This is a genomic window from Pseudomonas sp. URMO17WK12:I12 (assembly GCF_000514395.1).
Classification (GTDB): Bacteria; Pseudomonadota; Gammaproteobacteria; order Pseudomonadales; family Pseudomonadaceae; genus Aquipseudomonas; species Aquipseudomonas mucoides.
Genome location: NZ_AZVV01000012.1, coordinates 57,672 through 283,961, shown reverse-complemented (window position 1 = coordinate 283,961; position 226,290 = coordinate 57,672). Strand labels below are relative to the sequence as shown.

At 58.9% G+C, this 226,290-nt stretch carries 201 protein-coding genes, 3 tRNA genes, 1 other RNA gene and 3 pseudogenes (1 of these 208 cut by a window edge); 89 read left to right on the top strand and 119 right to left on the bottom strand.

Annotated elements, in window-relative coordinates; translation table 11 throughout:
• Positions 1–756 (bottom strand): annotated as a pseudogene (locus D882_RS0118535) (toxin); the annotation flags it as partial.
• Between the two features lie 166 nt (positions 757–922).
• Between D882_RS0118535 and D882_RS0118530 the strand changes: the two are divergent.
• From D882_RS0118530 to D882_RS0118520, 3 genes are all read left to right on the top strand, one after another.
• A complete protein-coding gene (locus D882_RS0118530; RefSeq protein ID WP_027924604.1) occupies positions 923–1,387 on the top strand; it encodes a hypothetical protein in 465 nt (154 codons plus the stop codon).
• Positions 1,388–1,418: 31 nt separating this feature from the next.
• Positions 1,419–2,243, top strand: a complete 825-nt coding sequence (locus D882_RS0118525; protein ID WP_027924603.1) for an SDR family oxidoreductase — start codon at positions 1,419–1,421, stop codon at positions 2,241–2,243.
• 64 nt (positions 2,244–2,307) lie between these two features.
• On the top strand, positions 2,308–2,706 hold the full coding sequence (locus D882_RS0118520; protein WP_027924602.1) for a DUF4440 domain-containing protein: 399 nt from the start codon (positions 2,308–2,310) through the stop codon (positions 2,704–2,706).
• A 46-nt stretch (positions 2,707–2,752) separates the two neighbouring features.
• On the opposite strand, the gene D882_RS0118515 is transcribed toward D882_RS0118520, so the two are convergent.
• The 4 genes from D882_RS0118515 to D882_RS0118500 form a co-directional block, all read right to left on the bottom strand.
• On the bottom strand, positions 2,753–3,616 hold the full coding sequence (locus D882_RS0118515; protein WP_027924601.1) for an HlyD family secretion protein: 864 nt from the start codon (positions 3,614–3,616) through the stop codon (positions 2,753–2,755).
• 24 nt (positions 3,617–3,640) lie between these two features.
• On the bottom strand, positions 3,641–3,841 hold the full coding sequence (locus D882_RS0118510; protein ID WP_007896379.1) for a DUF1656 domain-containing protein: 201 nt from the start codon (positions 3,839–3,841) through the stop codon (positions 3,641–3,643).
• Positions 3,831–6,023, bottom strand: coding sequence for an FUSC family protein (locus D882_RS0118505; protein ID WP_027924600.1), 2,193 nt, complete (start codon positions 6,021–6,023; stop codon positions 3,831–3,833). Before D882_RS0118505 ends, D882_RS0118510 begins: the two co-directional genes overlap by 11 nt.
• A gap of 139 nt (positions 6,024–6,162) precedes the next feature.
• Positions 6,163–7,674 carry an efflux transporter outer membrane subunit gene (locus D882_RS0118500; protein ID WP_027924599.1) on the bottom strand — a complete coding sequence of 504 codons (1,512 nt, stop codon included), beginning with the start codon at positions 7,672–7,674 and terminating at the stop codon, positions 6,163–6,165.
• 272 nt (positions 7,675–7,946) lie between these two features.
• Between D882_RS0118500 and D882_RS0118495 the strand changes: the two genes are divergently transcribed.
• The 3 genes from D882_RS0118495 to D882_RS0118485 all read left to right on the top strand — a co-directional run bounded on the left by D882_RS0118495 (position 7,947) and on the right by D882_RS0118485 (position 11,238).
• Positions 7,947–8,915: a LysR family transcriptional regulator gene (locus D882_RS0118495; protein WP_027924598.1), complete on the top strand. Its 969-nt coding sequence runs from the start codon at positions 7,947–7,949 to the stop codon at positions 8,913–8,915.
• Positions 8,916–9,252: 337 nt separating this feature from the next.
• On the top strand, positions 9,253–9,630 hold the full coding sequence (locus D882_RS0118490) for a DUF6124 family protein (RefSeq protein ID WP_027924597.1): 378 nt from the start codon (positions 9,253–9,255) through the stop codon (positions 9,628–9,630).
• Between the two features lie 633 nt (positions 9,631–10,263).
• On the top strand, positions 10,264–11,238 hold the full coding sequence (locus D882_RS0118485; RefSeq protein WP_027924596.1) for a D-glycerate dehydrogenase: 975 nt from the start codon (positions 10,264–10,266) through the stop codon (positions 11,236–11,238).
• Between the two features lie 39 nt (positions 11,239–11,277).
• Here D882_RS0118485 and D882_RS0118480 read toward each other — a convergent pair whose 3' ends face one another.
• On the bottom strand, positions 11,278–12,180 hold the full coding sequence (locus D882_RS0118480; RefSeq protein ID WP_027924595.1) for a DMT family transporter: 903 nt from the start codon (positions 12,178–12,180) through the stop codon (positions 11,278–11,280).
• A gap of 138 nt (positions 12,181–12,318) precedes the next feature.
• Here D882_RS0118480 and D882_RS0118475 point away from each other — a divergent pair, with 138 nt between their 5' ends.
• Positions 12,319–13,194 carry an AraC family transcriptional regulator gene (locus D882_RS0118475; protein ID WP_027924594.1) on the top strand — a complete coding sequence of 292 codons (876 nt, stop codon included), beginning with the start codon at positions 12,319–12,321 and terminating at the stop codon, positions 13,192–13,194.
• A gap of 151 nt (positions 13,195–13,345) precedes the next feature.
• On the opposite strand, the gene D882_RS0118470 is transcribed toward D882_RS0118475, so the two are convergent.
• The 5 genes from D882_RS0118470 to D882_RS0118450 all read right to left on the bottom strand — a co-directional run bounded on the left by D882_RS0118470 (position 13,346) and on the right by D882_RS0118450 (position 19,367).
• Positions 13,346–15,775, bottom strand: a complete 2,430-nt coding sequence (locus D882_RS0118470) for a TonB-dependent receptor (protein ID WP_027924593.1) — start codon at positions 15,773–15,775, stop codon at positions 13,346–13,348.
• A gap of 153 nt (positions 15,776–15,928) precedes the next feature.
• Positions 15,929–16,918: a FecR family protein gene (locus tag D882_RS0118465; protein WP_027924592.1), complete on the bottom strand. Its 990-nt coding sequence runs from the start codon at positions 16,916–16,918 to the stop codon at positions 15,929–15,931.
• On the bottom strand, positions 16,915–17,478 hold the full coding sequence (locus D882_RS0118460) for an RNA polymerase sigma factor (RefSeq protein ID WP_027924591.1): 564 nt from the start codon (positions 17,476–17,478) through the stop codon (positions 16,915–16,917). The genes D882_RS0118465 and D882_RS0118460 overlap by 4 nt, the downstream gene beginning before the upstream one ends.
• Before the next feature lie 320 nt (positions 17,479–17,798).
• Positions 17,799–18,206, bottom strand: a complete 408-nt coding sequence (locus tag D882_RS0118455; protein ID WP_027924590.1) for an HPF/RaiA family ribosome-associated protein — start codon at positions 18,204–18,206, stop codon at positions 17,799–17,801.
• A 213-nt stretch (positions 18,207–18,419) separates the two neighbouring features.
• A complete protein-coding gene (locus D882_RS0118450; RefSeq protein WP_027924589.1) occupies positions 18,420–19,367 on the bottom strand; it encodes a LysR substrate-binding domain-containing protein in 948 nt (315 codons plus the stop codon).
• A gap of 135 nt (positions 19,368–19,502) precedes the next feature.
• On the opposite strand from D882_RS0118450, the gene D882_RS0118445 reads away from it, so the two are divergent.
• A complete protein-coding gene (locus D882_RS0118445; RefSeq protein WP_027924588.1) occupies positions 19,503–20,879 on the top strand; it encodes an L-serine ammonia-lyase in 1,377 nt (458 codons plus the stop codon).
• A gap of 264 nt (positions 20,880–21,143) precedes the next feature.
• Positions 21,144–21,461 (top strand): DUF3509 domain-containing protein, encoded by a 318-nt coding sequence (locus tag D882_RS0118440; RefSeq protein ID WP_027924587.1) that lies wholly within the window; start codon positions 21,144–21,146, stop codon positions 21,459–21,461.
• Here the strand turns inward: D882_RS0118440 and D882_RS0118435 are convergent.
• A complete protein-coding gene (locus tag D882_RS0118435) occupies positions 21,458–21,958 on the bottom strand; it encodes a phosphate-starvation-inducible protein PsiE (RefSeq protein WP_027924586.1) in 501 nt (166 codons plus the stop codon). The genes D882_RS0118440 and D882_RS0118435 overlap by 4 nt on opposite strands.
• 346 nt (positions 21,959–22,304) lie before the next feature.
• Between D882_RS0118435 and D882_RS0118430 the strand changes: the two are divergent.
• Positions 22,305–22,544, top strand: a pseudogene (locus tag D882_RS0118430) (YebG family protein); the annotation flags it as partial.
• 181 nt (positions 22,545–22,725) lie between these two features.
• Here the strand turns inward: D882_RS0118430 and D882_RS0118425 are convergent.
• Positions 22,726–23,745, bottom strand: coding sequence for a Glu/Leu/Phe/Val dehydrogenase dimerization domain-containing protein (locus D882_RS0118425; RefSeq protein WP_027924584.1), 1,020 nt, complete (start codon positions 23,743–23,745; stop codon positions 22,726–22,728).
• A gap of 183 nt (positions 23,746–23,928) precedes the next feature.
• Between D882_RS0118425 and D882_RS0118420 the strand changes: the two genes are divergently transcribed.
• A complete protein-coding gene (locus D882_RS0118420) occupies positions 23,929–24,732 on the top strand; it encodes a SirB1 family protein (protein ID WP_027924583.1) in 804 nt (267 codons plus the stop codon).
• 167 nt (positions 24,733–24,899) lie between these two features.
• Here D882_RS0118420 and maiA read toward each other — a convergent pair whose 3' ends face one another.
• The 3 genes from maiA to hmgA are packed head-to-tail and all read right to left on the bottom strand — an operon-like array spanning position 24,900 to position 28,160.
• Positions 24,900–25,535, bottom strand: coding sequence for a maleylacetoacetate isomerase (maiA, locus tag D882_RS0118415; protein WP_027924582.1), 636 nt, complete (start codon positions 25,533–25,535; stop codon positions 24,900–24,902).
• Positions 25,536–25,547: 12 nt separating this feature from the next.
• On the bottom strand, positions 25,548–26,852 hold the full coding sequence (gene fahA / locus D882_RS0118410; protein WP_027924581.1) for a fumarylacetoacetase: 1,305 nt from the start codon (positions 26,850–26,852) through the stop codon (positions 25,548–25,550).
• 3 nt (positions 26,853–26,855) lie between these two features.
• Entirely contained in the window at positions 26,856–28,160 is a 1,305-nt protein-coding gene (gene hmgA / locus D882_RS0118405) for a homogentisate 1,2-dioxygenase (RefSeq protein WP_027924580.1), read from the bottom strand.
• A gap of 164 nt (positions 28,161–28,324) precedes the next feature.
• On the opposite strand from hmgA, the gene D882_RS0118400 reads away from it, so the two are divergent.
• Positions 28,325–29,128, top strand: a complete 804-nt coding sequence (locus tag D882_RS0118400) for an IclR family transcriptional regulator (protein ID WP_027924579.1) — start codon at positions 28,325–28,327, stop codon at positions 29,126–29,128.
• A 51-nt stretch (positions 29,129–29,179) separates the two neighbouring features.
• Here D882_RS0118400 and D882_RS0118395 read toward each other — a convergent pair whose 3' ends face one another.
• The 4 genes from D882_RS0118395 to D882_RS0118380 all read right to left on the bottom strand — a co-directional run bounded on the left by D882_RS0118395 (position 29,180) and on the right by D882_RS0118380 (position 38,947).
• Complete coding sequence (locus D882_RS0118395; RefSeq protein ID WP_027924578.1) at positions 29,180–32,677, bottom strand: dermonecrotic toxin domain-containing protein; 3,498 nt, start codon at positions 32,675–32,677, stop codon at positions 29,180–29,182.
• Positions 32,678–33,067: 390 nt separating this feature from the next.
• Positions 33,068–35,623 (bottom strand): LuxR C-terminal-related transcriptional regulator, encoded by a 2,556-nt coding sequence (locus D882_RS0118390; RefSeq protein WP_027924577.1) that lies wholly within the window; start codon positions 35,621–35,623, stop codon positions 33,068–33,070.
• Positions 35,624–35,762: 139 nt separating this feature from the next.
• Positions 35,763–37,130 carry a DUF1329 domain-containing protein gene (locus D882_RS0118385; protein ID WP_027924576.1) on the bottom strand — a complete coding sequence of 456 codons (1,368 nt, stop codon included), beginning with the start codon at positions 37,128–37,130 and terminating at the stop codon, positions 35,763–35,765.
• 23 nt (positions 37,131–37,153) lie between these two features.
• Complete coding sequence (locus D882_RS0118380) at positions 37,154–38,947, bottom strand: DUF1302 domain-containing protein (protein WP_027924575.1); 1,794 nt, start codon at positions 38,945–38,947, stop codon at positions 37,154–37,156.
• A 756-nt stretch (positions 38,948–39,703) separates the two neighbouring features.
• Here D882_RS0118380 and D882_RS0118370 point away from each other — a divergent pair.
• The gene (locus D882_RS0118370) at positions 39,704–40,471 is read left to right on the top strand and encodes an N-acetylmuramoyl-L-alanine amidase (RefSeq protein WP_027924574.1); all 768 of its coding nucleotides are present in this window, start codon (positions 39,704–39,706) and stop codon (positions 40,469–40,471) included.
• A 65-nt stretch (positions 40,472–40,536) separates the two neighbouring features.
• Here the strand turns inward: D882_RS0118370 and D882_RS0118365 are convergent, their stop codons facing one another.
• From D882_RS0118365 to D882_RS0118350, 4 genes are all read right to left on the bottom strand, one after another.
• A complete protein-coding gene (locus tag D882_RS0118365; RefSeq protein WP_027924573.1) occupies positions 40,537–41,448 on the bottom strand; it encodes an SDR family oxidoreductase in 912 nt (303 codons plus the stop codon).
• Positions 41,449–41,559: 111 nt separating this feature from the next.
• Positions 41,560–42,462, bottom strand: coding sequence for an alpha/beta fold hydrolase (locus tag D882_RS0118360; RefSeq protein WP_027924572.1), 903 nt, complete (start codon positions 42,460–42,462; stop codon positions 41,560–41,562).
• The gene (locus tag D882_RS0118355) at positions 42,462–43,244 is read right to left on the bottom strand and encodes a class II aldolase/adducin family protein (RefSeq protein ID WP_027924571.1); all 783 of its coding nucleotides are present in this window, start codon (positions 43,242–43,244) and stop codon (positions 42,462–42,464) included. Before D882_RS0118355 ends, D882_RS0118360 begins: the two co-directional genes overlap by 1 nt.
• 205 nt (positions 43,245–43,449) lie before the next feature.
• Complete coding sequence (locus D882_RS0118350) at positions 43,450–43,902, bottom strand: flavodoxin (protein ID WP_027924570.1); 453 nt, start codon at positions 43,900–43,902, stop codon at positions 43,450–43,452.
• A gap of 101 nt (positions 43,903–44,003) precedes the next feature.
• Here D882_RS0118350 and D882_RS0118345 point away from each other — a divergent pair, with 101 nt between their 5' ends.
• The gene (locus tag D882_RS0118345; RefSeq protein WP_027924569.1) at positions 44,004–44,480 is read left to right on the top strand and encodes a PAS domain-containing protein; all 477 of its coding nucleotides are present in this window, start codon (positions 44,004–44,006) and stop codon (positions 44,478–44,480) included.
• Positions 44,481–44,534: 54 nt separating this feature from the next.
• On the top strand, positions 44,535–45,140 hold the full coding sequence (locus D882_RS0118340; protein WP_027924568.1) for a hypothetical protein: 606 nt from the start codon (positions 44,535–44,537) through the stop codon (positions 45,138–45,140).
• 3 nt (positions 45,141–45,143) lie between these two features.
• On the opposite strand, the gene D882_RS0118335 is transcribed toward D882_RS0118340, so the two are convergent.
• Complete coding sequence (locus tag D882_RS0118335) at positions 45,144–46,142, bottom strand: MerR family transcriptional regulator (protein ID WP_032833574.1); 999 nt, start codon at positions 46,140–46,142, stop codon at positions 45,144–45,146.
• A gap of 173 nt (positions 46,143–46,315) precedes the next feature.
• Here D882_RS0118335 and D882_RS0118330 point away from each other — a divergent pair, with 173 nt between their 5' ends.
• The 11 genes from D882_RS0118330 (at position 46,316) to D882_RS0118280 (ending at position 54,868) form a co-directional block, all read left to right on the top strand.
• A complete protein-coding gene (locus D882_RS0118330) occupies positions 46,316–46,885 on the top strand; it encodes an antibiotic biosynthesis monooxygenase (protein ID WP_027924566.1) in 570 nt (189 codons plus the stop codon).
• A 71-nt stretch (positions 46,886–46,956) separates the two neighbouring features.
• Positions 46,957–47,667: a dihydromonapterin reductase gene (folM, locus tag D882_RS0118325; RefSeq protein ID WP_027924565.1), complete on the top strand. Its 711-nt coding sequence runs from the start codon at positions 46,957–46,959 to the stop codon at positions 47,665–47,667.
• Positions 47,668–47,688: 21 nt separating this feature from the next.
• Positions 47,689–48,267, top strand: coding sequence for a GTP cyclohydrolase I FolE (gene folE / locus D882_RS0118320; protein WP_027924564.1), 579 nt, complete (start codon positions 47,689–47,691; stop codon positions 48,265–48,267).
• Positions 48,267–48,638: a dihydroneopterin triphosphate 2'-epimerase gene (gene folX, locus D882_RS0118315; protein ID WP_027924563.1), complete on the top strand. Its 372-nt coding sequence runs from the start codon at positions 48,267–48,269 to the stop codon at positions 48,636–48,638. The genes folE and folX overlap by 1 nt, the downstream gene beginning before the upstream one ends.
• Positions 48,639–48,735: 97 nt before the next feature.
• Positions 48,736–49,032 (top strand): DUF1244 domain-containing protein, encoded by a 297-nt coding sequence (locus tag D882_RS0118310; protein ID WP_007944633.1) that lies wholly within the window; start codon positions 48,736–48,738, stop codon positions 49,030–49,032.
• On the top strand, positions 49,025–49,363 hold the full coding sequence (locus tag D882_RS0118305) for a HopJ type III effector protein (protein ID WP_027924562.1): 339 nt from the start codon (positions 49,025–49,027) through the stop codon (positions 49,361–49,363). Before D882_RS0118310 ends, D882_RS0118305 begins: the two co-directional genes overlap by 8 nt.
• 121 nt (positions 49,364–49,484) lie before the next feature.
• Complete coding sequence (locus D882_RS0118300) at positions 49,485–50,735, top strand: aspartate aminotransferase family protein (RefSeq protein ID WP_027924561.1); 1,251 nt, start codon at positions 49,485–49,487, stop codon at positions 50,733–50,735.
• A gap of 128 nt (positions 50,736–50,863) precedes the next feature.
• Positions 50,864–51,838, top strand: coding sequence for an amino acid ABC transporter permease (locus D882_RS0118295; RefSeq protein ID WP_027924560.1), 975 nt, complete (start codon positions 50,864–50,866; stop codon positions 51,836–51,838).
• Positions 51,839–51,844: 6 nt separating this feature from the next.
• A complete protein-coding gene (locus D882_RS0118290) occupies positions 51,845–52,636 on the top strand; it encodes an amino acid ABC transporter ATP-binding protein (RefSeq protein ID WP_081743971.1) in 792 nt (263 codons plus the stop codon).
• 47 nt (positions 52,637–52,683) lie between these two features.
• The gene (locus D882_RS0118285; RefSeq protein WP_027924558.1) at positions 52,684–53,517 is read left to right on the top strand and encodes a transporter substrate-binding domain-containing protein; all 834 of its coding nucleotides are present in this window, start codon (positions 52,684–52,686) and stop codon (positions 53,515–53,517) included.
• Positions 53,518–53,584: 67 nt separating this feature from the next.
• Complete coding sequence (locus D882_RS0118280) at positions 53,585–54,868, top strand: FAD-binding oxidoreductase (RefSeq protein WP_027924557.1); 1,284 nt, start codon at positions 53,585–53,587, stop codon at positions 54,866–54,868.
• A gap of 186 nt (positions 54,869–55,054) precedes the next feature.
• Here D882_RS0118280 and D882_RS1000000132125 read toward each other — a convergent pair.
• From D882_RS1000000132125 to trxB, 3 genes and pseudogenes are all read right to left on the bottom strand, one after another.
• Positions 55,055–55,228: pseudogene (locus tag D882_RS1000000132125) on the bottom strand (transposase); the annotation flags it as partial.
• Complete coding sequence (locus D882_RS1000000133585) at positions 55,207–55,431, bottom strand: hypothetical protein (protein WP_050590210.1); 225 nt, start codon at positions 55,429–55,431, stop codon at positions 55,207–55,209. The pseudogene D882_RS1000000132125 and the gene D882_RS1000000133585, both read right to left, overlap by 22 nt.
• Before the next feature lie 42 nt (positions 55,432–55,473).
• Positions 55,474–56,436: a thioredoxin-disulfide reductase gene (gene trxB, locus D882_RS0118270; RefSeq protein ID WP_027924556.1), complete on the bottom strand. Its 963-nt coding sequence runs from the start codon at positions 56,434–56,436 to the stop codon at positions 55,474–55,476.
• Positions 56,437–56,749: 313 nt separating this feature from the next.
• Here trxB and cysZ point away from each other — a divergent pair, with 313 nt between their 5' ends.
• Positions 56,750–57,502, top strand: coding sequence for a sulfate transporter CysZ (gene cysZ / locus D882_RS0118265; RefSeq protein WP_027924555.1), 753 nt, complete (start codon positions 56,750–56,752; stop codon positions 57,500–57,502).
• Positions 57,503–57,542: 40 nt separating this feature from the next.
• On the top strand, positions 57,543–58,742 hold the full coding sequence (locus D882_RS0118260) for a glycosyltransferase family 1 protein (RefSeq protein WP_027924554.1): 1,200 nt from the start codon (positions 57,543–57,545) through the stop codon (positions 58,740–58,742).
• A 116-nt stretch (positions 58,743–58,858) separates the two neighbouring features.
• On the opposite strand, the gene D882_RS0118255 is transcribed toward D882_RS0118260, so the two are convergent.
• From D882_RS0118255 to D882_RS0118245, 3 genes are all read right to left on the bottom strand, one after another.
• The gene (locus D882_RS0118255; protein ID WP_027924553.1) at positions 58,859–59,962 is read right to left on the bottom strand and encodes an NADH:flavin oxidoreductase; all 1,104 of its coding nucleotides are present in this window, start codon (positions 59,960–59,962) and stop codon (positions 58,859–58,861) included.
• A gap of 158 nt (positions 59,963–60,120) precedes the next feature.
• Positions 60,121–60,603, bottom strand: a complete 483-nt coding sequence (locus D882_RS0118250) for a glutathione peroxidase (protein WP_027924552.1) — start codon at positions 60,601–60,603, stop codon at positions 60,121–60,123.
• A 122-nt stretch (positions 60,604–60,725) separates the two neighbouring features.
• Positions 60,726–61,211, bottom strand: coding sequence for a peptidylprolyl isomerase (locus tag D882_RS0118245; protein ID WP_027924551.1), 486 nt, complete (start codon positions 61,209–61,211; stop codon positions 60,726–60,728).
• Between D882_RS0118245 and D882_RS1000000132115 the strand changes: the two genes are divergently transcribed.
• From D882_RS1000000132115 to D882_RS0118235, 3 genes are read left to right on the top strand one after another with little or no spacing between them, the layout of a single operon-like run.
• The gene (locus D882_RS1000000132115; protein ID WP_081743972.1) at positions 61,180–61,518 is read left to right on the top strand and encodes a DUF3565 domain-containing protein; all 339 of its coding nucleotides are present in this window, start codon (positions 61,180–61,182) and stop codon (positions 61,516–61,518) included. The genes D882_RS0118245 and D882_RS1000000132115 overlap by 32 nt on opposite strands.
• Before the next feature lie 60 nt (positions 61,519–61,578).
• Positions 61,579–63,678: a phosphate acetyltransferase gene (pta, locus tag D882_RS0118240; RefSeq protein ID WP_027924550.1), complete on the top strand. Its 2,100-nt coding sequence runs from the start codon at positions 61,579–61,581 to the stop codon at positions 63,676–63,678.
• Positions 63,679–64,584, top strand: coding sequence for an acyltransferase (locus D882_RS0118235; RefSeq protein WP_027924549.1), 906 nt, complete (start codon positions 63,679–63,681; stop codon positions 64,582–64,584). It begins immediately after the preceding gene.
• Between the two features lie 110 nt (positions 64,585–64,694).
• On the opposite strand, the gene cysN is transcribed toward D882_RS0118235, so the two are convergent.
• The 3 genes from cysN to D882_RS0118220 form a co-directional block, all read right to left on the bottom strand.
• Positions 64,695–66,593 (bottom strand): sulfate adenylyltransferase subunit CysN, encoded by a 1,899-nt coding sequence (gene cysN / locus D882_RS0118230; protein ID WP_027924548.1) that lies wholly within the window; start codon positions 66,591–66,593, stop codon positions 64,695–64,697.
• Between the two features lie 9 nt (positions 66,594–66,602).
• Complete coding sequence (gene cysD, locus D882_RS0118225; RefSeq protein WP_027924547.1) at positions 66,603–67,520, bottom strand: sulfate adenylyltransferase subunit CysD; 918 nt, start codon at positions 67,518–67,520, stop codon at positions 66,603–66,605.
• 207 nt (positions 67,521–67,727) lie between these two features.
• Positions 67,728–68,486, bottom strand: a complete 759-nt coding sequence (locus D882_RS0118220; RefSeq protein ID WP_027924546.1) for a Nif3-like dinuclear metal center hexameric protein — start codon at positions 68,484–68,486, stop codon at positions 67,728–67,730.
• A gap of 102 nt (positions 68,487–68,588) precedes the next feature.
• Between D882_RS0118220 and algW the strand changes: the two genes are divergently transcribed.
• Entirely contained in the window at positions 68,589–69,749 is a 1,161-nt protein-coding gene (algW, locus tag D882_RS0118215) for a Do family serine endopeptidase AlgW (protein WP_027924545.1), read from the top strand.
• A 121-nt stretch (positions 69,750–69,870) separates the two neighbouring features.
• On the opposite strand, the gene hisC is transcribed toward algW, so the two are convergent.
• The 10 genes from hisC to D882_RS0118165 all read right to left on the bottom strand — a co-directional run bounded on the left by hisC (position 69,871) and on the right by D882_RS0118165 (position 77,807).
• The gene (hisC, locus tag D882_RS0118210) at positions 69,871–70,923 is read right to left on the bottom strand and encodes a histidinol-phosphate transaminase (RefSeq protein WP_027924544.1); all 1,053 of its coding nucleotides are present in this window, start codon (positions 70,921–70,923) and stop codon (positions 69,871–69,873) included.
• 2 nt (positions 70,924–70,925) lie between these two features.
• Positions 70,926–72,251 carry a histidinol dehydrogenase gene (gene hisD / locus D882_RS0118205; RefSeq protein WP_027924543.1) on the bottom strand — a complete coding sequence of 442 codons (1,326 nt, stop codon included), beginning with the start codon at positions 72,249–72,251 and terminating at the stop codon, positions 70,926–70,928.
• Positions 72,252–72,375: 124 nt separating this feature from the next.
• A complete protein-coding gene (gene hisG, locus D882_RS0118200) occupies positions 72,376–73,011 on the bottom strand; it encodes an ATP phosphoribosyltransferase (RefSeq protein WP_007942738.1) in 636 nt (211 codons plus the stop codon).
• Between the two features lie 126 nt (positions 73,012–73,137).
• Positions 73,138–74,403, bottom strand: a complete 1,266-nt coding sequence (gene murA, locus D882_RS0118195; protein ID WP_027924542.1) for a UDP-N-acetylglucosamine 1-carboxyvinyltransferase — start codon at positions 74,401–74,403, stop codon at positions 73,138–73,140.
• 22 nt (positions 74,404–74,425) lie between these two features.
• On the bottom strand, positions 74,426–74,665 hold the full coding sequence (locus D882_RS0118190; protein WP_007912386.1) for a BolA family protein: 240 nt from the start codon (positions 74,663–74,665) through the stop codon (positions 74,426–74,428).
• A gap of 113 nt (positions 74,666–74,778) precedes the next feature.
• On the bottom strand, positions 74,779–75,084 hold the full coding sequence (locus D882_RS0118185) for a lipid asymmetry maintenance protein MlaB (RefSeq protein ID WP_027924541.1): 306 nt from the start codon (positions 75,082–75,084) through the stop codon (positions 74,779–74,781).
• Complete coding sequence (locus tag D882_RS0118180; protein ID WP_027924540.1) at positions 75,081–75,722, bottom strand: phospholipid-binding protein MlaC; 642 nt, start codon at positions 75,720–75,722, stop codon at positions 75,081–75,083. The genes D882_RS0118185 and D882_RS0118180 overlap by 4 nt, the downstream gene beginning before the upstream one ends.
• Before the next feature lie 11 nt (positions 75,723–75,733).
• The gene (mlaD, locus tag D882_RS0118175; protein ID WP_027924539.1) at positions 75,734–76,201 is read right to left on the bottom strand and encodes an outer membrane lipid asymmetry maintenance protein MlaD; all 468 of its coding nucleotides are present in this window, start codon (positions 76,199–76,201) and stop codon (positions 75,734–75,736) included.
• Positions 76,201–76,998, bottom strand: a complete 798-nt coding sequence (gene mlaE / locus D882_RS0118170) for a lipid asymmetry maintenance ABC transporter permease subunit MlaE (protein WP_027924538.1) — start codon at positions 76,996–76,998, stop codon at positions 76,201–76,203. Before mlaE ends, mlaD begins: the two co-directional genes overlap by 1 nt.
• Positions 76,998–77,807 carry an ATP-binding cassette domain-containing protein gene (locus tag D882_RS0118165; protein ID WP_027924537.1) on the bottom strand — a complete coding sequence of 270 codons (810 nt, stop codon included), beginning with the start codon at positions 77,805–77,807 and terminating at the stop codon, positions 76,998–77,000. The genes mlaE and D882_RS0118165 overlap by 1 nt, the downstream gene beginning before the upstream one ends.
• Before the next feature lie 277 nt (positions 77,808–78,084).
• On the opposite strand from D882_RS0118165, the gene D882_RS0118160 reads away from it, so the two are divergent.
• From D882_RS0118160 to D882_RS0118115, 10 genes are all read left to right on the top strand, one after another.
• On the top strand, positions 78,085–79,059 hold the full coding sequence (locus D882_RS0118160; RefSeq protein WP_027924536.1) for a KpsF/GutQ family sugar-phosphate isomerase: 975 nt from the start codon (positions 78,085–78,087) through the stop codon (positions 79,057–79,059).
• Positions 79,059–79,583, top strand: a complete 525-nt coding sequence (locus D882_RS0118155; RefSeq protein WP_027924535.1) for an HAD family hydrolase — start codon at positions 79,059–79,061, stop codon at positions 79,581–79,583. The genes D882_RS0118160 and D882_RS0118155 overlap by 1 nt, the downstream gene beginning before the upstream one ends.
• 7 nt (positions 79,584–79,590) lie before the next feature.
• Entirely contained in the window at positions 79,591–80,163 is a 573-nt protein-coding gene (gene lptC, locus D882_RS0118150; protein WP_027924534.1) for an LPS export ABC transporter periplasmic protein LptC, read from the top strand.
• Positions 80,150–80,698 carry a lipopolysaccharide transport periplasmic protein LptA gene (gene lptA / locus D882_RS0118145; protein ID WP_027924533.1) on the top strand — a complete coding sequence of 183 codons (549 nt, stop codon included), beginning with the start codon at positions 80,150–80,152 and terminating at the stop codon, positions 80,696–80,698. Before lptC ends, lptA begins: the two co-directional genes overlap by 14 nt.
• On the top strand, positions 80,698–81,423 hold the full coding sequence (gene lptB / locus D882_RS0118140) for an LPS export ABC transporter ATP-binding protein (protein WP_027924532.1): 726 nt from the start codon (positions 80,698–80,700) through the stop codon (positions 81,421–81,423). Before lptA ends, lptB begins: the two co-directional genes overlap by 1 nt.
• Before the next feature lie 183 nt (positions 81,424–81,606).
• Positions 81,607–83,100, top strand: a complete 1,494-nt coding sequence (locus D882_RS0118135) for an RNA polymerase factor sigma-54 (RefSeq protein ID WP_027924531.1) — start codon at positions 81,607–81,609, stop codon at positions 83,098–83,100.
• A gap of 74 nt (positions 83,101–83,174) precedes the next feature.
• A complete protein-coding gene (hpf, locus tag D882_RS0118130; RefSeq protein WP_027924530.1) occupies positions 83,175–83,483 on the top strand; it encodes a ribosome hibernation-promoting factor, HPF/YfiA family in 309 nt (102 codons plus the stop codon).
• 12 nt (positions 83,484–83,495) lie between these two features.
• Positions 83,496–83,960 carry a PTS IIA-like nitrogen regulatory protein PtsN gene (ptsN, locus tag D882_RS0118125; RefSeq protein WP_027924529.1) on the top strand — a complete coding sequence of 155 codons (465 nt, stop codon included), beginning with the start codon at positions 83,496–83,498 and terminating at the stop codon, positions 83,958–83,960.
• Positions 83,961–83,962: 2 nt separating this feature from the next.
• Positions 83,963–84,820: an RNase adapter RapZ gene (rapZ, locus tag D882_RS0118120; RefSeq protein WP_027924528.1), complete on the top strand. Its 858-nt coding sequence runs from the start codon at positions 83,963–83,965 to the stop codon at positions 84,818–84,820.
• Between the two features lie 15 nt (positions 84,821–84,835).
• Positions 84,836–85,111 (top strand): HPr family phosphocarrier protein, encoded by a 276-nt coding sequence (locus D882_RS0118115; protein ID WP_027924527.1) that lies wholly within the window; start codon positions 84,836–84,838, stop codon positions 85,109–85,111.
• A gap of 89 nt (positions 85,112–85,200) precedes the next feature.
• Here D882_RS0118115 and pmbA read toward each other — a convergent pair whose 3' ends face one another.
• A complete protein-coding gene (pmbA, locus tag D882_RS0118110) occupies positions 85,201–86,547 on the bottom strand; it encodes a metalloprotease PmbA (protein ID WP_027924526.1) in 1,347 nt (448 codons plus the stop codon).
• 107 nt (positions 86,548–86,654) lie between these two features.
• On the opposite strand from pmbA, the gene yjgA reads away from it, so the two are divergent.
• Positions 86,655–87,179: a ribosome biogenesis factor YjgA gene (gene yjgA, locus D882_RS0118105; protein ID WP_027924525.1), complete on the top strand. Its 525-nt coding sequence runs from the start codon at positions 86,655–86,657 to the stop codon at positions 87,177–87,179.
• A gap of 50 nt (positions 87,180–87,229) precedes the next feature.
• On the opposite strand, the gene tldD is transcribed toward yjgA, so the two are convergent.
• The 8 genes from tldD to mreB all read right to left on the bottom strand — a co-directional run bounded on the left by tldD (position 87,230) and on the right by mreB (position 98,515).
• Positions 87,230–88,672, bottom strand: a complete 1,443-nt coding sequence (tldD, locus tag D882_RS0118100) for a metalloprotease TldD (RefSeq protein WP_027924524.1) — start codon at positions 88,670–88,672, stop codon at positions 87,230–87,232.
• A gap of 18 nt (positions 88,673–88,690) precedes the next feature.
• Positions 88,691–89,539, bottom strand: coding sequence for a carbon-nitrogen hydrolase family protein (locus D882_RS0118095; protein WP_027924523.1), 849 nt, complete (start codon positions 89,537–89,539; stop codon positions 88,691–88,693).
• A gap of 145 nt (positions 89,540–89,684) precedes the next feature.
• On the bottom strand, positions 89,685–93,488 hold the full coding sequence (locus tag D882_RS0118090; RefSeq protein ID WP_027924522.1) for a YhdP family protein: 3,804 nt from the start codon (positions 93,486–93,488) through the stop codon (positions 89,685–89,687).
• Positions 93,489–93,563: 75 nt separating this feature from the next.
• Positions 93,564–95,021, bottom strand: coding sequence for a ribonuclease G (gene rng / locus D882_RS0118085; RefSeq protein WP_027924521.1), 1,458 nt, complete (start codon positions 95,019–95,021; stop codon positions 93,564–93,566).
• A 57-nt stretch (positions 95,022–95,078) separates the two neighbouring features.
• On the bottom strand, positions 95,079–95,675 hold the full coding sequence (locus D882_RS0118080) for a nucleoside triphosphate pyrophosphatase (RefSeq protein ID WP_027924520.1): 597 nt from the start codon (positions 95,673–95,675) through the stop codon (positions 95,079–95,081).
• Between the two features lie 43 nt (positions 95,676–95,718).
• Positions 95,719–96,210 carry a rod shape-determining protein MreD gene (mreD, locus tag D882_RS0118075; RefSeq protein ID WP_027924519.1) on the bottom strand — a complete coding sequence of 164 codons (492 nt, stop codon included), beginning with the start codon at positions 96,208–96,210 and terminating at the stop codon, positions 95,719–95,721.
• On the bottom strand, positions 96,210–97,334 hold the full coding sequence (gene mreC / locus D882_RS0118070) for a rod shape-determining protein MreC (RefSeq protein WP_081743970.1): 1,125 nt from the start codon (positions 97,332–97,334) through the stop codon (positions 96,210–96,212). Before mreC ends, mreD begins: the two co-directional genes overlap by 1 nt.
• A gap of 143 nt (positions 97,335–97,477) precedes the next feature.
• The gene (gene mreB / locus D882_RS0118065) at positions 97,478–98,515 is read right to left on the bottom strand and encodes a rod shape-determining protein MreB (protein ID WP_002555108.1); all 1,038 of its coding nucleotides are present in this window, start codon (positions 98,513–98,515) and stop codon (positions 97,478–97,480) included.
• Positions 98,516–98,726: 211 nt separating this feature from the next.
• Here mreB and gatC point away from each other — a divergent pair, with 211 nt between their 5' ends.
• The 6 genes from gatC (at position 98,727) to D882_RS0118035 (ending at position 103,950) form a co-directional block, all read left to right on the top strand.
• Positions 98,727–99,014 carry an Asp-tRNA(Asn)/Glu-tRNA(Gln) amidotransferase subunit GatC gene (gene gatC / locus D882_RS0118060; protein ID WP_007901429.1) on the top strand — a complete coding sequence of 96 codons (288 nt, stop codon included), beginning with the start codon at positions 98,727–98,729 and terminating at the stop codon, positions 99,012–99,014.
• A gap of 16 nt (positions 99,015–99,030) precedes the next feature.
• Entirely contained in the window at positions 99,031–100,482 is a 1,452-nt protein-coding gene (gatA, locus tag D882_RS0118055; RefSeq protein WP_027924517.1) for an Asp-tRNA(Asn)/Glu-tRNA(Gln) amidotransferase subunit GatA, read from the top strand.
• A 10-nt stretch (positions 100,483–100,492) separates the two neighbouring features.
• Positions 100,493–101,938, top strand: coding sequence for an Asp-tRNA(Asn)/Glu-tRNA(Gln) amidotransferase subunit GatB (gene gatB, locus D882_RS0118050; RefSeq protein ID WP_027924516.1), 1,446 nt, complete (start codon positions 100,493–100,495; stop codon positions 101,936–101,938).
• A gap of 148 nt (positions 101,939–102,086) precedes the next feature.
• Complete coding sequence (locus D882_RS0118045; protein WP_027924515.1) at positions 102,087–102,461, top strand: septal ring lytic transglycosylase RlpA family protein; 375 nt, start codon at positions 102,087–102,089, stop codon at positions 102,459–102,461.
• A 50-nt stretch (positions 102,462–102,511) separates the two neighbouring features.
• A complete protein-coding gene (locus D882_RS0118040) occupies positions 102,512–103,573 on the top strand; it encodes a calcium/sodium antiporter (RefSeq protein WP_027924514.1) in 1,062 nt (353 codons plus the stop codon).
• Positions 103,570–103,950, top strand: a complete 381-nt coding sequence (locus D882_RS0118035; protein ID WP_027924513.1) for a carboxymuconolactone decarboxylase family protein — start codon at positions 103,570–103,572, stop codon at positions 103,948–103,950. Before D882_RS0118040 ends, D882_RS0118035 begins: the two co-directional genes overlap by 4 nt.
• Before the next feature lie 73 nt (positions 103,951–104,023).
• On the opposite strand, the gene D882_RS0118030 is transcribed toward D882_RS0118035, so the two are convergent.
• The 5 genes from D882_RS0118030 to kdgD all read right to left on the bottom strand — a co-directional run bounded on the left by D882_RS0118030 (position 104,024) and on the right by kdgD (position 110,603).
• Positions 104,024–104,965: an AEC family transporter gene (locus tag D882_RS0118030; RefSeq protein ID WP_027924512.1), complete on the bottom strand. Its 942-nt coding sequence runs from the start codon at positions 104,963–104,965 to the stop codon at positions 104,024–104,026.
• A gap of 186 nt (positions 104,966–105,151) precedes the next feature.
• Positions 105,152–106,705, bottom strand: coding sequence for a galactarate dehydratase (gene garD, locus D882_RS0118025; protein ID WP_027924511.1), 1,554 nt, complete (start codon positions 106,703–106,705; stop codon positions 105,152–105,154).
• Positions 106,706–106,716: 11 nt separating this feature from the next.
• On the bottom strand, positions 106,717–108,096 hold the full coding sequence (locus tag D882_RS0118020) for an MFS transporter (RefSeq protein WP_027924510.1): 1,380 nt from the start codon (positions 108,094–108,096) through the stop codon (positions 106,717–106,719).
• 89 nt (positions 108,097–108,185) lie between these two features.
• Complete coding sequence (locus tag D882_RS0118015) at positions 108,186–109,631, bottom strand: aldehyde dehydrogenase family protein (protein ID WP_027924509.1); 1,446 nt, start codon at positions 109,629–109,631, stop codon at positions 108,186–108,188.
• A 60-nt stretch (positions 109,632–109,691) separates the two neighbouring features.
• The gene (kdgD, locus tag D882_RS0118010) at positions 109,692–110,603 is read right to left on the bottom strand and encodes a 5-dehydro-4-deoxyglucarate dehydratase (protein WP_027924508.1); all 912 of its coding nucleotides are present in this window, start codon (positions 110,601–110,603) and stop codon (positions 109,692–109,694) included.
• Between the two features lie 236 nt (positions 110,604–110,839).
• On the opposite strand from kdgD, the gene D882_RS0118005 reads away from it, so the two are divergent.
• Both D882_RS0118005 and D882_RS0118000 read left to right on the top strand, forming a co-directional pair.
• Positions 110,840–112,144 carry a hypothetical protein gene (locus D882_RS0118005; protein ID WP_027924507.1) on the top strand — a complete coding sequence of 435 codons (1,305 nt, stop codon included), beginning with the start codon at positions 110,840–110,842 and terminating at the stop codon, positions 112,142–112,144.
• Positions 112,145–112,158: 14 nt separating this feature from the next.
• Positions 112,159–112,350: a hypothetical protein gene (locus D882_RS0118000; protein ID WP_027924506.1), complete on the top strand. Its 192-nt coding sequence runs from the start codon at positions 112,159–112,161 to the stop codon at positions 112,348–112,350.
• Between the two features lie 129 nt (positions 112,351–112,479).
• On the opposite strand, the gene D882_RS0117995 is transcribed toward D882_RS0118000, so the two are convergent.
• The 5 genes from D882_RS0117995 to D882_RS0117975 all read right to left on the bottom strand — a co-directional run bounded on the left by D882_RS0117995 (position 112,480) and on the right by D882_RS0117975 (position 117,455).
• On the bottom strand, positions 112,480–113,229 hold the full coding sequence (locus D882_RS0117995) for a FadR/GntR family transcriptional regulator (RefSeq protein ID WP_027924505.1): 750 nt from the start codon (positions 113,227–113,229) through the stop codon (positions 112,480–112,482).
• A 125-nt stretch (positions 113,230–113,354) separates the two neighbouring features.
• Positions 113,355–115,082 carry an ABC transporter ATP-binding protein/permease gene (locus tag D882_RS0117990; RefSeq protein ID WP_027924504.1) on the bottom strand — a complete coding sequence of 576 codons (1,728 nt, stop codon included), beginning with the start codon at positions 115,080–115,082 and terminating at the stop codon, positions 113,355–113,357.
• Positions 115,083–115,178: 96 nt separating this feature from the next.
• Positions 115,179–115,739, bottom strand: a complete 561-nt coding sequence (locus D882_RS0117985) for a response regulator transcription factor (protein WP_027924503.1) — start codon at positions 115,737–115,739, stop codon at positions 115,179–115,181.
• Entirely contained in the window at positions 115,732–116,994 is a 1,263-nt protein-coding gene (locus D882_RS0117980) for an ATP-binding protein (protein WP_027924502.1), read from the bottom strand. Before D882_RS0117980 ends, D882_RS0117985 begins: the two co-directional genes overlap by 8 nt.
• Positions 116,995–117,266: 272 nt before the next feature.
• Complete coding sequence (locus tag D882_RS0117975; protein ID WP_027924501.1) at positions 117,267–117,455, bottom strand: hypothetical protein; 189 nt, start codon at positions 117,453–117,455, stop codon at positions 117,267–117,269.
• A gap of 307 nt (positions 117,456–117,762) precedes the next feature.
• Between D882_RS0117975 and D882_RS0117965 the strand changes: the two genes are divergently transcribed.
• Complete coding sequence (locus tag D882_RS0117965; RefSeq protein WP_027924500.1) at positions 117,763–118,479, top strand: SIMPL domain-containing protein; 717 nt, start codon at positions 117,763–117,765, stop codon at positions 118,477–118,479.
• Positions 118,480–118,703: 224 nt separating this feature from the next.
• Here the strand turns inward: D882_RS0117965 and D882_RS0117960 are convergent, their stop codons facing one another.
• Complete coding sequence (locus tag D882_RS0117960; RefSeq protein WP_027924499.1) at positions 118,704–119,069, bottom strand: DUF6124 family protein; 366 nt, start codon at positions 119,067–119,069, stop codon at positions 118,704–118,706.
• Positions 119,070–120,572: 1,503 nt separating this feature from the next.
• Between D882_RS0117960 and D882_RS0117950 the strand changes: the two genes are divergently transcribed.
• From D882_RS0117950 to D882_RS0117915, 8 genes are all read left to right on the top strand, one after another.
• Positions 120,573–122,198, top strand: coding sequence for an ABC transporter substrate-binding protein (locus D882_RS0117950; protein WP_027924498.1), 1,626 nt, complete (start codon positions 120,573–120,575; stop codon positions 122,196–122,198).
• A gap of 307 nt (positions 122,199–122,505) precedes the next feature.
• Positions 122,506–124,104, top strand: a complete 1,599-nt coding sequence (locus D882_RS0117945) for an ABC transporter substrate-binding protein (RefSeq protein ID WP_027924497.1) — start codon at positions 122,506–122,508, stop codon at positions 124,102–124,104.
• 170 nt (positions 124,105–124,274) lie between these two features.
• Entirely contained in the window at positions 124,275–125,687 is a 1,413-nt protein-coding gene (locus D882_RS0117940) for an OprD family porin (RefSeq protein ID WP_027924496.1), read from the top strand.
• A 78-nt stretch (positions 125,688–125,765) separates the two neighbouring features.
• The gene (locus D882_RS0117935) at positions 125,766–127,361 is read left to right on the top strand and encodes an ABC transporter substrate-binding protein (RefSeq protein ID WP_027924495.1); all 1,596 of its coding nucleotides are present in this window, start codon (positions 125,766–125,768) and stop codon (positions 127,359–127,361) included.
• A 74-nt stretch (positions 127,362–127,435) separates the two neighbouring features.
• Positions 127,436–128,446: an ABC transporter permease subunit gene (locus D882_RS0117930; RefSeq protein ID WP_027924494.1), complete on the top strand. Its 1,011-nt coding sequence runs from the start codon at positions 127,436–127,438 to the stop codon at positions 128,444–128,446.
• A gap of 10 nt (positions 128,447–128,456) precedes the next feature.
• On the top strand, positions 128,457–129,380 hold the full coding sequence (locus D882_RS0117925) for an ABC transporter permease subunit (RefSeq protein WP_027924493.1): 924 nt from the start codon (positions 128,457–128,459) through the stop codon (positions 129,378–129,380).
• A 10-nt stretch (positions 129,381–129,390) separates the two neighbouring features.
• The gene (locus tag D882_RS0117920) at positions 129,391–130,359 is read left to right on the top strand and encodes an ABC transporter ATP-binding protein (RefSeq protein WP_027924492.1); all 969 of its coding nucleotides are present in this window, start codon (positions 129,391–129,393) and stop codon (positions 130,357–130,359) included.
• Complete coding sequence (locus D882_RS0117915; RefSeq protein ID WP_027924491.1) at positions 130,359–131,339, top strand: peptide ABC transporter ATP-binding protein; 981 nt, start codon at positions 130,359–130,361, stop codon at positions 131,337–131,339. The genes D882_RS0117920 and D882_RS0117915 overlap by 1 nt, the downstream gene beginning before the upstream one ends.
• Positions 131,340–131,436: 97 nt before the next feature.
• Here D882_RS0117915 and D882_RS0117910 read toward each other — a convergent pair whose 3' ends face one another.
• Both D882_RS0117910 and D882_RS0117905 read right to left on the bottom strand, forming a co-directional pair.
• Positions 131,437–131,691 (bottom strand): hypothetical protein, encoded by a 255-nt coding sequence (locus D882_RS0117910; RefSeq protein WP_027924490.1) that lies wholly within the window; start codon positions 131,689–131,691, stop codon positions 131,437–131,439.
• Between the two features lie 248 nt (positions 131,692–131,939).
• Positions 131,940–133,523, bottom strand: coding sequence for a peptide chain release factor 3 (locus tag D882_RS0117905; RefSeq protein WP_027924489.1), 1,584 nt, complete (start codon positions 133,521–133,523; stop codon positions 131,940–131,942).
• A gap of 490 nt (positions 133,524–134,013) precedes the next feature.
• Between D882_RS0117905 and D882_RS0117900 the strand changes: the two genes are divergently transcribed.
• The 7 genes from D882_RS0117900 (at position 134,014) to D882_RS0117870 (ending at position 141,679) form a co-directional block, all read left to right on the top strand.
• Positions 134,014–134,730 (top strand): ABC transporter permease, encoded by a 717-nt coding sequence (locus D882_RS0117900; protein WP_027924488.1) that lies wholly within the window; start codon positions 134,014–134,016, stop codon positions 134,728–134,730.
• A 20-nt stretch (positions 134,731–134,750) separates the two neighbouring features.
• The gene (locus D882_RS0117895) at positions 134,751–135,644 is read left to right on the top strand and encodes a glycine betaine ABC transporter substrate-binding protein (RefSeq protein ID WP_027924487.1); all 894 of its coding nucleotides are present in this window, start codon (positions 134,751–134,753) and stop codon (positions 135,642–135,644) included.
• A 12-nt stretch (positions 135,645–135,656) separates the two neighbouring features.
• Positions 135,657–136,310 carry an ABC transporter permease gene (locus D882_RS0117890; RefSeq protein ID WP_007942812.1) on the top strand — a complete coding sequence of 218 codons (654 nt, stop codon included), beginning with the start codon at positions 135,657–135,659 and terminating at the stop codon, positions 136,308–136,310.
• Entirely contained in the window at positions 136,307–137,464 is a 1,158-nt protein-coding gene (locus D882_RS0117885; RefSeq protein WP_008148962.1) for a betaine/proline/choline family ABC transporter ATP-binding protein, read from the top strand. Before D882_RS0117890 ends, D882_RS0117885 begins: the two co-directional genes overlap by 4 nt.
• 733 nt (positions 137,465–138,197) lie before the next feature.
• Positions 138,198–139,361 carry a type III PLP-dependent enzyme gene (locus tag D882_RS0117880; RefSeq protein WP_027924486.1) on the top strand — a complete coding sequence of 388 codons (1,164 nt, stop codon included), beginning with the start codon at positions 138,198–138,200 and terminating at the stop codon, positions 139,359–139,361.
• Positions 139,362–139,528: 167 nt separating this feature from the next.
• The gene (locus D882_RS0117875; RefSeq protein ID WP_027924485.1) at positions 139,529–140,638 is read left to right on the top strand and encodes an alpha-xenorhabdolysin family binary toxin subunit A; all 1,110 of its coding nucleotides are present in this window, start codon (positions 139,529–139,531) and stop codon (positions 140,636–140,638) included.
• A 39-nt stretch (positions 140,639–140,677) separates the two neighbouring features.
• Positions 140,678–141,679: an alpha-xenorhabdolysin family binary toxin subunit B gene (locus tag D882_RS0117870; protein ID WP_155953737.1), complete on the top strand. Its 1,002-nt coding sequence runs from the start codon at positions 140,678–140,680 to the stop codon at positions 141,677–141,679.
• On the opposite strand, the gene D882_RS0117865 is transcribed toward D882_RS0117870, so the two are convergent.
• Positions 141,676–142,437 carry a tetratricopeptide repeat protein gene (locus D882_RS0117865; protein ID WP_027924483.1) on the bottom strand — a complete coding sequence of 254 codons (762 nt, stop codon included), beginning with the start codon at positions 142,435–142,437 and terminating at the stop codon, positions 141,676–141,678. The two genes, D882_RS0117870 and D882_RS0117865, sit on opposite strands and share 4 nt — an antisense overlap.
• A complete protein-coding gene (locus D882_RS0117860; protein ID WP_027924482.1) occupies positions 142,434–143,114 on the bottom strand; it encodes a Fe2+-dependent dioxygenase in 681 nt (226 codons plus the stop codon). Before D882_RS0117860 ends, D882_RS0117865 begins: the two co-directional genes overlap by 4 nt.
• A gap of 207 nt (positions 143,115–143,321) precedes the next feature.
• Here D882_RS0117860 and D882_RS0117855 point away from each other — a divergent pair, with 207 nt between their 5' ends.
• The gene (locus tag D882_RS0117855) at positions 143,322–145,640 is read left to right on the top strand and encodes a TonB-dependent siderophore receptor (protein WP_027924481.1); all 2,319 of its coding nucleotides are present in this window, start codon (positions 143,322–143,324) and stop codon (positions 145,638–145,640) included.
• 255 nt (positions 145,641–145,895) lie between these two features.
• The gene (locus tag D882_RS0117850) at positions 145,896–148,424 is read left to right on the top strand and encodes a sulfite reductase flavoprotein subunit alpha (RefSeq protein ID WP_027924480.1); all 2,529 of its coding nucleotides are present in this window, start codon (positions 145,896–145,898) and stop codon (positions 148,422–148,424) included.
• A gap of 131 nt (positions 148,425–148,555) precedes the next feature.
• Here D882_RS0117850 and D882_RS0117845 read toward each other — a convergent pair whose 3' ends face one another.
• The 4 genes from D882_RS0117845 to ptsP all read right to left on the bottom strand — a co-directional run bounded on the left by D882_RS0117845 (position 148,556) and on the right by ptsP (position 155,753).
• Positions 148,556–150,097, bottom strand: a complete 1,542-nt coding sequence (locus D882_RS0117845; RefSeq protein WP_027924479.1) for an alkaline phosphatase — start codon at positions 150,095–150,097, stop codon at positions 148,556–148,558.
• 102 nt (positions 150,098–150,199) lie between these two features.
• The gene (locus D882_RS0117840; protein ID WP_027924478.1) at positions 150,200–151,939 is read right to left on the bottom strand and encodes a PTS fructose-like transporter subunit IIB; all 1,740 of its coding nucleotides are present in this window, start codon (positions 151,937–151,939) and stop codon (positions 150,200–150,202) included.
• An 11-nt stretch (positions 151,940–151,950) separates the two neighbouring features.
• The gene (gene pfkB / locus D882_RS0117835) at positions 151,951–152,892 is read right to left on the bottom strand and encodes a 1-phosphofructokinase (protein ID WP_027924477.1); all 942 of its coding nucleotides are present in this window, start codon (positions 152,890–152,892) and stop codon (positions 151,951–151,953) included.
• The gene (gene ptsP / locus D882_RS0117830) at positions 152,892–155,753 is read right to left on the bottom strand and encodes a phosphoenolpyruvate--protein phosphotransferase (RefSeq protein ID WP_027924476.1); all 2,862 of its coding nucleotides are present in this window, start codon (positions 155,751–155,753) and stop codon (positions 152,892–152,894) included. Before ptsP ends, pfkB begins: the two co-directional genes overlap by 1 nt.
• 44 nt (positions 155,754–155,797) lie before the next feature.
• On the opposite strand from ptsP, the gene D882_RS1000000132700 reads away from it, so the two are divergent.
• The 3 genes from D882_RS1000000132700 to D882_RS0117820 all read left to right on the top strand — a co-directional run bounded on the left by D882_RS1000000132700 (position 155,798) and on the right by D882_RS0117820 (position 157,810).
• Complete coding sequence (locus D882_RS1000000132700) at positions 155,798–155,941, top strand: hypothetical protein (RefSeq protein WP_155953736.1); 144 nt, start codon at positions 155,798–155,800, stop codon at positions 155,939–155,941.
• A gap of 93 nt (positions 155,942–156,034) precedes the next feature.
• The gene (gene cra, locus D882_RS0117825; RefSeq protein ID WP_027924475.1) at positions 156,035–157,030 is read left to right on the top strand and encodes a catabolite repressor/activator; all 996 of its coding nucleotides are present in this window, start codon (positions 156,035–156,037) and stop codon (positions 157,028–157,030) included.
• A gap of 3 nt (positions 157,031–157,033) precedes the next feature.
• Positions 157,034–157,810 carry a TatD family hydrolase gene (locus D882_RS0117820; RefSeq protein ID WP_027924474.1) on the top strand — a complete coding sequence of 259 codons (777 nt, stop codon included), beginning with the start codon at positions 157,034–157,036 and terminating at the stop codon, positions 157,808–157,810.
• Here the strand turns inward: D882_RS0117820 and D882_RS0117815 are convergent, their stop codons facing one another.
• The 5 genes from D882_RS0117815 to D882_RS0117795 form a co-directional block, all read right to left on the bottom strand.
• Positions 157,811–158,200 carry a hypothetical protein gene (locus D882_RS0117815; RefSeq protein ID WP_027924473.1) on the bottom strand — a complete coding sequence of 130 codons (390 nt, stop codon included), beginning with the start codon at positions 158,198–158,200 and terminating at the stop codon, positions 157,811–157,813.
• A 228-nt stretch (positions 158,201–158,428) separates the two neighbouring features.
• Positions 158,429–159,133, bottom strand: a complete 705-nt coding sequence (locus tag D882_RS1000000133580) for a methyl-accepting chemotaxis protein (protein ID WP_371258952.1) — start codon at positions 159,131–159,133, stop codon at positions 158,429–158,431.
• A 1,611-nt stretch (positions 159,134–160,744) separates the two neighbouring features.
• On the bottom strand, positions 160,745–161,581 hold the full coding sequence (gene ampE / locus D882_RS0117805; RefSeq protein ID WP_027924471.1) for a regulatory signaling modulator protein AmpE: 837 nt from the start codon (positions 161,579–161,581) through the stop codon (positions 160,745–160,747).
• Positions 161,578–162,138 carry a 1,6-anhydro-N-acetylmuramyl-L-alanine amidase AmpD gene (gene ampD, locus D882_RS0117800; RefSeq protein WP_027924470.1) on the bottom strand — a complete coding sequence of 187 codons (561 nt, stop codon included), beginning with the start codon at positions 162,136–162,138 and terminating at the stop codon, positions 161,578–161,580. The genes ampE and ampD overlap by 4 nt, the downstream gene beginning before the upstream one ends.
• A 64-nt stretch (positions 162,139–162,202) precedes the next feature.
• Positions 162,203–164,386, bottom strand: coding sequence for a DUF1631 domain-containing protein (locus tag D882_RS0117795; RefSeq protein ID WP_027924469.1), 2,184 nt, complete (start codon positions 164,384–164,386; stop codon positions 162,203–162,205).
• A gap of 272 nt (positions 164,387–164,658) precedes the next feature.
• Between D882_RS0117795 and nadC the strand changes: the two genes are divergently transcribed.
• Positions 164,659–165,507 (top strand): carboxylating nicotinate-nucleotide diphosphorylase, encoded by an 849-nt coding sequence (gene nadC, locus D882_RS0117790; RefSeq protein WP_027924468.1) that lies wholly within the window; start codon positions 164,659–164,661, stop codon positions 165,505–165,507.
• Between the two features lie 83 nt (positions 165,508–165,590).
• On the opposite strand, the gene D882_RS0117785 is transcribed toward nadC, so the two are convergent.
• On the bottom strand, positions 165,591–165,896 hold the full coding sequence (locus tag D882_RS0117785) for a DUF6388 family protein (protein ID WP_027924467.1): 306 nt from the start codon (positions 165,894–165,896) through the stop codon (positions 165,591–165,593).
• A 316-nt stretch (positions 165,897–166,212) separates the two neighbouring features.
• On the opposite strand from D882_RS0117785, the gene D882_RS0117780 reads away from it, so the two are divergent.
• Positions 166,213–166,887, top strand: coding sequence for a hypothetical protein (locus D882_RS0117780; RefSeq protein WP_027924466.1), 675 nt, complete (start codon positions 166,213–166,215; stop codon positions 166,885–166,887).
• Positions 166,888–166,896: 9 nt separating this feature from the next.
• On the opposite strand, the gene D882_RS0117775 is transcribed toward D882_RS0117780, so the two are convergent.
• The 16 genes from D882_RS0117775 to rlmE form a co-directional block, all read right to left on the bottom strand.
• Positions 166,897–166,972 (bottom strand) — tRNA-Thr (locus tag D882_RS0117775).
• Positions 166,973–167,103: 131 nt separating this feature from the next.
• On the bottom strand, positions 167,104–169,209 hold the full coding sequence (pnp, locus tag D882_RS0117770) for a polyribonucleotide nucleotidyltransferase (RefSeq protein WP_027924465.1): 2,106 nt from the start codon (positions 169,207–169,209) through the stop codon (positions 167,104–167,106).
• A 195-nt stretch (positions 169,210–169,404) separates the two neighbouring features.
• Positions 169,405–169,674 (bottom strand): 30S ribosomal protein S15, encoded by a 270-nt coding sequence (gene rpsO / locus D882_RS0117765; RefSeq protein ID WP_003176135.1) that lies wholly within the window; start codon positions 169,672–169,674, stop codon positions 169,405–169,407.
• A 117-nt stretch (positions 169,675–169,791) separates the two neighbouring features.
• A complete protein-coding gene (gene truB / locus D882_RS0117760; RefSeq protein ID WP_027924464.1) occupies positions 169,792–170,709 on the bottom strand; it encodes a tRNA pseudouridine(55) synthase TruB in 918 nt (305 codons plus the stop codon).
• A gap of 3 nt (positions 170,710–170,712) precedes the next feature.
• Entirely contained in the window at positions 170,713–171,114 is a 402-nt protein-coding gene (rbfA, locus tag D882_RS0117755; RefSeq protein WP_007942872.1) for a 30S ribosome-binding factor RbfA, read from the bottom strand.
• Between the two features lie 159 nt (positions 171,115–171,273).
• Entirely contained in the window at positions 171,274–173,802 is a 2,529-nt protein-coding gene (gene infB / locus D882_RS0117750) for a translation initiation factor IF-2 (RefSeq protein WP_027924463.1), read from the bottom strand.
• A gap of 27 nt (positions 173,803–173,829) precedes the next feature.
• Positions 173,830–175,311, bottom strand: a complete 1,482-nt coding sequence (gene nusA, locus D882_RS0117745; RefSeq protein WP_007900474.1) for a transcription termination factor NusA — start codon at positions 175,309–175,311, stop codon at positions 173,830–173,832.
• Positions 175,312–175,358: 47 nt separating this feature from the next.
• Complete coding sequence (rimP, locus tag D882_RS0117740) at positions 175,359–175,817, bottom strand: ribosome maturation factor RimP (protein WP_010463487.1); 459 nt, start codon at positions 175,815–175,817, stop codon at positions 175,359–175,361.
• Positions 175,818–175,955: 138 nt separating this feature from the next.
• Positions 175,956–176,032, bottom strand: a tRNA-Met gene (locus D882_RS0117735).
• 96 nt (positions 176,033–176,128) lie between these two features.
• Positions 176,129–176,214 (bottom strand) — tRNA-Leu (locus tag D882_RS0117730).
• A 22-nt stretch (positions 176,215–176,236) separates the two neighbouring features.
• Positions 176,237–176,620 (bottom strand): preprotein translocase subunit SecG, encoded by a 384-nt coding sequence (gene secG / locus D882_RS0117725; protein WP_017336473.1) that lies wholly within the window; start codon positions 176,618–176,620, stop codon positions 176,237–176,239.
• A 4-nt stretch (positions 176,621–176,624) separates the two neighbouring features.
• The gene (tpiA, locus tag D882_RS0117720) at positions 176,625–177,380 is read right to left on the bottom strand and encodes a triose-phosphate isomerase (RefSeq protein ID WP_027924462.1); all 756 of its coding nucleotides are present in this window, start codon (positions 177,378–177,380) and stop codon (positions 176,625–176,627) included.
• Positions 177,381–177,446: 66 nt separating this feature from the next.
• Positions 177,447–178,784 (bottom strand): phosphoglucosamine mutase, encoded by a 1,338-nt coding sequence (glmM, locus tag D882_RS0117715; RefSeq protein WP_027924461.1) that lies wholly within the window; start codon positions 178,782–178,784, stop codon positions 177,447–177,449.
• Positions 178,785–178,800: 16 nt separating this feature from the next.
• Complete coding sequence (folP, locus tag D882_RS0117710; protein WP_027924460.1) at positions 178,801–179,652, bottom strand: dihydropteroate synthase; 852 nt, start codon at positions 179,650–179,652, stop codon at positions 178,801–178,803.
• 8 nt (positions 179,653–179,660) lie between these two features.
• On the bottom strand, positions 179,661–181,571 hold the full coding sequence (ftsH, locus tag D882_RS0117705; RefSeq protein WP_032833566.1) for an ATP-dependent zinc metalloprotease FtsH: 1,911 nt from the start codon (positions 181,569–181,571) through the stop codon (positions 179,661–179,663).
• A 202-nt stretch (positions 181,572–181,773) separates the two neighbouring features.
• Positions 181,774–182,403, bottom strand: a complete 630-nt coding sequence (gene rlmE, locus D882_RS0117700) for a 23S rRNA (uridine(2552)-2'-O)-methyltransferase RlmE (protein ID WP_027924458.1) — start codon at positions 182,401–182,403, stop codon at positions 181,774–181,776.
• Positions 182,404–182,504: 101 nt separating this feature from the next.
• Between rlmE and D882_RS0117695 the strand changes: the two genes are divergently transcribed.
• Positions 182,505–182,813 carry a YhbY family RNA-binding protein gene (locus D882_RS0117695; RefSeq protein WP_007942889.1) on the top strand — a complete coding sequence of 103 codons (309 nt, stop codon included), beginning with the start codon at positions 182,505–182,507 and terminating at the stop codon, positions 182,811–182,813.
• Between the two features lie 9 nt (positions 182,814–182,822).
• Here D882_RS0117695 and D882_RS0117690 read toward each other — a convergent pair whose 3' ends face one another.
• From D882_RS0117690 to grpE, 8 genes are all read right to left on the bottom strand, one after another.
• The gene (locus tag D882_RS0117690; protein WP_027924457.1) at positions 182,823–183,227 is read right to left on the bottom strand and encodes a hypothetical protein; all 405 of its coding nucleotides are present in this window, start codon (positions 183,225–183,227) and stop codon (positions 182,823–182,825) included.
• Between the two features lie 28 nt (positions 183,228–183,255).
• A complete protein-coding gene (gene greA, locus D882_RS0117685) occupies positions 183,256–183,732 on the bottom strand; it encodes a transcription elongation factor GreA (protein WP_027924456.1) in 477 nt (158 codons plus the stop codon).
• Positions 183,729–186,950, bottom strand: a complete 3,222-nt coding sequence (carB, locus tag D882_RS0117680) for a carbamoyl-phosphate synthase large subunit (RefSeq protein WP_027924455.1) — start codon at positions 186,948–186,950, stop codon at positions 183,729–183,731. The genes greA and carB overlap by 4 nt, the downstream gene beginning before the upstream one ends.
• Positions 186,951–187,068: 118 nt before the next feature.
• Positions 187,069–188,205 (bottom strand): glutamine-hydrolyzing carbamoyl-phosphate synthase small subunit, encoded by a 1,137-nt coding sequence (gene carA, locus D882_RS0117675; RefSeq protein WP_027924454.1) that lies wholly within the window; start codon positions 188,203–188,205, stop codon positions 187,069–187,071.
• Between the two features lie 259 nt (positions 188,206–188,464).
• Positions 188,465–189,271, bottom strand: coding sequence for a 4-hydroxy-tetrahydrodipicolinate reductase (gene dapB, locus D882_RS0117670; protein ID WP_027924453.1), 807 nt, complete (start codon positions 189,269–189,271; stop codon positions 188,465–188,467).
• 9 nt (positions 189,272–189,280) lie between these two features.
• Positions 189,281–190,405 carry a molecular chaperone DnaJ gene (gene dnaJ, locus D882_RS0117665; RefSeq protein ID WP_027924452.1) on the bottom strand — a complete coding sequence of 375 codons (1,125 nt, stop codon included), beginning with the start codon at positions 190,403–190,405 and terminating at the stop codon, positions 189,281–189,283.
• A 297-nt stretch (positions 190,406–190,702) separates the two neighbouring features.
• Positions 190,703–192,619: a molecular chaperone DnaK gene (dnaK, locus tag D882_RS0117660; RefSeq protein WP_027924451.1), complete on the bottom strand. Its 1,917-nt coding sequence runs from the start codon at positions 192,617–192,619 to the stop codon at positions 190,703–190,705.
• Positions 192,620–192,721: 102 nt separating this feature from the next.
• Positions 192,722–193,288 (bottom strand): nucleotide exchange factor GrpE, encoded by a 567-nt coding sequence (grpE, locus tag D882_RS0117655; protein ID WP_027924450.1) that lies wholly within the window; start codon positions 193,286–193,288, stop codon positions 192,722–192,724.
• A gap of 240 nt (positions 193,289–193,528) precedes the next feature.
• Between grpE and recN the strand changes: the two genes are divergently transcribed.
• Complete coding sequence (gene recN / locus D882_RS0117650) at positions 193,529–195,202, top strand: DNA repair protein RecN (protein ID WP_027924449.1); 1,674 nt, start codon at positions 193,529–193,531, stop codon at positions 195,200–195,202.
• A 75-nt stretch (positions 195,203–195,277) separates the two neighbouring features.
• On the opposite strand, the gene fur is transcribed toward recN, so the two are convergent.
• A complete protein-coding gene (fur, locus tag D882_RS0117645; RefSeq protein ID WP_003197684.1) occupies positions 195,278–195,682 on the bottom strand; it encodes a ferric iron uptake transcriptional regulator in 405 nt (134 codons plus the stop codon).
• Between the two features lie 97 nt (positions 195,683–195,779).
• On the opposite strand from fur, the gene D882_RS0117640 reads away from it, so the two are divergent.
• Positions 195,780–196,307 carry an outer membrane protein assembly factor BamE gene (locus D882_RS0117640; RefSeq protein WP_027924448.1) on the top strand — a complete coding sequence of 176 codons (528 nt, stop codon included), beginning with the start codon at positions 195,780–195,782 and terminating at the stop codon, positions 196,305–196,307.
• A gap of 60 nt (positions 196,308–196,367) precedes the next feature.
• On the opposite strand, the gene D882_RS0117635 is transcribed toward D882_RS0117640, so the two are convergent.
• Genes D882_RS0117635 through D882_RS0117625 form a run of 3 tightly spaced genes read right to left on the bottom strand, consistent with a single transcriptional unit; the run spans position 196,368 to position 198,520 of the window.
• Positions 196,368–196,682, bottom strand: a complete 315-nt coding sequence (locus D882_RS0117635) for an RnfH family protein (protein ID WP_027924447.1) — start codon at positions 196,680–196,682, stop codon at positions 196,368–196,370.
• Positions 196,675–197,109, bottom strand: a complete 435-nt coding sequence (locus D882_RS0117630) for a type II toxin-antitoxin system RatA family toxin (protein WP_027924446.1) — start codon at positions 197,107–197,109, stop codon at positions 196,675–196,677. Before D882_RS0117630 ends, D882_RS0117635 begins: the two co-directional genes overlap by 8 nt.
• A 7-nt stretch (positions 197,110–197,116) precedes the next feature.
• Complete coding sequence (locus D882_RS0117625; RefSeq protein WP_027924445.1) at positions 197,117–198,520, bottom strand: sodium-dependent transporter; 1,404 nt, start codon at positions 198,518–198,520, stop codon at positions 197,117–197,119.
• 118 nt (positions 198,521–198,638) lie between these two features.
• Here D882_RS0117625 and smpB point away from each other — a divergent pair, with 118 nt between their 5' ends.
• Positions 198,639–199,121: an SsrA-binding protein SmpB gene (gene smpB, locus D882_RS0117620; protein WP_027924444.1), complete on the top strand. Its 483-nt coding sequence runs from the start codon at positions 198,639–198,641 to the stop codon at positions 199,119–199,121.
• 51 nt (positions 199,122–199,172) lie between these two features.
• Here the strand turns inward: smpB and D882_RS0117615 are convergent, their stop codons facing one another.
• Entirely contained in the window at positions 199,173–199,940 is a 768-nt protein-coding gene (locus tag D882_RS0117615) for a GntR family transcriptional regulator (RefSeq protein WP_027924443.1), read from the bottom strand.
• Positions 199,941–200,203: 263 nt separating this feature from the next.
• On the opposite strand from D882_RS0117615, the gene D882_RS0117610 reads away from it, so the two are divergent.
• The 9 genes from D882_RS0117610 (at position 200,204) to D882_RS1000000131665 (ending at position 209,930) form a co-directional block, all read left to right on the top strand.
• Complete coding sequence (locus D882_RS0117610; RefSeq protein WP_027924442.1) at positions 200,204–201,898, top strand: lactate permease LctP family transporter; 1,695 nt, start codon at positions 200,204–200,206, stop codon at positions 201,896–201,898.
• Positions 201,899–202,050: 152 nt separating this feature from the next.
• Positions 202,051–202,875 (top strand): (Fe-S)-binding protein, encoded by an 825-nt coding sequence (locus D882_RS0117605; RefSeq protein WP_027924441.1) that lies wholly within the window; start codon positions 202,051–202,053, stop codon positions 202,873–202,875.
• Positions 202,872–204,326, top strand: coding sequence for a LutB/LldF family L-lactate oxidation iron-sulfur protein (locus D882_RS0117600; RefSeq protein WP_027924440.1), 1,455 nt, complete (start codon positions 202,872–202,874; stop codon positions 204,324–204,326). Before D882_RS0117605 ends, D882_RS0117600 begins: the two co-directional genes overlap by 4 nt.
• Positions 204,326–204,997 (top strand): lactate utilization protein C, encoded by a 672-nt coding sequence (locus D882_RS0117595; protein WP_027924439.1) that lies wholly within the window; start codon positions 204,326–204,328, stop codon positions 204,995–204,997. The genes D882_RS0117600 and D882_RS0117595 overlap by 1 nt, the downstream gene beginning before the upstream one ends.
• Positions 204,994–207,804: an FAD-binding and (Fe-S)-binding domain-containing protein gene (locus tag D882_RS0117590; RefSeq protein WP_027924438.1), complete on the top strand. Its 2,811-nt coding sequence runs from the start codon at positions 204,994–204,996 to the stop codon at positions 207,802–207,804. Before D882_RS0117595 ends, D882_RS0117590 begins: the two co-directional genes overlap by 4 nt.
• A gap of 197 nt (positions 207,805–208,001) precedes the next feature.
• The gene (locus tag D882_RS0117585) at positions 208,002–208,277 is read left to right on the top strand and encodes a hypothetical protein (protein ID WP_027924437.1); all 276 of its coding nucleotides are present in this window, start codon (positions 208,002–208,004) and stop codon (positions 208,275–208,277) included.
• Between the two features lie 234 nt (positions 208,278–208,511).
• The gene (locus tag D882_RS0117580; RefSeq protein ID WP_027924436.1) at positions 208,512–208,763 is read left to right on the top strand and encodes a hypothetical protein; all 252 of its coding nucleotides are present in this window, start codon (positions 208,512–208,514) and stop codon (positions 208,761–208,763) included.
• 114 nt (positions 208,764–208,877) lie between these two features.
• Positions 208,878–209,275, top strand: a transfer-messenger RNA (tmRNA) gene (ssrA, locus tag D882_RS1000000132110).
• Positions 209,276–209,480: 205 nt separating this feature from the next.
• The gene (locus D882_RS1000000131665) at positions 209,481–209,930 is read left to right on the top strand and encodes a hypothetical protein (RefSeq protein ID WP_050590209.1); all 450 of its coding nucleotides are present in this window, start codon (positions 209,481–209,483) and stop codon (positions 209,928–209,930) included.
• A 237-nt stretch (positions 209,931–210,167) separates the two neighbouring features.
• Here the strand turns inward: D882_RS1000000131665 and D882_RS0117570 are convergent, their stop codons facing one another.
• From D882_RS0117570 to D882_RS0117550, 5 genes are all read right to left on the bottom strand, one after another.
• Positions 210,168–210,911: a hypothetical protein gene (locus D882_RS0117570; RefSeq protein ID WP_027924435.1), complete on the bottom strand. Its 744-nt coding sequence runs from the start codon at positions 210,909–210,911 to the stop codon at positions 210,168–210,170.
• A gap of 144 nt (positions 210,912–211,055) precedes the next feature.
• Positions 211,056–212,279, bottom strand: coding sequence for a hypothetical protein (locus D882_RS0117565; protein ID WP_256218419.1), 1,224 nt, complete (start codon positions 212,277–212,279; stop codon positions 211,056–211,058).
• On the bottom strand, positions 212,266–213,411 hold the full coding sequence (locus D882_RS0117560) for a nucleoid-associated protein (protein WP_256218418.1): 1,146 nt from the start codon (positions 213,409–213,411) through the stop codon (positions 212,266–212,268). Before D882_RS0117560 ends, D882_RS0117565 begins: the two co-directional genes overlap by 14 nt.
• A gap of 603 nt (positions 213,412–214,014) precedes the next feature.
• A complete protein-coding gene (locus tag D882_RS0117555; RefSeq protein ID WP_027924432.1) occupies positions 214,015–214,407 on the bottom strand; it encodes a hypothetical protein in 393 nt (130 codons plus the stop codon).
• The gene (locus D882_RS0117550; RefSeq protein ID WP_027924431.1) at positions 214,394–215,530 is read right to left on the bottom strand and encodes a polymorphic toxin type 44 domain-containing protein; all 1,137 of its coding nucleotides are present in this window, start codon (positions 215,528–215,530) and stop codon (positions 214,394–214,396) included. Before D882_RS0117550 ends, D882_RS0117555 begins: the two co-directional genes overlap by 14 nt.
• Positions 215,531–216,474: 944 nt before the next feature.
• Here D882_RS0117550 and D882_RS0117545 point away from each other — a divergent pair.
• Positions 216,475–217,398, top strand: coding sequence for a hypothetical protein (locus D882_RS0117545; protein ID WP_027924430.1), 924 nt, complete (start codon positions 216,475–216,477; stop codon positions 217,396–217,398).
• A gap of 254 nt (positions 217,399–217,652) precedes the next feature.
• Positions 217,653–217,856, top strand: coding sequence for a hypothetical protein (locus tag D882_RS01000000131180; RefSeq protein WP_032833564.1), 204 nt, complete (start codon positions 217,653–217,655; stop codon positions 217,854–217,856).
• A 157-nt stretch (positions 217,857–218,013) separates the two neighbouring features.
• Here D882_RS01000000131180 and D882_RS0117535 read toward each other — a convergent pair whose 3' ends face one another.
• The 7 genes from D882_RS0117535 to D882_RS0117505 all read right to left on the bottom strand — a co-directional run.
• Positions 218,014–218,436 (bottom strand): organic hydroperoxide resistance protein, encoded by a 423-nt coding sequence (locus tag D882_RS0117535; protein ID WP_027924429.1) that lies wholly within the window; start codon positions 218,434–218,436, stop codon positions 218,014–218,016.
• A 135-nt stretch (positions 218,437–218,571) separates the two neighbouring features.
• Positions 218,572–219,942 carry an exopolysaccharide Pel transporter PelG gene (gene pelG, locus D882_RS0117530; RefSeq protein WP_027924428.1) on the bottom strand — a complete coding sequence of 457 codons (1,371 nt, stop codon included), beginning with the start codon at positions 219,940–219,942 and terminating at the stop codon, positions 218,572–218,574.
• Positions 219,943–221,457: a GT4 family glycosyltransferase PelF gene (gene pelF, locus D882_RS0117525; RefSeq protein ID WP_027924427.1), complete on the bottom strand. Its 1,515-nt coding sequence runs from the start codon at positions 221,455–221,457 to the stop codon at positions 219,943–219,945. It abuts the gene before it with no gap.
• The gene (locus tag D882_RS0117520; protein ID WP_027924426.1) at positions 221,454–222,443 is read right to left on the bottom strand and encodes a hypothetical protein; all 990 of its coding nucleotides are present in this window, start codon (positions 222,441–222,443) and stop codon (positions 221,454–221,456) included. Before D882_RS0117520 ends, pelF begins: the two co-directional genes overlap by 4 nt.
• Positions 222,421–223,788 carry a PelD GGDEF domain-containing protein gene (locus tag D882_RS0117515; protein WP_027924425.1) on the bottom strand — a complete coding sequence of 456 codons (1,368 nt, stop codon included), beginning with the start codon at positions 223,786–223,788 and terminating at the stop codon, positions 222,421–222,423. The genes D882_RS0117520 and D882_RS0117515 overlap by 23 nt, the downstream gene beginning before the upstream one ends.
• Positions 223,789–223,793: 5 nt before the next feature.
• Positions 223,794–224,312 carry a hypothetical protein gene (locus tag D882_RS0117510; RefSeq protein WP_027924424.1) on the bottom strand — a complete coding sequence of 173 codons (519 nt, stop codon included), beginning with the start codon at positions 224,310–224,312 and terminating at the stop codon, positions 223,794–223,796.
• A gap of 28 nt (positions 224,313–224,340) precedes the next feature.
• A protein-coding gene (locus D882_RS0117505) for a tetratricopeptide repeat protein (protein WP_027924423.1) crosses the window boundary here: on the bottom strand, positions 224,341–226,290 show its 3' portion. 1,641 nt of this gene lie beyond the right edge of the window; only the last 1,950 of its 3,591 coding nucleotides appear in the window; its start codon lies beyond the right edge, outside the window; its stop codon occupies positions 224,341–224,343.

The following is a 226,290-nucleotide window of genomic DNA, read 5'->3' as shown; positions in this document are numbered from 1 at the left end:
TGCCAGTTTCAAGACACTGTGGCGCAGTCGGCCATCAAGGGTGAAACCAAACGTCTGACAGTTCTGCCTGGCATCAACCGACTCCAGCACGTTCCCGAGAGGACCGAATCGCCAGGTCGACACAGCTCCATCGCCGGGTTCCAACAAATCATTGCGATCAGCAATCGACGCTGGCCAATCAGGGGCGACGGGGTCCAGAGCGAAGTGTTGAACGTGTCTAGAGCACTGACCGGTGATCGTAAACGCCTTAAACAACACGGTCCCGCCGGGGCCATCCTGTCGAATCAATTGCCCCAATAGGTTGTGGTCCTGGGTACCCTGACCGGGACGACCATACTCCATGCGTTCGGCACAACGTCGTGGGGCTGTGGCGACGTGTTCAAATACCGTCACCGGACGCAGCCGTTCGTCGTATTCAACCTCGCGTCGTGTGCCGCGACTGTCCCAGCCTTGCAGCACTTCATTGGCCAGGCCGAAGAAATTGATCTGCGAGCCGGCATCCACGCTCAGCGTCGATACGGCAACATCGGACAGCGAATACACCGTGACGAGATTGGCGGGTGCCAGCGGATCTTGTTCCCGTAACCCCCAAAGCCGGGGGTCCCACTGCATGATTGGGAGCCCGGCGGCATTGTGGAGCGTGCGGTTGATGCGTGCCTGAGTCGGCTCGCCTTCAACCTCGCGCCAATAATCAATGGAACGGATCGTCAGCGCTCGCGAGTCGACGACCGAAACGGTGGAGGTTTTAGAGTGCATGCCGGCGCGTCCCTGTAAGCCAGTGGTCAGCTAATCGCTTGTGACGTGGGCTGGCTACTGTCAGAAATTACAGTTGCGACCAGCGGCAACAGCGCTTGATCCACGAATGTCCATTCGCGCAGCCCTTCGGTAGGATGGAGGTCATGAGTTCAAGGAGCGTACATACATGTTCATCGGCGTCCTGCTGGTCATCACCTGGCTGATCCTGTTGCTGCGCTACCCGTCCAAGGCGTTTCCCGTGTCGGTGGCGGCCGCCGTCGGTTTGGGTCTGGTGGCCACATGGGTGATCTGGCTCGACAACCGCGAGGTCAAGCAACTCGCGCGCCTGGAGCTGCGCATCACCTACGCGCCCGAGCAGTGCCCGGCGGATCGTCCGTTACAGCTGAAAATGAACAATGGCAACGACGTGCCGCTGACCGAATTGCGCTGGCGTATCGCGGCGTATGCACCGGGTGACACGGTCAATCTGGCCGACAACCAATACGAAGCCCCGCGATATCGTGGCCCCGGCGAGCTCCAGGCCGGCGCCAACTGGGAAGACTGTTTGCCCTTGCCACCCTTGCGTCCCGGCTATCGCCCGCAAACCCTGGAGTTTCGCGCCGAGCGTTTGCAGGGTAGTTTCTCCGATTAATCCCACTTCTTATTTGCACAAGGACCGCGCCATGCCCGTTGCGTTGATTACCGGTTGCTCCAGCGGCATTGGCCGTGCCCTTGCCGACGTGTTCAAAAATGCCGGCTACGAAGTCTGGGCCAGTGCCCGCAAGGCTGAAGACGTGGCCGCGCTAACCGCCGCCGGTTTCACCGCCGTGCAACTGGACGTCAATGATGGCGCCGCGCTCGAACAGCTGAGCGAGCAGATCAATCAGCAACATGGCGGCCTCGACATCCTGATCAACAACGCCGGTTATGGCGCGATGGGGCCGCTGCTCGATGGCGGTGTACCGGCGATGCAGCGGCAGTTCGAGACCAATGTATTTGCCATCGTCGGGGTCACACGCGCGCTGTTCCCGGTGCTGCGTCGCGCCAAGGGATTGGTGGTGAACATCGGCAGTGTTTCAGGGATTCTGGTCACGCCGTTTGCTGGCGCCTATTGCGCCTCGAAAGCAGCCGTTCATGCGTTGAGCGATGCGCTGCGCATGGAACTGGCGCCGTTCGGTATTCGCGTGATGGAAGTCCAGCCGGGCGCCATCGAATCCAGCTTCGCTAAAAATGCCGGGCATGAAGCGGAACAATTGATCACCGAGCAATCGCCATGGTTTCCCCTGCGCGAAGGCATTCGTGCGCGGGCCAAGGCATCTCAGGACAAACCGACGCCGGCCCGGGAGTTTGCGCAGGGGTTGCTCAAGGCGGTGCAGCAGGGCAAGCCACCGCGTTTGATTCGATTGGGCAATGGCAGCCGGGCGTTGCCGTTGTTAGCGGGTTTGCTGCCAAAAGGGTTGCTGGAATCGGGGTTGATGAAGCGGTTCGGGTTGCGCGGGCAGCTCTGAGACCGGGCCGACCTGCTCGCGATGGCGTCCGAACAAACACAGAACATTTCAGGAATACACTTCAATGACCGACTACACCCACTACTTCGACGAAGTCATCCAGGCCCACGTCGCCATCGAGCAATGGTTGGCCGAAGAACAAGACGACTCGGAACTTGAACAACTGCTGAGCCGGTTTTCACCGCAGTTTTCCATGATCTCGCCATTGGGCCGGGTGCTGGATTTCGAGGCATTGAGCGAGCTGTTTCAACTGGCGGGCGGCAAGAAGCTCGGGTTCAGGATCGAACTCAGTGAATTGCGCGGTGTGGCGCTGTATGACGGCGGCGCGGTGGTGAGTTATCGCGAGCAACAGACCGATGCCACCGGGCTGCATTCGGATCGTCGTTCGACCGTGGTGTTTGAGAAAGACGCCGACGGCACGCTGATCTGGCGGCACTTGCATGAGACGTTTTGCAAAGGCTGACTCGGTCGCTTTTTGTGGCGAAGGGGCTTGCCCCCTCGCCACAGGGTTACTCGCCAACTGCTGGGTTAACCACCACCGTACACGTAATCCCCGCCGCCAACAGCACCCCCTCTGGCACTTCATCAATGTGAATCCGCACCGGCACTCGCTGCGCCAATCGCACCCAGTTGAACGTCGGGTTCACATCGGCAATCAGTTCGCGGCTCTCAGGGTTATCCCGGTCGTAGATGCCGCGAGAAATACTCTCCACATGCCCTTTCAGCACCTCGCCACTCATCAACTGCATGTCGGCCTTATCGCCCACGCGCACGTGCGGCAATTTGGTTTCTTCGAAGAAGCCATACACCCAGAACGAGTTCATATCGACCACGGCCATTTTCGCTTCGCCGATGCGCGCATAGTCGCCGCGATGCACGTTGAGGTTGGTCACGTACCCGTCCACCGCCGCCCGCACTTCGGTGCGTTTGAGGTTCAGCTCGGCGGCTTCGAGTTGCGCCTGCGCGTGTTGATAATCGGCCAGTGCCGAGTCGGCGATGTTGCTGGCGTCGTCACGGTTTTCCCGGGAGATCACCAGGTTGTCCATGTCCGCACGGCGGCGGGCGTTGACCTTGCGCATCTCCCACGTTGCCTTGCGTGATGCGACCAGCGACTGCGCCTGCTTGACCGCGATGCGATAGTGCTCGGGGTCGATCTGCATCAGCAGATCGCCCTTCTTCACTTGTTGGTTGTCACGCACCGGTACGTCCACCACTTCCCCGGTGACGTCGGCGGCGACGTTGATGATGTCGGCGCGCACCCGGCCATCGCGGGTCCACGGGGTGTCCATGTAATGCACCCACAAGGTCCGGCCGATCCATAGCGCGAGGGCCAGCACCAACAGGGTGGCGAGCAGGCTGAAAAGCTTTTTCATCAGGGCGTTCTCAGTGATAGAGAGTCAACGGTAAACGGTCAGCGCCAGGGCGCCGAACAGACAGGTAAACAGGCTCAGGCGCAGCAGCGCCGGGTGCCAGAAGAAGCGGTACAGGTCGAACCCGGACAAGAACCGGTCCAGCGCCCAGGCCAGTGCGGCGGCGATGAAAAACATCAGCGTCATGGTGGGCATGTACACGCCGTGGAAGGCGATTTCACGAGGCATGTTCAAGTCCTTGCGGCGCGGTTTTCGTGTAGGCCGAGAGCGGTGATTGCGGGTCCAGCAACGAGGTGCGAATGAAGTGCAGGTAGCTCTTCACCCGACGCAAGGCGGAGGTGTCGAAGTGCGGTGCGAAAGGTTCGTCAGTGGCTTGCACACGGCTGATCGCATGGTCGACCGCGACCAGACTGCGCTCCAGATTGTTCTGGCTCGGTTGCAGAAACAGCCGCACCAGCGAACGCCCCATCACCCGGATTGCCTGGCGCCACGGCTGCGATTCGGCGTAGGCCGGATGCACCGGCAGAACCGCCTGCTCCTTGCGCAACTCGATGATCGCGTGGCCGACTTCCAGCACCACGAACATCCAGCGCAGCAAGTTGCTTTGTACCTGCGGTTGCCCCGCTGCGAGGCCATACGCCTGATGCAGCAAGTCCCGCGTGCGGCTCTCAAAACTCGACGCCAATCCCTTGAGCTTGCCGCTGATCGCGTACACCACTTGCCCTCGCAAATCCTGCTCCAACCGCCGCCACAACCAGCGACTGTTCGGTGGCAAAATAATCGCCCCGGCCGCCGCGCACACCAGCATGCCGAGCACCATGGCGATGTAGTCGTTGATGAAGGCGTAAGGGTTGTAGACCGTCAGGTTGTCCGGCACCGAACCGGTGCTGAAGAAGATCAGCAAGCCGAGACCGACACCGGCGTATTGCGGTCGCGACGTGAGGAACGAACCGAGCACGATCACCGGCGCGAGCATCACGCACAGCAACGGGAATCCGTCGATCCACGGGAAGATGAAAAACATCTCGACGAAACCGATCAGTGCGCCAAGGAACGTCCCGCAGGCCATCTGAAACGCCATGCGTTTCGGGTTCGGCGTGGCGGCTGAAAGGCCGACAGTTGCTGCCGCAATCAAGGTCATCGTCGCGCCGCTGGGCCATGCGGTCGCCACCCAATAGCTGCCGAGCACCACCAGAATGAACGCTGCCCGAATCCCCGACGCCGCCGAGGCCATCCAGTTGGTTTGCGGGGTGAACGGCTCGTCCCATTGCTCGCGCGCGTGGCTGTGATCGGCGAGTGAGGCGTGGGTCTGTGCATAACTGTGCAGGTCGTCGACGAAGCGATAGAGCAACTCGTACGCGGTGTGGAAATCCAGCAGCTCGGCGTCGCTCGGGTTGCTCTCCTGGAAAGTCGCCCGCAAGCGGCGAACCCGCGCCGGCAAACCTTCTTTATAAGCGCTCAACTCGACAACCAGGCGTGCCGCGTCCGCATCGGTCAGGGCACGACCGCTGAAACCGTCGAGCACTTCCGCGAGGTCCTGCAGACCCGGTTTGATTGCCGCAACCGCAGGCTCGGCACCGCTGCTACGCAAGCGTTCGAGCAACTGATGCAAGGCGTTGAAGCGGGTGGTGATGCCCATGAACTCGCTGTTCAAACGATTGAGCCGACCGTTGCGCCGACGCATGTGCGGGTCTTCAAACACGGTCACGCTGCGCAAGCCTTCCAGCCCAACCGCTTCAGCGATGAAACGCACGTTGCTGGCTTCGAAAGCCTCCCGTTTGCTGCGACCGCGCAAGCCATCGGTGGCGAACCGGGCAAACACGCCGAAACGCTGGTACAAGGCGTTGCGCATCGCCGCGCTGGCGGTTTGCGGCAGGATCGCGGCGCTGACCAGCGTCGAGCAGAGAATGCCGAGGGAGATTTCCAGCACCCGCCAAACGGCGGCCATGAACGCGCCGTCCGGGTGCGCCAACGCGGGTAAACCGACCATCGCGGCGGTGTAGCCGGCCAACACAAAACCGTAGGCGCGAAAGTTACGATACCGCGCCGCACCGGCCGAACAGATGCCGACCCAGATCGCCAGCGAGCCGAGGAACAGTTCGGTGTTTTGCGCGAACAAGGCAATCAGCGCCACCATCACCGCCGAGCCGGTCAAGGTGCCCAGAAAGCGGTAAAAACTCTTGGCGAACACCTGACCGCTTTGCGGCTGCATGACGATAAACACGGTGATCATCGCCGTGCGCGGTTGCGGCAATTCCAGGCGCATGGCCAGCCACAAGGTCAGGAAGGCGGCGAACAACACCTTGAAGATGTAGACCCAGGTCACGCCATCGCTGCGTGCCCAGTCGAAAAAGCCCCGGCGCCATTCAAGGGAATACAGCCAGCGCAAGGGTGCGGGCAAGGGAGTCATGAAATCCTGCTCATTGAGATTCGATTAAGTCGCAGAACCTGTGTGAGCGAGCTTGCTCGCGATGGCGCAGTGTCAGGCGACACATGCATTGACTGACACGGCCTCATCGCGAGCAAGCTCGCTCCCACAGGGTTCGTGTTCAATTCGAGAGGCTCTTAAGCAGGGCTGGGGTTTTCGGCGCTGCGGTCTGGCTATCTTTCGGCACATCATTACCCGCACCCAGCCCGCCACCCAACGCCGTCACCAGTTCCGCATGAGCACTCAACCGCGCCGCCTGCACCTGCTGCTGAACTTGCTGCTGCTTGAACAACAACGTCTGCGCGTTAAGCACATTGAGGTAGTCGGTCAACCCGCGTTGATAGGCGATCATCGCGATGTCATAGGTCTTCTGCGCGGTGGCCACGGACTCGGCGGCGAAAGTCTGTTGCTTGTCCATCGACTCGCGGCGGATCAACTGATCGGAGATGCTTTTCAGCGCGTTGACCAGCGTCTGGTTGTACTTGGCCACCGCGATGTCATACCCCGCCGACGCTTCGCCCAACTCGGAGCGCAAACGCCCGCCGTCGAAAATCGGCAACGAGATCGCCGGGCCGACGCTGTAGTTGAGTTTCTTGCCGGTCAAAAACTCCAGCGCCCCACCGCCCGTGGCCATGTAGCCGAGGCTGCCAACCAGATCGACGTTGGGGTAAAAACCGGCGTGGGCGACATCGATACCGCGAGCCTGCGCCGCCACTTGCCAGCGACTGGCAACCACGTCCGGGCGTTGGCCGAGCAATTGCGCGGGCAACGACGACGGCAATTTCAGCGCAGCGCCCAACGACAGCGTTGGCCGCTGCAATTGCGCGCCTTCGCCCGGCCCCTTGCCTGCCAGGGCCGCAAGCTGGTTGCGGCTGAGGGCGATTTCTTCGTCCAGCGCATCAATCTGGCGATGGGTTTCCGGCAACGGCGTTTGTGCCTGACTGACTTCAAAGTGCGTGCCGATGCCTCCGTTCAGACGCTTCTGTGCGAGGTCGAGAATCTGCTGTTGCTGCTGCAGCGTCGCCTCGATGATGTCGCGCTGGGCGTAATGCAACGACAGCTCGATGTAGGCGCGCACGATGTTGTTCTGCAATTCGAGCTGCGCCAGACGCGCTTCGGCGGCGCTCATGTGCGCCATGTCCACGGCGCGCTCGGTGGCATTGCTTTCGCGGCCCCAGAGGTCGAGCGCATAGCTGAAGCCCAGCGCGGCGTTGTTGTCCCAGGTGGTCGTGTTGGCCAGCTCGCCCGGCCCGTAAAACTGATCGGTGGGCCAGTTGTGGCGCTTGAGGGTGGATTCGCCGTTGATCTGCAACGACTCGGCTGACTCGGCGATGCCGGCCATGGATTTGGCCTGGCGCACCCGCGCCGCCGCCATGGCCATGCTCGGGCTGCCTTGCACGGCGAGGTCGATCCAGCGGTTCAGTTGTGGGTCACCATAGGCCCGCCACCACTGAGCGGTGGGCCAGTGCGCGTCCTGCGCAGCGTGTTGAATAGCTTCGTCGGTGGCCAGTGAATCAGCCTCCAGTGCCTTGCCCTGCGGGGCAATACCTCCGGTACCGATGCAGCCGCTGATTGCCAGGGTTAAAGCCAAAACACTGAGCGTCTGAAGCGCTCTGCTGATGCGACGCGGCACTGCTGCGATTTCCTGAAATAGGGGAGGTACGAAATCCTGTGGGAGCCGGGCTTGCCCGCGATGGCAGCACCGCGGTGGGTCTGGATGACCGCGGTGCTGCCATCGCGGGCAAGCCCGGCTCCTGCAGTGGCGCAATTCTAGGGGTGGGTCTGGTTGGCGATAAGCTGGGATTCTTGTGAATCTTTGTTACCGTTCACGCGATAATCCCTTGGTCGGGGTCTCAGACCTTGAAACCTTGTGTCACAATTTGCCATCTCCCTTGAGAGCACCCCATGGACACTTTGCAAAACATGCGCGCCTTCAGTTACGTGGCCGAGGCCGGCAGCTTCACCGCTGCCGCCGTGCAACTGGACACCACCACCGCCAACGTCTCGCGCGCGGTCTCCAACCTGGAAGCCCACCTGCAAACCCGCCTGCTCAACCGCACCACCCGCCGCATCGCGTTGACCGAGGCCGGCAAGCGCTACCTGTTGCGCTGCGAGCAGATCCTCGCCTACGTCGAAGAAGCCGAAGCCGAGGCCAGCGACGCCCATGCGCGGCCGGCCGGGCAACTCAAGGTGCACACCATGACCGGCATCGGTCAGCACTTCGTGATCGACGCCATCGCCCGTTATCGCAAGACACACCCGGACGTGACCTTCGACCTGACCATGGCCAACCGCGTGCCGGACTTGCTCGACGAGGGCTACGACGTGTCCATCGTCCTCGCCAGCGAACTGCCGGATTCCGGCTTCGTGTCCCAGCGGCTGGGTATCACCTACAGCATCGTCTGCGCCTCGCCGGCGTACGTGAAAGCCAACGGTTGCGCGCAAAAGCCCAGCGATCTGCTGAACCACATGTGCCTGCGCCTGGTGAGCCCGGTGATCCCGCTGGAGAAATGGGCCTTCGACGGCCCCGATGGCCAGGAGACCGTGACCATCAACAGCTCACCGTTCCTGGTCAACTCGGCGGACGCCATGAAAACCGCGATCACCAGCGGCATGGGCGTTGGCGTGCTGCCGGTGTATGCGGCGATTGAAGGGCTGCGCAACGGCACGTTGGTGCGGGTGATGCCGAACTACCGCTCGCAGGAACTGAACCTGTATGCGATCTACCCTTCACGGCAATATCTCGACGCGAAGATCAAGACCTGGGTCGAGTACTTGCGCGGCTCGTTGCCGGAGATTCTGGCGGCGCATCAGGCGGAGCTGGCGGCGTATGAATTGAGCGGGAGTCTGGGCGGGGCTCGGTTGGCGAACTGATTCCACGGTCCTACAGACGCGCTGATTTTGAGGAAGGATTCCGACGCGTTCTGTCGGTTGTTGGGTCAGACGGGAAATGGGTAGGCTTTGTGGGTCGCTGCTAAATCAGCGATCAGGTCTGGAAAACCTGGCGAACACTGACCACACCCCATGGCATACTGCGGCGCTTTTTTCTGCTCGCAAATCCTTGTTATGGCGGCTGTGCGCGGGAGACCTTCGGGTCTGCCGGTTTTTGGTGGGTGTACCGGTTTTTCCAGTCCGCGCATGGCTGCCACCCCTTTCGTCTGGAAAACGAAAGTTGGCAGTTCCACTTCACTTGCCAATGAGTAACGCCCGAATGATCAAAGAAACACCGAACCCTCCGGAAACCGACGACGTTTCCCCCTACGAATCCGTCGATTCCAAAAAATTCCACGACGCCGCCGAACGCGCGTTGAATCACTACCTCAACCCTGCAGTACTGAAGTCACCGCCCACCCGCAAACCCAGCACCATGTTCATGCTTGCACCGGACCTCAAAGACGAAGATCTGCTGGCCCACACCTGTGAAACCCTGGCCCAGGCCAGCGTCATGGCCGGCGATTTTGCCACCTACCTGGAAGGCCCGCACCGCAACACCGCCATGGCCATCCAGCAGATCGTCATGCTCGCCGAACTGGCGGCAAACCGGATGATGGACAATCTCGTACTGCCCAAACCCGCGCCACACCACTGATCCACCAGTAAACGCCAATCCCCTGTAGGAGTGAGCCTGCTCGCGATGGCGGGGTGTCAGTCGACTTCAATGTTGAATATGAATCCGCTATCGCGAGCAGGCTCACTCCTACAGTTTGGATCGGTGTACACCCGCCGCTTCTCACCACTCATCAGGCCGAGCGTTAGCTCGCCTGAAAGCTTTTGATCTTTGGCTTTTGATCTACCGCCCCCTCGGGAGGCTGAGTGGAGGTGTGCATCCGGGGAGTGGCGCGCAGCGCCGTTCGACGCAGTCGAACACGCTGCATGTAGGTCGTAGCGAAGCAGACCGGAGGGCAGTGTCCCCGGATGGATACCGGAGCGAAGGAACGCCGAGCCTAAGCGAGGGGCCGGACGCTCGGGGCGAGCCTTTTTGGGTACTTTTTTGGCGTTTGAAAAAAGTGCCTCGCCGTAAGGGCGAAACCGCCAGCGGCCGTTACCGCAGGAATGGATATGTACACCGACGACGAGAATGGTCGTCTGTCAGGACGCCATCGCGAGCAAGCCCGCTCCCACAGTTTGAAGTGGGGCATATCCGACGTCCGGGCACTCGCACAACAGCGGGGAAGAATGTTAGCGTGCTTGGCATTCTCCACGCCCGACGAGCCCTCCTCCCATGAAAAAGACCGTCCTCGCCTTCAGCCGCGTCACCCCCGAAATGGTCGAACATCTCAAGCAAGACTTCGACGTCATCGTGCCAAACCCGAAAAACGGCGACATCAACGCCCAATTCAACGAAGCCCTGCCCCACGCCCACGGCCTGATCGGTGTCGGTCGCAAACTCGGTCGCGCACAGCTGGAGAACGCCGCCAAGCTGGAAGTGGTGTCCAGCGTCTCGGTCGGCTACGACAACTACGACGTTGCCTACTTCAACGAACGCGGGATCATGCTCACCAACACCCCGGACGTGCTCACCGAAAGCACCGCCGACCTGGCGTTTTCCCTGCTGATGAGCAGCGCTCGTCGTGTTGCCGAACTGGACGCCTGGACCAAGGCCGGGCAATGGCAAGCCACCGTCGGCGCGCCGTTGTTCGGCACTGATGTACACGGCAAAACCCTGGGTATCGTCGGCATGGGCAACATCGGCGCGGCCATTGCCCGTCGCGGTCGCCTGGGCTTCAACATGCCGATCATCTACAGCGGCAACAGCCGCAAGACCGAGCTGGAACAAGAACTCGGCGCGCAGTTCCGCACGCTGGATCAATTGTTGGCCGAAGCCGATTTCGTCTGCCTGGTGGTGCCGCTCAGCGAAAAAACCCGGCACCTGATCAGCCACCGTGAACTGGCGCTGATGAAGCCAAGCGCGATTCTGGTGAACATCTCGCGTGGCCCGGTCGTCGACGAGCCGGCCCTGATCGAAGCGCTGCAAAACAACCGCATTCGCGGCGCCGGTCTGGACGTCTACGAGAAAGAACCGCTGGCCGAGTCGCCGCTGTTCCAGCTGAAAAACGCAGTGACATTACCGCACATCGGTTCCGCCACCCACGAAACCCGTGAAGCCATGGCCAACCGTGCATTGGCCAACTTGCGTAGCGCCTTGCTGGGCGAGCGCCCGCAAGATCTGGTCAACCCACAAGTCTGGAAAGGCTAATGACAACGGGCAGACGTTTTTAAGCGTCTGCCCGTTCGTTCAAGCCAATTTGCCATTCCCCTGCAACGCAGGTGGCTTGGGCTTACGGAATACCAACACGTTACCCAGCATCACCAGCACCAGGCCCACCAATGCCGGTGCAGTCCATTGGTAGCCTTCGGCAAATGCCGACACGTTCAACGCCACCACCGGGAACAACACGGTGCAATAGGCCGCGCGTTCTGGCCCCATGCGCCCAACCAAGGTCAGGTAAGCGGTAAAACCGATCACGGAACCGGGAATGACCAGGTACAACAACGAGCCGATGTAACGGGTGCTCCATTCGATGTCGAACGGAATGCCTTTGACCAGGCACCACACCGACAACATCGCCGCGCCATACGCCATGCCCCAGGCATTGGTGGTCAGCGGTTTCAGACCGGCCTTCTGCTGCAGGCTCGACAGCATGTTACCGGCCGAGAAGCACAGGGTTCCGAGCAGCGCCAGGCCCAGGCCGAGCAAGGTTTCCGGGCTCGCGGTGTGGCCCGCCAGTTCAGGCCAGAACAGCAGGCCAAGTCCGAACAAACCCAACGCACCGCCCATCAGCACATTGCGGGCGACTTTCTGGCCGAAGAACACCCGCGCATTCAGGGCGTTCCACAACGTTGCGGTAGAAAACACCACGGCGACCAGGCCGCTGGGAATCCACTGGCTGGCTGTCAGGAAACACATGAAGTTGACGCAGAACAGGCACAACCCCTGCGCCAGACAAATCAAGTGCCCGCGTCGGTTCATCACTTGCAGACGTCGACTCAGCAGCAACATCGCGAACAGCACCAGCGCCGCGAGGCCGAAGCGATAGACGATCGACACCGGAATCGCCACCACGCCCAATTGCCATTTCAAGGCAATCCAGGTGGTGCCCCAGATCAGCACGGTCAGCAAGTACAACGACAGGTTCATGGCAAACACTCCTCAGTAGAGGCTCAGTGTCCTGCGGGCGCTCGGATCGCACTTGCATAAACTTGCGCTTTTGTCAGCGCAGAGGCTGGCAGGCCAACGTCTACGGAGTAGGATGCTAGGCGTTGGAGAGAACCGATCATGCCCGCACTGGAAACGCTGCAAGTCTTTCAAGCCCTCAACCGCTCGCCCAATGCTCGCCTTGAGCACAGCGCCGAGCTCGGTGACGGCATGGCTGCAGCCTTGTGGAGCAACCATCACGACGCCCAGGACTACGAAGCGCCGAGCCATCACACGCTGTCGTGCTACATCGCCGGCGGCACCGGCACCTTCCGCCGCGACCAGCCCGGCACCAAGGGCGGCCCGGACAAGCTGTGCATTCTGCCGGCGGATCACCAGTCAGGCTGGGTGATCAATGGCGACATTCGCCTGGCCCACCTGTATTTCAGCCCCGAACAATTCGCCCTCGGCTGCGTCACGCTGCTGGACCGCGAACCGCGTGAACTGCAATTACGCGAAGGCACTTTCCTCGACGATCCAGCGCAAGCCCGACGCTTTCGACAGATGCTGACCCTCAACTGGGACGAACCCGGCGAACGTTTGCTGACCAGCAGCCTGGCTCATGAAATGCTCAGCCACGTATTGCTTGGTCAGGTCGGCATGCGTGAGGGGTTGCGGCTCAAGGGTGGACTGGCGGCGCATCAGCGGCGGCTGTTGGTTGAGTTCATCGATCATCAATTGGCCGAGGCCATCAGCCTTGGGCAGTTGGCTGCGCTGTGTGCGCTGTCGGAATATCACTTTGCGCGGATGTTTCGCGAGAGCTTTGGTTTGCCGCCGCATCAGTATGTGCTGGCTCGCCGATTGGGCCGGGCGCGGGAGTTGTTGCGCTCGACGTCGCAGCCGTTGGGGGAGATTGCGTTGGCGTGCGGGTTTGCCAGTGCGAGTCATTTCACCAATCGGTTTCGGCAGGCTTTGGGTGGGACGCCTGGGGAGTATCGGCAGGCGTTTTTGCGGTAGTACTTAAGATGATTGGCGCCTGTGAGGCCGCCATCGCGGGCAAGCCCGGCGCCCACATTTGACCGCATTCTCATGAAGGAACTCGATCCCTGTGGGAGCCGGCGGTGCGGCGATTCGACTTGCCCGCGATGAACGATGACGCAGTCTTCGATCAGAACTCCAACGTGCTCGACAACAACACCTGCCGCGAATCCCCCATCGACACAAAGAACCGGCTCGCCGCCGAGGTGTAGTACGTGCGGTCAAACAGGTTCTTCACGTTGAGCTGAAACTTGACCCGCTGCCCTTCAACCTTGGTGTCGTACGTGGCGAACGCATCCGCCACGGTGTAGCTCGGCAGGTCAAAATCGTTCACAGCGTTACCCGCTCGCTCACCGACATAACGCGCCCCGGCGCCGACCCGCAACTGATCGCCACCGACAATGGTGCCAAAGTCATAGACCGCCGACAGCGAGCCGCTGTTCTTGGCGACGTTTTGCAGCTGCTTGCCTTTGTAGTCGGGGTCTTCGGTGACTTCGGCATCGGTGTAGGCGTAACTGCCGATCATGCTCCAGCGATCCGTCAGCTGTCCCGTCACGTCCACTTCCAGGCCACGGGAACGCACTTCGCCAGCAGCGCTGTAGATCGTCACCGGGCCTTCGGAGTTGGCCACCAGCACGTTGCGTTTCTTGATGTCGAACAGCGCGATGTCACCGGTGATGCGCCCCGGCAGGTCGAACTTGGCGCCGATTTCCCAGGCCTTGGCTTCTTCCGGCGCAATGCTGCCATCGAGCACGGTGCTGCTGCCGCTCAAAGGCGCGATGGTGGCGTTGGGTTTGAACGATTCGGTGTAGCTGCCGTAGAACGACAATTCATCGGTGTAGCGATAGACCAACCCCGCGCGCGGTACCCACTTCTGGCCGTTGCTGTCGGTGTTGGCCTTGAACGGCACGCCTTTGCCGGCGTATTGGTCGTATTCCTGGAAGCGCCCGCCCGCGACGAAAATCCATTGATCGGTGAGGTGAATCGAGTCCTGCAGGAAGATCGAGTCGCTGCGCGATTCATCGGTTTGCGCGCTGTCCGCCGGGCTGACGGTGGTGCCGGCGACTTCGCGACCGTAGACCGGATTGACGTAACTGAAGGTGCTCAGGCTTTTCTGGCGGATCAGGTCTTCGCGGTAGATCTTGCGGTACTCGTCATCGACGCCGAACACCAGGTCGTGTTTCATCCCGGCGAACTCGACATTGCCTTCGAGGCTGGCGGTGGTGAAGCGGTCGGTGCTGATCGCATTCTGCGTGCCGTCCATGCTGCGGGTCAGCGTGCCTTTTTTGGTGTCGATGGCGGTAACGCGCACCTGGCTGGCGTCGTAGGTTTCACGGTTCCAGCTGTAGCCGAAGTGGGCGGTCCAGTTGTCGTTGAGTTCGTGATCGGCCTCGAAGTGGTACAGGTCCGAACGGCCTTCCATGTTGTTGAACGGCTCGTCGAGGCGCTCGTTGCGCGAGATGTCCAGCGGGTGGTTGGTGCGCGGATCGATGATCGTGCCACGGTCAAACGGGGTCAGGAACTCGCGGTGTTCGTAGGAGAACAGCAGCTTGGTGCTTTCGCCAAACCAGGCCAGCGACGGCGCCACCAGCGACTCGCGGTGGGTGCCGAAATTGCGCCAGTAATCTTCATCTTCGTGGTCCAGCACCATGCGGTAGGCGAGGCCCGAGGTGCCGAGCGCGCCGGTGCTGTCGAGGCTGCCACCGCTGCCGTTTTTGCCATCGCCATAGGTCGAACCGCGCAGGGTCAGGGCGTTGTATTGCTCAAGTTCCGGCTTCTTGCTGACCAGGTTGACCACCCCGCCCGGGTCTTGAATGCCGTACAGCAGCGAGGCCGGCCCCTTGAGCACTTCGACGCGATCGACGCTTTCATTCATGCCGCGGCCCTGCACGATCGGCATGCCGTCGCGCATGATCGAACCGTTACGGTTGTCACCGAAACCGCGGGTCATCACTGAGTCCTGAGTGCTCGCCAGCGTGTTGCCCTGAGTGATGCCGCTGACGTTGGCCAGCGCGTCATCCAGATTGCGCGGCAGCTGATCGCGAATGACCTGGGCCGGGACGACGTTGACGGTCTGCGGAATTTCCTGGAGCAAGGCCGATGAGCGCATCACCGAACTGGTGGGCGGCGGTTGATAGCTCATGGATTGATCGGCGACCGAGGTGATGGTGGTCGCGCCAAGGTTCAAGGTGCCGGCCGTGGGTACGGGTTCCAGCATCAGGGTTTTGGCATCGGTGCGGCGGAAGGTGAAGCCCGAGCCGCTGAGCAAACGCTGCATCGCTTGCTCGGCACTCAACTGGCCATTGATCGCCGGGGCGGTGAGGCCATACGGCGCTTCATCGGTGTAGACCACGCTGATGCCGGTGACCCGGCTGAAGTCGCTCAGGGCCTGGGGCAGCGGTTTGGCGGCGATGGCGAAACTGAACTGGGCACGCTGTTGCGTGTTGTTGGCTTCAGCCGCCGAGGCAATGCTCGATGGCAGCAAGGCCAGCGCCAACATACTCAGTGCCGAAACACCCAACCACTGTTTGACCGAACCCGATTTTGCCCTGGACTTCATTGCTCATGACCTGTGTAGAACCGCTACGGATGCGAATGACTCGCAGTTTCAGTCACTACACGGATGGGGGTTGGGTTTACCTCATCAAAATGTTGAAAATATTTTTGTTTGAGGGATGTGGTGGTGAGTCTGCCCGCCATGGGGCCAGAGGCTTTAGCGCAAAATAATCAGATGCCCCAACACGTTGTGCTGCTCAAACCCCAACACCCCCTGCAACGAACTCAACACCGCTTGCGGATCCTTGCTCGGAAAGCTGCCACTGATTCGCCGTGCCGCCAGCTCATCGTTGAGCAATACAATCCTCCCCGGGTAATAGCGACCGAGGTCCTGCACCACCTCCGCCAACGTCGCCTTGTAATAATTGAGCCAGCCCTGACGCCAGGCCAACTGCGCCTCGCTGTCGACCGCATGCAGTTTTTCCGCCGCGCCCTCGCCATAGGCCACTTGCTGGCCGGCGGTCAGAATTTGCGGCTCGGCGTACTTCTTCGCTGTCACGCCGACCCGTCCTGACAACACCGTGACCTGAGCACCCTGCGGTTGCAGGCGCACTTCAAACTGCGTGCCCAGCACTTTCGCCTGGCCTTGTTCAGCGTCGACCACAAACGGATCACCCGTATGCGTCACGCTGAAAAACCCGGCGCCGCGTCGCAACTGGACGTGCCGCTCACCGCGACTGAAATCCACGGCAATGGCACTGTCGGCATCCAGCGTGACGCGCGATTGATCCGCCAGGGTCACGGTGCGAATTTCCCCCGGCGCCGAGACATAGTCCGCCCCCAGGTCGTCAATCCAACGCGCTGGCTGCCAACCCGCGCCGAGGCCCATCATCAACAACAGGCACGCCGCCATCGCCAACGCCCCCGACCAACGCCGAATGCTGTGGCGGCGCGATTGATTCATGGCATTGAGATAACCCTGCAAGGCGAAAGCATCTTCATCGGCCAGGGTTCGCGCCGGCGATTCGCTCAATTCCCACAGCACTTGAGCCTGTGCATAAGCCTCGGCGTGTGCGGGATCAGCCTTCAGCCAGTGACTGAACGTGAGTTGATCGCCACTGCTGGGCTGGTCATGCAGCAAGCACAGCCACGCGAAGGCGGCCTGTTCCTGAGCGGGCGTCGGGATGACGCGTTCAAGCTGATTCACGGTGCTTTCCCTGGCGTGCGCGTGGGCGGTTCCCGCAGGCTGGCCTTGCAGGCATCGAGGGCGCGCATCATATGTTTTTCCACGGCACTTTGGGACAAGCCCATGGCTTTGGCGATTTCGGCGTACTTGCGACCGTGGATGCGGTTGAGCAGGAAGATTTGCCGCGTGCGTTCCGGCAAGGCGCGCAGCGCCGCTTCGACGTGACGCAAATCGTTGCCGGCTTCCAGGGCGGCTTGCGGCTCACTGCCATGGCTGTCTGGCGCGTCCGGCATCCAGCCTTCATTGACCCGCACTCGCGTGCCTTCGCTGCGTAAATGGTCGATGGCGATGTTGCCGGCGCAACGTAGCAGGTAGGTGCTGAGTTCCTCGACCTGCACCAGCGGCCGACGCCAGAAACGCAGGAACAAGTCCTGCACCAGGTCCGCCGCCGTCGCCCGACACCCCACGCGCCGGTTCACCAAAGCTTCCATCTGCGAACGCTGGGAAAGAAACACGTGCAGGAAATGCGCGCGTGCCCCGCGGTGTTCATCGTCGTGAGATTCAGGTGGGAGGGTGATCATCGGGTCAGCCTTGCGCACATTCGGCGACGGCCAATCGAGAGCGAACCGGGAGCGTGGTGGTGTCTGTCATGGTGCGACCTTGAAACCGGTAAGGCCGCGTGAAAGTCATCGGGCCAGCGAGGGCGCAATATTAATGATAAATATTCTCATACGCAAAGAGATCTGATTGCCGGATACGGATCGCGCACATCCTGTAGCAGCCTTCGGCAGCTGCTACACAGAACGTGTACCGCCGGAAGCCCGCGAAACCCAGAAACAAGAACGGGCCTGCGTCAGCAGGCCCGTTTTCAGGGGTGGAAAGATAAAAAGCGAATCAGCTGTCAGCCGTTTTGCGCGGCTTGCTCGTTCTCTAGAAATTCTTCCTCAAGCAGCTCATCGGCTGCTGCTCGTTCGAACGGCACCACAGCGGCACGTGGTTTGCCTCGCAGTTTGCCGAACAGGTGTTCCAGCGCATGTTCGAGTTTTTCGGCCGCGCCGTCGATCGCCAGTTCCAGGTTATCGGCTTTATGAGTGACAGAAATCGGTTGGTGGCCTTTTGGCCGCGCTTCCAGCTGGCAGCGCATGTCGTGCGGTCCGGGCTTGTCGCCGTTTTCGTCTGACAGGTGGACCTCGACGCGGGTCAGGTCCTCTGCATAACGTTCGAGCGTGCTCTCAATGGTAGTACGTACCCACTCCTCCAGTCGGATGCTGCTTTGAATATGGTTATCGCTGTTGACTTGGATTTGCATAGTTCATCCCTTATTTCAGCTAGCTCGCGAGAGGCCCTTCGGCTAGCCCTTGGGCGTCATCACCGTGACCTCTTACTTACACAATCGGTCTGCGCGCAGAACAATTCAACCCCTAAAAAAAGATAAATATGGATTCGCAAAAAAACCCGGACAACGAGCAAAAGCGCTGTTAAGGTCGGGAGTTGGGTCGACACGCTTCTTTGTCATAATTGCTCACATCTGCTGCTCTGCCAGCGGGTGCAAACTTCGAAAGATCCCCGCCTCCTCCACCAGCCAGTCATGCACCGCGCGCACGCCTGGATGGCTCAAGGCCCCCGGCGCATACAGCAGCATGTAGCGCTTGTGATTGGGCACCGCCAGCCCGAACGGCACGATCAATGTCCCCCGCTCCAGCTCATCGTTGAGCAATGTGCGTCGCGCAATCGCCACGCCCATCCCGGCAATGGCCGCTTCGATGGTCAGGTGATTGCGATTGAAGGTGTGCCCGCGCCGCACGTCGGCGCCCTCGAAGCCAATGGCATTCAAGTAGAACTCCCACTCGGCGTATTCATAACTGCCACGCCAGGCGGTGATGTCGTGCAACAACGGGAAATGCATCAGGTCCGCCGGGCCATGCAGTGGCGGTCGGCCGCGTAGCAGGCTTGGGGCACAGACCGGGAAAATCTGCTCGTCGAGCAAGGCTGTGGATAACAGGCCAGGGTAGCTGCCATCGTTCAGGTCAATGGCCAGATCGAAATCACCTTCGTGCAGCGGCACGCTGCTGTCCTCGGCCACCAGACGCAACTGGATGTCCGGAAAGCGCTGTTGCAGACGTGGCAGACGGGGCGTCAGCCATTTGCTCAGGAACGACGGAATCGAGCGTAGCCGTAGCGTTCCGCTGATCATTCCGGCGTCCAGTCGGCGCAATTCCGCATCAATGCTGCCATACGCCTCGTTGACGGTAATGGCCAGGCGCTGGCCTTCAGCGCTCAGTTCCACCCCTCGCGCACGACGGTGAAACAGGCGGAACCCTAAACGTTCTTCCAGTTGGCGGATTTGCTGACTGACCGCACCCGGCGTGATGTGCAGTTCTTCGGCGCAACGGGTGAACGACAAGTGCCGCGCGGCACAGGAAAACACGTGCAGCCAGACGTAGGTCTGGGCATGCAATTGACGGCTCATCGTTTAGCCCCACTAAAGGCTGTCTTAGGAAGTTTCGTTGGTCACGGCGGACCGAGGTTGGCAGTATCGCCTAGATTGCGCTCGTCCTACAAAAATGGCAGCGATTTCTCTTCCATTGCTTGTATAGGGTTTAGCATGGCTATCAGTGTTTTCGATCTCTTCAAAGTCGGCATCGGTCCGTCCAGCTCCCACACCGTCGGCCCGATGCGCGCCGCCGCAACCTTCGCCCAGGCGCTGGTTGACCAGCATGTGCTGGACGCCGTACGTCGGGTAGAAATCCGCCTTTACGGCTCCCTGTCAGCCACCGGCGTCGGCCACGCGACCGACCGCGCCTGCGTCATGGGCCTGATGGGCGAATGGCCGGACAGCATCGATCCCACGTCCATCGACAGCCGTATCCAGACCTTGCGCGAAACCGGTGAATTGTCCCTGGCCGGTACATCCACAATTGCCTTCAACTGGCAGCACGATCTCCTGCTGCTGGACGAGAGCCTGCCCTACCACCCCAACGCGATGTCGCTGACAGCGTTCGGCGAATCCGGCGAACTCTACGAACAAACGTACTACTCGGTGGGTGGCGGTTTCATCATCGAAGCGGCCCAAGCCGAGTCGGGCATCGCGCCTGCCAGCGATGTAGTGCTGCCGTACGATTTCTCCAGCGCCGCCGAATTGCTCCGGCTCTGCAACCAGCACGGTTTGCGCGTTTGCGAATTGATGATGGCCAACGAATTGGCGTGGCGCAGCGAATCCGAGATCCGCCAGGGTTTGCTGCACATCTGGTCGGTGATGCGCGAGTGCGTTGAGCAGGGTTTGCGTCACGAAGGCATCCTGCCGGGTGGCCTGAACGTGCCCCGTCGTGCGGCGAAACTGCACCGCAGCCTGCTGGAAATCGGCAAGCCGAATGTCATCACCTCCACCCTGTCGGCCATGGAGTGGGTCAACCTGTTTGCCCTCGCCGTGAACGAAGAAAACGCCGCGGGCGGGCGCATGGTCACGGCACCGACCAACGGTGCGGCGGGGATCATTCCGGCGGTGCTGCATTACTACATGAAGTTCAACCCGGACGCGTCGGACGACGACGTGGTTGCGTTCTTTCTGGGCGCGGCGGCAGTCGGCATTCTGTGCAAGAAAAACGCCTCGATCTCCGGCGCGGAAGTCGGCTGTCAGGGCGAAGTCGGTTCGGCCTGCGCGATGGCGGCCGCCGGTCTGGCCGACGTGCTCGGTGCCACCCCGGAGCAACTGGAAAACGCCGCCGAAATCGGCCTGGAACACAACCTCGGCCTGACCTGCGACCCGGTCGGCGGCCTGGTACAAGTGCCGTGCATCGAGCGCAACGCGATTGCCGCGGTGAAAGCGATCAACGCCACGCAAATGGCCCTGCGCGGCGACGGCAAGCACTTCATTTCCCTGGACCGGGTCATCCGCACCATGCGCGATACCGGCGCGGACATGCATGACAAATACAAAGAGACGTCACGCGGCGGTTTGGCGGTGAGCTGGGTGGAGTGCTGATTGCACTGTCTGCGGTCATCTGCGCATTCATGCCCTGAAACGGGCAGGCAAAAAGAAGGCGGGCCGCTTGATTGTCAGGGCACCCGCCTGTTTTCTGCCGTGATCATTGTCCGACAATTTTTCCGGCATGCCCCTTGCTAAGTCACCTCTGAGGCAAAAGGACTTTTGAAACCTCAGCGAGCGATCGGCCGATGGTCTGGTGGTGCGAACCAACCTGGATATGACCGGTCAACAACTGCACGTTCAATCAGGCGGTGACGCATCATGGACAACCCCTTTCAGGTCATTACCGATGCCTTTGCACCGGATTACCAGATCAACCTGAGCATTCAGGGTCTGGACGGCAGCATCATGCTGACCCTCTCCAACAGCGGCCGCGTGGTGGCCAAACGGATGATCAGTGCCGAACAACGCAATGACCCCAAGCGCCTGAAGCGCCTGGTGCAAAGCATTCAGTTCGGCATCGCCATCGAGCAGGGCCACAGTGCCATGACCATCCTCGAAGCCATGACCGACGGCGACAGCCGCTCCCTGCCACCACCGCCAGTCAAAGGCCGGCCGCGACCTTCGATCCGGCTTTAAAGCTCGCCCTTCTCCACTTCGGGATGTTCACTGGAGCCCGCACCGACCTTGCGTTGCGGGTGTTCAATCTTCACCGAAGGGAATTGCGACGAGGCGTAGCGCACCACCAAAATCGAAAACGCCAGCAGCAGAATCCCGCCGCACAGGTAGATGATCCCCACGTCCGGCGGATTGTGGTGCGAGACGTTGGAGATCAGCAGTCGCGTCAGTGCGGTGATCGCCACGTAGATCAGGAATCGTACTGGCATGTGGTTGGTCTTGAAGTAAATCCCGACCATCGCCCCCAGCTCGAGGTAGATGAACAGCAGCAAGATGTCGTCGATCTTGATGTGCCCAGCTTCGATCATCTGCAAGAATTCCATCACCGCTGCGTAAGCGGTCACAGCACCGATGGCGAACAACGCCAGGTAGTGGAACGTCTCGACGAACAGATTGCCCAGGGACTCGGCCAGTTGGTGCACGTTCTGCCGCAGGTTCTCGGCCCAGTTTATTTTCACGATGATGCTTCCTTAGCTCGGTTCGAGCGGATGATGCTGGATTGACGTGACGGTTGTTCTGCATGCAGAAAAAAGGCCAGTCACTCTCGGTGAGATGGTGATGAGTTGTTGCTGGACACTTTTGTGGTGTATCCACTGACGCCATCGCGAGCAAGCTCGGCTCCCACAGGGATCTGTGACGTTCACAAAACCACTGTGGGGGCGACATAGTTCACCTGACAAACGCCAATTTCGGTCTACATTAAAAAGCCACTACCCAAAGCGCAGGGATTCGCTTATCCTTTTCGCTGTATATAAATACAGTGGTCGAAACAGACAACTAATGTGAAGGCATGTGAGGTGGTGAATGGCCGTCGAAGTGGTATACCGCAGCAGCCGAGATCTGGAGCGCTTGTTCATGGATAAAGCCGAAGCTGACCGTCATGACAAAATGCTCGAACTGGCTGAATTGCTGGCTGAAGTGTTGCAAAAAGCCGTTCCGTCCCTGACTGAGCAGCAAGTGGAAGAAGCCGGGATTTACATGGCGAAGAATCGCGATGTGTTCGCCAAGGCATTCAAGAGCCAGCCGGATGCGTTGTCCGAACTGCTGAATGCGCCGGTTGAAGTGGTGGCACAGGCTGAACCTGCCGAGTCGGTTGAAGCCGCTGAGCCGACACCGGCCAAGCCCGCCAAAGCGACCAAGACGCCGAAATAAGCAACGCCCGAATTGAATAGGCCCTGAGTCGAAGGACTCAGGGCCTTTTTCATGTCCCGGACAAAAGAGTCGCTCAGCGGTACAACACTTTCTCTGCCAATTCGTCCGCCACCCGCGCCGGCGAACGTTTTTCCGCTTGGGCATGGGCGAAGACTTCGGTCAGCCGTGAGGCGATTTTTGACAGGTGTGCAGTGATGGTTGTCAGCTCTTCGCCGCGGTGTTTGAGCGAAACGTAGATCAGCCCACCGGAATTGATCACGTAGTCCGGCGCATACAGGATGCCCCGCCGTTCAAGTTGATCGGCGACTTCCAGGTGCGTCAGTTGATTGTTCGCGGAGCCGGCCACCGCCGAGCAGCGCAGTTGTGTCACGGTGTGGCTGTTGAGCACGCCGCCCAGGCCGCACGGCGCAAGGATGTCGCACGGTGTGCTGAGCAGTGCGTCGTTGGCAATCGGGTGAGCGCCCAACTGCTCCATCGCCAATTGCACCTTGCCGTGATCGATATCGCTGACCAGCAGTTCCGCGCCAGCCGCGTGCAGTTGTTCGGCGAGCGCATAACCGACGTTGCCCAAACCCTGGATCGCCACCCGCAGGCCTTCCAGGTTATCGCTGCCCAGACGGGCCATCGCGGTCGCTCGAATACCGGTGAACACGCCCATGGCCGCATGCGGCGCAGGATCGCCGGCCGACGTCGTGCTGGTGACGTGTTGGGTCTGTTGGGCGATGCAATCCATGTCCGCCACCGAGGTGCCGCTGTCGATGGCGGTGATGTAGCGACCGTCGAGCTGATCGATACAGCGTCCGAACGCCTCGAACAGCGCGGCGCGATTTTCCACATGGATCGGGCGAACAATCACCGCCACGCCGCCGCCCTGAGCGAGCCCGGCCAGTGCCGCCTTGTAACTCATGCCTTGCGCCAGGCGTATGGCATCCTCGACCGCGGATTCGTCGCTGGGATAGGCAAGGTAACGACAACCGCCCAGGGCAGGCCCGAGCCGGCTGTTATGAATGGCAATGACCGCCTTCAACCCGGTGACCGGGTCGACGCTCAGATGCAGCGATTCAAGGCGAGTGCTTTGCATGAGAGCGAACATCGCGGGGCTCCCGAATCACTTCTTGTAGTCGCCAGTATAGGCTTGCGCCCAAAAATTGCAGAAGCGCACCGGAATAAGCGGAGCCACATTGCAGGCTTTCGGACATAACCTGAAACCGGATGTGTGCAGCACTGGACGAATGCCGGAGACGGGGCTAAAACGAGGCATCTGCCGGAGATTTTGATGACGCCCCGCCAACGCTTCTTCGATTGCCTGCAACGTTCACCGCCCGCGCTGTTCGAAGCGGCGCTGTGGATGGCGGTCGAGCACGACTCAAGGCTGAATCCCGAGGCCGTGCTGGCCGACTTCAGCGACCTGACACAGCAAGTCAGCCATGGCTTGCCGATGTTACCGGTCAGCGAGCTGGCCCAGCCGTTGTTGCGGCGGATGAATGACCTGGGGTTCGCGCAGGACGACTTCACGCCGCTACGCCCGCAAGTGGCCCTGCTCAATAAAGTGCTGGAACTGCGGCGCGGCCAGCCGCTGTCCCTGGGCCTGATTGCGCTGGAATTGGCCAAACGCCTGGAGATCCCGCTGGTGGGGGTCAACTTCCCCGGGCACTTCCTGCTGCGGGTGCCGGGCGCCGACCACCTGCTGGACCCTTGTGGCGGACGTCGTTTGTACCCCAACGACTGCCGGGAGCTGCTGCAACGTCAGTACGGTCCGAACATGAAACTCGGCGCCGACCATTTACTGACGGCAGACCCGGTGCAGATGCTGCAACGCCTGTCGCGAAACCTGCGTCAACTGCACCTCTCCCACGATGACTACATAGGCGCCTTGGTCGACGCCGAACGAGTGCTGGAACTGGGCGATGCCAGCGCCGCCGATTACCTGGCCCGGGCCAGCCTCTATCAGCGCCTGGACTGCCCGAATGCCGAGCGTTTCGATCTGGAGCATGCGCTGTTGCTCAGTGACGACCCGATCCAGCGGATTCGCCTGACCGAACGCCTGGGGCACCTGCCGCCCAACTCAATCGTCCACTGAGAACCCCTGTAGGAGTGAGCCTGCTCGCGATAGCGGTGTGTCAGTCAACATCGATGTCGACTGACAGATTGCTATCGCGAACAGGCTCATTCCTACAGTTTGATTTCGGTATGGCCTGCATTTATGCCTGCCACAAGCCCGCTCCCACATATTGATCGAGTGAGGCTTTATGGGGTGTCCGGCTGGTTGGCCGGGTGGGCCTTGATGAACGCTGGATGCGTGGCTGCCAACGCCGCGACCCGGCGAATCCGTGGATACGCTTCGAGGGCGATGTTGAATCGCTCGGCCGCGTACAGCTGAGGGATCAGATAGACATCCGCCAATCCCGGCTCATCGCCAAAGCAATACCCTTGATCCCCGATCAACTGCTCCACCGTCGCCAGCCCCTGGCTGATCCAGTGTCCGATCCACTCCACCACGTGCGGTTCGTCATGACCTAACTGGCGCAGCTTGTTGAGCACGCTGACGTTGTGCAACGGATGCACATCGCAACCGATCACCGCCGCCACACCGCGCTCGTGTGCACGGGCGGCAAGGTCCTTGGACAGCAGCGGCACCTGTGGATAACGTTCTTCGAGGTACTCGATGATCGCCGGTGACTGAATCAACAGGTCGCCTTCATCCGTGCGCAAGGCCGGCACCCGGCCTTGCGGGTTGATGCTCAGGTAGGCCGGCTGACGATGTTCTCCACCTGGCGATGCAATCAGGTTGATCGGCAGGGCCTGGTAATCCAGGCCCTTGAGCGCCAGCGCAATACGCACCCGATAGGACGAAGTCGAACGGTAGTAGGTATAGAGTTCCATCACCCGATCCTCTTAACGCGCCGGCAGTACTTTGCCGCGGCATTCGCCGAAACCGATGGACGCGAAACCCTCACGGCGGCAACGGCCACGCAGGATGATCTCGTCGCCGTCTTCAAGGAATTTACGCACTTCGCCCGATGCCAGCTCGATCGGCTTTTTACCGCCCTCGGTGATTTCCAGCAGGCTGCCGAACTGACCGTTTTCCGGACCGGACAAGGTGCCCGAACCGAACAGGTCGCCGGCCTGCAACTGGCAGCCGTTGACGCTGTGGTGTGCAACCATTTGCGCCACAGTCCAGTACATGTGTTGGGTGTTGCTGAGCGTCAGGCGATGGGCCGGCAGGTTTTGCTCGCGCAGGCCTTCGGTGAGCAGCAGCACTTCCAGCTCGATGTCGAACCCGCCAGCGGCCTGGTCGCGCTTGTCGAACAGGTACGGCAGCGGCTGCGGATCGCCTTCAGGGCGCGCAGGCTGGGCGCGACGGAACGGCTCCAGCGCTTCGGCAGTGACGACCCATGGCGAGATGCTGGTGATGAAGCTTTTTGACAGGAACGGGCCAAGTGGCTGATATTCCCAGGCTTGAATGTCACGCGCCGACCAGTCATTGAGCAGGCAAAAACCGGCGATGTGATCGGCAGCGTCACCGATGGCGATCGAGTCACCCATCTCATTGCCCTGACCGATCCAGATACCCAGTTCCAGTTCATAATCCAGACGTGCGCACGGGCCAAACGTTGGTTCGGTCTGACCGGCCGGCAGGGTCTGCCCTTTCGGACGACGAACGTCAGTGCCCGACGGGCGAATGGTCGAGGCGCGACCGTGGTAGCCGATCGGCACGTACTTGTAGTTCGGCAGCAGCGGGTTGTCAGGGCGGAACAGCTTGCCGACGTTTTGCGCGTGCTCGATGCCTACATAAAAGTCGGTGTAATCGTTGATTTTCGCCGGCAGGTGCATCGTGCAATCAGCCGCCAATGGCAGCAGTTTTGCGCCTTGGGCTTCGATCTTGCCGTGCAGCGTGCTGCCGTCCCTGAACAGTTCGATCAAGCGTTCACGCAGGGCAACACGTGCTTCGCGACCGAGTTCGAAAAAAGCATTCAACTGACCGCCACGGGTCGCTTCGACCGCGGCTTTGGCTGCGCCGTCGAACAGGCCGGCATCCAGTGCCGCCTCCAGATCAAAGATATGGTCGCCAATCGCCACGCCGCTACGCGGGGCCGAACCGTTCACGCTGAACACGCCCAATGGCAGGTTTTGCAGCGGAAAATCGGTATGGCCGTTGGCAGAGGCAACCCAGCTACGAGTGATGGAAGTCTGAGTCATGGGTTATCTCCGGGTCGGGTCGAAAGTGGCGGGCAGCGTGGCCCAGCAGGCATCGTAATTAGTTTGCAGTTGCGGACAGTCGAGGGCAAAACGGCTCGGGCGCAGGACCTGGCTGGTCTCGAACATGAACGCCATGGTGTTGTCGATTTTCGCTGGCGCCAGCTCCGCGTTGATGGCCTTGGTGCAGGTTTCGCCGTCCGGGCCGTGAGCGCTCATGCAACTGTGCAAGGACGCGCCACCGGGCACGAAGCCTTCGGCCTTGGCATCGTAAGCGCCCTGGATCAGGCCCATGAATTCGTTCATCAGGTTGCGGTGAAACCACGGTGGACGGAAGGTTTTCTCGGCGACCATCCAGCGCGGCGGGAAGATCACGAAGTCGAGGTTGGCCAGACCATGCACGCTGGTTGGCGAAGTCAGGACCGTGAAAATCGACGGGTCCGGGTGATCAAAACTAACCGTGCCGATGGTATTGAAACGGCGCAGGTCATATTTGTACGGCACGTTATTGCCATGCCAGGCGACCACATTCAGCGGTGAATGATCAAGCTCACACCCCCACAACTGACCGAGGAATTTCTGCACCAGGGTGGTCGGTTGCTTGAGGTGTTCGTAGTGCGCAACCGGCGTCAGGAAGTCCCGCGGGTTAGCCAGGCCATTGCTACCGATCGGCCCCAGGTCCGGCAGACGCAATGGCGCGCCATGGTTCTCGGCGATGTAACCGCGCGCTTGTGGGTCGAGCAGTTCGACGCGGAATTTCAGCCCGCGCGGCAGCACGGCGATCTCCAGCGGCTCCAGCTCCAGCACGCCAAGTTCAGTGGTAATGCGCAAACGGCCAAGCTCAGGCACCAACAGCATTTCACCGTCGGCGTTGAAGAACACGCGCTCCATGGAGCGGTTGGCGCGATAGCTATGGATGCTGATTCCGGCCGGTTTTTCCGCGCCCGAGTTGGCCGCCATGCTCACCAGCCCATCGATGAAATCGGTCGGCTCGGTCGGGATGTCCAGCGGGTTCCAGCGCAGGCGGTTGGGGGTCACTTCACCCAATGGGCCGCCGGCCAGTTGCCGCTCCAGTTTGACGAACGCCGGATGATTGGCCGATGGCTGTATGCGGTACATCCAGGTCCGCCGCGCTTCGCTGCGAGCCATGGTAAACGCAGTGCCGGAGAACAATTCGGTGTAGAGGCCATACGGGGCTTTTTGCGGGGAATTCTGGCCGACGGGCAGTGCGCCGGGCAACGCTTCACTGCTGAATTCATTGCCGAAGCCGGACTGATAAGCCAGCGCTGGCGCGGTTGAATCAGGGTTCATGGAGCCTCCTGAACGGGGACTAGGCGATGGCCTGTCACTCTGTTGCAGAGGTTCGGCACGCCAGGGTTATTTTTATCGTAATCTGATTACGCATAACGTAATTTGATTGGTATTGACCGTCAAGCTATAAAGACGCCCATTCGTCCCGGGATCAGACCGCCTCCATGGAAACGCCGCGCAACAACGACAAACAGAAAGTCCGCTCGGCCGAGGTCGGCACTGACATCCTCAAGGCCTTGGCCGAGCTGTCGCCCTCGACCTCCCTGTCGCGCCTGGCCGAACACGTGCAGATGCCGGCCAGCAAGGTTCATCGTTATTTACAGGCGCTGATCGCCAGCGGCTTTGCCGAGCAGAACCCGGCCACCAACCATTACGGTCTCGGCCGTGAAGCCTTGCGTGTCGGGCTCGCTGCACTCAACAGTATGGACGTGCTGAAAGTCGGCGCCCTGCCCCTGGCCGAGCTGCGCGATGAGCTGAATGAAACCTGTTTTCTGGCGGTGTGGGGCAATCAGGGCGCGACCGTGGTCCACATCGAACCGGCGGTGCGTGCGGTAACCGTGGTGACGCAATTGGGTTCGGTGCTGCCATTACTCAGTTCGTCCACTGGCCTGGTGTTTGGCGCTTATCTACCGAAACGGGAAACCGTGGACTTGCGCAATCAGGAACTGCACAACGCCACGGACCATATCTTGGCGGACGATCAAACCTATACGGCCTTGTGCGAACAGATCCGCGAGCGCGGCCTGCATCATGTGCATGGGTTGTTGATGCCAGGGGTGGATGCCTTGTCGGCACCGATATTCAACGCCGTGGGGAATGTCGCGGCGGTCTTGACCATTGTCGGCCCGACCTCGTTGTTTCACGCCGACGAAAACGGCCCGGCGGCGCAGCGATTGCTGGCGGCGACGCGGGCCGTGAGCTGGCGGATGGGGTATGAGGCATCACCGATGTCTCAAGACCGGAGCTGATCAGCTCCGATCAATCATCCTCGGGATAACGCCTGGATGTGGGTCCGACCGTCAACCGATCACGTGGGTCGTACTCTCGGGGGTCCAGTGCGGCACAGCCACCGCCGTGACATAACTGATTCCAACCGGCACGCCCGTGACGGCGGAGAGCACGTCGCTCAGATCCCTGATTGTGGACAGCAGGCCAAATGCTGAGGCCGCCGATCCTACCGAGGCGACTTTACCCAGGTACATGACGATTGCCCCACGCCACGCGGTAGCAAAATGCGCATTGGCGCCTGCAGAGTCGCCATGGCTGGATGCAATGATGCCTTGCACGATCGAATGACTGATCTTCAACACGCTGACAACGAAACCCACCGGCGGGACAAAGATTGAAATCACATCCAATGCCACTTCGAGAAGAATCTTTGTCTCCTGCCAGAACGCTTCGGCTGGCGAAGTGGTCAGCACATCCAGATCATCAAGCGAGCGATCAATCAGGCTTTCGTATTCGGCCTTGAAGTTGTAGACCGGATAAGTACCGCCTAACCCGGGCACTGGCTGCGAACCTCGCGGATCACCGGACTTGCTGATGTAAGCGCCGACCCTGTCCCTCCCACGCAAACCGGCCAGACTCAGAAGATGCTCACCCAAAATGCGATCGTTCTCGATAGCCTTGGATAAATCACCGACCCAGATAAAGGCTTTGCCGGGCGAATTCGGGACATAGGCGAACTTCACATGCCCCTCACCAAAAACATACCCTCCCGTGATGCGCGCACCTTCAAGCCAGAATTCGTAAACCCCTTCGCCAGGATAACTACTGGGGGAAACACCGTATGGCGTCCTTGTGTCGCGATCCAGCCCCTTGATCGACTCTATCAGCCAGTCATAATGAGCCGATGGCAACGTGCCATTTAACTTTTGCGTCAGCGCCGCCCTGAACATCTCGTTTTTCTTGAGTTCCCGATACAGGTTGGCGCGCAGATCAATATCCGACTTCCATAGAAAGTTTGATTTCAGATAATGGCTGTAATGCTCGCCTGGCATCAGGTCGATAAGCTTATTGAGCGTACTGGAATTCAGCTCAGTCATTGGCGCGCCCGTGTCCTTCCACCAGAACTCAGACACCCTGAGACTGTCTCTGAGCATATTCGAACCCGGCAGAAAAATTTTCTCGAACACATTCCCGTCGCTGCGCCACAGATGCCAATTGATAAATAATTGCGTCAGCGTCATTGCGCCCATATGAAATTTCACCATGACGCGATCAGGATCGATCTGACGATCGCCAGTACGTCCCAGCTGTTCATTTAACCGGCTCATGACCAATTCACGAGAGAACTTGTGAAAGCCCTCGATATGAAACATGTCTTTTGACGCGTTATAAATGGCCTTGAAGTCGGTGTTCAAACGATTGAACAAGTGGCGATCAGATGCACCAGCGTTTCGGTACCAATGGGGCGTGACCGCCTTTTCTTCGGCGTCTTCCCAGTCAAGGACACTTTGAATACTGCCCTTTAACCCATCGCTTTCAACCCAGGCAACCAGATTGACCTGGTCCCACCAGGCTCGGCCCTGAATCCTTTCCCTCGGTTCACCACGCGGCCATTCCTTGCCGAATACTTCATGTTCCAGGTTATGCCGGTCACTTTGGTGCACTTGGGTTCGAAGGTAGGCGCGTCCCTCCTCTTCCAGTGCCCACAATCCTATGTACCGTTGCAAACTGTCCCGATCGGAGAATTCGTACCAGTCTTTATTCGTCGGCGAACCGGGTGCATAGAGCACGTAAGTTTTGAGATTCGCGTCGCCTCCTTTCCTCCGGTAGACAATGAGATCCTTCAAGGGCTTGAAGTAATAGAAAGCTCTTAACGCGATACCAGACGCTTCAATAGATGGATCGCCAAAGTTGAAGCGCTGAACAATATCCTGCGCAGTCGAGGTGATGTGCTTTTGCAGGATGGCGCCGAACAGCGTCAAGGCGGTCTTTCGCCCCAGCACTTCCCGCATCGCTTCCTGGACGTTCGGCTGGCCATACACTCGCTGCCGTGCGGGTCCATACGCCAGACGCAGATCCAGTGTTTCAATGGCCCGCATTATGTTTTCAGGCGTCAGCCTGGCGAGACCATAGTCCTTCTCCAGCGTAATCGTGTAGCGCCCTGCCCGATCATGCGCCCCATACATGAAAGCCTGGGTCAGCGTCTTCCGCTCACTGTGTTCGATCCGTTTGCCATCTGCCATCCTGACCGAATGCTGAATATTCACAAACACCGTGTCAGGATCGATTCGTTCGTCGGTTCCCGGCGAGATGAATGCCTCTACGGCCTGTCGGGCATACGCTTTAAGACTCGCCACGTCTTGGGTCAATTCATGAAGCTGAATCTGGCTTTCAAGCAGGTTCTTCTCCAGACCGACATACAACTCCTGATTGGTGACATAGGCTTTTTTAAACCACTCAGGGCGGGCATTCTCCAGCATCGCCTTGATCAAGAGCACATTTCGCACATTTTCAGAACGTACCACCGCCTCCATGGACAGAACGGTATCCAGCGGCTGCCATGCCGCTTCGGTATGCGCGCCGACGGTCATTAACTGTCGCACTTGATAGATGAGATCACGATGTTGCCTTGCCAGCAGGCCGTCATTGCAATGTTCAAACAGATCTTCAAGGATTCTTGCGTAACGAATCACTGGAGCAGTCGACACCCGTGCTCTCTCCTCCTCCGACAGCCCCTGCAACAGCTCGGCACGGCTCGACGCATCGGACATCCGTTGTTGCAACGTTTGATGAAGTGCGCTCACGGTGCTGAATTTTTCTAATCCACCGAACGGTGAATAAAGAACAACCTCTTGACTGCCTGCTTGGTTCAGCTCATTTGCGACAGCGCCGGAAAGAGAAATAACAAAGGTGGATGCCAGCGTCGAGAAACCGCCCTGTTGTTTTTCAACCGAGACGGCATAGCAGGAACTTGGCAGTCCCGAACCGATTAAGCCATTGATGGTCACGACGTCACTTTTGGACATCAGGTTCTCGCTGGCCGCCAAGTCCAGCTCGCGCCAGAAAAGTCGCGCCTGAAGATTGCGCAACTCCCGTTTAGGTGGCGGCAAAGCACGCCCCCTGCTATCAACACCGATGGAGACGTTCCAATATTTATCTAATTCTGAACTGCATTTCTCAGGCAGGTTCTGCATCAGTTCGGCCATCATTCTTCCGACGTTTGCCACATCCAGATACTTCAGCCTGAACGTTTCACTGCCAATGTTATCGAGTTCATACATACCGTATTTGTCAGCCGTGTATTGGGGTGGCCTGCCGCGCTTTAAACACTCCAGAAATACATCGAGTAGATTGCCGGTGGGTTCCGAAGTAGAGGCCACTACCCCTGACCGAAGATTAACAAAACGGCGTGCTATGGAGGCATCTGAATCCAGTTTCTTAAACTCGTCTGCCAGGCAAATATGAAGAATCGCCTTGAACATCGGAATTTTTTTGAGTGCCTCGATCAAATGGGTACGCGCCTCACTCACTTGCTCCAGCGTTATATTTTTTTCCTGTTCGTTTTGCATTACGCACCTCTTTTAGTTTGATTGCAAAGAACGGCACATCACTGCCGATCAACTTGAGATCAAACTAAAACAGATAGCCTCATCATTAAAAATCCAGAACACTTTTCAATATTTGTATCAGCCACTCAATCACAAAAGAGACACATAAAGAAAAAACACAACACCTGAACCAACCTCTCCAACAAAGAAGCCATGCGTTCAGTCTTTGCTGGACTAAAATCAACAACGCCTCCAATCATTAATTTTAAATAAACAATAAAAACACCAACCTTTACATATAAAAGGAAACACCTCCCACCGTCGTTTTTTTCCAACCAGAAGATAGTTTTATAGCAGAACCGGCTCTTTGCACGCCGTGAGCTTCGTGCCCAATAGCAAACAGTCTTTCGCTCAATCCAACAGACCGACACTCTTGGCTTTCGCAACCGCTTGCGTCCGGCGCTCCACACCCAACTTCCCGTGAATTCTCCGTGCATGTGTTTTCACCGTGTGCAAGGAGATAAACAACTGCTCGGCTATTTGTTGATTTGAATTGCCCAGCGCAATCAGCTTGAGCACTTCCACTTCACGCAGACTGAGTGGATTGATTTCACTCACCGGCAGATTTTTTTCCGAACGGTCCCAAGCCTCCTCCAGTACCGGCAAAAGATCAGGCTGACGCAATTGCAACTCACTGAGCGCCTGGTGAAGGCTATGGTGCCTGGAGAGATTCAATCCTTTGCGCAACCCATCCCGGGCGCCGACCATGTCACCGTTCTGCCACGCGACTTCAGCCGCGGCGAACAGCAATTCAACCTCCAGCGCCCGCATCCCTGCGCGTTGCGACTGCTCAAGTGCCTGGGCGAAATGATTCAGCGGGTCTTTGGCCTGATGCAGAGCGACCTTTGCCAACACCAACAGATAATCGATACGCGCAATCAACATCAGGGTCGCGGGAGGCGCCTGCCGCGCATGCGGACCACGATAGTGGCGCAGTACACGACTGAGCGCCTCATGAGCCAGTTCCGGGCGCCCCTGCTGAAGCCAGAATTGACTGCTGATCTGCAACAGCACACCGCGGTAAACGGTGTCAGGAATCTGCCGTTGCTGCATCAAGCGCTCGGCATCGCGCAGCTGGACAAAGGCTTGGGCGTAGTCGCGCTGATTGGCCGCCACCTGCGCCAAACCGAGGAAACCGTAAAGCACCCGTTTGTCGTGGTTGCGCAAACAGATGAGCAGCCCCGCTTCGAAATACGCGGCAGCCTGCGCATCCAGGCCCTGGCACAAACTCAAGCGCCCACGGTGCAAGGCAATTCGCCCGAGCAGGGGCTCGGCGATCCGCGGCTGTTGAGTGAGCAAGCCCTGAACGTTGGCGAGCAACTGGTCGGCTCGTTGAGGGGCTCCACGTTGCTCCAGCAATTGCGCATGATCGAGCTCCAGCAGCCCTTCGAAAACCAGCGAGCCTTGCGCCCGCGCCAGGCACAACGCATCGCGGTTTATCGCCTGCGCCACTTCGAGCTCCCCCCTGAGCAGGGCCTGTTGCGTCAGACCCGAAAGGCACATCAAGCGCACGGTCCACAGGTCAGGACAGAGCTCGCTCAGCGCCTCAAGAAAATGCGCGCGCGAGCCCTCCATACGCCCTTGCAAATGCAGCAACCAGCCCTGCTGCGCCTGCCACCGTGCGATCAGTTGTCGCTGCTGGACCGCCGAGGGTTGTGGGGTAAAGCGCGACAACTGTTCGATGCAATCGGCGGCTTGCTCGAATCGTCCGGCAAACAACAATGCCGCAGTGATCAAACCGACCAATTGCGCTGAGCCGAACATAAGCTCTGCGCCTTGATGCTCATACAAACGCAACAACAGCACGACCGTCTGCTCCTCGAACAAATGCTCGAAACTGAAGTGCTGCAACAGACTCACCGCGACCTCAAACTCTTCAGCCAGCAGGGCCTGCTCGAACGCCGCTTTCCAATCCAGTTCAGCGGCGAACCACTGACAGGCGCGGCGATGCCAGGAACGTCCGGCCGGCCATTGTTCATCTCGCATCAATTGCATGAGTGGAGGGAAAATCTGCAGCCAGTCGGCCGAGTCCTGCCAGGGCTCGATAAAGCCCCCCAGATCCTGCAACGTCTTCAGGCATTGCGCGCCCTCCCCTGCGCCAAACAGGTGATCGCACAAACGTGCATTGAAGCGAGGCAAATGCGCGAGTACCCGCCAGGCCTCTGTCAACTCAGGGGTCAGGCTGGTAAACAGTTCGTGTTCGAGGTAATCGAGCAACGTGTCAGGTCGGCTGTGATGCGGGTCGTTACGCGACCAGTCGCATTTTTGCAGCAGCGCAACGCGTACTCCAGCACACCAACCTCCGCTGAGCTGGATAATCTTGCTGGCGGCGGTGCTTGCATCGGCCGGTGTCAGGTGGCGCAACAGCGAGGCAACCTCGGTTTGGTTGAAGGCCAGCGTGGCGCGCTCGCATTCGTACAATTCGTCATCGAGCAGCAACCGCGGCCAGTTGCATTGCGGGCGACGGCGGGCGCCCAGCCACCAGGTCAGCGCCGGGCTGCTGACGGCCAGCATGCGATCCAGCAGCTGATCGAGTTCCGGGTTCGGAACGCGGCAATAGTCATCCAGAAACAGCCAGGTCGGCACTTGCAATCGAGCCATCGCGCCAAGCATCGCCGGCTCTTCTGACGAAGCCAGCCCCAGCGCTTCTGCCACGCTCTGACGAAAATCCGCCGCGCTCATCACCCTGCCCGACAACGGCAACCAGCACACCCGGCACTGCGGCGGCGCCTGCAACAGGCAGTCGGCAAGCAGCGCCGACTTGCCACTGCCAGCGGGTGCGCAGATCAATTTCACCCGCGCGGTAGACGCCAGCAACGGCTCGCTCAAGCGCTCACGCGACAGGTGATGAGAAGACAGACGGGGCAGGAATCCGGAACGGTCCAGACACGGAGTCATGGCGGTCATTGCAGCGTGCCTTTTTATAATTGTGAGGCCACCCTAGACCTGTCTAACCCGCTTGTTGAGAAGTATTCAGGGCGTTGATCGACAGCCATAAAAAAGGCGACCCATCGGTCGCCTTTTGCACGGTGAATGGATAAAGCCCTTACCGAACCCCCTCCGCACGCAGCGCCGATGGCGTGTAATCGGCGATCTTGGCTTCGAAGCCAAACTCGAAACTGTGCTTCTCTTCGTTCTTCATCCCCAGCGCGATGTATCGGCCGGCGATGATGTCGTAGAGCGCTTCCAGCGTGTACGCCTGAGTCTGGTGATCGTAGTAATACTGAGCATGCCCTTCAGCCACTCGCCAGAGTTGCCCGCGACCGTCGTAGTGATCCGCCAGCGCCACTTGCCAACTGTCTTCATCGATGTACATGTGGCGCTTGGCGTAAATGTGGCGCTCGCTCGGCTTGACCGTGCCGACCACTTCCCAGACACGGTGCAGTTCATAGCGGGTCAGGTCCTGATTGATGTGCCCGGCCTTGACGATGTCGTCGTATTTGAGGTTTGGCGAGTCGAGTTTGTAGCTGTTGTATGGAATGTACATTTCCTTCTTGCCGATCAGTTTCCAGTCGTAGCGATCCGGCGCACCGGAGAACATGTCGAAGTTGTCGGAGGTGCGCAGACCGTCAGCGGCGGTGCCCGGGCCGTCATAGGCCACTTGCGGGGCGCGACGTACACGACGCTGGCCGGCGTTGTAGATCCACGCCAGACGCGGTTCCTTCACCTGATCGAGGGTTTCGTGCACCAGCAGCACGTTACCCGCCAGACGCGCTGGCGCGGTGACCGACTGTTTGAAGAAGGTCAGCACGTTGGCGGACTTGTCCGCATCCAGGTCCTTCATCAGTTGCGGGACGGCGATTTCTTCCTCGAAGCGGATCGGCGTGTAGCTGCCGTTCGTTTGCGGGGTCACCTGGGTGATGATGCGTTTGAGGTTACCGCCGTGGTATCGGGTGATGTGGTTCCACATCACTTCGACGCCGTTCTTGGGAATCGGGAACGCGTAGTAGCGGTTGCCGGTGAAACCGGCCAGGCCGTTACCATCGTTGATGGTGGTCACGTTCAGCGCACTGCGCTTGGCCGACTCGTAGATTTCCGGCGGCACGGCCACGGTGCGATGGGTCGGGTAGACCGGGATCTTGTAGGTTTCCGGGTAGCGCTTGAACATCGCCACCTGGCCTTCCGACAGTTTGTCCTTGTACTTGTCGACGGTCGCCGGGGTGATCACGAACAGCGGTTTTTCGCTGGCGAACGGGTCAGCGAGAAAGCCTTTGCTGTCCACCGCGCCAGCGTTTTTTGGAAGGCCACCGGTCCAGGCCGGGATCGAGCCGTCGGCGTTACCGGCCTTCTCGGCCCCCAGCGGCGTGAGGCTGGTGCCGAGTTTGTTGGCTTCTTCCGGCGACACTGCCGCCATCACGTTGGCGGCCAGCAAACTCAGGGCCAGGGCGCTGCATTGCAGAATCATCTTGCGCATTGAAATCATCCTTCTCAGCCAGATCAGAAGTTCACGCCGAAGCTCAGCGCCACGAAGTCGCGGTCTTCGAGGACGTTGTAGTCACCGCCGAAGAAGTCGGTGTAACTGAGGCTCGCGGTATAGGTGTTGCGATAGTCGGCATCGACACCGACACTGACCGCCTTGACGCCTTCGTTGAACAGCCCGTTGGGGCCGTAACCGGCAACGTCATGGGACCAGGACAGGTTGGGCTTGAGGTTGACCCCGGCGAACACGTCGGCGTAATCGAGGATTGCCCGGGCGCGGTAGCCCCACGAGGTCGAGGTGACAAAGCCTTCGGTGTCGCCACCGAAACCGTACTGGCCGTACACCGAGTCGCGGCCGTAACGCAGCTGACTGCGCCCCTCCAGACCACCGACGTGAACCACGGCCGCTTCGCCCACCACGGTCAGTCGTTGCGCACCCAGTACCTGATCGAAGAACTGCGTCAGGGTGCTCTGGATTTGCGTGACTTCCTTGCGGCGGTAGCCTTTGTTGTCAGCGCCAGGCGTGGTGGCAATCGGTGATGCAGCACCACCGGCAATCGGGTTGAGCAAGGCCAGGGTCAGGTCGTTGGTGTTGACCTGTACCGGGGCGTTCGGGCGATAGCTGATCTCACCGCTCCACGCCGTGCCGGTCGGCAAGGTGGTGGAGAAGCTCGCGCCATACAGACGAATGTCTTCCGGGTAATCGAGGTAGTACTGGCCGCGACCGAGCATCACGCTCTGCGCCAGCCCCGAACCGCTACCGGGTGCCAGACGGTTGGCGATACCGACCATGCCCGGCAAGCTGGCCAGTGTCGACGCGCCGGCCGTGACGGTGCCCACCGTCGGTGTGCGGCTGTGGTAGTTCATGAAGTACAGGCCGTACTCGGTGTCATCACCGAGCCAGCGCAATGCGGTGCCCCACTGCCCGGAGTCCCGCGCATCGCGGTCGCCACCACGGGGAACGACCACGCCTTCGCGGGTCACTTGAATCGGTTGGCCAAACGCGGCTGCCAGCGGCGCCAAAGGAGCAATCGCCGGGCTGCCGACGGTGTAGTTGTTGTTGCAACCGTCCGCCGCCACGTCGACAGCGAAGAACGTGCCGCAGTTGTCGAGAACGGTCTGGTCCCACTCCAGTTGGTAGAACCCGTCGACCGAGAGCTGATCCGTCAGGCCTTGGGAAACGTACAGCATGTTCACGGGGATCAGGCCTTCCTTGATCTCGGCACCGGGGCGACGGAACGCAGAAACGTCGATCGGGTTGATGCTGTTGATCGAGTTGCCGATGAAGGTACTTTCACCCCAGCTCACTACTTGCTTGCCGGCGCGCACGCTGCCCGGAAGCTCAGCGATGGAGTAGTTGTGATAAACGAAGGCGTCGAGGATTTGCGCGCCGGAAGACTTGGCGCCTTCCTTGCGGCCGTGGTCGCTGATTTGTTTGAACGGACGATCTTCATCCTGCAATTCGAAGTCGTACCAATACTTGCCCCGCACGAACACACCGGTGTCGCCGTACTTCAGTTCGAGGTCGTGGATGCCCTTGACGATTTTGGAAAAGGTTTCGCCCTTCCCGAAGTTCTGCCGTCCGTCATCCCCGGTCGACGACTGCCCGGTCCCGCCGTTGACGGTGCCCACCAACGATTTCTCGGCATCGCGCATGCCCCAACTCGCGCCGACGGACAGTGAGGAGTCAAACGTGCCCTCGATCTCGCCGATATTGAATGAAACAGCCTGCGCCTGGGCACAGCAACCCAAGGCCACCGCAGCGGCCAGCGCTTGCGGTTTGAAGATGGCGCGCATTGTTGTTTTTGTCATGCGTCTTCCCCGGTGAGTGACAGAAGGCCCCACCCTACTGCCGCAACCGGGGAGCGATAAGCGCACCAAGGAGGTATTCGCGGTGTACCTCTAAAGGATGAATGGCCAGACGGGCCGCGGCTTTGCGCCGGGCATCGATGGGCTGGATGGAGGGTTATCAGCCAGACGCATGGGCCTGGCGACCACCGACCTGTAGCAGCTGCGGAGCAACGCGAGGCAGCTGCTACCTGGGTGTGGCCAACCGGGACTGTTACTCAGGCTGCAACACTGCATGTCGCGAATCGCTATTTTTCCTTTAGGCTCAACGGCTTATTCTTGCCGGGCTTTCACGGTGAACCGCCGGACAGCACGAAGCCATGGCGTGTGATCAACCCACGCCATCGGCGACAGAATCCAGATGAATCGACGCTTTTTCGATTGATCGCCCCGTGTACACAGACGTTGATTTGTAGCTCCTGATCCAACGTCTTACTTGGCCGCTGCGTTTGCAGCGGCCTTTTTTATGGGCGACATTCCAAGATTAGTAGACTGACAAACGAGCAGAGTTGCAGACAGTTCTCTATATACCTTTTCGCTAATCGAGTGCGCGGCTATCGGTGGCAGTTCAACTCTATTTATCGCCCCCCTACACAGACTTCGGAAAGCGACTACAGGACTCAGTAAACACGCGAAGCGCAACAGCTATTAAGGTTAATTACAGCTCAGCCATCAATACTAACTACGGCTGACTTCAATTTAACCAAGAGCCGTTTTTTCATGAAACCCGTCATCTACAACAAACACCACGCCACCCAGAGTTCCAACAGTCGCGTACGTTTTCTGATTTTTCACTACACGGCCGGCAACTTCTCCAGTTCGGTCAATGCATTGACCGGCCCGAATGTCAGCGCACATTATCTGGTTCCGGACATCACCGATCCGAGTTACTTGAACGCCGGTTACACCGGGCAGGAGGTCTTCAGCCTCGTCGACGAAACCAAACGTGCCTGGCATGCGGGTGTCAGTCAGTGGGGTAACCGCAGCAACCTGAACGACACGTCTATCGGTGTCGAAATCGTTAACCTGGCGACGTTCAGCCAAGGGGTGTTCAATTTCCCGCCGTATCAGCCAGAACAAATTGCTGCGATTGAAGATCTGGCGCTGAACATTCTTGAGCGCTATCCGGATATCCGCCCGACCCACGTCTTGGGCCACTCTGACGTTGCGGTCGGCCGCAAGAGTGACCCAGGGCCGAAGTTTCCCTGGCAGGCCCTGTACTTGAAAGGCATTGGTGCCTGGTTCGACGATACCACCCGCGACGCCTATCTTCAGCAATACAACGAAACCGGCATTCCAGCCCGAACCGAATTGCTCAAGCAGTTCAAAACCTATGGCTATGACGTTTCAAATGCGTCTACCGATCAAGGCTTCATGCAACTGGTTCGAGCCTTTCAGTTGCACTTTCGCCCTCAAACATACGACGGAATCATGGACGTGCAAACGGCGGCGAATCTGGCCGCATTGGTTCGCAAGTACTTTCCTTGATTATCGCTGCAGCTCCGAACACTAAGCACCAGCAAGGTCATCAACAGTGACCTTGCTGGCCTCCATCAAAGCGAATACTTCTGCAAATTTCCCATCATTTCCTTCAGCGCTTCAATATTGTCCTTAGGATGCGCCGCGCCCTCGAAATCACAAATCTGCTCCCACTGCGCCGCTACATCCTCCGGCGAGAACCCCACCCGCGGATCGAACCCGGCACCGAGGCTGCGTTCCCAGCGCACCTTGCCCATCCAGCCGCCACCGACTTCAAACAAACCGGAAGTCTCCTTGCAGTTTTCACTGGCCAGGTACACCACCACCGGGCTGACCAGTTCCGGTTTGAGTTGTTCGAACACTTGCGGCGGGATGAGGCCTTCGGTCATGCGCGTGCCGCCAGTCGGAGCGATGGCGTTGACCAAAATGTTGTTCTTGCGCCCTTCAATAGCGAGGGTGCGAGTCAGGCCGTAGAGGCCGAGTTTGGCCATGCCGTAGTTGGACTGGCCGAAATTGCCATAGATGCCCGAGGTCGACGCGGTGAAGATCACGCGGCCATAGTTTTGCTCGCGCATGTGCGGCCAGGCGGCGCGGGTGACTTTGTAGGCGCCTTCGACGTGGACGCGGTAAACCAGGTCCCAGTCGGCGTCATCCATCTTGTGGAAAGTCTTGTCGCGCAGGATCCCGGCGTTGTTGACCACCACATCGACACGGCCGAAAACATCGAGCGCGTGCTGGACGATTTTGTCGCCGTCGGTAACCGAATCATGGTTGGCTTCGGCGATACCGCCAGCCTCACGAATCTCGGCGACCACGCGATCTGCTGCGGACGCGTTGGCACCCTCACCTTGCGCCGAGCCGCCGAGATCGTTGACCAGCACTTTGGCGCCCTGTTTGGCGAACAGCAGCGCGTGTGCCCGGCCCAGGCCGCCGCCTGCACCGGTGACGATCACGACTTTATCTTCGAAGCGCACAGACTCATTCATGGGGAGAACTCCAGCAGGCCAGGGACAATAAGCCCGAGTGTCAGGCACGGCGCTGCGGGTCACAATGAATAGGGGTGAGGCTGAATGGTGCCCGATAAGGCAGGGGGATAATCAGGAGTACGCGAACCTGCGCGGCGGCAAAATCAGCCGATCACGAAACTCCAGATAGTGCTTGAGCACCTGCACCGGCGCTTCAGTCTGTGGGTAATGGCCAATCTCGGCCAGCAGAACCGTGTCCGGATTGGGGATCAGCTCCCGATAGCGCGCGACCATGTGTGCACCGGAAATGGGGTCGACCTCGCCATCAATGACACGCAACGGCACTTCACCGCGCTGCATGGCGTCGACCCAACGATCGCGATGGACTCGCCGCTCCGGGATATAGGTAATGAGCTTGTGCATGATTCGTGGGCCGTGATTGCTCTCGACCAGCCCCCAGAAATCATCCATCTCACTTTCAGTCGGCCGGGTCATCCGCCCGAAAATCTGCCGAAAACTCTTCACCAGCGCGTCACGCGTGAAGGCGCGGCCAATCATCCAGCCCAAGGGGCTGAGCAGCAGCTTTTGCGCCAGCAGCGGACGATGGGTTTCGGGAAACAGGCCACCGTTGAGGAACACACAACTGGCGAGGTGAATGCGGGTTTCGTAATGCCGGGCCAACAGTTCCTGCGCCACGCTGTCGCCATAGTCGTGAGCCAGCACGTGCACCGGTTGGGTGACACTCAAATGCGCCAGCAACGCCTGTTGCAAGTCCGCCTGTTCGAGCAGGCTGTATTCGTGGTCCACCGGTTTGGCAGAGTCGCCGAAACCGAGCATGTCGCAGGCAATCACTCGATAGCGTTGCGCCAGTGGCTGCCACAAGTAATGCCAATCCCAACTGGCAGTCGGAAAGCCATGAATGAGCAACAGCGGCTCACCCTGCCCGGCCGTCCAATAGCGAATGGTCTGGCCACGGAATACGAACGTCTGGCCGCGTTTGCGCCAGACACACAGGGGGATCTCGGCGAGTGGCATTAGAGTTTATAACCCGGGTCTTGTTGATCGAGTTTACGTAGCAGCGCCGGCCAGGCCAGCGCGCCACCCATCCCTTGAGCACTTTTGGTCACGCCGGCGATCATCGCCTTGGCGCCCGCCAGAATCTGCGGTTGGATGGCGATCAATTCGGCGCCGCCATTCTGCGCCAGCACCTGAATATCGCAGGCGCGCTGGAAGGTAAACATCATCAGAAACGTATCGGCGATGGTGCCACCACAGGTCAGCAGACCGTGGTTGTGCAGCATCAGGAAATTGTTTTCACCGAGGTCGGCTTGCAGGCGTGCCTTCTCTTCATGGTTCAGCGCCACGCCTTCATACGCGTGGTAAGCCAGGCTGGACAGGACAAACAAGGATTGCTGACTGATCGGCAGAATGCCCTGTTTTTGCGCCGAGACTGCAACACCCGCCGCGGTGTGGGTGTGCAGTACGCACACCACATCGTGGCGAACTTCATGCACGGCGCTGTGAATGGTGTAACCCGCCGGGTTGATCTCGTAAGGACTGTCCATCAACTTGTTGCCGGCCTGATCGACCTTGACCAGGCTTGACGCGGTGATTTCGTGAAACATCAGCCCGAACGGGTTGATCAGAAAATCTTCGGTGCCCGGCACCTTGGCCGAGATGTGCGTAAAGATCAGATCGTCCCAGCCATGCGCGGCGACCAAACGATAACAGGACGCGAGATCGACGCGAGTTTGCCACTCGGCGGCACTGACCTGACCTTTGACACTGTGGGGTGACTGGACGGGAGCAACATTCACGGCAAGACCTCCTGTTCTTATTGTTCTGCTGTCGTCACAGCAGTCTAGTCAGCCCCCGGTCTTCGTGTAGTTGCATTGGCAGCCAGCTTGATGGCCTAGCGAGTCAGCGGCGCAATGAGTCTGGATCCATGTCAAAGGACCGACGCCAGTAACCCTGTAGCGAACAGACTCAGTTGCCTCGTCAGAAGTATGACGAGCCTCATCTTCAGCGCAAAGCGCTGACCAATTCTTTGAGCCAGGGCTCGGCATCGGTTTCCGGGGTCACTGTTTCGCTGGCGTCCAGACGCAGCATCGGCAGTACGACACGCAGCCCCAGCTCACCGAACAATTCGTGCATTTGTTCGCCGCCGCCACAGAACGTATCGCCATAGCTCGCATCGCCCAAGGCGATGACCGCTCCCGGCAGGCCGCGCCAGGCGCCGGGCAGTTGATCGCGAATCATCGAATACAACGGTTGCAGGTTGTCCGGCAATTCACCCATGCCGGTGGTCGACGTCACCGCCAGAAACGCTTGCGGTTCGAAAGCCAGGACATCGGCCAGTGACGCGCGCGGGTTGTGCAGGGTTTCGTGACCGGCAGCGTTCAAAATACTTGCGGCGTGACGGGCGACTTCTTCAGCCGTGCCGTACACCGAGCCGGAAATAATGGCGACTTTCATCAATCTGATCCTGAAACTGAGTGAAAGACCGGATATTAACAGCAGGACCTGCATTGTTCTTTTAGAATGCAACACACCCTCAAACCGGAAAGGACTCTCCGATGATCAATGCTCAACTGCTGCAAATGGTGATCAACGCTTCCAACGACGGCATCGTGATCGCCGAAAAGGAAGGCGAGCAGGACAAGATCCTGATTTACGTCAACCCGGCGTTCGAACGACTGACGGGTTACACCAGCGAAGAAATCCTCTATCAGGATTGTCGTTTCTTGCAGTCGGGCGACCGGGATCAGGAAGCGCTTCCAACCATACGCGACGCATTGAACAAGAAAGGATCCTGCCGGGAAATCCTCAGGAACTACCGCAAGGACGGCACGCCTTTCTGGAATGAACTCTCGCTATCGACAGTGAAAGACCCGAACGACGGGCAGACTTATTTCGTCGGTGTGCAGAAGGACGTCACGACGCAAGTCAAAGCACAGCAGCGCGTGGCGCAACTGGAATCACAGTTGGCCGAGGCGCTCGCCGAACTATCTGCGCTGAAAGCGACGAACGGCGCAAACAAAACTGCGAATTAAGTGTCATTAACTACAATCACCAATGACTTTGTAACTATACCTTTCGAGCAAGCCATGCAGCGCGACGCACTCCTCACTCAGGATGAGCTGGATTTCATCCAGACCATGCAACACAACCCGCAGCTCAATGTGCGGGATGCGACGTCGAGCCTGCTCGTCAACGGTGGTTCGCAGATACGTGATTTGCTCACGCGCCTCGCCGCTCATGAGCAAGTCACCATCCAGGCCAATTTCGAAAACCAGCAAATGACCTTCCCCCTCCACCTGGTGGAAGACGAGTTTCATGCGCTGCATTTGCGTCTGGGTGTGCCAAGCATTTACGAAGACGGGCCAATGGTCCGTCCTTGGCGCTTGGTCCTGGAAGAACCGGTGGCGCTGGAAAACGCCAAAGGCCAGCCAGGCACGATGTATGTGCATGAAGTATCGTGCAAAGGGGTTTTGCTGGAAGTCCGCAACAAGACCAAGCCACCCAAGCATTTTGCCTTGTGGTTCAGCCCGTCCGGCTATGAACGGATTGCATTGCGCGGCAGCTTTGAGCGTGAAACCGAACAGGGCTTTTACGCCTACGAGTTGAGCCAGTCTGACAAGGACGAAACCGAACGTCTGCGCCAGTACATCCTTCAGCAACATCGCCTGACACACCCCGCCCTACATATCTGAATCTCAGGTATCCAGATTTCCCGCCAGGAACTGTTTCAGACGCTGGCGCATCACCGTCCCCTCATTCCCCAGACAACCGATCGATGACCCGGCCAGGCTTTCCTGAGCCAGTTCCGACGTGTCGCCGGCGAGCAACAATCGACAATCCAGGCTCATGGCCAGGCGATTTAGCCGCCGGGGCAATTCTGCGGTCGGCGCGTGATTGGACACCAACACCAACGCCTGGGGTTTGACCCGCTCACAGATCAGGGTCAACTCGTCGAAGGGCTGACCAATCGCCAGCACCTGAATCGCCGAATCGACACTGCTCAAGTACAGCGCGGTGATCAGGACTTCCAGCTCACGGGCCTGGTCGGCCAATGCACAGACGATGATTCGACGTGGCTGCATGACACGCACCAGCAGCAGCCTTTGCAACACGCGAGAACGTAGAAAGCCGTCCAGAAAAAGCCACTTGCTGGTCAGGCCGAAGGCTTCATGGTGGTGCAGCAATTGCTTCCAGAGCGGCAGCAAAATGTCCTCGAACACCACTGAGAGCGGGTAGCTGGAGAAGATCTGCCCATAAACCTGCTCCAACTGCAACTCGTCAAAGGCCTTCACCGCGGCCAGGACTTGTTCCTGCCATTGGGTGTAGTCAGCCTGAACGAGTTCGTTGGGAATGATCTGCGCCAGCGCCTTGAGCGGTTCGATCTTGGCGAGGATCTTGCCAACCTTGCTGACTGCGACGCCGCGCTCGACCCAGTCGAGAATGCTACGAACGCGCTCGATATCGGCCATCGAGTACAAGCGATGCCCACTTTCGGTGCGCAAAGGCTGGATCAGACCATAACGCCGCTCCCAGGCACGCAGCGTAACCGGGTTGATCCCCGTCAGACGCGCTACCTCTCGAATTGGAAATAGCTCTTCCTGCTCAATGGAAAGCTTCACCTGCGCGGTAGTAGATGTATCGTCAGTCAGTACCGGCATCAGAAAATCGACATCCCTGGTCAAATTGGATCCCATTTAACCCTCCCCCTCCCGGACTTTTCAAGGCATTTATTAACGACAAACAATGTTGGGGGCTTGGCCATAATCAGGAATAATCCTTGCTTGTCTCAAGTCGCAGCCCACCACCCCGGTGCTGTGCCTGGCGAAACGCCCACCCGGTGTACCGCAAACGTTCACGGAGATACATGATGTCTACCTCACCCGTCACCCTGATGGTTGCGCGCCGCGTGGCCGAAGGGCGCTATCAAGACCTGATGGCCTGGTTGCGCGAAGGCGAGCAACTGGCCACCGATTTTCCCGGTTATCTGGGCTCTGGCGTGCTCGCTCCGCCGCCCGACGATGACGAATTCCAGATTATTTTCCGCTTTGCCGATGAGCAGACCATGCACGCCTGGGAACACTCTGCGTCGCGCACAGCCTGGCTGGCACGCGGCAGTGACCTGTTTGCCCACAAGACGGAACATCGCGTCAGCGGGATCGAGGGCTGGTTCGGCGCGGTCGGTCAGCGCCCGCCCCGCTGGAAACAGGCGGTAGCGATCTGGCTGGCGTTCTTTCCAGTGTCCCTGTTGTTCAACTTTATCCTGGGGCCTTTGCTGAACGAAGTGAGCCTGCTGCCACGGGTGCTTGTCAGCACGCTGTGCCTGACGCCGTTGATGGTCTACTTCTTCATTCCGTTGTCGACCCGCCTGCTGGCCAACTGGCTGAATAGCACACCGGCACGGCCATTGACTGTCCAGCCTTCCACACAGAACCGCTAAGCCGTCACCAACATAGGTACACGCCTCCCGTCGCTGGTATAGTTTTGCTCTTACCGCGACGCGAGCCGTTCATGACCTCTTCCGCAGCCCCAATCCTCATCACCGGTGCCGGCCAGCGTGTCGGCCTGCACTGTGCGCAGCGTTTGATCAAAGACGGCCAACGGGTGATCTTCAGCTACCGCAGCGAACGCCCGGGCGTCCAGGCATTGCGCGATCTGGGCGCTCTCGCTGTGTTTGCCGACTTTTCCACTGAAGCAGGGATCCTGGCGTTCATCAGCGAGCTGAAAACCCACACTGACAGCCTGCGGGCGATTGTCCATAACGCCTCCGAATGGCTGAGCGAAACACCGGACAACGACGCCGCTGCCTTCACCCGCATGTTCAGCGTGCACATGCTTGCGCCTTACCTGATCAACCTGCACTGTGCCGACTTGCTGCAACGCTCGCACCCGGCGGACATTGTGCACATCAGCGATGACGTGACCCGCAAGGGCAGCAGCCGGCACATCGGCTACTGCGCCAGCAAAGCCGGGCTCGACAGCCTGACCCTGTCCTTCGCCGCGAAATATGCGCCGACAATCAAGGTCAACGGTATCGCGCCCGCCCTGCTAATGTTCAACCCCGAGGACGACGCGGCTTACCGCGCCAAGGCACTGGCCAAGTCCGCGCTGGGCATCGAACCTGGCAGCGAAGTGATCTACCAGAGCCTGCGCTACTTGCTCGACAACCCTTATGTCACCGGCACCACCCTGACCGTCAATGGCGGAAGGCACCTCAAATAAGATGCCCCGCGAGGATGTTCCATGACGCTGATCCTGCCCCAGAACGCACTGTCCCAAAGCTACCGCGAGATCCTCATCGGTCTTGGTGAAAACCCGGATCGCGAAGGCCTGATCGACACCCCGGTGCGCGCAGCCAAAGCCATGCAGTACCTCTGCCATGGTTACGAACAAAGTGTTGAAGAGATCGTCAATGGTGCGCTGTTCGCCTCTGACAACGATGAAATGGTCATCGTCGACAACATCGAGCTGTACTCGCTCTGCGAACATCACCTGCTGCCCTTCATCGGCAAGGCCCATGTGGCTTATATTCCAACGGGCAAGGTGCTGGGCCTGTCGAAAATTGCGCGACTGGTGGACATGTTCGCCCGGCGCCTGCAAATCCAGGAAAACCTCACCCGGCAAATTGCCGATGCGGTGCAACAGGTGACCGGCGCGGCAGGCGTCGCGGTGGTCATCGAAGCCAAACACATGTGCATGATGATGCGCGGTGTCGAGAAACAGAATTCAACCATGAACACCTCGGTGATGCTCGGCGCCTTTCGCGAGTCGAGCAACACCCGCCAGGAGTTCCTGCAATTGATTGGACGGAGCACGTCGTAATGCCACAACTTCAACCAGGCATGGCACGCATCCGGGTCAAGGACCTGTGCCTGCGGACTTACATCGGAATCAACGAGGATGAAATCCTCAACAAGCAGGATGTGCTGATCAACCTGACCATCCTGTATGCGGCCCAGGAAGCAGTGCGCGACAACGACATCGATCACGCGCTGAACTACCGCACCATCACCAAGGCAATCATCGCCCACGTTGAAGGCAATCGCTTTGCCCTGCTGGAACGCCTGACCCAGGAAATCCTCGATCTGGTCATGGCCAACACGTCGGTGCTGTACGCCGAGGTTGAAGTCGATAAACCTCACGCCCTGCGATTCGCCGAATCGGTGTCGATTACGCTCGCGGCAAGCCGCTAAGCTTCAAGCTTCAAGCTTCAGGCGTTAAGCTACAAGCCACCGCAATCCATCTTGCAGCTTGAAGCTTGCCGCTTGAAGCTGCCTCGCAGAGGCCCCCATGACCGATCAACAACGCCTGGAACTTGAAGCCGCCGCCTTTCGCCGACTGGTAGCGCATCTGGACAGCCGCAAGGATGTGCAGAACATTGACCTGATGAACCTCTCCGGTTTCTGCCGCAACTGCCTGTCCAAGTGGTACAAGGCCGCCGCCGACGAACGCCAGATCGACGTCAGCCTCGATGACGCCCGCGAAGTGGTGTACGGCATGCCGTACGCCGAATGGAAAGCCCAATACCAGCAAGAAGCCAGCGCCGAACAACAAGCGGCGTTCGCCAAAGGAAAACCCAATGAGTGATTTGAACACCCTGCGCGCCAGCCTCAAGAGTGGCGAACACGCCTTTGCCGACACCCTGGCCTTCATCGCCGCCGGTTACGACTATCAGCCACAGGCCTTCAACAACGGTGGTGTGGAAAACGCAGCCGGTCAGAACGAAGGTTCGTGCAAAACCCTGGGTCTGGCGCTGCTGGAGGGCTTGAGCGATGAAGAAGCGCTGCTGGCGTTTGGCGAGCATTACCGCTCGGTGGTGGCAACGCCTGAAGGCAGCGACCACGGCAATATCCGCGCGCTGATTGCTCATGGGCTGGCTGGTGTGAAGTTCACTCAGCAACCGCTCACTCGCCGCTGATTCACGCCTGACTGCACATCCCGACTTTTAAGATTGACCCGGCCACTTTATTTCGTTTGCCCCAAACCGCTGCTCACGGCTTAGATAAAAAGAAGCATCCCTTCTTCAGAGTCGGTCATCCATGAGCAGCGAATCCATCAGCCGGTCGATCAACATCGTTCATCCTGTCACGCTCAGCCACGGCAAAAATGCCGAGGTCTGGGACACCGATGGCAAACGCTACATCGACTTCGTCGGTGGCATCGGCGTACTGAATCTCGGCCATTGCCACCCGCGCATCGTCGAGGCCATTCGCGAACAAGCCACCCGCCTGACCCACTACGCGTTCAACGCCGCCCCGCATGTGCCCTACCTCGAACTGATGGAGCGTCTGAGCGCGTTCATTCCGGTGGATTACCCGGTCAGCGGCATGCTCACCAACAGCGGCGCGGAAGCAGCGGAAAACGCCCTGAAGATCGTCCGTGGCGCCACCGGGCGCACCGCCGTGATCGCCTTCGACGGCGCCTTCCACGGCCGCACCCTCGCCACCCTCAACCTCAATGGCAAGGTCGCCCCCTACAAACAGAAAGTCGGCGTGCTGCCCGGTCCGGTGTTTCACTTGCCCTACCCGAGCAAGGACAACGGCGTGACCTGCGCCGAAGCGCTGAAGGCCATGGACCGACTGTTCAGCGTCGAAATCGATGTTGAAGACGTGGCCTGCTTCATCGTTGAACCGGTGCAGGGTGAAGCAGGCTTCCTCGCGATGGACGTGGAGTTCGCCCAAGCGCTGCGCACGTTCTGCGATGAAAAGAACATCCTGCTGATCGCCGATGAAATCCAGTCCGGCTTCGGCCGCACTGGCGAGCGTTTTGCGTTTTCGCGGCTGGGCATTGAGCCAGACCTGATCCTGCTGGGCAAAAGCATTGCCGGCGGCGTGCCGCTGGGCGCGGTGGTCGGGCGCAAGGCATTGCTCGACACGTTGCCCAAGGGCGGTCTGGGCGGCACTTACTCGGGCAATCCCATCGCCTGCGCTGCCGGGTTGGCGACGCTGGATGAAATGACGGATACCAACCTGCAAGCCTGGGGCGCGCAGCAGGAAGAAGCGATCGTCAGCCGATATCAAGCCTGGCGCGCCAGCAAACTTTCACCGTATCTGGGGCGCTTGACCGGTATTGGCGCGATGCGCGGCATCGAGTTGGCCCATGCCGACGGCACACCGGCGCCGGCCCAGTTGACGCAATTGCTGGCGTTGGCACGAGAGGCAGGCTTGCTGCTGATGCCCAGCGGCAAGTCGCGCCACATCATCCGCCTGCTGGCACCGCTGACCACCGAAGCCTCCGTGCTCGAGGAAGGGCTGGACATCCTTGAGGCCTGCCTCGCGAAACTGTCCTGACAGCAAAATGAGCTCAGGGACTGACATAGCGAATTATGGTCGCTTGTTGTCCCTGAATTCGCGTCGCAATACTGACCAAAACCCCCTTTACCTAGCGAGATCGTCACCACCTACAAACCGAGGCAGTCATGTATCACGACAATATAATTTATAAGAAAAAGTCTAACGATCCTCAATTCCTGCTCGGCGTAGCCGTGGTGCTGTTTCTTGGCTCCTACCTGATGAACCTGGGTAACAGCGCCCTCAGTCATTTTCTGCAACCGCTGCTGGGCAATGCCCCGGACAGCCTGACCGCTCGCAACATTGCCATTGGCCTGGGCATCGCTGCACTGGGCACGCTGAACTTCCATGTGCTCGGGCGGTTGAAGTTCAAGGTACAAACCACGGTGGTGTGGGTCGAGTTGCTGATTCTGTTTCTGGCGTTCTTCGACACCTTCGACCTCTCCTACAGTTTCATTCTCGACAAGGTCGGTTTCCTCATCATCCAGGGCGCCGCCACCACCTTGTACATCTCTGCCGTGGCCATTGTGATCGCGTTTGTACTGGCGTTGATCGGCGCGGTGGCGAAGCTGTCGAACAACGGCCTGGCCAATGCGCTCGCGTCGTTCTACACCTCGTTCTTTCGTGGCGTACCGCTGCTGATTCAGATCTACCTGATTTACCTGGGTCTGCCGCAACTCGGCTATGTGGTTGACGCCGTGCCGGCCGGCATTCTGGCGCTGTCGCTGTGCTACGGCGCCTACATGACCGAAATTTTCCGTGCCGGTATCCAGAGCATTCCGGTCGGTCAGTGGGAAGCGTCACGAGCGCTGAACATCAGCCCGTTCAAAACCCTCAGCCGCGTGATCATGCCCCAGGCCTTGCGGGTGATCATTCCACCGACCGGCAATCAATTCATCGCCATGCTCAAGGACAGTTCGCTGGTGTCGGTGATCGGTGTCTGGGAACTGATGTACCTGGCCAAGACCCAGGGCCGTGCAGACTTCCGCCACCTGGAGATGCTGATTACTGCGGCAATGATTTACTGGGCGCTGTCGTTCATTCTCGAACGGGTGCAGGCGCGGATCGAAAAACGGGTCAACCGTTCCACGGCAAGGGGCTGATACGTGATGACTCGAACCAATACCGCTGAACAGCTTCACCTGGCTGCGACTGTAAATCCCGGTCCTTCAATGATTTCGATCACCGGCCTGAACAAGTGGTACGGCAATTTTCACGCCTTGCGCGATGTTGACCTGACAGTCGCCACTGGCGAAATCCTGGTGGTGTGCGGACCGTCGGGTTCGGGCAAGTCGACAATGATCCGCTGCATCAACCACCTGGAAAATTTCCAGAAAGGCCACATCCAGGTCAATGGCATCACCCTCACCAGCGAAGCGGAAAGTGTCAGCGCCGTGCGCAGCGAAATCGGCATGGTGTTTCAGAGCTTCAACCTGTTCCCGCACTTGAGTGTGATGGACAACCTGACCCTGGCCCCGCAACTGGTGCAAGGCGTGTCGTCTGCCGAGGCGAAAAAACGCGCACAGCTTTACCTCGAACGCGTGCGCATTGCCGAACACGCGCACAAATATCCGTCGCAACTGTCCGGCGGTCAGCAGCAACGCGTGGCCATTGCGCGGGCGCTGTGCATGAATCCCAAAGTGATGCTGTTTGACGAACCGACCTCCGCACTGGACCCGGAAATGGTCCATGAAGTGCTGGACGTCATGAGCGAACTGGCCACCGACGGCATGACCATGATCTGTGTGACCCACGAGATGGGCTTCGCCAGCAAAGTCGCGGACCGTGTGTTGTTCATGGACCAGGGCCAGGTCATCGAACAAGCCACCCCGGCCGAGTTTTTCAACAACCCGCAGACCGAACGCGCGCAGAAATTCCTGTCGCAAATCATCGGTCACTGAGAAGCGCTTTACCCCCCGCATAACAATAACGAAAAGTGGAGATGGACATGCTCAGTAGAAAACGCGCAATCACCCTCGCAGCCTCCCTGTCACTGTTGTTTGTCGGCGTCGCCAATGCCGGCGCCGTGCTGGACAAGATCCAGAGCAGCAAGACGATGACCGTCGCCACCTCGGCGACCTGGCCACCGCAGGGGTTTATCAATGACAAAAACGAAATCGACGGTTTTGACATTGATGTTTCCAAAGAGATCGCCAAGCGTCTCGGCGTCGAGGCCAAATTCATCACACCCGACTGGGACGTGATTACCGCAGGCAAGTGGAATGGCCGCTGGGACGTGTCTGTGGGCTCGATGACGGCGACCAAAAGTCGTGCGCGGATTCTCGATTTCCCGGGCACCTATTACTACGTTCCCTATGTGTTTGCAGTGCACAACAAATCCACGGTCACCGACCACAAAGCCCTCAATGGCAAAACCATCGGCGTCGAAGGCGGCACCACGTCCGAGGATTATTTCAGCCAGGCGCTGGCCATCGAAACCACCGACGTGCCGCCCGTTGTCTACGACGTCAAAACCGAGAAAATGAAGACTTACTCCGGCTCCGTCGGCCCACTCGACGACCTGCGCCTGGGCGACGGTACCCGACTGGATGCGATCCTCACGCAACGCAGCACGCTGGATGCCGCCGTCAAGAAGGGTTATCCGTTGCGCGCCGTCGACAACGGTGTGGTGTTTTACGAACCGTTGGCCGTTGCCACCGACAAGGGTGACCCGGAGTTGAAGGCCAAGCTGGGTGAAATCATCGGCGAAATGCACAAGGACGGCACGCTGACCAAGCTGTCGGACAAGTGGTACGGCGTCGACTACTCGACCATCAAGTAAACGCCCCCCTTTCTGTGGGAGCAAGCAGGCTCACTCCCACAGAGAACCGACTCTTCAAGGATTGACCATGTCCTTCCCCAACACCTGGTATTCCCGGACCTCGCTGCCCCGCCCAGCCAGGTCTGAATTGAACACGGACGAAACCTGCGACGTGTGCATCATCGGTGCCGGCATCGCCGGCCTCACGGCGGCCCTTGAGCTGACCCGCCGCGGCAAGCGCGTGATCATCCTCGAAGCCCATCAGGTCGCTTGGGGCGCGTCTGGACGCAATGGCGGCGTGGTCTCGCCGGGCTGGGCGGAAGGGTCTGGCGCGATTCGCAAGAAACTTGGGCTGGAACACGCCAGGGCGCTGTTCCAGATGTCGGTCGAAGGCGTGGAGATTGTCCGCCGCAACATCGCTGAATTGGCCCTGAGCGGTTGCACGCCGTCCGCCGGCACGATTCGGGTCAAGCGCTACGACGACGGTGCCGGCGTGAAAAGCCACATTGACGCCATGCGCCGCGATTTCGGGTATGAACTCAACTTTCTCGACACCGCGCAAATCCGCGAACGGGCACACACGTTGCGCTATTTCCAGGGTGTCGAAGACCCGAACGCCATGCATTTCCACCCGCTCAATTATTGCCTGGGCCTGGCCCTGGCCATCGAAACGGCTGGAAGCAGGATTTTCGAGCAATCGAAGATGCTCGCCTGGCACCGTGAAGGCAGCGACAACATCATCAAGACCGGGCATGGCACCGTGTGCTGCAAGGACCTGGTGTTCTGCGCCGGCGGTTATGGCGGCGCCGAGTTGCAAAAGCTCAGCCGCGCGTACCTGCCCATCGCCACCTATGTGGTGTTAACCGAACACCTGGGCGACTCGATCAAAAACGTCCTCGATTCCGGCGCGGCTTTTTCCGATGACCGCCGCGCGTCTGACTACTACCGCATCGTCGAAGGCGACCGCCTCCTCTGGGGTGGACGGATCACGACCCGCAACGAACAGAACGAGCAAGCCCTGGCGGCGATGCTCAAGGCCGACATGGTGTCGGTCTACCCGCAACTGGCACCGGTAAAGATCGAATTGGCCTGGTCCGGTCTGATGGGGTACTCCACCAATAAAATGCCCAACCTGGGGTTATTGGAACCGGGTGTTTGGGCCTGTACTTCATTTGGCGGTCACGGTCTGAATACCGGCTCGATTGGTGGGCGGGTGATTGCCGAGGCGGTGTGCGGGGAAACGAAGCGGTATGAGTTGTTCAAGCCTTACCTGCTGGACTGGAATGGCGGGCCGTTCGGGCGCGTGGCCGCCAATGCGATCTATCAATCGCTGAAAGTGATGGATTTCGTTCAGGAGCGGCTCAAAGGCTGAAGGTCTGACGCCCCGCCTGTGGGAGCGAACTTGCTTGCGATGACATCGATCATTCAACATTGATGTCGACTGAAACACCGCTATCGCGAGCAGGCTCACTCCTACAGTTTCTTCAGCGCGCCTGGCCCTGCTTCATACTGCGTAGGGTGAGCGGCTATCGCCCAGGCGATACGCGCTAGTTTATTGGATCCCCAGCAGGTTGGCCTTGCCACCCGTGCTGTACTGCCTGGGCACCAAGCCAACGGACGCAGCAGAATCGCGACTGCATCGGTACTGCTGACCATCGCCCATCTCCACAGCCAATAGGCTGGCGGTGATCGGCCCGACACACGGCAAGTTCAGCAAACGACTACCCAGCTCGGCAGGTTGCCGAAAAAATGCATCACCTGCGGTCGTGAGAACTTTTTGCGAAACACCTCACGACCCGACTTATCCTGGCCGTGAAGGTGGAAACTGTGTTTACCGAGATCGATACCGATCAGCGCTGACTCGCTCATGATGATGGCCTGCGAAAACAAAACACCCTGCGAAAGCGTAGCCCTCGCAGGGTGTGGGGTGACCATCTCATTAAACCGGCCGAGGCCGGTTTTTTCATTTCAACGATCTCAGAACGTGGCGTTCTGCAGGTCGTCCAGGTAACGCTCGGTGTCCAGTGCCGCCATGCAGCCGGCGCCGGCCGAGGTGATGGCCTGACGGTAAACGTGGTCAGCCACGTCACCGGCGGCAAAGATACCTTCAACGCTGGTCGCTGTGGCGTTGCCTTCACGGCCGCCCTGCACCACCAGGTAGCCGTCTTTCAACGTCAGCTGACCTTCGAACAACGAGGTGTTCGGGGTGTGGCCGATGGCGATGAACACGCCGTCGACTTTCAGCTCGTCGAAGCTGCCGTCGTTGTTCTTCAGGCGAGCACCGGTCACGCCCATGTTGTCGCCCAGGACTTCGTCCAGGTTCGAGTTCAGTTTCAGCTCGATTTTGCCTTCGGCAACCCGGGCATTGAGCTTGTCGATCAGGATCTTCTCGGCGCGGAAGGTTTCGCGACGGTGGATCAGGGTCACCTTGCTGGCGATGTTGGCCAGGTACAGCGCCTCTTCAACCGCGGTGTTGCCGCCGCCGACCACAGCCACTGGCTTGTTGCGGTAGAAGAAACCGTCGCAGGTCGCGCAGGCCGACACGCCTTTGCCCATGAATGCTTCTTCCGACGGCAGGCCCAGGTAACGAGCGCTGGCGCCGGTCGCGATGATCAGTGCGTCGCAGGTGTACTTCGCGCTGTCGCCGATCAGGGTGTACGGCTTGGAAGCAAAGTCCACGGCATTGATGTGATCGAAAACAATCTCGGTCTCAAAACGCTCGGCGTGCTCTTTCATGCGCTCCATCAACGCCGGGCCGGTCAAGCCGTGGACGTCGCCCGGCCAGTTGTCGACTTCGGTGGTGGTGGTCAGCTGACCGCCGGCTTGCATGCCGGTGATCAGCAGCGGCTTGAGGTTGGCACGGGCGGCATAGACCGCAGCGCTGTAACCGGCAGGGCCGGAACCGAGAATAATCACTCGCGAATGACGGACTTCAGACATGACCTGCTCCTGTTGACCGGCCCTGAACAACGGGCGCGGAACGCCGGGTTGCCGGCGGGAATAAAAAAGGACCGTGGTTGACCTTGGGGAAGGCTTGAGTACGACAGTCCTGCAAAAAGATTGGGTGCAGCGTATCGAGGGGGCGAAGATTAAGGAAATACGGTTTAACAATCCAGCTCATAGGCGGTCTCTATCCCACTGCGGCGACTATATAGGCGTCTTTGTTACAGTGAATGTCGATACCGCCGCCGCGCTTTCCCCCTTTCGGCAAAGCCGGTAAGGTCGGCGCGTTTCCCTCTGCCCGGAGCACGTTATGCCCGCACCCGTCCTGTCCGGACCGCAATACCTGCGTGAAGGCCTCAAGTTGGTCCTCAGCCCCAGCCTGCGTTTATTCGTGTTGTTGCCGCTGGCCATCAACCTGGTGCTGTTCGTCGGATTGATTTATCTGGCTGGCCATCAATTCAGTGTGTGGGTCGATACGCTGATGCCGACCCTGCCCGACTGGCTGAGTTTTCTCAGCTACATCCTCTGGCCAATTTTTGTGGTGCTGGTGGTGTTGATGGTGTTTTTCACCTTCACAATGCTCGCCAACGTCATCGCCGCGCCCTTCAACGGCTTCCTCGCGGAGAAAGTCGAAGTGGTGGTGCGCGGCACCGACGACTTCCCGTCCTTCAGTTGGGGCGAACTGATCGCCATGATTCCGCGCACCCTGTCCCGGGAGATGCGCAAACTCGGCTACTTCCTGCCTCGGGCGATCGGGCTGTTCATCCTGTCCTTCATCCCGGTGGTCAACATCATTGCCGCGCCGCTGTGGCTGTTGTTCGGGGTGTGGATGATGGCGATCCAGTACATCGACTACCCGGCAGACAACCACAAGCTGGGCTGGAACGAGATGCTCGCCTGGCTGCGGCAGAAGCGCTGGCAGAGCATGAGCTTCGGCGGCAGCGTGTATCTGGTGCTGTTGATCCCGGTGGTCAACATTCTGATGATGCCGGCCGCCGTGGCGGGCGCGACGTTGTTCTGGGTGCGTGAGCGCGGCGCGGAGAATCTGGTGGCCCAGCGCTGATCAGGTCATAAATCCATCATCAAAGCGCCACAATGACGACATGGCCTCAGCCCACACTGAGGTCATGACGACAGCTCTGCATATCACCCTGATCACTGAAACATTCCCTCCGGAAATCAACGGCGTGGCCAATACCCTTGGCCGTTTGTGCGACGGTTTGCGCGCGCGCGGGCATCAGGTGGAATTGGTCCGGCCACGCCAACTGTGTGATCTGCAGATGAGCAGTGACGATGATTTGCTGTTGTGCCGCGGCTGGCCGCTACCGGGCTATCCCGGCCTGCAATGGGGCCAGTCGTCGATGCACAAGTTGCTCAGGCGCTGGACCCGGCATCGCCCGGACGTGCTCTACATCGCCACTGAAGGGCCGCTGGGCTTGTCTGCATTGCGTGCGGCACGGCGGCTGGGGATTTCGGTGGTCAGCGGCTTTCACACCAACTTTCAGCAGTACTCCAACCAATACGGACTGGGGTTGCTGACGCGATTGCTGACTCACTACCTGCGCTGGTTCCACAACCGTTCGACCCTGACCCTGGTGCCGAGCCCCAGTCAGCGCATGGAGCTTGAGCGTCGCAGCTTCGAACGCCTGGCATTGCTCTCCCGGGGGGTCGACAGCCAATTGTTTCATCCGAGCAAAAGGCTGGCATCGCTGCGGGAACAATGGGGATTGGCCGAGAACGACATCGCGATCATTCATGTCGGGCGCTTGGCCCCGGAGAAAAACCTCGGCTTGCTCAAGCGCAGTTTCGACGCACTGAAGGCCACTTATCCCCAGCGCAACCTGCGTTTGATCGTGATCGGCGACGGCCCCCAACGAGCGACGCTGGAGCAGGAACTGCCCGAGGCGGTTTTCTGCGGTTCGAAACGCGGCGAAGCGTTGGCCAGTCACTACGCATCCGGTGACGTATTTTTGTTCCCAAGCATGACCGAAACGTTCGGCAATGTGGTGCTTGAGGCATTAGCGTCGGGATTGGGGGTGGTCGCTTACGATCAGGCGGCCGCCGCTCAACATATCCGTCATGGCTATAACGGCGTGCTGGCGATGCCGGGGGATGAAGAGGCGTTCTGTGATGCGGCAGTGTGGCTGCTGGAAGAGCGCGAGACCTTGCGCTGCGTGCGCCTGAATGCGCGACAGCATGCGAGCCGGCAGGGTTGGGCGGCGATTATCGAGCAGTTCGAGGGGCAGTTGCGGGGGGCTTGTGTGGGGGAGTTGGTGGTGCCGACTGCATCGACTGTCCCTTGATGGTTGGTGACATTGGGTCAGTCATCGCGAGCAGGCTCACTCCTACAGGGGTTCTGTGTCGTACTCAAAACCTGCGGGAGCGAGCCTGCTAGCGAAGAGGCCCTTCCAGACGCGACTTAAACCAACGTCATCAACGCCTCTCGGCTGAACGGCAGGATGTCTTCCTCTCGACCGTCTCGTACTTTTTGCGCCCAATCCGGATCAACCAGCAACGCACGCCCCACCGCCACCAGATCGAATTCGTCGTTGTTCAGACGCTCCAGCAGTTTCTCCAGGCTCGCCGGCTGGGCAATCTTGTCGGTGTTGACCATGAACTGCAGGAACTCGCCATCCAGGCCCACGCTGCCCACGGTGATAGTCGGTTTGCCCGTCAGTTTGCGGGTCCAGCCGGCCAGGTTCAGCTCGGAACCGTCGAATTCCGGCTCCCAGAAACGGCGCGTCGAGCAGTGAAAAATATCCACGCCAGCGTCGGACAACGGCTTGAGGAACTCGCCCAGCGCTTCCGGGGTTTGCACCAGACGCGCGGTGTAATCCTGCTGCTTCCATTGCGAGAAACGGAAGATGATCGGGAAACCTTCACCGACCGCGGCGCGCACCGCTTCAATCAGTTCGATAGCAAAACGTGAACGGTTGGCCAGATCGCCACCGTATTCGTCGGTGCGCTGGTTGCTGCCTTCCCAGAAGAACTGGTCGACCAGATAGCCGTGGGCACCGTGGATTTCCACGCCGTCCATGCCGATGCTCTGGGCATCCTTGGCGGCTTGGGCGAACGCGGCGATCACGTCCTGAATATCCTGTTTGGTCATGCCATGAACCACGACCTGACCGTCTTTCAGTTTTTCTGACGGGCCGTAACCCGGCACGTTCGCATCCGGTTCGGTGCCGATACGGCGCACGCTGCCGACATGCCACAGCTGTGGAACGATCTTGCCGCCTTCGGCATGCACCGCATCGACAACTTTCTTCCAGCCGGCCAGCGCCGCTTCACCGTAGAAATGCGGCACGTTCGGGTAGCCGTTCGACGCCTTGTGACCGACGGTGGTGCCTTCGGTGATGATCAAGCCGACGCCTGCGGCGGCGCGACGACGGTAGTACTCGATCACTTTGGAATTAGGCACGCCACCCGGCGAAAACGAACGGGTCATCGGCGCCATGACGACGCGGGTCGGCAGTTCGAGGGTGCCGAGGTGGAACGGTTTGAACAGGGCTTTAACGGGCATGGGGCACTCCACGAAAACGATATCGACGGGATGGAATTTTATGACGGCGATAATATGTGCAGTTCAAAGCCAAGCCCAGCACTATTGATCTGAGTGATTAAGGGACAAAAGGCAGGCATAAAAAATCGCAGCCCTAGGGCTGCGATTTTTTGGGGGGGTCAGCTCAGCGCTTTTTCAATCGCATGCACGATCGTCGGATCATCCGGCGCCGTACGCGGGGAAAACCGCGCCAGCACACGACCGTCCTTGCCCAGCAGGAATTTTTCGAAGTTCCAGGTAATGTCACCCGGGAATTCCGCGCCCTCGCCCGCCAGCAGGCGGTACAGCTGATGACGCTCATGACCGTTGACTTCCAGCTTGCTGGACAACGGAAAGGTCACGCCATAGTTGAGGCTGCAAAACTCCTGGATTTCCTGTTCGGAACCCGGCTCCTGCCCGGCAAACTGGTTGCAAGGCAAGCCGAGTACGCTGAAACCCTTACCTTTGTATTGCTGGTAGAGGTTTTCCAGCGCCGCGTACTGTGGGGTCAAGCCACATTTGGAGGCGACGTTGACCACCAGCACGACTTGCCCTTTGAAAGGCGCCAGCGGTAGCTCCTGTCCATCCAGGGCTGTCAACTTAAGGTCGTGAAAAGCACTCATGACGAACTCCAAATTCCCGTGTTCTTCTCGAAACAGCCACTTGGCAATGCCGCCAGGGACAGCCGCCGACTAAAAAGGCGCCCTCGGGCGCCTCTCCAGTTCTCTGAGCTTAGCGCAGAAAATCAGTGGTGATGGCCACCTTCGCCATGGACGTGACCATGAGCGACTTCTTCCTGGCTGGCGTCACGGATGTCGATGATCTTGACCTGGAAATTCAGGCGCTGACCGGCCAACGGGTGGTTGCCGTCGACGGTGACTTCGTCGCCGTCCAGATCGCGAATGGTGACGATCTGCATCTGGCCGTCCGGAGCGGAAGCGTGGAACTGCATACCTACTTCCAGCTCGTCGACGCCTTCGAACATGCTGCGGCTCAACGTGCTGACCAGTTCGGCAGCGTATTCGCCGTAGGCATCTTCAGGTTCAACGGCTACGGTCAGCTCGTCGCCGACAGCTTTGCCTTCCAGAGCCTTTTCCAGGCCCGGGATGATGTTACCTGCGCCTTGCAGGTAGACCAGCGGCGCGCCACCGGCGGAGCTGTCGATGACCTCACCAGCGTCGTTGGTCAGGGTATAGTCGATGGAGACAGCCTTATTGGCGGCGATCAGCATGGGGCGAGACCTTTTGCATAAGAATGAAGAAAGGCCAAGTTTAGCGAAGCCATCGCCCGAAAGCGAACACAACCCGGACGGAAGGTTGGCGACGCCAGGCGCAACGGTCACCGGTTTCCATCAGGATGAGGACGGGCATTGGGTGGCCGAGCTTTCCTGCGGCCATACTCAGCACCTGCGCCACCAGCCACCGTGGCAATCGCGTGCCTGGGTCCTGGATCCCGCGCAACGTATTGAAAAAATAGGCCAGCCCTTTGATTGCGGTTGGTGCGCACAAGGCCCGGTTAGCGATAACCTTGGCGACTGAATTTCGGTAGATCGTCAGGTATAAACGATCGCCTTTGCCATGCTCCCTTAGAGAATCCGCATGCAAACTTTTTTTATCGCACCCACCGATTTTGGTGTGGGTCTGACCTCCATCAGCCTCGGGCTGGTGCGCACCCTTGAGCGTGCCGGCCTCAAGGTCGGTTTTTTCAAACCGATTGCCCAGCCACACCCGGGCGACACCGGCCCGGAGCGATCCACCGAACTGGTGGCGCGCACCCACGGTTTACGGCCACCGCAGCCGCTCGGCCTGGCGCACGTCGAGCGCATGCTCGGTGATGGCCAGCTGGATGAGCTGCTCGAAGAAATCATCACCCTGTATCAGCAAGCCGCCGTCGGCAAGGACGTGCTGGTCGTGGAAGGCATGGTCCCGACCCGCAGCGCCAGTTACGCCGCGCGGGTCAATCTGCATTTGGCCAAGAGCCTGGATGCCGACGTGATTCTGGTCTCCGCGCCAGAAAGCGAAGCCCTGACCGAGCTCTCCGGCCGCGTGGAATTGCAGGCCCAATTGTTCGGCGGGCCGAAGGACCCGAAAGTACTCGGCGTGATCCTCAACAAGGTCAAGACCGACGAAAGCATGGACGTCTTCGCCACGCGCTTGAAGGAACACTCGCCGTTGCTGCGCAGCGGTGATTTCCGTTTGCTGGGCTGCATCCCGTTCCAGCCGGAATTGAATGCGCCGCGCACCCGCGACGTCGCCGACCTGATGGGCGCACAAATCCTCAATGCCGGCGATTATGAAACCCGGCGCATGACCAACATCATCATCTGCGCCCGCACCATGCGCAACACCGTGGAGCTGCTCAAGCCCGGCGTGCTGGTGGTGACGCCGGGTGATCGCGACGACATCATCCTCGCCGTCAGCCTCGCGGCCATGAACGGCGTGCCGCTGGCCGGCCTGCTGCTGACCAGCGACACCCTACCCGACCCGCGCATCATGGACCTTTGCCGTGGCGCCTTGCAGGCCGGTTTGCCGGTGCTGTCGGTGAGCACTGGCTCCTACGACACCGCGAACCAGTTGAACGGTTTGAACAAGGAAATCCCGATCGACGACCGCGAGCGTGCGGAGATCATCACCGACTTCGTCGCCAGCCATCTCGATGCCAACTGGCTGCACCAGCGCTGCGGTACCCCGCGTGAGATGCGCCTGTCGCCCGCCGTGTTCCGTTATCAATTGATCCAGCGTGCCCAGGCGGCGAACAAACGCATCGTGTTGCCAGAAGGCAGCGAGCCGTTGACCGTACAAGCCGCGGCGATCTGTCAGGCCCGTGGCATTGCCCGTTGCGTGTTGCTGGCGAAACCGGCGGACGTCGAAGCCGTCGCCCGCGCCCAAGGCATCGAGCTGCCGCCGGGGCTGGAAATTCTCGACCCGGACCTGATCCGCGAACGCTATGTCGAGCCGATGGTTGCCCTGCGCAAAAGCAAAAGCCTCAACGCGCCGATGGCCGAGCAGCAACTGGAAGACACTGTGGTGATCGGCACCATGATGCTGGCGCTGGATGAAGTCGATGGCCTCGTCTCCGGGGTCATTCACTCCACCGCCAACACCATCCGCCCGGCCCTGCAGCTGATTAAAACCGCGCCGGGCTGCACCTTGGTGTCGTCAGTGTTCTTCATGCTGTTCCCCGAAGAAGTGCTGGTCTACGGCGACTGCGTGATGAACCCGCACCCGAGCGCCAGCGAACTGGCCGAGATCGCCCTGCAAAGCGCCGACTCGGCGGCCGCGTTTGGCATCACTCCGCGCGTGGCGATGATCAGCTATTCCAGCGGAGAGTCCGCCAGTGGCGAAGAAGTCGAGAAGGTCCGCGAGGCGACGCTGCTCGCCCACGAACAGCAAAACTCGCTGCTGATCGACGGCCCGTTGCAGTACGACGCCGCCGCCAACGAAACCGTCGCCCGGCAACTGGCCCCCAACAGCCAGGTCGCCGGTCGCGCGACGGTGTTCGTGTTCCCCGACCTGAACACCGGCAACACCACCCACAAAGCCGTGCAGCGCAGCGCCGACTGCGTGAGTCTCGGGCCGATGCTGCAAGGCCTGCGCAAACCGGTGAACGACCTGCCGCGCGGTGCGCAAGTCGATGACATCGTCTACACCATCGCGTTGACCGCGATCCAGGCTGCCAACCGACCTATGGATGTTTAAATGCTGGATTCCCTGCCTGCCGCCATGCGCGGCGTGATTGCCTCGTTGTTGTTGGCCCTCAATACCATTCTGCTGTGCTCGTTTCTGTTCTGCGTGGCGATTTTCAAGGTGCTGCCGTTCGCCATCACCCAGCGTTTCACGCGCTGGCTGATGAGCCACACCCATGAAGCGTGGATCAGCAACAACAAGGCCTGGATGAACCTGGTCTGCCGCACCCGCTGGCACCTCAGTGGCCTGGAAAGCCTGGACTATCGGCACTCGTACCTGATCACCAGCAACCACCAGAGCTGGGTCGACATCATGGTGCTGCAATACGTGCTCAACCGTCGCATCCAGCCGCTGAAGTTTTTTCTCAAGCAGGAGCTGATCTGGGTGCCGGTGATTGGTCTGGCGTGGTGGACGCTGGGCTTTCCGTTCATGAAGCGCTATTCCAAGGCGTACCTGGAAAAGCACCCGGAGAAGAAAGGCAAAGACCTGGAAACCACCCGCAAGACCTGCGCGAAGTTTCGCAACAGCCCGGTGGGGATTTTCAACTTCGTCGAGGGCACGCGCTTCACCGAAGGCAAGCATGCCCAGCAGAAATCACCGTTCAAGTATTTGCTCAAACCCAAGGCCGGTGGCATTGCGTTTGTGCTGGATGCGATGGGCGAGCAGCTGGAGTCCATCGTCAACGTGACGATTCACTATCCGGGCGGCCGTCCGGGCTATTGGGATTTGCTCTGCGGGAATGTGAAGGACGTGGTCGTGCATTTTCAGGAGCTGAAGATACCGCCGCAGTTTATTGGCAAGAACTACGACCAGGATGGCGAGTATCGATTGCAGTTTCAGGGGTGGATCAACCAGCTGTGGCTGGATAAGGATGCGTTGCTGGGGCAGATGCACCGGGAGTATCCAGCCAAGTCTTGAGGCGCGCGTTCCGGCCTCATCGCGAGCTTGCTCGCGATGGCGATCTTAAGGACACAAAAAAACCCGCCGATGATCACTCATCGGCGGGTTTTTTATGGCCGGCTTAGCGCTTAGATCGCGCCGCGGCCACGCAGCAGATCCAGCACCTGCTTGACGCTCTCTTCCAGCGACAGCGACTGGGTATCGACCACAAGGTCAGCATCCAGCGGCACATCGAACGGGAAGGAATCGCCCGGGATGTTATCCCCGGCCGCCGCGTACAGACCCTGCGGGTCACGTTCGGCGCAAACAGTCGGCGAGGCCTGGACGTAAACGGTCAGCAAACGCTCCTTGCCGATCAGTTCCCTGGCCTGCTCACGACCTTCAGCACTCGGTGCAACGAAGGCTGCGAGGGTCAGCAAACCGGCTTCGTTGAACTGACGCGCTACGTGTGCCGCACGACGCCAGTTCTCGGTACGCCCGGCGCGATCCTGTGGCAGACCTTTGTTCAGGTCATGGCGCAGGTTCTGACCATCGAGCACAAACACCGCACGGCCCATGTCGAACAGCTTGCGTTCAACCGCGTAGGCCAGGGTGCTTTTACCAGCGCCCGACAGGCCGCTGAACAACACGGTGGCCGGTTGCTGGCCGAAGCGCTGGGCGCGTTCTTCAGTGGCGACGTGAGCGAGCTTGCCATGGTGCGTAGCGCTGCCATGGGCCACCGGCTGAGCGATGATCATGCCAGCGGCGACGGTGCCATTGGTCAAACGATCAATGACGATGAACGAACCGGTAGTACGGTTGCTCGCGTAACCGTCCAGCGCGATGGCCGCGTCGAGGCTGATCTTGACCCGACCGATCTCGTTCAGTTGCAAGGCGCTGGCCGGACCTTCTTCCAGGGTGTTCACGTCAACGCGGTTGACGATGCTGGTAATCGAACCCGGCACGTAAGTGGTGGCGCGTTTGATGTCGTATTTCTTGCCCGGCAACATCGGCTCTTCGGCCATCCACACCAGCATGGCGTCGAAGGCGTCAGTCACTTGCGGCAGGTTGTCGGCGTGTACCAGCAAGTCGCCGCGGGAGATGTCGATTTCGTCTTCCATGGTCAGCGTCACTGCCTGGCCTGGACCGGCATGCTCCAGCTCACCTTCGAAGGTGACGATGGATTTCACTCGGCTGCTCTTGCCTGACGGTAGCACAACGACTTCGTCGCCCTTGTGCACGACGCCGCTGGCCAAGGTGCCGGCGAAACCACGGAAGTTCAGGTTTGGACGGTTGACGTACTGCACCGGGAAACGCAGGTCGGTGTAGTTGCGGTCGCTGGCGATTTCGACGGTTTCCAGAATTTCCATCAGCGACTGGCCGGTGTACCACGGCGAGCGCTCGGACTTGTTCACCACGTTGTCGCCCTTGAGCGCCGACATCGGCACGAAGGCCATGGTGGTCGGCTTGAAGGCGATGCCTTCGGCGAACTTCAGGTAATCGGCCTTGATCGACTCAAAGACATTTTCGTCGAAGCCGTTGAGGTCCATCTTGTTGATGGCCACAACGATGTGTTTGATGCCCAGCAACGAAGCGATAAAGCTGTGGCGACGGGTCTGGGTCTGCACGCCATAACGGGCGTCGACCAGGATGATCGCCAGGTCACAGGTGGATGCACCGGTGGCCATGTTGCGGGTGTACTGCTCATGGCCGGGGGTGTCGGCGATGATGAATTTGCGCTTGGCGGTGGAGAAATAGCGGTAAGCGACATCGATGGTGATGCCCTGCTCACGCTCGGCCTGCAGGCCGTCGACCAGCAACGCCAGGTCGATGTCATCACCGGTGGTGCCGACTTTCTTCGAGTCGCGGGTAATGGCTTCCAGGTGATCTTCGTAGATCATCTTGGAGTCGTGCAGCAGGCGCCCGATCAGGGTGCTCTTGCCGTCATCGACGTTGCCACAGGTCAGAAAGCGCAGCATTTCCTTGCGTTCGTGCTGGCCCAGGTAGGCGAGGATGTCCTCGCTGATCAAATCAGATACGTGCGACATGACAACCCCTTAGAAATAACCCTGACGTTTCTTTTCTTCCATCGAGCCTGCGCCATCGTGGTCGATGACCCGGCCCTGGCGTTCGGAAGTTCGCGTCAGGAGCATTTCCTGAATGATGTCGGTCAGCGTGACAGCCTCGGACTCGACCGCACCGGTCAGCGGGTAGTCGCCGAGCGTACGGAAACGGACCTTCTTCTTGACGATGCGCGCCTTGTCTTCATCGCTCAGGTGATTGAGCAGACGTTCGTCGTCAATCATGATCCAGGTGCCATTCATTTCGATGACGTCGCGTTCGGCGGCGAAATACAGCGGCACAATCGGGATGCCTTCGAGGTAGATGTACTGCCAGATGTCCAGTTCGGTCCAGTTCGACAACGGGAACACACGAATGGATTCGCCCTTGTTGACGTTGCCGTTGTAGACGTTCCACAGCTCTGGACGCTGGTTTTTCGGGTCCCAGCGGTGCTTGGTGTCGCGGAAGGAATACACGCGTTCTTTGGCGCGGGATTTCTCTTCGTCACGACGGGCACCACCGAAAGCGGCATCGAAACCATACTTGTCGAGGGCCTGCTTGAGGCCTTCGGTTTTCATGATATCGGTGTGCTTGGCACTGCCGTGGGTCAGCGGGTTGATGCCCTGTGCAACGCCATCGGGGTTCACGTGTACCAGCAGGTCAAGGCCGAGCTCTTCGACCATGCGGTCGCGGAACGCGTACATTTCCTTGAACTTCCACCGGGTGTCGACGTGCATCACCGGGAACGGCAGCTTGCCCGGGAAGAACGCCTTGCGCGCAAGGTGCAGCATCACGGCGGAATCTTTACCGACGGAGTACAGCATCACCGGGTTATCGAACTCGGCGGCGACCTCGCGGATGATGTGGATGCTTTCGGCCTCCAGCTGTTTCAGATGCGTCAGTTTGTCGACCATGGCTACTCACGAAAACGATCTTATGGACGGCCAGCGGGCCGTGTTCGAGCGAAGAATCCTAGCACAGCGACCTCTTCTAATCAGGACGCCAACTAGATCGAAAGGGTATATGAATATACCCCCTCGTTTGGGCGCCACAGCCCCATGCGGAAGCAAACGCCCTCCCACATTCTTGAAGGGTGCTGTTCACAGAATTTGCACAAACCCTCAAATAGGATTGGGGCAATCAATGAAGATATGTTCGAGGGCAAACCGGCGCGCCAGATAATCACCCAGTGCCTGGACACCATAACGCTCGGTGGCGTGATGGCCGGCGGCGATGAAGCTGATGTCGTTTTCCCGCGCGCTGTGAAAGGTCTGCTCGGAGGCTTCGCCACTGAGGTAAAGATCGACACCGGCCAACACTGCCTGATCGATGTAACCCTGACCGCCGCCCGTGCACCAACCGACCCGGCGGATCATCTCGCTGCCTTCGATCAGCAGCGGCTCGCGGCCCATGACTTCCTGCACGCGACGGGCGAAATCACGCGGCGTCATCGGTTCGCTCAACGAACCGACCAGGCCAACAACTTTAAGATTGTCCGGATCCAGCGGACCTTCGACGGTGATGTCGAGCTGACGTGCCAGTTGCACGTTGTTGCCGACTTCCGGGTGCAGATCCAGCGGCAAGTGATAAGAAAGCAGGCTGATGTCGTGCTTGAGCAAGGTCTTCAATCGACGCTGTTTCATGCCGGTGATGCACGGGTTCTCGCCTTTCCAGAAATAACCGTGATGCACCAGCACCAGATCAGCCTCGGCTTCGACCGCCGCGTCCAGCAGTGCCTGGCTGGCTGTGACGCCACTGACAATGCGCATCACTTGCGGCCGGCCCTCGACCTGCAAGCCGTTGGGGCAATAATCGGCAATTTTGGCGCTGGAGAGGTAACGGTCGGCTTCTTCGACCAGGGTGCTCAGGGCGACGGCCATAAAAGACTCCTAAATATCCCGTTCAGAGGCGCGCTTGGCCTCGTATAATGCGCGACATTATGGGCGGTCTCATACCGCCTGCAACCTTTCAGGAAGTGCTTAATGCTCAAGGCGCTGCGTTTTTCCGGCTGGCCGCTGTTGGCCGGCGTGCTTATCGCTCTTTTGATAATTCAGCGTTACCCGCAGTGGGTCGGGCTTCCGAGCCTCGACGTGAACTTGCAGCAAGCACCGCAAACCACCAGTGTGCAACAGGGGCCGGTGTCCTATGCCGACGCCGTGGTCATTGCTGCACCTGCGGTGGTCAACCTGTACACCACCAAGGTCATCAACAAACCGAATCACCCACTGTTCGAAGACCCGCAGTTTCGCCGCTTCTTCGGGGACAATTCGCCCAAACAGAAGCGTATGGAGTCGAGCCTGGGTTCTGGCGTGATCATGAGCCCGGAAGGTTACATCCTGACCAACAACCACGTAACCACCGGGGCCGACCAGATTGTCGTGGCGCTCAAGGATGGCCGTGAGACCCTGGCTCGCGTGATCGGCAGTGACCCGGAAACCGATCTCGCGGTATTGAAGATCGACCTGAAGACCCTGCCGGCAATCACCATCGGCCGTTCCGACAACATCCGCATCGGCGACGTGGCGCTGGCCATCGGCAACCCGTTCGGTGTCGGCCAGACCGTGACCATGGGCATCATCAGCGCCACCGGGCGCAATCAGCTGGGCCTGAACAACTACGAAGATTTCATCCAGACCGACGCTGCGATCAATCCCGGCAACTCCGGCGGTGCGTTGGTGGACGCCAATGGCAACCTGACCGGCATCAACACGGCGATTTTCTCCAAATCTGGCGGCTCGCAAGGCATCGGGTTTGCGATCCCGGTCAAACTGGCGATGGAAGTGATGAAGTCGATCATCGAACACGGCCAGGTGATTCGCGGCTGGCTGGGCATTGAAGTGCAGCCGTTGAGCCAGGAACTGGCGGAGTCGTTCGGTCTGTCGGGACGTCCGGGGATTGTAGTCGCGGGGATCTTCCGTGACGGTCCGGCGCAGAAAGCCGGCCTGCAATTGGGTGATGTGATTCTCAGCATCGACGGCGAACCGGCCGGCGATGGTCGCCGTTCGATGAACCAGGTCGCGCGGATCAAGCCGACGGACAAGGTGACGGTTCAAGTAATGCGCAATGGCAAGGAGCTGAAGCTCACTGCCGAGATCGGCCTGCGCCCACCACCGGCACCGGTCAAAGAGAAAGAAGAAGAGTAACAGCCCTCCAGATCCCTTGTGGGAGCGTGGCTTGCCCGCGATGGCAACACCGCGGTGTATCAGGTACACCGCGTTATCGTTCATCGCGGGCAAGCCACGCTCCAACAGGGGTGGTGGTGGTTTAGAGGTCGCCGAGGCCGTCGATCAGCGCCTGGTTCTGCTCCGGTGTGCCGATGGAGATCCGCAGGAACTGGGCAATCCGCTCCTGCTTGAAGTGCCGAACGATCACGCCCTGCTCTCGCAACTTCGCCGCCAGCCCTGCCGCATCGTGCTTCGGATGACGGGCAAAAATGAAGTTGGCTGCCGACGGCAACACCTCAAAACCCTTCGCCTCAAGTTGCCCGACGACCTTGTCGCGACTCTCGATCACCAGCTGACAGGTCTTGTCGAAGTACTCACGATCCTCAAACGCCGCCGCAGCCCCGACAATCGCCAGGCGATCCAGCGGATAAGAGTTGAAGCTGTTCTTGATCCGCTCCAGCGCCTCGATCAAGTCCGGATGCCCCACCGCCAGGCCAACCCGCAGGCCGGCCAGTGAACGGGATTTGGACAGGGTCTGAGTCACCAGCAGGTTCGGATAACGGTCCACCAACGTGATCGCCGTCTCTCCGCCAAAGTCGATGTAGGCCTCATCTACCACGACCACTGAATCCGGGCTGGCCTTGAGGATCTGCTCAACGGCGTCCAGCGCCAGCAGGCAACCGGTCGGTGCATTCGGGTTCGGGAAGATGATCCCGCCGTTTGGCTTGGCGTAGTCGGCCGGGTTGATCTGGAACTGCTCGTCCAGCGGCACCGCGTCGAACCTGATGCCATACAACCCGCAGTAAACCGGATAGAAGCTGTAGCTGATGTCCGGGAACAGCAGCGGCTGATCGTGTTGCAGCAGACCGTGGAAGATGTGCGCCAGGACTTCATCGGAACCGTTGCCGAGGAACACCTGATTGCCTTGCACGCCGTAGTACCTGGCAACAGCCTGCTTGAGCAGGTCGCTGTTCGGGTCCGGGTACAAACGCAGATTGTCGTTCAGTTCGGTCTGCATCGCCGCCAGGGCTTTAGGCGATGGACCGTACGGGTTTTCGTTGGTGTTGAGCTTCACCAGTTTCGTCAATTTTGGCTGCTCGCCCGGCACGTAAGGCACCAGGCTCTTGACGAAGGGGCTCCAGAATTTACTCATCTTCAGTTCCCCTGCTTGTCGTCAATGATGCGGTATTCGGCACTACGGGCGTGGGCCGTCAGCGACTCGCCACGGGCCAGTACGGAAGCGGTCTTGCCCAACTCGGACGCACCCTGCTCGGAACAGAAGATGATCGAGGAGCGTTTCTGGAAGTCGTACACACCCAGCGGCGAAGAAAAACGCGCGGTGCCAGACGTCGGCAACACGTGGTTCGGACCGGCGCAGTAGTCGCCCAAGGCTTCGGAGGTGTGACGGCCCATGAAGATCGCGCCCGCGTGACGGATCTGCGGCAACCACGCCTGCGGATCAGCGACCGACAACTCAAGGTGTTCCGGTGCGATGCGGTTGGCCACTTCGATGGCTTGTTCCATGTCGCGGACCTTGATCAACGCGCCCCGGCCATTGATCGAGGTTTCGATGATCTCGGCGCGTTCCATGGTTGGCAGCAGCTTGGCGATGCTCGCGGCGACCTTGTCGAGGAATTCGGCGTCCGGGCTGACCAGAATCGCCTGGGCGTCTTCATCGTGCTCGGCCTGGGAGAACAGGTCCATGGCGATCCAGTCCGGATCGGTCTGGCCGTCGCACACCACGAGAATCTCGGACGGACCGGCGATCATGTCGATACCGACCTGACCAAACACATGACGCTTGGCGGTGGCGACATAGATGTTGCCCGGGCCCACCACTTTATCGACCTTCGGCACGCTTTCGGTGCCGTAAGCCAGCGCGGCAACCGCTTGGGCGCCGCCGATGGTGAACACGCGGTCGACGCCGGCAATGCAGGCCGCAGCCAGTACCAGCTCGTTGATTTCACCGCGCGGGGTCGGCACCACCATGACCACTTCGGTCACGCCCGCCACTTTGGCCGGGATCGCGTTCATCAGCACCGAAGACGGATACGACGCTTTGCCGCCCGGCACATACAGACCGGCGCGATCCAGCGGCGTGACCTTCTGGCCCAACACCGTGCCGTCGGCTTCGGTGTAGCTCCAGGAATCCTGTTTCTGTTTTTCGTGGTAGCTGCGCACGCGGGCCGCGGCTTTTTCCAGTGCTTCACGCTGCGGCACGGTGATCCGGGTCAGGGCCAGTTCCAGGCGCTCACGCGGCAGGATCAGGTCGGCCATCGAGGCGACTTCGAGGCCATCGAACTTCTGGGTGAATTCCACCAGCGCCGCATCGCCACGCTCGCGCACGGCTTTGATGATGTCCAGCACCCGCTGATTGACCGAGTCGTCAGACACACTTTCCCAGCTCAGCAGATGATCCAGATGATGTGCGAAATCCGGGTCAGCAGCGTTGAGTCGGCGAATTGCAGTCGGTGCGGTCATAGCGAGAGCCTCATAGGAATGGCAAAAACTCAGGTGCCCGAAGCTACCATCGATCCGCTTGGGCACCTGAGAATTCTGGCTATGAGGCGGATAGACGGGCGCGACTTAACGTCGCGCAGGTGAATCAGCCGCGGTGTCGAGACTCCACTGCCTTGCGCAGGGTGTCGATCAACGCCTGGATACGGGCGTGCTGCATTTTCATCGATGCTTTGTTGACGATCAGCCGGGAGCTGATGTCGGCAATGAAATCCTGAGGCTCCAGGCCATTGGCCCGCAGGGTGTTGCCGGTGTCGACCACGTCGATGATCTTGTCGGCCAGACCAATCAGCGGCGCCAGTTCCATCGAGCCGTACAGCTTGATGATGTCAACCTGACGACCCTGCTCGGCGTAGTAGCGCTTGGCAACGTTGACGAACTTGGTGGCAACCCGCAGACGGCCTTTGGGCTCGACATCGCCGACACGGCCGGCGGTCATCAGCTTGCACAGGGCAATGCGCAGGTCCAGAGGCTCGTACAGGCCCTGGCCGCCATATTCCATCAGCACATCTTTACCGGCGACGCCGAGGTCCGCGGCACCATGCTCGACATAGGTCGGCACGTCGGTGGCGCGCACGATCAGCAGACGTACGTCAGGCTGGGTCGTGGGAATGATCAGCTTGCGGCTCTTGTCCGGATTCTCGGTCGGCACGATGCCCGCTTCAGCCAGAAGCGGCAGGGTGTCGTCAAGGATGCGGCCCTTGGACAGTGCGATGGTCAACATGGGAAACGTCAGTCCTTATCAAGGTACTCATGCCCGGTCGCAAATGGCGCCGGACACACATCGAGCCGGAAACCGGCTCGACTTCAACAATTCAACGGGCATGTCCTTATGCCCATGCAGCAACTACTAGCCCGGTACGCGGCGGATCTTGGCGCCGAGCATCTGCAGTTTCTCTTCGATGCACTCGTAACCACGGTCGATGTGGTAGATGCGGTCGATCAGCGTGTCGCCTTCGGCGATCAACGCCGAGATCACCAGGCTGGCCGAAGCACGCAGGTCGGTGGCCATGACAGGCGCGCCTTTGAGCGTCTCGGTGCCGGTAACGATGGCAGTGTTGCCTTCGACCTGGATCTTGGCGCCCATGCGGTGCAGTTCGTAAACGTGCATGAAGCGGTTTTCGAAGATCGTCTCGATCACAGCGCCCGTGCCTTCGGCAATGGCGTTGAGGGAGATGAACTGCGCTTGCATGTCGGTAGGGAACGCCGGGTAAGGAGCGGTCCGCACGTTGACGGCTTTTGGCCGCTTGCCGTGCATGTTCAGCTCAATCCAGTCTTCGCCGCAGGTGATTTCGGCACCCGACTCGCGGAGTTTTTCCAGAACGGCTTCGAGGATAGTCGGATCAGTGTCCTTGACCTTCACACGACCGCCGGTCACGGCAGCCGCCACCAGGTAGGTGCCGGTTTCGATGCGGTCAGGCATCACTTTGTACGTGGTCGGGTGCAGACGCTCAACGCCATCAATGGTGATGGTGTCGGTGCCGGCGCCAGTGATCTTGGCACCCATGGCGATCAGGAAGTTCGCCAGGTCGATGACTTCAGGCTCACGAGCGGCGTTCTGCAACACGCTGCGGCCCTTGGCCAGAGCGGCCGCCATCATGATGTTTTCGGTGCCGGTCACGCTGACGGTGTCGAAGAAGAAGTGCGCGCCACGCAGGCCACCTTCAGGCGCCTTGGCCTTGATGTAGCCGCCTTCGACGTCGATGACCGCACCCATGGCTTCAAGGCCACGGATGTGCAGGTCAACCGGACGCGAACCGATGGCGCAACCGCCAGGCAGTGCGACTTCGGCTTCACCGAAACGGGCAACCATCGGGCCCAGCACCAGGATCGACGCACGCATGGTTTTAACCAGTTCGTACGGTGCGATCAGGGTCTTGATGGTGCGCGGGTCGATTTCGACGCTGAGCTTCTCGTCGATCACCGGCTCGATGCCCATGCGACCGAACAGCTCGATCATCGTGGTGATGTCGTGCAGGTGCGGCAGGTTGGCCACGGTTACCGGGCCATCACACAGCAGGGTGGCAGCCAGGATCGGCAGGGCAGAGTTCTTTGCCCCGGAGATGCGGATTTCGCCATCAAGACGAACGCCACCGGTAATAATCAATTTATCCATAAGAATCTCGACGCCCTTGGGCTCAGGTGCGCTCGGCCCAGGCCGCGCTGCTGAAAAATTTCATAGTGACCGCATGGATGCTGCCATCGGTGATCCATGGGTTCAAATGGGCATAGATCTGCTGCTGACGCTTCACCGGGCTCAACGCCGCCAGTTCATCGCTAATCACGTTCAGCTGGAAATTGCAGCCTTCGCCCTCAACTTCTACCAACGTTCCGGGCAGCTTTCCTTCAAGGAAGCTCTTCACTTCTACGGCCTGCATGCTCAACCTCAATCGGCGCCCTGTGCGCACGGGTCGGACATCATACAAAAAAGCCCCGCGCCTGCGAACCCCGCTAAGCAGGACTCTGACGGGGGGCTTCCTTATAGATGCGGTCAGGGGTGCGCCAACAGCTCGGTCAATTCGCTGACCTGAGCGATTTCACGCATGTCTTCGGGCATCCCACGGATGCTCAGCGCCTTGCCGGCCGCCTCTGCATCACGCATGAAGCACAGCAGCAGCGACAATCCGACGCTGCTGGACTTCAACACTGCCGAGCAGTCGACCACCAGTTCGGTAGCCGCGCTCGATTTAATCAACGCCTGCCCCTGCTTGCGCAAGCCAGGGGCCGTGAGGTAGTCCAGCATGCCGCTAAGCCGAAGTTCGCCGGACTCGCTCATGCGAATGGCCGACACACTCATTGGGCTGGCTTCTCAGTCGATGCCTTGGCTTTGGCGACTTCCCCGGCCCAACCGTTAATGGTCTTGTCCAGGTCGTTGCCATTGCGCTGCATCGCATCCGCGAACTGGTCACGGAACAGCTTGCCGATGTTGATACCGTTGATGATGACGTTGCGCAGTTTCCACTCGCCATTGATCTTTTCCAGTGTGTAAGACACCGGATAGATCGCGCCGTTACTGCCTTTGACGGTCATGCCGACGCTGGTGCGATCGCCCGATTCATCTTTGGCCGGGTCAACGGTGATGCCCTGATTGTTGTACTCGAGCAGCGCATTGCCATAAAACTGGAACAGACCCTTCTTGAAGTTTTCTTCGAAGGTTTTCATCTGTGCCGGCGTGGCTTTGCGTGAGTACTTGACCGTCATGATGCTCTTGGAGATGCCTTCGGCATCCACCACAGGTCCGACGATGGTGTTCAGCGCCGTATAGAAGTCCTGTGGATCCTGCTTGTACTTCTCTTTGTTGGCCGACAGATCGGCCAGCATCCGGTTGGTGGTGTCCTGTACCAGATCGTGCGCGGTAGGCGCCGCCACGGCGTTAGCCATCAACGGCAGCGCCGTGAGTACTACCAACAGGCCACGTCGCAAGGTAGAGATCATTCAAAAGCTCCTCATTTGGCGTCTTTGCTAACGGTATTGAGCAGGAATTTACCGATCAGGTCCTCAAGCACCAGCGACGACTGGGTGTCGTGGATGGTCCCACCATCCTTGAGCAAGGCTTCTTCGCCGCCCACGCTGATACCGATGTATTTCTCGCCCAACAGGCCAGCGGTCAGGATAGATGCAGTGGAGTCGGTCGGCAGGTTATCTACGCGCTTTTCCAGTTGCATGGTCACCCGACCGGTGAAGCTGTCGCGGTCCAGATCGATTGCGGTGACCTTGCCGATGGTGACGCCGGCCATGGTCACTTTAGCTCTGACCGTCAAACCGGCGATATTGTCGAAGTACGCATAAAGTTTATACGTGTCGGTGCTCGGGCTCGGGGACAGACCACTCACCCGCAACGCCAGCAGCAATAAAGCCAGGATGCCAGCCAGCAAGAAAAGGCCGACACCGATTTCCAGGGTGCGGTTTTGCATCAGAAATCTCCAAACATCAAGGCGGTCAAAATAAAGTCCAGGCCGAGTACAGCCAAAGAGGCATACACCACGGTCTTGGTAGTGGCACGACTGATCCCCTCGGAAGTGGGCTCACAGTCATAGCCTTGGAATACGGCGATCCAGGTCACGACGAACGCGAAGACGATGCTTTTGATGATGCCATTGAGCACGTCATCAGTGAACGTCACGCTGTTTTGCATGTTCGACCAGTACGAACCTTCATACACACCGAGCCAGTCGACGGCCACCCACGAACCACCCCAGATACCCACCACGCTGAAAATCATTGCCAGCACCGGCAGGGAAATGAAGCCGGCCCACAAGCGCGGGGCGACGATGTATTTGAGCGGGTCGACACCAATCATTTCCAGACTGGAGAGCTGTTCGGTGGATTTCATGTTGCCGATTTCCGCCGTCAGCGCCGAACCGGCACGCCCGGCAAACAGCAACGCCGTCACCACAGGTCCCAATTCACGCAATAGCGTCAGCGCAACCATCTGCCCGACCGCCTGCTCCGAGCCGTAGCTGGACAGGATGTTGAAGCCTTGCAGCGCCAGCACCATCCCGATGAACACGCCGGAGACGACAATGATCACCAGGGACATCACGCCGACAGAATGGAGCTGCTTGATCAGCAGGCCAAAGCCGCCGCCGATGCCACCGCGACCGAGCAAGGCATGGAACAGGAAAATCGTCGAGCGGCCGAACACCGCCAGCGCGTCGATGGCGGCATGGCCAAACCGGCGCACGCGCTCTATTAATGAAATCTTGCGCATCAACGCTTCCCCAGAAGATCTGCGCGGTAATCCGTCGCTGGAAAGTGGTATGCGACCGGACCGTCGGGTTCGCCGGTCATGAATTGACGGATCCGTGGCTCCTGCGAGTTCATCAGTTCCGCGGGAGTCCCCTGCCCCAACACCTGGCCTTCGCCGACGACATAGATGTAGTCGGCGATGCTCGCGGTTTCGGCCAGATCGTGGGACACCACGATACTGGTGATACCGAGCGCGTCGTTGAGCAGGCGGATCAGGCGCACCAGTACGCCCATGGCAATGGGGTCCTGGCCGACAAAGGGCTCGTCGTACATGAGGATCTGCGGATCGAGGGCAATCGCCCTGGCCAGCGCAACACGACGCTTCATGCCACCGGACAACTCGTCAGGCATCAGGTCGATGGCGCCACGCAAGCCCACGGCCTGCAATTTAAGCAGGACGATGTCGCGGATCATTTCTTCCGGCAGCTCGGTATGAACGCGCAGCGGAAACGCGACGTTCTCGAACACATCGAGGTCGGTAAACAGGGCGCCGCTCTGGAACAGCACCCCCATGTGTTTGCGCGCATCGAACAGATCACTGCGCGACAACTTGGGCAGGTTCTGGCCGTTGACCCAGACTTCGCCCTTGGTGGGACGCAATTGTGCGCCCATCAATCGCAACAGCGTGGTTTTGCCACACCCGGAAGGCCCCATGATGCCGGTGACCTTGCCGCGCGGGATACGGATATCGACGTTATTGAAAATGCTGCGCGTACCGCGCTTGAAGGTCAGTCCCTTCAGCTCGACCGCGTAGGCGTTATCGGCACTCATCTAAACTCCTTGCGATGCAGCCTCTCACTCGGACGCCTGGCTCTCTGACGAAAGCACATACCTCCCCGGGCAGGCCGAACTGGCGGCGAACTATATCACTGCAAAGGCCTGCCCCCCAAGGCCCAAGCCCGACCATGTTCAGTAACATGACAGGCAAAAAGCCTTGTTTAGAGGGGATTCGGTTACAGGGAATGACAAAGCGTGACGAACTAGCGTGAGGGTTTTGATCATTACCGCTATAATCGCCGCCTTTTCATCAGGCTATACGATTTCTGACATGAGCCAATCCAGCGACCTGATTCAATCAGCACAACGCACCATCCGCCTCGAACTGGAAGCCGTAGAAGGCTTGCTGCCCCACATCGACGCTGATTTCGTACGCGCTTGCGAGATGATTCTGGCCAGCAAAGGCCGCGTGGTGGTGGTCGGCATGGGTAAGTCCGGGCACATCGGCAACAAGATCGCCGCCACCCTGGCCAGCACCGGCACCACGGCTTTTTTCGTGCACCCGGCCGAAGCCAGCCACGGCGACATGGGCATGATCACGCGAGACGACATCATCCTGGCCCTGTCGAACTCCGGTTCCACCAACGAAATCGTCACCCTGTTGCCCCTGATCAAGCGTCTGGGCATACAGTTGATCAGCGTGACCGGCAACCCGGAATCACCGCTGGCCAAGGCTGCCGAGGTCAATCTCAACGTTCACGTCGAACACGAGGCCTGCCCGCTGAACCTGGCACCCACCTCCTCTACCACTGCCGCGTTGGTCATGGGCGACGCCCTGGCCGTTGCGTTGCTGGAAGCGCGCGGCTTTACCGCTGAAGACTTCGCCTTTTCCCACCCCGGTGGTGCGCTGGGCCGGCGTCTGCTGCTGAAAGTGGAAAACGTCATGCACGCCGGGCAAGAGCTGCCACAGGTTCAACGCGGCACCTTGCTCAAGGACGCGTTGATGGAAATGACCCGCAAGGGTCTGGGCATGACCGTCATTCTGGAAGCCGACGGCAAGCTGGCAGGGATCTTCACTGACGGTGATCTGCGCCGCACACTGGATCGCAGCATCGACATCCACAGCGCCACCATTGACCAGGTCATGACCGCACACGGCAAGACCGCCCGCGCCGAAATGCTCGCCGCCGAGGCCCTGAAAATCATGGAAGACCACAAAATCAACGCGCTGGTCGTGGTCGACAGCGAAGACCGTCCGGTCGGCGCCTTGAACATGCACGACTTGCTGCGCGCAGGAGTAATGTAATGAGTTCGGACCTGCTGCAACGCGGCAAACAGATCAAACTTGCCGTGTTCGACGTCGACGGCGTGCTGACTGACGGACGCCTGTACTTCCTCGAAGACGGCAGTGAGTTCAAGACGTTCAACACCCTCGACGGTCAAGGCATCAAGATGTTGATGGCGGCGGGCGTACAGACGGCTATCATCAGCGGCCGCAAGACCCCGGTGGTCGAACGACGAGCAAAAAACCTCGGCATCCCGCACCTTTATCAAGGTCGCGAGGACAAACTGGTGGTACTGGACGAACTTCTGGCCCAACTCAACCTAAGCTATGAACAAGTGGCCTATCTCGGTGACGACCTGCCGGACCTGCCGGTGATTCGCCGCGTCGGCCTCGGCATGGCGGTAGCCAACGCTGCCAGCTTCGTGCGTGAAAACGCCCATGGCATTACCGTCGCCCGTGGTGGCGAGGGTGCCGCTCGCGAATTCTGCGAATTGATCCTGCGCGCCCAGGGCCGCCTCGATGCGGCCAACGCCGCGTACCTGTGAGCCCATTATGCTAAGCAAAAAGTTTCGTAACATCCTGTTGTTCAGTTGCATCGCGGCGCTGTTCGCTGCGGTCGGCTACTGGAACATCAGCCCGGAACGCTTTCTCGACAAGACAGTTGCCCCTGTCGACGAAAGCGCGATCGACTATTACGCACTCAACGCCCATAGCGTGCAGTACCTGCCGGACGGCAAATTGCAGTACGAAATGACGTCCGACAAGGTCGAACACCTGAAAGTGTCCGAGGTCACGCTGCTGACCAACCCCGACCTGAACATGTTCCGCGGCACCCAGTTTCCCTGGCACGTCCAGAGCGAACATGGGGAAGTCAATCCAGACGGCACCCAGGTCGAGCTGATCGACTCGGTACGCATTACCCGTTTCGACGAAAAGAACCGCAGGACCCTGATTACCACCACCCGTATGACTGTGTTCCCGCAGCAGCAATATGCGCAGACCGACCAACCCGTTAGAATCGACGGCGCTGGCGGTGTATCGACAGGCAACGGAATGAAAGCGTACTTGAAAGAAAGCAGGATACACCTGCTATCTAACGTAAGAGGACAGTATGAGGCTCGTTAAAACCCTCCCTATTTTGCTCAGTCTGGGCGCAGCACTGGGAAGCGTGAGCGCCTGGGCTCTGCCGAACGATCAAGAGCAGCCAATCCGCATTCAGGCCGACGATGCCCAACTGGACGACAAGAATGGCGTGGCCACCTATAAAGGTGACGTGATCATCACCCAGGGCTCGATGATCGTTAAGGGCAACACCGTGACCATCACTCGTACGCCGGCTGGCGACATCGACGTGGTGACTTCGGTGGGCAACCTCGCCTACTTCGAGCAACTGCAGACCGCTGGCGACACCAAGCCTGTCCAGGGTTGGGGTGTGACTATCCAGTACCACGCCGCGCAAAACCGCGTCGTGCTGATCGACAAGGCAAAAGTTGTCGACAAGGACAACAACACCACCCAGGGCGAGAAAATCGTCTACGACACAGTCAAGAAGCTTGCGAGCGCTGGCCGTGCGACAGGCAACAAGGTCACCGAGGCGCGTCCACGCATCGACATGGTGATCCAGCCGAAGAAGAAAACCGACGAGCAGAAGGCCCAGTAATGGCAACTCTGAAAGCTCAGCATCTGGCCAAGAGCTACAAGAGCCGCCAGGTCGTGCGCGACGTCAGCCTGTCGATCGACAGCGGTCAAATCGTCGGCCTGCTGGGTCCCAACGGCGCCGGCAAGACCACCTGCTTCTACATGATTGTCGGCCTGGTGCAGGCCGATCAGGGCCGTGTGCTGATCGATGATCTGGACGTCAGCCACCAGCCGATGCACGGTCGTGCAAAGGCCGGTATCGGCTATCTGCCGCAAGAAGCGTCGATCTTCCGCAAACTCTCGGTGGCCGACAACATCATGGCGATCCTCGAGACCCGCAAGGAACTCGACAAGGCCGGGCGTCGCAAAGAGCTGGAAAGCCTGCTGCAGGAATTCCACATCAGCCACATCCGCGACAACCTCGGCATGAGCCTGTCGGGTGGTGAACGCCGCCGCGTGGAAATCGCTCGCGCACTGGCCACCAATCCGAAATTCATCCTGCTCGACGAACCTTTCGCCGGCGTGGACCCGATTTCGGTCGGCGACATCAAGCAGATCATCTACCACCTCAAGGCCAAAGGCATTGGCGTGCTGATCACTGACCACAACGTCCGTGAAACCCTGGATATCTGCGAAACGGCCTACATCGTCAACGATGGCCAGCTGATTGCCGAAGGCGACTCCGCCACTATCCTGGCCAACGACCTGGTTAAAGAAGTTTATCTGGGCCATGAGTTCCGCCTGTAAGCGTTGAGGTGTCTGGCTAGTCGACTGAGCGCTTACGACGATAAAAATCAACAGGTTTTTATTGTTACAGCGCTCTAGGCAAACACTTCAGTTTCAGGCATATAATTTGCTTATGTTTGGCGCTCCGGCGCCCTGTAGTGGATGGCGCATGTGCGCCGGCGAATAAGGTGTTAAGCCCCAGCCATGAAACCATCGCTAGTCTTGAGAATGGGCCAGCAGCTGACGATGACACCGCAGCTGCAACAGGCCATCCGCCTGCTCCAATTGTCGACCCTGGACCTGCAACAGGAAATCCAGGAGGCCCTGGAGTCCAATCCGATGCTCGAACGCCAGGAAGAAGGCGACGACTTCGACAACGCCGACCCCTTGGCCGACAAAGCCGAACAGCAACCCAATGCCGATGTTTCGGAACCCTCCTACCAGGAAACCGCCCCGACGGTGGACAACCTCGAGGAAGGTGACTGGAACGAGCGCATTCCCAACGAACTGCCCGTCGACACGGCCTGGGAAGACGTCTACCAGACCAGCGCCAGCAGCCTGCCGAGCAACGATGACGACGAATGGGACTTCACCACTCGCACTTCGGCTGGCGAGAGCCTGCAAAGCCACCTGCTCTGGCAACTGAACCTGGCACCGATGTCCGACACCGATCGCCTGATCGCCGTGACCCTGATCGACTGCATCAACAATCAGGGCTACCTGGATGAAACCCTGGAGGAGATCCTCGAAGCCTTCGATCCGGAACTGGACATCGAACTGGACGAAATCGAAGCCGTCCTGCACCGCATCCAGCAATTCGAACCGGCCGGCATCGGCGCTCGCAACCTGGGCGAATGCCTGCTGCTGCAATTGCGCCAATTGCCCGCCAAGACGCCTTGGCTGGCCGAAGCCAAGCGCCTGGTCTGCGACTACATCGATTTGCTCGGCAGTCGCGACTACAGCCAGCTGATGCGCCGCATGAAGCTCAAGGAAGATGAACTGCGCCAGGTCATCGAACTGGTCCAGAGTCTCAACCCGCGCCCCGGCTCGCAGATCGAATCCAGCGAAGCCGAGTACGTCGTTCCAGACGTGATCGTGCGCAAGGACAACGAACGCTGGCTGGTGGAACTGAACCAGGAGTCGGTTCCAAGGCTGCGGGTCAACGCCCAGTACGCCGGGTTTGTCCGTCGCGCCGACACCAGCGCCGACAACACCTTCATGCGCAATCAGCTGCAAGAGGCCCGCTGGTTCATCAAGAGCCTGCAAAGCCGCAACGAAACCCTGATGAAAGTTGCCACCCAGATCGTCGAGCATCAGCGCGGCTTCCTCGAATACGGCGACGAAGCCATGAAGCCGCTGGTCCTGCATGACATCGCCGAAGCGGTAGGCATGCACGAATCGACGATTTCACGGGTGACCACGCAAAAATTCATGCATACCCCTCGGGGTATTTATGAGTTGAAATACTTTTTCTCCAGTCACGTCAGCACCTCCGAAGGCGGCGAATGCTCGTCCACGGCGATCCGCGCGATCATCAAAAAACTGGTTGCCGCGGAAAATCAGAAAAAGCCGTTGAGTGACAGCAAGATCGCTGGTTTACTGGAGGCACAAGGCATTCAGGTGGCTCGCCGCACCGTCGCCAAGTACCGCGAATCCTTAGGGATCGCGCCTTCGAGCGAACGCAAGCGGTTGATGTAGAGCCACGCCACAGCGTTCCAGTGGTAGATCATCTGATCTACCGCTTTATGCACTGGCAACGAAGGAGAAGCTGTATGCAAGTCAACATCAGTGGACACCAACTGGAAGTGACCGAACCCCTGCGCACCTACATCGGCGAAAAACTCGAACGATTAGAGCGGCATTTCGACAAGATCACCAACGTGCAGGTCACGATGACGGTCGAGAAGCTGAAGCAGAAAATCGAAGCCACCCTGCATATTCCCGGCAGTGAAGTGGTCGCCAACGCGGAGCATACCGATATGTACGCGGCGATCGACTCACTGACCGACAAGCTGGATAAACAACTCAAAAAGCATAAGGAAAAGACCCAGAGCCTCCTCCAGGGTGCAACCGGTCGTTAACACTCCCAACCCATGATCCGACTTGAAAACATCCTGACCCCCGGCCGTTCCCTCGTGAACGTGCCGGGCGGCAGTAAAAAGAAAGCCCTCGAACAAATTGCCAACCTGATCGCCCGGGAAGTGCCGGATCTGGAGATGCAAGATGTCTTCGAGGCTTTGATTGCCCGTGAAAAACTCGGCTCGACCGGTTTTGGCAACGGCATCGCCATCCCCCACTGCCGCCTGAAGGATTGCAAGTCGCCCATCAGCGCCTTGATGCACCTCGACGCCCCTATCGATTTCGACGCCATCGACGGCGCTCCGGTTGACCTGTTGTTCGTACTGCTGGTCCCGCAAGCGGCTACCGATGCGCACCTTGAACTGCTCCGCCAGATCGCCAGCATGCTCGATCGCAAGGAGGTGCGGGAAAAACTGCGTAGTGCTCAGAGCAACGAAGCCTTGTATAAGGTTGTTCTGGAAGAGCAAAACGGTCACTAATCATGCGCTTGATCATCGTCAGTGGCCGTTCCGGCTCAGGTAAAAGTACCGTACTCGATGTTCTCGAGGACAACGGCTACTACTGCATCGACAACCTGCCCGCCGGCTTGCTGCCGGAACTGGCCGAACGCGCACTGATTCATACCGAATTGGCACAGCCGTTGGTCGCCGTGTCCATCGATGCGCGTAACCTGCCGAGCCACCTGTCACGCTTTCCCGAACTGCTCGAAGAAGTCCGTAGCCGGCACATCAAGTGCGATGTGCTGTACCTGGACGCCGACGAAGAAACCTTGCTCAAGCGCTTTTCCGAAACCCGTCGGCGTCACCCGCTGAGCACCCCCAACCGTTCGTTGGCCGAGGCGATCGAGGACGAAAGCAATCTGCTGGGTCCGATCGTCGATCTGGCCGACCTCAAGATCAACACCACGAATCTGAACCTGTACCAGCTGCGCGACACCATCAAGCTGCGCCTGCTGAACCAGCCGGAAGCCGGTACTGCCTTTCTGGTCGAGTCGTTCGGATTCAAGCGTGGCATGCCGGTGGACGCGGACCTGGTGTTCGACGTGCGTTGCCTGCCCAACCCTTACTGGAAGCCGGAGCTGCGTGCGCAGTCGGGGCTCGATCAACCGGTGGCCGAGTACCTCGCCGCTCAACCAGACGTCGAAGAAATGTTCCAGGACATATCGTCGTATCTGCTCAAGTGGCTGCCGCGCTTTGCCGCCAGCAACCGTGCTTATGTCACCATTGCCATTGGCTGCACCGGCGGGCATCACCGCTCCGTCTACCTGACCGAACGTCTGGGCCAGGTTCTGCAACAATCCCTGAAGAACGTCCAGGTCCGCCACCGCGACCTCAGCTAAAGGATTCACACCGCGATGCCTGCTCTGGAAATCGAAATCATCAACAAGCTGGGCCTGCATGCCCGTGCTTCTGCAAAATTCGTCGGGGTCGCCGGCGAGTTCAAGGATTGCACGATCAGAGTAGGACGCACTCCGGAATCCACGGTCGACGGCAAAAGCATCATGGCAATGATGATGCTCGCTGCGGGCAAGGGCACCAAAATCTATATCAGCACCGAAGGCGAAGACGCGCAAAGGGCACTGGATGCGTTGAAGGCCTTGATCGACCGTTATTTCGACGAAGGCGAGTAAACGCCAGTCCAGACCAAAGCCGCTCAGTAACCCGATAAAAAAGGCGCACCACCCAATCAGGTGGCGCGCCTTTTTTGTGACAAGCGAGTTTAGCTGCCCGCCACCGTCATGCGCTCGATCAAAACAGAACCCGTACGAATGTTACTGCGCAGCTCCAGGTCATTACCGACCGCCACGATCTGCTTGAACATGTCGCGCATATTGCCGGCAATGGTCACTTCCTGGACCGCGAACTGGATTTCGCCGTTCTCGACCCAGAAACCCGCCGCACCACGGGAGTAATCCCCGGTGACCATGTTCAGGCCCTGCCCCATCAGTTCGGTGACCAGCAGGCCACGGCCCATGCGGCGCAGCAAAGCGGCCTGATCTTCATCGCCGTGGGTGACGAACAGGTTGTGCACGCCGCCGGCGTTGGCAGTGCTTGGCATCCCGAGTTTACGCCCGGAATAGGTACCAAGGATGTACGACACCAGCTCACCCTTTTCGACGAACGGTTTGGCGTAGGTCGCCAGACCATCGCCATCAAACGCGGAACTGCCCAGGGCGCGCATCAGGTGCGGACGTTCATCGATGGTCAACCATTCCGGGAACAGCTTCTGACCCAGCGTACCTTCGAGGAACGACGATTTGCGGTACAGGCTGCCGCCGGAAATCGCCGACAGGAAGCTGCCGAACAACCCCCCCGCCAGCTCGGCGGAAAACAGCACCGGCACCTCGCAAGTCGGTACCGGACGCGCGCCCAGACGGCTCGCCGCCCGTTGCGCGGCACGTTGGCCAATGCTCACCGGGTCGGCCAGCAAATTGCCCTGACGGTTCACGTCGTACCAGTAATCACGCTGCATCTGGCCATCAGCCTCGGCGATCATCACGCAGCTCAGGCTGTGGCGGGTCGACGCGTAGCCACCGATAAACCCGTGGCTGTTGCCGTACACGCGGCAACCCTGATGAGTGCTGAGGGTGGTGCCGTCGGCATTTTTGATCCGGCTGTCGGTGGCAAACGCAGCGGCTTCGCAGGCCAGCGCTTGTTCGATGGCTTGTTCCGGGGTGATGTCCCATTGGTGGAACAGGTCGAAATCCTGCAGGTCGCGAGCCATCAGCGCGGCATCAGCCAGGCCCGAGGCTTCGTCTTCGGAGGTGTGCTTGGCGATGGCGAGCGCCGCCGCGACGGTTTCGCGAATGGCCTCAGGACCACTGGCCGATGTACTGGCCGAGCCTTTGCGCTGACCGACGTACAAGGTGATGCCAAAGCCCTGATCGCGGTTGAATTCGACGGTTTCGACCTCACGCTGACGCACCGAGGTGGACAGGCCCTGCTCCAGGGACACGGCAACTTCGCAGGCGCTGGCGCCCTGACGCTTGGCTTCAGCGATGATCTGCTCGACTTGTTCTTGCAGTGCCGGCAACGCTTGTGGGCCGACGCTTTCAACTGCACTCATGCTGTTCTCCACTCAAATTCTGCTTTCGGTAAGGCCTTCGAGCGACCGGGCCGGACAAGTGGCCCCCGACTGGTTATCATGGCGGCGTTTCTTTGCGGACGGCCACCATGGTTGATTCTTACGACGACTCCCTCGATACGGGAGAAAAAAGCAAATCCCAGGTTAAACGCGAGCTTCATGCTCTGGTTGACCTTGGCGAGCGCCTTACAACACTCAAGCCTGACTTGCTGGCAAAACTGCCGTTGACCGACGCTATGCGTCGGGCCCTGGCCGATGCGCCCAAGCACACCGCGAATATCGCGCGTAAACGGCACCTTATGTTCATCGGCAAACTGATGCGCGATCAGGACACTGCCGCCATTCTGACCTTGCTCGATCAACTCGATGCCTCCACCCGGCAGTACAACGAACGTTTCCATGGCCTGGAACGCTGGCGCGATCGCTTGATCGCGGGCGACGATGCAGTCCTGGAGAAGTTCGTGCTCGACTACCCGGAAGCTGATCGTCAGCAATTGCGCTCCCTGATCCGTCAGGCCCAGCACGAACTGGCGACCAACAAGCCACCGGCATCGAGCCGTAAAATCTTCAAGTACATCCGAGAGCTGGACGAGACTCAACGCGGTCTGCGCTAAGTCCCGAATCGGGTGAACCGCATGCGGTTCACCCGAAGCTCCATCCCTGCTTACGATCCTGTGCCACCCACAGTGATCGCATCGATTTTCAACGTTGGCTGGCCGACACCCACCGGCACCGACTGCCCATCCTTGCCACACGTCCCCACGCCGCTGTCCAGCGCCAGATCGTTACCGACCATCGACACCTTGCTCATGGCTTCCGGACCGTTGCCGATCAACGTCGCGCCTTTGACCGGGGCGGTAATCTTGCCGTCTTCGATCAGGTACGCCTCGCTGGTGGAGAACACGAACTTGCCGCTGGTAATGTCCACCTGGCCACCGCCGAGGTTGGCGCAGTAGATGCCGCGTTTGACCGAAGCGATGATTTCCGCCGGATCGCTTTCGCCCGCCAGCATGTAGGTGTTGGTCATGCGCGGCATCGGCAGGTGCGCGTAGGATTCGCGACGACCGTTACCGGTACGGGCCACGCCCATCAGACGCGCATTGAGCTTGTCCTGCATATAGCCTTTGAGTACGCCGTTTTCGATCAACGTGGTGCACTGCGTCGGGGTGCCTTCGTCGTCGACGCTCAGAGAGCCACGACGGCCTGCCAGCGTGCCGTCATCGACGATGGTGCACAGCTTGGAGGCAACCATCTCGCCCATGCGCCCGCTGTAGGCCGAACTGCCCTTGCGGTTGAAGTCGCCTTCCAGACCGTGGCCGACCGCTTCGTGCAGCAGCACGCCGGACCAGCCGGAACCCAATACCACCGGCAACGTACCGGCCGGCGCCGGAATGGCTTCCAGGTTGACCAGTGCCTGACGCAACGCTTCACGGGCGTAGCCCATGGCGCGGTCGTCACTGAGGAAATAACGGTAATCGGTACGTCCGCCACCGCCATGCCCACCGCGCTCGCGGCGACCGTTTTGTTCAACGATCACGCTCACGTTGAAACGCACCAGCGGCCGTACATCGGCGGCCAGGCTGCCATCGGTGGAGGCCACGAGGATGCGCTCCCAGACGCCGGCCATGCTCACGGTCACTTGCTGGATGCGTGGATCGAGGGCGCGTGTGGCTGCATCGATGCGCTTGAGCAGTTCGACTTTCTCGGCGCGGGAGATCACTTCCAGCGGGTTGTCCGGTCCGTATAACTGGGCAACGTCCTGGGTGGTGAACGCCTGCACCGTGCCATTTTGCCCGGCGCGGGAGATCGAACGCGCGGCACGGGCCGCGGCACCGAGGGCTTCCAGGGTGATGGCATTGCTGTACGCAAAACCGGTTTTTTCACCCGATTGCGCACGCACGCCGACGCCTTGGTCGAGGTTGAAGCTGCCTTCCTTGACGATCCCGTCTTCCAGCGCCCAGGACTCGGAAATCTGCCCCTGGAAATACAGGTCGGCGGCATCGATGCCCGGGCCGGCCAGATCACCGAGTACACCTTGCAGGCTCTCGATCGTTACGCCACCGGGCGCCAAGAGGTGTTCACTGACTGAGGACAACAACTCGCTCATATGCTTTACGCCTTAAATTCATCGTTCTGAGGCAGGTCGCTGGGCGCCCTGCGAGAAAAAACGCCGGTGACTGGACACCGGCATCCGCGCCCTGATGGACGCCTGTTCGCTGCTATCGCGTTCGGCCAGCAGCACGGCCTCGCCTTGATCCTGTTGTGCCAGCACCCGGCCCCAGGGGTCGACGATTGCGGCATGTCCCCAGGTTTCTCGCGGCCCCGGATGCGTTCCACCCTGAGCGGCCGCCAGCACATAACATTGAGTCTCGATGGCCCGGGCACGAATCAGCACATCCCAATGCGCCGCGCCGGTCACCGCCGTAAACGCCGAAGGCGCGGTAATCAACTCCGCCCCGGCAGCCCGTAATTCGCTGTACAGCTCCGGGAAGCGCAGGTCGTAACACACCGTCAGGCCGACTCGCCCGACCGGCGTATCCGCAACCACCACGCCACCGCCATAAGCATAGTCATCGGACTCACGATAACGCCCGCGATTGTCCGCCACGTCCACGTCAAACAAGTGCAGCTTGTCGTAGCGCGCTACTGTTTCGCCATGATCGTTCACCAACAACGAGCAGGCATGCACCTTCGCCGTCGGTTGATCCACCGGCGGCAACGGCAATGTGCCTGCCACTATCCATAACTTGAGGTCGAGGGCGGTCTGTTTCAACCATGGCAGGATAGGGCCTTCACCCAATGCCTCGGCGCGGCCGATGTCGGCAATGTCGCGCCGGCCCATGGCGGCGAAGTTTTCCGGCAGCACGGCGAGTTGCGCACCACCGGCCGCTGCCTGTTCAAGCAGCCGGCGAGCCTGAGCCAGATTGGCCAGCACATCGCTTTGGCTGACCATTTGAATCACCGCTACCGACATGGCCTTTCCTTACTCGAGAAGTGTCCGCCAACCTGTAGCAGCTGGCGAAGCCTGCGTCCGGCTGCTACAGGATCGGCGTCGCTAATTGGAATATGTTCGGCCATGCTACTCCATCAGGCTGGGACATGGCTTTTGAAAAAGAGCGTCAAAAAGGTTTGTCGTAGGTAATCTGCGGCTCTTTCCACGGGCCCTTGACGGTGTATTTCACGCTGGCAAATCGGGAGACGCGGTCACCGATCAGTTTGTCGATCAGGAACAGCGCACCGCCAACAGCCGGCGCGCCGACAATCAACGCCGCAATCGGCAAATTGTTGGTCACCGGCAAGGACACCAGCAACTTGGCGTCGATCTGATCACCCACCAGGTTCAAGGTGCCATCAAGTTCTACGTTGCTGGACGGACCGGTCATCCGGATCGGCTCGCGGGTGACGTAGACACCATTGGTCCCGACCAGCAATCCCTTGACCCGGTCATAGCTCAGGCCTTTGCCGAACAGGTCGGAAAAGTCCAGGCGCAGCCGGCGGCCGATGGAGTTGAAGTTCAGCAGGCCGAAGACTTTCAGAGCCTGGGCACTGCCCTCGACCTCAACAAACTGGCCTTTGGTCAGCGATGCATCCAGGGTGCCGGAGAAACGCTTGCTGGCCAGCCAGGCCGGTGAACCCGGCCAGCGACCGTCAACATCCATATGAAACTCTTCGCTGGTGACACTCGGCGCAAACCCCCAGCCCTTGAGGACATCGGCGAGATTTTTGCCGCTGATCCGCCCCTTGTACCAACTGCTGGAGCTACCGGGCACACCTTCCCAGCCGCCACTGCCTTGCAACAGAATCCCTTTGAGGCCCATGTCGAGGTTGTTGAGTGCAATACCTTTGGCAGTCGGACGGATTTTCAGCGACCAGCCACCCACCAGATCCTGCCCTAGGAAAAGCTGGTTGATGGTGATGTCCAGTGCCGGAATCTTTGTCGGGTCGACCGTAGCCAGTGGATCGGGCGAGTTCTCGTCGGCCACCACCTTCGGATCCGGCGCGGGCAGCCGCACGTATTGCAGATTGACCGCGATCGGTGCGCCTTTCGCATCGGGAACACCGACGGTGCCCTTGGCCTGCTGGCTGTCGAGTTGCAACGCCCAACTGGTAGGCTTTCGGTTCACTTGCACGGACGCCTGATCGAGGGTCGTGCCCAGAGCGCTGAGCTTGCCAATCTTTAAGTCTGCACTGCTGAAGAACTGCTTGGCACTGCCCCCCGGATCCTGACCGGCGTACTTGCCCACCAGATCCTGCCAGGGACCGACATCCAGCTCCGACAGCACACCGCGCACCCGCAGGCCTTTGGCGCCGGGTAATACGGCATCGCCACCACCGAGGAACAGCTCACCACGACCGTCGGCAAAACTGCCGCTAGGGGCTGCAAACGTGAAGTTTGCCAGCTGACCATAGTTGACCCAGTAGCGCCGCTCCGGCCCTTGCAGGGTCATGCGGAACGTCGTGTCACGGCTGTCATCGGCCGTCATGCCGAACGGGGCCGGCAGATCGACCTTCACGCCTTTCAGGCTGGAATTGACCATCAACTGACTGTCAGCACCGTCCAGGTTCAGCTGCAACTGATACGGGATGACCCCGGAAACCGGCAACGGCTGAGTTACGCTCAACCAGTCCGTGAGTTTCTTGACCTCGACCTGACCGGAAGCCGTGACGCGTGTCTTGATGTTGCCCGCGCTGCCATCGGCGAAAATCCGTGCGGTGACAGGCCTGTCAAAAGCCCGCGCGCTAATGTTCTGTCCGCTCAAACCCTTGGTGCTGTCAAAGCGGAAATCACCCTTGAGTTGGGTCAATTCCAGCGAGGGATCGGCCAGTTTCAGGCGCGCCTTGGCGGTCTTGAAATCGACGAGAATCTTCGGTTGCTCGTCTTTGGCCAGCGGGATATCCAGGTTCAACGTGCCTTGCAGATCGCCCTCACCCTCCCACTTGGCAAACGTCTCAGCGGTGCCGATTGGCGCTTCCTGGAGAATTTTCAGGCCATCGCCCAAGCCGCCGGCGAATCCGCCGTCGAGGAACAGATGGACGTTTTTGCCATCGGGGACATGGGGGATATTGACGTAGATATCGCGCACCTGAGTGTCGAGCAACTGGCCCTTGCTGGCCAGAACCCGCACCCCACTGTCTTCCACAAACACATCACCGGTGACCTTGCTCACATGCGGCCAGCCCGGCTGGAACGCCAGTTCGGCATCGTGCACCTTGAAGAACAGGCTGATGCTGCGGGCAGTGTCGGCCGCACCATGGTTCAGCGAGCCCTGATACTGGAAGAAACCTTCGTCTACCGCGCCCTTTAGAATGGCCGTACGCAACCATTCGTCAAGCGCAGGGCTGAGCATGGTCGGCAGGTATTTGGCGGTGTAGCGACCGTCCCCCTCGACCATGCCGACCCGCAGGTCCATGTAGTCTTCCTGGGTGTGATCAAAATGCAGGCGGATCAGGAAGTCACCGGCAATCTTGCCCTCTTCGCCAAGTACCTTGAGGTACGGCGCGATCAGGGTGAAGCCTTCTTTGTCGAGCTTCCAGGTCAGCGTCGCGTTGGCCTGAAGGTATTGCCATGGCTTGGCGAAAATCGGGTCCAGGTGCAGGACAAAGTCCTTGCTGTCCATGCGCAACTCACCCTTGCCGAGGTCACCGCTGATGCTGCCGCTGACATTCCGCGCGGCCGGTGCGCCGTGATAGGCATCAAAACCGACCCGGTCGAGGTTCGCGGCGAAGCTGAACTTGCTGTCGTCGTCGGCATTGGGGCGCACGTCGATCAGCACATTGCGCAGCCCACCGGTCACTTTGAGCTTTTCCACCGCCGTGGCGACACCTTCGGGCAGTGGGCCCAGGGCGTTCAGCAATGGCGTGAGCGGGGTGAGGTCGACGCGGTCGGCTTGCAGGTGCCAGAGCTCCTGGACCTTGTCGGTGGCGGAGGTTTGTGTGAGTTGCAGATGGGATTCCCAGCGCGTCTCGCCAAAATTCATGGCCAGGGAATCCAGCGTCACCACCACGCCTTCAGTGCTGCGTTGGAAATAGCCATTGAGCGCCAGATTGTTGATCTGGATGGGCTTGCGTTCGGCGTAGGCACCTTTGACTTGCGGTGCGTTCAAGCGAATGGCCGCGGATTGCAGTTCGCCCTTGCCCCAATTGATCCAGAGCTCGCCGCCGGCCTTGATCTCGGAAAAATTCCATTGCTGGGTGAGGCGTTCGGGCAGCCATTTCGACCAGTCGCTTTGCGGCAGGCTCACGTAAGCCTCGGCTTCACCGTCCTTCCACTGACTGGCCTGAATGCGGGTGCGCAGGCTCATGGCAACTGGCTGGCCATCGGGCAAGGTCATTCGCGCATCGAGGCGTTGGCGAGAAGCACCGGTTTTCAGATTGAAACCGACGTAGGTCAGGGTCAGTGGCGGCTGGTCCAGGGGCTGCAAGGTCACCTGACTGTCAATCACCGACAACTGCTGGACCATTTGCATGCGATTGAGCAACTGCTCTGGATCGAGTGGCTGATCTTTCTGCACCGGCAAACCTTCCAGCGCCCACTGACCGTCGTCGCCTTCCTTGAGGCTGATCTTCAAACCATTGAGTTCAAGGTGAGCGATGCGCACCTGGCGCGCCAACAGGCTTTCCCAAATGTCTGGCACTGCACGCACCTGATCCAGATGAAGGGCATTGGCGCCTTCGCCGACGGTCACGTCATGGGCCAGCAGAATCGGCGCAAAACCACTCCAGTTACCTTCCAGCTTGCCGATTTGCAGCGGCATGCCCAACGCTTCGGTGGCTTTGGTTTCGACGTCGGCACGGTATTCGGCCACCAGAGGCGTCAGCTCTCGGCCGAGGCTGACGTAAAACGCCATCAACACGAGTACCAACGCGCACAGGCCCAGACCCCAACGGGTCAATGCAACCAAAATGCGTGTCAGACGTTCCATGTCAGGTGGCTCCCATGGCAAAAATGCTGCAAAAAGCTGAGGCCAGCCGTTCTATTAAGGTTGAAACACCGCGATTCAGAGCAGCACCACGTCGTATTGTTCCTGGGAATACATGGTTTCCACCTGGAATCGGATCGTGCGTCCGATAAACCCTTCCAGCTCGGCCACGTTGCCTGACTCTTCGTCGAGCAAACGGTCGACGACTTTCTGGTTCGCCAATACACGATAGCCTTCCGCTTGATAGGCGCGCGCCTCGCGGAGGATTTCGCGGAAAATTTCATAGCAGACCGTTTCCGGCGTCTTCAACTTGCCGCGGCCCTGACAGCTGCTGCACGGTTCGCACAGCACTTGCTCAAGACTTTCGCGGGTGCGCTTGCGGGTCATCTGCACCAGGCCCAACTCGGTGATGCCGATGATGTTGGTCTTGGCGTGGTCGCGTTCCAGTTGCTTCTCGAGCGTGCGCAACACCTGGCGCTGGTGTTCTTCGTCTTCCATGTCGATGAAGTCGATGATGATGATCCCGCCCAGATTGCGCAGGCGCAGCTGACGGGCAATGGCGGTGGCGGCTTCGAGGTTGGTCTTGAAAATGGTTTCTTCAAGGTTGCGATGGCCGACGAACGCCCCGGTGTTGACGTCGATGGTGCTCATGGCTTCCGCCGGATCGACCACCAGGTAACCGCCGGACTTGAGCGGGACTTTGCGCTCCAGGGCTTTCTGGATTTCGTCTTCGACGCCATACAAATCGAAAATAGGCCGCTCACCCGGGTAATGCTCCAGGCGATCGGCGATTTCCGGCATCAGTTCGGCGACGAACTGTGTGGTTTTCTGGAAGGTTTCCCGGGAATCGATGCGGATCTTCTCGATCTTCGGGCTCACCAGGTCACGCAGGGTGCGCAACGCGAGACCGAGGTCTTCATAGATCACACTCGGCGCGGCAATGGTTTTGATTTGTTCGTTGATCTGATCCCAGAGACGGCGCAGGTAGCGGATGTCCATGAGGATCTCATCGGCGCCCGCCCCTTCGGCAGCAGTGCGCAATATAAAACCGCCGGCTTCCTTGATGCCTTCTTTGGCCACGCAATCGGTGACCACTTGCTTGAGGCGCTCGCGTTCGGCCTCGTCTTCGATCTTCAGCGAAATGCCGACGTGAGCGGTACGCGGCATGTACACCAGATAGCGCGACGGAATCGACAGCTGCGTCGTCAGGCGTGCGCCTTTGGAACCGATCGGGTCCTTGGTGACCTGGACCACCAGGCTCTGGCCTTCATGGACCAGGGCGCTGATGCTCTCGACCGCAGGGCCTTCACGCAGGGAGATTTCCGAGGCGTGAATGAATGCTGCGCGGTCCAGGCCGATGTCGACGAACGCCGCCTGCATGCCTGGTAAAACCCGTACGACCTTGCCTTTATAGATGTTGCCGACGATCCCGCGCTTTTGCGTACGCTCGACGTGGACCTCTTGCAGAACACCGTTTTCGACCACCGCCACGCGTGATTCCATCGGCGTGATGTTGATCAGAATCTCTTCACTCATGGCAGGGTCTCGTTCAGGCATGTTCACGATAATGGCTACATCTTGTCAGTACGACGCTCAGCGCGCGTTAAGTGTTTGCCAACAGGGTATGCCGAAATGGCCGAGCAGTTCTGCGGTTTCGCACAGCGGCAACCCGACGACCGCCGAATAACTGCCATTGAGCCCGGCAACAAATACCGCACCCAGGCCCTGAATGCCGTAACCACCCGCCTTGTCGCGTGGCTCGCAGCTGGCCCAATAGGCTGCCGCTTCGTCGCCACTGATGTTGCGAAACCGCACCAGGCTGCGCACCACCCGAGACTCACAGCGTTCGGCATCGAGTACGGCAATGGCCGTCAGCACTTCATGTTCACGACCGGCCAACAGCATAAGCATGGCGCACGCATCGGCTTCGTCCACCGGTTTGCCAAGAATTTTGCCTTCCAGCACCACGGCCGTGTCGGCGCCCAACACGCAAAAATCAGCGTCGGACACGACGGTCCCGCGCCCGGCCTCGGCTTTGCCGCGCGCGAGGCGCTCGACATAGGCCGACGGGGATTCTTGAGGAAAAGGGGTTTCATCGATGTCCGCGCTGATGGCGGAGAACGGCACGCCGATCTGCGTGAGCAGTTCACGCCGACGCGGCGAGCCTGAGGCGAGGTATAGCTGTTTCATCAAGACATCTCCCTGTCGAGGTGCGGGCCAATGCCTGACCGAATTAATTGATTTTGTAGCGCCGACGCAGACCACGCAAACCGTAGCTGACCCAGGGCCACAACAACGCGCTGACGAGTGCCGGCAGCACCAGCGCCAGGGTGGGTTGACGGTTACCGGTCAAGGCACTCAGCCACAACTGAACAAGCTGCGCCAGGCCGAAGATCACCAGGATCACCAGGCTCTGTTGCCACATCGGGAACATGCGCAAGCGCTGTTGCAGCGACAACACCAGGAAGGTAATCAACGTCAGGATCAATGCGTTCTGGCCAAGCAACGTGCCGTACAGCACGTCTTCAGCCAAGCCCAGGCACCACGCGGTGACCATGCCGACTTTTTGCGGCAGGGTCAGCGCCCAGAACGCGAGCAGCAACGCCAGCCACAACGGGCGGAGGATTTCCATGAACTGCGGCAGCGGTGAAACGCTGAGCAACAGGCCGATCGCGAACGTCAACCAGACAATCCAGCTGTTTCGGGAGGCTTTGACGCCGACCATTATTCTTGTCTCCCAGTGGCAGCCGGTTCGGAGACAGGCGGTTTGACAGCAGGCTTCACGGCCGGCGGTTTACTGGCGGCAGGCGGCTTGGAAGCGGCGGGTTTGGCCGGTTTGGCGGGGGTTGCAGGAGCAGGCGTTGCTGGAGCCGGCGCAGCGGCCGCCGGCGTGACGGCAGGTGCAGCAGGCGCCACGGTTGCCGCCGGAACCGGTTTAGGAACGGTGGCCGGAATGATCGGACCGCCGCCGTGCTGATCCAGCGCCTCTTGTGCCTGGGCCGCTTCGTTGGCGCGCTCTTCGGCCGTGCGGCCATCGCTGAACACCAGCAGCAAATAACGGCTGCGGTTCAGCGCGGCGGTTGGCACGGCACGCACGATGGCAAATGGCTGGCCGGAATCGTGAATCACTTCTTTGACCGTCGCCACGGGGTAACCCGCCGGGAACCGCTGACCCAGGCCGGAGCTGACCAGCAGATCACCTTCCTTGATGTCGGCGGTATCCGCTACGTGACGCAACTCCAGGCGCTCCGGGTTGCCGGTGCCGCTGGCAATCGCCCGCAGACCGTTGCGGTTCACCTGCACCGGAATGCTGTGAGTCGTATCGGTCAGCAGCAAGACACGGGAGGTGTAGGGCATCAACTCGACCACCTGCCCCATCAGGCCGCGGGCATCGAGCACCGGCTGGCCAAGGATCACACCGTCGCGCTCACCCTTGTTGATGATGATGCGATGGGTGAACGGGTTCGGGTCCATGCCGATCAACTCGGCCACTTCGACCTTCTCGTTGACCAGCGCGGAAGAGTTGAGCAACTCGCGCAGCCGAACGTTCTGCTCGGTGAGGGCGGCAAGCTTCTGCATACGCCCCTGCAACAGCAGGTTTTCGGTCTTGAGTTTTTCGTTTTCGGCGACGAGCTCGGTACGGCTGCCAAATTGGCTGGCCACACCCTGCCATAGCCGCTGCGGCAGGTCGGTGATCCAGTAAGACTGCATCAGCACCAGCGACATTTGGCTACGCACTGGCTTGAGCAGTGTGAAGCGGGCATCGACCACCATCAGCGCGATCGAAAGCACGACCAGCACCAATAAGCGCACGCCCAGTGAGGGACCTTTGGAAAAAAGCGGTTTAATAAGCCGCTCCTCCCAGGCAAATGTTCTCTTTACTCATACGGCATCAAACCGGCCTGGATGCAGACTGACAGAAGATAAGCGCCAACAGGCAGCACTGCAAAGTGCCGCCTGCGCGCTCAACAGCATAGAGGCAATCCGGCGACTTATTCGCTGGAAAGCAGGTCCATGGTGTGTTTATCCATCATTTCCAATGCACGGCCACCGCCGCGAGCAACGCAGGTCAGCGGGTCTTCGGCAACGATCACCGGCAGACCTGTTTCCTGGGCCAGCAACTTGTCGAGGTCGCGCAGCAAGGCGCCACCACCGGTCAGTACCAGACCGCGCTCGGCGATATCGGACGCCAGCTCCGGAGGCGATTGCTCCAGTGCACTTTTCACAGCCTGAACGATGGTGGCCAGGGACTCTTGCAGAGCTTCCAGCACTTCATTGGAGTTCAGGGTGAAAGCACGTGGAACGCCTTCGGCCAGGTTACGGCCACGAACGTCGACTTCACGCACTTCGCCGCCCGGGTAAGCCGTACCGATTTCCTGCTTGATGCGCTCGGCAGTGGATTCGCCGATCAGGCTGCCGTAGTTGCGACGCACGTAGGTGATGATCGCTTCGTCGAAGCGGTCGCCGCCAACCCGTACGGATTCAGCGTAAACCACACCGTTCAGGGAGATCAGGGCGATTTCAGTAGTACCACCACCAATATCGACCACCATCGAACCGCGTGCTTCTTCAACCGGCAGGCCGGCACCGATCGCAGCAGCCATCGGCTCTTCGATCAGGAACACTTCACGAGCACCGGCACCAAGGGCCGATTCACGGATGGCACGACGCTCAACCTGGGTGGATTTGCACGGAACGCAGATCAGCACACGCGGGCTAGGCTGCAGGAAGCTGTTTTCGTGAACCTTGTTGATAAAGTATTGCAGCATCTTTTCGCAGACGCTGAAGTCGGCAATCACGCCGTCCTTCATCGGACGAATGGCAGCAATGTTGCCCGGCGTACGGCCGAGCATACGCTTCGCCTCGGTGCCGACAGCAACGACACTTTTCTGGTTACCGTGTGTCCGAATAGCCACAACCGATGGCTCATTCAGGACGATACCGCGCTCGCGCACGTAAATAAGGGTGTTGGCAGTGCCCAGGTCAATGGAAAGATCGCTGGAAAACATGCCACGCAGTTTCTTGAACATGGGAAAGGGACCCTAGGCAACGCGTGGGTAAAAAAGTGCGGCAAACTCTAACAACGACAGGGATTTTGGGCAAGGCGCCAATATGTTAAATTGGCCGCTTTTCTGTGCACCAACCCCCACAATCGCGGCCTTATGACCGTAGAAATGCGGTAGTGTTCCGACAATCTAACACACGGACGCCGTCCGTTCTGTATTCCACTGGAGAATCGCAATGGCGCTTGAACGCTCCGACGTGGAAAAAATCGCTCATTTGGCCTGCCTTGGCCTTAATGATGCCGATCTTCCACACATCACTTCGGCCCTGAACAGCATTCTGGGCCTGGTCGACGAAATGCAGGCGGTCAATACCGACGGTATCGAGCCGCTGGCCCACCCATTGGAAGCCAGCCAGCGCCTGCGTGCAGACGTCGTGACCGAGACCAATCATCGCGAGGCTTATCAGTCCATCGCACCAGCGGTCGAAAACGGCCTGTACCTGGTTCCGAAAGTCATCGACTAAAGGGAAAGAGCCTGCAATGCATCACATGACTCTGGCCGAGATCGCCCGCGGACTCGCCGAAAAAAAGTTTTCTTCCGAAGAGCTGACCAAGACCCTGCTGGCGCGTATCGCCCTGCTTGATCCTCAGCTCAACAGTTTCATCAGCCTCACCGAGGACCTGGCGCTCCAGCAGGCGAAAGCCGCTGACGCACGCCGGGCCAATGGTGAGAGCGGCGCCCTGCTCGGCGCGCCGATTGCCCACAAAGACCTGTTCTGCACCCAGGGCATCCGTACCAGCTGCGGCTCGAAGATGCTCGACAACTTCAAAGCCCCGTACGACGCCACCGTCGTCGCCAAGCTGGCGGCTGCCGGGACCGTGACCCTGGGCAAGACCAACATGGACGAATTCGCCATGGGGTCGGCCAACGAGTCGAGCTACTACGGCCCGGTGAAAAACCCATGGAACCTGGAATACGTGCCTGGCGGTTCGTCCGGCGGTTCGGCCGCCGCGGTTGCCGCGCGCCTGCTGCCTGCAGCCACCGGCACCGACACCGGCGGCTCGATCCGTCAGCCAGCGGCCCTGACCAACCTCACCGGCCTGAAACCGACGTACGGTCGTGTTTCGCGCTGGGGCATGATTGCCTACGCCTCCAGCCTCGATCAGGGCGGCCCGATGGCACGCACTGCCGAAGACTGCGCGATTTTGTTGCAAGGCATGGCCGGCTTCGATCCAAAGGACTCCACCAGCATCGACGAGCCTGTGCCGGATTACCGCGCCAGCCTCAACGATTCGCTGCAAGGCCTGCGCATCGGTGTGCCGAAGGAATACTTCAGCGCCGGTCTCGACCCGCGCATTGCCGAGCTGATCCACACCAGCGTCAAGGAGCTGGAAAAGCTCGGCGCCGTGATCAAGGAAATCAGCCTGCCGAACATGCAGCACGCGATTCCTGCGTACTACGTGATCGCGCCGGCAGAAGCCTCGTCCAACCTGTCGCGTTTCGATGGCGTACGCTTTGGCCATCGTTGCGAGAACCCGAAAGACCTGATCGATCTGTACAAGCGTTCCCGTGGCGAAGGTTTCGGCCCGGAAGTGCAGCGCCGGATCATGGTCGGTGCCTACGCGCTGTCGGCCGGTTACTACGACGCCTACTACCTGAAGGCCCAGAAGATTCGTCGCTTGATCAAGAACGACTTCATGGCTGCCTTCAATGAGGTCGACATCATCCTCGGCCCAACCACGCCGAACCCGGCCTGGAAGCTCGGCGCCAAGAACAGCGACCCGGTCGCTGCCTACCTGGAAGACGTCTACACCATCACCGCCAACCTCGCTGGCCTGCCGGGCTTGTCCATGCCGGCCGGTTTCGTCGATGGCCTGCCGGTGGGCGTGCAACTGCTCGCGCCGTATTTCCAGGAAGGTCGCCTGTTGAACGTTGCCCACCAGTATCAGTTGAACACTGACTGGCACACCCGCACCCCAACCGGCTTCTGAGGAGACACACATGCAATGGGAAGTCGTGATCGGGCTGGAGATTCATACCCAGCTCACCACCCGGTCGAAAATCTTTTCCGGTAGTTCCACCACCTTCGGTTCCGAGCCGAATACCCAGGCCAGCCTGATCGACCTGGGCATGCCCGGCGTATTGCCGGTGCTGAACCAGGAAGCGGTGCGCATGGCGGTGATGTTCGGTTTGGCGATTGACGCCGAGATCGGCCAGCAGAACGTGTTCGCCCGTAAAAACTATTTCTACCCGGATTTGCCGAAGGGCTATCAGATCAGCCAGATGGAATTGCCGATCGTCGGCAAGGGCCACCTAGACATCGCCTTGGAAGACGGCACGATCAAACGTGTTGGCGTGACCCGTGCGCACCTGGAAGAAGACGCCGGTAAAAGCCTGCACGAAGAGTTCAACGGTGCCACCGGCATCGACCTGAACCGTGCCGGCACGCCGCTGCTGGAAATCGTCTCCGAGCCGGACATGCGCAGCGCCAAGGAAGCCGTGGCTTACGTCAAGACGATCCACGCGCTGGTGCGTTATCTGGGCATCTGCGACGGCAACATGGCCGAAGGCTCGCTGCGTTGCGACTGCAACGTGTCGATCCGTCCGAAAGGTCAGGTTGAGTTCGGCACTCGCTGCGAGATCAAGAACGTCAACTCGTTCCGCTTCATCGAAAAAGCGATCAACAGCGAAGTACAGCGTCAGATCGAGCTGATCGAAGACGGCGGCAAAGTGATCCAGCAGACCCGTCTGTACGATCCGAACAAGGACGAAACCCGTCCGATGCGCAGCAAAGAGGAAGCCAACGACTACCGTTACTTTCCAGATCCGGACCTGTTGCCCGTGGTCATCGAAGATTCGTTCCTCGACGACGTGCGCGCGACCCTGCCAGAACTGCCACCGCAAAAACGCGAGCGTTTCCAGGAGCAATTCGGTCTGTCGGTCTATGACGCCAGCGTGTTGGCGACCAGCCGCGAGCAAGCCGATTACTTCGAGAAAGTCGCGAGCATCGGCGGCGACGCCAAACTGGCGGCGAACTGGGTAATGGTCGAGTTGGGCAGCCTGCTCAACAAGCAAGGCCTGGACATCGAAGACTCACCGGTTTCGGCCGAGCAACTGGGCGGCATGCTGCTGCGCATCAAGGACAACACCATCTCTGGCAAGATCGCCAAGGTCGTGTTTGAAGCGATGGCCAACGGCGAAGGCAGCGCGGACGAAATCATCGACAAGCGCGGCCTCAAACAAGTGACCGACACCGGTGCGATCTCGGCGGTGCTGGACGAAATGCTTGCGGCCAATGCCGAACAGGTTGAACAGTACCGCGCGGCAGACGAAGCCAAACGCGGCAAGATGTTCGGCTTCTTCGTCGGCCAGGCCATGAAAGCCTCCAAAGGCAAGGCCAACCCGCAACAGGTCAACGAACTGCTGAAAAGCAAGCTCGAAGGCTGATGAGCATGGAGCCAGTTTCAAAGCCTGGCTCCACCCCCTGTGGGAGCGAGCTTGCTCGCGATTGCGGTTTTGCATTCAACAATGAGTTGGCTGTCAGGACGCAATCGCGAGCAAGCCCGCTCCCACATTTGTTTGTGGAAACCTTTAAATGAAGCGTCTACTCGGTGCCTGCGCCCTGCTCGCTCTGCTGGCCGGTTGCGCCAGTAACGATGTCATCGATCCACACGGCTACGACAAGACTGGTACGGCGTCCTATTACGGCGCCAAACACCAAGGTAAACGCACCGCCAGTGGCGAGCGTTTCGACAAGAATTCCATGACCGCCGCCCACCGCCAGTTGCCCTTCGGCACGCGGGTGAAGGTCACCAACCTGAACAACGACAAGTCCTGCGTGGTCCGCATCAACGACCGTGGGCCGCATACCCGCGGGCGCCTGATCGATCTGTCCCATGCAGCCGCCGAACGCCTGGGCATGATCAGCAGCGGTACCGCCAAGGTTCGCGTGCAAGCCCTCGACGACTGACAGACGGAGTACCGACCATTTTCGGACTTGCCGATGTACCCCTGATCAGCCTGATTGAACTGCTCAGTGGCCTGGTTCTACTGATTATCGGCGCGGAGCTGATGGTGCGCGCGGCCGTGCGCCTGGCAGCGCGACTGCATGTGCGCCCACTGATCATCGGCCTGACCATCGTCGCCCTCGGCAGCAGTGCGCCGCAGATGGCCGTCAGCCTGCAAGCCACCCTGGCGGACAATGCCGACATTGCCGTCGGCAGCGTGATCGGCAGCAGCATCTTCAACATTCTCGTCACCCTCGGGCTCTCGGCGCTGATCATTCCGCTGCGGGTTTCGCGCCAACTGGTGCGCCTGGATATTCCGCTGATGATCGGCGCCAGCCTGCTGGTGTTCGTGCTGGCCTGGAATGAACAACTGACCCGCACCGATGGCATGATCCTGCTGGCGGCGCTGGCGCTGTACCTGGGCTTGCTGTTGCGCCAGTCGCGGCACTCGGCCCGCCCGCCATCGAGCGATCCCCTAAGTCAGGCCGCGCCCTGGTTCAGCAGCCTGCTGATGATCGTGGCGGGGCTGGCGATGCTGGTCTACGCCGGGCATCTGCTGCTGGGCGCCGCCGTGGTGGTGGCAACCGACCTTGGATTGTCGGAGCGGATCATCGGCCTGACCATCGTCGCCATCAGCACCTCCCTGCCGGAACTCGCCACCTCCCTGATCGCCGCCCTGCGCGGTCAGCGCGACATTGCCGTGGGTAACGTGATCGGCAGCAACCTGTTCAACCTGTTGGGCGTGCTCGGCGTGACAGCGTTGATCGCGCCGTCACCGCTGTCGGTATCACCCAACGCCCTGGATTTCGACTTGCCGGTGATGCTCGGCGTCGCGGTGTTGTGCCTGCCGTTGTTCTACACCGGCTACCGGGTGACCCGGGCCGAAGGTTTGCTGTGCCTGGGTTTGTACCTGGCTTACGGGCTGCACGTGGTGTCGTTCACCACCGGCATGCCGCTGGCCGGCAAGCTCGAACACCTGATGCTGTTTTTCGTTCTGCCGGCGCTGGTGGCGTTTTTGCTGTTCACGTCGCTGCTCGCCTGGCGTCGCCAACACCACAAGAGGGATGTGCCATGACCGACAATAAAAAACCTGGCGTTGAAGTCCGCCGCCAAGTGATGGGCGACGCTTTCGTCGACCGCGCACTGGGCAATGCCACCGAATTCACCCAGCCGTTGCAGGATTTCGTCAATGAACACGCGTGGGGCGCTGTGTGGAACCGCGAAGGCCTGGAACTGAAAACCCGCAGCCTGATCACCCTCGCCGCGCTGACCGCGCTGAAGTGCCCGCAGGAATTGAAAGGCCATGTGCGCGGTGCATTGAACAACGGCTGCACCGTGGAAGAGATTCGTGAAACGCTGCTGCATTGCGCGGTGTATGCCGGTGCGCCGGCGGCGATAGATGCATTTCGGGCGGCGCAGGAAGTGATTGAGAGTTATCAGAAGCCGGAATAAAAATCCGGCATTTGTGGTGATTGTTCAGCCGTCATCGCGAGCAGGCCCTGAAAAACAACCCAAAATCCCAGGGCTAGATCCACCCACCCCACTGCAACAAAAAGATCCCGACGTTGGTGGTCACCGCCGCCATCAACGTGGTGATGACGATGATCGCCGCCGCCAGTTCATGATTCCCCTCAGCCTGACGGGCCATCACAAAACTGGCCGCCGCCGTCGGGCTGCCAAAATACAAAAACAGAATCCCCAACTCCGCCCCACGAAAACCCCACAGCCACGCCCCAAGGGTCGTCAGCACCGGCAGGCCGATCATCTTCACCAGGCTGGAACTGAGCGCCATATCGCCGCTCTTGCGCAGCGCCGCCAGCGACAGCGTGCCGCCAATGCAAATCAACGCCAGCGGCAATGTGGTCTGCGCCAGGTACTGCCCGGACGTCTCCAGCCACCCCGGCAAACCGATCTTGAAATAGGCAAACGGCGCCGCCGCGAATACGCTGATGATCAGCGGATTGCCCATCACGCTTTTGCAGATGCTCCACGGATCGGACTTGATCACCGGGCTGTACACCGCCAGCACAATGGTCGACAGCGTGTTGTAGAACAGGATCACCAGCGCCGCGAGAATCGCCCCGAGGGAAATCCCGTAGGCGCCGTACATGCTCGCCGCCAGCGCCAGGCCGATGACCCCGTTGTTGCCGCGAAACGCGCCTTGGGTATAAATCCCCCGGTCTTCGCGCGGGCACTTCCAGATCGCCCAGACCCAGGCAATGGCGAAACTCACCAGCGTGGCCATCGAGAAGTAGATCAGCAGCGCCGGTTGCAGCGCCGCGTGCAGGTCCGCATGCAGAATGCCCAGAAACAGCAACGCCGGCATGGTGACGTTGAACACCAGGGCCGACGCGGTGTGGATGAAATTGTCGTTGATCCAGCCAATGCGCTTGAGCAGCACACCCAGAAACAGCATGGCAAACACCGGCGCGGTGATGTTCAGTGTTTCGAGGAAGATTGCCAGCATGCCGAGGGGAACCTTGGGTGAGCGTCGTTAGGGGGCTAATAATAAGCCACTCAGCCCTTCGGCGTCTGTTAGACCGCAATCGCGAGCAAGCTCGCTCCCACATTTGTCCTGCGAAAAACACACAATCTGCGCACGACGAAAATCCCGGAGGGAGCGAGCTTGCTCGCGATGAACGATAACGCGGTCTCAGGTGATCGGCGCAGGGTTGAACAGGGTGATGTCGTTATGCAGCTTGTGCTGCTCGGCCCACGTCTGCTTCTTGCCACTGGCCACGTCCAGGTAGTAGTGGAACAACTCCCAGCCGAGGTCTTCGATCGACGCCCGCCCGGTGGCAATCCGCCCCGCATCGATGTCGATCAAATCCGGCCAGCGCTGCGCCAGTTCCGTACGGGTTGACACCTTCACCACCGGCGCCATCGCCAAGCCATACGGCGTACCACGGCCGGTGGTGAACACGTGCAGGTTCATCCCCGCCGCCAACTGCAACGTCCCGCAGACAAAGTCACTGGCCGGGGTTGCGCAGAAGATCAGGCCCTTGCGCTTGAAACGCTCGCCAGGGCCAAGCACCCCGTTGATCGCGCTGCTGCCGGACTTGACGATCGAGCCCAGGGATTTCTCGACGATGTTCGACAACCCGCCCTTCTTGTTGCCCGGCGTGGTGTTGGCGCTACGGTCCGCTTCGCCCTTGGCCAGATACCGGTCGTACCAGTCCATTTCCCGCACCAGTTCCTGAGCGACTTCTTGAGTTTCCGCTCGCGAGGTCAGCAAGTAGATCGCGTCGCGCACTTCAGTCACTTCGGAAAACATCACCGTCGCACCGGCACGCAGCAACAAGTCCGAGGCATAACCCAGCGCCGGGTTAGCGGTGATGCCGGAGAACGCATCACTGCCGCCGCACTGCATGCCCAGAATCAGCTCGGACGCCGGCACGGTTTCCCGGCGGCGCTGATCGAGCTTCTTCAAACGGGTTTCGGCCAGCGCCATGATCTGCTCGATCATCTCGGTGAAACCGTGACTCGAATCCTGCAGGCGGTACAACCACGGCTCGCTCAGATCCACCGAGCTGTCGTTCTCGTGCATCACCTGCCCGGCCTGCAATTTCTCGCAACCCAGGCTGATCACCAACGCTTCGCCACCCAGGTTCGGGTTACGCGCCAGGTTGCGTACAGTACGAATCGGGATGTACGCATCGGCCGCCGTAATCGCCACACCACAGCCGTAGCTGTGGGTCAGCGCGACCACGTCGTCGACGTTCGGGTACTTGGGCAGCAACTCGTCCTTGATGCGCTTGACCGCATGATCCAGCACACCGGTGACGCACTGAACGGTCGTGGTAATCCCCAGGATATTGCGTGTGCCGACAGTGCCGTCGGCGTTGCGATAGCCCTCGAACGTATAGCCGTCGAGCGGGGCTTGCGCCGCCGGCACTTCGGTGGACAGCGGCAAGCTGTCCAGCGGCGGCGCGGTGGGCATGCGCAGTTGATCTTCCTTGACCCAGCTGCCGCGCGGAATCGGCTGCAACGCGTAGCCAATAGTCTGGCCGTAACGAATCACCTGCCCGCCTTCGGGAATGTCTTCCAGCGTGACTTTGTGGCTTTGTGGCACGAAGTCCACGGTCACCAGGCCATCGGGAAACTCGGTGCCGGCCGGCACGCCCTGGTCATTGACCACGATCACTACGTTGTCCCGCTCGTGCAGGCGGATGTAGCGCGGCGAGTCGGAATGTTCAATCAACTGCATGACGCCGCTCCTCAGGAATGCGCTTGTGACAATTTGTTGTTTTTTTCAGGACCGCTGACTGGCGGCTCCTTGAGTACCACGCGTTTGATCGGACCAACGATCACCAGGTAGCTGAACACCGCCACCAGTGCGTTGCAACCGACAAACACCAGCGCCCATTTGAACGAGCCGGTGGAGCTGATGATGTAGCCGATCACGATTGGCGTGGTGATCGACGCGATGTTGCCGAACATGTTGAACAGGCCGCCACTCAAACCGGCGATCTGCTTTGGCGAGGTATCGGACACCACGGCCCAGCCCAACGCGCCCACTCCTTTGCCGAAGAAGGCCAGGGCCATGAAGCCCACGACCATCCATTCGATGTCGACGTAGTTGCAAGCCACGATGCTGCTGGACACCAGCAGGCCCGCGATGATCGGCGCCTTGCGGGCGAAGGTCAGGGAGTGGCCCTTGCGCAGCAGGTAGTCGGAAATCACACCGCCCAACACACCACCGATAAAACCGCAGATCGCCGGCAACGAGGCAATGAAACCGGCCTTGAGGATGGTCATGCCGCGTTCTTGCACCAGATACACCGGGAACCAGGTCAGGAAGAAGTAGGTGATGGCGTTGATGCAATACTGGCTCAGGTAGACGCCGAGCATCATGCGATTGGTCAGCAGCTGACGCACGTAGTCCCATTTCGGGCCTTCAGCCGGTTTGCCGGCGGCTTGCCCTTTGCCTTTGTCCTGGTCCATGTCGACCATGCCGCCGTTCTCGGCGATGTGCTTGAACTCGGCCTCGTTGATCATCGGGTGCTGACGCGGACTGTGGATAACTTTCAGCCAGATCAGCGAGAACACGATGCCGATGCTGCCCATCACCACAAACACATGCTGCCAGCCGAACGTGTAGACGATCCAGCCCATCAGCGGTGCAAACAGAACGGTGGCGAAGTATTGCGCCGAGTTGAAGATCGCAGACGCAGTACCGCGTTCAGCGGTCGGGAACCAGGCCGCAACGATGCGTGCGTTACCAGGGAAGGATGGCGCTTCGGCCAGGCCGACGAGGAAGCGCAGCATGAACAGCGCAACGATCGCCGTGGACATGCCGAACTCACCGACGTAGCCCTGGAGCACGGTGAACAGCGACCAGGTGAAGATGCTCAGTGCGTAGACTTTTTTCGAGCCGAAACGGTCCAGCAGCCAGCCACCGGGAATTTGCCCGGCCACGTAGGCCCAACCGAATGCAGAGAAGATATAACCGAGAGTGACCGCGTCGATGCCGAGGTCTTTTTGCAGGCTCGAGCCCGCAATGGCGATGGTAGCCCGGTCGGCGTAGTTGATCGTGGTCACCAGGAAAAGCATGAGCAGGATCAAATAGCGGACATGGGTCGGCTTGGTCGCTTGCATGTAGATGTACTCCCACTGATTATTTTTATGCGCGGGTGGAACTATTTACAGGGGTTGCGGCATCGATGCCGATACCGCGGCGTTTCCTGTCAGGAGCCGATGTAAGAGGTCTTCACCACGGTGTAGAACTCTTGCGCATAGCGACCTTGCTCGCGGGATCCATAGGATGAACCTTTACGCCCGCCGAATGGAACGTGGTAATCCACGCCTGCGGTCGGCAGGTTGACCATCACCATCCCGGCCTGGGAATGGCGCTTGAAGTGGTTGGCGTACTTCAACGAGGTGGTCGCGATACCCGCCGACAGACCGAACTCGGTGTCGTTGGCCATGGCCAGTGCCGCTTCGTAATCCGCGACGCGAACCACGTTGGCCACCGGACCGAAGATCTCTTCGCGGCTGATGCGCATCGCGGCTTCGCTGTCGGCAAACAGCGTTGGCGCCAGGTAGTAGCCTTCGGTGTCGCAGGTCACCAGACCACCGCCACTGACCAGACGCGCACCTTCGGACTGGCCGATGTCGATGTACTTCATGTCTTGCTCAAGCTGAGTCTGGGAAACCACGGGACCAATGTCAGTACCGGTTTTCAGCGCATGGCCGACCTTGATCGACTTCATGCGTTCGGCCACGGCTTCGACGAATTTGTCGTGGATGCCGGCCGTCACGATGAAACGGCTGGAAGCGGTGCAACGCTGACCGGTGGAGTAGAACGCGCTCTGCACCGACAGCTCGACCGCTTGCTTGAGGTCAGCGTCGTCGAGAATGATCTGCGGGTTCTTGCCGCCCATTTCCAGCTGAACCTTGGCTTGACGCGATACACAGCTGACCGCGATCTGACGACCGACACCGACGGAACCGGTGAAGCTGATGCCGTCGACTTTCGGGCTCTGCACCAGCGCATCGCCGACCACCCGACCGCTGCCCATCACCAGGTTGAACACGCCAGCCGGGAAGCCTGCGCGGGAGATGATTTCGGCCAGGGCCCAGGCGCAACCGGGTACCAGATCCGCTGGTTTCAGCACGACGCAGTTACCGTACGCCAGGGCCGGGGCGATTTTCCACGCGGGGATGGCGATCGGGAAGTTCCACGGGGTGATCAGGCCAACCACGCCCAATGCTTCGCGAGTCACTTCAACGTTCACACCCGGGCGTACCGACGGCAAATAGTCGCCGGACAGACGCAGGGTTTCACCAGCGAAGAACTTGAAGATGTTACCGGCGCGAGTCACTTCGCCGATGGCTTCAGGCAGGGTCTTGCCTTCTTCACGGGCCAGCAAGGTACCGAGTTCTTCGCGACGGGCGAGGATTTCAGTACCGACTTTATCCAGCGAGTCGTGACGTGCCTGAATGCCCGACGTCGACCAGGCCGGGAACGCGGCGCGAGCGGCGTCGATGGCGGCGTGGACTTGAGCCAGATCGGCTTTGGCGTAGTGACCGATGGTGTCGGTCAGTTCGGACGGGTTGATGTTGGCGCAGTAATCACTGCCCGCCACCCATGCACCGTTGATGTAGTTATCAAAACGCTTTGCATCTGCCACAACAATTCTCCTCACGCAAAAGGCCGCTGATCACTCAGCGGCCCTGTTAAATCGGATGTGTTACTGCGCACCTTGCTTGTCGATCAGCGCGGCGAGCATTTCGTACTCTTCGGCCGTCAGATCGGTCAGCGGTGCACGCACAGGACCTGCGTCGTAACCGGCAATTTTTGCCCCGGCCTTGACGATGCTCACCGCGTAGCCGGCTTTGCGGTTACGGATGTCCAGGTAGGGCAGGAAGAAGTCGTCGATGATCTTGCCAACGGTGGCGTGATCTTCGCGAGCGATGGCGTGGTAAAAATCCATCGCGGTTTTCGGGATGAAGTTGAACACCGCCGAGGAGTAAACCGGCACGCCCAGGGCTTTGTAAGCAGCGGCGTAGACTTCAGCGGTCGGCAAACCGCCCAGGTAGCTGAAGCGATCGCCGAGGCGACGACGGATCGACACCATCAGTTCGATATCGCCCAGGCCATCTTTGTAGCCGATCAGGTTCGGGCAGCGCTCGGCCAGACGTTCCAGCAAAGGAGCGGTCAGGCGGCAGACGTTACGGTTGTAAACCACCACGCCGATTTTCACCGATTTGCACACGGCTTCAACGTGGGCGGCAACGCCGTCCTGGCTGGCTTCGGTCAGGTAGTGCGGCAGCAGCAACAGGCCTTTGGCGCCCAGGCGCTCGGCTTCCTGTGCGTACTCGATGGCTTGACGGGTCGAACCGCCCACGCCGGCCAGGATCGGCACACTGGTTTCGCAGGTGTCGACGGCAGTCTTGATGATTTCCGAATATTCGCTGGCTGCCAGAGAGAAGAACTCACCGGTGCCGCCCGCGGCGAACAACGCCGTGGCGCCGTATGGGGCCAGCCATTCGAGACGCTTGATGTAGCCCGCGCGATGGAAATCGCCCTGAGCATTGAAATCGGTGACCGGGAAAGACAACAGGCCGGAAGAGAGGATGGACTTCAGTTCTTGTGGATTCATTATTCGAACACCCTGAGTAGCAACGTATGTGTGTGAGGAAACCGTTCAGCTTTCGCCGAGTTGTAGGTCATCGTACAACTTAAATAATAACCGTCAACTGCATTTCATCGCCGTCTGCATTTTTATGTAGGAGAGGTTCTTTCCTTGACGTAGGAAATTTCTCGGCTAAAATCGAATTAACTGTATATACATACAGTTAATTTGAAGTCTGCCTACGACATATCAAGGAGCTAGAAATGTCAGGTCTACACACTCAATCCCAGGAAAAACCCAAGCAGGTCATTACCGTTCTGGATGATCTTTTCAATGAGCACGGCATTGCCATCAGCGGCCATGAATTGCTGGTGCTGCACTTGGGCACACCTCACAACCACGCCTCTCAACCGTCCGCCTCCCCTTCCGGCAAAGCCTTGAATGGCAAGCCGCAACTGAGGTTCGAGGGGGGTGAACACACGGCTATCGGGGATGGCACCCTGCTGCGTTTCATCAAGGATGCCCCCGCGATCCCGGCCTCACAGGTCGAACTGCATTTGCCCAACGGGCTGGCGCTGACCTATGGCCAGGTTGTTGCGCTGGGCGGTGATTTCTACGGAATTCCCGAGCAACCGATCAGCGAAGGCGCCACCGCTCCGGACCGAGTCCAGCGCTTCTCCAACGCATTCAACTCGCTGGCGGTGCTGCCGGCCGCGAATGCCGAGGCCAAGCTGATCCTCGGGGTCATGCAAAAGGAAATCGCCGCCGTGAAGCAGGCGATCCAGGACGGCAAACAGCCTCACGAGGTCTATGACGCCCTCGGAGATACGTTGTCGGAGGAGTGGAACAAGATCACCGGCGGCGGCAGTTTCGTCTCGGCGCTATTCCCGTTGGGGCGTTATCTGAAACTCGCCGCCAACAATACTGACCACTTTGCCGAAGGGGCACTGGCAGCCTATATCGCCGGCCACACTGCGGCCGTGCAGCAAGCCGTGCTGGCGAAAAACAGTGGTGATGAAAAACAGCTCGAAATCGCCTACGCGATGAATGCGTTTGCCGATCATTACCTGACTGACCTGTTTTCCGCGGGCCACCTGCGTGTACCGCGCAAGCAACTGGCGGCGGTGGTCACACCCAGCGACCTGGGCTCGTTGATCACCCGTTTCATGCACGACGAAGACAGCAAGTTCGGCCTCAATGTGCGTAATGGCAACGCCGATCAATGGCGCGCGTATGGCGACAAACGCTATTTCGACGCGATCGACAGCGCCAATCGCGTGCAGGTCAATCAAGCGGTTCAGCTGTCTGCGGATGAGATCTTCACGGCGTACCTCAGCGGTGTCGCTCCATCGCCCAGCAACTTCAGCGCCTTGAAAAAGCTGCCGGACTTGCAAGCCGCGCTGAACCCGGTCGGCAATTTCTCGCCGCTGTTCAGGGTCGAGGGCAGCAAGGTGCTGCGGCGCAAGGACGTCAACAACCTGAACGACACCGCCACCATCGACGACTGGTGGGGCTGGAGCACTTATTTGCTGCTCAAGGACTACACACCCACCGGCAACGTTGCCTGATAAGGAGATCCATGATGACGATAAAAGTGAAACTGGAACTGGCTTCGGGCCAATCTATGAACGGGGCGCCGTTGGAGTTGTTGTCCAAGGGCGTGGTGATTGCGCGGGCGGTGGTGAATGAACGGGGGGATGTGGTGTTTGATGCCAAGCCTGGGGTGGCTGGATTGGCGGTGAGGGTGGATCGTTCGATCCTGCGTATCAGCTAACTTTTTCATCAGGGCTGAAGGCCCTATCGCGAGCAAGCTCGGCTCCCACAGGTTTTCACAAAACACTGTGGGAGCCGGGCTTGCTCGCGATGGCATTCCAGCAGACAGCAGAAAATTGCGACCGGAAAATTAACCCCGCTGCGCCTCAGCCTCTTCATGCGCATGACGCAACCGCTCGCGGCTATTCGTCAGGTGCAAACGCATTGCGGCCCGCGCCGCATCGGAATCCTGACGGGCGATGGCGTCGTAAATCTCTTCGTGTTCACGGCTCAGGCGATTCATGTAGTGCTGCTGGTCGTCATGGGCCAGGCGCGCGGAGTTCAGGCGGGTGCGCGGAATGATGCTGGTGCCGAGGTGGGTCATGATGTCGGTGAAGTAGCGGTTACCGGTCGCCAGCGCGATTTGCAGGTGGAACTGGAAGTCCGAGGCGACCGCATCGCTGGCATGCGAAGCGCTTTCGTTGAGGGCGTCCAGCGCAGCTCTCATCAAACCTAGTTGCTCGTCGCTGCGGCGTTGCGCGGCGAGGCCGGCGGACTCCACTTCGAGGCTGATGCGCAACTCCAGAATCGCCAACACGTCACGCAGAGTGACCACCGTTGCCGGATCGATGCGAAAGCCGCTCGGGCTCGGGGTATCGAGCACGAAGGTGCCGATGCCATGGCGGGTTTCAACCTGCCCGGCCGCCTGCAAACGGGAAATCGCCTCGCGCACCACCGTGCGGCTGACGCCATGAGCATCCATGATCGCCGACTCGGTGGGCAATTTGTCGCCGCGCTTGAGGTGACCGTCGCGGATCTGCTCGGACAGCACCGTCACCAATTCCTGTGCGAGGCTGCGGCGCTTGCGAGGGAGGCGTGGTGCGTCGATCGGGTTTTCCATGGTGAACATCTGTCTCGAAAATTCGGCTGAAACCGCATCATAGCTCAACGCGGTTGTACGATCACCGTCAGCATCCACTATCCCTGTGGGAGCGAGCAAGCTCGCTCCCACAGGGATAGTGGTGTTTATGCGGTCACGGTCTGGTCCACCAAATGGCCGTTCTCGATTCGAACATGCCGTGGGTGGAAACGCTTCAGGCTGCTGCGGTGCCCGACGCTGATGATGCTCAACCCCGGCAACTCGTCGATCAACGCTTGATACAGCGACCCTTCATCCTCTTCATCCATCGCCGAAGTGGCTTCGTCCATGTACAGCCATTGCGGTGCATACAGCAGCGCTCGGGCAAACGCCAAACGTTGCTGTTCACCCGGCGAGAGCATGCGCTGCCAGTGGTTCGCCTCATCCAGACGTGCAACAAGATGCGGCAAACGGCAGGTTTCCAGCACATGGACGTAGCGTTCCTGCGGATAGATATCACCCGCCTGTGGATAACTCAGCGCCTCACGCAAGGTGCCAATCGGCAAGTATGGCTTTTGCGGCAGGAACAGGTAGCGCGCCGACGGCAGACGGATACTGCCGTGGCCGGCTGGCCACAGATGCCCCATCGCGCGCAACAAGGTCGACTTGCCGCTGCCGGAACGGCCGCTGAGCATCACGCGATCGCCCTCTTCCACCGTCAGGTCGGCGTTGGTCAGCAGGTGACGACCGTCTGCCAGATCGAGGCCGAGGTTGTGGATCTTCAGTTCATCGCCCTGATTCTGTACGTCGATGGCCGGTTGGCGCTCTTCGTTGTCGGTCATGGCCTGACGGAAACTCAGCAGACGATCACAGGTGGCACGCCATGAGGCGAGGTCCTGATACGCGCTGATAAACCAGCTGAAACTCTCTTGCACGTTGCCGAACGCCGAGCTGATTTGCATCAGTTCACCGAGTTCGATCTTGCCGGCGAAGTAACGCGGCGCAGCGACCATGAACGGGAAAATGATCGCGGCCTGACTGTAACCGGCGGTGAAGAATGTCAGGCGCTTGGACACTTTCATGATGTCCCAGAAGTTGTGCCAGACCATTCCGAAACGGCTGCTCAAGCGACGATTTTCATTCGGCTCGCCGTTGTACAACGCGATACTTTCGGCATTCTCACGAACCCGGACCATGGAGAAACGCAGGTCGGCTTCGAAGCGTTGTTGTTGGTTGTTCAGGCCGATCAAGCGACGACCGATCAAATGCGTCAGCCAGCTACCGACCACGGCGTAGACCAGTACACACCAGAACATGTAGCCGGGAATGGTAAAACCGAACACTTCAATGCTGCCCGAAACGCCCCACAAAATGATCGAGAACGACACCAGGCTGACGACGTTGCGGATCAGCCCGATGCCCAGGCTCAGGGTGTTGGCCGTAAAGTTGTTGAGGTCTTCGGAAATCCGCTGGTCCGGGTTATCGGTGTAACCGCCCTGCTCCAGCTGGTAGTAGTTTTTGTTGCCGAGCCAGCGGGCAAAGTGTTTCTCCGTCAGCCAGGCTCGCCACCGGATCGTCAGCATCTGCGTCAGGTAGAGCCGGTACACCGCCCCGACAATCGCCACGGCGGCAATCGCGCAGAAATACAGAATCAGCTGCCAGAACGCCGCTTCATCCTTCTTCTGCAAGGCGTTGTAAAAATCCTTGTACCAGGTGTTGAACCACACCGAGATCCCCACGCTGATCAACGACAGGGCAATCACCGCGATCAGCAGCGTCCAGGCCTTGCCCTTCTCTTCACTTTGCCAATAGGGCGTGATGATCGCCCAGACCTTGCGGAAAAACTGCCCGCGCACGGCATCGTTGACCGCGGAATATTCAGCGTTCTGATTCATGGATAAGGCTCGATAAAGAAAAGTACACACACGAACCGATCATAGTTGATCGGCTCGAGTTATCGCGAGGGGTGGCGATGATCGTTCAGCGCCCGTTCAGCGGCGCACCGGACGTTTCTGCAGTTTGCGCTGCAGGGTACGGCGGTGCATGCCCAGGGCGCGGGCCGTGGCCGAGATGTTGCCTTCGTGCTCGGTCAGCACGCGCTGGATGTGCTCCCACTGCAAACGGTCCACCGACATCGGGTTTTCCGGCACCAGGGTGTCGAGGTCGGCGTGCTCGGACAGCAAGGCTGCCAGCACGTCGTCGGCGTCGGCCGGTTTGCACAGGTAATTGCAGGCACCGCGCTTGATCGCCTCGACGGCGGTGGCGATGCTCGAATAACCGGTGAGGATCACCACGCGCATTTCCGGGTCCAGTTCCAGCAGCTTGGGCAGCAAGACCAGGCCCGAGTCGCCGTCCATTTTCAGGTCCAGCGCGGCGTAATCCGGCAGGTCGGCCTGGGCGATGGTCAGGCCTTCTTCGGCAGAGCCGGCGGTGCTGACGCGAAAACCACGGCGGGCCATGGCGCGGGCCATCACGCGGGTAAAGGTTGCATCGTCGTCGACCAACAGCAAATGCGGCAGTTCTTCGCCTTCAACCTGGATATCGTCACTCATGTTCGTCTCCTCGGGCGACACGGGGCAGGCGCAGCTCGGTGAGCGTGCCGCCTTCCTCATGACTGTAGAGTTTCACTGAGCCGCCGGCGCGTGTCACGCTGGCCTTGCTCAAAAACAGGCCCAGGCCGAAACCTTTGCCCTTGGTGGTAAAAAACGGTTTGCCGATCTGTTCGGCGATGGCCAGCGGCACACCGGCACCGTGATCGCGGATGCTGATGGTCAGGTCTTCGGCGTTCCAGTCCAGCGTCACCTGCAGCCCTTCAGGGCACGCATCAGCAGCGTTGTTCAGCAAATTCAGCAGCGCCTGGGTCAGGTCCGGTGGCGGTGCCATGCGCGGCACAGTGCCTTGGCCCAGGCGCTGGAAGCGGTAACTGGCTTCCGGGCGCATCAGGTGCCAGCGGTTCAGCGCTTCGTCGAGCCAGTCGGTGACGTCCTGCATTTCCACCGCCAAACGGCGATTGGCCTCGGCGGCGCGCACCAGTTGCTGCAAGGTCTCTTTGCACAGCTTGACCTGATCCTGCAGCACACTCAAATCGTCCTGCAACAACGGGTCGTGGTGGTCCTGGCGCATTTCCTTGAGCAACACGCTCATGGTCGCCAGCGGCGTGCCCAATTCATGCGCCGCGCCGGCGGCTTGCGTCGCTACCGCCAGCAATTGCTGGTCACGCAGACCTTCTTCACGCCGAATCGCCCGCAGCTCTTCCTGACGGCGCAGCTCTTCGGCCATGCGTGCGGCAAAAAACGTAATCACCGCAGCAGCCAGTGCAAAACTCAGCCACATCCCATAGACCTGCAGGTTCTCCCGGGCAATCGGGAAGGTTTGCAGCGGATAGAACCGCGCGAGCAGCAAGGTGTACATCGTCAACGCGATACCCGACAGAATCACCGAATAGCGCCATGGCAACGTCACCGCGGCGATGGTCAGCGGCACCAGGTAATACGAGACGAACGGGTTGGTCGAGCCACCGGAGAAATACAGCAGGGCACTGTGGATAAACAGGTCGCAGGCCAGTTGCAGCGCATATTCCAGCTCGGTGACCGGCCACGTCGTGCGCAGCCGAACCGCGGTAAATGCGCACAACAGCGTCGAGCAACCGAGGGTCATGGCCAGTTGCACCCACGGCAGCGGCAGCAGGTCGAGCCAATAGGCCAACCCGACGGAACCGGCCTGAGCGGCGAGCACTAACGTGCGGATGAACGTCAACCGCCAGAGGTTCTGGCGAGTGGCAGAAGTGATTTGAACGGGGGCGAGCATGAGCTCTCCTGATGAGCGCTCCAGGCGGATCGCACGGAGTATAACCAAGCACGGGGGCTGACAGGCAAAAGTGCGGCAAACGGCCACATGGCAGAAAGATCTGCGGCGGCTATAAGGCCCGATCTGATAGACGAAAGAAAACCGGCGATCCACGCGTGATGGCCGGTTTGTCGGATCAGTCAGCTTCGATTCATTCAGGATTTATTGGCTGCGTTTTTTGGACAAGTTGTGCTGATGATTTGGTTCACGCGTTATGCGGGACACCTGATTGCTCAATGATTGTATGCATCGGCTGAAAAGATGTTTTTAATGTAGATCCACGCCTCATCTTCCGTTCCGAAACGGAGCCCTTTTTGTGTGCCATCTATCAGAACATCCACCCACTGTTCTCCTGCTGGTCCGCTGACAATGATGGCTTGATAACCGCGTGCTGCGGCATCTGATTTTTCTTGAGGGGTCATGGTTATTTCCTTATTGAGAGAGCATGCCATTGATGCCAATCACCTGGCCGAAAGGGCCAATCGACGGGCTTACACGATGCTCGACCAACCTCATCAGTATTTCTACTGTCAGAACTAACAGGTGTCCCCGCTCGCCCCCAATTTCAGCGCTATACAGCGAGCTCGTGAATCTGTTTGGCCGATGAACGGCTTACCATGCAGTATCTGTATAGAAGTTGTAACTGTGCGAACCGGATCAATAAAGCTAGAGTCTGATGGTTTCACGCAGGCTCGGACCTGACACCTGCGCATCGCCCAAGGAGCTTTCATGCACACATTGCGCCGCTGCACCGCCCTCCTCGCCCTGAGTGCCGGCACCCTCGCCAGCCTCCCGGCCCTCGCCGCCGACGAGCTGCATTACAACCAGATTTCCCTGCGCGCCGAAGTCAGCCAGGAAGTGGCCCGCGACCTGATGATCGTGACCCTTTATACCGAAGACCAAAACACCGACCCGGCCAAACTCGCCGCCGACGTCAGCACCACCATGAACAAAGCACTGGCCCAGGCCAAACAGGTCAAAGACATCACCCTGCGCCAGGGCAGCCGCAACAGCTACCCGATCTACGACACCAAGGGCCAGAAAATCACCGGCTGGCGTGAACGCGCCGAACTGCGCCTGGAAAGCTCGGACTTCGCCGCCCTGTCGAAACTGACCGGCGAACTGCTCACCGACCTGAAAATGGGCGGCATGGACTTCGCCATCGCCACACCAACACGCAAGGCCAGCGAAGACGCACTGCTTAAAGAAGCCGTGACCGCCTTCAAGGCTCGCGCACAACTGGCGACCGATGCACTGGGTGGCAAGAGCTACAAGATCGTTAACCTGAACCTGAACAGCAACGGTTATCCACAACCGTACATGCGCGCCCCAATGATGATGAAAGCCGCCTCGATGGACGCCGCACCGGTGACACCGGATGTTGAGGCGGGCACCAGTCAGGTCAGCATGACGGCGGATGGCGCGATTGAAGTGTTGATGCCTTGATTTGATAAGACGTACATAAAAACGGCGATCACTGGAGTGAACGCCGTTTTTTTTGCCTGCCAGAAGTCGGGGTGAACCCTTCAATTCTTTGGCGAATGATAGGCCGCCATCGCGAGCAAGCTCGCTCCCACAGTGGATCTACGGTGAGCACAGTATTTGTGTACGACATAAATCCTGTGGGAGCGAGCTTGCTCGCGATGAACGATAACGTGGTCTCTGAACTACTATGCTGGATCGACGTTATCCAGTGCCCGATTCACCGCCAGCTCTGCCAGCATGATGATCTGCTGAATCGCCAACACCGTATTACGCTGCGGGCCGATCAGGTTCGCGGCGAAATCACTGGTCATGACACTGGCGGAGGCCAGTGATTCGCAGGCTTGGGCCAGCAGGCTTTCGGTGTCCATGTTCGGGGCGATCATGTACATCGTGCTGGGACGGCGGGGTTTTTCGGTGTATTGGGATGGGGAATCGAGGTAGTAGTCGAGGGCGCGTTTTATGGCTTCGTGGTCTTTGAGTAATGTTTCGGCGCGTAAGTCTTCAGCTTCGGTTTCGGGGGTGGTGGGTGGATCGGGGATTAGCTTGTCCATGGAATGCTCCTACTTATAAATGGGAGCCATCCAATGTCGTTTCCACACGACAATTAGGTGGCGGCTGCACGCAGGGTGGAAATACCGGTTAGTAGGACCCGGCCAGACCGAAGTCTGCCCACGCACAGCCGCCATGACGCAGTTTGCAGACGAAAGAAGACGTCGGCAACGATTACGATGGTCCAGCTATGCGGCTACTAAAAGATCCAGGTTTCCACACCCGGTCGCTGAAATCGCAGCGACCGCCAGAGATTAGGGGCACTGCTTCCTACCCGGCAACCTGAAAAATGCGTGGGAAAGCTCTGTGTTTTTTACACATCGTTCAACACAAAAATGGAACGCGGAGCGTCCCTGGCGGCATTCCCACGCGGGAGCGTGAGAACGATCAGTTGGGGGGCAGCAGAAAGAGATTGGTCGGCTGTCAGGCCGCCATCGCAGGCAAGCCAGCTCCCACAATTGGATTGGGTTTACCTGATGGGGATCGGTTGGCTGTGAGGCCGTATTCGCGAGCAGGCTCGCTCCCACATTTTGAATTGGGTGTATCTGGTAGAGATTGGTCGGCTGTCAGGCCGCCTTCGCGAGCAGGCTCACTCCTACACGGAGTCCGCGTACCGCCCTTGCTTCTCACCACTCAACGGGCCGAGCGTTAGCTCGCCTACAGCTTTTGATCTTGACGCACCGCCCCCTCGAGAGGCCGAGTGGAGGTTCTGCGCAGTGGGCAACCCGGCATGGATGCCGGGTTAGCCGCCCCCGGCCATGGATGGCCGATGGCGGCGGGCCCACGGAGCAGGACCGGAGCGAGGGCATGCCGAGCCTGGGCGAGGCACCGAACGAAAGGGGCAAATGCGCTTTGGTTACTTTGGCGCACTTCCAAAGTGACTCGCTGTAAGAGCGAAACCATTAGCGGCCGTTACCGCAGGAATGGATATGTACCCCGCCATCGAAAAAAGGCGCCACCAATAAAAAGCCAAGGTTGCACCCAGTACCACCCATAAACGTGCAGCCCACGACCGTGCGCCAACTGTCGCCAATAATGTACTGATTAGACCAACAACCAAGATGTCCACTGACAAACACCTGCCAGTCAAACTGCCCCCCCCCCCCCCCGACAAACCCGTTAAACAACAAATACCTACCACACGGTCCCAAACTCAACAGCCCCCACGCCCGGCGCAAAATATTCTCAATCCCAAAAAGCCACCCACCCAACCCATTCAACCCCCAAAACGTGGGTATAAATAAGTAACACCACGCTCCAACCGGGTGCGCAAGCCCCGCCAATCGCCCCGCCGCGGTGCGCCGGTTGCACCGAAAAAAACCTGCGCAAACGGTCAAATGCGCCTGAATTTATACAAATGCGACATTAAGGTACGTACGTGCCACTGTTTAACGCCTGTGGTCGCTCTGGATCTTGCATTGGGTACGGCCCCTGCATAAGTATCCGCAGGTCGACTCACGAGGTCGTCCTCTAATTCCAAAAATGACAACAATCATGAGGCCACCATGCTTAAACACGCGGTCATTCCGTTTTTAGTCGGCGCCAGCTTGCTAGCTAGCGCACCCTTCGCCCAAGCCGCGACTAACCTGGTGTTCTGCTCCGAAGGGAGCCCGGCCGGTTTCGATCCAGGTCAATACACCACCGGAACCGACTTCGACGCCTCTGCAGAAACCATGTTCAACCGCCTGACCCAGTTCGAGCGCGGCGGCACCGCCGTGATTCCTGGCCTGGCGACCAGCTGGGACATTTCCCCGGACGGCCTGACGTACACCTTCCACCTGCGTGACGGCGTCAAGTTCCACACCACCCCGTACTTCAAGCCGACTCGTGAGTTCAACGCCGACGACGTGCTGTTCACCTTTAATCGCATGATTAACAAGGATGACCCGTTCCGTAAGGCGTACCCGACTGAATTCCCGTACTTCACCGACATGGGGATGGACACCAACATCACCAAGATCGATAAAGTCGACGACAAAACCGTCAAGTTCACGTTGAAAGAAGTGGATGCCGCGTTCATCCAGAACATGGCCATGAGCTTCGCCTCGGTGCAGTCCGCCGAGTACGCAGCCCAGCTGCTGAAAGAAGGCAAAGCGGCAGACATCAACCAGAAGCCGGTCGGCACGGGTCCGTTCGTATTCAAGAGCTACCAGAAAGACTCCAACATCCGCTACACCGGGAACAAGGACTACTGGAAGCCTGACGACGTCAAGATCGACAACCTGATCTTCGCCATCACCACCGACCCGTCGGTGCGTATCCAGAAGCTGAAGAAGGGCGAGTGCCAGATCACTCTGTTCCCACGTCCAGCCGACTTGAAGGCGCTCAAAGAAGACAAGACCCTGAAAGTGCCTGATCAGGCCGGTTTCAACCTGGGTTACATCGCCTACAACGTGATGGACAAGATCAAGGGCAGCGACGAGCCGAACCCGATGGCCCAACTGAAAGTGCGTCAGGCACTGGACATGGCCGTCAACAAGCAGCAGATCATCGACTCGGTTTACCAGGGCGCAGGCCAACTGGCCGTCAACGCCATGCCGCCAACCCAATGGTCTTACGACACCACCATCAAAGATGCTCCGTACAACCCTGAGAAAGCCAAAGAGCTGCTCAAGGAAGCCGGCATCAAGGAAGGTACCGAGATCAACCTGTGGGCGATGCCGGTACAGCGTCCTTACAACCCGAACGCCAAACTGATGGCTGAAATGCTGCAGTCCGACTGGGCCAAGATCGGCATCAAAGCCAAGATCGTGACCTACGAGTGGGGCGAGTACATCAAGCGCTCCAAAGGCGGCGAAAACGGCGCGATGCTGATTGGCTGGAGCGGCGACAACGGTGACCCGGACAACTGGCTGAACGTGTTGTTCGGCTGCGACTCGCTGCAAGGCAACAACTTCTCCAAGTGGTGCGACAAGAAGTTCGACGGCATCGTTAAAGAAGCCAAGCGCACAACCGACCAGGCCAAGCGCACCGAACTGTACAAACAGGCGCAACACGTCCTCAAAGATGCAGTTCCAATGACACCTATCGCTCACTCGACGGTGTTCCAACCAATGCGCAACGAAGTGCGGGATTTCAAGATCAGTCCGTTTGGCTTGAACTCCTTCTACGGCGTCAGCGTCAGCAAATAAGGTTTTGCAACGGCGACGTTTTTGACGTCGCCGTTGCTTTATCTGCCGAGAAAGCAGGAAAACTCTTACATCCGTTTCCTCCGCGTACTACGGCGGTGGAGTCGGACGCGTTGCCATTTCCTACGAGTCTTTAGGACTCTACGCATTTACTGCCAGATCCACGGCTCATACCGTCGGGTTCTGACCAGCTCATGCGTGGGCTCTCGGTTATTGCTGAAAGGCATGGTTTGAAGTCAGTGATCCTCCACGTCCCAGGACGGGACGGCGGCTCATTGTCAAAACACTCGTGATTACAAGAGGGAGCGTCATGCGCCATTCCTTGGTTTTATCCGCATTACTGGGCACCGGCCTGTTGGCCGCCACATCCATCCAGGCCGCCAATAACAGCCTGGTGTTCTGCTCTGAAGGCAGCCCCGCCGGTTTCGACACGGCGCAGTACACCACTGCGACCGATAACGACGCCGCCGAGCCGCTGTACAACCGTTTGGCAGAGTTTGAAAAAGGCGCGACCAATGTCGTACCGGGCCTGGCCACTCGTTGGGATATTTCCGAAGACGGCCTCAAGTACACCTTTCACCTGCGCGAAGGGGTGAAGTTTCATACCACGCCCTACTTCACGCCGACCCGCGACTTCAATGCCGATGACGTGCTGTTCACGTTTAATCGCATGCTCGACCCGCAACACCCTTTCCGTAAGGCTTATCCGACCGAGTTCCCGTATTTCAACGGGATGAGCCTGAACAAGAACATCGCCAAGGTCGAAAAGACCGGGCCGCTGACCGTGGTCATGACGCTCAACAGCGTCGACGCCGCGTTCATCCAGAACATCGCCATGAGCTTCGCCGCCATCCTGTCCGCCGAATACGCCGACAAGTTGCTGGCCGTTGGCAAACCGAGCGACATCAACCAGAAGCCGATCGGCACTGGCCCGTTTGTGTTCAAGAGTTACCAGAAAGACTCCAACATCCGTTACACCGGCAACAAGCAGTACTGGGACCCGAGCCGGGTCAAGCTCGACAACCTGATTTTCGCCATCAACACCGACGCCTCGGTGCGGGTGCAGAAACTCAAGGCCAACGAGTGCCAGATCACCCTGCACCCTCGCCCTGCCGACGTGACCGCGCTGAAGCACGACGAAAAACTCAAGCTCATCGAGAAGCCAGGTTTCAACCTCGGTTACATCGCCTACAACGTTCGGCACAAGCCTTTCGACCAGCTCGAAGTGCGACAGGCGCTGGACATGGCGGTGAACAAGCAAAGCATTCTCAACGCCGTCTACCAGGGTGCCGGGCAGTTGGCCGTCAATGCCATGCCGCCGACCCAATGGTCGTACGACGAAACGATCAAAGACGCCGCCTACAACCCGGAAAAAGCCAGGGAATTGCTCAAGGCTGCCGGCGTGAAGGAAGGCACTGAAATCACCCTGTGGGCGATGCCCGTTCAACGCCCTTACAACCCGAACGCCAAGTTGATGGCCGAAATGCTCCAGGCTGACTGGGCAAAAATCGGCCTCAAAGTGAAGATCGTCAGCTATGAATGGGGCGAGTACATCAAGCGCACCAAGAATGGCGAGCACGACATCAGCCTGATCGGCTGGACCGGGGACAATGGGGACCCGGACAACTGGCTCGGCACGCTTTACAGCTGCGACGCCATTGGCGGCAACAACTACTCCATGTGGTGTGATCCGGCTTACGACAAGCTGGTCAAGCAGGCCAAGGTCGTCACCGACCGCGACCAACGCACCATCCTGTACAAACAGGCGCAGCAGTACCTCAAACAGCAGGTGCCGATCACGCCAGTCGCCCACTCGACGGTTAACCAGCCGTTAAGCGCCAAAGTCGAAGGGTTCAAAGTCAGCCCCTTCGGCCGCAACGTGTTCTCGGGCGTCAGTATCGACCAATAACCGATTAGCCAGAACGCTGGGGGCGTATTACGCCCTCACGCAAGCGTATTGCCGTAATTCGTCAATCCGGCCTGCAGCAAACGTTTGCGATGCCTTGAATGTGTTCTAAACCAATAGCCGGATCACCAATAAGACCGGCATTAAAAAAAAGAAAGTAAGGAGCTTCACCCATGAAACTGAGCAGCACCGCGTTATTGGCCTTGGCCATCAGCAGCGTAACCGCCTCGGCGTACGCAGAAACCCAGAGCCAGGCATTCACCCCGGTGACGGTTAACACCAAAAGTGCACAAGCTGATGCAACTGGCTTCGTCGAAGGTCAATCCATCTCCGGCACCACGCGCAACTGGTACGCCAACGAACAACTGAAACGTGGCGGCAAGTTCACTTACCGCAAAGACGGTGTCGCCACCCCGACTGATCGTCGTATCAACTGGGTTCAAGGCACCATCGTCAAGTACAACTCCGGTTTCACCGAAGGCACTGTAGGTTTCAGCACCGAAGTGGCCGCCTACAACGCTGTTGCTCTGGAGCGCGATCGCGAGAACCTGGCCTCCAACAACGGTGGCGCACCGGGCTCCCGCCCAGGCGCGGGCAACAACCGTACCCTGACCAAAGAAGGCGGCGACGCTCAAGGTCAGTGGAGCAAGCTGGGCCTGGCCAACGTCAAGGCTCGCATCTCCAACACCACCCTGACCGCCGGCCGCATGAACTTCAGCAGCCCGCAGGTCGATGTGATCGGCAACCGTGCCCTGCCTTCGAGCTTCCAGGGCGTCGCGGTCCACAGCGAAGAGCTGAACAACCTGGCTTTCGACCTGGGGACCTTTGACCGCGTTTCGCCGCGTACCGAAGAAAGCCTGAGCAAGTTCCGCTCCGAATACCAAAACATTACTGCTGAGACCGATCACGTTAATACGGCAGGCCTCACCTATACCCCTTTCGCCAGCCTGACCACCAGCCTGTGGGCGACCCAGGCCGAAGACTTCTGGAACCAGTACTACTTCGGCGCCAGCCACGTGTTGGGTGACAGTTCGGTACTGAGCCTGACCACCGGCCTGAACTACTACAAGACCGTCGATGAAGGTAAGAGACTGCTGGGCGAAATCGACAACCAGGCCGGCTCCCTGTCGTTTGGCCTGACTCACCAGGCTCACACCCTGACCTTCTCGTACCAGGAAATTAACGGTAACGAGTACTTCGACTACCTGCACGAAACCAACGGCATCTACCTGGCCAACTCCCTGCTGTCGGACTTCAACGGCCCGAACGAGAAATCCTTCCAGATCGCCTACGGCCTGAACATGGCTGAATACGGCGTGCCAGGTCTGAAGTTCAACATCTACCAGGCGCGTGGCTGGGGCATCGACGGTACTCACTACACCGGTACCGCCTATGACGTGAAAAACATGGACGGCGAAACCCACTACGAATACGGCATCGGTTCGACGTACGCCATTCAGAGCGGCCCACTCAAGGCCACCACTGTTCGCGCGACCTACACCGCTCACCGCGCCAGTGAAAACCAGGGCGATGGCAGCATCAACGAGTTCCGTCTCGTGACCACCATTCCGTTCAACATCCTGTAATGCACCTGCCTATCAGCTGATTCAGTGACGAATCAGCTGTTAGGCATTAGTCCTTTAACTGATTGCAGAGGGTTCTTGATGAAAATGCTTCCCCTACGTGCGGCCATCGCTGCCGCGTTGCTGAGTGTCGCTGTTGGCGTCGCTGCCACACCCCTGGTGGTCTGCACCGAAGCCAGTCCGGAAGGCTTCGATATGGTCCAGTACACGACTGCAGTCACAGCCGACGCCGTGGCTGAAACCATCTTCAACCGTCTGGCGGACTTCAAGCCGGGCACCACTGAAGTGATTCCGGCACTGGCCGATTCCTGGGACATCAGCGAAGACGGTCTGAGCTACACGTTCCACCTGCGCAAAGGCGTCAAGTTTCACACCACCGATTACTTCAAGCCGACGCGCGACATGAACGCCGACGACGTGGTCTGGAGTTTCCAGCGTCAGCTGGACCCGAACCACCCATGGCACAAACTGTCGAGCGTGGGCTTCCCGTACTTTGAAAGCATGGGCTTCAAGGAACTGCTCAAAAGCGTCGAGAAAGTCGACGACAACACGGTCAAGTTCACCCTGACCCGTCGTGAAGCGCCGTTCCTGGCCGACATCGCCATGGCCTTCTCCTCGATCTACTCCGCCGAATACGCCGACCAGTTGCTCAAGGCGAACAAGGCCGGCGACTTGAACAACAAGCCAATTGGCACCGGTCCATTCGTGTTCCAGCGCTACAACAAGGACGCTCAGGTTCGCTTCAAGGCCAACCCGGAGTACTTCCGTGGCAAGCCACCGGCTGACGCGTTGATTCTGGCAATTGCCACCGACAACAACGTGCGCCTGCAAAAGCTCAAGGCCAACGAGTGCCAGATCGCGCTGTATCCGAAACCGGATGACATCCCGAGCATCAAGAAAGACACCAACCTCAAGGTTGATGAGATGAACGCGATGACCGTTTCGTACATCGCCATGAACACCTCGCACAAATACATGAGCGATGTGCGCGTGCGCAAAGCCATCGACATCGCGTTCGACAAGGCGGCCTATGTCAACGCGCTGTTCGGCAAAGGCAATGCGACTGTCGCGGTCAACCCGTACCCGGACACTCTGCTGGGCTACAACCACAAGCTGACCAACCCGCCGCGAGACTTGGACAAGGCCCGCGCCTTGCTCAAGGAAGCAGGCGTACCGGAAGGCACAACGTTTACACTGTTCACCCGTAACGGCGGCGGGCCGACCAACCCGAACCCGATGCTGGGCGCGCAGATGATGCAGGCTGACCTGGCCAAGGTCGGCATCAAGATCGACATTCGCGTCATGGAATGGGGCGAAATGCTCAAACGTGCGAAAAACGGCGAGCACGACATGGTTTCCGCCGGATGGGCGGGTGATAACGGCGATCCGGATAACTTCCTGACGCCTATGCTGAGTTGCGAAGCAGCCAAGAACGGCGAAAACTACGCGCGCTGGTGCAACGAGAAATTCCAGACGCTGATCGATGAAGCCCGAGCTAAAGTGAACCCGACGGAACGTGCGGCGCTCTACGAGCAAGCCCAGGAGGTTTTCAATCAGGACCAGCCATGGATCAGCATGGCGCACACCCGTATGTTTACTGCAATGCGCAACAACGTAGAGGGCTATCACATTAGCCCGCTTACCACGAATAACTTCGCCACCACCCAGGTGAAGTAAATAAGAAAACTCCCGGTGTCCCTGACTCCAGGGACACCAGGCACGCCTAACCGGCTGATGAGGTACACCACAAGATGTTTAGTTTTATTGCCCGCCGATTGGGGTTATTGATCCCCACGTTCTTCGGCATCACCTTGCTGACTTTCGCGTTGATTCGCATGATTCCAGGCGACCCCGTGGAAGTAATGATGGGCGAACGCCGAGTCGACCCCGAAATGCATGCTCAGGCAATGGAACGCCTTGGTCTGAACAAACCGCTGTATGCCCAATACCTGGACTACGTCGGCAAACTGGCTCACGGCGACCTCGGCGAATCGCTGCGTACCCGTGAAAGCGTGTGGAGCGAGTTCACCTCTCTATTCCCAGCGACCCTGGAACTGTCCATGGCCGCCCTGCTGTTCGCCGGCATCCTGGGCCTCCTGGCCGGGGTGATCGCGGCACTCAAGCGAGGATCCCTGTTCGACCATGGGGTGATGGGCATCTCCCTGGCGGGATATTCGATGCCGATCTTCTGGTGGGGCCTGATCCTGATCATGTTCTTCTCGGTGAGCCTGGGCTGGACCCCGGTGTCCGGGCGGATCGACTTGCTCTATGACATCGAGCCGCGCACCGGCTTCATGCTCATCGACACGCTGCTGGCCGATGACGTCGGTGCGTTCTTCGATGCCCTGCATCACCTGATCCTGCCGGCCATCGTGCTGGGTACCATCCCGCTGGCCGTTATTGCGCGGATGACCCGTTCTTCGATGCTCGAAGTACTGCGTGAAGACTACATCCGTACCGCCCGCGCCAAAGGCCTGTCGCCTTCTCGCGTGGTGTTCGTGCACGGCCTGCGCAACGCGCTGATTCCGGTCCTGACCGTGGTCGGCCTGCAAGTCGGCACGTTGCTGGCCGGTGCGGTCCTGACCGAAACCATCTTCTCGTGGCCCGGCATCGGTAAATGGCTGATCGAAGCCATTGGCGCCCGAGACTATCCAGTCGTGCAAAACGGCATCCTGTTAATCGCCTGCCTGGTGATTCTGGTCAACTTCGTGGTGGACATCCTCTACGGCTTTGCCAACCCACGCATCCGTCACCAGCGCTGAGATCATGACCATGACCACTCCAGCTACAACGCCAAATCAAGCGGTAACAGTCGATCAAAGCCTGTTGTATCCGTCCCCGTACAAAGAATTCTGGCACGCGTTTTCCCGCAACAAGGGCGCCGTCGCCGGCCTGATGTTCATGATCCTGGTGATTTTCTGCGCGATCTTCGCGCCGTGGGTTGCCCCGCATAACCCGAGCGAGCAATACCGTGACTTCCTGCTGACCCCGCCAGCCTGGCTGGAAGGTGGGCAGATCCAGTTCCTGCTCGGCACCGATGAACTGGGTCGCGACCTGCTGTCGCGCCTGATCACCGGTTCGCGTCTGTCGTTGATGATCGGTTTGTCGTCGGTGGTGATGTCGCTGATTCCGGGGATCCTGCTGGGTCTGTTCGCCGGTTTCTTCCCGCGCTTGCTCGGCCCGACCATCATGCGTCTGATGGACATCATGCTGGCCCTGCCGTCCCTGCTGCTGGCCGTGGCGATTGTCGCCATCCTCGGCCCTGGCCTGATCAACACCGTGATCGCCATCGCCGTGGTGTCCCTGCCGTCCTATGTTCGTCTGACCCGCGCTGCGGTGATGGGCGAACTGAACCGCGACTACGTGACCGCTGCGCGCCTGGCCGGTGCCACGCTGCCCCGCCTGATGTTCATCACCGTGCTGCCTAACTGCATGGCGCCGCTGATCGTTCAGGCGACCTTGAGCTTCTCCTCGGCGATTCTCGATGCCGCCGCACTGGGCTTCCTCGGCCTTGGCGTACAACCGCCAACCCCTGAGTGGGGCACCATGCTGGCTTCGGCTCGCGACTACATCGAACGCGCCTGGTGGGTAGTCAGCCTGCCTGGCTTGACCATTTTGCTCAGCGTGCTGGCAATCAACTTGATGGGCGACGGCCTGCGCGATGCGCTGGACCCGAAACTCAAGAACGCCGCCTGAGGAGATTCAAATGTCACTGTTAGAAATCAAGAATCTCAACGTTCGTTTCGGCGACAAGAACGCCGTTCCGGTGGTCGACGGGCTCGACATCACCGTGGAAAAAGGCGAAGTCCTGGCCATCGTTGGCGAGTCGGGTTCGGGTAAATCCGTGACCATGATGGCGCTGATGGGCCTGATCGAGCATCCAGGGATCGTCACTGCCGACGCCCTGAATTTCGACGGCAAGAACATGCTCAAGCTCAGCAACCGTCAGCGTCGACAAATCGTCGGCAAAGACCTGGCCATGGTCTTCCAGGACCCGATGACCGCGCTGAACCCGAGCTACACCGTCGGTTTCCAGATCGAGGAAGTGCTGCGCCTGCACCTGAAAATGTCCGGCAAGCAAGCGCGCAAGCGTGCCATCGAACTATTGGAAAAAGTGGAAATCCCGGGCGCTGCCAGTCGTATGGACGCCTACCCGCACCAACTGTCCGGCGGTATGAGCCAGCGTGTTGCGATCGCCATGGCGATTGCCGGCGAACCGAAACTGCTGATCGCTGACGAACCGACCACGGCACTCGACGTCACGATTCAGGCGCAGATCATGGACCTGCTGCTGGCGTTGCAGAAAGAGCAGAACATGGGCCTGGTGCTGATCACTCACGACCTCGCGGTCGTGGCTGAAACCGCCCAGCGTGTGTGCGTGATGTACGCCGGCCAGGCGGTTGAGGTCGGTCAGGTGCCGCAGCTGTTCGACATTCCGGCGCACCCGTACAGCGAAGCGTTGCTCAAGGCGATTCCGGAACACAGCCTCGGCGCTACACGCCTGTCGACCCTGCCGGGCATCGTTCCCGGGCGCTACGACCGTCCGCAGGGTTGCCTGCTGTCGCCGCGTTGCCCGTATGTGCAAGACAGCTGCCGCGCCACGCGCCCGGCCCTGGACCCGAAAAGCCACAGCCTCGCCCGCTGCTTCTACCCGCTTAATCAGGAGGTGGCGTAATGGCCGTCGTACTTACCGCCCGCGACCTGACCCGTCACTACGAAGTGTCCCGCGGCCTGTTCAAGGGCCATGCGACCGTGCGCGCCCTCAACGGCGTGTCGTTTGAACTGCACGCCGGCAAGACCCTCGCCGTGGTTGGTGAATCGGGCTGCGGCAAATCCACCCTGGCCCGTGCGTTGACACTGATCGAAGAGCCGTCCTCCGGCTCCTTGAAAATCGCCGGCCAGGAAGTCGCCGGTGCCGACAAGGCCCAGCGCAAGCAACTGCGCAAAGACGTGCAGATGGTGTTCCAGAGCCCGTACGCCTCGCTCAACCCACGGCAGAAAGTCGGTGACCAGCTCGGCGAACCGCTGCTGATCAACACCAACCTGTCGGCGGCCGAACGTCGCGAAAAAGTCCAGGCCATGATGAAGCAGGTGGGCTTGCGTCCCGAGCACTACCAGCGTTATCCGCACATGTTCTCCGGCGGTCAGCGCCAGCGGATCGCCTTGGCCCGCGCGATGATGCTGCAGCCTAAAGTGCTGGTAGCGGACGAACCGACCTCGGCGCTGGACGTGTCGATTCAGGCGCAGGTGCTGAACCTGTTCATGGATTTGCAGCAAGAGTTCAACACCGCCTACGTGTTCATCTCCCACAACCTGGCCGTGGTGCAACACGTTGCCGATGACGTGATGGTGATGTACCTCGGTCGCCCGGTGGAAATGGGTCCGAAGAACGACATCTACGAGCGTCCGCTGCACCCTTACACCCAGGCGCTGTTGTCGGCCACACCGACCATTCACCCGGACCCGAACAAGCCGAAAATCAAGATCGTCGGCGAGTTGCCTAACCCGTTGAACCCGCCATCGGGTTGCGCTTTCCACAAGCGCTGCCCATACGCCACCGAGCGCTGCAGCACCGAAGAGCCAGCCCTGCGCACTCTCGATAACCGCCAGGTGGCTTGCCACTACGCCGAGCAATTCCTCGACGGCGCGGCATAAAAATGTGGGAGCAGTTTTGCTCCCACAGCAATACCGGACCTCTTCTATAACGACTGCGCATCAGTTGGAGTAGAAGGGGTTTTCTTTTGCCTGCCGTTTAAGACTGGCTGTCGCCTTCATCCTCGTCGGTGTCGGGCTCTTCAGTGGTCGAGTCGTCATCGCCCTCACTACCGCCCTGATCTTTGTCCCCAGCCTCGGAGTCAGATTTGGCAATCATCATCCCGGCATGTATCACCTGCCCGCTCGACACCTGTTCGCCATGCTCCGGGCACTCCGCCCACGCCGCCGACATGCCCACGGACAACATCACTAAAACCTTAAGCAACAGCACAATACGTTGAACAATGCTCATAGCCGAATCCATCCTTTTTGGGGTGAAGCTTGGGTGCCTGACTGGCGCTGAATGAAATCTAGTTCCGATCAGTGTGGTTCACCAGACAGGACGCTAACGACGGGCTGGAAATGCCCGTGATCGGCAGATTGGTTTTGAATAACAGTTATCTCGAATCGTTATTGCTCGCCCCCACAAGGGGATTTGCGTCAGGCAATAAAAAACCCCGCTGCTTTCGCAACGGGGTTCTGTGGGTTTCGACTCAGCGCTTAGTGATGCTCGCGCGTCGCACGGAATTTCACGTCCGGCCAGCGCTCTTCCATCAGTGCCAGGTTGACCCGGGTCGGGGCCAGGTAGGTCAGGTGACCACCGCCGTCGATCGCGAGGTTTTCCACCGCCTTGTTGGAGAATTCCTCAAGCTTCTTCTTGTCGCTGCAATCGATCCAGCGCGCGGAATAAACGGTGATCGGCTCGTAAGAGCACTCAACCTTGTATTCCTCTTTCAAGCGGCTGGCGACCACATCGAACTGCAGCACACCGACGGCGCCGAGGATGATGTCGTTGCTGCGCTCGGGGAAGAACACCTGGGTCGCGCCCTCTTCCGCCAACTGCTGCAAGCCTTGACGCAGCTGCTTGGATTTCAACGGATCACGCAGGCGTACGCGACGGAACAGTTCCGGGGCGAAGTGCGGGATACCGGTGAAGCCCAGGGTTTCGCCTTCGGTGAAGGTGTCGCCGATCTGGATGGTGCCGTGGTTGTGCAAACCGATGATGTCGCCGGCAAACGCTTCTTCCAGCTGCTCACGCTCGGAGGAGAAGAAGGTCAGCGCGTCACCGATCCGCACATCCTTGCCGGTGCGTACGTGGCGCATCTTCATGCCTTTTTCGTACTTGCCGGAGCAAATGCGCATGAAGGCGATACGGTCGCGGTGTTTCGGGTCCATGTTCGCCTGGATCTTGAACACGAAACCGGTGAACTTCTCTTCAACCGGCTCGACGGTGCGCTCGTTGGCGACACGGGCCAATGGCTTCGGCGCCCAGTTGACCACGGCGTCGAGCACGTGATCGACACCGAAGTTGCCCAGTGCAGTACCGAAGAACACCGGCGTCAGTTGGCCGTCGAGGAATTCCTGCTGGTTGAACTCGTGGCAGGCGCCCTGCACCAGCTCCAGCTGATCGACGAAGCGATCGTACTCGTCGCCCAAATGCGCGCGCGCTTCATCGGAATCGAGCTTCTCGATGATTTTCACATCGGTACGCTCGTGGCCGTGACCGGCGGTGTACACGATGATGTAGTCGTCGGCGAGGTGATACACGCCCTTGAAATCGCGGTAGCAACCGATCGGCCAGGTGATCGGCGCGGCCTTGATCTTCAGGACCGCTTCGATCTCATCGAGCAGTTCAATCGGGTCGCGGATGTCACGGTCGAGTTTGTTGATGAAGCTGACGATCGGCGTGTCACGCAGACGGCAAACGTCCATCAGCGCGATGGTCCGTGGCTCTACACCCTTACCGCCGTCGAGAACCATCAAGGCCGAGTCCACCGCCGTCAGGGTGCGGTAGGTGTCTTCGGAGAAGTCTTCGTGGCCCGGGGTGTCGAGCAGGTTGATCATGTGGTCGCGATACGGGAACTGCATGACCGACGTGGTAATGGAAATACCCCGTTGTTTTTCCATTTCCATCCAGTCGGAGGTGGCATGGCGGTCGGACTTGCGAGACTTCACCGTGCCCGCAATCGCAATCGCCTTGCCCATCAGCAAGAGCTTCTCGGTAATGGTGGTTTTACCGGCATCGGGGTGGGAAATAATGGCGAAAGTGCGGCGTTTCGCGACTTCGGCGGCCTGTTTGGTCATGGGAAATCGCCTGGCAGGTGATTCAAAAAAGGGCGGCGAGTATAGCTTAAAAAGTAACCTATGGACCACCGTTCACCTGTAGCCGCTGCCGAGCCCGCGAGGCTGCGTCCGGCGGCGCAGCCGTCGTAAAACCGGACGCTGCGGTGGATCAGACACACCGCGACAGGTGAATCGACGACGACTTCGTCGCCAGACGCAGCCTCGCGGGCTCGGCAGCGGCTACAGGGGTAATACAAGATGCGGGGTGGCTAATTGCTGCTAAATATGGAACCTTTTAAAAGGTGGAGGCGTCCACTCCCCTGTTACAGCTCTCGTAGCAGGGTTCGAAAAACCTGCAAGTTAGCCTGACGAGGCTGCGCTTATGGCTCGATCTCATGCGGTTCCATCAGCATGAAGAGCTGCTTCTCGCGAACGTTGATGACCCGGCAGCCAGCAATGGCATTGCCACTCGGGACTGCGTTCGCCGACAAAAGAAAAAAGGAGTCCGCCTGTGGCTATTCGCTATGGCAAAGGGCTGATAGGAGGTGCGGTTGTCGTCGCCCTTCTGGCCCTGCTGGTCCATTGGATTGGCATCAACACGATCGAACATTACCGCGACGATTTGTTGTTTTACCTGCAAGCTCATCTGATTCTCGTCCTTGTTTCCATGCTGGCCGCCCTCGTTGTGGGCATTCCCGCCGGTATCTTCCTCAGCCGTCCGTCCATGGTGGACCGAGCTGAGCGCTTCATGCAGCTCTTCAACATCGGCAATACCGTGCCGCCGCTCGCCGTACTGGCCATCGCCCTGGGGATTCTGGGCATCGGCAGCGGCCCCGCGATCTTCGCCCTGTTCCTCGCCTCGCTGTTGCCGATTGTGCGCAACACTTATGAAGGCCTGAAAAACGTTCAAGGTTCACTGAAAGAAGCCGCTGTCGGCATCGGCATGACCCCGACCCAAGTGCTGTGGCGGGTCGAACTGCCAAACGCCGTGCCGATCATCGTTGGTGGCGTTCGCGTGGCCCTGGCGATCAACGTCGGGACGGCTCCGCTGGCGTTCCTGATCGGCGCCAACAGCCTGGGCAGCCTGATTTTCCCCGGCATCGCCCTGAACAATCAGCCGCAACTGCTGCTCGGCGCGGCCTGCACCGCCCTGCTGGCCTTGCTGCTCGACGGTCTGGTGACACTCGCCAGCCGCCTCTGGCTCGAACGCGGCCTACGCCCGTCTTAAGCCTCGGCAAAGGAATCAATATGAAAAAAGTATGCTTATTTCTAGGCTGCGCCCTGCTGTTCGCAGGATTTGCCCACGCCGCTGAAAAACCGGTCATCCGCATCGGCGCCCGGGTGTTCACCGAACAAACCCTGCTCGCGGAAATCACCTCCCAATACCTGCGCACCAAGGGTTACGACACCCAGGTGACCGGCGGCCTGGGCAGCAACCTCGCTCGCAGCGCCCACGAAAGTGGCCAGCTGGATTTGATGTGGGAATACACCGGCGTGTCGCTGGTGGCTTACAACCACATCACGGAAAAACTCGACAGCGCCCAGTCCTACGCCAAGGTGAAAGAACTCGACGTGAAAAAAGGCCTCGTCTGGCTGACCCCGTCGAAATTCAGCAACACCTATGCCCTGGCCCTGCCGGAAACCACCGCGAAGGCTTACCCGCAGATCAACACCATCAGCGAGCTGAACACGGTGCTGCAAGCTGAGCAAAAGGACAATCATCTGGTCGCGCTGGACACCGAGTTCGCCAACCGTTCCGACGGGCTGAACGGCATGGTCGACCTCTACGGCATGAACCTGACGCGCAAAAACATCCGGCAGATGGATGCTGGTTTGGTCTACACCGCCCTGCGCAATGGCCAGGTATTTGCCGGTCTGGTCTACACCACCGACGGTCGTCTTAACGCCTTCAAGCTGAAACTGCTCGAAGACGACAAGCACTACTTCCCGGACTACACCGCCGCGCCGGTGGTACGTCAGGTGTACCTCGACGCCCATCCGAAACTCGCCGAAGAACTCAAGCCGCTGGCTGAACTGTTCGACGACGAAACCATGCGCCAGCTCAACGCGCGGGTCGATGTCGATCACGAAAGCCCGTCATCCGTTGCCGCCGATTTCCTGCGCCAACATCCCATCAAATAAGGAGGAAAAGACATGGAATTTCTGAACGCCTTTTCCCATCTCGACTGGCCATTGGTGCTGCACCTGACCTGGCAGCACATCACCCTGGTCGGCATCGCCGTGACCCTGGCGATTCTGGTCGGCGTGCCGCTGGGCATTCTGATGACGCGCTTTCCGACGCTCGCCGGCCCGCTGCAAGCCAGTGCCACGGTGCTGCTGACCGTGCCGTCGATTGCGCTGTTCGGCCTGCTGCTGCCGTTTTACTCCAAATTCGGCCAGGGCCTCGGTCCGATGCCGGCGATCACGGCCGTGTTTCTGTACTCGCTGCTGCCGATCATGCGTAACACCTACTTGGCGCTGACCGGCGTCGAACCGGGCATTCGCGAAGCCGCCCGCGGCATCGGCATGACCTTCGGCCAGCGCCTGCGCATGGTCGAACTGCCCATCGCAGTGCCGGTGATCCTCGCCGGCGTACGCACTGCCGTGGTCATGAACATCGGTGTCATGACCATCGCCGCGACCATCGGCGCCGGTGGCCTCGGTGTACTCATTCTCGCTTCCATCAGCCGCAGCGACATGTCGATGCTGATCGTCGGCGCCGTGCTGGTCAGTCTCCTGGCCATCTTCGCCGACCTGCTTCTGCAATGGCTGCAACGCACGCTGACTCCAAAAGGACTGCTCAAATGATCGAACTTCAAAACCTCAGCAAGACCTTCCAAAGCAACGGCAAAGATGTGAAAGCCGTGGACTCGGTAAGCCTGACCGTCAATGAAGGCGAGATCTGTGTGTTCCTCGGACCATCGGGCTGCGGCAAAAGCACCACGCTGAAGATGATCAACCGCTTGATCAAGCCGACCTCGGGCAAGATCCTGATCAACGGCGAAGACACCACCGACCTCGACGCAGTGACCCTGCGCCGCAACATCGGTTATGTGATCCAGCAGATTGGTTTGTTCCCGAACATGACCATCGAGGAAAACATCACCATCGTTCCGCGCCTGCTGGGCTGGGACAAACAGAAATGCCACGACCGTGCCCGCGAGTTGATGAGCATGATCAAGCTGGAACCCAAGCAATACCTGAATCGCTATCCGCGCGAGTTGTCCGGCGGTCAGCAGCAGCGGATCGGTGTGATTCGGGCACTGGCGGCGGATGCGCCATTGTTGCTGATGGACGAACCCTTCGGCGCGGTCGACCCGATCAACCGCGAGATGATCCAGAACGAGTTCTTCGAGATGCAGCGCGCGCTGAACAAGACCGTGATCATGGTCAGCCACGACATCGACGAAGCCATCAAGCTGGGCGACAAGATTGCAATTTTCCGCGCCGGCAAACTCCTGCAGATCGATCACCCGGACACGCTGCTGGCGCACCCGGCGGATGATTTCGTCAGCAACTTCGTCGGCCAGGACAGCACGCTCAAGCGTCTGTTGCTGGTGAAAGCCGAGGACGCGGCGGACAACGCGCCGTCGGTGAGCCCGGAAACACCGGTGGCTGAAGCGCTGGAGTTGATGGATGAACTCGACCGTCGCTATGTCGTGGTCACCTGCGCCGATAACAAGGCTCTGGGCTACGTGCGTCGTCGCGATCTGCACCGTCAAACCGGGACTTGCGCGCAGTACTTGCGTGAGTTCAACGCCACGGCGGCGTTTGACGAGCATTTGCGCATCCTGCTGTCGCGCATGTACGAGTTCAACCGCTCGTGGTTGCCAGTGATGGATGCGGAGCGGGTGTTCCTGGGTGAAGTGACTCAGGAATCGATTGCCGAGTACTTGAGCTCAGGCAAGTCCCGTGGGGGCAAGACCAGCATTGTTTCGCCGGCCGAGACTGCTGTCGCCTGATCTGACGCCTCGCGGGCAAGCCCGCTCCCACGGGGTTCTTGGCGTACACAAGATTTGTGTACGACAGAAATCACTGTGGGAGCGGGCTTGTCCGCGATTGGGGGCACCACAAATACCCGCTGAATCCCCTCAAATATCCCTCCACAGGGAACATCACACTGTCATGCAGGTCGGTTACATCAGTAGCTATCCAGGACCGCACGACGGAAGCGTGCAAAAACGCGACATTTTTTGTTGATCTCAAGCCCCTCACGCCCTAAAGTTCGCGCCGAACGTCCATGCTGGAAACGATCCATCCGGCTCAAGTACTGACGACGAGACAGCAAGGCCAAGGGAACGCACCGCTTCCCATGGCCTTTTTGCTTTCGGCGACATGCCTTGGGAAGTAGGCGAACCAAAGTGGGGATACGGAGGACGTTCAGGAGGGTGTGTCATCAATGAGTTCACGAGTGCGCCGGAGTCTGCTTTTGCGCAGGGCAAGGCGCGAGGACCGAAGTTTGGTTGTTCCAAATAAGGGACGAGTAACGCAGCCCTGCGCAAAAGCAGGCCCGGCCCTTCGGGTTGTGCCTGAGCGCGCGCCATGCTGCGTTGCAGGCCTTGCGAAGGGAATGACCATTAGCGGCGGCCTGCGCCTTGCCTGGCACGCGCTCAGGCGACAACGCACTCGCGAACTCATTGATGACACACCCTCGCACCCATTGATTAATCTAGTTTGCCAGTAGGAGTTCCCAGCATGTCGATCAACGTCGAAGACTATTTCGCGCGCGATACCTTCAACAAAATGAAGGCCTTCGCCGACAAACAAGAAACCCCGTTCGTGGTGATCGACACCGCGATGATCAGCCAGGCCTATGACGACCTGCGCGCCGGTTTCGAATTCGCCAAGGTCTACTACGCCGTCAAGGCCAACCCGGCCGTCGAAATCATCGACCTGCTCAAAGAAAAAGGTTCGAACTTCGACATCGCGTCGATCTACGAGCTCGACAAAGTGATGAACCAGGGCGTTGGCCCGGATCGCATCAGCTACGGCAACACCATCAAGAAATCCAAGGACATTCGCTACTTCTACGAGAAGGGCGTGCGTCTGTATGCCACCGACTCCGAAGCCGACCTGCGCAACATCGCCAAGGCTGCACCGGGTTCGAAAGTCTACGTGCGCATCCTCACCGAAGGCTCGACCACGGCTGACTGGCCTTTGTCGCGCAAATTCGGCTGCCAGACCGACATGGCCATGGACCTGCTGATCCTCGCCCGTGACCTGGGCCTGGTGCCGTACGGCATCTCGTTCCACGTCGGCTCGCAACAGCGCGACATCAGCGTCTGGGACGCGGCGATCGCCAAGGTCAAAGTGATCTTCGAACGCCTGAAGGAAGAAGACGGCATTCACCTCAAGCTGATCAACATGGGCGGTGGCTTCCCGGCCAACTACATCACCCGCACCAACAGCCTGGAAACCTACGCTGAAGAAATCATCCGTTTCCTCAAGGAAGACTTCGGTGATGACCTGCCGGAAATTATCCTCGAGCCGGGCCGTTCGCTGATCGCCAACGCCGGCATCCTGGTCAGCGAAGTGGTACTGGTCGCGCGTAAATCCCGCACGGCGGTAGAACGCTGGGTGTACACGGATGTGGGCAAGTTCTCCGGCCTGATCGAAACCATGGACGAAGCCATCAAGTTCCCGATCTGGACCGAGAAGAAAGGCGAGATGGAAGAAGTGGTCATCGCCGGCCCGACCTGCGACAGCGCCGACATCATGTACGAAAACTACAAGTACGGTTTGCCGCTGAACCTGGCCATCGGTGATCGTTTGTACTGGTTGTCGACCGGTGCGTACACCACCAGTTACAGCGCCGTTGAATTCAATGGCTTTCCGCCGCTGAAGTCGTTTTACGTCTAATTAGTAAAGACCCACAAAAAAACCCGTGACTCTTCACGGGTTTTTTTATTTCTGCGCAAACTAAAACATACCATTTCCAACACCATAAATAGTTACAGACCAAATAATCACAGACCATTTAATTGAAGTTATGCTGCACGCTCACCCATTTGAAAAGGATTTCAAACATGCAGCTTAATCAACCAATACTATTCGATACCGCCCCCAACAACAAAAGTGACGCCTTTAATGCATCTCCGCCGATTGTGACCAAAGGGGATATCACACGAATTAAAAAATACATTTCCGAAGCAAAGAAACTTCCGGTCGACATCGACGATATTAAAAAGCTGTTGAAAAGCGAAAACACCGGCATTGCAGGACTGGAGCCTTATGATATTGCAAATACCTATGCAAAAATCGTCACCAATGCCAATCGCTGGAACGACATCGAACTGTCGATGAAACGAGTCGGCGGGAGCCTCCAGGCATTCTCCGAAGACCTGCGGCATTTCGGAGAGGACATTATCACGACCATTAAAACAATGCCCGGCTACATAAATTACATTGGCACAATCGAAAGTATGACCGATGAGGAAATTGCCAAACTTCCCGAGCTTAAAATTGGACGAGATGAGACAAACAGATTTCCGTCCATCAAAGAATCTCTCCATTTCATTGCCAGTTCCATCGAACAAAAAAAAACCAGTAGCACTGACATCCAACTCCGCCTGAAACATTTCAAAACCGAGCTGACGGATGTGGTTGCGGTGTTGATTGGAGAAAAGCTGAAGCAGGCCGGCAACCACGAATTGAATGCCGAGATCACTCGACTCAATGCTGAGATTGATGAGGCTCAGCGTCTGGTCGATGAAAAAACCAGGGAAAATGAGCCCAACTTCTTCGAGTACTTTATGGCTTTTACCGATCCGCTTGGCTCCCAGTATCTAAAAGTCAAAGCAATGATGCGGGACGCCCGTGTAGCGCCATTGATCCGACGTCGGGATGAACTCACCGAGCAAGTCCGCAAGAAAAACGTTCTGACGGGCACCTTATTGATCCTTCACAACCGTTTGCAAAGCGTCGACTCTTACATCATCGGAGCTACGGAGAGTACCGCCCTACTGGAAACCCTGTGGATCACAATTTCGGAATTCATCGACTCTTCAAAAAACAAAATTGATGGCATTCATGAATTCCTCACGCTCAGAACTTTTGTTTCGAGCCTGGACACCGTACTCAACAACTGGAAAAAAATCGAATCCAACGCCAAAACACTCACCCAAGCATTCGACTGACACTAAAGCCGACCTAAATCATTATAAATAAGGATATTTATGACAACGCCATCGTATATTGCGCCAGCTATGTCGCTTATTCGCGACAGCCGAGAAACCATTCGTTACCAAGCCATTATCGGCTCTGCTGACTTGTATATTGAATCACTGCGAAATGAACTGATACAGCTGAATGCCAAAATCACTGCTACGGACCTGGCCGCGTCCAAAACATTAACTTCTGCGATTATCAGCCTTGAAACCACGGCGCTCAATGAGACGCTGGAAGCGCTGGACATACTGTCAGCAGGCGAAAAAAACCCGCCCACCAGAATCGCCATTGAGTCCTATACCGAAATAGCCAGAAAGTTAATCTCCCTGTGCACTGACAAGCTGGATGAGGTTCAAGCAGAACTTAGCCACGCCATCTACAGTGTCAGGTACTCCTCCATCAGTAATAACCGGTTCAGGATTGCCGAACTGGTGGAAGCTCGCGAAGTGCTGGCTGCAGAACTGGAAAAAGAAAAACCCCCTGTGGATTCGCTTCTCGAAGATGAAAGGGTCTTGAATGAAGCAATCCGCCTGTTTGAAAGCCTCAGCTTCATTGACCGCCTGAAACCTCTTTTTGAGCAATTGACCGGGATGATCGGTAATCGACCTGAAACACCTCAAGCCGCTGCATTGAAGGCCGGTCTGGTGGTGGCGAACAAGTTTCTTGATGAGGCAAACGAACTGATCAAATACCAGGGTTTGATTAAAGCTCGAACTACGCTTCGTGTTCGTCTAAAAGATCGGCAAGGTCGCCTGGACTCGCTAGTCACCCAAATGAGCGACAACGACAAGAAAGTCAAACAGCTGACCGATACGACAAAGGTGATCGAACCCCGCAATACATATGCGGATGAAACGAGCAACATTGTCGAAGCGTTGAGGCTGTTTCTTGAGGCTATCACCGAGGATGCCCAGAGCGATGTCGTCAAAAAGGGCCGGAAGCTGATAGCGCAAGCCAAGCCTTTCAAGCGCTACCTGGAAAACCTTAAAGGCCAGTGGCTGCGCGGTTAACCCATTGGCTGAGCGAGTTGGGACGCTCGTTGGTGATATTCCTGAGCCATCGCTCGAATCCTGGGGTGTAGGGCGTTGCTCAGCGCCTCCCCACTCACCCGCAAAAAGTTCTGGTTACCGGCGGCCAATGCCCGACGTAGCCAGGACAACGATTCGTCAACATGCCCGTCATCGGCCAGCAGGGCCGCATAACTGAACTGCCCCCGAAAATCTCCGCCTTCGGCAGATCGTCGATACCAGATTCGCGCCGCGAGTGTATCGGCGATGCATGCCTCGCCGTCTTCCAGATAGCGCCCCAACAGGTTCATGGATTTGGCGTGGCCCAACTCGGCGGCTCGGCGATACAACGCCAATGCTTGCGCCTGATCTTCGGCGACGCCGCGCCCAGTCGCCAGCAGATTGGCGTAGTTGTACATCGCCCAATCCAGCCCGGCTTCGGCAGCGATTCGGTAATGCCGCGCGGCAACCGAGGCATCCGCCGCGCGCCCCCAGCCGTGTTCGTGACAACGGCCAAGCATGTTGCGCGCCATCAGGTGCCCGCCACGGGCGGCGATTTCGAACCAGCGCAATGCCAACGGCTGATCCTGCGCGATGCCGTTGCCGTCCAGCAGGATTTGCCCGAGCAGCGCCTGAGCATCGAGTACGCCTTCGCGAGCCGCGATCAAAATTGCCTGGGCCGCGCGCGCCGGACTTTGCGCCAGCATGGCCTTGAGCGAATCACCGTTGAGAACTTCCTCCCTGCGCAGTTGATAAGTCATACCTCGACCCAACGACGCAACAGGTTGTGATACGTGCCGGTGAGGCGGATCAGCGAGGGGTGATCGGGCATGTCCTGGGTCAGCTGCTGGATCGCGCCGTCCATCTCGAACAGCAAGGCGCGCTGACTGTCTTCGCGCACCAGGCTTTGCGTCCAGAAAAAAGAGGCGTAACGCGTGCCACGGGTGACCGCGTTGACCTTGTGCAGACTGGTACCAGGATACAAAACCATATCGCCGGCGGGCAGCTTCACCCGTTGCGTGCCGAAGGTGTCCTGGATTTCCAGCTCACCGCCGTCGTAGTCCTCAGGCTCGCTGAAAAACAGCGTTGCCGACAGATCAGTGCGCACGCGCTCGATGCTGTTTTTGGGCTGGCGCACCGCGTTATCGATATGGAAATCGAAACTGCCGCCGGCCGTGTAACAGTTCAGTAACGGAGGAAAAACCTTGTGCGGTAACGCCGCTGACATAAACAGCGGATTTTTCCACAGCCGTTCCAACATCGCCGCGCCGACTTCCATGGCCAGCGGATGGCCTTCAGGCAGCTGCAAATTGTGCTTGGCCTTGGCCGACTGATAGCCGGCGGTGATCTTGCCGTCCGCCCAATCGGCCTGGGCCAGAGCCTCGCGGATGCGCTGCACTTCTTCTTTCGCGAACAAGCCGGGAATGTGCAGCAGCATGGCAAAGGCACCTGGGACCAAAGGGGTGCTAATGGTATTGATTCTTATTGCCCATGTAAAACCTTAACGACGGACGAAACAGCAAAAACCGTAAGGTTAAATTGTAAAGAATGTAAATTCTTCGCGAATAATAACGTTTCGCAATTGATACAAATACGCGTCTACCCTATATTCCGCGTCCTCAAATCCTTGGGGAGGGGAATTCAAATGTCACGTCAACAACCACACGTACCGGTCAGTTCACCACGTTTGCTCGCATCGGCCATTGGCATGGCGATTACTGCCGGCTCCGCGGGCCATATGGTTTTCGCGGCGGAAAAAGCCGACGAAAAAGCACCGGGTAATGTGATTTCGCTGGGCGCGACCGCCATCACTGGCGAGGCCCAGGACGAGACTTCCTACAACGTCGAAAAAGCCTCCTCGCCCAAGTACACCGCGCCGCTGGTAGACACCCCGCGCTCGATCACTGTCATTCCGCAACAAGTCCTCAAGGACACCGGCGCCCTCAACATGCAGGACGCGCTGCGCACCGTGCCGGGCATCACCTTCGGTGCCGGTGAAGGCGGCAACCCGCAGGGCGACCGTCCGTTCATTCGTGGCTTCGACGCCCAGGGCGACACTTACCTGGACGGCGTGCGCGACACCGGTTCGCAGAGCCGCGAGATCTTCGCCGTCGAATCGATTGAAGTCAGCAAAGGCCCGAACTCGGCCATTGGCGGCCGTGGCGCTGCCGGCGGCAGCATCAACCTGGTGAGCAAAAAAGCCCACTTGGGCGACTCGAATGACGCGGGTTTTACCTGGGGTTCGGACCAGACCCAGCGTTTCACCCTGGACAGCAACTACCAGTTCACCGACACCGCCGCCGGCCGTCTGAACCTGATGAGCCACGAGAGCAACGTCGCTGGCCGTGACAGCGTCGACTACGACCGCTGGGGCATCGCGCCGTCGCTGGCCTTCGGCCTGGGCACCGACACCCGCGTGAACCTCGACTATTACCATCTGGAAAGTAACGACACCCCGGACTCGGGCATTCCGTACACCATCCCGGTGGCCGGTTCGGCTGCGCGCACCAAGTCCAATCCGGACAAACCGAACGATGGCGGCGACAGCTCAAACTTCTACGGCCTGAACGACCGTGACTTCCGCAAGGGCCGCACCGACACCGCGACCTTCGCCATCGAACACGACCTGAACGACGCGCTGACCGTCAAGAACACCCTGCGTCACGGCACCAGCATGCAGGATTACATCCTCACCCAGCCGGACGACAGCAAGGGCAACGTCAACAATGGCAGCGTCTGGCGTCGGGCCAACACCCGTGTCAGCAACACCGAGACCACGACCAACCAGACCGATCTGTTTGGTGACCTGTACATCGCCGGGTTCAAGAACAGCTTCGCCACCGGTATCGAGTTCACCCACGAGGAAAACCAGAAGTCCTCGTACAACGTCAACACCGACACCACCCCGCGAACAGCCGCAGCCACCACCAACTGCTCCCCGGCATTGATCGGCGCGCCAAGTGGTTACAACTGCACCTCGCTGTCCAACCCGAACCCGAAAGATCCTTGGAACGGTGCGATCTCGCGTAACTACGCCGGCACCGACACCAAGGCCAACACCTATGCGCTGTATGTGTTCGACACCCTGGAATTGTCCCAGCAGTGGCTGGTGAACATGGGGCTGCGTTACGACCATTTCGACACCGACTACAAAACCTTCAACAGTTCCAGCGTGACCACGTCCAAGGGCGATGACACCAGCGAGTTCGTCACCGGTCAGTTCGGTGTGGTGTACAAACCGGCGGAAAATGGCAGCATCTATGCGTCCTTCGCGACGTCGGCCACGCCACCGGGCAACACCCTGGGCGAAGGTTCGGAAGGCAACCCGCTGGGCGGCACGCCGGATCGCAACGGCAACCTGCTGAAAAGCGACCTGGAACCGGAAACCACCAAGAACTACGAAATCGGTACCAAGTGGGACTTGATGAATGATCGCCTGTCCCTGACCGCCGACATCTTCCGCACCGAGAAAGACAACGCCCGCGTTCAGGTCGACACCACAAGCTATGAAAACGCCGGCAAAACCCGCGTGCAAGGTGTCGAACTGTCGGCCACCGGCAAGCTCACCGACAAATGGCAAGTGTTCGCCGGTTACGCCTACATGGACAGCGAGCAAGTCGACGGCGGCCCGCTGGGCGCCGCCAACGATGGCAACGAACTGCCTAACACACCGAAAAACAGCGCCAGCCTGTGGACGACCTATCAGGTCACACCGAAGCTGACCATCGGTGGCGGTGCGTTCTATGTCGACGATGTCTTCGGCAGCGTGGCCAACACCACCATGGTTGATTCCTACGTTCGTTACGACGCGATGGCGGCCTACAAGCTGAGCAAAAACGTCGATCTGCAACTGAACGTACAGAACCTGACCGACGAAACGTACTACGACAAGGCCTTCTCGACCCACTTCGCCAACCAGGCGGCGGGCCGTACGGCATTGCTGAGCACCAACTTCCACTTCTGATTGCAGTCACTACAACACCTGTAGGAGTGAGCCTGCTCGCGACGACGGAGCCACATTCAACATTGATGTTGGCTGATACGCCGCCATCGCGAGCAGGCTCGCGCCTGCAGGAATGGGGGTGAAGACTGAAATCAGGGTGAGGCCCCGTTCATCTCCATGAACGGGGCTTTTGTGCGTAAAAAAGAATGTTTCTCGACAACCCACGGCATAATGCGCGCCGTGATGATAATTTTTTGAACGAACAAGGCGAGTGACGTGTTGAAGAAAACCCTGTTCCAGTTGCACTGGTTTTTCGGCATCAGCGCCGGGCTGGTCCTGGCCCTGATGGGCATCACCGGGGCGACGGTGTCGTTTCAGGATGAAATCCTGAACGTGCTCAACCCCTCCGTGTTGCAGGTCGAGAAGCAGGTCGCCGGCGTCCTGCCGCCCGTCGAACTGGTCGAGCGCATCGAAGCCGCGTCCGGCAAAAAAGTCTCGATGCTTTCCGTCGAGACCGACAGCGGCCATGCGGCCAAGGTGTTTTTCACCCCGCCACCGGGCCAGCGCCGCGGCGAAATGCGCTACGTCGACCCGTATACCGCCGAGCTCATGGGCGATGCCACCGGCCAGGACTTCTTCGGCTTCGTGCTGCAATTGCACCGCTTCCTGGCCATCGGCGACACCGGTCGCAACATCACTGGCGCGTGCACGCTGATCCTGGTGTTCTTCTGCCTGTCCGGCCTGTACCTGCGCTGGCCGCGCCAGTGGAACAAATGGCGGGCCTGGCTGACCCTGGACTGGAAGAAAAAAGGCCGCAGCTTCAACTGGGATTTGCACTCGGTAGCCGGCACCTGGTGCCTGGTGTTTTACCTCTTGGCGGCGCTGACCGGGTTGTCCTGGTCGTATGAGTGGTACAACAAAGGCCTGACCCGATTGCTCTCCGACGCCCCGCAAAACGAGCGCGTGCGCGGTGGTCGTGGCCCGGTGCCAAGCGGTCCGGCGCCCACCGCCGACTACGCGGCCATCTGGAGCAGCATCTACAGCGCCGCGGGCCCGGCACTCAGCGCCTACAACATCCGTATGCCGCCCGTGGCCGGCCAGCCGGCGACGGTGTTCTACCTGCTGAAAACCTCGCCCCACGACCGCGCCCTGAACCAGATCACCCTCGATCCGGCGACCGGCATCGTCAAGCAGCATGATCGCTACAGCGACAAGAGCCTCAAGGCGCAATTGCTGACCAGCATTTATGCACTGCATGTCGGCAGCTACTTCGGCATTGTCGGGCGCATCATCCTGACGATTACCGCACTGACCATGCCGTTGTTTTTCGTCACCGGCTGGATGCTGTACCTCGATCGTCGCCGCAAGAAAAAGCAGATCAAGGACGCGCGCAAAGGTCTCGAACAACCGGGTAGCGATGCACCGGCATGGCTGATCGGGTTCGCCAGCCAGAGTGGATTTGCAGAGCAATTGGCGTGGCAGACCGCCGGCCAATTGCAGGCCGCCGGCGTGCCGGTAAACGTGCAGCCGCTGGCGAGTGTCAGTGAACAGGATCTGTTGAATGCCACTAACGCGCTGTTCGTGGTCAGTACCTTCGGCGACGGTGAAGCACCGGACAGTGCGCGCGGGTTCGAACGCAAGGTGCTGGGGCGGGCATCAAACCTTGAGCGTTTGAACTACGCGGTGCTCGGCCTGGGTGATCGCCAGTATCAACACTTCTGCGGTTTCGCCCGACGCTTGCACACCTGGCTGGGCGAGCACGGCGGAAAAACCTTGTTCTCCCCGGTGGAAGTCGACAGCGGCGATCCGTACGCCTTGCGCCACTGGCAACAACAACTGGGCCTGTTGACCGGGCAAGCACCGGTCGACACCTGGCAGGCACTGAGCTACGACAATTGGACGCTGACCCGCCGCGAATTGATGAACCCGGACAGCATTGGCTCGCCGGTGTACTTGCTGGGCCTCGCCGCCCCGTCCACCAGCAGTTGGCTGGCGGGTGATCTGGTGGAAGTGTTGCCTCGTAACTGCCCGTGGGCCATTGAGCACTTCCTTGATGGCCTGGGCATCGACGGGCGCGCTGCGGTTGCATTGGATGGCTTGTCACAACCGCTGGAGCAAGCCCTCGCCACGCGTCAGCTGCCGGAGAACCGAGCCCATCTGGTCGGCCTGCACGCTCAGGCACTGGTCGATGCGCTGGTGCCGTTGGCCATGCGCGAATACTCCATTGCTTCGATTGCGGCTGACGGCCTTCTGGAACTGATCGTGCGCCAGGAAATGCACGCCGATGGCAGCCTGGGCATCGGCTCCGGCTGGCTGACCGAACACGCTCCCGTGGGGGGCACCCTCAGCCTGCGAGTGCGGCGCAACAGCGGGTTCCATCTGCCGGCCGAGCCGGTGCCGATGATCCTGCTGGGCAACGGCACCGGTCTGGCCGGGCTGCGCAGTTTGCTCAAGGCGCGCATTGCCGACGGGCAACAACGGCACTGGCTGCTGTTTGGCGAGCGCAATCGGGAACACGATTACCTGTGCCGCGATGAGTTGGAGGAGTGGTTGACTTCAGGCGACCTGGAGCGACTGGACCTGGCGTTCTCGCGAGATCAGGCCGAGAAGATTTATGTTCAGGATCGCCTGCGCGAGTCGGCGGATGAGTTGAAGCAATGGTTGGCTGATGGTGCCGTCATCTACATCTGCGGCAGCTTGCAAGGGATGGCGTCGGGTGTGGATCACGTGCTCAATGAAGTGCTCGGGATTGCTGAAGTCGATCGCCTGATCGAACAAGGCCGCTACCGTCGCGACGTCTACTGACACCACTAATCTCCTGTAAGAGTGAGCCTGCCGGCGATGACGGTTTAGGTTTAACATTCAACATATCTGTTGGCTGTTGTACCGCAATCGCGAGCAGGCTCACTCCTACAGGGGGGGCAGGCGTGCAACCATTAGACCGGTTGCACCTTCTGTTCAAACACACTGACCCCATCCAGATCCCGCAACACCACGCTCATCTCCCCCGTCTGCCCATCAATATTCACCTCGCCAAAAAACTGAAACCCGGCAAACGGTGAAGTGTTCTGCGCCGGCGGTGCCTTCTCGAATACCACCTCCGGGCCGAACGTCTTATCCAGCGGATTCGGCCCAAAACTCCCGGCGTTCAGCGGCCCGGCGACAAACTCCCAGAACGGTTCAAAGTCCTGAAACGCGGCACGATCCGGGTGGTAGTGATGCGCTGCGCAGTAATGCACGTCCGCCGTCAAAAACACGAAGTTACGTACCTGCTGCGCCCGCAGGAAACCCAGCAACTCAGCGATTTCCAGTTCACGCCCCTGGGCCGGTCCCGGGTCGCCATTGGCGACCGCTTCCCAGCGCGCCACACCCGGGCTGACTTCACCGTCGGGCACGCCCAAACCAATCGGCATGTCGGCAGCGATGACTTTCCATTGGGCTTGCGAGCCTTTCAATGCCTGCTTGAGCCAGTCCAGTTGCTCGCGCCCGAGAAAGGGTTTTGCCGCACCGAGGTTGTCGTCGTTGGCGCCGCGGTAACTGCGCATGTCGAGCACAAACACATCGAGCAGGGGCCCATAGCTGAGCTTGCGATAAATCCGCCCGCCGTGATCGGCGCTCTGCAAACGCATCGGAGCGTATTCGAGCCAGGCCTGTCGTGCGCGGCCGACCAGGTTGTGGATATCTTTCTCCTGATAGCGCGCGTCGAGTTGCTTGCCCGGCGACCAGTTGTTCACCACTTCATGGTCGTCCCATTGCCAGATCTGCGGAACCTCGGCGTTGAAGCGACGGATATTTTCGTCCATCAGGTTGTAGCGGTAGTTACCACGAAAATCGTCGAGGTTTTGCGCGACCTTGCTCTTGGCTTCGGTAGTGATGTTGCGCCACACCCGACCACTTTCAGTGGGCAGTTGCGCGGGCACCGGGCCGTCGGCGTAGATGGTGTCGCCGCTGTGGATAAAGAAGTCCGGCAGGCGCAATCGCATGGCTTCGTAGATGCGCATGCCGCCGATGTCCGGGTTGATGCCGAAGCCCTGGCCGACGGTGTCGCCACTCCAGACAAAACGAATGTCGCGGCGGGTTTGCGGCACGCTGCGCAAATGGCCAAACCAGGGTTCGCTGGCGACACCGCTTTGGGCATCTTCGAAGGTCACGCGATAGAAAATCGCCTGATCGGCAGGCAGGCCGGTGAGTTCGACCCGCGCAGTGAAATCGGTGCGCGCATCCGCCAGTGGCGAGACAAACCGGCGCGGGTTGCTGAACAGGCTGCGGGTGTCCCATTCCACGACCATTCGCGCGGGGCGGTCGCTGCGGCTCCAGACCATCGCCCGGTCGCCCAGCAGGTCGCCGGACTGCACGCCGTCAGTGAGTTGCGGACGATCCTTGACCGAAGCGATCACAGCCGGCGCCAGCCCTGGCAACAACAGCCCGGCGCCCACCGCTTGCATGACCCGACGGCGACCGAGGTCGAATTCGCTCATGGTGTTCTCCCTGAAAAGGAAAACTAAAGCACATACCCATGACGCTGGTGTGAAAGGCAATCCCTGTGGGAGCGGGCTTGCCCGCTCCCACAGGGATTGGTATCAGGCGTTGGCGGGTTCCAGTGCCTGCTCCACCGTTTCAGGCCGTTTGAGCAGCGCATACGCCACCGCCGTCAGCAGGCTCCCGGCGACAATCGCCAGCAGGTACAACAGCGCATGATTGATCGCATTGGGGATCGCCAGCACAAACAAACCACCGTGCGGCGCCATCAGCTTGCAGCCGAAATACATCGACAACGCCCCGGTCAGTGCACCACCGGCAATGCTCGCCGGGATGACCCGCAGCGGGTCTTTCGCCGCAAACGGAATCGCGCCTTCAGAGATGAAGCACAACCCCAGCACCAACGCCGCTTTACCGGCTTCGCGCTCGGTCTGGGCAAACTTGCGCCGTGCGATGAACGTGGCGATGCCCAGGCCAATCGGCGGCACCATGCCGGCGGCCATGGTCGCGGCCATCGGTGCATAGCTCTGTGACGCCAACAGGCCCACCGAGAACGCGTAAGCCGCCTTGTTGATCGGCCCGCCAAGGTCCACGCACATCATGCCGCCCAGCAACACACCGAGCAGAATCGCGTTGGTGGTGCCCATGCTATCGAGGAAGTGGGTCAGCCCTTCGAGCATCCCGGCCACCGGTTTGCCGACCACGTAAATCATCACCAGGCCGGTGAACAGACTCGCCAGCAACGGGATGATCAGGATCGGTTTCAGCGCCTCGAGACTCTGCGGCAAACGCGCGTAGCGGTTGATCGCCTGCGCCGCATAACCGGCGATGAAACCGGCAATGATCCCGCCGATAAAACCGGCCCCGAGGGTACTCGCCAGTAGACCGCCAATCATCCCGGGCGCCAGGCCCGGCCGGTCGGCAATCGAGTAGGCGATGTAACCCGCCAGCAGCGGCACCATCAACTTGAACGCGGTCTCGCCGCCGATCTGCATCAGCGCCGCCGCCAACGTGCCCTGCTCCTTGAACGCGGTGATACCGAACACAAAGGACAGCGCGATCATCAAGCCACCCGCCACCACCATCGGCAGCATGAACGACACACCGGTCAACAGGTGTTTATAGACGCCGGTTTTCTCTTGCTTGACCGGGCCGTTGGCGCCGCTGGCAGCGCTTTCCTGCCGACCTTCGGCCAGCGCTTTATTCAGCGTCGCCTCGGCCTGTTTCAGCGCAATGCCGGTGCCGCAGCGGTAAATTTTCTTGCCAGCGAAACGCTCGGTGGCGACTTCGATATCACAGGCCAGTAGCACCACGTCGGCATCTGCAATCGCCGCCGCGCTCAACGGATTGCGCGCACCGACCGAGCCCTGGGTTTCCACTTGCAGGTCGTAACCCAGACGCTTGGCGGCTTGTTGCAGGGCTTCGGCGGCCATGAACGTGTGCGCGACGCCGGTCGGGCACGCGGTGATCGCGACCAGTCGAGGCGCGTTCTTAGTGAGGACGGCGGACTCGGCGACCGCGTCAGGGGCAACGTACACCTGAGCTTCTTGAGCACCGCGCCGCAGCACCGCTTCAACATCTTGCAGGGCTTGCGCCGGAGTGCACTGGAACACGCGTTTGCCGACGAATCGCGTCATGTCAACCGGCACGCTGGTCACCAGCAACACCCACTCCGCACCCTCGATCGTGGCCGCCGACAGCTGACGCTCCGGATGCGTCGCATCCACCACTTCAACGCACGTCATCCAGCCCTGACGCTGAGCCGCCGCATCGAGCAAACGGGCGCACAGCACACTGGTGACCATGCCGTTCGGACAGGCCGTAACAATGGCTAACTTCATCACAATCCCTCTTATTGTTCTGTCAGGGGGCGCACGCGCACGCCCTGTTCGAGCTGCGCCAATTGCGCGGCATCGCCGATGCCGAAACCGATCTGGGTGACCGCCATCGCGGCAATCGCCGTGGCGGTGCGCAGGGTCTGTTCAGGCGTGTCGGCGCTGAGCAAACCATGGAGCATGCCGGCCAGTAACGAATCGCCCGCGCCCACCGTGCTGGCGACGCTGACCTTGGGCGGCGTGGCATGCAGCGCCGAACCGACGCTGAACCAGTTCACGCCATCGGCACCGTGGGATATCACCACATGCTCAATGCCTTGAACGTGCAAGCGACTCGCGGCTTCGGCTTGTGCCGCGACCGAAACAACCTCACAGCCGAGCGCATCGGCCAGCTCTTCAGTGTTCGGTTTGATCAGCCATGGGCCGGCCTTGAGTGCAGAACGCAACGCTTCACCGCTGGTGTCGAGGGCGACGTTCAACCCGAGTTTTTTCAAGCGCACGATCAACGCCTGCAACCAATGCGCACTGACGCCCAGCGGCAAGCTTCCGGCGACGACCACAGCATCATGGCCCGGTGCGATCTGCTCAAGACGATCGAGCAACGCCTGCTGCGCCGCTTCACTCACTCGCGGCCCCGGACCGTTGACGTCGGTGATGCGCCCGTCGCTTTCCGCCAGTTTGATGTTGCTGCGAATCTCGCCGGGAACGCGGATGAACGCGTCGACAAAACCACGTTTGGCAAACAGGGTTTCGAACGCCTGTAGATTGTCTTCCCCAAGAAAACCGCTGACGGTGAGCTGATGACCCAGGTCCGCCAGCACTTGCGCCACGTTTATGCCTTTGCCGGCGGCGTGGGTGTGCATGGCGTCGCTGCGGTTGACCTGACCGGGTTCAAGGCGCGGCAACTGAACGGTCAAGTCCAGCGCCGGGTTGAGGGTCAGGGTTAAAATCCGGGCCATTACAGAGCCTCCACTAATGCGCGCACTTCATTGGCGCTGCCCACGGCCAGGGCCTGTCGGGCGAGAATTTGCGTCTGGGCGAGGCTGAGTTCGCGAATGCGCGCCTTGACCTCGGCAATGCTGCGCCCCGACACGCTGAGTTCGTCCACCCCCAGACCGACCAGCACCGACACCGCCAGCGGATCGGCCGCCAACTCGCCGCAGACGCCGACCCATTTGCCATGGGCATGCGCCGCACGCACGGTGATGTCGATCAGTTGCAGCACCGCCGGGTGCAAGCCGTCGGCCTGTGCGGACAAGGTCGGATGGCCACGGTCGATGGCCAGGGTGTATTGGGTCAGGTCGTTGGTGCCGACGCTGAAGAAGTCGACCTCTTTGGCCAGCACCGGTGCCAGCAATGCCGCCGACGGCACTTCGATCATGATCCCCAGTTGCAGGTCGGCGACCGGGATTTCCAGGCGCAAGCGCTCGGTCATGTCCCGCGCCTGACGCCATTCATCAACGCTGCCGACCATTGGAAACATGATCCGCAGCGGGCGGTTGTCGGCGGCCCGCAGCAGGGCGCGCAATTGCGCTTCCATGATTTTCGGGCGCTGCAGGGTCAGGCGAATACCGCGTACGCCGAGGAACGGGTTTTCTTCTTTGGCGATCGGCCAATACGGCAGCGGTTTGTCGCCACCGACGTCGAGGGTGCGCACCACCAGCGGCCGACCGGCCAGACCGTCGAGGACGCGACGGTATTCGACTTCCTGAGTGGCCTCATCCGGCGCTTGCGTATGGGCCATGAAAATCAGCTCGGTGCGCATCAAGCCAATGCCTTCGGCACCCTGCTCTACCGCACTGACTACACCGGCGCTCTCGCCAATGTTGGCGAACACTTCGACCGCGTGGCCATCGGTGGTCAGCGCCGGTTGATGACGTTGTTCAGCGGCCACTTTCAGGCGCTGTTCACGGGTGTCGCGTTCCTCGATGGCGCGTTGCAAGGTCAGTGCATCGGCGTCCACATGCAGGCGCCCGCGCTGGCCGTCAATCAGCAACGGCGTGCCCGGCGCCAACAGCAACACCGCCGCGCCAGCACCGACCAGCGCCGGAATACCCAGCGCCCGGGCGACAATGGCGCTGTGCGCCGTGGCGCCGCCGCGAGCCGTGAGAATGCCGGCGACACGGGCCGGATCGAGACGCGCGACGTCGGACGGACCGACTTCGTCCATCACCAGAATGTAAGGCTGGTCCGGCTCGCTTGGCGTTTCGACGCCGCTCAGTTGCGCCAGCACGCGCCGGCCGATGTCGCGCAAGTCCGCCGCACGTTCGGCGAGCAACGCATCCTGCAACGATTCCTGCTGTCTTGCCGCCGCTTCGATCACCGCCATCCACGCCGCTTCGGCGCTTTCGCCTTGCTTGAGGCGGGTGTCGACTTCATCGGTCAGTTCCGGGTCGTCGAGCATTTCCTGATGAGTGATGAAAATCTCGCGGATCGCCTTGGAGGTGCTGCGCTCGATCAGGCCTTCGATGTCGCGACGCACCTGCGCCAGCGCCTGTTTGAGACGCTCGCGCTCGACGGCGGCCGACTCACCGCGCAGCGGGTATTCGATGGTTTGCAACACTTGAACATGCGCCGGGCCGATGGCAATGCCCGGCGCTGCGGCGATGGCTTGAATCAGGCTGCCGGACGCCGGGGCGAGCAGCACTTCGGCTATCTCGGCGATTTCTTCGCGTTGTTGACTCACGGCTGGCAACGGCTCGATTTCTTCGCCGAGGCCTTCTTCGATGGCGCCCAACAAGGCCGGCAAGGCATCGGCGGCGATGCTCGGCTCGGCAATGAATTCCAGCACCTGACCCCGACGGGCGCCGAGGCTGAGCAGTTTGCTCAAGCTCTTCACTGACACCGCGCTGTCCTGGCCGTCGACGATGCGCACGCGAATTTCGCCTTCAAAACTTTTCGCTAGCTGGGCGAGGATCTTCGCCGGGCGCGCGTGCAAGCCGTGGGCGTTGGCCAGTGCGATGCGCGCGCTCGGCCAGTCCGCCGGCAATTCACCGCCAAGGACTTCGAGCACTTTGCGGCTGCTGGTGGCGCGGCCCAGTTCGTGGCCACGGCCTTCAATCAGCAACGCACACAGACGTTCGAGCAAGGCCTGATGGGCTTCACCGAGGCTGGCCAGGCAGAACAGACCGCTGAGCGGCTGGCCAAGGTAGCGAATCGGTTTGTCCGGGGTGACGAAGGCCAGACCCGGGCGCTTGACCGTTTGTTCGCTGTGTAACCACCACAAGCCATCGCCCAGGGGCAACGCTTCGACCTGTTGCAACACGGCGGAGAAACCGTTGCTCACACAATCAGCCTGACGCAGCAACCGCGCGCCACGCCAGACCAGTTCTTCGAAGTCATCGGCCGACACACCCAAGCCGATCATCTGCGCATCCAGCGCCAATTCCTGCGGCGCGCCTTGCAGCAGTTTCAACAAGGCCTCGGCGGAGCTTGCGCGACGCAAGGCCTGGCCCAGGTCGGTTTCGCCGAGGGCGCGGGTCAACAGTTGCAGCAAGCGTAAATGTTCGTCGGACTTGGCCGCGATGCCGATCGCCAGGTACACGATCTGGCCGTCGCCCCAATCCACGCCTTCGGGAAACTGCATCAGCCGCACGCCAGTGGAAAACACCAGGTCGCGGGTTTGCGGTGTACCGTGAGGGATGGCAATACCTTGACCGAGAAAAGTCGAGCCCTGAGCCTCACGCGCCTGCAACCCGGCCAGGTACCCGTCGGCGACCAGGCCATCGGCAACCAGATGCTCGGCCAGTAGCTGCAACGCAGCGGATTTATCCACAGCCGACTGGCCCATGGATATCTGCTCTAGAGTGAGCTCGAGCATGCTTTCTCCTTTTTGGCGTCTGAGGGCGCCAGGTATTGTTTTGAATGAATCAGCTTAAGCGCTTAACCGTCACTTTTGGCGGTTTCACGGCAGAACCGGCCAAGGGTGCTTACAACCCTGAAAATACGCTTGCTGAAACGTTTAATCTAGAACACTTGGCACGTTACTCGATAATGCCTCATCCTTGAAGCCCAACTTGTCGGATGTGCGTGGACACTAGTCGCCTGCCGGATTCGGGTAGGATTGGCGGAAATGTCGGCCGAAAAACAAGGAAACCCGCGTTGAAACTCAGTGATATCGCACAGTTGGCCGGTGTGTCCGTAACCACCGCCAGTTATGTCATTAATGGCAAAGCCGAACAGCAACGCATCAGCAGTGCCACCGTCGAGCGCGTGCGCGCGGTCGTCGAACAGCATGGTTTTACACCCAATCCTCAAGCGGCCGGGTTGCGCAGCCGGCACACGCGCACCTTGGGTTTTATTCTGCCGGACCTGGAAAACCCCAGTTACGCACGAATCGCCAAACTGCTGGAACAAGGCGCCCGGGCGCGCGGCTATCAATTGCTGATCGCCAGCTCCGACGATGCGCCCGACAGCGAGCGGCAATTGCTCAAACTGTTCCGCGCCCGGCGCTGCGATGCGCTGATCGTCGCCAGTTGCCTGCCGACTGATGACGACAGCTATCGCCAGTTGCAGGCCAAAGGCATGCCGATCATCGCCATCGACCGGGTCATGGAGCCCGAGCACTTTTGCTCGGTCATCAGTGACGACCGCGAGGCCAGCCTGCAATTGACCCGCAGTCTACTGGACCCGCTGCCCAAGCAGATCGCCTTGATCGGCGCGCGCCCCGAGTTGAGCATCAGCCAGGAACGCGCTGCCGGCTTCAAAGAAGCGCTGCACGGGTTCGAAGGCCAGGTGCTGATCGAGCACGGCGAATCGTTCAGCCGCGAGTGCGGCAAGCAATTGATGGAAGAAATGCTCCAGCGTCTGGGGCATTTGCCAGACGCCCTGGTGACCACCTCCTACGTGTTGCTTCAGGGGGTGTTCGATGCCTTGCATGACTTCCCGCTGAAAACCCGTCCGTTGCGCCTGGGGACATTCGGTGACACCCAGCTGCTGGACTTCCTGCCGCTGCCGGTCAACGCCATGGCCCAGCAGCATCAGTTGATCGCCGATAAAGCCCTGGCGCTGGCACTGGCCGCCATCGAGCAGTCCGATTACCAACCCGGCGTGCAGGCCATCGCGCGGACCTTCAAGCAGCGTATTCACCGGGACTGAACCGTGGAGCTGATCGACACCCACACTCATCTGGATTTTCCGGATTTCGACGCGGATCGTCAGGCGTTGCTGGCCGAAAGCCGCGCCTTGGGCGTGCGTAGAATGGTGGTGTTGGGGGTGTATCAGGCGAATTGGCAGCGAGTCTGGGACCTGGTGCAAAGCGATCCCGACTTGCATGCTGCATTCGGTTTGCACCCGGTGTATCTGGAGGACCATCGACCTGAAGATCTACAGGCACTCGGTGACTGGCTGTCGCGCCTGGCCGGTCATCGGCAGTTGTGCGCCGTGGGCGAGATCGGTCTGGATTACTTCATCGAAACCCTGGACCGCGAGCGCCAGCAGGCGCTGTTCGCGGCGCAACTGCAACTGGCGGCGGACTTCAATCTGCCGGCGCTGATCCACGTGCGGCGCAGCCATGCGGCGGTGATTGCCACGCTGAAACGCTTTCGATTGAAACGCGCCGGAATCATCCACGCCTTCGCGGGCAGCAAAGAAGAGGCGCGGGAATACATCAAGCTCGGTTTCAAACTGGGTCTGGGCGGCGCCGCGACCTGGCCGCAGGCGCTGCGCATGCACCGTGTGCTTGCCGAATTGCCACTGGAATCCGTGGTACTGGAAACCGACTCACCGGACATGGCCCCGGCCATGTTTCCCGGTCAACGCAACAGCCCGGCGCACCTGCCGGCGATCTGCTCGGCGCTGGCGCAAATCATGGCGATCAGCCCTGAGCAATTGGCCAGCGCCAGCACGGCCAATGCCTGCGAGCTGTTCAACTGGTAATCAGTCGGCGTGGGCCTTGGCGGCTTCCAGAATCAGCGTGATGTGTTGCCGGTGATGGGCGAACTGTATGACGACGAAGTAGAACAAAATGGCGGCCAGCGAAAAATTCAGCTGCTCGACGACACTGAGCATGCCAATCCATTCCATGACCAACGCCACCAGGATCGCGGTGCACACCATCACCAGCGTGCTCGCCCGCAGCAAGCCCAGTGAATCGAGCGATTTGAAGCGTTTGATCTGTTTCGGGTCGCTCAATTGCAAGGCTTTGTGGCAGTGCGTACAGGCGAATGATTCGTTGATCGCAATCGCGTTGAGTTGCCAGGCTTCCAGCCGCAGGGTGCTCCCGCAGTGAGCGCAGTGCCCCTGAATTCCCAGTGTTGCAACAGACATTACCGCGCCTCCTCAGGGCTGGCCAGAGTGAATGATCTTCCTTCATTGAAGACGAAAAATCAGAGCACGGAGGAAAAGAGGACAAATCTCATCCGCAATGGAAACAAATATTACAGATTGTTCGCAGAACCTGTAGGAGTGAGCCTGCTTGCGATAGCGGTGTGACAGTCAACTAATTTGCTGAATGTTTGACCGTTATCGCGAGCAGGCTCACTCCTACAAGGGGCTTTACACCCGGAAGGCGCTGATCAGGTGCTTGAGTTCCACCACCTGGGCCGACAACGCGCGGCTGGCATCCTCGGTCTGGTGCGCCCCTTCGGCGGTACGCTCGCCTGCGCGATTGATCTCGACGATGTTCTGATCGATGTCGTGGGCGACGGCGGTCTGCTGCTCGACCGCTGCAGCAATCTGCTGGTTCTGGTCCACGATCATGCCGACGGCGCCGAGGATGTTTTCCAGTGCCTGCTGGACCTTTTCCGACTGACCGACCGTGCCATCGGCTACCTGATGGCTGATGCCCATGGCCTTCACCGCCGCGCCGACGCCGCTGTGAAGTTTGCTGATCATCTGCTCGATTTCTTCGGTCGATTGCTGAGTGCGCTTGGCCAGCGTGCGGACCTCATCGGCCACCACCGCAAACCCGCGCCCCTGCTCACCGGCCCGAGCGGCTTCAATGGCCGCATTGAGGGCCAGGAGATTGGTCTGTTCGGCGATGCTCTTGATCACTTCCAGCACGCGGCTGATGGACTGGCTGTCGCTGGCCAGTTGATTGATCACGATCACTGACTGATCGATCTCACTGGCCAATTGCGCGATGCTGCCTTGTTGGGACGCCACCAGACCGCGACCGCTGATGGTCTCGTCGTTGACGCTGTGGGCGCTGCTGACTGCGGCAGCGGCACTGCGCGCCACCTCAAGGGATGTGGCCGACATCTGGTTCATGGCCGTGGCGACCTGCTCGATCTGCGAACGTTGCCCGGCCACCGCCTGGTTGCTCTGGGTAGAAACGCTTTGCACCTGCCCGGCCTGGCGCTCGACCTCATTGACGGTTTTGCCGACGCGTTCGATCAGGTCATGAATTTTCTTCACCGTGCCGTTGAACACCTCGCCCAACTCGCCGAGCTCATCGCGACTTTCTGCGCGGAAGGTCACCGTCATGTCGCCCGCAGCAACCGTGTCCATCATGGCGCCAAGACGCTTGAGGGTGGTGCGGGTCGACGCATAAAAGCCGCCGTAAAGGTAGAAAATCAACACAAACACCACCGACAACGCCACAGCCTGCAAGACCATATGGGTGCGGTTCTGCTCCAGTCGCTGCTGCAACTGAGTACCGAGGAACTTCAGGGTGGCTTCGTTGAGTTGGTAAGTCTGGTCCATCAGGCCGGTGACCTGATCGTAAAAGCCCTGCCAGGGTGCATCGAGGGTGTCGGCCATCACCACTTGTTCTTCGAACAGCTCACTGGCTTTTTTCAGCGAGGCCTTGCTGCTGTCAGCTTGAGCGGCCAGGGTTTCACGCGCCGCTTTGCTGGAACCCAGTGCGTCCTGCAACTTCAGGCCGTACTCGCCCTGGAGCTTTTCGATCTGCGCCAACAGCTCATCGAATCGAGTGCTCGACGCCGAGTTGAGAAAGCCTTGGCCGAGGGAAAAGGAACCCATCGCCCGGCCTTCGCCCAGCAGTTGGGTCACCGGTGGGGTGACGTTGGTAATCAGTTCGCTCAGTTGGCGCATGTCGCTTTGGCTGTCGCGACTGAGGCCGGCCTGGGTGGCGATGATCTGGCTGAAAATCTGCGCGTTGCCCAGCAGTTTGCCGATCATTCCGCTTTTACTTTGCAGGGAGGTTTCCGTTTGCTGGGCCTTGAACGCGGCGATCATTTCATCGCGTTTACCGTCGAAAACCGTGATCTGCTCAGGATCAGTGGTCATCGCGGTCAGCCCTTGCAGGCGCGCCAGAATGCTCTGCTCCAAGGTGCCGATCTTCGACTCGACGTTGCCGGCTTTGCCGGACTGGCCGAGCGTGACGTTGATCTGTACCAGATTGTTCAGGGTCTCCAGGTCACGCCGCAACGTCATGCCGCTGCCCAGCAGGTCGAGGCTTTGCAGCTCGACTTGCGTGCCCTGAAATTCGCGATAGGAGTCGCGCACCAGATAAAAGTTGGTGACCAGCATGGGCACAAGGAACAGCACGCTGATCAAGCTGAACTTCATGCCGAAGCTCAGGCGGTTCATCAGTGCGACGGCGGGATAGAGCAAGCTCTTCACTGGAAGTCTCCCATTGCATTCTTATTTTTATTTGGCAGGCGCGGCTCAGCGGCAGATAGCCACTATTCAGCGCTATCCCTGTATATCTTAAATCGGCAGGGGGTTTTGTAACTTAAGGTTAACGAGGGGAAGCGCGGACCCGTAGCCGCTGGCGCAGCCTGCGTCCGGCTGCGAAACAGTCGTCATGAAGACACTGAGGCGTGACAGGTGTCATTGCGCCATTTGGATTGGCGACTGCTGCGCAGCCGGACGCAGGCTGCGCCAGCTGCTACAGGGATCGGTGGGTTAAGGGAGGACGGTCCACAGCGCAAAACCGGCGTACCAAAGCACTGCCGCGCGCAACAGTAGCTCCCAGATCCGGTCCAGGCTGTTGATGCCATCCGGTCCGACGACCGGTGCCGGGATTTCACCGGCCACCATGCCGACCTTCTCGATCAGTTGAGCGGCACTGATGTTCCAGTTCAGCAACTCATGCAACATCACCCGACCGACCGCCACAAAGTTGCCGACCAGGGCAAAACTTGCCGCCAGCAACCGCACGGGCACCCAATCAAAGGCGTGACGCAATTGTGCCGCGCGCTCGACCACGGCCGGGTTCTGTCCATGCTCTTCGGCCAGCGCCAGCAAGCGATAGCTTAGGGCGGCCACCGGACCCAGCAGGAAGTACCAGAAAATGACCGCAAAGAAACTCTGGTAAGCCTCCCAGAGGAGGTGCGCTTCGACCCGCTCCAGCAATTGTTCGCCGCTTTCGGCGCAAATATCCAGGTCTCGCTTGGCCACATGCGCGGCGGCTTGCAGGTCTTCCCGGCGCCAGGCATCGCGAAACGGCCCCAGCCCGGCCAGCAGATCGCCGCGTCCGAGGCTGTAAATCACCACCAGCAAATGCACCGGCAATGCCAGCAGACCGTAGGCCACCGGCTCCAGCACCACCAGCAGCAACCCCAGCAGCGCGACCGGCAACAACACCATAATGACCAAAATCAACCATGGCCGGTCGATCAGGCGTGGCATGACCTCAAGCTTGTTCAGCTCGCGCACCCAACCGCCATCACGCTGTACCCGATGGCGCAATGCCGAGAACTTCTCGATCCATACCGCCAACAGCAACACCAGAAAACTCATTGTCCTTCCTCTTTTGCCAGGGCCGCGCGATAGCGTGCCCAGTCGAACGCCGGTCCTGGATCGGTCTTGCGCCCCGGGGCAATGTCGCTGTGCCCGCAAATGCGCTGTGCAGTGATGTCGGTGTAGGCGTTTTGCAGCTGTCGGGTCAAGGCCGTCAGCGCGTGATACTGAGCATCGGTGAACGGCAGATCATCCGTGCCTTCAAGCTCGATGCCCACGGAAAAATCGTTACAGGTTTCCCGGCCCTCGAAATTCGAGATGCCGGCGTGCCAGGCGCGCTCAAGACAAGAGACAAACTGAGTGACAGTGCCGTCACGCTCAATCAGAAAGTGCGCTGACACCCGCAAGTCAGCAATACCTTCAAAATAAGGATGCTCCGTGACATCCAGACGATTCTGGAAGAATTCCTGCACTTTGCCGGTCGCGAACTGCGCTGGCGGCAAGCTGATGTTGTGGATCACCAGCAGGGAAATTTCGCCCGAGGGGCGCGCATTGAAGTTGGGTGAGGGGCATAAACGCACGTCCTGGCACCAACCGCTCGCGGGGTCCAACTGCATACAGGTTCCTTCAGCGACGACTGTGTTGGCCCCCAGTATGCCGCGATAGCCCACCGGGACGCGATCACTTGCCGCGATTGAGCCGGCGCAGGTTACCGAGCACCGAGGCCAGCGCCCGGTCAAACAGCAACGTATTGTCCAACGCCCGCACCGCGCCGCGACGAAATTCCAGAGCCAGGCCCGCACGGCTGCGCTCCAACACTTTCAGGCCGGTGCGATTGACGAAGATGTAGTTGCCGGTGGCTTCAATGATCGCGGCCAGTTTGCAGCGCAGGGTGTTTTCGTCGTCCTCCTGAAACTCCACCCAGCAGCCGGGATGCAGTTGATCCACTTGCAGCAGGCTGGCGTCATCCGCCGGCAAACGGGCGAATGACGTCTCGACCGGTCCTTCGTCTGCGGTTTTCAGGACGATTTCCTGCGTCATCCGGACCATCACCGGCGCCTCGAAAGACACGTCGTTTGCCTGCCCCGGATACGTGAACAGTTGAACGTGCAAGGTTTCCAGTTCGCTGAAAAACTCGCTGGTGGCGAAAGGATCGAATGCCGAACTGCTCAGCCCGTCACGCAATGACTTCAGTAGCCCAGGCACCAGCGCCAGCAGACGCTGGCTCGCTTCGGGCTCGTCGTGACGCTGCACACTCCAGATCAGTTGCTCCATGGTGTGGACGTCCGCACGCCATTCAGCCGACTGATCACTGTGTTTGAGGCAAGTCAGCAGCAGCACTTGGCTCCAGGCCTCCTGGACAAACACCACCACCGCTTGCGGCAGCACTTTGCCCAACAATGCCTGATTCAGCGCCTGCTCGACACGCTGGCGAGCCATTTCGGTCCTGGCACGGCCCTCCTCGGCGTCACGGGTGCGCTGCTCCAGTAATTCACTGCGACGGCGCTCATCACTGGTGAAGGCGAGAAAATCCGCCAGCAGCTCGGAAAAAATCGCCGGGTCGTCAGCAAAGTCGTTCAACAGATGCTGCACCACCTGTTCGATGCGCAGGTACAGGCTGTCGCGCTCATGGTCATCGCACTCACCCCAGCCCATGGCCGCGGCGGCGATTTCGTTGAGCAAGCGTCGGGCCGGATGGCTGCTTCGGCTGAAGAAACTCTTGTCGAGCACCGCCACTTTCAGCATCGGGATCTGCAGGCGACCGATCAGCGCCTTGAGTGAATCCGGCAGGTTGCGGTCATCGAGCATGCATTCAAACAGCATGGCGATCAGGTTGATCACGTCCTCATCAGAGACCCCGACCACGCGCGACGTGCCGCTTTTGACGCTGCCCCGTGTCAGCAGTTGTTCGAGCTGGTTACGCAGATCGAAATCGTCCTGAGCCGTCAGGGCCGGCACGTGTTGCTGCAGGTGCGAGAGCATGCGCAACAAGTCCTGCGTGGAAATGGGTCGTGTCTCGGCGCTGGCCTCAAGGGTCGGCGCGACACTGCCGCGCACAGGCAGCAACAGTTCCTGCAAGGCAGCAAAAACCTCGTCGATCTGTGCCGTGTCCGAGTGGCTGTTCGCCTGAGAAGGCTGGTCATCCGCCCGGGACATCGTGCGATCTGCCGCACGCCGCGTGGGAGCTGGCTTGAGCTCGGGCAATACGCCGGTGGCGGCCAGTAATTGATTGGATTGAGCGTAGAGCTGATCGGCGCTACTGAGCACATAGCGCTCGAACAACTTGAGGATGATCAGCTTGACCTTGATTTCCACCCCCAGGTTGCGCCCGGCCTGCAAGAAATACTCGCACAACATCGCCGGCCCCATGGGATTGCGCTGACCGTCCAGCGGTTTACCGAGCAACACACCGAGCCGCGCGCTGAGCTGACCAAGGGCAACACCTTCACGGTTCAGCACTTTATTGACCATCGCCTCCACCGCGACGCTGCGCTCCATGTCGTCGGGGCGTTGTGTCGAGGTGCCAAGGGGCAAGGCAGCCTGAGCGGTGTTGTATTGAGTGAGGCTGACAAACGCCTCGAAGAAGTGCTCGAGGAACCCACGCTCGATGCTTTTACGCTTGAGGCGCAAATCGCGCATGGCTTCAAAATAGAGGTTCTGCTCGACGTCATTGCGGGCCCGATCGGCCATTTCGAACAAGGTGTCGTCGGCATTATCGAACAGATCCTGCAACCCCTGCCGAAGCTGCAATGCAGCCTTGTCGCGAACCTGAAGCAGAATCACAGGCAAGCGGGCGAGCGGCGAGTGAGTCGCCTGATCAGTAGCGCCTTTGTGCAAAGGCACTACGTTCCCGTCGTTGTGCATCCAAGCCTCCTGAAAGGGTGATGTTTCGGATGTAAAACAATCCGAAAACACGTCAAAGCCATGACGTCAAAAGCAAGGCGGATTATCTTGCAAAAAGCACCTGCTGTGCCAGCAGACTCTTCATCCCCTTCAAATAGACGCAGCGGTCGGGCGCCGACTCAGGCGATAAATCGACCAAATGCAGGCTTCAGCACAAACGGAAAGCCTCTGACTCCTTGGGTTGGCTCATGCCATACCCCTATAATCGGACCACTTTGTTTGTGGAGTCCGTTATGCCGAACCTACGTCTCGCCGACTTGAACGCCGAAATCGAAGCCAACGTACGCCGTGCGTTGCTCGAAGACATCGGCAGCGGCGATATCACCGCACAGTTGATCCCGGCTGAACGCCTGGCAAAAGCCACCATCATCACGCGTGATGCCGCCGTCATTGCCGGCACGGCGTGGGTCGATGCAGTGTTCCGGCAACTGGACCCACGGGTCGCGGTGCATTGGCAGGTGCGTGATGGCGAACGGGTTCAACCCAATCAGGCGCTGTTTCACCTCGAAGGTCCGGCGCGCTCGCTGCTCACGGGCGAACGCAGTGCGCTGAACTTCCTGCAATTGCTGTCGGGCGTGGCCACGCGTGCGCAGCATCTGGCGGACTTCGTCGCCAGCACCCAGGTCAAGTTGCTCGACACCCGAAAAACCCTGCCGGGGCTGCGTCTGGCGCAAAAATACGCCGTGACGTGCGGCGGCTGCCACAACCACCGCATCGGCCTCTACGACGCCTTCCTGATCAAGGAAAACCACATCGCCGCCAGTGGTGGCATCCCTGAAGCCATTAATGCCGCGCACAAGATTGCCCCGGGCAAACCGGTGGAGATCGAAGTGGAAAGTCTCAAGGAACTCAAGGAAGCGCTGGCGGCGGGTGCCGACATCATCATGCTCGATGAGTTGAGCCTGGATGACATGCGTGAAGCGGTGCGCCTGAACGCGGGCAAGGCAAAACTGGAGGCCAGCGGCGGGATCAACGAAAGTACGCTGCTGCCGATCGCGGAAACCGGGGTGGATTACATTTCGATTGGCGCGATGACCAAAGACGTGAGGGCTGTGGACCTGTCGATGCGCCTCAGCCTCTAAAAAGCAGCTACGAGCGGCAAGCTCCAAGTTTCAAGCGGTTTTGCTTTTACTTGCAGCTTACCGCTTGAAACCTGAAGCTGCTCTCAGACCACCAGATTATTCATCTCGCAGTACTCTTCCCACTCAACGCCCAGCACCTCGGCTGCCTCCTTGTGCAGCGCCAGGCGCGCAGCCTCGAACTCTTCCGGGGTCGAGGTGTACTTGAGCGTCAATTCCCACGGCTGCAAGCCCTGTGACTCTGCCTCATCCTCGAACGCCCATTGAATCTGGTCTTTCTGATCGTCGGCCGGCAGGTCCTTGATCTCTTCGGCGAGCTGGGACGAATCCAGCAAGTACTTTTTGAGCGCTTCTTCGTGTCTGGCTTCTTGGGTCAATTCTTTAACGGTCATGTCGTTCTCGCTGATCGGAGGAATGGAAGATGGATCTGGATCATCAAGGATCTCTCTGACGCAAAAAACCGTGTGAAGCCCGGTTTGTCTGGCCTTCAGAACCATTCGGGGATCATCTGAAAACTGCAAGGTGATGCGTGTGCAGGCTCCGAATATAGGACGTTTGGTTGGCGATTTATATGGACTTTTACATCAAATCTACAAAAAAACGCTGAAGGGGCCTTTTTGAAAATATTGTCTCGCGTCGCCGGAACAACGCTATAACGGCAAAGTCATAGCGATGTGCCATATAGGCACTTCACAAGGAAGCCTAGTGATGTCCAGTCTTGCAAAGCGTTCATCTGCCCTTCTCGCAACCAGCACGGCGGCCCTTCTTCTCGGCAGCCTGGCACTGTCCAGTACCGCTCACGCCGGTTTGGAGTTCAGCACCAACAGTTCCAGCTCCAGCGACAAATTCCTCACCTTTCACAATTTGTACGGCAAAGATGTGATGACGAGGAGCGATATCAGTATCGACATGGTGACGCAATTACAGAGCACCGCTAAAACCAACACGACTGACATCGAAAACCTTGAGAAAACCGTCAAGGAGCAAACCAGACTCATCGAAGAACTCAAAAAGAACGCCGGGTCCAGTTCAAGCTCGAGTGCCAGCGAAACGGCTAACCTCAAGCGCACCGTCAGCGAACAGGACAACGCCCTGAAAAAGCTCGCCAGTCAAATGGACGAACTCAAACGCAGTAGCAGTTCGAATTCAGGCTCAAGTTCCAGCTCCAGCGAAGTGAGCGATCTCAAGCGTACGGTCAGTGCACAAGACAGCGAGCTGAAAAGGCTCGCCAGCCAGGTGGAAGACCTCAAGCGCAGTGCCGGATCGAGTTCCAGTTCAAGCTCCAGTGATCTGTCCAGCCTGAAGCGCGAAGTCAGCGATCAGGACAATCAGCTGGATCAGCTCAAACGTACCGTGGATGACCTGAGTAGAAAGGTGAAATAACAGCGGGGATGGTGCCCGAGACAGGAGTCGAACCTGCGACCTTCGCGTTACGAGTGCGCTGCTCTACCAACTGAGCTACACGGGCAGTGGGCTAAACCTAGCACCGGGTTCGAGGGCCAGCAACTTCACACCCTGTTTCGCAGACAAAAAAATGCCCCGCAGTGTTCACTGCGGGGCATTTTTTATAACGTTGAAGCGGTCAGGCGTGGGGAGTGATTAAACGCCCGAAGCCTTGGCGGCTGCTACGTCTTTGATGGACAGCTTGATACGGCCGCGGTTGTCCACGTCCAGTACCAGTACTTCCACTTCCTGGCCTTCTTTCAGGATGTCGGTCACTTTCTCAACGCGAGCGTCGCTCAACATGGAGATGTGAACCAGACCGTCCTTGCCAGGCAGGATGTTGACGAATGCGCCGAAGTCGACGATGCGCTCAACCTTACCCACGTAGATCTTGCCGATTTCAGCTTCTGCGGTGATGCCCAGAACGCGCTGACGTGCTGCTTCAGCCGCTTCTTTGGTTTCGCCGAAGATCTTGATCGAGCCGTCGTCTTCGATGTCGATCGAAGCCTTGGTCTCTTCACAGATCGCACGGATGGTCGCGCCACCTTTACCGATGACATCACGGATTTTGTCAGTGTCGATTTTCATCGCGATCATGGTCGGAGCGTTTTCCGACAGTTCGGTACGCGACTGGCCAATGATCTGGTTCATCTGACCGAGGATGTTCAGGCGCGCTTCCAGGGCTTGGCCCAGAGCGATCTCCATGATTTCTTCGGTGATGCCTTTGATCTTGATGTCCATCTGCAGCGCGGTAACACCTTTGGCGGTACCCGCTACTTTGAAGTCCATGTCGCCGAGGTGGTCTTCGTCACCCAGGATGTCGGTCAGGACGGCGAACTTCTCGCCTTCTTTAACCAGACCCATGGCGATACCGGCAACCGGTGCCTTCATTGGAACGCCAGCGTCCATCAAGGCCAGGGAAGCGCCGCAGACCGAAGCCATGGAGCTCGAACCGTTGGACTCGGTGATTTCCGACACAACACGGATGGTGTACGGGAACACGTCGGCAGCAGGCAGCATGGCTGCAATCGAACGACGGGCCAGACGGCCGTGACCGATTTCGCGACGACCAGCGCCACCCATGCGACCACACTCACCTACCGAGAACGGAGGGAAGTTGTAGTGCAGCATGAACGGGTCTTTTTTCTCGCCTTCCAGGGTATCCAGCAGTTGTGCGTCACGGGCGGTGCCCAGTGTTGCAACGACCAGAGCCTGGGTCTCGCCACGGGTGAACAGAGCCGAACCGTGGGTCTTAGGCAGAACACCGACTTCGATGTTCAACGGACGTACGGTCTTGGTGTCGCGACCGTCGATACGTGGCTTGCCGTTTACGATGTTCTCGCGAACGGTGCGGTATTCGATTTCGCCGAATGCTGCTTTGACTTCGCTGGAAGAAGGCTGGCCTTCTTCACCGGACAGCTTGGCAACCACCTGGTCTTTCAGTTCGCCCAGGCGAGCGTAACGGTCGGCCTTGATAGTGATGGTGTAAGCCTGGGAGATCGCGTCGCCGAACTCGGCACGGATAGCGCCCAGCAGAGCGGTGGCTTCTGGCTGCGGAGCCCAGGTCCAGGTCGGCTTGGCAGCTTCAGCGGCCAGTTCTTTAACGGCTTGGATCACAACCTGGAACTCGTCGTGAGCAAACAGTACCGCGCCCAACATCTGGTCTTCGGTCAGCTCTTTGGCTTCCGATTCAACCATCAACACGGCTTCCGAAGTACCGGCAACGACCATGTCCAGGCTCGAAGCTTTCTGTTGTTCGTAAGTCGGGTTCAGCAGGTAACCGGTGCTTTCGTGGAACGCAACGCGGGCAGCGCCGATCGGGCCATCGAAAGGAATGCCGGAGATGGCCAGCGCAGCCGAGGTACCGATCATCGCTGCGATGTCCGGATCGGTCTTCTTGCTGGTGGAAACGACGGTGCAGACAACCTGCACTTCGTTCATGAAGCCTTCTGGGAACAGCGGACGGATCGGACGGTCGATCAGTCGGGAAGTCAGGGTTTCTTTCTCGGAAGGACGGCCTTCGCGCTTGAAGAAACCGCCAGGGATCTTACCGGCAGCGTAAGTCTTTTCCTGGTAGTGAACGGACAGAGGGAAGAAGCCCTTGCCTGGATCGGCTTGCTTGGCACCGACTACGGTCACCAATACGCTGACGTCGTCGTCAACGGTGACCAATACTGCGCCGGAGGCCTGACGGGCGATACGGCCAGTCTCGAGGGTAACGGTCGACTGACCGAACTGGAATTTTTTGATTACCGGGTTCACGGTGTCCTACCTTCTTTTGTGGCTCTTGGGGAACTTGTCTTCTTGCGAAATTCTTGGGCAATGTCGGGAATCGGCCCAACGCCTGTCCAGGGTAAAACGTGTGTCCAGATAAAACTTGAGGCTGGGAGCCTGCCATGCGCCAGCGGGAAACCCGCTGACGTACGACAGACAACCAACCTCTAGCGCAATCGCTTATTAGCGACGCAGACCCAGGCGACCGATCAGAGCCTGATAACGACCCAGATCCTTGCCTTTCAGGTAGTCCAGCAGCTTACGACGCTGGTTTACCATGCGGATCAGACCACGACGGGAGTGGTGATCTTTACCGTTGGCCTTGAAGTGACCTTGCAGCTTGTTGATGTTGTGGGTCAGCAGTGCAACTTGCACTTCTGGCGAACCAGTGTCACCAACAGCTTGCTGGTAGTCAGCTACGATTTGAGCTTTTTCTTGAACGTCGAGAGCCATGAGGCAATCCTTTTATCAGGAAACTGTTTCAAAGAAACAGCTTCAACAGGCCAGGGACAAATCCCTGTATCTAAAAATGAGTAGTGACCGTGCCTGTTGACAGCCACCCTCGTCCGGTCATTCTGACCGAATCAGTCGACGCGGCGCGATGCGCCCGTCTTCGCTCACTTCACCGATACCGATGAAGCGACCATTGTGATCCTGTACCCGTACCATGCCGAACTTCGGTGCATCCGGGGCTCGTACCGGCTGGCCGTTAAGCCAGTAGAACGAGCTGTGCTCCGAGAACTGCAACAGCGGCCAATCCAGCAGACCGCTGTCCGATGGCATCAGGAAGCGATCAACCGCTTCATTGCCGCCTTCGGCATGTACCGCTTCCAACTCTTCCAGCGTGACCGTCTGCGCCAGCGTGAAAGGCCCGGCCTGGGTACGTCGCAATTCAGCAACGTAAGCGCCACAACCGAGTTTCTCACCGATATCCTCCACCAGGGTGCGGATATAGGTGCCTTTGCTGCAATCCACTGCAAGCCGCGCAGTATCACCTTCGAAGGCCAGCAATTCCAAGCGCGCAATAGTAACAGAACGCGGTTCGCGCTCCACTACTTCGCCAGCACGGGCCAGCTTGTACAGCGGCTGCCCGTCACGCTTGAGCGCCGAGTACATCGGCGGTATCTGACTGATTTGTCCGCGAAAACCGGGCAAAACAGCTTCGACATCGGCGCGACCAACGGTCACCGGGCGCTCCTGCAAAACTTCCCCCTCGGCATCGGCCGTGGTGGTGGTTTTGCCCAATTGCGCCAGGGTTTCGTAACCCTTGTCGGAGTCGAGCAGGTACTGCGAGAACTTGGTCGCCTCACCGAAGCACAACGGCAACACGCCGGTGGCCAGCGGATCAAGACTGCCGGTGTGCCCGGCCTTCTCGGCGTTCAGCAACCAGCGAACCTTCTGCAACGCGGCGTTGGAGGTGAACCCCAGCGGCTTGTCGAGCAGGATAATGCCGCTGACGTTACGACGGATACGTTTGACCTGAGCCACCGATTACTCCTTGGCGTCTTCGGGTTCAGCCGCTACAGGGTGCTGATTGTCTTCAGCCACCGCACGCTCGATCAGGGCCGACAGGTGCGCGCCACGCACGACGCTTTCGTCGTAGTGGAAGTGCAACTGAGGAACGCTGCGCAACTTCATTTCGCGAGCCAACTGCATACGCAGGAAACCGGCGGCGGAGTTGAGCACCTTGATGCTTTGTGCGATGTCTTCGGCATTGTCCTGCCCCATCACGGTGATGAAGATCTTGGCGTGACCGACGTCACGGCTGACTTCAACAGCAGTAATGGTGACCAGGCCGACGCGCGGGTCTTTGACTTCACGACGGATCAGCTGTGCCAGCTCACGCTGCATCTGATCGCCGATACGTTGGGTACGGCTGTATTCTTTTGCCATGTCTTGTTACCTGTTACTGCCCCACGGTGAAACCCGAGGGGTCTGAAAGCGGCAAACGCCCGGCCTGACAAAAGCCAGACCGGGCGTTGCGTTTAGAGTCCTGACGCGGTGCCGCGCATTTGCATGCGGCGGCTTGGCGTGGCCCTTGAAGTGCGCGAGTTAGAGGCTGCGAGCAACCTGAACCTTCTCGAAGACTTCGATCTTGTCACCAACTTTAACGTCGTTGTAGCTCTTCACGCCGATACCGCATTCCATGCCGGCACGTACTTCGGAAGCGTCATCCTTGAAGCGGCGCAGGGATTCCAGCTCGCCTTCGAAGATAACGATGTCTTCACGCAGTACACGGATTGGACGGTTACGGTGAACAACACCTTCGATAACCATGCAACCGGCGATCGCGCCAAACTTCGGCGAACGGAACACGTCACGCACTTCAGCGGTACCCAGGATGTTCTCGCGAACATCGCTGCCCAGCATACCGGTCAGGGCTTTCTTGACGTCTTCGATGATGTCGTAGATCACGTTGTAGTAACGCATATCCAGACCTTCCTGCTCGACGATCTTGCGAGCGCCGGCATCGGCACGCACGTTGAAGCCGAACAGTACAGCGTTGGAAGCCAGTGCCAGGTTGGCGTCGGACTCGGTGATACCACCCACGCCGCCGCCCACAACACGCACTTGCACTTCGTCGTTACCCAGGCCGTTCAAGGCACCGTTCAACGCTTCCAGCGAACCACGGACGTCGGATTTGAGGACGATGTTGAGCGTCTTCTTCTCTTCCTGACCCATGTTCTCGAAGATGTTTTCAAGCTTGCCGGCGTGAGCACGGGCCAGTTTGACTTCGCGGAACTTGCCTTGACGGAACAGAGCCACTTCACGGGCTTTCTTCTCGTCGGCAACCACGCTCATCTCGTCGCCAGCGTCCGGGGTACCGTCCAGGCCGAGGATCTCGACAGGGATGGAAGGACCGGCTTCCTTGATCGGCTTGCCGTTCTCGTCGAGCATGGCACGTACACGGCCATAGTTCGAACCGACCAGCACCATGTCGCCTTGACGCAGGGTACCGTCTTGAACCAGAACGGTTGCAACCGGGCCACGACCTTTGTCGAGACGCGATTCAACCACAACGCCACGGCCAGGAGCCGACGGAGTTGCTTTCAATTCCAGCACTTCGGCTTGCAGCAGAACAGCTTCGAGCAACTCGTCCACGCCAGTACCGACTTTCGCCGAAACCGACACGAACGGGGTGTCGCCGCCCCACTCTTCCGAGGTCACGCCGTGAACCGACAGTTCGCTACGGATGCGATCGAGATCGGCGCCCGGCTTGTCGATTTTGTTCACTGCAACAACCAGCGGAACACCGGCAGCCTTGGCGTGCTGAACGGCTTCAACGGTCTGCGGCATAACGCCGTCGTCCGCTGCAACCACCAGGATCACGATGTCGGTCGCCTTGGCACCACGAGCACGCATTGCGGTAAACGCGGCGTGACCCGGGGTGTCGAGGAAGGTGACCATGCCGCGTTCGGTTTCAACGTGGTATGCACCGATGTGCTGGGTGATACCGCCGGCTTCGCCTGCAGCTACCTTGGCACGACGGATGTAGTCGAGCAGCGAGGTCTTGCCGTGGTCAACGTGGCCCATGACAGTCACGACTGGTGCACGGGAGAACGCTTCACCTTCAAACTTCAGGGACTCGGCCAGGGAATCTTCCAGGGCTGTGTCGCTGACCAGGGTCACTTTGTGGCCCAGCTCTTCAGCAACCAGTTGGGCAGTTTCCTGATCCAGTACCTGGTTGATGGTCGCTGGAGTACCCAGTTTGAACATGAACTTGATGATTTCAGCAGCCTTGACCGACATCTGCTGGGCGAGATCGCCAACAGTGATGGTCTCGCCGATCTTCACTTCGCGCACAACAGGGCCGGTTGGGCTCTGGAAACCGTGGGCGTTGCGTTTCTTCAGCTTGGCCTTGCCGCGACCACCACGACGGAAGCCATCGCTTTCTTCGTCGGTAGTACGTGGCGCAACACGTGGAGCAGGCGCTTTCTCTTTGACCGAAGCACGATGCGGAGCGTTTTTGCGCTCGCCATCGCCACTGCCACGACGATTGTTATCGTCGGCACGTGGTTTGTCCGGACGGCGCTGTTCGTTCTGCTTATTGCGAACGTCAGCAGACGGTGCTGGTGCAGCCGCCACAACCGGCGCGCTTTCACGCACGGGTTCGGCAACTGCAGCAGGCGCTGCAACAGCGTCGGTCGTAGCGTTTTGCGCAGCAGCAGGCTGGCGACGCGCTTCTTCTTCGGCGCGACGCTTGGCTTCTTCTTCAGCCTTCTGACGGGCAGCGTTTTCTACTGCGCGACGTTCTTCCAGTTCGCGTTTGCGCTCGGCTTCGATTTCTTCCGGGCTGCGCTGTACGAAAACTTTCTTTTTGCGGACTTCAACGCTGATGCTTTTGCTGCCAGCAACACGCAGGGTGCTGGTGGTTTTACGCTGCAGCGTGATCTTGCGTGGTTCTTCCACTTTCGCCTTGTGACTGCTTTTCAAGTGAGTCAGCAACGATTGCTTCTCACTGTCAGTCACACTTTCTTCGGCGGCGGTGTGCGGCAGACCTGCCTCACGCATCTGCTGCAACAGGCGCTCTACCGGTGTTTTGACCTCATCGGCCAGTTGTTTCACCGTGACTTGCGTCATGCACTTCTCTCCTCAGGCCGCGCCTAATTACTCGAACCAGTGGGCTCGGGCGGCCATGATCAACTTGCCGGCACGATCATCGTCAATGCCGTCGATGTCGAGCAGGTCGTCAATAGACTGCTCGGCCAGGTCTTCGCGGGTAATTACGCCGCGCACCGCCAGTTCCATCGCCAAATCCTTGTCCATACCCTCAAGCGAGAGCAGGTCTTCGGCCGGATGGGCGTCTGCCAGCTTTTCCTCAGTAGCGATGGCTTTGGTCAACAAACGATCCTTGGCACGAGCGCGAAGCTCGTTGACGGTTTCTTCGTCAAAGCCGTCGATGTTGAGCATTTCTTCCAACGGTACGTAGGCAATCTCTTCCAGGCTGGTGAAGCCTTCATCTACCAGCACCTGTGCCAGGTCTTCGTCGACTTCCAGCTCGTCGATGAAGTTGCGCAGGATGTCGCCGGTTTCTGCTTGCTGCTTAGCCTGGATGTCCGATTCGGTCATCACGTTCAGGGTCCAGCCAGTCAATTGGCTAGCCAGACGCACGTTCTGACCACCACGACCGATGGCCTGAGCCAGATTGTCTGCGCCAACGGCGATGTCCATTGCATGGGCATCTTCGTCAACGATAATTGCTGCAACCTCTGCCGGGGACATGGCATTGATCACGAACTGAGCCGGGTTGTCGTCCCACAGGACGATGTCCACACGCTCACCGCCCAACTCACCCGACACTGCCTGGACGCGCGAACCGCGCATACCGATGCAAGCGCCCTGCGGGTCGATGCGTTTGTCCTTGGAGCGGACCGCGATCTTGGCGCGCGAACCCGGATCACGGGACGCAGCCATTACTTCGATCAGGCCTTCAGCGATTTCCGGCACTTCGATGCGGAACAACTCGATCAGCATTTCCGGCGCGGTACGCGACAGGATCAGCTGCGGGCCGCGGTTCTCGGTGCGGATTTCCTTGAGCAGCGCACGCAGACGCACGCCGACACGGAAGGTTTCGCGAGAGATGATGTCTTCACGAGCCAGCAACGCTTCAGCGTTGTTGCCCAGGTCGACGATCACGTTGTCGCGGGTCACTTTCTTCACGGTGCCGGAGATGATTTCCCCCAGGCGCTCGCGATAGGCGTCAACGACTTGAGCGCGCTCGGCTTCACGAACTTTCTGCACGATGACTTGCTTGGCAGTCTGTGCAGCGATACGGCCGAACTCGATGGATTCGATTTTTTCTTCGACTACATCGCCAACCTTGGCACCAGGATGCGTTTCGGCAACCTTGCTCGGCCAGGTTTCAATGGCCGGATCGTCCAGGTCTGCTTCTTCGACGACCGTCCAGCGACGGAATGTCTCGTAAGCACCGGTGTGGCGATTGATTTCCACACGCAGATCGACTTCGTCCTCAAAACGCTTTTTGGTAGCAGTGGCCAGGGCCAGCTCCAGCGCTTCAAAAATTACGTTTGCCGGTACGCCCTTTTCATTGGATACCGACTCAACAACCAGCAGTACTTCTTTGCTCATCGTACGCCTCGCCTTTCGCAAGCCATTGGATCCGCGGGATCCGCGTCTCAGTCAAAACTGGGAATAATGTTGGCCTTGTCGATCATATCGATCGGCAACAGGAACTCATGGTCTTCTACCTGCACCACGACGTCCTGCTCTTCTACACCGCGCAGAAGGCCCTGAAAGTTGCGTCGTCCTTCAAAAGGCGAGCGCAGCTTGATCTTCACTTGTTCACCGGCAAATTTTGCAAACTGCTCAATAGTGAACAGCGGGCGTTCCATGCCAGGCGAGGAAACTTCAAGGGTGTATTCAACGGCGATCGGATCTTCAACATCCAGGACACCGCTGATCTGACGGCTGACAATGGCGCAATCGTCCACCAGCACACCGCCCTCTTTATCGATATAAACGCGCAACATCGAGTGACGACCTTGAGCCGAAAACTCAATACCCCAGCATTCATAGCCCAGGGCCACGACCACCGGGGCCAACAAGGCCTGCAACTCTTCTAGCTTGCTCGACACCTGAACCCCCTCGTGCATGTATGTGCATGCTATGCAAAATAAAAAAATGGGCGAAACGCCCATCCTTGAAACGCCGTCGAACAGCGGCGTAGAAAGTGTCCAGCTAACAAAAAGCCCCTTAAAAGGGGCTCCTTAAACTGGTTGCGGGGGCCGGATTTGAACCGACGACCTTCGGGTTATGAGCCCGACGAGCTACCAGACTGCTCCACCCCGCGACAAAGCTGGGGCGGAAGTATACGACCGATCCCGAACAGGGTCAATGTAACCTTCCACCTACAAGAAAGCCCGCAACAGCGGGCTCTCCTGATAATTGGTACCGAGAAGGGGACTCGAACCCCTACACCCTATGGGCACAACCACCTCAAGGTTGCGTGTCTACCAATTCCACCACCTCGGCAATACTACGTTTGAAACCCTTCTTACTTTTGCTCTTGAGCTGGAGGTACGTCAGTCGCTGGAGTAGCCGACTTTTGCTCTTGAAGCACCGGTACATCATCAGAAGCCGGTTGTTGCTTTGGAACTTCCAACACCGCTGGGTTTGGCAAACCTACTTGAGTCAGCTGGTGAGCTTTCTCTTTAGCAAAGTAACCTAACCCTAAGCTGGTTATGAAGAAACCTGCGGCAAGTATAGCAGTAAACTTACTAAGAAAGGTAGAGGAACCTTGGCTTCCGAACACAGTATTTGAAGCACCTGCTCCGAAAGACGCGCCAGCATCCGCACCTTTACCCTGCTGCAGCAATACGAGAGCAACTACGCCCAATGCACCCAGCAGATGAAAAACGACTACGACTGTTTCCAGCATTTTTTCAGTTTCCCGCGGCGCGACAGATCGCACCGAACTCATCTGCATTCAGGGAAGCCCCACCAATCAGGCCCCCATCGATATCCGGCATGCCGAACAGTTCGACCGCATTGGCCGCCTTCACGCTGCCGCCGTATAGAAGCCGCACACCTTGTGCGACTTCAGAATTCTTTGCCGCCAACTGCGCGCGAATGGCTGCATGCACATCCTGCGCCTGTTGCGGCGAAGCAGTCAGCCCGGTGCCAATGGCCCAAACCGGCTCGTAAGCGATCACTGCTTTTGCAAATACACCGACACCCAGCTCATCGATGATGCTGTCCAGCTGAGCCGAGACAACTTCAATCGTTTTCCCGGCTTCGCGCTGCTCAAGGGTCTCCCCTATACACAACACCGGGATCAAGCCAGATGCCTGTGCCGCTGCGAACTTGCGGATCAGCACTGCGTCCTGCTCACCCAATATCTGGCGGCGTTCGGAGTGCCCGACAAGTACCAGGGTACAACCTGCATCCACCAACTGACTCGGCGCAATTTCACCGGTCAATGCGCCTTGCATGGCTTCCACCGCAGAATTCTGCGCGCCGACCGAAATCGACTTGCCCTTCACGCCATCAATCACTTGATTGATGAACAAGCTAGGCGGGAATACCGCTACATCAACACCGCTCGGCAAGGCCAGATGACTAAGGCCGTTAATCAGCTCAGCGACGCTGGCGCGGGTACCGTGCATCTTCCAGTTACCAGCTACCATAGGGCGACGCATGCTGTACCTCGTCGGTCAAAGTGGGCGCAGATGTTACCCAACACAATCAAGGCTGGCAAGCCGAATTCAGGCAGAAACTTCAGTAACGAGTTTTGCCAGCTCTTCGGCGTAACCGCGAACCTGTGTTTCGTCCTCGCCTTCGACCATGACACGCACCAACGGCTCTGTCCCGGACTTGCGCAACAGCACCCGACCACGACCCGCCATCGCCGTGGTAACACGGTCACTGGCTTCCTTGACCGCAGGATGATCGAGCGGACTCGCACCACCGCCAAAACGGACATTGATCAGCACTTGAGGGCACTTTCGCAGCGCTTGACGGGCCTGAGCCAGCCCTTCGGAGCGAGTCTTCAACGCCATCAGCACCTGCAGTGCAGCAATGATCGCATCACCGGTCGTGGTGTGATTGAAGCAAACGATATGCCCCGAGTTCTCACCGCCCACCAGCCAGTTACGCTCAAGCAAGTCAGCGATGACATAGCGATCGCCAACGTTGGCACGCACAAATGGAATAGACAGATCCGCCAGGGCCAATTCCAGCCCCAGGTTACTCATCAACGTGCCGACCACACCGCCTTGCAGCTTGTCGCGCTCATGCAGATCGCGGGCGATGATGTAAAGCAGCTCGTCGCCATCAACAATGGCGCCGGTGTGATCGACCATCAGGACACGATCACCGTCACCATCGAACGCGATACCCAGGTCGGCATGTTCGGCCAATACGGCAGCCTGCAACTGACCCATATGGGTAGAACCACAATTGTCGTTGATGTTCAGACCGTTCGGCTGCGCGGACAGCACCACAACGTCAGCACCCAACTCACGGAATACGCTTGGGGCAACCTTGTAGGTCGCACCGTGAGCGCAGTCGATCACGATCTTCAGGCCCGCGAAACTGGTGCCGGTCGGGACGCTGCTTTTGCAAAATTCGATGTAACGACCAGAAGCGTCATTGATGCGCGAGACTTTGCCGATCTTGCTCGACTCAACCACGGTCATCGGGGTGTCGAGCAACTCTTCAATCATCAGCTCGACTTCATCCGGCAGCTTGGTACCCTTTCCGGAGAAGAACTTGATGCCATTGTCATCGTGAGGATTGTGCGAGGCACTGATCACGATACCGGCTTCAGCGTGAAAGGTACGCGTCAGGTAGGCGATCGCCGGGGTTGGCATCGGCCCCAGAAGCATGACATCAGCACCTGCCGACGTCAGCCCGGCCTCGAGTGCAGATTCAAACATGTAGCCCGAGATCCGGGTGTCCTTGCCGACCAATACCTTGCAAGCGCCCATTTTGCGGAACGCCATACCCGCTGCCCAGCCGAGCTTGAGCATGAAGTCAGGAGTAATCGGGTATTCACCGACACGACCACGAATACCGTCGGTACCAAAGTATTTTTTGCTCATAAGTGCTCCATCATTCTTATTCGGCTGATTCCACCGCGGCGATCATCCGCACTACGTCCACTGTTTCAGCTACATCATGGACGCGCAATATACGCGCCCCGTTGGCTGAAGCCAGCGCTGCGAGTGCAAGACCACCATAAAGTCGCTCACCAACCGGCCGCTTCAAGGCCTGACCAATCATGCTCTTTCGCGAAACCCCGACCAACAGGGGCCGCCCCAAGGCATGCAAGGCTTCCATATGCTTAAACAAGCTTAGATTGTGCTGCAAGGTTTTCGCGAAGCCAAAACCCGGATCAAGAATAATCCGCTCCGGCGGAATGCCCGCCAACGCGCATTGAGCCATTCGCTCGGCGAGAAAATCGCCGACTTCCCTGGTGACGTCCTCGTAGTGCGGATTGTCCTGCATGTCGCCCGGCTCACCGAGCATATGCATCAGACACACGGGCAATCCGGTGGCTGCGGCCGCATCCAGGGCACCGTCTCGACGCAGCGAGCGAACATCGTTGATCAACCCCGCCCCCAACCGCGCAGTCTCGCGCATGACCGCTGGAGTGGAGGTATCGACGGAAATGATCACATCCAGTTCGCGATGAATGCGCTCAACGATAGGCGCTACTCGCTCCAACTCCTCAAGCGGCGAAACCGCCCGGGCGCCTGGGCGGGTTGATTCGCCACCAACATCAATCAGTGTCGCACCCGCCAATACCATCGACTCGGCGTGGCGCAGGGCCGCATCGAGCTGGCGGTATCGGCCGCCGTCGGAAAAGGAATCAGGAGTGACATTGAGAATACCCATGACATGCGTCTGGGCCAAATCAAGAACCCGGTTGCCGCAAGGCAACCGGGTCGAGGACTGAACAGAAGTCATTTCAAACCTTATACGTCAGCAGCCGGACCGCCGATCGGTGTTTCCGGACGCTCGTCCTGCACCACCGGAGGTGTCCCGGAAGTACCGGTACCACCTGACCAGTCACGAGGCTCGCGAGGTGCACGACCGGCCATGATGTCATCGATCTGATCAGCATCGATCGTCTCGTACTTCATCAGGGCATCCGCCATGGCATCAAGCTTGTCGCGGTTGTCCGTGAGGATCTGCTTGGCCGTGCCGTAGCACTGATCAATGATGCTGCGCACTTCGGAGTCGATCAGCTTGGCTGTCTCACCAGAGAAGCTCGCACTCTGACCACCGCCGCCGCGACCGAGGAACACTTCGCCCTCTTCTTCGGCATACATCAACGGACCGAGTTTTTCCGACAGGCCCCACTTGGTCACCATGTTCCGCGCAATCTGACTGGCACGCATGATGTCGTTGGACGCACCGGTGGTGACGCCATCGAAGCCCAAGGTCATTTCTTCAGCGATACGGCCACCATAGAGCGAGCAGATCTGGCTGATCAGTGCACGCTTGGACAGGCTGTAACGATCTTCTTCCGGCAGGAACATGGTCACACCCAGCGCACGACCGCGCGGAATGATCGAGACCTTGTAGACCGGATCATGCTCTGGCACGACGCGCCCCACGATAGCGTGGCCGGCTTCGTGATAAGCAGTGTTCTGCTTTTCCTTCTCGGACATGACCATCGATTTGCGCTCGGCGCCCATCATGATCTTGTCTTTCGCCAGTTCGAACTCTTTCATTTCGACGATGCGCTTGCCAGCACGTGCGGCGAACAAGGAAGCTTCGTTCACCAGGTTGGCCAGGTCAGCACCGGAGAAACCAGGCGTGCCGCGAGCGATCACCGCTGGAGCAACATCGTCGCCCATTGGCACTTTGCGCATGTGAACTTTAAGAATCTGTTCGCGACCACGAATGTCTGGCAGACCGACCACAACCTGACGGTCAAAACGGCCTGGACGCAGCAACGCAGGGTCCAAGACGTCCGGACGGTTGGTTGCAGCGATAACGATGATGCCGTCGTTCATTTCGAAGCCGTCCATCTCTACCAGCAACTGGTTGAGAGTCTGCTCGCGTTCATCGTGACCACCGCCCATGCCAGCGCCACGGTGGCGACCAACGGCGTCGATTTCATCGATGAAGATGATGCACGGCGCGTGCTTCTTGGCCTGTTCGAACATATCGCGAACACGGCTGGCACCGACACCGACGAACATCTCAACGAAATCGGAACCGGAGATAGTGAAGAACGGCACTTTCGCTTCGCCGGCAATCGCCTTGGCCAGCAAGGTTTTACCGGTACCCGGAGGACCGACCATCAGCACGCCGCGAGGAATACGCCCCCCAAGGCGCTGGAACTTGCCCGGATCACGGAGGAACTCGACCAGTTCGCCGACTTCTTCCTTGGCTTCGTCGCAACCGGCAACGTCAGCCAATGTGGTTTTCACCTGGTCTTCGGAGAGCAGGCGCGCCTTGCTCTTGCCGAAGCTCATCGGCCCGCCCTTGCCGCCTGCACCGCCCTGCATCTGCCGCATGAAGAACATGAACACGGCGATGATCACGAGGATCGGGAAGCTTGCGACCAGGAGTTGAGTCCAGATGCTTTGCTGCTCAGGCTGCTTGCCTTCGACCACGACGTGGTTGTCCACGAGGTCGCCGATCAGACCGTTGTCCTGGATAGCCGGACGAATGGTCTTGAAGCTGTCGCCATCGTTGCGCTTACCGGTAATCACGTAGCCGTCAACCGCTACGCGCTCGACCTTGCCATCCTTGACCTGCTGGATGAAGTCGGAATAGTTGAGGGTCTGCGGCTCGTTAGGGCTGGAGAAGTTGTTCATCACCGTCACCAGGACAGCCGCGATGATCAACCACAGGATCAGATTCTTTGCCATATCGTTCAATTAACTACCCTCTGAAGCAAGCTCCGCTAATGGCGCGCGCTTCGCATGATATTCACCGGCCTAACTTACTACATTACCTACGGCTCTGGCAGGCGCCGTCTGTAACCCTTTGTGAAACACTTTCTACACAATATTCGCTAATGCTCACGGGGCGAAATACGAAAAACCTATCGCCCCGCCAAAAAACCTCGTTTTACTCACTCCGCCCGCGGTAACCCCAAGCCAGCATGTATTGCTCGCGGGAACTGCCTCGAGACGAGTCTGGCTTGATCATCTGGATCTTGTCGAATTTCCGACGAGTATCCTTCAGGTAAACATCAAACCCTTCGCCTTGAAAAATCTTGATCACGAAATTACCACCCGGCTTGAGTATCCGTTCCGCCAAATCAAGCGCCAGCTCGCAAAGGAACATGGCTTTTGGCATGTCCACTTCAGGCGTACCACTCATATTGGGGGCCATATCGGAAATCACAAGGTCCACCTGCGAATTACCCACGGCTTCAAGGATCCGCGCGAGCACTTCGTCCTCGGTGAAGTCACCCTGGATGAAAGTCACGTCCGGAATGCTGTCCATCTCCAGAATGTCCGAGGCGATCAGACGCCCCTCACCACCGATCAGACGGCTAGTCACCTGCGACCACCCCCCGGGCGCTGCACCCAGGTCGACCACGCTCATGCCGGGACGGATCAGCTTGTATTTCTCCTGGACCTCCAGAAGTTTGTAACTCGCACGCGAGCGGTAGCCATCCTTCTGCGCCTGCTTCACATAGGGATCGTTGACATGTCTTTTCAGCCAACCAAGGCTTGTCTTGGAACGCGCCATTGGGCACCTCGATGATAAGGGTCGTGATTAGTTGGGCGGATCCACGAGCCCTCGGGTAAAATGGCCGCCATTTTACAGAATCCAGACGAAAGGGTCAGATTATGCCGCTCACTCAAGAGCAGAAGAAACAGTACAAATCCATTGGCCACCATCTGAAACCAGTTTTGATTGTGGCTGACAACGGTTTGACTGAAGGTGTGTTAGCCGAACTTGAACGCGCTTTGGCGGATCACGAGCTGATTAAAATCAAGCTCAACATCCTCGATCGCGAATCGCGCCTGGCGTCCATTGCAGAACTCTGCAAGGTCGGCAAAGCGGATCTGGTTCAGGTCATCGGCAAGATGGCACTGATTTACCGCAAGAACTTCAGCGTCAACAAGCAGCTGTCGAACGTCCATCGCTTCAAGTGATGGCAAGGGTCAAGGGTGTGCTTCGCGCACCCTGCCACTCCATCCCGGCACCGGCTGCAACACCAGCACCAGCCCTGAAAACCCCAGAACCAGATAGCTGAACACCTGCCAACGCACCGCCTCCGGCCAACCAAAGCGCACCACGAAAAACATCGCGCACGCATACAGCGCCATCAGCAGCAGTTGCCCACGAATATCGCGCCACAGACTGGCAAGGCCATCGGCCTGTACCAGCACCAAAGCCTGAAAAATCACACACGCTGCGGCAAATCCCACCACCAGCGCATTCAGCATGCCTGCAATTTCGTCGATCAGCAGCGGCGCCAGACCTATTTGGCCCAGCGCCGGCACCAGACCGATGTGTAACAGCCACAAGCCGCCAACCCACAACATCTGAGTCAGCTGCCAAACCATGGCGCCCGCACGCAGCGGACGCAGGCTTTTAGATGTGGCGGACTTCGACAATCTCGTACTCGATCACGCCACTCGGCGTTTTCACGGCAACCACATCCCCCTCTTCCTTGGCAATCAAGGCGCGGGCCAGCGGTGAACCGACGGAAATCTTGCCGAGTTTGAAATCAGCCTCGTCCTCACCCACGATGTGGTAGGTGACGCTTTCATCAGTCTCGACGTTGGCGATTTCAACGGTCGTGCCGAAAATCACTTTGCCAGTGTGAGGAATGGTCGTGACGTCAATGATGACCTGATTCTGAATCCGGCCTTCGATGTCACGAATCCGCGCCTCAACCATCCCTTGCTGCTCACGAGCAGCGTGGTATTCGGCGTTTTCCTTCAAGTCACCCAACTCGCGGGCCGTGCCGATGTCCTGGCTGAGCTTCGGACGAACGACCTTGGTCAGGTGAGCGTGTTCTTCTTCCAGGGCTTTCGCGCCCTGGACGGTCATTGGGTATTTGATCATGCCTTCAATCCTGCGTGTAGATCCTGCAAGCGGCGCACGGTCTTCTCGGGACCGAACTTCAGCGCTTCGCAAATGGCTTCGCCAGCAGCAATAGTCGTGGTGCAGTAGATCTTGTGCTGCAGGGCATTACGACGAATGGAGTACGAGTCGGCAATCGACTGGCGACCCTCGGTGGTGTTGATGATCAGGGTGACTTCGTCATTCTTGATCATGTCGACCACGTGCGGACGACCTTCGGTCACCTTGTTCACACGGCGCACTTTCAGGCCTGCGGCTTCGATCAGCTTGGCAGTACCGGCAGTGGCGACCACTTCGAAACCCAAGTTGATCAGATCACGAGCGACGCCTGCAACCAGTGGCTTGTCGTCGTCGCGAACGCTGATGAACGCGGTACCGCCAGTCGGCAGCACTTCGCTGGCGCCCATCTGGGCCTTGGCGAATGCTTCACCGAAGGTGTCGCCCACGCCCATCACTTCACCAGTGGACTTCATCTCTGGGCCCAGGATCGGGTCCACACCAGGGAATTTGGCGAATGGGAATACCGCCTCTTTCACGCTGTAGAAGTTCGGGATGATTTCTTTGGTGAAACCGATTTCCTTCAGGGTTTTACCGGCCATGACGCGAGCCGCGATCATTGCCAGGGAAACACCAATGCACTTCGATACGAACGGTACGGTACGGGAAGCACGCGGGTTGACTTCGATGACGTAGATGTCTTCGCCTTGCAGCGCCAACTGAACGTTCATCAGGCCGACCACGCCCAGTTCCAGGGCCATTTTCTTGACCTGTTCGCGCATCTCGTCCTGGATGTGGCCAGGCAGCGAGTACGGCGGCAGGGAGCACGCGGAGTCACCGGAGTGAACGCCTGCCTGCTCGATGTGTTGCATGATCGCGCCGATCACCACGTCAGTGCCGTCGCAGACCGCATCCACGTCCATTTCGATGGCGCAGTTGAGGAAGTGGTCGAGCAGCACAGGGCTGTCGTTCGACACTTTCACCGCGTCACGCAGGTAACGCTTCAGCTCTTCTTCTTCGTAAACGATTTCCATCGCACGACCGCCCAGTACATAGGACGGACGAACCACCAGCGGATAGCCGATCTTGGCAGCAGCACGAATCGCTTCGTCTTCGCTGCGCACGGTGGCGTTTGGCGGCTGACGCAGGTTCAGGCGCTCGACCATTTGCTGGAAACGCTCACGATCTTCGGCACGGTCGATGGCGTCAGGGCTGGTGCCGATGATTGGCACGCCGGCTTCTTCCAGAGCGCGAGCCAGTTTCAACGGAGTCTGGCCGCCGTATTGGACGATCACGCCTTTGGGCTTCTCGACTCGGCAGATTTCCAGCACGTCTTCCAGGGTCACTGGCTCGAAGTACAGGCGATCGGAGGTGTCGTAATCAGTGGATACGGTTTCCGGGTTGCAGTTGACCATGATGGTCTCGTAACCGTCTTCGCGCAGAGCCAATGCCGCGTGTACGCAGCAGTAGTCGAACTCGATACCCTGGCCGATACGGTTTGGACCGCCGCCGAGGATCATGATCTTGTCGCGGCCCGATGGCGCGGCTTCGCACTCTTCCTCGTAAGTCGAGTACATGTAGGCGGTGTCGGTGGCGAACTCGGCCGCGCAGGTGTCAACGCGCTTGTAGACCGGGTAAACCTCGAGCTTGTGACGGTGGCGACGCAACGCCTTCTCGGTCACGCCCAGCAGCTTGGCCAGACGCATGTCGGAGAAGCCTTTGCGCTTGAGGCGGAACATCACGTCGCGGTCGATGCTGGCCAGACCCAGGGTCTTGACCTTCTCTTCTTCCTTGATCAGATCTTCGATCTGCACCAGGAACCACGGGTCGATCATGTTCATGCCGAAGATGTCTTCGACCGACAGACCGGCGCGGAAGGCATCAGCCACGTACCAGATACGCTCGGCGCCCGGCACGGTCAGTTCGCGCTTGAGCACGCTCATGCTTTCCGGGTTGCTCAGGTCGAGCTTCTCGTCCAGGCCGCAAACGCCCACTTCCAGACCGCGAAGGGCTTTCTGCAGGGATTCCTGGAAGGTCCGGCCGATGGCCATGACTTCACCGACCGACTTCATTTGAGTGGTCAGGCGTGCGTCGGCTTTCGGGAATTTCTCGAAGGCGAAACGTGGCAGCTTGGTCACAACGTAGTCGATGGACGGCTCGAAGGACGCAGGCGTAGCGCCGCCGGTGATTTCGTTCGACAGTTCGTCGAGGGTGTAGCCGATCGCCAGCTTGGCAGCGATACGCGCAATCGGGAAACCAGTGGCTTTCGAGGCCAGCGCTGAAGAGCGGGAAACACGCGGGTTCATCTCGATCACGACCATACGGCCAGTGTCCGGGCAGATGCCGAACTGAACGTTAGAGCCGCCGGTTTCCACGCCGATCTCACGCAGTACCGCCAACGAGGCGTTACGCATGATCTGGTATTCCTTGTCCGTCAAGGTCTGTGCTGGCGCAACAGTGATCGAGTCACCAGTGTGCACGCCCATCGGGTCAAAGTTTTCGATGGAGCAGACGATGATGCAGTTGTCCTTCTTATCGCGGACAACCTCCATCTCGTACTCTTTCCAGCCGATCAGGGATTCGTCGATCAGCAGCTCTTTGGTTGGCGACAGGTCCAGACCACGGGCGCAGATTTCTTCGAATTCTTCACGGTTGTAAGCAATACCGCCACCGGTGCCACCCATGGTGAAGGACGGACGGATGATGCACGGGAAGCCCAGGCGTTCGAGAACGGCGTTGGCTTCTTCCATGCTGTGGGCGATACCCGAACGCGGGCAGTCCAGGCCGATGGATTTCATCGCCTTGTCGAAGCGCGAACGGTCTTCAGCCTTGTCGATGGTGTCCGCATTGGCGCCGATCATCTCTACGCCGAACTTCTCCAGAACGCCTTCGCGCTCCAGGTCCAGTGCACAGTTCAGAGCGGTCTGGCCACCCATGGTTGGCAGCAGCGCGTCCGGACGCTCTTTCTCGATGATCTTGGCAACGGTCTGCCATTTGATCGGCTCGATGTAGGTGGCGTCGGCCATGTCCGGGTCGGTCATGATGGTCGCCGGGTTGGAGTTCACCAGGATGACGCGGTAACCCTCTTCGCGCAGGGCTTTACAGGCCTGGGCGCCGGAGTAGTCGAATTCGCAGGCCTGGCCGATAACGATCGGGCCAGCGCCGAGAATCAGGATGCTTTTAATGTCTGTACGTTTTGGCATGGGTTTGTCACTCAAATCCGCAGGTCAGTCGGCAAGCCGTCTTGTTCAATCTTTGAAGCCTTGAGGGGGCCGCCGGTGTCGGGACCGCCCTCAAACCTTGCACCATCAAGGCGAGCGATCAGCGTCGCTTGGCCATCTCGTTGATGAAGCGATCGAACAATGGCGCTACGTCGTTCGGGCCAGGGCTGGCTTCCGGGTGACCCTGGAAGCTGAAGGCGCTCTTGTCAGTACGCTCGATGCCTTGCAGGGTGCCGTCGAACAGCGATTTGTGGGTCGCGCGAACGTTGGCCGGCAGGGTCGCTTCGTCTACGGCAAAACCGTGGTTCTGGCTGGTGATCATCACCACACCGCTGTCCAGATCCTGGACCGGGTGGTTGGCACCGTGGTGGCCATGGCCCATTTTCAGGGTCTTGGCGCCGGAGGCCAGAGCCAGCAGTTGGTGACCGAGGCAGATGCCGAACACCGGGATCTCGGTTTCGAGCACGTCCTTGATCGCCTGGATCGCGTAGTCGCATGGCTCCGGATCACCAGGGCCGTTGGACAGGAACACGCCGTCCGGCTTCATTGCCAGCACATCGGCAGCAGGCGTTTGTGCAGGTACCACGGTCACGCGGCAACCGCGCGCGACCAGCATGCGCAGGATGTTCAGCTTGACGCCGTAGTCGTAGGCGACCACGTGGTACGGCAGCTCGGCAGCGTCGATGGTTGCGTGGCTGTCGGTTTTCAGATCCCAGACAGTCGAGCGCCATTCGTACTGCTCTTTGGTGCTGACGACTTTTGCCAGGTCCATGCCTTTCAGGCCAGGGAAACCCTGTGCGGCGGCGATGGCGGCGGCTTCAGAAATGTTGTCACCGGCCATGATGCAGCCGTTCTGTGCGCCTTTCTCACGCAGAATGCGCGTCAGACGGCGGGTGTCGATACCGGCGATAGCCACAACGTTGTTGGCTTTCAGGTAGTCAGACAGGGACATCGTGTTACGCCAGTTGCTCGCAACCAGTGGCAGGTCACGAATGACCAGGCCAGCAGACCAGACGCGGTCAGACTCGGCATCTTCCGGCGTGGTGCCGGTGTTGCCGATGTGCGGGTAGGTCAGGGTAACGATCTGTTGGGCGTAGGAAGGATCGGTAAGGATTTCCTGATAGCCGGTCATTGCGGTGTTAAACACCACCTCACCAACGGTTTGACCGTCGGCTCCAATGGCTTCGCCGCGAAAAATGCTGCCATCAGCAAGGGCGAGTATGGCTGGCTTAGTCAAGAAGACCTCCCGTAAATAAAGCCTGAAAGGGCGATCGCAGGTTGTAAAAAAGCGGAGTGACGTATGGACACGTCACCCCGCTTCTTCACCGAATAATTCTGCGCGCTTTTAGTGGACACACTAAAGCTGTAGCTTACAGAAAAAGGCCTTTTTGGTCTACCGCCAATGAGCCCGAAAGGCTGGAGAATGCGACAGGACGTCGCTTGGCAGTGTAAAACCGGGCTCAAACGCTGGGTCTGAGCCCGATTTCGGGTGCATCTTAACGCAAATCAAGCACGTCTTGCATGTCGTAAAGACCCGGCTCACGACCATCGAGCCACAACGCAGCCCGCACCGCCCCCTTGGCGAAGGTCATGCGGCTGGACGCTTTATGGGTGATTTCCAGACGCTCACCTTCGCAGGCGAACAGCACCGTGTGATCACCGACCACATCACCGCCACGAACCGTGGCAAAGCCGATCGTTTCACGCTCACGCGCGCCGGTATGCCCTTCGCGACCATAGACCGCAACCTTCTGCAGATCACGATCCAGGGCACTGGCAATCACTTCACCCATGCGCAACGCGGTGCCTGAAGGCGCATCAATCTTGTGCCGGTGATGCGCTTCGATGATTTCGATGTCCGCGTCATCACCCAGCACGCGCGCCGCCATGTCGAGCAACTTCAGCGACAGGTTGACACCGACACTGAAATTGGCCGCGAACACGATAGGAATGTCTTTGCCCGCTTCGGCCAGCAACTGCTTCTGCGCAGCCTCCAGCCCCGTCGTGCCGATGACCATGGCTTTGCCGGCCTTGCGGCAGAACGCGAGGTTTTTCAGCATGACTTCCGGCAGCGTAAAGTCGATCAACACATCGAACTCATCAGCGACCGACTCCAGATTGCCGGACAACGGCACGCCGATGCGGCCCAGCGAGGCCAGCTCGCCGGCATCCACACCAATCAGTGTGCTGCCGGGGCGCACGATGGCCGCCGTCAGACCGGTCAGCGGCGCGCGCTGCTGCACGGCCTCGACCAGAATCTTGCCCATGCGCCCGGCAGCGCCCATCACAGCTATACGTCGCATGCCGACTCCTTACAAATCGCCGAAGAAGCGCTTCACGCCTTCAAACCAACCGGTGGTTTTCGGCGAATGGCTGTTGTCGTCCGCCAAAGAGCTGCGGAATTCTTCCAGCAGTTCACGCTGACGACGACCCAGGTTGACCGGGGTTTCAACCGCCACGCGGCACATCAGGTCACCGGCACCGCCGCCACGCACTGGCGCAACGCCTTTGCCGCGAACGCGGAACTGCTTGCCGGTCTGGGTCCCCTCAGGGATTTTCAGTTTGACTCGACCATCAAGGGTCGGAATCTCCAGCTCGCCGCCCAACGCCGCATCGACAAAACTGATCGGCACTTCGCAGAACAGGTGCTTGCCGTCACGCTGGAAGATCGCGTGCTCGCGCACATTGATCACCACGTACAGGTCGCCCGTCGGGCCACCCTGAGCGCCCGCCTCGCCTTCGCCGGACAGGCGAATGCGGTCACCGGTATCGACACCGGCCGGCACTTTGACGGAAAGGGTTTTGTACTCTTCGACGCGGCCTTCGCCGTTGCAGGAGTTGCACGGGTCGGAAATGATCTTGCCTTGGCCATGGCAACGCGGGCAGGTTTGCTGCACCGAGAAGAAGCCTTGCTGCATACGGACCTGGCCGATACCGCCGCACGTCGGGCAAGTGACTGGCGAGGAGCCTTTCTTGGCACCCGAACCCTCGCACGGCTTGCAGTTAACCAGCGTCGGAACACGGATATTCACGGTGGTACCGCGCACCGCTTCTTCCAGGTTCAGTTCCAGGGTGTAACGCAGGTCGCTGCCGCGCTGGGCGCCGCCACGGGAACCGCCGCGACCACCACCGAAGAAGTCACTGAAGACATCGCCAAAGATGTCGGAGAAGTTCTGACCGCCAAAACCGGCACCGCCGCCGCCCATGCTTGGGTCGACACCGGCATGACCGTATTGGTCGTAGGCCGCGCGCTTGCTGGAGTCGGACAGTACTTCGTAGGCCTCGTTGGCCTCCTTGAACATCTCTTCCGACGTTTTGTCATCGGGATTACGGTCCGGGTGATGCTTCATCGCCAGGCGGCGGTAGGCCTTCTTCAGGTCTGCTTCGCTTGAGCCACGCTCAACACCCAATACTTCGTAATAGTCACGCTTTGCCATATGTCTTTGCACTCTTGAGGACGTTCGGCAAACCTCTCCTGAGCCTTGCCAAACTCGTTGAGCCCCAATACAGGCCCGGACCCAACTCACGTCAATTCAACGATCCTGGTCTTTGATTCATTGCGGTACTTTCGGCTCGAAAAGCAGGAGCATTCCCGGCCATACCAACAACACACGAGCGTTGTCGCATGCTGTAAAAATTCGCGTATTCCAGACACGCCAACGCGGGAGCAAGCTCCCGCGCGGCGACATCCTACCAGTCACCGCCTAAAGGCAGTCAACCGGGCGACCAACAACTTACTTGTGGTCTTTGACTTCTTCGAACTCGGCATCGACAACGTCGTCAGCCTTTTCAGCTTTTTCGTCTTGCGGTGCCGCGCCTTCAGCAGGCTGGGCCTGTTCGGCGTACATCTTCTGCGCCACTGGAGCAGAGACTTTCGACAGCTCTTCAACTTTGGCTTCAATTGCAGCTTTGTCGTCGCCTTTGACGGCGGCTTCCAGAGCAACAACAGCGGCTTCGATTGCAGTCTTCTCTTCGGCAGTCACTTTATCGCCAGCGTCAGCGACCATTTTGCGCGTCGAGTGAACCAGTGCATCGCCCTGGTTGCGAGCGGTCGCCAGCTCTTCGAACTGACGGTCTGCGTCGGCGTTGGTTTCAGCATCGCGAATCATCTGCTGAATTTCTTCCTCGGACAGACCGGAGTTGGCCTTGATCACGATCGACTGAGTCTTGCCGGTGGCCTTGTCTTTGGCGCCTACGTGCAGAATGCCGTTGGCGTCGATGTCGAAGGTCACTTCAATTTGTGGCACGCCACGTGGTGCTGGCGGAATCTCGGCCAGGTCGAACTTGCCCAAGGACTTGTTCTGGGCCGCTTGCTTACGCTCACCTTGCAGCACGTGAATGGTCACAGCGCCCTGGTTGTCATCGGCAGTCGAGAATACTTGCGATTTCTTGGTAGGAATCGTGGTGTTTTTCTCGATCAGCGCGGTCATCACGCCACCCATGGTTTCGATACCCAGGGTCAGCGGGCTAACGTCCAGCAGCAGAACGTCTTTAACGTCGCCAGCCAATACCGCGCCCTGGATAGCAGCACCCATGGCCACCGCTTCGTCCGGGTTCACGTCTTTACGAGCTTCTTTACCGAAGAACTCGGTTACCAGCTTCTGAACCAGTGGCATACGGGTCTGACCGCCGACCAGGATCACGTCGTTGATCGCGCCAACGTCAATACCGGAGTCTTTCAGCGCGATGCGGCAAGGTTCGATGGTGCGCTGAACCAGGTCTTCAACCAGTGCTTCCAACTTGGCGCGAGAAATCTTCACGTTCAAGTGCTTCGGACCGGTGGCGTCTGCAGTGATGTACGGCAGGTTCACGTCGGTCGACAGCGCGGAGGACAGCTCGATCTTGGCTTTTTCAGCGGCTTCTTTCAGGCGCTGCATCGCCAGCGGGTCACCTTTGAGGTTCATGCCGCTTTCTTTCTTGAATTCGTCGACGAGGTAGTCGATCAGACGAATGTCAAAGTCTTCACCACCCAGGAACGTGTCGCCGTTGGTGGCCAATACTTCGAACTGGTGCTCGCCATCAACTTCAGCGATCTCGATCACGGAAACGTCGAAAGTACCGCCGCCCAAGTCGTAAACGATCACGGTGTGATCGCCTTTCGCCTTGTCCATACCGTAAGCCAGAGCGGCTGCGGTGGGTTCGTTGATGATACGTTTTACGTCCAGGCCCGCGATGCGGCCGGCGTCTTTGGTGGCTTGACGCTGGCTGTCGTTGAAGTAGGCCGGAACGGTGATCACCGCTTCAGTCACTGGCTCGCCGAGGTAGTCTTCGGCGGTCTTCTTCATTTTCTTCAGAATTTCAGCCGAGATTTGTGGCGGCGACATTTTCTGGCCGTTCACTTCTACCCACGCGTCGCCGTTGTCGGCCTTGGCGATTTTGTACGGGACCATCTTAATGTCTTTCTGTACGACTTCTTCGTCGAACTTACGACCGATCAGACGCTTCACCGCATACAGGGTGTTATGCGGATTGGTCACAGCCTGACGCTTGGCCGATTGGCCAACCAGAATTTCGCCATCGTTGGCGTAAGCGATGATCGACGGCGTAGTACGCGCGCCTTCAGCGTTTTCAATAACTTTGGCTACGCCGTTTTCCAGCACGGAGACGCAGGAGTTGGTAGTCCCCAGGTCGATACCGATAATTTTGCCCATGTTCACTCTCCCGAAACTTTGGATTTGGATGCCGCAGCAGTGGTGGCTAACTGCGGTAGCACTTAAACGCTTGACTTATAAATGGGGGCCTTGCGGCCAATTTCAAGCCTGCTCGTCAATCGAAGGCGAAACTGGTGCCGGGGCTTTGCTGACCACGACCATGGCCGGGCGCAGCAGGCGACCATTGAGCTGATAGCCCTTCTGGAACACCTTGAGCACGCTATTTGGCTCGACATCAGCGCTTTCCTGCATGGCCATGGCCTGATGCTGAACAGCGTTGAACGGTTCGCCATGCGGATCGATCGCTTCCAGCTGATAGCGTTTCAGGGTGTCCTGGAACATTTTCAGGGTCAGCTCGATGCCTTCGCGCATTGGGCGGATGCTTTCGTCGTCCGGGTTGGACAACTCCAGACCACGCTCCAGGCTGTCGATGATCGGCAGCAAATCGCCTGCAAACTTTTCGAGGGCGAATTTGTGCGCTTTTTCTACATCCTGCTCTGCGCGACGGCGGACGTTCTGCAGATCGGCGGCAACACGCAAAGCCTGATCCTGCGCGCCTGCCAGTTGCTCTTCGAGCACTTGTACACGAGCCGCCAGGTCATCACCCGAAGCCGCGGAGCCCTGGTTGGCGTCTTGATTCTGCGTATCCACTGTCTGTTCGTCAGCCATAGATTTCTCCTTTCAATATCGTCCGTGAGCTCAACTCACGCTTCTGTCCCGGTATATGGGGCCGCAAAAATCAGCTTCAAGGGGCTCGTTGCGATTAACCCTACAAAAAGCGCTGCATTGCAATTACCCGACGCACCACGCATTTCGTCAGACCGAGCAAATCGAGCTAAGCGAGGGCATTGTCAGGCGCAAATAAAACACTGTATAAATAACCAGACCTAAAGCCTGGGAGCGGCCTTTATGCTGGTGCACCTGTCCGTACATAACTACGCCATCGTTGAACACCTCGATCTCGAACTCGATCGCGGGATGAGCGTGATCACCGGGGAAACCGGTGCCGGCAAGTCGATCATGCTCGACGCCCTGGGCCTGACCCTGGGTGATCGCGCCGACAGTGGAGTAGTCCGCCCCGGCGCAGACAAGGCCGACATCCTGGCGACCTTCGACCTGGTCGATATCCCGGAAGCCAGCGCCTGGCTCGCCGAGCGCGACCTTGAAAGCGATGGCCCGTGCATCCTGCGCCGGGTGATCACCGCCGAAGGCCGCTCCCGTGGCTATATCAACGGCACGCCCTGCCCGCTCGGCGACCTCAAGGCCCTGGGCGAGCTGCTGATCGATATCCACAGCCAGCATGAGCACCAATCGCTGCTCAAGACCGACACCCATCGCCGACTGCTCGATGAATACGCCGGGGCCACGGACCTTGCACGCCAAGTGCAGTTGGCCGCTCAACGGTGGCGCCAGACCCGCCAGGAACTGGAGCGCCTTTCCAACTCCGGCGACGAGCAACGCGCCCGCCATCAATTGCTCAGCTATCAGCTTGAAGAGCTGGAGAACCTTGGGCTCGGCGAAAACGAGCTGGAACAACTTGAGCAGGAACACAAGAACCTGACCAACGCCGAAACCCTGCTGGGCATCTGCCGGCAAGTGGTCGAGCAGTGCAGCGAAAGTGATTCTGGCAATGTCCTCAATGCCCTCACCGCAAGCCTCAATCGCCTCTCAAGCGTCAACAACTCGATCGGCGCCTTGGGCGAGGCCAGCAGCCTGCTGACCAGCGCACAGATTCAGGTAGAAGAAGCGGTAGGCGAACTGAACCGCTTCCTCGACAACTTCGACGCCGACCCGGCGCGCCTGCAATACCTGGAAGAACGCCTCGATGCGATCTACACCATGGCGCGCAAACACCGCATCCAGCCGACTGAGGTCGCGGAGATGCAGCAGCGACTGCTGGATGAAATCGAAACCCTGAATGCCAACGATGAATCCATCGAACGGCTGAGCGATGAACTGGCCTCTTATGCCCGTCATTATCAGGAGAAAGCGCGCGAGCTGAGTGACTTGCGCCATCAAGCGTCGAGCAGCCTGGCCAGCGCCGTTGAGCTAGAGATCCAGCGACTGGGCATGCCCGGCGGTCGTTTCACCATCGAGTTGCGCCCCAACAGCAGTGATGAGCTGCTGCCCAATGGCCTCGAACAGGTCGAACTGCTGGTGAGCGCCAACCCCGGCCAGCCATTGAAAGCCTTGGCCAAAGTGGCTTCGGGCGGTGAGCTGTCGCGGATCAGCCTGGCGATTCAGGTGATCACCGCACAGACCTCTCGTGTCCCGACACTGGTATTCGACGAAGTAGACGTGGGCATTGGCGGCCCGACCGCCGAGATCGTAGGTCAGTTGTTACGGCGCCTCGGAGAGCGTGGGCAAGTGCTGACCGTCACTCACTTGCCGCAAGTAGCCGCTCAGGGTCACCAACATTTATTCGTGCACAAGGTACGGGGCGAAGAGGCGACCCACACCGCCGTCTCCAAGCTGAGCAAAAATGATCGCGTCGAAGAAGTGGCGCGGATGCTGGGCGGCATCGACCTGACCAAGGAATCCCTGGCCCACGCGAAAAAGATGGTCGTCACCGCAAAGATTTAAGATCGGCAGACAGCACGAAGGCGACCCTGGGGTCGCCTTCGTTCGTTTCGCGAATGTGAAATTCGCGCGACATGCTTACTTTTTCTTGCGTACGTACAGCACCAGATTGTGATCAACCATCTCGAAACCATACTTGTCGACGATGGCTTTCTGAAGGCGCTCGATTTCTTCGTCGAAGAATTCGATCACTTCGCTGGTCTCGACGTTGACCATATGGTCGTGATGCTTGCCGTCATCCAGTTCGAAGACCGCATGGCCTCCGTCGAAGTTGTGCCGCACCACAAGGCCAGCCGCCTCGAACTGAGTCAGTACACGGTAAACCGTGGCCAGACCGACGTCCTCACCAGCCTCCATCAGTGCCTTGTAAACATCTTCGGCACTCATGTGGCGCTGCTCGGCGGAATCGAGCATTTGCAGAATTTTGACCCGTGGAAGGGTCACTTTGAGGCCGGCTTTGCGTAGTTCGCTATTTTCAACCATGGTCAGCTTTCTCGCGATGCTGCTTCGCAGCTTCTCTTAATGCGGGTATGATCGGCGTTTACGTTGTCCCAGCCAAGATAGTGGAAGTCGCCCACCGATGCAAAACACCAAGCTCTTGCTAACCAGTTTCACCTTTGTGGGACTGCTCGCACTCGCCGGTTGTTCATTCCCCGGGGTTTACAAAATCGACATCCAGCAGGGCAATGTCGTCACGCAGGACATGATAGACCAGTTACGCCCGGGAATGACCCGCAAGCAAGTACGGTTTATCATGGGTAACCCTCTGCTGACCGACACGTTCCATGCCGATCGCTGGGATTATCTGTACAGCCTGCAACCGGGTGGCGGTGAACGCCAACAGGAACGCATCAGCGTTATCTTCAACCCAAATGACCAGCTTGTCAGCCTCTCTGGTGATTTCATGCCAGGCGTGAGCCGCGACGAAGCCATTCTCGGCAAGGACAGCGGCACGCAAGTCGCTGCACCAGCAGAAAACGCCGAGAAGCCAAAACCGGAAAAACCGGTCAAGCCAGGTTCGTTGCTGGACCAGATCCAGAAGGACGTCGACGGTGTAGAAACCGTTCCAGTCCCGACGCCAACACCGCTGGACACTTCGCCGCAATAATTTGCGACGCAATAAAAAACCCGGAATCTCCGGGTTTTTTATTGCCTGGCGTTTAGTGAATCACTGATTCCGCGCTTTGGCCTCGGCTGCCTTGGCGGCACGCAAGCGACGAACCTCCTTGGGATCCACCAGCAATGGCCGGTAAATCTCGATCCGATCACCCGCATGAACCGGATGCACATCGGGGTCGACAATGACCTTGCCGAATATACCCACCGGGCAAGTGCCCAGATCCAGCTCCGGAAACTGCGCACCTACCGCTGATTTGCGCAACGCCTCGCGCACCGACGCGCCGTCAGGCACAGCGACCGTCAGCAATACCTGACGATCAGCCGCGGCATACACCACTTCGACCTCAATCACCGACTCAACCATGAATCTGCTTGGCGCGCTGACAGAACGCGTCCACCAGCGTGTTGGCCGCCTGATTGAACAACGGCCCCAACGTCGCGCGAACAATCGGTCCGGCATAGTCGAACGACAGATCCAGACTGATTTTGCAGGCCTTATCCGTCAGCGGCTTGAACACCCAGATACCGTGCAACTGAGTGAAAGGCCCCTCTTCAAGGTTCATCTCGATCGACTGCCCGGGCACCAACGTGTTCCGAGTAACGAAATGCTGGCTCAAACCGCCTTTGGCCACCCCGACGCTGGCGCGCATGTGCTCCGGCGAGCTTTCCAGGACTTCGGCTGCCGAACACCACGGCAAAAACTCGGGATAACGCGCTACGTCGTTGACCAGGTCATACAGCGCCTGCGCCGGGTACGGCAGCAGGGCCGAGCGTTGAATATGCGTCGTCATGTCAGCGTCACTTCCACAGCTGGGCGGCAAACACTACAAGAATGCCGATGGGCGCCACATAGCGCATCAAGAACAGGGACAGGCCAAACAGTATCGGGCTGCGGATCGACAACTCGTCGCGCACCGCTTCACGCCCCATGATCCAGCCTGCAAACACCACGAAACACAAACCGCCGAGTGGCAACATGATCCGCGAGGTGAAAAAGTCGATCACACCAAAGAAGTCCAGGCCGCCGGCCGCGCCCCATTGGTAGAGGTGGAACATCCCGCCTTCGTTCACGAAAAACTTGGCTTGCTTCCAGATATTGAAGGAAAACACGGTGCCCAGACCAACGAACCAGCAGGTAAACGCCAGCCAGAACGTGACCCAGGCGCGGCTGACCTTGGTGCGTTCAACCAGATACGCGACCATCGGCTCGAGCAGCGAAATCGCCGAACTCCAGGCTGCAACCGCGACCAGCACGAAGAACACTACGCCCATCAACTGGCCAAACACTACGTTACCAAAGGCAAAAGGCAGGCTGACGAACATCAGACCAGGGCCTTCGCTCGGGTTCAGGCCCGCAGCGAACACAATCGGAAACAATGCCAGACCGGCCACCAGCGAAACGAACGTATCGAGCAGTGCCACGCCAACCACGGTGCCGGAAATCGACGAGTTCTTCGGCATATAAGCGCCGTAGATCATGATCGAACCAACGCCCACGCTCAGCGAGAAGAACGCATGGCCCATGGCGGGCAGCAAGCCGTCGAGGACTTTTTCCGGGTGGAAGTCGAACATGAAATGCACGCCCTCCATGAAATGCCCGGTGGTCATGCTGTAACCCAGCAGCACGATGATCATCACAAACAGCAGCGGCATCATGATCCGCAAGCTGCGCTCAAGCCCGGCGACCACGCCTTTGGCGATCACCACGGCAGACAGCAGCATGAAAATCGTGTGCCAAAGTGTCAGGCGCCACGGGTCGGCGATCACATTGCCGAAGTACGCGCCGACTTGGTCAGGCGTCACACCCTGGAAGTCACCACGGCCCATGTCGATGATGTAATCCAGCGACCAGCCGCCGACCACACTATAGAAAGACAGGATCAGCAACGCCGTGATCATCCCGGCGAAGGCGCCCCAGGACCACTTGCCCGAATGCCCCGCCTCCAGCGCCAGCACCTTCAAGGCATTGGCCGGACTTTGCCGGGCACGACGGCCGATCAGGGTTTCGGCCAGCATGACCGGTACGCCGATCAGCGCGATACAGGCCAGGAACATCAGCACGAAAGCGCCGCCGCCGTAGACGCCAACCATGTACGGGAATTTCCAGATACTACCCAGGCCCACGGCCGAACCGGTCGCGGCGAGTATGAAGACCCAGCGGCTAGCCCAACTGCCGTGGACAGAAACCTTGTCTGTCGACATCGTTATCACGCCCAACCGTTCAAAAAAGAGGCCGCATTGTCCGGGATTCAATCAACCTGCTCAAGCACGTAGCGATACCGTAGCCGACTTGCTTGCAACTCCCTATAATGCCGCCCCTATGGCTAAACAGAAGAAACACCCAACAGGGACCATCGCGCAAAACAAAAAGGCGCGACACGATTACTTCATCGAGCATAAGTTCGAGGCTGGTCTGGTCCTGGCCGGCTGGGAAGTAAAAAGTCTGCGGGCAAGCAAGCTGCAACTGGTCGACAGTTACGTGCTGCTCAAGGATGGCGAAGCCTGGCTGCTTGGCAGCCACATCACGCCGCTGATGACGGCCAGCACGCACGTCATCGCTGATCCGACCCGTACCCGCAAATTGCTGCTCAACCGCCGCGAGCTGGAAAAGCTGGCGGCCGCGGTGCAGCAAAAAGGCTATGCCTGCGTGTGCCTGTCCTGGTACTGGAGCAAGCACATGGTCAAGTGCGAGATCGCACTGGGCAAGGGCAAGAAGGAATACGACAAGCGTGATACCGAACGCGAACGCGACGCCGGTCGTGAACTGGCCCGTGCGGTGCGCAACAAGGGCAAGGAAGATTAACTTCCTACCCTGATCATTCCCACGCTCTGCGTGGGAATGATCGTTTGCTGACTACATCCCCTTGCGCCGCTCCGCCCGAGCCATGCGCTGCACTTCCTGACGCACCTCTTCCAGCACTTCCTGCACATACAAAATATGGCGACTGGAAACTTCCCGCGCCTGCTCCGCCCGCCCTTCGATAATCGCCATGTACAACTCCCGATGCTGCGTGATCAGCATGTCGCGGGTTTCCGTGCGCTGCTTGTACATGCCACCAATGTTGGTCACCACGTTGCGCTTGAGCAGGTCGAACAACCCGCGAATCGTGTGCAGCAGCACCGCGTTATGACTGGCTTCCGCAATGGCCAGGTGGAAACTGGCGTCCGCCGCGCCCTCTTCGGCCCGACTCACGTCGTCATGACGCGAATAACAGTCCTGGAGCACCTCAAACGCTGCCGTCAGCCGCTCGCGATCGACATCGGTGGCGCGCAAAGCCGCGTAATAAGCGCATGACGCTTCCAGGGTATGACGAAATTCCAGCAGATCGCGCTGCGCCTCGGGGTTGTTTTCCAGCAGATGCAGCAATGGATCGCTGAAGGTCGACCCCAGCGAATCGACGACATAATTGCCACCGCCCTGACGACTGACCAGCAAGCCCTTGGCTGCCAGTTTCTGAATCGCCTCGCGCAACGAAGGGCGCGACACGCCGAACTGCTCGGCCAGTGCACGTTCGGCCGGCAAGCGCTCACCGGACTTCAGCGTGCCTTCAAGGATCATCCCCTCGAGCCGCTCGACAATATCGTCAGACAAACGGCGCTGACGTATCTGATCAAACCCCATAACTCACTTCTCCACGATCCCGACCGCTCGCCGGGCTCTCTATTCTGGCCTATTGGCGCGGCGTCAGCACCTGCCAGGAAGACGCTCGATCAGGCCGGTCAGCGGCATTACACACGGCGTATTCGACAAAAGTTTTAGGGCGGCAAATTGACACACCGCACAGAAGGCTTTTACCCTAGCCAACAGCGATTGTAAATTGGTATTACCAATTAACCAAGAACGCTGCCCAGTGCCTGACCAACAACAATTAGGGGCCACCCCATATGCAAACCTGGCAACAGCTCTACACCCCGCTCGGCAGTCTCGGCATCTCCGCCCTCGCGGCCGTCATCCCCATCGTATTTTTCTTCCTGGCGTTGGCGGTGTTCCGCCTCAAAGGCCATGTGGCCGGCAGCATCACCTTGGCGTTGTCGATTGCCGTGGCGATCTTTGCCTTCCAGATGCCGGTCGACATGGCGTTCGCCGCCGCCGGTTATGGCTTCGCCTACGGTCTGTGGCCCATTGCCTGGATCATCGTGGCGGCTGTGTTCCTGTACAAACTGACGGTCAAGAGCGGTCAGTTCGAAGTGATCCGTAGCTCGGTACTGTCGATCACCGACGACCAGCGCTTGCAGGTGTTGCTGATCGGGTTCTGCTTCGGTGCATTCCTCGAAGGCGCTGCCGGTTTCGGTGCGCCGGTGGCGATTACCGCTGCCCTGCTCGTCGGCCTGGGCTTCAATCCGCTGTACGCGGCCGGCCTGTGCCTGATCGCCAACACTGCGCCCGTCGCATTCGGCGCCTTGGGGATCCCGATCATCGTGGCCGGGCAAGTGACCGGTATCGACGCGTTCAAGATCGGCGCCATGACCGGTCGCCAGCTGCCGCTGCTGTCGCTGTTCGTGCCGTTCTGGCTGGTGTTCATGATGGACGGCATGCGCGGCGTGAAGGAAACCTGGCCTGCCGCGCTGGTGGCCGGCTTGAGCTTCGCCATCACCCAATACTTCACATCCAACTTCATTGGCCCGGAACTGCCGGACATCACCTCGGCCCTGGTCAGCCTGATTTCCCTGACCCTGTTCCTGAAAGTCTGGCAGCCGAAACGCGCCGCCGGCCAACACATTGCCGGTGCCGTCTCGGCGTCCGTGGTGACCGCCAGCGTCGGTGGTTTCGGTCAACCGCGCACCACCGTGGCCTCGCCGTATAGCCTCGGTGAAATCTTCAAAGCCTGGTCGCCATTCCTGATCCTCACCGTACTCGTCACCATCTGGACCCTGAAGCCGTTCAAGGCGATGTTCGCGGCCGGTGGTTCGATGTACAGCTGGGTGTTCAACTTCGCCATCCCGCACCTGGATCAAATGGTGATCAAGGTGGCACCGATCGTGGCGGCCCCGACGGCCATCCCGGCAGTGTTCAAGCTCGACCCGATTTCCGCGACCGGCACGGCGATTTTCTTCTCTGCGCTGATCTCGATGCTGGTGCTGAAGATCAACTTCAAAACTGGTCTGACCACTTTTAAAGAGACCTTCTACGAACTGCGCTGGCCGATCCTGTCCATCGGCATGGTGCTGGCGTTCGCCTTCGTCACCAACTACTCCGGCATGTCGTCGACCATGGCGCTGGTGTTGGCAGCGACGGGCGCAGCGTTCCCGTTCTTCTCGCCGTTCCTCGGCTGGCTGGGCGTGTTCCTGACCGGCTCCGACACCTCGTCCAACGCCCTGTTCAGTTCGTTGCAAGCGACCACCGCACACCAGATCGGTGTCAGCGATGTGTTGCTGGTGGCGGCAAACACCAGCGGCGGCGTGACCGGCAAGATGATCTCGCCACAATCGATCGCCGTGGCCTGCGCCGCAACCGGCTTGGTGGGCAAGGAATCGGATCTGTTCCGCTTCACCCTCAAGCACAGCCTATTCTTTGCAACGATAGTCGGCTTGATCACCCTGGCTCAGGCCTATTGGTTCACCGGCATGCTGGTGCATTAAGTACTACAGGTTAAAACGCAAAAACCGACGCCGGACCACGATTCCGGCGTCAGCAATTCACAACCCGGTCTGCAAGGCTGCTGAAAGCTTCCCGCTCTATATTCAGCAGCCTCAGCGGACGGATAACCGGGACTCACCCGGAGACACGCCTGATGAGCGAGCTTTTTTACAACGCTGTGCCGAACGCGACCCGCGTCGCCCCGCCACTGCCCGAGCCTCGGCAATACCCCAGCGAGAAACCGTCACGGGTGTACCTGTTCGGGACTTGCGTAGTGGACTTGTTCTACCCGGAAGCCGGGATGGACGCGATCCACTTGCTGGAACGCGAAGGCATTCGTGTCGAGTACCCACAAGGGCAAAGCTGCTGCGGACAACCCGCCTACACCTCGGGTTACACCGAGCAGGCAAGGACCGTGGCGCGTTCGCAACTGGCGCTGTTCGCCGGAGATTTTCCGGTGGTGGTGCCGTCGGGATCGTGTGCCGGGATGTTGCGCGAACACTATGCCGACTTGTTCAAGGACGAGCCGGACACGTTGAAGCAAGTCCAGGCGCTCGCCGCCCGGACGTACGAACTGGCCGAGTTCCTGCTGTTTGTCTGCAAGGTGCAGCTCAAGGACAGCGGTGAGCCGGTCAAAGTGGCGTTGCACACGTCGTGCTCGGCACGCCGGGAAATGAACACCCACCTGCACGGTCGCGAGTTATTGGCGCAATTGAGCAACGTGGAGCGGGTCAATCACGACCACGAAAGCGAATGTTGTGGCTTCGGTGGGACGTTCAGCGTCCGTATGCCAGACATTTCCGGCGCGATGGTGGCGGACAAGACCCGGTCGTTGAAGGAATCTGGCGCGCACAAGGTACTCAGTGCCGACTGCGGTTGCCTGATGAACATCAACGGCTCGCTGGAGAAACAGCAGGAAGCATTGCGCGGCCAGCACCTGGCCAGTTTCCTCTGGCAGCGAACCGGAGGTGCCCGATGAGCACTTCCACGATTATTCCGACGGTCAGCGTCGACGAAGATTTTCGTGCCCGGGCTCACAAGGCGTTGGACGACAAGCAACTGCGAAACAACTTTCGCACTGCGATGGATTCACTGATGACAAAACGGGCAGCGTCCTTCAGCGATGCCCACGAAAGAGAACATTTGCGATCGCTGGGCAATGCTGTCCGCGCCCGTGCGTTATCCAAGTTGCCCGACTTGCTCGAGCAGCTTGAACAGAACCTGACCCGCAACGGTGTGACAGTGCACTGGGCGGAAACGGTGGACGAAGCCAATGGCATCGTCCTCTCGATCATCCGCGCTCACGAGGGGCGGCAAGTGATCAAGGGCAAATCGATGGTCAGCGAAGAGATGGAGATGAATCATTTCCTCGCTGATCAGGGCATTGAATGCCTGGAATCGGACATGGGCGAGTACATCGTCCAGCTCGACCACGAGAAGCCTTCACACATTATTATGCCGGCGATCCACAAGAATGCCGGTCAGGTCGCGTCCTTGTTCCACGACAAACTTGGCGTGGAATACACAAAGGACGTTGACCAACTCATTCAGATCGGTCGCAGAGTCTTGCGGCAGAAATTCTTCGAAGCGGACATCGGCGTCTCCGGTGTCAACTTCGCCGTGGCCGAAACCGGCACCCTGTTGCTGGTGGAAAACGAAGGCAACGGGCGCATGACCACGTCGGTGCCACCGGTGCACATCGCCGTGACCGGTATCGAAAAAGTCGTGGAAAACCTGCGCGACGTGGTGCCGCTGCTGTCACTGCTGACCCGTTCGGCGCTGGGCATTCCGATCACCACCTACGTCAACATGATCTCCGGGCCGCGCAAGGCGCATGAACTCGACGGTCCTCAGGAAGTGCACCTGGTCTTGCTCGACAACGGTCGCAGCCAGGCATTTGCCGACAGCGAACTGCGCCAGACCCTGAACTGCATCCGCTGCGGCGCCTGTATGAATCATTGCCCGGTCTACACCCGAATCGGCGGCCACGCCTATGGGGAGGTTTACCCTGGGCCTATCGGAAAAATCATCACGCCGCACATGGTCGGCCTGGCGAAAGTCCCGGATCACCCCAGCGCTTCCTCCCTTTGCGGTGCGTGCGGCGAAGTCTGCCCGGTAAAAATCCCGATCCCTGCATTGCTGCGTCGCCTGCGGGAAGAGAACGTCAAAGCCCCGGACAGCCCGCATCAAGTCATGCGCGGCCAAGGCAGCAAGTATTCGCGCAAAGAACGGTTCATCTGGAATGCCTGGGCGAAGCTCAACAGTTCGCCGACGTTGTATCGGCTGTTCGGTTTCTTCGCCACACGGCTGCGCGCGCTCACGCCGAACCATATCGGCCCGTGGACGCAGAACCACAGCGCCCCCAAACCCGCCGCCCGCTCACTGCACGACATGGCCCGCGAGCATTTGGCCAAACAGGGAGACCGTTGATGAGCGCCAGACAAAACATCCTCGCCAAGTTACGGAAAAGTCTGACCGGCACTACGCCGGTGCCTGACGAGTTCGACGTCGAACTGGTGACAGCGCCCTACACCTACACCGCTGAACAACGCATTCCGCAGCTGCGCAAATTGATGGAAGCGGTGCACACCGAAATCCACCTGACATCGGGCAAAGGCTGGCCTTCGCTGCTGGCCCAGTTGTTACAGGATCGTCAGTTGCCCAGCCTGTTGATCGCGCCGACTACACCTCACGGGGAACACATCACTCAGCATTGGGCGAAAAATCCGGGGCTGCCGGCGCTCAAAGCCTACGACCGCCCGATTGAAGAATGGAAAGCCGAGTTGTTCAACGAGACTCCGGCCAGCCTCACCGGCACCCTTGGCGCAATCGCGGCCACCGGTAGCCTGATTCTGTGGCCGACGCGGGAAGAGCCGCGCCTGATGAGCCTGGTGCCACCGGTGCATTTCGCCCTGCTCAAGGCCAGTGAAATTCGCGACAACTTCTATCAGGTGCAGCAGGAATTCAACTGGGCCCACGGCATGCCGACCAACGCCTTGCTGGTGTCCGGCCCGTCGAAAACCGCCGACATTGAACAGATCCTCGCCTACGGCGCGCACGGTCCGAAAGACCTTGTCGTGTTGATCCTGGAGGACCAATGAGTCTACCGGCGGCTTTCCTTAGAGATGCACAGCAACTGATCCCCCAAGCGCGACGTTTCGACGACCCGCTGTCGACATTGGCCTTCGGCACTGATGCCAGTTTCTATCGGCTGATTCCGCAACTGGTAATTCGCGTCGAGTCCGAAGATGAAGTGGTGGCGCTGCTCAAACTGGCGCAACGGGATCAGGTCCCGGTGACCTTCCGCGCCGCCGGCACCAGCCTGTCTGGCCAGGCTATCAGCGATTCGGTGCTGATCGTGTTGGGGGATAACTGGAACGGTCGCGAGATTCGTGGCCAAGGTACGCAAATCCGCCTGCAACCGGGCGTGATCGGCGCACAAGCCAACGCCTGGCTGGCCCCGTTCGGACGCAAGATCGGCCCGGACCCGGCCTCGATCAACGCCTGTAAAATTGGCGGCATCGTCGCCAACAATGCCAGTGGCATGTGTTGCGGCACGGCGCAGAATACTTATCACACGCTGGCCGGCATTCGGCTGGTGCTGGCCGATGGCAGCCGCCTCGATACCGAAGACGCGGCCAGTGTGGCGGCGTTTCGACAAAGCCACGCCCCGTTGCTTGAACGTCTGGCCACGTTGGGCCGCGAGACGCGCGCCAACGCCGAACTGGCGGCAAGAATTCGCCACAAATACCGTCTGAAAAATACCACCGGCCTGTCACTCAATGCCTTGGTGGATTTCGACGAGCCTGTGGATATCTTGAGCCACTTGCTGGTGGGCTCCGAAGGCACCCTCGGCTTTATCAGCGCGGTGACTTACGACACGGTGATCGATCACCCGAACAAAGCCTCGGCGCTGATCGTGTTCCCGGACGTGGAAACCTGCTGCAACGCCGTGACCGTACTGAAAAGCCAACCGGTGTCGGCCGTGGAACTGCTGGACCGTCGCAGCCTGCGCTCGGTACAGGACAAACCCGGCATGCCCGCTTTCGTACAACAGCTGTCGAACAATGCTTGCGCGCTGCTGATCGAATCCCGCGCCGCATCGTCCACTTTGCTGCAGGAACAACTGGCGCAGATCATGGCGTCGCTGACCTCGTTCCCCATGGAAAAACAGGTCGACTTCACCGAAGACCCGGTGGAAAACGCCCGCCTCTGGGCGATCCGCAAAGACACCTTCCCCGCCGTCGGCGCCGTGCGCAAAACCGGCACCACGGTGATCATCGAAGACGTGACCTTCCCGGTGGAACAACTGGCCATCGGCGTCAATCGCCTGATTGAGCTGTTCGACAAACATCACTACGACGAAGCGATCCTTTTCGGACACGCACTGGAAGGCAATCTGCACTTCGTCTTCACCCAAGGCTTCAACAACCCGGAAGAAGTCGCACGCTATCAGGCGTTCATGGACGACGTGGCGCAGTTGGTGGCGGTGGAATTCGGTGGCTCGCTAAAGGCCGAACACGGCACCGGGCGCAACATGGCGCCCTTCGTCGAACTGGAATGGGGCAGCGATGCCTACCAGTTGATGTGGCAGCTCAAACGCCTGCTCGACCCCAATGGCATTCTCAATCCGGACGTGGTGCTCAGCGAAGATCCACAGATCCACCTCAAGCACCTGAAACCGTTGCCGGCCGCCGATGAGATTGTAGATAAGTGCATCGAGTGCGGTTTCTGCGAGCCGGTGTGCCCGTCGAAAGGCCTGACCCTGAGCCCGCGTCAGCGCATCGTGATCTGGCGCGATATTCAGGCGAAAAAACGCGCAGGCGTTGATACCAACGAACTCGAAGCCGCTTACGAATATCAAGGCATCGACACCTGCGCGGCCACCGGTCTTTGTGCGCAACGCTGCCCTGTCGGCATCAATACCGGCGAGCTGGTGAAAAAACTCCGCAGCCGCAACGCAACGCGTACGAAAACCGCCAACTGGCTGGAAGGCAATTTCGCCACGGCACTGCAAGGTGCGCGTTTCACCCTGCACGTTGCCAATGGCGCACGGATGCTGCTGGGAGCGCCACGCCTGGCGAAGCTGTCGGCGACGCTGACGAAGCTGTCCAAAGGGCAGGTCCCGCAGTGGACCAACGCCATGCCGCAGCCGGAAAAAGCCATTCGCTTCAGCCCGACCGTGTCGGACGAACGCCCTCGGGTGGTGTACCTGGCGGCGTGTGTGTCGCGAGTCATGGGCCCGGCGGCGGGTGATAAAGAGCAGATGTCGCTGTACGACAAAACCCGTGGACTGCTGGAAAAAGCCGGTTACCAAGTGGTCTTCCCGGACAATCAGGACAACCTCTGCTGTGGCCAGCCATTCGCCTCAAAAGGTTACGCCGAACAGGCCGAACACAAACGCCAGGAACTGATCGGCGCCTTGCTGCACGCCAGTCGCGGCGGGCTCGACCCGATTTACTGCGACACCAGCCCCTGCACGCTGCGGCTGGTTCAGGACCTGGGCGACGTTCGACTGGACCTGTACGACCCGGTGCGATTCATCCGTACGCATTTGATGGATCGTCTGGATTTCACACCACAGGAAGCGCCGATTGCCGTACACGTCACGTGCAGTACCCAGCACCTTGGCGAGAGCCAGGCGTTGATTGATCTGGCGCGCAAGTGCAGCAAAACCGTGGTCATTCCTGAAGGGATTCACTGCTGCGGGTTTGCCGGTGACAAGGGTTTCACCACGCCGGAACTGAACGCTCATTCGCTAAGAACGCTCAAGGACGCGGTGCAGCAGTGCAGCGAGGGGATTTCCACCAGCCGCACCTGTGAGATCGGGCTGTCGCAACATGGCGGCATTGATTACCACGGGCTAGTCTATCTGGTGGACCGCGTTACCCAGGCTAGGGCGACCTGAGCAAGACCTCAAGGAAGGCGCATTCAAGCGCTTTTTTTAGTGTTTCTTGCCAGAACCGACAGCAGTACAGCAAAAATTTAGAACCCTGACGTGCCGCCGCAGTCCACTGATCAAGTCCCGCAAAAGTGGGACCTTCCCAACACTCGGCAGCCCGTCCTGATGGTCAGAATGACTGGCCTCAGTTCAAGGAGATACACATGAAACGTTCTGTACTGTTTGGTCTGTTCGTTACTGCCTCACTGCTGGCTTCCCCCTCGTTTGCCGCCGAAAAAGATCTATGCGCGGTCAATCTGCAAACCATCGAAAACGCACAGGCACAGATTCCTGCGGAGATGGCTGACCAGGTAGCGGACTCCGTCAAGCAAGCCCAAGCGGACCATGCAAAAGGCACCAAGGAAGGTACTGACGATTGCATCGCCGAGACCAATGACACCATCAAGATGATCAAGGACGCGAACAAAGGCGGGAAGTAACCCGGCTCTGGGCCGACCTTCGGGTTGGCACGCTGGCGCTAACCGATACACATCCAAAACCCGCCAATTGCGGGTTTTGGTGCATTTGGGGTTTGATAATCCCTTATAGCGCCATTGCTTCCATCAGTCAGTTTTTCCATAGCTTTTTTTGCACAAACCGAATTACTGTGCCGCGCCGTAGTCTTTTAGATAAGCCCATCAATCGTGGCTGACTATCCGCTCGAGGAGATACCCATGAAACGTACCGCACTCGCTGGTCTGTTCATTTGCGCTGCAATGTTGGCCTCTCCGGTATTTGCTGCGGACAACAACCTGTGTACGAGCAAGCTGCAAGAGCTCGAAGCCAAAGTGAATTCGCTGCCAGCGACCGCCACCAATGCGCCGGAGATCAAAAGACTGTTGGCCAGCGCCAAAGCATCACAAGCCGCCAAAGATGACAAAAAATGCGCCACCGAGGCCAGTCAGGCATTGGCGATGGCCAATTGAACAACGAACCAACCCATGATCAATCGAAGCCCACCTTGCGGGTGGCCTTCTGAAGCGTGTTGGCGTACACTGCACAGGCCTGTTGCTCACTTTGATTCACCGAGTAGCAGGCTCGGGGCCGTTTAGGATTCGACGCCGGTTGCGAAACTTTAGGTGCATGCCGAGTTGGTAACAGAACTCGTAAATCCACTGTTGCAACTACTTATAGTTGCCAATGACGAAACCTACGGCCAGGAATTCTCTCTCGCTGCGTAAGCAGCTTTAGATCCTGAGCTTCTGGTACCTTCGGGTCCAGCAATCACCAGGGGATGTCTGTAAACCCAAAGTGATTGTCATATAGAACAGAATCGCCGTGCAGTACGTTGTGGACGAAGCGGCTAAAACTTACACAACTCGCCCAAAGCACCCTGCCCTTCGGGTCGCTGAGGGTTAACTTAATAGAAACGGCTACGCATGTAGTACCGACAGCGGAGTACTGGCGGACGGGGGTTCAAATCCCCCCGGCTCCACCAAATCCGAAGCAAAACAAAACCCGCCAAGTGCGGGTTTTGTTGCATCTGGGGGTTGGTGATTTTTTGATCTGCCCTGCGGCTGCACTCTGGCGTCCGCAAAGTCGATGGGTTCGGCCCTCGTCGTTTTGCCTCCACTGCACGCGCAGAGCAATACCGGTTACCTTTCCCGGCAAAGCATTTCGCCCACCAGCTATGGAAGCGCTACGTGTCCAGCTATACACATGAAGACCTGAAACGACGCGCATTCGAGCGAGCAGCTTGGGTGTTGCAACATCACTGGGAAGAGCAAAAGGATTTGTTGCCTCGCGCGGCCCGTGTGCACTCCAGGATATTCGATACCCTTATCCACTCAAGGCACCTCATCTATGGGACCTCTGTAAAAGGGACTGGGCACACAGAGCACCTTGTCCCTTGCGCACTGATCCGTGACCAGGCTTTCAATATGTTCTGGGAGGGCAAGGATGTCGGAGCAGTTGCTCTGATGCTTCAGCGAACACTAAAAATCGCCCATATCACCAAAGAAGAAGCAAGGTTGCTCGACGTCGACCTTGGCTTAAAAACGACTATGCCCGGTGAATGGTGCTTTGAAACAGGCGAGGTGACCGCGCGACTTGATAAAGCGATGATTAAACTGACATTGGTTGATCCGGGTTAATAGCTAGCGCCCCCCCGAGGTTAGCAAAGTTCGGGACGCACCCTCCTGCGTGTCGCTGGCGCGAACTTGACTGACAATCGCCAAAACGGATGCTAGAGATGGTCGAAAAATGGGGACAGATTTATTCCTTCAAAATAAATCTGCCCCCTTTTCCAGAAACCGAAAAGCGGCATTTTACCAAGAGGACTTTCCCGGTCAGTTATGCTCACTTCGCGCGACTAAATTCTGGGATACTCACTATCGCTCGCGCTCGAATCTCCCTAGCCTCAATGTTTTTACTGTCTCAAATTTGGAGATTATCAATGTCGATTTTTTTGGTTCAAAGAAAAAAAAGAAATCACCAGCATGGCCAACGAAGCGGGTACTTTGAAGAGGCTGTGCATCAGGCGTTACGATAACACTATCAATTACATAGTCGAATGTTTTGCCCTCCAAGACGGCGGCTGCTCTTAATTGACCATGACCAAAAGCAATAAAAGGAAGTACTGCAAGCAAGAACAAGCAAACAGTGCGAGACCCGTCCGCTGGAATTTGACGCGCTAAAACATTGCGAGCGCTCGCATATAAGGCGATAGGAGCTCCGAGCAAAACTGGCAACGCCCCCTGCCACTTCTCAACTGGCCCATAAATCAACAACGTTAAAATTACGGCAATATAGAGAATAATCAACAATCGTTTATGCCTGCTTAAAAATCGTGCTATTGCAGTATGTTTACCTTCGCCAGGCGGAAGGGTTGGCCCTATACGCACCAGCTGACCCATAATTACTCCAAGTGCCAGAAATATGAAAGCCGACGCAATGGGATATATCGTTGATTTCACTATATCCGTGAGACTTACATATTCTAAAATATTAACGCCAAATGGGGACCAATATCCCCATAGATAGAGCACGCCCACTGTTGCAAAATATAGAGACAGGAAGTAAATATAAACACCTGATTGCGCTCTTAACTGTTCTGGAAACAATTTTTCACTCATGGAATTCCTTAGGCGACTGCTTTTAAATAATAGCGAACTTTGCGCACAATGCAATAGTGGCTAATCCCTCGTTAGGGCGCATGAAAATTTTGAGCGAGTGGGACTTACCAAAGTCTTTATCGTCTCAGCCGTTACTGCGTACTCCTAACTGGGAAATAGTATCTTTGAAAAAACGGTGTAAGCTCTGCTTGCCATGTACATAATCAGAAAAAAACCTAATAACATAGCAAGCTCTACGGAAACCCCTTGGCTTGCGGAGTTGTAATTGAATAGAAGAGCAGTTGCCATGCATGCCATGATCACTATTAGCGCAACAACTTCAAGCAATAGGTATTGATGCTTGTATCTTGTTTCTAGAGACTTATACTGAGTTTCGAACTGTTCTTTGATGGCGTTATGCTTTTTCTTGATCAGCCCCCATTCATTGTCAATCTCATTATATATTGATTGCAGAGTATTACGCTGATTCATTATTAGTAGAAGCATGAATATCGTGAAGGCCAAGGCACCAGACAAAATTAAGAAATTTTTCAGCGTTACATGGTCGGATGACTCGAACTGGCTTCCTGCAATGATTAGTGCGGCGGGCACGGTAAGCAGCTGGTTTTGAATATCAGAAAATACTTTGTTTATTTTTGTTATGAACTCAAACTTGCTTTTTTCAATTTCTGCTTTTATTTTTTGAAACGAAAACTCGGAAACATAGAGTTGGTATCCAGACGATACACGCCGCTTGAACTCTTCGAATTTTTCATTTAGGAGCCCTATATCCAAAGTGCAGCCTTCGAACTCCTTGGATAGTTCAAGGAGAACAGATTTTATGATGGTTTTCTTTTGATCGGCATGAATTTCATCGGTTACATAACGTTCAATGAAATCTTGCAAGCCTTGGATTGGCTTTATTTTGTCTGCATCATAGTTTATATGGAGCTCAATTTTTTCTTTGTGAAAAAATATGAGTTTTGTTGACGTCGGTTCTGTGCCGTGTTCTGCGAGTTTGCTTAGGGATTCTACAAGTAATACCGTGTCCAGATAGGCTTGAATCACCGGAGGTCGATCTATGTCCGTCGGGCTAAATAGATAATTTAGATCCGCAATAAAGAACTCTTGCGGGCACTTCTTTTTTCTGGATGCGCCGGCAAGGAGATCAGTCAGTGATTGTGCAAAGTACTCGTTAGCCGCAGAGAGGGCGCTGAAAACTACCCTGCCAGTTTCTGGGTTTGACGAAATCAGTAGTCCAGCTTGCTCCAGGTCTCCAGTGATTTTAGAGAAGCTAGGGCCTATTGCTGTGCCACTTACTCGCCCGCGCGATACTTCTCTATCGTTGAGAGTTCTAAATGATTCTGCTGATATTTCAAGCCTGCTCATCGGCATCATCTAATTCCCCAAGAGCTTTCTTCATATCCCTGACAAGCTCTACTGGAGGGCGTTTGATTATAATGGAGTCGACGTCTGGGTCGTAATAAACGGTTTCGGTGCGTAGGTCGTTTACATCAAAACTCACGCTAATAGAGCCAAAGCGGCGACTTACGCGCATGAGCTTCTTATAAGTTGCAGGATTTGGAGAAAAAATCTCACTTACTTCGTAATTGTTTTCTCTGATGTACTGTACAAAACTTTCAGGATCTTGTTCGTTTATGTGCGCAGAGAGAGCCGTCAGGTTTACCGGAGCTTCTTCTTGTTTCCTCTCATTGCAAAAGTTGTAAAGTCTGTCTCGAGTTAGTTGGCAGCGATCCGCATCCCATCCTTGAGCAGTGCAGTAATCTTCCATAGCTTTCACGGCAATTTCAGTATTGTGCTTTGCGTCAGTATATTCTGTGCAAGATATGGCAGCTCTGAAATATTGAGTGATTTCAGACTCGCCGGCTCTGCGTTTTATAAAAGATAAGTAAGGTTGCTGGTTGCTCTGCCATTTTTCGAGATCAATGCGTGCAGCTTCGTGTAGGTGGCTAATATCGAATGAGAGGGAATTATTTAGGTCGAGGGTTTCCTCATCAATGCCCACTCCCTCCTTGAGCTTAAGCATCGCAATTAAAAGCCAATCTCTTCCTTGGTTAGTGTACCGGACAAACAGAGGCCAGCTCGTAGTGGCCATGAACTGGTCTTTCATTCTGTCGGCAATGAGATCACAGGATGTATTGCTAAATGCGATAATGTCAGAGTCTTCGTTGGAATAGTCCTGCATAATAATTGGGAATGGATGAGCAGCGCCCTGCCCAAAAGTACCATAGCCATTACTCAGCTTTGTATAAAGAACTAGGACGTCTGTACACAACGTAGTCAGTCGATCATCCAGTGGCAAAACAACAGGTCGGCGGCGCATAGTAATAGAGTCCGCACCATTTGTTTCTTTAGACTTCAAAACCCCGTGAATTATCGACTCTCTGATTTCCATCGCTAGTAAAACTCCCTGCTGAATTTCGTGGTTCTGAGGCGTCTGGCGAATTACGATCGCCTTGATCTGGAGACAAAGACTACGATCAAGGTCAGCTACAGGCAAGCAAAACGCCACCACACAGGTGACCGTTCGTAAGTCTCTTCCGCTGCTCGATCAGTATAGGTATCGACCTGCCGTCTGGTTTCAGCCTTGCTAGAAGCTTCAGCATCGTTTTTGGCGGTAAGGATTTATTTTTAGGAAAAGCGCGCAGGTTGTTCGTGCACTCATCGGCTATCCATCGGAGTAAAGCACTTCTTGACCGGGGCTTCACCATGAACTCGACGCGTAAATGAGCCACCGACGTCACTAAAGCTGCAAGCTTTGAGTAAGTTGCCCCGGTGTGTGGATTTAGAAATTCGAGAAAGGAGTTATCGACTGATCAATGCACCACAGGTGAGTGAATCGCATCTGAGCGTATAGATCCTCAATGACCGCTTTTGCCGTTCATGGCCAGGCCTCACAGGCAACTAATGACCGCTTTCTGCCTCTCGCGACGGAACGAAAACGGCCAAGCAGGCCGCAATTGCTCGCCTTGTGCAGCTTTACCACCCCATTTAAGGTGGTCAGTGATAACGAGCGCCAGGTCGTGTAGCTCTCGCTTGGGAATTTCCCAGAAATCTATCACGTTGTTATGGACATTTATGCCCTCTATGGCTTGGCTAAACCCTACTTACAAACTTTCAATCGCTCTCCATCAGTGTTACTGCCTTCACTGGTGTCAATCTCGCCGTTACGGTCAATATGAATTTCTGTAGTCGGCCATTGGGGTGTAATGCTGACGCAACGGTTCAGGCCCTTCGCATTCCACCAGTCGAGACGCATGAAGAACTCATCGTCAGGAAAGATATGTCCTACATCACCCATTGTCTTTCCGGGCAGCAGTTCACCGCGAACGATGGTGTGCTGTGTGTTCAGGACGTAACTAATTTTCTTGGTACCGTCTTTTGAGTAGAAAACGACAACTCGCGGTATAGCTAAGTACCAGCACGCTACAGCACCAATGAGAAACAGACCTATCCACCGCCCAATGTGTCGTGGTCGCTTTTCACTTGCAGGCATGTTTTTGAACCCCTGTACCCCAGTCAGCAATTGGCACTGCCAACACTTTGTCCATGATGATTTGTGCAGTGACACCGCCGTTCGGATACTCCTTGTAGAGTTCCATTCCGAGGATGATCGACACCCTATCAGGAGCATCGTCCCATGCTCGCATCCCTTCGACGCCTTCCGTTCTTCGTGGGCCATCAAACCTCTTAGGGTCCTTGAGGAAGCGCCAACTGTCTGAGCCTATTTGCTCAACTCCAGCGCCGTCCAATTGCACGCTGTCAGAGAGTCCACCGGCTAAGCCGACATACCCATAATGGATGTTCGACCAGATGTCGTAGTAGAAATCATATGCCCCTTGTTTGTGCCAAGGTGCACCAAACAGTTTGGCCAATTTTGGCTTGTGATCCCAATCCTGACCCTGACCCACCTGTTTCGTCCAGATGGCGAAAGCCTTCGTTTTTTTTCCAAGTGCCATATTGTAAAACTGGGGGTCTTGCCCTAGGCGCAGGTAAAGCGGAAGCTCCATAAATTTCTTGGTTTCCGCCTCAGGATCGAAGCTGTTTAGTTCTTTCATTTCCAAGACTGCCGGGTCTTTGATATTGCGGTTCATCTCATTGGCGATGTAATCGGCCAGTTGCTCCATCATGTCAGGGTCGTTGCACGCAGTAGGTGCTTCCGGCTCTGTCTTCGCTTCGGGTTTTTTGGTGCTGGCTTGCGGATCTACCAAGGCATTCGCCGCCAGAGCCTTCTCTTTCAAATTTGGATCAGCGAGCAAGGTCGCCATCTTTTCATCGTCCACGGTGCCATCTGGGCGGAACGCTCCCAGTGCCATGAAGTTGATGATGGTTGCACCGCCAGCATCGCCCATGACAAACCCGCCACCTACATCCCCTGACCCGGTGATGATGGTTCCGCCATGGCTAGTAGGACTGCCGAGGTGGGCCATAGGACGGCCATTCACTTGAATCGATGGGAACCCCGTGGTGATTACGGCGCCACAACCACATGTATCGCCAACACGTGCGGAGCCCATAAAGTTGATATTTACGTCGCCACTGGCGGAGGCAATCGGGGTAGTGCCATGGCCGGGCAAAGGGCAGACATGCTTGTCACCCAATCGAGCGGAGGGAGTCATTCGTCGTCCTTGTCGTGAACTGAAAAACCTCAGCGTGGAGGTCAAAAGCGTTGGATAGTCTCTGAGAGACTAGCGCATCGGGTGGGGGCGAGTCTGTAAGAAAAGTCTGAGTTTAGCCTCTGCATCGACCTGCTTTGTCCAACAGCGGACCTTAAAATTCCGTTACACCGTTCCGCAGTGTTACACCAAGCGCAAGATGAGCCTCCAGCTGGTGTTACATAATATTTATATTTTAAAACAGTTAGTTACGATCAAATGCAACACCTGCAACACCTGCAACACCTGCAACACCTGTAACACCACATTTGGGAGGTGTCTGTCCCCTCTCCCCATTTGCAACGCGTTCCACCAGCGATGAGATCCCAGCAGGTGCCGGGGCCCCTGAGGCTTTGAGACACATACGGGGTTGGAAACCCGCGTGATCGTGTTAGCGGAAAAGTGCATAGCTTAGTGAACAGGTGAATCGGGTGAACTATGGTTCACCAGTGCAATTGCACAAGGTATTGGGATGTTGCGGCGGACCCTGAGCATTTCTGAAGGACACGGGGCAGAGAACCCGCGCGTTCGTGTTAGCGGCTGGATTTTTGAAGTTGGTTGACAGGTTGACGGAGTTGACTCGGTTGACGAACGCCATGCGTGCGTTATCAGCAACACAAACGGGCATCTTTACCAACGCGGTAACGATGCCCGTTTTTCTTCAAGATCCTTTCATTTTCAACGTTGAAATTTCAGTAAGCTGGGGAAATTACCGCTAACAAGATCTCGCGGGTTTCCGACCCCATGTAAAGAGAGACCTCTCAGGGTCCCCGGCAACATTTTCAGGAAGATGTTAGTCCGGGACTTTCACGCTTTCAGTAGTGGATGGCTTCGGTAAGGCGACACACATATAGTAGGCCCCCATGCTTGGGTTGCAGCACCGAGCAAAATGAACCAGGCCGAATTTCATGTCCTACGCTTCCTCACAAAATGCGATTTGTTTCGACGATATCAAAACTGCAGCGATCTATTTCGATAGCGTGATCCCTGTCGGGTTCAAGTCGGTGAGCTTCGAACCTGGCGGTGACAACGCAACGTTTGAACTTCCAGAAGAAATACCAGGGAACGTTTTAATCGACCTTGTATTCAACAACAATCCAACCAGTAAATCTGAAAAGTGGGCACGATTCAGACAGTATCTTTACGCATGGGAAAGCTTCGACAATGCCATACAAACGGCAAGGAACGCCAAAGGGGATGGTTACCCTAGTGCAGGAAGCTATGAAGACGTAAAGCAATATTATCTTGATGACGCACCTTGCGGCAGCACCTCGACAGTGAGGCAAGAATTCAGAAAATTTAGTCAGTCTTTGGGCCGTACGTATTCAACTGTCCTACTCCCCTCATCTGAAGAATCAGCTGACTCCAATCCGTGCACTGCCCTGATGCTATCGGGAATACCTCTGATAGATACCTCAAAAGCTTCTTGGGAGCAGATCCTAGAGCTGCGCAAGGACACTGCTGCCCGTAATAAACTCAGAGACCTCAGGCTCTTTTTGCACAAAAACTACTCAGGCCAGTCCACTGCATTCATCTCTGATGACATTTGCCGTCGGGTGGAGGAATACACCACCGCTCGTAAGCGTTTAGGTTTTGATGCCACTGTGGGCTCCATATCAGCGCTGCTTGACGCAAAAAGCCTCCAGGCAGCTGCAGCGACAGGCATAACCGCAGCCATTATGGGCGGCCCTTTAAGCGGTATTGGATCCGCCGTTCTGATCGAGATAGGGAGCATGGCGCTTGAGCTAACAAAACGACGCTTTGCTATCAAAGAATTCGAAAATGGCCATGATCTCGCATACTTAATTCAGGCTAAAAAAGCACTAACGTGAATCGCAGCAATCGGCGCGGTGTATCCCTGCCTGTATCCCTTAAAACTGAACAACCTGAACCAATCAATGTTTTCAGGTACATCACAGACAGGTTCAAATGACCCCGACCCACCAAATCCGAAGCAAAACAAAACCCGCCAAGTGCGGGTTTTGTTGCATCTGGGGGTTGGTATGTTGCAGCTCCCATTCCTCGGGTTGCGCGGGGTTCAACACAATCAGGCCTATGCTGTCGTCCTACTCCCAAGGATGGCGCCATGAAATTCAAAACACTGATTGTCGTGTTAACCCTCTCCCTGACGTCCGGCTGTGCGTACTACAACGACCGCACCACCGACACCAGCAAGAACGGGCGGATTGCCTGTGATGCCGAGCCAGCCAATCAGCCGGGGTGTTACACGAAGCAGTCGAAGGACTGGAATTGGGGTGGGTTGAAGTTTGGGGTTGGGGCTTCGAACTAGGCTCTGAACCCCGAGATCTTCGCCACACCGCTGACCCCTTGTAGGCGTGAGCCTGCTCGCGACGGCCGTGTGTCAGTCACCCTCCTTTTTGAATGTACGATGGCTATCGCGAGCAGGCTCACTTCTACAAAAAGCAAATCCGGTGTGAGGCCAGGATCTACACCACTTTCAGCTCAACCGAAACATGTCCCCGCGTCATCCGTGAATACGGGCACATCTGATGCGCAGCTTCGGCCAGCTCACGCTTCACCCCATCTTCCAGCCCGGGAATGTTGACGTTCAACCTGACCGCCAACTGAAAATCCCCACCACTGGTTTTACCCAGATCCACCTCGGCATCCACCGACGTGTCTTCCGGCAATTTGATTTTCATCTTGCCCGCCGCCACCTGGATCGCGCCGATAAAACACGCCGAATAGCCCAGCGCAAACAGTTGCTCCGGGTTGGTGCCGGGCTTGCCCGAGCCGGGGGAGCTGAAGGTGACGTCGAGTTCGCCATCGCTGGACTTGCCGGTGCCGGTGCGGCCGCCGACGGTGTGGGTTTTTGCGGTGTACAGAACGGTTTCCAGTGCAGTACTCATGGCCGTGACTCCTGAAGGGAAGCGACAGAGTAGGCAAGCCTAGCAGCGTAGCGTCCGCGCATCGGTGACGTTGGTCGGATGAAAAAAAGGCACTGAGCGATGATCGCCAGTGCCTTTTTTTTGCCTGAAAAACTGTTAGCGCGACAGCATGAACGTGTCGTACTCCAGATCTTCCAGCGCCGTGGTCAGCCGGTGTAAGCCCAGCAATACACAGATCAGAAGCGACAGCGTAAACCCGTATCCGAAGAAGCTCGGGCCGAGGTACATGCTGAACAGCGTCAGCATCGCGTTCAACACCGCGAACAGCACGCACAGTTCCAGCACCACGGTGCGTTTGTCCAGATAGAAGAACACGTTGAGCAACGCCATGAACACCACTTGAATGCTCACGCCGATCAGGTCGATGTAGAACAGCGGCAGGTAGTAACTGGAGATACCCAGCCAATCGAGCAAGCGCGGCGCGAACAGGAACAACAGCACCGCCGTCAGGCCCTGGACCTTGCAGATTTCCAGCAAGCCCTGGCGGATCGACAAGGTCATTTCGGTTTTCAGCTGACCGATGTGCTGCAAGGTTTCGCCTTCGCGGATTGCCCGGAACAGACGGTCGTACCACTCGGCAAAATCGGTTTCGATGCGCACCAGAAACACCGCCATGCCAGGGATGATCGCCAGGTACGCGAGGAAAATCGGCAAGTCATAGAGGATCGACGCGCGCAGCGGGCCAACGATTGCGTTGGAGGTGCCGGGGTTGAACCAGAACATGAATTTGTCGATCCAGATGCCCAGGTTGTAGAAGAAACCGGTGGCCAGCAGGCTGAGGAAAACGTTGCGCCGTGCGAGGAAATCGAAGGCGATGAGTTTCTCGGCCCGGTACTCGCGCAGGATGTCGTAGAGGAACAGGAATAGCAGCGTGCTGTGCCCGATCAACAGCGCCAGCAGCAAGCCCGGCATCTGCAGAAAGCTCAGCAGGTAAGCACTCGCGACCATCAGCGTGTAACCCACCAACATCACCAGCAAGATGCGGTTATAGGCCTTCATCCCCGAGAGGAAGATGATCACCAGCCACAAGTTGCACAGCACCACAAAGTTGGCCAACACCAACACGCGGTAGATCAGCGGCTGGTCGAACAACAGACCCAGTACGATGATACCCAGCAGCCCCGCGCCCAAGGTGACCAGCAACAACACGCCCAACAGGTTGGGCAGGATCTGATCGTACTTGTGCTCGAACAACCGGTCGGACACGAAGCGGGTGAAGAACAACTGCAGGCCGCCCGTGAGGATCAGCGAGGTGGCCATCAGGTACGTCACCGTCACCAGAAACTGCCCGACCAAGGCGTTCGGCAGCAGCAAGCCGATACTGATGATCCCCACCAGCATCACGCTGATGATCGACAACACCCACGGCCCGGAGCTGATCAGCCCTGCGTAGACGTAGGCGTGCAACGTCGCGGTGTAGGAATCACGCGAAAGGATTTTTCGCAGTTCGAAGCCAATCCCGGCCATTTAACTGTTCTCCATGGCAGCTTGATACAAGTCGCGATAACGCTGCAGCATCAAGGCTTCGGTGTAGTAACGAGTGACCCGCAACAAGCCACTGGCCTGAGCGGCCTGCCAGCGTTGCGGGCTGCGCAGCAGTTCGAGGATCGCCGCGCTGGTGGCTTGCGGGTCGGCAATCGCCACCACTTTGCCGGCGTGCCCAAGGTCACGGTCTTCGGCGCTGCCGCCTTCGATCAACTCACGGCACGAGCCGACGTCGCTGCTGACCACCGGCGTACCGGCGGCCCAGGCTTCAAGGATCACCAGCGGTTGCGCCTCGCTGATCGAGGTCAGCACCATCAGGCCGAGTTTCGGCAAGATCTCCTGAATGCGCTGGAAGCCGAGGAAATGCACCTTGCCCTCCAGGCCCAGGCTGGCCATCAGGCTGCGGCATTCGCTGACGTATTCCGGGTCTTCCTCTTCCGGGCCGACGATCCAGCCCTCGGCGTGCGGCATGGCGCTGATCACACCGCGCATGGCCCGCAGAAAGGTTTTGACGTCCTTGATCGGCACCACACGGCCGATCAGGCCGACGACCGGCGCAATGCCGTGGGCACGGGATTCCAGCGCGGCGGTCCACACCGGCAGGTCGATACCGTTCGGAATCACCTGGGTGCGGGACGCCATGGCGCCGTCCTTGATCTGCCGCTGACGGTTGCCGTCGTACAGCGCGATGATGTTGTCGGCGCTGTTGTACGTCAGCTGGCCGATGCGTTCAAAGAAGCGTACCCACAAGGTGCGGATATAACCCGAACCGGCATCAAGGCTGCGGTTCAGCGCCTGGCCGGAACTCTCGGCGATCCAGCTGGCCTGGGCCAGGTCGATCTTGCGTTCCTTGGTGTAGATGCCGTGCTCGCTGAGCAAATAGGTGCAGTTCCAGCGTTGCTTGAGGATGCACCCGAGAAAACCCGCGTAGCCGGTAGAGATCGAATGCAGCACCCGCGCTTTCGGCATCCGTCGTGCGGCTTCGGCGAGCATCAGCAACGGCGACTGCATCGAGCGCAGGGTCCAGAAATAATTGACGAAGGACGGGTCGGCGCAATGCTGGCGGTAGCCTTCGCTCAGGGTTTCCCAACTGGCGCGGCTGCGCAGCACATCGTCGAGGGTCATGTGGCCCTGGGCGATGCAGTCGAGCAAGCGTTCGCCCATGTCGAGGTCAGGCGCGTCCGGGTGATGCAGGAAGCGATACAAGTCCTGAAGTTGCTGTTGGTCAGCCTCGCGCGGATCGCCCAGCGTCTTGGTCGGATGCGTGGCATCTTCGAGGAACACTTCTTCGATGTGCAGCACGTTGGCCGGCACGTCATAGCGGCGCGCCGAATACGCCTGACGCTGCCCGCCGATGAACATCACCGAGAAGGTCAATTCCGGCAGGCCGAGGATCATCTGGTGAATCCAGCTGGAAACGCCGCCGCGCACGTAAGGCCAGGTGCCTTCGAGCAGCAGGCAGATGTCGGCAACAGGTGCCTGTTCCTTGTGACTCATGTCCAGCTCCTGACCAATGCAGCGAACGGTGGCCGCTGACGGGTTTCCTCGGGAAGCCGCGCGAGCAGTCCGGGAATTTCATGATAACGACCGGCCTCGAAGGCCAGTTCTGCATGGAACGGCAGCACCTGCGCTGCGCCCATGCCATTTTCCTGGGCCTGACGGAGCAGCACTTCAGCGCGCTCGATGTCGCCACGCTCCAGCGCGATGCGCCCGGCCAGCAGAAACAACTCACCGCCCTCGCCTGCTTCCAGGCCCAGTTCGGCATGTTCGCTGGCTTGATTGAGTACGTGATCCAGCACACTGCCTTGCGCCAGCCCCAGATACGCCAGCTCCCAATACCAGCGCGCCAACCGGCCATGCAGCGCACCCGCCGCTTTGGTGTTGGCGTCGGGCAGTTCGCCGAGGGCGATCTGGATGTGCAGGTTGATGTCGCTTTCCTGCTTGTCGAGCATCGAGTACGCCAGCAAGCGCACGTCGTCGCTCGGGTCGGCCAGCGCCAGTTTCAGGATCGGCACGGCTTCTTTGCCGGGCATGCGTCGGGTGGCCAGCAACGCGGCCAGACGCTGGTCCGGATCGGGCGCATGACGCAACACGTCCTGCAAACCGCCATCGGCAAATACCGGTTTGTGCAATTGCAGTTGCGCCCGATACGGCAGCTTCGGAATGCCTACCGCTTGCCATGCCTGCTTGTCGCGTTTGCGCGGCAGGTACAGCGCCGGGAAAATCGCCGCGACCACACCGACCGCCCCGAGTACCGGCACAAAGAACGCCAGGCTGAAGATGAACAGTGGGCTCCACGGCAGCGGCGAGCGGTAACGCGCCGGCAACAGCAACCACACCGCCGCGCACAACATCACGCAGGCCAGGCCATGGCTCAAGGTGAACACCAGCAATTGTCGTAACTCGGGCGCCGGGAGCCACAAGCTGGCCCAACTGCCCGCCTCTAACAACAAGGCTCCGCTAAACAGCCACTTGCTGATCATTCAGGCCACACTCGTTGAACAGGAAATTACGCAGCCCGTTGCGTTCACAGCCAGGCTCCAGGTTGAACGGCAACACACGCACGCCAAGGCTTTCCAGGCTGCTTTCGATACCAAAGTGCTCGTGCAGCAACAGGTTGATTCGGGCCAGATACCCTTCGCTGCCTTGCGGACTGGTCAATGGCAGCAGCACCAGCAACAACGAATGATCGCGGTCGTTACGCAGCGACAATTGCAGATCGAGACCGCGCTGGCTGCGCTCAAACAAACGCGCCAGCTCATCGTTGGGACGGGTCATTTCAAAGGCAAACAGGCCGGCCGCCAGCTTGTGCTGCTCAACATCCACCAGCGAGCGCTTGAGTTGCAGCGTGAAGTGCTGCGCATCGGCGTCGGCCAGTTGCAGCACTTGCGGGTCGCGGCGCAGCAGGTCGGCGATGTGTCCGGCGAGCAAGGCCAACAGGCTCAACGTACGATCCTGGAAGGCGAAGAACGGCATCTGCCGCACCGCCAGAATCGCCAGCAAGCGACCTTCGGCATCGATCAGCGGAATGCACGCCTGCAACGACGAGAACTGCGCCGAGCTGCCGGCATCGATCAATTCCTGACGCACGCTGACCAGCTCGCCACGCTCAAGGCACAGCTTGACCAGACCGTCTTCGGTGCCCAACGGCCCCATGATGCCGATGGTCGCCAAGGCTTCGGGCAAGACGTTTTCTTCACACTCGTCGACGCGGTACAAACCGGCCACGCGCAACGCGCCGTACTGACCGAGCATGGTCACGATCGGGTCGGCCAGCGCGGCCAGTGCATCACCTTCTTCCGGCATTACTCGCAGTTTGTCGCGCAAGCCCAGCAAGGAGCTGCGCAAACTCTGATCGCTGCCCGCCACGCGCTGCTCCAGCAGGTCGTGGGAGACCCGCAGAATCTGGTGCGCGCGGGTGAATTCGTCGAGACGGTACTGGCGGTAATCGTTGGCCATCTGCAGACGCTGCAAGCGCCGTTCCCACAGATCGCGAACCTCGCCCACCAGCATGCCGCTGACCAGCACGCCGACGATGAACGACGGATCGAGCTGCTCGTAGCCTTCATGCCCGACATAGCGCAGGGCGAACATCGCCATCACCAGCAGACTGGCGCTGACCAGGCCGCGCACAAAACCGTAGCGCACACCGAGCAGCAATGGCGCCAACACCGGCCAGGGGAAACCGGCGTGCATTTGCAGCGGGTCCTGCGGGGTCAGCCACAAGCCGAGGCCGACGGCCCCGCCGGTCACCAACAGCGTTTCCAGCCAGGACACCGGGCCGCTGGCACGCGGCGCGAGGCTGTAATCCATGTGAGGAGAATTCATTGCATTCACTCGAACCGAAGGGCGCCAACAAGTGTGTCGAGCACCGTTTGCGCGGTGCCGGCGAGGCTTTCACGGGACCAACCGGCGCGCGCACCGCTTTTGCTCCAGAGCACACGACCGCTGCTGGCTTCGAGCACGCGCAGGCTGATGCCCACCGCCGGTTCGCCGTCCAGACCGTTCTTGTACTGCCACTCTTCAACGCTGCCGGAGACCACGTAATCGAGCTTCTGATCACGGGCCCAATCGAGGGCGCCGGCCAGGCGTTCGTTGTCGTCCATCAGCGCTTGTTCGCCCTGGGTGCTGGCCGGGTAAACCCGTGGTTGCAGACCGTGGCTGCTGAGCACGCTGAGCAGAATTTGCTCACTGCGCTCGCCGGCCTGCGGGGTCTGCGAATAGTTGACCATCGGCACCACGCCCCACTTCGCAGTACGCGGCAGATTGGGGCTGGTGTCGCCGGTGAAGCTGGCGCAACCGGCGACGAACAGGACTGCCAGAGCCAGGCTCAGATTACGAATTGCTTGCATCAGTTTTTCTCCCGTAAACATTTCATGATCAGCGTCCGAATCGCACGCCGTAGCTCACACCCAGTGTTCCGCCCGCCTGACCATCCCCGCCTTGTGGCGCGGATTGGTAGCCGAAGGTCAGGGCCAATTCGTCATCGCCCAGCACTTCGACGCCGATCCCGGTGTTGATGCCGTAGTTGAAGGTTTGATCCAGCCATTGCCAGCCCGCCGTGACGTCCACCAGCCAGGTGTATTGCGGACGAGTGCGCACCAGCGCGCCCGGCAAACCGCGACGCCAGGAGCTGCCGACATAGAGTTGGCCGTAACGGCTTTGCAGCAGATCTTCGGCCGTGACGACCGCTGGATCATCCGAGTTATCAACGCTTTTCACCGGGCCGCCGTTGGCGCTGGACAGGTAATCCAGGGTGCGGTCCTTGACGTTGTTGTGCTGATAATCGACACCGCTGCGCACGGTCCAGTTAGGCCCGGCGAACTCCAGCGTGTGGTTGTATTCCATCTTCAGCGCCTGGCCGTTGCCCAGGGAATCGCCCGCGCGGGTGGAGAAGGATTTCTGCGCCACTTCCCAACTGATCTGATCCCGCGCCGACAAGCCGTGACGACCGCCGAGCCACAGGCTGTCGTGTTGGCCGAAAGCGCGCATCAAGCCGCTGTCTTCGCTCTTGCGATTCCAGTCCAGGCCCGCTTCGATCTGGTCACTGACGTCCAGCTGCCAGATCCGCGACAGGCCCAGGCCATTGCGGTCGTCGTCCTTGCGCTGACTGGTGTCGGCGAACAACTTGTAACTGCCGTCCTCGACGAAACGCTGCAAGGTCAGGCCGGCGTTATTCTCGTCGCCCATGCGCGATTCAATCAGTTGATCGCTGTTGTACGTGCCCTGCTCCAGCTCAAGGTTGGCGTACCACTGATCGCCCAGATTGTGCGCCACTTGCAGGCGCGGGCCGTTGAATTCCAGGCCGCCGAAATCCTGTTGATGCCAGGACAACTGCGCGCCTTGCGGCGTCAATTCCTGAAGTTCCACGGCTTGGCGACGCAATTGCTCACGTACCGCGGCCGGTTGATCGTCACCCAATGCGGATTCGTTAAGGTCGAGGGCTTCGGCGTATCGGCCAAGACGACTGAGGGCCTGCGCACGTTGCGCCGGGTTCAGGTCGTTGCTGGCCAACAGGGTTTCGACCTGCTGCTTGTTGCGGCTGCGCAAGGCTTGCTGAATCTCTTCATAGCGCTCGACCTTCAAGCCCTGGCTGCGTGCCCAATCCAGCCACTGGTCTTTCTGCGATTCCTGGTTCGTCGCGTCGAGACGCGCCAGCAACCGTTCAAACCACAATTGCAGCATCGCCGGCGAACCGTCCTTCCACTGCGCGACTTCATTCGCTGCTTTGCCCGGCGAATAGCTGCTGGCCATGAGACGCAACCAGATCGCATAACGCTGGGAAGACGGTTTGATCTCTTCACCCTCAGGGCTGCGCAGCAACTTCAGGCGCAGGCGTTGGGCCGCATCGCGATAACCGGCGCTTTCGAGGGCATCGGCATACGCCGCACGCACCAGCCAATCCTGCGGACTGGTCTTGAGGTACAGGCGATACCAGGCCAACGCTTCGCTTTCACGACCGAGCAACTGGCTGGCACTGGCGAACGGCAGCCACAGAATCCGGTCTTGCCGCGCTTGCGGGCGCCATTCAGTCAGCAACGGTTTCAGCGCGGTGGTATTGCCCTGATCGATGTAGAGCCACATCAGGCGTTCGCGGAACAGGTTGTCATCCGGGAAACGCGACAGTCCCAACTGATACAAGCGCTGTGCTTCCTCGGTTTGTCCCTGCTGCACCGCCAAAGCACCGCGAATCGCCAATACCTGCGCCTGCTCGTTGGCGTCCGGGTATTGCTCGGCACTCTTGAGCAGGGCGGCGACTTGCGGCCAGTCCTGCAAGTCCTGAGCTTGCTGCAAGGCCTCGACCAGACGCAGCGGATCATGCACGCGCTG

Bases quoted from the DNA above. Each gene is read 5' to 3' on its own strand.
- D882_RS0117885 (WP_008148962.1), top strand. From the start codon at position 136,307: ATGATCGAACTTCAAAACCTCAGCAAGACCTTCCAAAGCAACGGCAAA.
- D882_RS0118285 (WP_027924558.1), top strand. From the start codon at position 52,684: ATGCTCAGTAGAAAACGCGCAATCACCCTCGCAGCCTCCCTGTCACTG.
- D882_RS0118365 (WP_027924573.1), bottom strand. From the start codon at position 41,448: ATGAATGAGTCTGTGCGCTTCGAAGATAAAGTCGTGATCGTCACCGGT.
- D882_RS0118310 (WP_007944633.1), top strand. From the start codon at position 48,736: ATGACCGATCAACAACGCCTGGAACTTGAAGCCGCCGCCTTTCGCCGA.
- D882_RS0118300 (WP_027924561.1), top strand. From the start codon at position 49,485: ATGAGCAGCGAATCCATCAGCCGGTCGATCAACATCGTTCATCCTGTC.
- D882_RS0118165 (WP_027924537.1), bottom strand. From the start codon at position 77,807: ATGAGTGCCGATAACGCCTACGCGGTCGAGCTGAAGGGACTGACCTTC.
- D882_RS0117580 (WP_027924436.1), top strand. From the start codon at position 208,512: ATGAAACGTACCGCACTCGCTGGTCTGTTCATTTGCGCTGCAATGTTG.
- D882_RS1000000132115 (WP_081743972.1), top strand. From the start codon at position 61,180: ATGGAGACAGCCTTATTGGCGGCGATCAGCATGGGGCGAGACCTTTTG.
- D882_RS0117510 (WP_027924424.1), bottom strand. From the start codon at position 224,312: ATGCAAGCAATTCGTAATCTGAGCCTGGCTCTGGCAGTCCTGTTCGTC.
- D882_RS0117635 (WP_027924447.1), bottom strand. From the start codon at position 196,682: ATGGTTGAGTCGGTGATTGAGGTCGAAGTGGTGTATGCCGCGGCTGAT.
- D882_RS1000000133585 (WP_050590210.1), bottom strand. From the start codon at position 55,431: ATGGTCACCCCACACCCTGCGAGGGCTACGCTTTCGCAGGGTGTTTTG.
- D882_RS0118330 (WP_027924566.1), top strand. From the start codon at position 46,316: ATGTCTACCTCACCCGTCACCCTGATGGTTGCGCGCCGCGTGGCCGAA.
- D882_RS0117875 (WP_027924485.1), top strand. From the start codon at position 139,529: ATGCAGCTTAATCAACCAATACTATTCGATACCGCCCCCAACAACAAA.
- D882_RS0117615 (WP_027924443.1), bottom strand. From the start codon at position 199,940: ATGGGGTTTGATCAGATACGTCAGCGCCGTTTGTCTGACGATATTGTC.
- D882_RS0118135 (WP_027924531.1), top strand. From the start codon at position 81,607: ATGAAACCATCGCTAGTCTTGAGAATGGGCCAGCAGCTGACGATGACA.
- D882_RS0117690 (WP_027924457.1), bottom strand. From the start codon at position 183,227: ATGGTTTGGCAGCTGACTCAGATGTTGTGGGTTGGCGGCTTGTGGCTG.
- nusA (WP_007900474.1), bottom strand. From the start codon at position 175,311: ATGAGCAAAGAAGTACTGCTGGTTGTTGAGTCGGTATCCAATGAAAAG.
- algW (WP_027924545.1), top strand. From the start codon at position 68,589: ATGCTCAAGGCGCTGCGTTTTTCCGGCTGGCCGCTGTTGGCCGGCGTG.
- D882_RS0117605 (WP_027924441.1), top strand. From the start codon at position 202,051: ATGAGCGAGCTTTTTTACAACGCTGTGCCGAACGCGACCCGCGTCGCC.
- D882_RS0118335 (WP_032833574.1), bottom strand. From the start codon at position 46,142: ATGGGATCCAATTTGACCAGGGATGTCGATTTTCTGATGCCGGTACTG.
- D882_RS0118370 (WP_027924574.1), top strand. From the start codon at position 39,704: ATGAAACCCGTCATCTACAACAAACACCACGCCACCCAGAGTTCCAAC.
- D882_RS0118385 (WP_027924576.1), bottom strand. From the start codon at position 37,130: ATGCGCAAGATGATTCTGCAATGCAGCGCCCTGGCCCTGAGTTTGCTG.
- grpE (WP_027924450.1), bottom strand. From the start codon at position 193,288: ATGGCTGACGAACAGACAGTGGATACGCAGAATCAAGACGCCAACCAG.
- D882_RS0117980 (WP_027924502.1), bottom strand. From the start codon at position 116,994: ATGCTCGCCCCCGTTCAAATCACTTCTGCCACTCGCCAGAACCTCTGG.
- D882_RS0117905 (WP_027924489.1), bottom strand. From the start codon at position 133,523: ATGACCAAACAGGCCGCCGAAGTCGCGAAACGCCGCACTTTCGCCATT.
- D882_RS0117600 (WP_027924440.1), top strand. From the start codon at position 202,872: ATGAGCACTTCCACGATTATTCCGACGGTCAGCGTCGACGAAGATTTT.
- D882_RS0118295 (WP_027924560.1), top strand. From the start codon at position 50,864: ATGTATCACGACAATATAATTTATAAGAAAAAGTCTAACGATCCTCAA.
- dnaJ (WP_027924452.1), bottom strand. From the start codon at position 190,405: ATGGCAAAGCGTGACTATTACGAAGTATTGGGTGTTGAGCGTGGCTCA.
- D882_RS0118160 (WP_027924536.1), top strand. From the start codon at position 78,085: ATGAGCCAATCCAGCGACCTGATTCAATCAGCACAACGCACCATCCGC.
- rbfA (WP_007942872.1), bottom strand. From the start codon at position 171,114: ATGGCAAAAGAATACAGCCGTACCCAACGTATCGGCGATCAGATGCAG.
- D882_RS0117880 (WP_027924486.1), top strand. From the start codon at position 138,198: ATGTCGATCAACGTCGAAGACTATTTCGCGCGCGATACCTTCAACAAA.
- cysN (WP_027924548.1), bottom strand. From the start codon at position 66,593: ATGTCGCACGTATCTGATTTGATCAGCGAGGACATCCTCGCCTACCTG.
- mlaD (WP_027924539.1), bottom strand. From the start codon at position 76,201: ATGCAAAACCGCACCCTGGAAATCGGTGTCGGCCTTTTCTTGCTGGCT.
- smpB (WP_027924444.1), top strand. From the start codon at position 198,639: ATGGCTAAACAGAAGAAACACCCAACAGGGACCATCGCGCAAAACAAA.
- rapZ (WP_027924528.1), top strand. From the start codon at position 83,963: ATGCGCTTGATCATCGTCAGTGGCCGTTCCGGCTCAGGTAAAAGTACC.
- D882_RS0118360 (WP_027924572.1), bottom strand. From the start codon at position 42,462: ATGCCACTCGCCGAGATCCCCCTGTGTGTCTGGCGCAAACGCGGCCAG.
- D882_RS0117950 (WP_027924498.1), top strand. From the start codon at position 120,573: ATGCTTAAACACGCGGTCATTCCGTTTTTAGTCGGCGCCAGCTTGCTA.
- pelF (WP_027924427.1), bottom strand. From the start codon at position 221,457: ATGAGTCACAAGGAACAGGCACCTGTTGCCGACATCTGCCTGCTGCTC.
- murA (WP_027924542.1), bottom strand. From the start codon at position 74,403: ATGGATAAATTGATTATTACCGGTGGCGTTCGTCTTGATGGCGAAATC.
- pmbA (WP_027924526.1), bottom strand. From the start codon at position 86,547: ATGAGTGCAGTTGAAAGCGTCGGCCCACAAGCGTTGCCGGCACTGCAA.
- mlaE (WP_027924538.1), bottom strand. From the start codon at position 76,998: ATGCGCAAGATTTCATTAATAGAGCGCGTGCGCCGGTTTGGCCATGCC.
- D882_RS0118420 (WP_027924583.1), top strand. From the start codon at position 23,929: ATGACGCCCCGCCAACGCTTCTTCGATTGCCTGCAACGTTCACCGCCC.
- tpiA (WP_027924462.1), bottom strand. From the start codon at position 177,380: ATGCGTCGCCCTATGGTAGCTGGTAACTGGAAGATGCACGGTACCCGC.
- hisG (WP_007942738.1), bottom strand. From the start codon at position 73,011: ATGTTGACCATCGCACTGTCCAAGGGCCGCATCCTTGACGACACCCTG.
- D882_RS0118475 (WP_027924594.1), top strand. From the start codon at position 12,319: ATGCCCGCACTGGAAACGCTGCAAGTCTTTCAAGCCCTCAACCGCTCG.
- D882_RS0118480 (WP_027924595.1), bottom strand. From the start codon at position 12,180: ATGAACCTGTCGTTGTACTTGCTGACCGTGCTGATCTGGGGCACCACC.
- mreD (WP_027924519.1), bottom strand. From the start codon at position 96,210: ATGGTCGGCGTCAAAGCCTCCCGAAACAGCTGGATTGTCTGGTTGACG.
- D882_RS0118445 (WP_027924588.1), top strand. From the start codon at position 19,503: ATGGCTATCAGTGTTTTCGATCTCTTCAAAGTCGGCATCGGTCCGTCC.
- D882_RS0117550 (WP_027924431.1), bottom strand. From the start codon at position 215,530: ATGACTCCCTCCGCTCGATTGGGTGACAAGCATGTCTGCCCTTTGCCC.
- D882_RS0117795 (WP_027924469.1), bottom strand. From the start codon at position 164,386: ATGCACAACGACGGGAACGTAGTGCCTTTGCACAAAGGCGCTACTGAT.
- hmgA (WP_027924580.1), bottom strand. From the start codon at position 28,160: ATGAACCCTGATTCAACCGCGCCAGCGCTGGCTTATCAGTCCGGCTTC.
- trxB (WP_027924556.1), bottom strand. From the start codon at position 56,436: ATGTCTGAAGTCCGTCATTCGCGAGTGATTATTCTCGGTTCCGGCCCT.
- maiA (WP_027924582.1), bottom strand. From the start codon at position 25,535: ATGGAACTCTATACCTACTACCGTTCGACTTCGTCCTATCGGGTGCGT.
- D882_RS0117890 (WP_007942812.1), top strand. From the start codon at position 135,657: ATGGAATTTCTGAACGCCTTTTCCCATCTCGACTGGCCATTGGTGCTG.
- ptsN (WP_027924529.1), top strand. From the start codon at position 83,496: ATGATCCGACTTGAAAACATCCTGACCCCCGGCCGTTCCCTCGTGAAC.
- lptA (WP_027924533.1), top strand. From the start codon at position 80,150: ATGAGGCTCGTTAAAACCCTCCCTATTTTGCTCAGTCTGGGCGCAGCA.
- D882_RS0118505 (WP_027924600.1), bottom strand. From the start codon at position 6,023: ATGACTCCCTTGCCCGCACCCTTGCGCTGGCTGTATTCCCTTGAATGG.
- D882_RS0118180 (WP_027924540.1), bottom strand. From the start codon at position 75,722: ATGATCTCTACCTTGCGACGTGGCCTGTTGGTAGTACTCACGGCGCTG.
- D882_RS0117630 (WP_027924446.1), bottom strand. From the start codon at position 197,109: ATGACGACGCATATTCAACGCTCGGCCCTGCTGCCGTACCCGGCGCAG.
- D882_RS0117965 (WP_027924500.1), top strand. From the start codon at position 117,763: ATGCACACATTGCGCCGCTGCACCGCCCTCCTCGCCCTGAGTGCCGGC.
- D882_RS0117585 (WP_027924437.1), top strand. From the start codon at position 208,002: ATGAAACGTTCTGTACTGTTTGGTCTGTTCGTTACTGCCTCACTGCTG.
- folX (WP_027924563.1), top strand. From the start codon at position 48,267: ATGCCACAACTTCAACCAGGCATGGCACGCATCCGGGTCAAGGACCTG.
- D882_RS0118345 (WP_027924569.1), top strand. From the start codon at position 44,004: ATGATCAATGCTCAACTGCTGCAAATGGTGATCAACGCTTCCAACGAC.
- D882_RS0118510 (WP_007896379.1), bottom strand. From the start codon at position 3,841: ATGCCTCGTGAAATCGCCTTCCACGGCGTGTACATGCCCACCATGACG.
- D882_RS0118030 (WP_027924512.1), bottom strand. From the start codon at position 104,965: ATGCTGGCAATCTTCCTCGAAACACTGAACATCACCGCGCCGGTGTTT.
- D882_RS0117640 (WP_027924448.1), top strand. From the start codon at position 195,780: ATGCAAAACACCAAGCTCTTGCTAACCAGTTTCACCTTTGTGGGACTG.
- D882_RS0117785 (WP_027924467.1), bottom strand. From the start codon at position 165,896: ATGACCGTTAAAGAATTGACCCAAGAAGCCAGACACGAAGAAGCGCTC.
- D882_RS0118255 (WP_027924553.1), bottom strand. From the start codon at position 59,962: ATGCCCGTTAAAGCCCTGTTCAAACCGTTCCACCTCGGCACCCTCGAA.
- D882_RS0117695 (WP_007942889.1), top strand. From the start codon at position 182,505: ATGCCGCTCACTCAAGAGCAGAAGAAACAGTACAAATCCATTGGCCAC.
- infB (WP_027924463.1), bottom strand. From the start codon at position 173,802: ATGACGCAAGTCACGGTGAAACAACTGGCCGATGAGGTCAAAACACCG.
- secG (WP_017336473.1), bottom strand. From the start codon at position 176,620: ATGCTGGAAACAGTCGTAGTCGTTTTTCATCTGCTGGGTGCATTGGGC.
- D882_RS0118455 (WP_027924590.1), bottom strand. From the start codon at position 18,206: ATGCAAATCCAAGTCAACAGCGATAACCATATTCAAAGCAGCATCCGA.
- D882_RS0117515 (WP_027924425.1), bottom strand. From the start codon at position 223,788: ATGAATTCTCCTCACATGGATTACAGCCTCGCGCCGCGTGCCAGCGGC.
- D882_RS0118235 (WP_027924549.1), top strand. From the start codon at position 63,679: ATGCTGGATTCCCTGCCTGCCGCCATGCGCGGCGTGATTGCCTCGTTG.
- rlmE (WP_027924458.1), bottom strand. From the start codon at position 182,403: ATGGCGCGTTCCAAGACAAGCCTTGGTTGGCTGAAAAGACATGTCAAC.
- D882_RS0117920 (WP_027924492.1), top strand. From the start codon at position 129,391: ATGTCACTGTTAGAAATCAAGAATCTCAACGTTCGTTTCGGCGACAAG.
- yjgA (WP_027924525.1), top strand. From the start codon at position 86,655: ATGGTTGATTCTTACGACGACTCCCTCGATACGGGAGAAAAAAGCAAA.
- hpf (WP_027924530.1), top strand. From the start codon at position 83,175: ATGCAAGTCAACATCAGTGGACACCAACTGGAAGTGACCGAACCCCTG.
- D882_RS0118460 (WP_027924591.1), bottom strand. From the start codon at position 17,478: ATGATCACCCTCCCACCTGAATCTCACGACGATGAACACCGCGGGGCA.
- D882_RS0118250 (WP_027924552.1), bottom strand. From the start codon at position 60,603: ATGAGTGCTTTTCACGACCTTAAGTTGACAGCCCTGGATGGACAGGAG.
- D882_RS0118490 (WP_027924597.1), top strand. From the start codon at position 9,253: ATGATCAAAGAAACACCGAACCCTCCGGAAACCGACGACGTTTCCCCC.
- D882_RS0117960 (WP_027924499.1), bottom strand. From the start codon at position 119,069: ATGGACAAGCTAATCCCCGATCCACCCACCACCCCCGAAACCGAAGCT.
- D882_RS0118045 (WP_027924515.1), top strand. From the start codon at position 102,087: ATGAAGCGTCTACTCGGTGCCTGCGCCCTGCTCGCTCTGCTGGCCGGT.
- cysD (WP_027924547.1), bottom strand. From the start codon at position 67,520: ATGGTCGACAAACTGACGCATCTGAAACAGCTGGAGGCCGAAAGCATC.
- D882_RS0118340 (WP_027924568.1), top strand. From the start codon at position 44,535: ATGCAGCGCGACGCACTCCTCACTCAGGATGAGCTGGATTTCATCCAG.
- D882_RS0118035 (WP_027924513.1), top strand. From the start codon at position 103,570: ATGACCGACAATAAAAAACCTGGCGTTGAAGTCCGCCGCCAAGTGATG.
- D882_RS0118185 (WP_027924541.1), bottom strand. From the start codon at position 75,084: ATGAGTGTGTCGGCCATTCGCATGAGCGAGTCCGGCGAACTTCGGCTT.
- D882_RS0118155 (WP_027924535.1), top strand. From the start codon at position 79,059: ATGAGTTCGGACCTGCTGCAACGCGGCAAACAGATCAAACTTGCCGTG.
- tldD (WP_027924524.1), bottom strand. From the start codon at position 88,672: ATGAGCGAGTTGTTGTCCTCAGTCAGTGAACACCTCTTGGCGCCCGGT.
- D882_RS0118005 (WP_027924507.1), top strand. From the start codon at position 110,840: ATGTCAGGTCTACACACTCAATCCCAGGAAAAACCCAAGCAGGTCATT.
- recN (WP_027924449.1), top strand. From the start codon at position 193,529: ATGCTGGTGCACCTGTCCGTACATAACTACGCCATCGTTGAACACCTC.
- D882_RS0117590 (WP_027924438.1), top strand. From the start codon at position 204,994: ATGAGTCTACCGGCGGCTTTCCTTAGAGATGCACAGCAACTGATCCCC.
- D882_RS0117610 (WP_027924442.1), top strand. From the start codon at position 200,204: ATGCAAACCTGGCAACAGCTCTACACCCCGCTCGGCAGTCTCGGCATC.
- D882_RS0118495 (WP_027924598.1), top strand. From the start codon at position 7,947: ATGGACACTTTGCAAAACATGCGCGCCTTCAGTTACGTGGCCGAGGCC.
- D882_RS0118220 (WP_027924546.1), bottom strand. From the start codon at position 68,486: ATGGCCGTCGCCCTGAGCACCCTGGTCGAAGAAGCCGACCGTTACCTC.
- D882_RS0118390 (WP_027924577.1), bottom strand. From the start codon at position 35,623: ATGACCGCCATGACTCCGTGTCTGGACCGTTCCGGATTCCTGCCCCGT.
- gatA (WP_027924517.1), top strand. From the start codon at position 99,031: ATGCATCACATGACTCTGGCCGAGATCGCCCGCGGACTCGCCGAAAAA.
- ptsP (WP_027924476.1), bottom strand. From the start codon at position 155,753: ATGCTCGAGCTCACTCTAGAGCAGATATCCATGGGCCAGTCGGCTGTG.
- hisC (WP_027924544.1), bottom strand. From the start codon at position 70,923: ATGAGTAAATTCTGGAGCCCCTTCGTCAAGAGCCTGGTGCCTTACGTG.
- D882_RS0118020 (WP_027924510.1), bottom strand. From the start codon at position 108,096: ATGCAAGCGACCAAGCCGACCCATGTCCGCTATTTGATCCTGCTCATG.
- D882_RS0118305 (WP_027924562.1), top strand. From the start codon at position 49,025: ATGAGTGATTTGAACACCCTGCGCGCCAGCCTCAAGAGTGGCGAACAC.
- D882_RS0117995 (WP_027924505.1), bottom strand. From the start codon at position 113,229: ATGGAAAACCCGATCGACGCACCACGCCTCCCTCGCAAGCGCCGCAGC.
- D882_RS0118000 (WP_027924506.1), top strand. From the start codon at position 112,159: ATGACGATAAAAGTGAAACTGGAACTGGCTTCGGGCCAATCTATGAAC.
- dnaK (WP_027924451.1), bottom strand. From the start codon at position 192,619: ATGGGCAAAATTATCGGTATCGACCTGGGGACTACCAACTCCTGCGTC.
- fahA (WP_027924581.1), bottom strand. From the start codon at position 26,852: ATGACTCAGACTTCCATCACTCGTAGCTGGGTTGCCTCTGCCAACGGC.
- garD (WP_027924511.1), bottom strand. From the start codon at position 106,705: ATGCAGTTGATTGAACATTCCGACTCGCCGCGCTACATCCGCCTGCAC.
- D882_RS0118095 (WP_027924523.1), bottom strand. From the start codon at position 89,539: ATGTCGGTAGCGGTGATTCAAATGGTCAGCCAAAGCGATGTGCTGGCC.
- pta (WP_027924550.1), top strand. From the start codon at position 61,579: ATGCAAACTTTTTTTATCGCACCCACCGATTTTGGTGTGGGTCTGACC.
- gatB (WP_027924516.1), top strand. From the start codon at position 100,493: ATGCAATGGGAAGTCGTGATCGGGCTGGAGATTCATACCCAGCTCACC.
- D882_RS0118425 (WP_027924584.1), bottom strand. From the start codon at position 23,745: ATGTTCGCTCTCATGCAAAGCACTCGCCTTGAATCGCTGCATCTGAGC.
- D882_RS0117870 (WP_155953737.1), top strand. From the start codon at position 140,678: ATGACAACGCCATCGTATATTGCGCCAGCTATGTCGCTTATTCGCGAC.
- ampE (WP_027924471.1), bottom strand. From the start codon at position 161,581: ATGAGTTTTCTGGTGTTGCTGTTGGCGGTATGGATCGAGAAGTTCTCG.
- pelG (WP_027924428.1), bottom strand. From the start codon at position 219,942: ATGGCCGGGATTGGCTTCGAACTGCGAAAAATCCTTTCGCGTGATTCC.
- D882_RS0118450 (WP_027924589.1), bottom strand. From the start codon at position 19,367: ATGAGCCGTCAATTGCATGCCCAGACCTACGTCTGGCTGCACGTGTTT.
- D882_RS0118260 (WP_027924554.1), top strand. From the start codon at position 57,543: ATGGCCTCAGCCCACACTGAGGTCATGACGACAGCTCTGCATATCACC.
- lptC (WP_027924534.1), top strand. From the start codon at position 79,591: ATGCTAAGCAAAAAGTTTCGTAACATCCTGTTGTTCAGTTGCATCGCG.
- D882_RS0117865 (WP_027924483.1), bottom strand. From the start codon at position 142,437: ATGACTTATCAACTGCGCAGGGAGGAAGTTCTCAACGGTGATTCGCTC.
- D882_RS0117520 (WP_027924426.1), bottom strand. From the start codon at position 222,443: ATGATCAGCAAGTGGCTGTTTAGCGGAGCCTTGTTGTTAGAGGCGGGC.
- D882_RS0117930 (WP_027924494.1), top strand. From the start codon at position 127,436: ATGTTTAGTTTTATTGCCCGCCGATTGGGGTTATTGATCCCCACGTTC.
- D882_RS0118485 (WP_027924596.1), top strand. From the start codon at position 10,264: ATGAAAAAGACCGTCCTCGCCTTCAGCCGCGTCACCCCCGAAATGGTC.
- gatC (WP_007901429.1), top strand. From the start codon at position 98,727: ATGGCGCTTGAACGCTCCGACGTGGAAAAAATCGCTCATTTGGCCTGC.
- D882_RS0117625 (WP_027924445.1), bottom strand. From the start codon at position 198,520: ATGTCGACAGACAAGGTTTCTGTCCACGGCAGTTGGGCTAGCCGCTGG.
- rng (WP_027924521.1), bottom strand. From the start codon at position 95,021: ATGAGTGAAGAGATTCTGATCAACATCACGCCGATGGAATCACGCGTG.
- D882_RS0117565 (WP_256218419.1), bottom strand. From the start codon at position 212,279: ATGAGCAGGCTTGAAATATCAGCAGAATCATTTAGAACTCTCAACGAT.
- folP (WP_027924460.1), bottom strand. From the start codon at position 179,652: ATGACTTCTGTTCAGTCCTCGACCCGGTTGCCTTGCGGCAACCGGGTT.
- D882_RS0118530 (WP_027924604.1), top strand. From the start codon at position 923: ATGTTCATCGGCGTCCTGCTGGTCATCACCTGGCTGATCCTGTTGCTG.
- D882_RS0117815 (WP_027924473.1), bottom strand. From the start codon at position 158,200: ATGTCTGTTGCAACACTGGGAATTCAGGGGCACTGCGCTCACTGCGGG.
- D882_RS0118280 (WP_027924557.1), top strand. From the start codon at position 53,585: ATGTCCTTCCCCAACACCTGGTATTCCCGGACCTCGCTGCCCCGCCCA.
- rpsO (WP_003176135.1), bottom strand. From the start codon at position 169,674: ATGGCTCTCGACGTTCAAGAAAAAGCTCAAATCGTAGCTGACTACCAG.
- D882_RS1000000132700 (WP_155953736.1), top strand. From the start codon at position 155,798: ATGAATCAGCTTAAGCGCTTAACCGTCACTTTTGGCGGTTTCACGGCA.
- D882_RS0117940 (WP_027924496.1), top strand. From the start codon at position 124,275: ATGAAACTGAGCAGCACCGCGTTATTGGCCTTGGCCATCAGCAGCGTA.
- D882_RS0118440 (WP_027924587.1), top strand. From the start codon at position 21,144: ATGGACAACCCCTTTCAGGTCATTACCGATGCCTTTGCACCGGATTAC.
- D882_RS0118525 (WP_027924603.1), top strand. From the start codon at position 1,419: ATGCCCGTTGCGTTGATTACCGGTTGCTCCAGCGGCATTGGCCGTGCC.
- D882_RS0118115 (WP_027924527.1), top strand. From the start codon at position 84,836: ATGCCTGCTCTGGAAATCGAAATCATCAACAAGCTGGGCCTGCATGCC.
- D882_RS0118350 (WP_027924570.1), bottom strand. From the start codon at position 43,902: ATGAAAGTCGCCATTATTTCCGGCTCGGTGTACGGCACGGCTGAAGAA.
- nadC (WP_027924468.1), top strand. From the start codon at position 164,659: ATGCCGAACCTACGTCTCGCCGACTTGAACGCCGAAATCGAAGCCAAC.
- D882_RS0117855 (WP_027924481.1), top strand. From the start codon at position 143,322: ATGTCACGTCAACAACCACACGTACCGGTCAGTTCACCACGTTTGCTC.
- D882_RS01000000131180 (WP_032833564.1), top strand. From the start codon at position 217,653: ATGAAATTCAAAACACTGATTGTCGTGTTAACCCTCTCCCTGACGTCC.
- folM (WP_027924565.1), top strand. From the start codon at position 46,957: ATGACCTCTTCCGCAGCCCCAATCCTCATCACCGGTGCCGGCCAGCGT.
- D882_RS0117845 (WP_027924479.1), bottom strand. From the start codon at position 150,097: ATGAGCGAATTCGACCTCGGTCGCCGTCGGGTCATGCAAGCGGTGGGC.
- mreB (WP_002555108.1), bottom strand. From the start codon at position 98,515: ATGTTCAAGAAACTGCGTGGCATGTTTTCCAGCGATCTTTCCATTGAC.
- carB (WP_027924455.1), bottom strand. From the start codon at position 186,950: ATGCCAAAACGTACAGACATTAAAAGCATCCTGATTCTCGGCGCTGGC.
- D882_RS0118400 (WP_027924579.1), top strand. From the start codon at position 28,325: ATGGAAACGCCGCGCAACAACGACAAACAGAAAGTCCGCTCGGCCGAG.
- greA (WP_027924456.1), bottom strand. From the start codon at position 183,732: ATGATCAAATACCCAATGACCGTCCAGGGCGCGAAAGCCCTGGAAGAA.
- D882_RS0118090 (WP_027924522.1), bottom strand. From the start codon at position 93,488: ATGGAACGTCTGACACGCATTTTGGTTGCATTGACCCGTTGGGGTCTG.
- D882_RS0117895 (WP_027924487.1), top strand. From the start codon at position 134,751: ATGAAAAAAGTATGCTTATTTCTAGGCTGCGCCCTGCTGTTCGCAGGA.
- D882_RS0117975 (WP_027924501.1), bottom strand. From the start codon at position 117,455: ATGACCCCTCAAGAAAAATCAGATGCCGCAGCACGCGGTTATCAAGCC.
- D882_RS0117595 (WP_027924439.1), top strand. From the start codon at position 204,326: ATGAGCGCCAGACAAAACATCCTCGCCAAGTTACGGAAAAGTCTGACC.
- D882_RS0117925 (WP_027924493.1), top strand. From the start codon at position 128,457: ATGACCACTCCAGCTACAACGCCAAATCAAGCGGTAACAGTCGATCAA.
- D882_RS0118470 (WP_027924593.1), bottom strand. From the start codon at position 15,775: ATGAAGTCCAGGGCAAAATCGGGTTCGGTCAAACAGTGGTTGGGTGTT.
- D882_RS0117555 (WP_027924432.1), bottom strand. From the start codon at position 214,407: ATGCCTGCAAGTGAAAAGCGACCACGACACATTGGGCGGTGGATAGGT.
- D882_RS0118190 (WP_007912386.1), bottom strand. From the start codon at position 74,665: ATGCAGGCCGTAGAAGTGAAGAGCTTCCTTGAAGGAAAGCTGCCCGGA.
- D882_RS0118290 (WP_081743971.1), top strand. From the start codon at position 51,845: ATGACTCGAACCAATACCGCTGAACAGCTTCACCTGGCTGCGACTGTA.
- D882_RS0117860 (WP_027924482.1), bottom strand. From the start codon at position 143,114: ATGCTGCTGCACATTCCCGGCTTGTTCGCGAAAGAAGAAGTGCAGCGC.
- D882_RS0117945 (WP_027924497.1), top strand. From the start codon at position 122,506: ATGCGCCATTCCTTGGTTTTATCCGCATTACTGGGCACCGGCCTGTTG.
- D882_RS0118080 (WP_027924520.1), bottom strand. From the start codon at position 95,675: ATGAAACAGCTATACCTCGCCTCAGGCTCGCCGCGTCGGCGTGAACTG.
- D882_RS0117545 (WP_027924430.1), top strand. From the start codon at position 216,475: ATGTCCTACGCTTCCTCACAAAATGCGATTTGTTTCGACGATATCAAA.
- D882_RS0118395 (WP_027924578.1), bottom strand. From the start codon at position 32,677: ATGCAAAACGAACAGGAAAAAAATATAACGCTGGAGCAAGTGAGTGAG.
- D882_RS0118245 (WP_027924551.1), bottom strand. From the start codon at position 61,211: ATGCTGATCGCCGCCAATAAGGCTGTCTCCATCGACTATACCCTGACC.
- pfkB (WP_027924477.1), bottom strand. From the start codon at position 152,892: ATGGCCCGGATTTTAACCCTGACCCTCAACCCGGCGCTGGACTTGACC.
- D882_RS1000000133580 (WP_371258952.1), bottom strand. From the start codon at position 159,133: ATGTCGGCCACATCCCTTGAGGTGGCGCGCAGTGCCGCTGCCGCAGTC.
- D882_RS0117570 (WP_027924435.1), bottom strand. From the start codon at position 210,911: ATGAGTGAAAAATTGTTTCCAGAACAGTTAAGAGCGCAATCAGGTGTT.
- glmM (WP_027924461.1), bottom strand. From the start codon at position 178,784: ATGAGCAAAAAATACTTTGGTACCGACGGTATTCGTGGTCGTGTCGGT.
- ftsH (WP_032833566.1), bottom strand. From the start codon at position 181,571: ATGGCAAAGAATCTGATCCTGTGGTTGATCATCGCGGCTGTCCTGGTG.
- lptB (WP_027924532.1), top strand. From the start codon at position 80,698: ATGGCAACTCTGAAAGCTCAGCATCTGGCCAAGAGCTACAAGAGCCGC.
- fur (WP_003197684.1), bottom strand. From the start codon at position 195,682: ATGGTTGAAAATAGCGAACTACGCAAAGCCGGCCTCAAAGTGACCCTT.
- D882_RS0117840 (WP_027924478.1), bottom strand. From the start codon at position 151,939: ATGAAGTTAGCCATTGTTACGGCCTGTCCGAACGGCATGGTCACCAGT.
- D882_RS0117935 (WP_027924495.1), top strand. From the start codon at position 125,766: ATGAAAATGCTTCCCCTACGTGCGGCCATCGCTGCCGCGTTGCTGAGT.
- D882_RS0117910 (WP_027924490.1), bottom strand. From the start codon at position 131,691: ATGAGCATTGTTCAACGTATTGTGCTGTTGCTTAAGGTTTTAGTGATG.
- cysZ (WP_027924555.1), top strand. From the start codon at position 56,750: ATGCCCGCACCCGTCCTGTCCGGACCGCAATACCTGCGTGAAGGCCTC.
- D882_RS0118515 (WP_027924601.1), bottom strand. From the start codon at position 3,616: ATGAAAAAGCTTTTCAGCCTGCTCGCCACCCTGTTGGTGCTGGCCCTC.
- folE (WP_027924564.1), top strand. From the start codon at position 47,689: ATGACGCTGATCCTGCCCCAGAACGCACTGTCCCAAAGCTACCGCGAG.
- D882_RS0118380 (WP_027924575.1), bottom strand. From the start codon at position 38,947: ATGACAAAAACAACAATGCGCGCCATCTTCAAACCGCAAGCGCTGGCC.
- D882_RS0117990 (WP_027924504.1), bottom strand. From the start codon at position 115,082: ATGAATCAGAACGCTGAATATTCCGCGGTCAACGATGCCGTGCGCGGG.
- D882_RS0117535 (WP_027924429.1), bottom strand. From the start codon at position 218,436: ATGAGTACTGCACTGGAAACCGTTCTGTACACCGCAAAAACCCACACC.
- ampD (WP_027924470.1), bottom strand. From the start codon at position 162,138: ATGCAGTTGGACCCCGCGAGCGGTTGGTGCCAGGACGTGCGTTTATGC.
- D882_RS0118520 (WP_027924602.1), top strand. From the start codon at position 2,308: ATGACCGACTACACCCACTACTTCGACGAAGTCATCCAGGCCCACGTC.
- D882_RS0117915 (WP_027924491.1), top strand. From the start codon at position 130,359: ATGGCCGTCGTACTTACCGCCCGCGACCTGACCCGTCACTACGAAGTG.
- dapB (WP_027924453.1), bottom strand. From the start codon at position 189,271: ATGCGACGTATAGCTGTGATGGGCGCTGCCGGGCGCATGGGCAAGATT.
- D882_RS0117985 (WP_027924503.1), bottom strand. From the start codon at position 115,739: ATGAGTGACGATATCCAGGTTGAAGGCGAAGAACTGCCGCATTTGCTG.
- D882_RS0117780 (WP_027924466.1), top strand. From the start codon at position 166,213: ATGTCCAGTCTTGCAAAGCGTTCATCTGCCCTTCTCGCAACCAGCACG.
- hisD (WP_027924543.1), bottom strand. From the start codon at position 72,251: ATGACCGCACCGACTGCAATTCGCCGACTCAACGCTGCTGACCCGGAT.
- kdgD (WP_027924508.1), bottom strand. From the start codon at position 110,603: ATGAATCCACAAGAACTGAAGTCCATCCTCTCTTCCGGCCTGTTGTCT.